Here is a 228641-nt window from a genome sequence, read left to right as displayed (position 1 = left end):
CTCCACGCCGGTGCCGAAGATGTCGGAGGTCGCCTCGTTGAGGCCGCCGGACTCACCGGTGTAGTCCAGGCCCGCGGTGTTGGAGGTGACGCCGTGGCTCATCTCGTGCCCGGCCACGTCGAGCGAGGTGAGCGCGTGGGTGCCGCCCGAACCGTCGCCGTAGGTCATGCAGAAGCAGCTGTCGTCCCAGAAGGCGTTGACGTACGCCGAGCTGTAGTGGACGCGCGAGTAGGCGGCGACCCCGTCGTTCTTGATGCCGCTGCGGCCGAAGGTGTTCTTGTAGAAGTCCCAGGTCTCCTGGGCCCCGTAGGCGGCGTCCGCGCCGGCGGTCTGGGTGTTCGAGCCGGCTCCGGTGCCCCACGTGTCGTCGGAGTCGGTCATCAACGTGCCCGTGCCCGACGTGCCGTTGTTGAGGCTGTACGTCTTGTGGCCGCCGCGCGTGGTGTCGTACAGCTGGTACGTCGAACCGGACAGCGTGGTGTTCAGCGTGACCGTGCCGCTGTACTGGGTGTTGCCCGTGCCGGTCTTGATGCCCTGGTAGCGGTAGAGCTCCTGGCCGCTGGTGGCGTCGGTGATGACGTGCAGCTGGCTCGGGGTGCCGTCGTCCTGGAGGCCGCCGATCACGGTCTCCCAGGCAAGCTTCGGGGTGCCGCTGCCGGCCCAGATCACCTTGCGGGCGCTGTCCGTGGTGGGCTTCTCGGCGGCCAGGGACTTGGCGGCCTTCAGCGCCTTGCTCGCGGCGGCGGACTTGGTGAAGGTCGCGGTGGTGGAGGCGACCTTGATGGTCCGCTTGTTGTTGAAGGTGCTGCTCACCGTGCCGGCGGCGAGAGAGGCCGGCGGGGTGTGGACGATCACGTCGCCGCCCAGCACCGGCAGGCCCGCGTAGGTGCGCTCGTAGCGGGTGTGGAGCGTGCCGTCCTGGTCCTTGACGACGTCCTTGACGACCAGCTTCTCCTTGGCCCCGAGGCCCAGGGTGCCGGCGGTCGCCGTGGTCTTCTGTGCCGCGCTCTTCAGCAGTGCCGAGTGCTGGGCAGGGGTGAGCTTGGCCTCCAGGCCTCCGGTGCGCAGCGGACTGGGGTGGGGGGCGGCAGGCTTGGCGGCCGCGGGGACCGTCTGTATGCCGACGGCCAGGAACGCGGCGGTGGCTGCCAGCGCTCCGGCCGCGACCGCCTGACGGGGGATTCGTCTCACTCGTACTCCTACTGCTGCGGCCGCGCGTCGACGACCGGTGACAGACCCGGGCAGACGGGATGTGCTGACCGGGACGAGCTGAGCAGTGCGGGGCCCCTGCGCGGACCGTGTGAGGCCTGTCCGGCAGGTGAGGAAGAAGAATGGCAGCTTGACCCAGACATGTCATGCAGGTCGGGGGCAAACGAGGGTTAACCCTCGACGACGTTCACGTGGGGCGCACGGACGAGGTCCACCCGGGGCGCACGGAAGACCGCCTTCACTCGGATGGCGGCGCCCGGCGAAGTCGCGGCCGCCTCGGGCACGTCCACCTCAGCGGCCGCGACTTCGCCGGTGGCACGGCGACGGAGTACGCGAACGCGGAATGGGGATAAGCCCGGAGAGCACGGCATCGCGCCGGACCGTGCCCCAGGGTCGGCATCCCTCCTTGGTAGTACGACCGGGTCGCGCGTCTGCTCCCCAGGGAGAGGTGCGGGTGACCCGTGAGCACGACGCGCGTGAGCGCGGCGGCGTGGAAGCTGGTCGTACGAGTCCGAGGAGGCCGCCATGAACCGCCAGATCCGCATTCGCCCCAGCCGTCGCCCCGCCACCGGGCGCGAGGTGACGATCGACCGCAGGACACCGTCGGGTCGCCTGCTGCCCTACTGACGCGACGGCTGCCCTACTGACGCGACGGCTGCCCTCCTGGCCCGACGGCTGCCCTGCTCATCCGGCGGCCTTCTCCAACGATCCGGCCAGTCGGCGTATCCGTTCCACCGCGCGCACGTTGTGGGTGATGACAATGGCCACCAGACACCACGGCGAGCACTGCGCGCGGATCCGGAAGGGTTGAAAGTATGATCACCCAATGTCTGACATGACCGAGACCACGCCGGGCTGGCTGACGCCCGACGAACTCGAAAGCGCACGCGCACGCATGCCGATCCTGTACGTCGAGGCCGTGCCGGTCCGCGTCGACGACAACGGCGAAGTCACCAGCATCGGACTGCTGCTGCGCATAGGGCCGGACGGGACGGTCAGCCGCACCGTCGTCTCGGGCCGGGTGCTGCACCACGAGCGGGTCAGGGACGCCCTCCTGCGCCACCTGGAGAAGGATCTCGGCCCGGTGGCGCTCCCCCGCATCCCGACCTCGCTCCAGCCCTTCACCGTCGCCGAGTACTTCCCCACGGTGGGCGTCACGCCGTTCCACGACCCCCGCCAGCACGCGGTCTCGCTCGCCTACATCGTCCCGGTGACCGGCGACTGCCGCCCCCGGCAGGACGCCCTCGACCTGGTCTGGTTCAGCCCCGAGGAGGCCTCGTCACCCGCGGTCCTGGGCGAGATGCCGGGCGGCCACGGAGCCCTCCTCAAGCAGGCCCTGGCCCACGTGGGCCGGCTGTCCTGACGTAGGCCTCCGCTACAGTCGGCGCGGTCCCCGGTCAGACCTGCTGCCGCGGGGGTGGTCCTGCGCTGGGGGATGACGGGCACGATGCGGTTCGAACGAATGCAACTGGCCGGGTACGAGATCCAGGAGGTCCTGGGCCAGGGCGGGTTCGCCACGGTGTACCGGGCGCGACAGCTGGCCGTGGGCCGCGAGGTGGCGCTCAAGGTGGACAGCAGGGTGCTCGACTCGCCCCGCGACCGGCAGCGGTTCATGCGGGAGGTCACCGCCGCCGGGCAGCTCTCCGGGCATCCGCACGTGGTCCCGGTGTACGACGCCGGGGTATTGGGCGACAACCGCCCGTACATGGTGCTCGAACTGTGCCCCGGCGGCTCCCTGGGTGATCGTCTGCACCACCAGGGTCCTCTGTCCGTGAAGGAGGCCCGCGACATCGGCGTGGGCATAGCCGACGCGGTGGCCGCGGCGCACACCGCCGGGGTGCTGCACCGGGACATCAAACCCGGCAACATCCTGGTCAACCGGTACGGCGGTGTCGCGCTCGCCGACTTCGGCCTCGCGGCCATGCCCCGGCCGGACCGGGAACTGTCGGTCACCCGGGAGGCGTTGACCCCCGCGTACGCTCCGCCCGAGGCGTTCCACCTGGCCGAACCGACCCCGGCCGGCGATGTGTACTCGCTCGCCGCCACGGTCTACGCCCTGCTGAGGGGCCGCCCGCCGCACTTCCCCGAGGACGGCACCCAGCTCAGTCTCGCGGAACTCATCGTGCGGCACACCTGGCCCTACCCCGACCTGCCGGGAGTGCCGGCGGCCCTCAACGAGGTGCTCGGGCGGGCCCTGGTGGCGGACCCGGCGCGTCGGCTGTCCGACGCCGGGGCACTGCGTGACGCGCTCGCCGCCGTCGACGTGGACAGCGCCGGCCGGGTCGGCTTCGGTCCCGTACCGGGTGGCCGGACCACCACCGTCCCCGTGCTACGGGACACCACGCCGCCGCCCGACCCCGGTCCGCCGGGCACGACCACCGCCCCGGCGCAGCGGGACCGGCAGAAGAAGAGGCGGCGCCCCCGACTGATCGCCGCGGTGGCGGCGGTGGCGGTCTCGGTGAGCGTCTCGGTCGCCGTGATCACCCACCGGGGTGAGGGGTCCGACAGCCCCAAGTCCCCCTCGACCGCGTCCCGGCCGTCCGGCACCACGTCCGCCGCGAACACGGGGTTCGGTGGGGTGTCGACCACCGCCCGGGAGTGTCCCGCCGCCGCGGTCGACGGCGCGGGCGGCCGGTGCGTCACGGCCCCCGAGTGCTGGAGCGGCATCACCGACATCTCGGGGACGATCACCGTCAGCCTCGCGGACTGCCGGGTGAAGCACGTGTGGGAGACCTTCGCCATCGCCCCGCTGCCCAAGGACGGGATGACGAACAACGCCCGGGACCTGATCAAGCACCCCACCGTCAAGGCGCTGTGCTCACAGGAGGTCATGCTGAAGTCCCGGACGGCCACCGGACGGGCCGTCACCGGCCGGTGGAGTACGGACATCCTGCCGCCGACCGCCCAGCAGTGGTCCGACGGACTGCGCGCCTTCCGCTGCGTCGCCCACGCGGCCACGGAGGACGGGGAGATCACCGACAGCCACTTCGGGTAGGAGCGGCCGATCGCCGACGAGCCGCTGCCCGGTCACGTCGTTCACGACGCGACCGGGCAGCGGCCTCAGGACGGCGTTTCCCCCGCCCGCTACACGGTCACCGGCTGGAGCTTGGCGCGGAAGTGCCGCAGGATCGGGGACTGTTCCACGATCCGGTAGCCGTGCACGGACTCCGCGTTCTTGGCGATGCTCTCCAGGGTTCTGCCGACGTGGTCGTAGTGGCTGCGCGTGTAGACGCGCCGCGGCAGCGCCAGCCTCACCAGTTCGTACGGCGGGCTCTTCACGGGGTTCCCGTCCTCGTCCTCCTCGCCGAGGTACAGCGACCCCAGTTCGGCCGACCGGATGCCACCCTCCAGGTAGAGCCGGCAGGCGAGAGCGTGGCCGGGGTACTGGTGGGGCGGTATGTGGGGCAGAAGTCGGCCCGCGTTGAGGTAGATGGCGTGCAGACCGGGCGGCTCCAGGATGTCCACGCCGGCGGCGCGGACCCGCTGGGCCAGGTGGTCGGCGCTCTCCGCCCGCTCCGCGAGGTAGGAAGGTTCGGTCACCTCCTGGAGGCCCTGGGCGATCATGTCGAGGTCGCGTCCGGCCAGCCCCCCGTAGGTGGGGAACCCCTCGGTGGCGATGAGGAGGAGTTCGCACTTCTGGGCGAGTTCCGAATCGTTCAGTCCGATGAAGCCGCCGATGTGGACGATGCCGTCCTTCTTGGCGCTCATCACACAGCCGTCGGCCAGACGGAACGCTTCTTCGGCGACCTGGCGCGGGGTGCGGTCCTTGTAGGCCGCCTCGTGCCGGGTGACCAGCCACGCGTTCTCGGCGAACCGGGCGGCGTCCAGGATCAGGGGGACACCGTGCCGGCGGCAGAGTTCGGAGGTCCGCTTCAGGTTCTCCATGGAGACGGGCTGACCGCCACCGCCGTTGTTGGTGATGGTCATGACGACCGCGGCGACACGCGAGCCGGTCGTCTCGGTCAGCCCCCGCTCCAGGGCCTCGAGGTCGATGTTCCCCTTGAAGGGCTCCGAGCTGTCCAGGTTCCGCGCCTCGGCGCAGGGCAGGTCGCGGGCCACACAGCCCGCCAGCTCCACATTGGCGCGGGTGGTGTCGAAGTGCGTGTTGGACAGGACGGTGTCGCCGGGCTTGAGGAGGTTGGAGAACAGGAGTCGCTCCGCCGCACGCCCTTGGTGGGCCGGCAGGATGTGGCTGAAGCCGGTCAGTTCCGCCACCGTGTCCCGGAAGCGGTAGAAGGACCGCGAGCCCGCGTAGGACTCGTCACCGGCCATGCCCACGGCGAGCTGCGCCGAGGACAGCGCACCGGTCCCCGAGTCGCTCAGCAGATCGATGGTCACCTCTTCCGCGCGCAGATCGAACAGGTTGTAGTGCACTCGTTCGAGTGCCGCCTTGCGCTGCTGGGGGGTCGTGAGCGGGATAGGTTCGACGACCTTGATCCGGTACGGCTCCATCCTGATTTCTGCTCCTGCCTTTCCGTTTCCTACTGAGTGGAGGGTCTCGCGCGGCTCGGTACCGGCCGTGCGATGGGGGGAGAACGTCTGAGGGGGCGGCTGCGCCGGCAACGGCGGCCGTACCGCGTACGCCTCCGAGGAGATGTACGCGGTCACACGGGGCGGTCGGCCCCGCTCGTACACCAGCGCCAGATAGGCGATGAGCCCCACGCCGTCGTGCAGCAGCCGCGAGGTGACGGTGGCCAGCGACCGGTCCAGCGCCGCGGTGTCCATGCCGTGTCGGCGCAGCACGGCCACCGCTCGCGCATAGGCCTCCCCGTCGTGCCGGACGTAGGCCCTGACCGGCACGTGGAGGGTGAAGCCGCTCGGCAGGCCGGTCCCGGACTCCGTGAAGGAGTGGCAGGAGAGCACGGGGCGCCCCTCCAGCCGTACGCCTTTCCCGGCGCCGGAGTGCTGCGGCGAGCTGTCGAGACCCGCCGCGACCCGCAGGAACTCCCGTACGGTCTCGGGCCGTGGCCCGGGGTCCGTGCGGGGCAGTTCACCCGCGTCGGCGGCGGCCAGGTTGCGATGGGTGACGTAGACCTTCACCCGGGGTGTCTCCCAGTCCCCGAGGTCGAGGGCGAAGAACGGATAGCCGTCGGCCTGGGGCAGCGCGGCGAACGCCTGCCGGTGGCCGAGCCTGTCGAGTGCCTCACGCACCGTCTCGGCGGCCCGGTCCACCCCGGACGCCGCCGGGTTCAGATAGACCTTGACCTTGGGGACTCCGCCGGGCCGCAACTCCAGGGCCAGCCACAGCGCCAGCGGGCCCTCGGGGGCCGGTGGGAAGAACAGGTCCTCCAGCCGGTCGAGTTGGTCGGTGGCGAAGCCCCAGCGGTCCGCCATGGCCCGGACCACCCGCAGTCCGACGCGCCCGTTCTCCGCCAGGCCTTCGGCGCCGTACCCCGGTTCCAGCAACACACGCAGGGTCGGGGGCGCGTCCGGCACGAAGGCGAGGGAGTACTCCACCGGCGTGTGGTCGTCGGACAGGAAACTCGGGTAGGTCGGCGGTTCGTCCAACGGACGCTCCGCGACGGGACCGAGACAGTCGGTCAGGACACGCGCGTAGATCTCGCCGTCGGACGGTTCGAGACCTATGGCTTGGCACAGTCGGAGTAACTGGTCGGCCACGTAACCGCCGAGCGGCTGCGTGTCCGTGACCGGTCCACCCCCTGTACGGAAGGTGATCACCGGCCCTCCCGGCGGGTGGGCCCGGGAAGGAGGGCAAAAAGATACCCGCCTGTGCGGGCGGGTATCTCGCCATCCGGCTTGTGTGGTGCGACGGGTATGGCGCGGGGGTCGAAGCTCCCTTGGGAGGTCTGTCGTCGGGGGCGGAGCATGGCTGCGGAGTGCTGTGCTGAAGTGGCGTCTGTGGTCGAGGGCTCCACGACACCTCCTTAACTTGTGATCAACACGATTGCCGCGCTCTTCCCTACCCCTCCGGTTGAATGTTGATGCAGTGCGAGGATGTTGGCAGCTGTTGCGTATCTCACGCCTTCCACCAGGACAGGAACGAACTCCACAGCCCACCACGCTCCTGCCGGCCCTGCGCACCTCCTTGGTCGCCGCGCGCCGTGGTCTCCGGGCGGTGCTGCGGGTCGGGCTGCCGGGCGGCCCGTACGGGGGTGAAACGGGCCGGAAGCGCGGCCAGCGCCCGGTTGAAGGGACCCGGACGCCAGGTCAGACTGTCCTCGGGTATGGCCAGTTCGACGTCGGGCAGCCGGTTGAAGAGGTTCTCGATGGCCGTCACGGTGATGAGCCGGGCGGGGTCCTTGGCCGGGCAGGCGTGCGGTCCCGCGCTCCACGCCAGGTGGGAGCGGTTGCTCGACGCGTGCCGGGACGCCGCGAGCGCCGGGTCGGAGTTGGCGGCCGCGAAGCTGACCAGCACGAGGTCGCCCGCCGCCAGCTTCTGTCCCCCGAACTCCATGTCGGCCGCCGGGTAGTGCGGCGCGTAGTTCGCCATGGGCGGGTTCTTCCACAGCGTGGTGTCGATGGCCTCTTCGATCAACCCGCCTGCCGCGTAACGGTCGTTGGTCAGCAGCAGATGCAGGGTGTTGGAGATGAGGTTGCGCAGCGGCTCCGCACCGGCGCCCAGGAGCAGGACGAGTTGATGGGCCATCTCCTCGTTGGTCAGGCGCGCCTGATGCTGCATCAGCCAGGAGGTGACGTCGTCGCCGGGCCGGGACCGCTTGAGGGCCACCAGCTCGCCCACGGCCTGACCCAGTACCTCGTTCGCCTTCTCGGCATTCACACCGTCGAAAATGCCGGATATACCGAAGAGGACCCGGTCGCCGATCTCCGCGGGGCAGCCGAAGAGTTCGTTGAACACGAAAAGCGGCAGCAGCTTGGCGTAGTCGTTGAGCAGATCGGCCGAGCCACGGGTGTGGAACTGGGCGATGAGGTAATTGGAGACCCGCTCGGCGCTCTGGCTCAGCCAATGCGAATCGACACGCGCGAAGCTGTCCGTGATGGCCTGCCGCAGCCGCATGTGGTCGGCCCCGTCACTGAACATGGCGTTGGGCCGGTACACGAGAAGCGGAAGCACCGGACTGTCCGGACTGATCTCGCCCTCGTTGAAATCCCGCCAGCGGCGCGAGTCCTTCCGGAAGGCACCCGCGTTCTGGAGCAGCTGGAGCGCCGCCGAGTAATCCGTGACAAGGGTCGCCTCGACACCGGGGGCGAGTTCGACCGGAGCGGTCGGCCCGTAGTGACGCATGTACTCGTAATAGGCTTGCGGATCGGCCGCGAACTCCGCCCCGTGCAACGGCACCGGCTCACCCGTGGCATGAGCCGGGCAGCCGGGTGGTGGCACGGGGACGGTGGATTCAGTGTTCATGCTTGCTCCTAGCGGGCACGGTCCTGCAAATAGTGAACGAGGGTGATCAGGGCGCTTGCTGATGAATTCTCGTCGCGAGCGTCGCAGGTGACGACCGGGGTGTCGGGGAGCAGGTCCAGCGCCTCACGCAGCGCCTCTTCGCCACGAAGCGGCGTGCCGTCGAAGTGGTTCACGGCAATGGCGTAGGCGAGTCCGTACTGCTCGATCAGGTCGATGACGGCGAAGGAATCCGCCAGCCGCTCGGGGTCGACCAGCACGAGCGCCCCGAGAGCGCCGCGCGCCATGTCCTCCCACATCTGCACGAACCGCTGCTGGCCCGGCGTACCGAACAGGTACAGCACGACGTGATCACTGATCGTGAGGCGTCCGAAGTCCATGGCCACCGTGGTGGTGGTCTTGCCGCGGACGCCCTTGAGGTCGTCGATCTCCTCGCCGGCCTGCGTCATCGTCTCCTCCGTGGACAGCGGAGGAATCTCCGACATCGTCCCGACGAAGGTGGTCTTGCCCACCGCGAAGTGCCCGACGATCAGGATCTTCACGGCGGTCTGCGCCGCTCCACCGCGGACGTACGCCTTCTCATCCAAAACGGGCCCGGAGACCATCCAGCACCTCCTGAAGAATCTGCTCGTCGACCAGGCGGGCGCGCGCCACCGGCGCGCGCGTGATGAGGTAACCGCCTTCGGCGAGGGCATTGAGAAGGATCTTCACCACGCCCATGGGCAGGCGCAGGTGTCCCGCGATCTCGGCGACCGAGAGGTAGCCGCCGGAGCACATCTCCAGCAGGCTCTGTTCCTCCGGGGAGAGCCGGGCCGGCCGCTGCTGATGGTCGGCGGCCGCCGTGACCAGCGTGATCAGGGAGAACTGGTCGCCGTCGGGAAGATCCCGGCCATTGGTGATGACGTACGGCCGCACTAACTCCGCGGCCTCGGGCTCCTGCCGCTCGGAATCGGTCACTGGCGTGCGCCGATGTTCTCGCGCGGCGGAGTCGTCAGCGCCTTGCCCAGCTGGCCGACGAGCTGCTGCATACGGAAGGTGATCTCCCCCATCTCGACGTCGGGAGAGGCCGAGACCGCGAGGTACGCGCCGTCACCGGCGGAGATCAGGAAGACCCAGCCACCGTCGAACTCGACGAGCGTCTGCCGCCACTTCAGATCGGACCCGTCGCAGAAGAACCCGATCGAGCGGCTCAGTGACTGCACACCGCTCATCGCGGCGGCGACGGTGTCCGCGTGGTCCCTTCCGACCCCCTTCGAGGACGCCATCAAGAGCCCGTCGGCGGAGACCAGGACCGCGTGCAGAGCCCCGGGAATCTCCAGGACGCCGTCAAGCATCCATGACAGATCGTTGTTCACGAAACCTCATGCCCTTCGCTGCTTGCGTCATGTGCGTTGCTCGTGCGGCCCGCAGGCTCCGGGAGCGCGGCTCGACCGGACTGCGTGCCGCGCTGGAAGGCACCCATGATCGAGGCGGTCTCCTCTTCGGAGCGGATCGGGGTGCCCGTGGTCATGGGGGCGCCCGTGGTTTCGGAACTCGGCGGCACGATGGCCATGGCCCGCCTGCGGCGGCGCTTGGGAAGACCGTCGGCGGTCGTGGACACGGCCGCGGCGGGTTCCGGGCCGCTCGGGTTCAGCGAGGGAACAGTGCTCACAGTCTGTGCTCGCTCCTTTGGTTGCGGCATGCTCGTGAGCAGCTCGTCCGGCAGCAGGACCACCGCTCGCACACCCCCGTAGGGAGAGGTCGAGTCGACGGACACCGTGAAGCCGTAGCGCTCACAGAGCACACCGATCACCGCGAAGCCGAACTGCGGAGGATTGCCGAGCCCGGAGACACCCGAGGCCCGCTCACTCGAAAGGAGTTTCGCCGCTCGGGCCTTCTCCTCCTCGTTCATGCCGACACCGGCGTCGTCGACGACGATGCAGATGCCCTTGGGTACGGCACGGACATTGATCTCGACACTGGTTTCCGGTGCCGAGTAGCTCGTGGCGTTGTCGAGCAGTTCCGCAAGGGCCAGCGCCACCGGTTCGACGGCTCGGTTGGTGACCGCGAAATCGACCTGCGAAAGGATTTCGACCCGCTGGAAGTGCCGGATCCTGCCCTGCGCGCTGCGGACCACGTCGTATACCGACGCGACGTCACGCTGCCGTCCCAGCCAGCCTTCGCAGAGCACCGCGATGGACTGTGCGCGCCGCCCGAACTGCGAGTTCATGTGGTCGATTTCCAGGAGGTCCTGGAGAATCACCGACTCGCCATACTTGCTCTGCAGTTTGGAAATGGCCAACTGCTGTTCGGCGGCGAGACCCTGAAGCGTCCGCATCGCCGATTTGAGCGCGGTTCTCGTTGCTTCTTCGGCTTGCTCCTGAGCCTTCTTCACCGAGGCCGAATATTGATTCTCAAGCTCAGCGTAGTGATCCCTGAGTTCTTGATTTCCCTGCCTTAAACTCCGCGCAGACCGCTTTCCGCGAATAATGGCGGTAGCTGCAAGCGGAGTACCAGCGATAAGAGCCCAGAGAGCCGGGTCCTGCATGTATTGCGTCATAAGACTCTCTTCAAGCGACTGACAGCCAGCTACTGAAATCCGTCAGCGCGGCGGGCCGACAGCCCACTGCGCAGGGTTTACCGTTCGGGCCGCACAGTTGGCCAGAAGAGTCGTTTGGCCGGAAGAGTCGTTTTGTGCCCATAGCCCGCTCGGCAAGTGCGGCGATCGTATCATCGCCCCAACTCGTGACGGACCGTCAATATGAGGAGTACTTGCGAACATTGATGAGTAGTCAGATCCTCAACGACATCCGAAAAGGGGGCTCTGCGGCTTTCGTCAATCGGTGCCCGGAGTGGACACCGGAGTGGACATCGGGGAGCGGGTGCCGCCGAGCGGGCGCGGGGGGACCCCACGCCCGCCGGGTTCGCGTTCAGTGCAGGTCGGCCGGCTCCTGGCTGTCGTCGAGGAAACCGCCCGACTGGTGCTGCCACAGCTTCGCGTAGGCGCCTTCCGACGCGAGCAGTTCCTGATGCGTGCCCTGCTCGATGATGCGTCCGCGGTCGAGGACGACGAGCCGGTCCATGGTGGCGACCGTGCTCAGTCGGTGCGCCACGACGAGCGCCGTCCGGCCCTCCATGAGCCGCCACAGCGCTTCTTGTACGAGGATCTCGCTCTCGGAGTCCAGCGCGCTGGTCGCCTCGTCGAGCAGCAGGATCGGTGCGTCGCGCAGGATCGCCCTGGCGAGTGCGACCCGCTGGCGCTGTCCGCCGGACAGCTTGACCCCGCGCTCGCCCACCATGGTGTCGAAGCCGTCCGGCAGCGCGTCGGCGAACTCCGTGACATGCGCCGCCTCAGCAGCGCGACGGATCTCGGCCTCGGTGGCGTCCGGCCGGGCGAAGGCGATGTTGTCCCGCAGGGTGCGGTGGAACATCGCCGGGTCCTGCGGCACGTAGGCCATCAGCCCGCGCAGGTCGGCCTGGCGCAGCCTGCTGATGTCCTGCCCTCCGATCAGGATGCGTCCGGAGTCGATGTCCGTCATCCTCAGCAGCAGCCGGGCCAGCGTGGTCTTGCCCCCGCCGGACCGGCCGACGAGACCGATCTTCGCCCCGCTGGGCACGGCCAGGTCGAGTCCCTCGAAGAGCGGCTGCGCGCCCGCGTGGGCGAAGGTCACCTGCTCGAAGCGGACGTCGGCGGCCCGGGACAGCAGCGCTTCCGGCGCCTTCGGGTCGAGTACGGTCGGCGGCTTCAGCAGCAGTTCGGTGAACTGCGCGGCCTCCGTCATCGAGCTCTCCAGGCGGCGGTAGATCTGGTTGAACTCGAACATGATCCGCGTCGCGTTGCTGTAGTACGTGAAGGCGACCACGACCGCCTCGACGCCCTGGCTGCCTCCGCCGAGCGCGACCGCGAGCAGCAGGCCCAGCGCGTTGGTCAGTACGGACATCGGCGCGACCAGTGTGTCGATGCGCAGGTTGCCGTAGTCCCACGACCGCAGCATGAGCCGCCGCGAGGCCGCGACACGGGACCGGTGCTCGGCGGCCTCACGCTCCTCGGCGGCGAACGCCCGGACCGTGTCCATGTTCATCAGGCTGTCGGCGACATGGCCCGACACCCGGGCGATCGCCTCCTCGCGCTGATCGACGAGCGCCTGACGGCGGCGGATGAGGGGTAGCACGCAAACCGCCGTCAGCGCGATCATCGCCAGGAGCCCGACGACGAGCAGCGGTTCGTAGCGCCACAGCACCACCGCCCCGAACACCAGCGGCACGAAGCTGCCCACGACCTGGAACGTCATCGTGTCGACGAACTCCTCGAAGCGGGAGGCGAAGCTCAGCACCCGCTTGGTCAGTGACCCGGCGAAGTTGTCGTGGAAGAACGCGGCGTCCTTGGCGAACAGCTCGTCCATGCCGATGACGTACAACTGCTCGATACCGAGGGCGTCGAGACGGTTCAGGCAGTGCAGGCCGAGGCGCCACAGCATCTCCGCGAGCAGCAGGACGCCGCCGAAGCCGAGGACGTACGGCAGCGTCGAGCCGATGGAGATGCCGGCGTCGCCGGCGATCCGGCCGACGAGCTTCGCGACGATCAGAGGCGCGATGTAGTTGATGCCGATGTTGCCGAGCGCCGGCAGCAGCATGGCGGGGGCGGTCAGCCGTCGGAGCCGGGCCAACTCCCGTCCGTAATAGCGAAGGGCGAGGAGCACCGAGCCTTTGCTCGGTGAACCCTCGCGCGATTCAGGCGATCCCATCCCAACCCTGTGTGGTCGTGCGGCAGCCTGCCGCGTGCTTCTCCGGGGAGATTCCGTTGCCTCAGTGGCCTTGTGGAGCTTCGGTTTCGAGTGAGCGCGTTCGCTCGGGTCGTCCTGCGATGGGCGGGGTACGACGACGGGCCCGCGGCGACACCCACGTGCGAGTACGGCGGGCCAGGAATGGCAGTGTCCCGCGAGGGTTCCCGCGCAGTCCAAGCGTTTTTATCGGCCAACGGCGCACGTCGCACGCCTGCGCGACCCGGCCGAACAGGCGTGTGCCCCTGAGCCCGGGCGGCCCGATCGCACCCTTCCCGATGCGCCCGCGTGCCTCTTCCGCGCAGTCTTTTCTGCAGATCACCGACGACCTCATCGACAAGATGCCGGCGGGACCCGACCCCACCGACCTCAACACGGCCCTGCCTCCTGCCCCTGCCCCTGCCCCTGCCGTCACTGATGATCTGTGAGCTGCTCGGAGTGCCCTACGAGGACCACGAGTTCTTCCAGGAGCACGCCGGCGTCACCAACGCGCGGTTCAAGACACCGCAAGACGCAGCCGAGACGACAAGGGAGCTGCGCCGCTACATCTCCGGGCTCATCGAGGCCACGATGGACGACCCCGCCGAGGACGTCCTGTCCGACCTTGCCGCGCGCCTCAAGGAGGGCGATCTCAGCCTGGCGGAGGCCACTTCCCTGGGGCAGCACATCCTGCTCGTCGCCGGCCGCGACACCAGCGCCAACATGATCACTCTGGGCACCGCGCTGCTGCTCCAGAACCCCGACCAGCTCGCGGCCCTGTCGGCCGCCGACCGGGATCCGCCGGCGTTCCCCGAGCCCGAGAAGCTCGACCTCGCCCGCCGGGCGGCGCAGCATGTCGCGTTCAGCTGGGGCTCGGACCAGTGCATCGGGCAACGGCTGGCCCGTATCGAACTCCACATCGTGTTCAGCACACTGTTCCGTCGGGTGCCGACCCTGCGGCTCGCGGTCGACGTCTCGGAGCTGAAGTTCAAGGAGGACTCACAGGCGTACGGCATCTACGAGCTGCCCGTCACCTGGTGGCTCCTGGAGATCCGTGAAGGAGCGGACACGACAAAGCCGTCTTCTCATCGCCGAGAAGACGGCCTCCGACCTGCTGTGAAGCTGGTCGGGACGACAGGATTTGAACCTGCGACCCCTTGACCCCCAGTCAAGTGCGCTACCAAGCTGCGCCACGTCCCGTTGCCCGTCTGACCTGGGGTTTCCCCTGGCCGAACGCGCACGGAAACAATACCGCACTCGGGGCGATGGTCGCGCATCCGTTTATTCGGGGCCGACCGGGGCGCGGGGCCACGGGGGGAGGAGACTTCGAGGCGACACTTGACCTGAAGTTTGATTGAGGTTGCACGATCGTCGGCATGACGATCATCGAGGCAGAACGCCGACACCCGTACCAGGACCTGCCCCGCCTGATGGGGCTGATGACCGGCGACGAGAAGCACGGACCCGCGGCGACGTCCACGCTGGACGCGCTGTGGGTGCTCTACGACCGGGTGCTGCGGGTCGGGCCCGAGCGGATGGACGATCCGGAGCGGGACCGGTTCCTGCTCTCCAAGGGGCACGGGCCGATGGCGTACTACGCGGTGCTCGCGGCCAAGGGCTTCGTGCCCGTGGAGTGGCTGTCGGACTTCGGCGCGTACGACTCACCGCTCGGACACCACCCGGACCGGGTGCTGGTACCCGGTGCCGAGATCGGCAGCGGGTCGCTGGGGCACGGGCTGCCGATCGCTGTCGGCACCGCGCTGGGCCTGCGCGCGCAGGGGCTGGGCGAGCCCCGTGTGTGGGTGCTGGTCGGCGACGCGGAGCTGGACGAGGGCAGCAACCACGAGGCGATCGCGTACGCCGGGCCGACCGGTCTCGACCGGCTGCACACCGTGGTGATCGACAACTCCTCCGCCAGTCATGCCCGGCCCGGCGGTATCGCCGCCCGGTTCGAGGCCGCGGGCTGGTCCGCCCTGACCGTCGACGGCCGTGACCACGAGGCGCTGTACGCCGCCTTCACCGCGCCCCACCCGGGTCGCCCGCACGTGGTGGTCGCCCGGGTCGAGCCCAAGTCCGCCTGAGGCATCCGAGACGCCCGAGACGCCCGGGACGACTGAGGCACCTGCGGCACCTGAGACATGCAAGGCATCTGCGGCTCCGGACGCACCCCTCTCCTCATCCCGTGCCCCCTCCCCCGAAAGGACCCCCTTCCATGGACACCATGCGTGATCGTTTCGCCCCCGTCATGACGCGGCTGCTCGACGAGGACCCTCGGGTCGCGGTCGTCCTCGCCGAGATCGGCAAGGACGGTTTCACGGAAGCCCGGCGCAGGCATCCCGATCGGGTGATCAACGTCGGGATCCGCGAACAGCTCCTGGTCGGGGCGGGCGCGGGCCTGGCGCTGACCGGTCTGCGGCCCGTCGTGCACACCTTCGCCAGCTTCCTCGTCGAGCGGCCGTTCGAGCAGGTCAAGCTGGACCTCGGACACCAGGACGTGGGCGCGGTGCTGGTGAGCGCTGCCGCGTCCTTCGACTGGCCCGCCGGAGGCTTCACCCACATGGCACCCGGCGACGTGGCCCTGCTCGACACACTGGACGGCTGGACCGTGCACGTTCCCGGCCATCCGGACGAGGCCGAGCAGCTGCTGCGGCAGGCGGTCGCCGCCGGGGACGACAAGGTGTACGTGCGGTTGTCCGTGCAGTCCAACGCGCAGGGCCTGCCGGTCGACGGGGCCCGTTTCCGTACCGTCCGGGAAGGGCGCGCAGGGGTCGTCGTCGCCGTCGGGCCGATGCTCGACGCCGTACTCGCCGCCACGGAGGGACTCGACGTCACCGTCCTGTACGCGGCCACCGTGAGGCCCTTCGACGGGCAGGCCCTGCGCCGCGCCACGGAGGCGGCGGGCACCGACGTCGTCCTCGTCGAGCCGTACCTGGCCGGTACGTCCACGGCCGCCGCGGGCGACGCGCTCGCCGACGTACCCCACCGTGTCCTCGGCCTCGGAGTCCGTCGGCGTGAGCTGCGCAGGTACGGGACCGTGGACGAGCACCTGACCGCGCACGGCCTCGACGCGGGATCCCTGCGCGAGCGGATCGGCGGCTTCCTGAGCGCCTCGGGCCGACCGCGCCCCTGAGTCCGCCCCCACGCGGACCCGCGGGGACCCGAGCGGACATGCGTGTCAGTCGGCCCTCGGAAGTCCCAGCTCCGGGTAGGCATCGAGCAGCCGGGGCGGAGCCGCCTGGCGCCAGGAGTCGGCCAGGATGTCGCGGAGTTCGTCGCCGTCCTCCAGGGCGGCGAGCCGGACCCTGACCCAGGCGAAACCCGCCTCGTGGTCGGCGATCCAGAACTTGCCGGGCTCCGCCAGGACGAGTTCGTCGCGCTCCTCCTTCGGGCAGCGCACCGCGATGGACGTCTCCTCCTCGGGCAGCGTGGCGAACATCTTCCCCGCGACCCGGAAGGTGGGCATGCTCCAGGCGATCTTCTCCGCGGTGTCCGGCAGGGAGAGGGCGGTACGGCGTACGTCGTCGGCATCCGGCATGAGAGGCACGGTAGCCAAAGGCACTGACATCGACAGGGGGCGGCGGGTCCGGTCGCTCCCGGCTCCCGTCCGAGACGATCGATGATTGAACCAGCTGCAATCAGATCGATACTGACCGTAATATTTTTCGAGCACCGGCTGCACGTTCGGGTCGCCCCGGACGCTTCATGGGTGGAGGCGGACGGTGCCTCTGGTGCCGGGGTGGGGACACGGCACCTTCGATCAGCACAGGTACAGGGGAGGACCCCGTGCAGCAGAGCGCTGCCGCGTGGTTGTTCGAGATCGCGCTTGGCATGAGGGTGTTCGGCCCGGACGTCGTCCGTGGCTGCCGTCGGCTCCTGACGGCCGGCGTACGGATCGGCATCACCGGACTGACCGGCACCCGCGCCCCGTCCCGCTCCGCCGAGTCGACCCGGGACGTCCCGTGAACGGCGACGGCGGGCCGGAGGAGACCGGCGGGGCCGTCGGCACACCGCGGGTGGTGCCCATCGACCAATGGCACCCCACCGTGCAGATGGCGTACTGGGGTTTCCACCATCAGCGCCGCCAGGACTACATGCGCTACGCCTATCTCCAGCTCGGCTCCGACGCCGACGCGGAGGAGGCCGTGGACCTGACCTTCGACCAGGTCATGGACCGCTGGCCGCGGATGCTGCGGATGGAGAACCTGGAGGGCTACGCCTGGACGATCCTCAAGCGCCGCATCATCGACATGCACCGCAAGCGACGGCGTCGCCCGGAGCTGATGGAGATCGCCGCCTTCGAGGCGGCGCTCGCCGACCCGGCCGAGGATCCGTACGACACGCTCACCGACGCCATCGCCCTGTACGTCGCGGTCGGCTCCCTGAGCGAGCGGCAGCGGGACGCGATCCTCCTCTACTACGGCATAGGTTTCACGGCCGCCGAAGCCGCCGTACTCATGGGCAACGAGGAGGCCACCGTCCGCTCCCAGCTCCGTACCGGCCGGCGGCGCCTCGCCACCTTGCTCAAACTCCGCTGCCCGGAGCACTCCGACGGGAAGAACCCCCGATGAGCACCCTGCCGTCCGACCGCCGCACCATCGACGACCTGTTGGCCAAAGCGCGTACGCAGGATCGTTACGCCGACTACGACCTCGCGGCCTCCGAAGCCCGTCTGCGCAGCCGTCAGGCGGCCCGGCACCGCCCGCGCAACCCCGATGCCGCGCTCGTCCGAGCCGTGTGGACCACCCCCGAGGACGACCGCACTCCGGACGCGGACCGTGCCTGGTGGGACCTGAACGCCGTGAGCCTGCTGGTGCTGTTCGGGCCGGACGCCGACCGTCATCTGAGCGAGTTCATCGACAGCCAGTACGCGGACAAGACCGGCGCCCTGGTCTTCGCATGTCTGCTGCACGTGGCGGGCGACAGCAGCGGGGCGCGCTTCTGGTGGCGTTTCGCGGCCGGGGTCGGCCACCAGGTCGCCGAGTACTGCCTGTTCCTCGAACACGCCCACAGCGGTGAGTACCACGACGCCGACCACTGGCGCACGCAGCTGGTGCGCGAGCACTTCGAACCCACCTATATGTGCGGCGAACGCGTCACCGCCCCGTTGGTGAATCCGGCGTTCATCGACCACGTCCACCCGCACATCGCCCGCCCGCACCACCCGGAGATCGGCATCGTCCCGCTCCCCCGGCCACCTCTCGTGAAGGAGCTGCGCCACCTGACCTCCCTGCTGTAGCCGCGGTGGGAGCGGCGGCTCTTCACGCGCCGGGGACCGTCGCTCCCACCCGCTTGTAGAAGATCGTCGTCGGGCGCAGCTCACCCGACGGCGTCGCCGCGTAGTCGGGTATCGCCCCGAGCCGGGTCCAGCCCGCGGAGCGGTAGAGGGACTCGGCGGGGCTGTCGGTCTCGGTGTCCAGATGCAGGAGGGTGATTCCGGCGGTGGCGGCCGCGTGCTCGGCGGTGGTCAAAAGGCCCCGGCCGAGGCCCTGTCCGCGGCCGTCGCGGTGCACCATCAGCTTCACCAGCTCGGCACGGTGGCGGCTGTTGGGTTTGTCGGGGAAGACGAGGCTGACGGTGCCCAGGATCCGGTCCGCGGTGTGCGCCACCCACACGGCGAGGCGTCCGGCCGACACCGCGTCCACGCGCTCCTCCCACCAGGCGACGGCCGTCGTCCGCTCCAACGGGGCGAGGAAGCCGATCGAGGCCCCACCCTCCACGGTGTCGATCAGCAGCTCGGCCAACTCTCCCACCGAGGCGCGAAGGCGCCGGGCGTCCAGCCGGGAGACGGTGGTCACGGCAGCACCACCACGAGCGCGTACCGTACGTCCTCGGGGCCGGGACACCGGAAGCGGGTGGGCCCCCACACCCGCAGCCGCAGACAGTCCCCGGCGTCGAGCCGGTGTTCGACGTCCTGCGCGGTCACCTCCAGCGTTCCGTCGAGGACCCAGATGTGCTGCTCCAGGCCGGGCACGGGAGGCCGGTCGTAGGCGATGTCGGCGCCGGCCCTGAGCCGCCCCTCGACCAGTTCGCCGCGCAGCCCGGCGTGCGGCGCGGACACCGATCGTCGTACGAATCCGGAGGCTGCGTCGGCCCAGACCGTCTGGTCGGCCGCCCGCACCACCGCAACGGGTTCCGCCTCGACCTCGCTGAGCAGCTGAGACATGGTGCGTCCGTACACGGCGCACAGCCGGTTCAGGAGCGAGGCCGTGGCGCTGATCTCGGCCCGCTCGGCACGGGACAGTGTGGAGCGGCTGACCCCGCTGCGCTCCGCCAACTCCCCCAGGGACCAGCCACGTTCGGAGCGCAGCTCGGCCAGTCGGGCCCCGAGCCGGACATCGACCCCATCGAGCTCCCCATTGTTTCCCATATTCGGGATGTTATCCCAGATATGAAAACAGTAGGGTGCTCCGCCGACCACTCCCCTCCGACCACTCCCCTCTCCGACCGCTTCCCTCAGTCCACCGTCGCGGCTTCCGCCAGCGCATCCAGCACCGGGCGGATCAGCGGATGCCCCTCCGCGCCCCGGCGTACGGCCGCGAAGACTCGGCGCGTGGGCGCGACGCCGTCGACCGGTCGGACCAGCACGCCCGTGAGGTCCATGCCGCGCAGGGCGGAACGAGGCACCAGGGCGACACCCGCGTCGGCCGAGGCGAGGGCTACGACGGCCCGGAAGTCGTCGGAGGAGTGTTCGAGGCGGGGTTGGAATCCGGCGTTCTCGCAGGCCAGGACGACCACGTCATGGCAGGGGTTGCCGGGGTACGGGCCGATCCACGGGTCCTTGGCCAGCTCGGCGAGCGGGACCTCGGTGGCGTCGGCGAGCCGGTGACCGAGCGGGACGACCGCGTCGAAGGGCTCGGCGTACAGGGCTACGGGGGTCAGGCGCGGGTCGTCCGCGTCCGGGGCGCCCCGGTACTCGACGGCGACCGCGATGTCGACCAGCCGGTCGAGCACCATCGGCAGACTGGCGTCGCCCTCGGCGTCCTGGACGCGGACGTGGATGCCGGGTGCCGTGCGGGCGAGGCGGGCCAGCGCGGGAGCCACCACCAGGCCGATGCCGGTCGCAAAGGAGGCGACGGTGACCGTGCCCGCCGAACCCGCACTGTAGGCGGCCAACTCCGCCTCGGCGCGCTCCAGTTGGGCCAGCACCTCGTTGGTGTGGCTGAGCAGGATCTCGCCGGCCGGAGTCAGCCGTACGCCCTTGGCGCCGCGCTCGACGAGCCGGTGGCCGGTCTCCTGCTCCAGCGCGGTCAGCTGTTGGGAGACGGCCGAGGGGGTGAGATAGAGCGCGGCGGCCGCCGCCGTGACCGTGCGGTGGTCGGCCACCGCACGGAGGATGTGGAGCCGCCGCGCTTCGATCATGTGACCGATTCTCTCAGGTCACAGGCGTCTTTCAGCCCTCGAGCTCCGCGCGGGCGGACACGAACGCGTCGACCGCCCGGTTCACGTCCTGCGTCGAGTGCGCGGCCGAGAGCTGGACCCGGATCCGGGCCTGGCCCTGCGGGACGACCGGGTAGGAGAAGCCGATCACGTAGACGCCGCGCTCCAGGAGGAGCTCGGCCATACGTCCGGCGACGGACGCGTCACCGATCATGACGGGGGCGATCGCGTGGTCACCGGGGAGGATGTCGAAGCCCTCCGCGGTCATCCGGGAACGGAACAGCGCGGTGTTCTCCGCGAGGCGGATACGCAGGTCGTCGGCCGACTCCAGCAGGTCGAGCACCTTCAGGGAGGCCGCCGCGATCACCGGGGCGAGCGTGTTCGAGAAGAGGTACGGGCGCGAGCGCTGGCGCAGCAGCGCGACGATCTCGGCGCGAGCGGCGACATAGCCGCCGGAGGCGCCGCCGAGCGCCTTGCCGAGGGTGCCGGTGATGATGTCGACGCGGTCCATGACACCGTGCAGCTCGGGGGTGCCGCGGCCACCGGGGCCGACGAAGCCGACGGCGTGCGAGTCGTCGACCATGACCATGGCGTCGTAGCGGTCGGCGAGGTCGCAGATCTCCTTCAGGGGCGCGACATAGCCGTCCATCGAGAAGACGCCGTCGGTGACGATCAGCCGGCGGCGCGCGTCGGACGCCTCCTTGAGCTGGGCCTCCAGGTCGGCCATGTCGCGGTTGGCGTACCGGAAGCGGCGAGCCTTGGAGAGGCGGATGCCGTCGATGATCGAGGCGTGGTTGAGGGCGTCGGAGATGACCGCGTCCTCGGCGCCGAGGAGGGTCTCGAAGACGCCGCCGTTGGCGTCGAAGCAGGAGGAGTAGAGGATCGTGTCCTCCTGGCCGAGGAACGCGGACAGGCGCGCTTCCAGCTCCTTGTGCACCTCCTGCGTACCGCAGATGAAGCGGACGGACGCCATGCCGTAGCCCCAGCGGTCCAGGGCCGCGTGGGCGGCGGAGACGACCTCGGGGTGGTCGGCGAGGCCGAGGTAGTTGTTCGCGCAGAAGTTGAGGACCTCGCCGGGGCGGCCGCCCGCGGTGACGCTCACGGTCGCGGACTGCGGGGTGCCGATGACGCGCTCGGGCTTGTGCAGACCGGCGGCGCGGATCTCGTCGAGGGTGGTGCGGAGGTCGTCGCGCACGGAGTCGAACATGGAGGGGCTCCTAGGGGGTTACGCGGTTCGGAGTGGCTCTTGCGGACGCTCACGCGCTCCAGTCGAGGATGACCTTGCCGCCGCGGCCGCTCGCGGCGTCCGCGAAGGCCGCCTCGTAGTCGCGGTAGCCGTAGCGGCCGGTGATGACCGGCGCGAGGTCGAGGCCGCCTTCGAGGAGGACGGACATCGCGTACCAGGTCTCGAACATCTCACGGCCGTAGATGCCCTTGATCGTGATCATGGAGGTGACGATCCGGGACCAGTCGACCGGGAACTCCTCGGCGGGCAGGCCGAGCATCGCGATCCGGCCGCCGTGCGTCATGTTGGCGATCATGTCGCGCATGGCCTCGGGGCGGCCGGACATCTCCAGGCCGATGTCGAAGCCCTCGCGCAGGCCGAGGGCGCGCTGTCCGTCGGCGATGGTCGACTCCGCGACGTTCAGCGCGAGGCTGACGCCGATCTTGCGGGCGAGGTCGAGGCGCTCCTCGCTGACGTCGGTGATGACGACGTTGCGGGCACCCGCGTGCCGGGCCACGGCCGCGGCCATCAGACCGATCGGGCCCGCGCCCGTGATGAGGACGTCCTCGCCGACCAGGGGGAAGGACAGCGCCGTGTGCACGGCGTTGCCGAACGGGTCGAAGATCGCGGCGACGTCGAGGTCGACCGGGACGCGGTGCACCCACACGTTGGCGGCGGGCAGGGCCACGTACTCGGCGAACGCGCCGTCGCGGCCGACGCCCAGGCCGACCGTGGCACGGCACAGGTGGCGGCGCCCGGCCAGGCAGTTGCGGCACTTGCCGCACACGAGGTGGCCCTCGCCGCTCACGCGGTCGCCCGCCTTGATGTCGGCGACGTCGCGGCCCGTCTCGACGACCTCTCCGACGAACTCGTGGCCGAGGACGAGCGGCGTGCGGATGGCCTGCTGCGCCCAGCCGTCCCAGTTGCGGATGTGCAGGTCGGTGCCGCAGATCCCGGTCCTGAGGACCTTGATCAGTACGTCGCCGGGGCCGATCTCCGGTTCCGGGACGTCCGTCAACCAGAGCCCGGGCTCCGCCTTCTCCTTGACCAGCGCCTTCAAGCTGCGGCTCCCGTGGTGAGGTCCCGGAGCAGGGCACGCCGAAGGGGCCCGTACCGGGGAGAGGGGTGATTTCCCGGAGAAATCTGCCGCACAGGGGCGCCGTTGGTCCATCGAGGATTTCTTAAGCGCTGCCGCAGCTTTCCTTCACGCCTCCGGCCGCGGGCGTCAGATCCCCCCGGTGTCCTCCCTGCGCTCGATCTGCTCGACCAGTTCCGCGGCCATCGACTTGATGGTCTCCAGGCCCGCCTTCCCCCACGGGCGCGGTTCGAGGTCGACGACGCAGATCGTCCCGAGGGCGATGCCGGTGTGGTCGATGAGCGGGGCCCCCAGGTAGGAACGGACGCCGATCTCGTCGACGACCGGGTTGCCGGCGAAACGCGGGTAGTCGCAGACGTCCTCCAGGACCAGCGCCCTGCGGCGGACCACCACATGGGGGCAGAACCCGTAGTCGCGGGTCATGTAGCGCCCGACGACCTTCACGGTGCCGTCCGGGGCGGCCGGGAGCGGCCGGGTGACCGAGACGTTTCCGTCCGGGGTGTGCAGGCCCGCGAAGAACTGCCGGTTCTCGTCGATGAAGTTGACCATCGAGTACGGCACCGCGGCGACCTCGGCGAGCCGGTCCGCGAAGGCGTCGAAGGCGGGTTCCGTGTGCTCCCCCAGGCCCAGTCGGCGCAGTCGGCCGACCCGGGCGGGGGCGTCCTTGTCCTCCGGGGTCAGCAGCAGACGACCGGCCGGGCGCGGCGGGTCGTAACTCATCTACGGGCTCCCTGGTGCGGGGCGGGCGTCATGGTGTGTGGGCTCCGTGGCGGGGGACGTGGGTCGGGTGCGGGCTCAGCGGTCGACGGCGTACGCCGGGTGCGGGCTCAGCGGCTGGGTGCGTGCGTCGGTGCGTGGGCGAGGAGGTGGCGGACCAGGGTGAGCAGGGTCTGCACGCCCGAACTGGAGATCCGGGCGTCACAGCGCACGATGGGGATCTCGGGGTCGAGGTCGATGGCCGCGCGCACCTCCTCGGGGTCGTAGCGGTAGGCACCGTCGAACTCGTTGACGGCGACGATGAAGCCGAGACCGCGCTGCTCGAAGAAGTCGACGGCCGCGAAACAGTCCTCCAGGCGACGGGTGTCGGCGAGGATCACCGCACCGAGCGCGCCCTCGGACAGCTCGTCCCACATGAACCAGAACCGCTGCTGCCCGGGTGTGCCGAACAGATACAGGACGTGTTCCGGATCGAGGGTGATGCGGCCGAAGTCCATCGCCACGGTGGTCTCGACCTTGTTCTCGACGCCGTCGAGATTGTCGGTCGCGGCGCTGACCGTGGTGAGCAGCTCCTCCGTGCTGAGCGGCGCGATCTCGCTCACCGCGCCCACGAAGGTCGTCTTGCCGACCCCGAACCCTCCGGCCACCAGGATCTTCAGCGCGGTGGGGAAGGGATCAGAGCTGTCGTCGTAGTCCATCGAGCACTGCCTCCAGAAGAGACCGGTCAGTGGGGTTGTGGTGGAACTCGGGCGGCTTGGTGGTCAGTGCCCCGCAGTCGACGAGGTCGGAGAGCAGCACCTTGGTGACCGCCGCGGGCAGCTTCAGGTGTGCGGCGATCTCCGCGACCGAGACGGGCGCCCGGCACAGTTCGAGTGCCTGGGTGTGCTCGGGGCCGAGGTAGCCCAGAGGTGTTGCCCCGGTGGCCATCACCTGCGACAGCAGGTCGAGGGCGGTGGTCGGCCGGGTCCGGCCGTTGCTGACCGTGTAGGGGCGCACCAGCCGTCCGGCCGCGTCGTCGAGCCAGGGCCCGTCGCCGGCCGCGGCCACGCTCAAGGCCTCATCGCCGGCGGTTCCACGGCGGCCTGCCGGGGCGCGGTCATCAGATACGGACGGACGCTCTTGACCAGCATCGCCATCTCGTAGCCGAGCACCGCCGCGTCGGCCTCGCGGCCGGCGAGCACGGCGAGACAGGTGCCGGAGCCCGCGGTGGAGACGAACAGCAGGGTCGAGTCGAGTTCGACGACGACCTGGCGTACCTCACCGCCGTCGCCGAAGCGCACGCCCGCGCTGCGGCCGAGCGAGTAGAGGCCGGAGGCGAGCGCCGCCATGTGGTCGGCGCTGTCCGGGTCGAGTCCGTGGACCGACTTCACGAGTCCGTCGCAGGAGAGGAGTACCGCGCTGGTGGTGTGCGGTACGCGCTGTACGAGGCCGCTCATCAGCCAGTCGAGATCGGATACATGGGCGTGGGCGGTCGGCGCGTCGCTCGCCATGGTGGATCGACTCCTTGAAGTACGAAGGTCTGCCGGAGCGCAGGGTGTGGGGGTGTGGGAGGGCGTGCGGGTGGGGGTCGTCAGGGGGGTGGTGGTCATCCGGCCGCTGTGCTCCCGTCGTGCCGGGCCGTGTGGTCGTGTCCGGGCGCGGGTGCGTTGTCGGGGGTCCCGTGCGCCTCGCGCGGGGCGGGCGCGTGCGCCGTGTGGGCGTCGGCTATGCGGGGCGCGCCCGTGGACGTCTGGTCGACGCGGATCACATCCAGCGGCGGCAACGGGTCCAGGTGCCGCAGATCCGGGTGCGGCGGGTCCCCGTACAGCAGGTCGGAGTGCGGCAGATCGGGGTGCGGCCGGTCCATGGGCGGTGCCTCGATGTGCGGTGCCTCCGTGCGCCGTTTCTCGGCGTGCTGGGCCTCCGCGAGCCCGATCCCCCGCTGGAACGCCGCCATCAGGCCGGGGTCGTGGCCGACGACCTGCTCCGGATCCTGGCGGGGCACGGGCCCGTCGCGCAGTTGGGGTGCGATGTGCTCCTGGGCGCGTCGTTTGGGCAGTTGGGGCTTGCCCATGGTGCCGCGCACCGCGCCCTTGCGGGGAGTGGGCGGCATGGCCGCGTTCTCCGCGACCGCGGGCCGGTCGTCGGGGCGGATGCCGGGCAGCGCCTCGGCCGGATTGGGCCGCTCCGCTCGGGCGCCGCGCACGGGGAGCGGTGCCGGGCCGCTGCCGCCCGTACCGAGCGCGGCGGGCGGCATCTGGTCCCGCTGCGCCTGCCGTGGCACGGAGGCCACCGTCGCGCCGGCGGACGACACGGGCGCGGTCGGCCCTGCCTGTGGTCCGGCGGGCGGACGCGGGCCGCGGGCCTTGGGCTGCTGTGTCTGCTGGGACTGCGCTTGCGATACGTCGCCGAGGGCGCCCGGCGCCGCGCCCAACAGCGCCTGCGGTACGACGAGTACGGCCTGGACACCGCCGTAGATGTTGGTCTGGAGCCGTACGTGGATGCCGTGCCGCCGGGCGAGCTGGGACACCACGAACAGACCGATCCGGCCGTCCTGGAGGAGGCTGGCGACATTCACCTGATCGGGGTCGGTGAGCAGCGCGTTCATCTTGTTCTGTTCGCCCAGGGGCATGCCCAGGCCCCGGTCCTCGACCTCGACCGCGAGGCCGGAGGTGACGAGGCCCGCGCGCAGCAGGACTTGGGTGTGCGGGGCGGAGAACACCGTGGCGTTCTCGACGAGTTCGGCCAGCAGGTGGATGACGTCGGCGACGGCGTGCCCGCGCAGGGTGCCGTCGATCGGGGGCACCAGCTTGACCCGCGAGTACTGCTCGACCTCGGCGATCGCGGACCGCAGCACCTCGGTCATGGAGACGGGGTTGCTCCACTGGCGGCGTGAGACGGCGCCGCCGAGCACGGCGAGGTTCTCGGCGTGCCGGCGGATGCGGGTGGCGAGGTGGTCGACGTGGAAGAGGCCCTTGAGCAGGTCCGGGTCCTCGATCTCGTTCTCCAGCTCGTCGAGGATCGAGATCTCGCGGTGCACGAGGGACTGAAGCCGCCGCGCGAGATTGACGAAGACCTCGACCTTCTGCTCGCTGCCCGCCTGGCTGGAGAGTTGGGCCGCCTGCACGACGGCGGTGACGGCGCCGTCGTGCGCGCGGGAGAGGTCGGCGGCGAGCAGCTCGAACTCGTCGGCGTCCGGCTTGGGCCGTTGGCGCGGCTTGGGCGTGGGAGGGCTCTCGCCCCGGCGCAGGCCCTCGACGACGGCGCGCAGGTCGGCCTCGGTACGGGCGCTGCCGCGGCGCAGGGTGCCGATGCGTTCCCGCACGGACGTGGCGGCCCGGTCGGCGCCGACGGCGGCGATCAGGATGCCCGCGAGGGCCACGCACCCGGCGCCGGCGAGCACCGCCCACAGGACGACGCCGGGGCGTGCGCCGGTGGAGCGGACGGTGAACAGCACGGCCGCAACGCCGCTGAGCGCCACCGCGATCGGCGGCAGGACCGCCAGCCGCAGCAACTGGGGCCGTAGGCGGGCCTCGGGCTGCGGGTGGACCGTGCGGGCGACCGGCCGCCCGTGCCGCCCGCCCTCACGGCGGTCTGCGCGTGCGGCCGGTGCGCGGAGGTGAGACATCTGCGTCCTCGTACTGGTGCGTCGGGGGCCACGGGGGCTCCCGCGGGTCTGCGCGACTCGGGCGTGCGCCATCGCGATGCCGGTCGAGAGAGCCGAAAAAATCGGCCCCGCGTCGCCCGGCGGCAACTGACAGTAGTCGCCAACCCATCATGTGCGGTGGGCAGTTGACAAACTCCCCCGGAAGGCGTCCCGCTCTGGTATGAGGCCTCGCACGGCAGACCGATATCCCCTTCGGACGCACGTTCCCTTGCGTCATCGATCCGATCAGAGCTGGTCAGAACCGGTCGCGAACAAACGGCGAGGGTCGGGGAGCAGCTCGCTCCCCGACCCTCGCCGTTTGTTCGGACATTCAGGAAATTCAGCTCGCGGGCACCGTCTCCGGCTCTCCGGTGCCTTCGGAAGCTTCACCCATGACATCACTCGGAGTATTGGAAGCGGAGGCATCCACTCCGGACTTCTCGACGGCGGGCCAGCCACCCCTCGGCGGCACGGCCACACCGCGCCACCAGGGCTCGGCCGGGACGGTCCCGGCGGTGGGCTCGAAGGGCTGGCCGGGGCGGGGCAGTGCGACACGGGCGCCCACCGCGTGCGCGGCTGCCATCGTGCCCTCGCCCGGCTCCACCCACGGGTGGGTCGCCAGGTTGAACGTGGCCCAGTGGATGGGCAGCATCACGCCGGTGGGCTGCCCGCCCTGGAGGTCCAGGTGGGTGCGCATACCCTCCTCGGGCGTCATGTGGATGTCGGGCCAGAACTCGCTGTACGCCCCGATCTGGATCATCGTGATGTCGAAGGGGCCGTGCTCGGCGCCGATGTCCTTGAAGCCCTCGAAGTAGCCGGTGTCCCCGCTGTGGTAGATCCGGTGCTCGTCACCCGTCACCACCCAGGAGGCCCAGAGCGTGTGCTGGGTGTTGCGCAGGCCGCGGCCGCAGAAGTGCCGGGCGGGTGTCGCGGTCAGGGAGATGCCGCCGACCTTGGTGCTCTCGTTCCAGTCCAGCTCGCGCACGCGGTCGGGCGAGACGCCCCAGTGCTCCAGGTGGGCGCCGACGCCGAGCGGCACCGCGAAGACCGTGTCCGTGTCGGCCAGGGCCTTGATGGAGGGCAGGTCGAGATGGTCGTAGTGGTCGTGCGAGATGACGACGACGTCGACGGGGCCGAGCGCGGCCAGCGGCAGGGGCACCGGGTGCAGCCGCTTGGGCCCGACGAAGTTGAAGGGGGAACAGCGCTCGCCCCATACGGGGTCGAACAGCACCCGGTGCCCGTCTATCTCGGCGAGCACACTGGAGTGCCCCATCCAGGTGATCCGCAACCGGCTCGCCGCGGGCTTGGCGAGGTCGGCGAGCGTCGTGGGGTACACCGGCACCGTGCCCGCCGGGGCGCGGTGGGCGCGCTCCTCCTTGCGGAAGAAGATCTTCGCGAACTCGAGCATGGAGCCGTCGGGGCGGGTCCGGGCACTCACCGGGTTCTGGAAGACACCGTCCGCGAAATTCGGCGATCTGCGGATGCGCTCCATGCGCTCACCGCCGGGGTCCGCGCCGAAGGCGGCGGGCTGCAACGCGCGGAGCCCGGAGCTCAACGTACGGAAACCGGTCACGGTACCTCCAAGTGGAGTCGGTCAGGCCTCCCATTATGGTCGGCCCCTCTGACAGCGCCGGGTCGACGGTGTCACAGCGCGATGTCCCCGGTACACACCGCGAGATCCGGGCCCTGGTGCGACACACCTGGGGGTGACACACCTGGGGCCCAAGATCACATCAGGTGGCCCCCATGACCCGCATTTCCCTAACCTCGCGGCGCACGCTCTTCTTCCGCGGGTGCTCCTGGCGCTCCGGCGAGTCGACGGACACCCGGGACCCCGGAGGGCTGCGGGCGGGACGGGGGGTGCGCCTCAGACCCCCTACTGATGATCCGTTCAGTAAATTGACAGACTTCGGGGCCGCTCCCGATACTGAATGGCGATTCAGTAAAGATTGCCGGTGGGTCTTCGGTCGCGCCGCTCGTTCCGCACCTGGAGGCACCATGGAGGCCGACCCGCGCACTGACCTGCGCACCGACTCGCGCACCGGCGTGCTCACCGGTGGCGAGGCGCTCGTCCGGGCGCTCGCCGCGCATGACGTGACACAGGCGTTCGGCATCCCCGGCACGCACAACCTGGAGATCTACCGGCACCTGGCGGCGTACGGCGTCCGGCACGCGACCCCGCGCCACGAACAGGGCGCCGGCTACGCCGCCGACGGGTACGCGCGCGTGACGGGCCGCCCCGGTGTCGTGATCACGACCACCGGTCCCGCGCTCCTCAACGTCACGGCCGCCGTCGGGCAGGCCTACTCGGACAGCGTGCCCCTGCTGGTCGTCTCCCCGGGTATGCCGCTGCGCCACCCCCGGCTGTCGACCGGGCTGCTGCACGAGATGCGCAGCCAGACCGAGGCGCTGCGGGGCGTCGCCGCGTTCAGCCACCGGGTCTCCTCGGTGGCCGAGATCGGCGCCGCCGTGGCGCGCGCGTTCACCCTCTTCCGTACGCGGCGACCCCGGCCGGTGCACCTCGAGGTGCCGCTGGACGTGCTGACGGCGGCCGAGACCGCCGGGCCGGTGCGGCTCGCCCCGGCCACCGCGCCGACCCTGCCGGACGCCGAGGCCGTACGACGGGCCGCGCGCGCCCTGCGGGAGGCGCGGCGGCCCGCACTGGTGCTCGGCGGTGGCGCGCGCGGCGCCGCGACCGCCTGTCTCACTCTCGCGGAGGCGTGCGGCGCGCCCGTCGTGACGACCGCCAACGGCAAGGGCGTCGTACCCGAGCGGCATCCGCTCTCGCTCGGCGTCTCGCTGCACACTGAGTCGGTGCAGAAGTGGCTGGTGGGTCGCGATGTCGTCCTCGCCGTGGGCACGGAGCTGGCCGAGTCCGATTTCTGGTCGCCGCCGCCCGCCCTCGGGGGCACGCTCGTCCGGGCCGACCTCGACCCGGACCAGATGCACTCCGGGCTGCCCACGGACATCGCGCTCGTCGGCGACGCACGGGCCTCCCTGGAGGGACTGTTGTCGGAAATGGGCCTCCACGCGCGCGTGCGGCACGACATCCCCGGCCCACGAGGCGGCGTCGACGAGGTCGCCGCGGTGCGGGACGCGCGGTACGCCGGGAGTGCCGCGCGCGACGCGCGCTGGATCCCGTACCTGCGGGCGATCCGCGCCGTCCTGGCCGACGACGCGGTCATCACCTCGGACAGCGCCCAGTGCTGCTACTACGGCGCGCTCCCGCACCTCCCGCTGGGCCCGGCGGGACGCTATCTCCACCCGACCGGCTTCGGCACGCTCGGCTACGCGCTGCCCGCGGCGCTCGGCGCCAAGGTGGCGTGCCCGGAGCGCCAGGTGGTGGCGCTGAGCGGGGACGGCGGCCTCCAGTTCACGGTGCAGGAGCTGGCGACCGCCGCGCAGCTGCGACTCCCGCTGCCCGTCGTGGTGTTCGACAACGGCGGCTACGGAGAGATCCGCGACGAGATGGCCGCCCGTGGCGACCGCCCGACCGCGGTGGACCTCGCGCCGGTCGATCTGCCCGCCCTGGCCCGCGCCTACGGAGGACAGGGCACACGCGTGTGCCACCCCGACGAGCTGGCCCTCGCTCTCACCGAGGCGCTGCGCACGCCTGGTCCCACCCTGATCGCCGTCCCCGAGGAGACCCGATGACCACGCCCACGACCACGCCCCCGACCGCACCGTCGGCCGCGCCGCCCACCCCGCCTTCGACCGCGCCCCTGATCACGCTCACCTGGACCGACCACGTCACGGGCAGACCGGGCTATCTCGTGGTCGACCGGCTCGTCCGGGGCGTCTCCAGCGGCGGCCTGCGGATGCGCGCGGGCTGCACCCTGGACGAGGTCGCCGGGCTCGCCCGCGGGATGACGATGAAGGAGGCCCTGCACTACAACCCCGAGGGCCGCTACATCCCGCTGGGCGGCGCCAAGGGCGGCATCGACTGCGATCCCCAGGACCCGGCGGCGTACGGCCTGCTGGTGCGTTACCTGCGCGCCATGCGCCCCTACATCGAGAGCTTCTGGACCACGGGTGAGGACCTCGGGCTCACCCAGGACCTGGTCGACCGGGCCGCCGAGGAGGCGGGGCTCGTCTCGTCCATCCAGGCCGTGTACCCGCTGCTCGACGACGAGACGACGGCCCGTCGGCGGCTCGCGGACGCCTTCGCGGTCGACGTGGACGGGATCGGGCTCGACGAACTGGTCGGCGGCTGCGGTGTCGCCGAGTCGGTGCTCGCGGCCCTGGACCGGGCCGGGGTGGCACACGCGGGGACGCGCGTGGCCGTGCAGGGCCTGGGCACCATGGGCGGAGCCACGGCCCGCTTCCTCTCCCGCGCGGGCCTGGCCATCGTCGCCGTCGCGGACGTCAAGGGCACGATCGCGAACCCGGACGGGCTGGACATCGACGCGCTGCTCGCGGCGCGGGACGCCTACGGGACGGTCGACCGCGGCGCGCTGCGCCCGGCCGACCAGGAACTCCCGGGCGACGCCTGGCTGTCCATGGACGCGGAGGTGCTGGTTCCCGCGGCGGTCTCGTACGCCATCGACACCGAGAACCAGCGGCAGATCGGCGCCCGCTGGATCGTCGAGGCGGCCAACATGCCCGTACTGCCCGAGGCGGAGGAACTGCTCGCCGCGCGCGGGGTCGTCGTGCTGCCGGACGTCGTGGTCAACTCCGGTACGAACGCCTGGTGGTGGTGGACGCTCTTCGGCGACATCGGCGCGGACGCGGACGAGGCGTTCGCATACACCCGGCGTTCCATGCGCGACCTGATCGACCGGATGCTGGCCCGCGCGGAGGCCGACGGGACGACACCACGGGCCGCGGCGCACGCCATCGTCGCCGACCGGCTGCCGGTGATCGCGGAGCGGTTCGGGTGGTACCGCTGACGGGCACCCGTCTCGCGGCCCCCGCGTCATTCCTCCTGGGGAATTGAGGCGCGGGGCCGGTGACAGCAGAGTCGGTGCAGCGAGGGCGCGCGAGCGCGAGTGACCGCCCCTCCCCACACGAAGTCCGACTCGTACCGGGAGCATCCATGCCCACCATCGACCCGCAGGACCTGATCGAGCGCTACATCGGCGTCTGGAACGAGCCCGATCCCGAGATCCGCCGCAAGACCGTGGACGAACTCTGGGCTCAGGACGGTCTGCACGTCCTCCGGCCGCCCCAGCAGATGCGGGACACCGCGGTGGGCCTCGGCTTCACCACCGCCGCCCTGGAGGCCCGTGGCCACGACGAGCTGCACACGCGCGTGACCCGCGCCCACGACGAATTCGTCGCTCCGGGGACCTACGTCTTCCGGATCCAGGAACCGGCCCAACAGCTGCGGGACGTCATCACGTTCCGCTGGGAGTCCTTCCACACCGGGGAGGGACGGGCCACGGGCGGTGGCCGGGAGTTCCTGGTCCTCGACGAGGACGGCCGCATCCGGTTTGACTACCAGTTCGTCGACTGACCCTGTCGAGCATTAGGGTTACCGCGTGGCGAGGGTGCGGTTGAGCGTGGCGGAACGGCGCGAGGAGTTGCTGCGCGCCGCCATCGAGCAGATCGAGGCGCGGGGCGTGGCGGCGGTGCGGATCGCCGACGTGGCCTCGGTGCTCGGGGTGAGCAACGCGTTGGTGCTGTACCACTTCTCCACCAAGGAGAAGCTGGTCGCCGCCGCGTTCACCTACGCGGCCGAGGACGACCTCGCCCATCTGCGCAAGCTGCTCGGCCGTCGGACGTCGGCGCTGCGCAGGCTGCGCGCCGCCGTGCGCTGGTACGCGCCGACCGGTCAGGCCAAGGGCTGGCGGCTGTGGATCGAGGGCTGGGCGGCCGCCCTGCGCGAGCCCGCGCTTCAGGAGGTCACGCGTGATCTCGACAAGCAGTGGAAGGCCGCGATCACCGAGGTGATCGCGGAGGGAGTGGCGGCTGGCGAGTTCGAGTGCCCGGATCCCACGGGTGCCGCCCTGCGGCTGACGGCGCTGCTCGACGGGCTCGCCGTGCAGATGACCGCCTACACGGGAGCGGTGTCGCGGGCGCGGGCCCAGGAGTGGGTGGACGAGGCGCTCGCCCGGGAACTGGGGCTCGCGCGGGAGGCGTTGACGGCGGCGGTGCGCTGAGGCGCACGCCGGGGCGCGCGCCCGGACGGTTCGGCTCGGCCGTCGCCGCTCCACCGCCCACCGAGCGGGTCGGTTCGGCTGCTGCCGGCCCACCCCGGGCCGTTCACCTCGTCGGCCGCCGGATCACTGCCACCAGAGTCGGCTCCGCCCACCGCCGAGCCACCGGGGAGGCGTGTACGGGGCACGGCCGACCCGACCCGGCGACAGCCGCCGCGCCATGTCGACGCGCGACGACACCGCCGCGCCACGAGGGCCGCAGGCGCGGGGGCAAGTTCGGCCCGAGCCCGCCTGGCGGGCACGCCACCGATGCGGGTCCGTGACGGACGGCACGTCCCGCCACCCGGCTGCCGGCAATGCGTTGATGCGCCGATGACACGACGGACACCGACTCCCTGCCCACGCACGGTGAAGCCGACACCGACGACGGCCCCGCGCATCACGCCTCCGGCCCCCGCGCCCACTGCCTCCAAGCCACCGGCACGTCGGAGACCCGTCGTTCAGGCCACCGACTCGATCCGCATCTTGATGTCGTCCGGCGAGAGGCTGCCCTTGGCGGCCACGTGGTCGCCGGAGGACTCCCCGCGCAGTCGGCGCCCGATCCACGGGACGAGGTACTCGCGTGCCCAGTGGATGTTGTCGCGCCGGACCTCGAGCGTGCCGCGGGGCGGCAGCGGAGGCCAGGGCTGGTCGGGGTCCGCGGGCACTTCGAGACCGAGGACCTGGCCGGCGCGCAGCGCGACCCGGGTGTGGCCCTCGGGCGAGAGGTGCAAACGGTCGCCGTCCCAGGCGCGTCGGTCCTGGATCGTCTTCAGGGACCACAGGTCGAGGACCGGACAGCCGTACCGGTCCGCGATGGCCCGCACGTGCCCGTTGTACGTGGCGATCTTGCCGCGCAGATGCTTCAGCACGGGGACGGTACGGGTGTCGAAGCCGGTCGTCACCAAGACGGTGCCGACGGCGGAGGTGAGGTCGGCGACCGCGCGCTCGAAGCGCTCGGCGACCTCGTCGGGGTCGGTGCCTGGCCGGATGATGTCGTTGCCGCCCGCGCAGAAGGAGACCAGGTCGGGGGCGAGTTCCTTGGCGCCCCGGAGCTGGTCCTCGACGATCTGGTCGAGCAGCTTTCCGCGTACGGCGAGGTTGGTGTAGGTGAAGTCGCCCTCGGGCCGCCGGTCGGCGAGGAGCACGGCGAACCGGTCGGCCCACCCGACGAAGGCCCCGTCGGGGCCGGGGTCGCCGACGCCTTCGGTGAAGCTGTCCCCCACCGCCACGTACGACCCGATCACTGATCTGTTGTCACTCTTCGAATCGTCTGCCACATCGGCCCATGATTCACCTTTCGATGTGAGCTACGCGACCGTAGGAAGGGGTTGACGGGTGGTGAGATAAGCCACTCGTAAAGTGTGACCGAACCCGGAATAAGGCCCTGTCAGGAGTGGTTGAACAGCCGCCACACCCGGAAGCCCTCGATCCGGAAGTGGCTCCATGTGGTCCGGAACGCGAAGTGCCCGCTCGCGTACGGCTCCGGGTCGCCGTAGTCGAAAACGAGCCGTCCGTTGTTCCACCAGCGGACCGTGGAACCGTCCGAGACGATCCGGACACGGTTCGGCTCGTTGGCCGTGAGCAGCGGCTCCGTGTAGTCGTAGACGAGCGGGCGGACGCCCGGCTCCCCCACGTACCGGCGCAGCCGCGTGGTCGTGTTGGTGTTGGCGCCGTATCCGACGTAGTACGTCTTCAGGTAGTCGTATTCGGCCAGGGCGCCGCCCCGGGGTGTGGCGAAGAGGTCGTCCGGGGAGCGGACGTCGATGGCGTTCCAGAAGTTGTTGAGGTCGGAGACCCGGTCGTTGAGGCCGCCCTCGGAGACCGGTGTGGCGGTGTACTCGATGACGTAGGGCCCTTCGAGCCGCTGCTTGAACCAGACCGTCGCACCGCTCGGTACGTCGATCTCCAGGACGCCGTGCGAGGCGGTGACCGTGCCGCCGTCCTGCAGTTCGGTGACCCACTGGCCGAGACCGCGGCGGAAGCCGTCGTGGGCGATGAGTCGGCCGCGGCGGTGGCGCGGCGAGGCGCTCGCGGTGGTGGCCGGGGCGAGCGTCGACAGCGCGGCACCGGCGGCGAGGGTCGCGAAGGCTCTGCGGGTGGTCATGAGGTTCCTTCCGTGCGAGCGGTGGTGGTGATGGCAGGTTTCGGCACCCGCCGGGTCTCGGTGCCCAGGTAGTAGTCCGTGTACGTCGACTGGAGATAGCCGCGCACGGTCCAGCCGAGGCGGTAGCCGGGGTTCTGGGCGAGCGTGTAGATGCGGGTCTTCGTCGGTTCGGTGGTGGTGTACAGGCGCAGCGCGGTGTGGTCGCCGGTCTCGGCGAGGATCTCCTCGCGCCAGTCGCCGAGGAGGTCGCCGTAGAAGGGGGTCGCGTTGCGGGCGCCGGAGACGACACCGTCCGGGTCGAAGAGGCGCGTGCTGGTCTCGGCCTTCGGGTCCCACTTGTCGACATGCGTGGAGTCGAGGAGTTCGGCGCCCTTGTCGCCGTCCCACCAGATACGGAAGTTGACGCTGGGCGTGGTCGTGGAGACCTTTCCGTCCTGGACGTTGAAGACGCCCGCGCCGGGGCGGGTGACGTCGGCGGTGGAGGTCCAGTACTCGTAGCCGGGGTGGCCGGGGTCGATGTCGGCGGCGCTGCCCCGGCCGACGTCGAGGTCGGATTCGCTCGTCGGGTCGGCCGGGTGCTCGCCGGTCACCAGGCGCTGCCCGGTGTCGGCGTCGTAGTAGTACCAGGGGAACCTCGATACGACGCCCAGTTCGGACTGCTGGATCGCGAAGCCCTCCAGGCCGGGCCGGTCGGGGTCGAGGTCGGCGATGTCGAAACGGTCGCCGTGTCCGGCACCGTCGACGACATAGCGCAGCGTGCCGTCGCTGCCCACGACGTAGTTGCCGTCGGCGATCTCGTCCTTGCCGTCCTGGTCGACGTCGACGGTCCGGATCTGGTGGAAGCTGGTGGCGCCGCTGCCGACCGGGACGACGTACTTCCAACGCCGGTTCAGATCCGTGCCGTTGAAGTCCCAGGTCTGGAAGAGGATCCGGAAGGCTCCGCGTTTGGCGCCGACCCGGGTGACCAACTTCGTGACGAGGCTGGGATGTACGCCGTCGAGGTACGCGATGCCGAAGTGTCCGCCGGAGGGGCCGTCGGCGACGAGGTCGTCGGGCACGGGCTGCCGGGTGCGCTCGCTGCCCGTCTTCCCGTCGATCACCGAAATGAACTGGTCGGCGGGCGAGTCGGCGGTCACCTTCGCGCCGTCCGCGAAGGTGGTCCCGTCGGCCGTGTGCACCAGCACCTCGGCCTTGCCGTCGCGGTCGAGGTCGTACACGGTGACGTTGTCGTCGTTGCGGTAGCCGCCGATCGGCGTCGAGCCGCTGATCGCGGCGGGCGCGGGATCGTTGGCGCCGTTCCCGCCGACCTGGGTGTACGAGCCCGGGCCGAGGTCGACGCGCCACAGCCGCGCGCCGGTGAGCGTGTACGCCTCCAGGAGGTCGGGCTTGTCGCGGGTCTGCGCGAGCCGGCTGACGACGAGTTCGTAGCGTCCGTCGCCGTCGAGGTCGCCGGGCCAGGCGTGTTGCACGGTGTATCCGTCGGCGGCGGCCAGCGGAACCTCGGCGTAACCCCGCACGAAGTCGAGCGCCGCCGAACTCGGTTTCCGCTCACGGCCGTTGACGACGGCACGCACGGTGTAGGTGCCGGTGCCCCGGGTGTCGTCCTGGTACGTGGTCGACCGGGTGACCGGCGCCTGGTTGAGCCGCCGTCCGCCCTTGTACACGTTGAACGCGATCGCGTCCCCGGTGGGGGTACCCCCTGTTCGAGCGGAGCCGAGAACTTGGGGGAGTGCGTACTCCGTGCCGAGTAACCGCCAGCTCAGGAAGGTGCCCTTGCCCGAGGGGACGGCGACCAGGCCGCGGTCCAGGTTCTCCACGATCCGGCGCGGCGGCGGATGCCGTTCGGTGGCGTGCGAGGGCGCGGCGACCAGACCGGCCAGCAGCGCGGCGGCGGTGACGACGCCGAGTCTTCGAGGTCTCACGATGGCGTGCTCCTTGCGGTGGCGACGACGGCCGCGGTGCCGCCGCCGAAGACATAGAAAGCGCTTACGGAGATCACTGTGGAGCCACTCTCGCACCGTGTCGAGACCTCGTTCGCCGGTGCCACAAGACCGCAATGTGCCGATCATGAAAGGACCACGCCGGGACGCGTGGAGAAAAGCCGAGGGCCGGACCCCGCGATCGCGGGGTCCGGCCCTCGAAGATGTGAGAGGCGCGGCGGACGTCAGCCGACGGCGACACCGTGCGAGCGAAGGTACGCGACCGGGTCCATGTCCGAGCCGTAGTTCGGGGTGGTGCGGATCTCGAAGTGCAGGTGCGGACCGGTGACGTTGCCGGTCGCGCCGGAGAGGCCGATCTGCTGGCCATTGGTCATGGTCTGGCCCGCCGAGACGGACAGGGCGGACAGGTGAGCGTACTGCGAGTACCGGCCGTCGGCGTGCTGGATGACGACCTGGTTGCCGTACGCGCCGCCCCAGCCGGCCGATACGACGGTACCGGCGGCAATGGCCTTGATGGTGGTGCCGGTCGGGACCACGAAGTCCACGCCGGTGTGGTAGCCGCTGGACCACATGCTGCCGGCGACCTTGTAGCCGGTGCCGATGGTGGCGCCCCCGACCGGCAGGGTGTAACCGGTGTGGGTGGCGGTGCCGGTGGCCCGGGTGGTGGCGGCCTGGGTCTTGGGCGCGTCCGCCGCGCCGGACGATCCGGCGGCCGACTGCGCCGACGATCGCGTGGACGTCTTGGCGGACGACTGCGTGGACGGCTTGGTCGACGGCTTGGTGTCGTCGGTCGACGCGGCCCTCACGCCGATCGTGAGCTTCAGGCCGGGGTGGATCATCGAGGGGTCGCTGCCGATGACCTGACGGTTGTCGGAGTAGAGCTTCTGCCAGCCGCCGCGGAGGTGCTGCCGCTCGGCGATCTTGGAGAGCCAGTCGCCGGCCTTCACCGAATAGGTCTTCGTCGAGGCCGTGGAGGTCGACGCGGTCTCTTCCGAAACCGTCGCGGTCCTTTCGGAAACCGTCGCGGTCTTTTCGGAAACCGTCGCGCCGGAAATCGTCGCGGTCTTTTCCGCAGTGGACGAAACCGCGGCCGTCGGCGTCACGGCATGGGCACCGGCGGCCCCCATCAGCGGCAGCGCGAGGGCGGCGCCACCGGTTCCGGCCACGGCGATCGAGCGGGAGAAACGCTGGGACTTGGGTCGGCGGTGCTTACCCTTCGCGGGCATGAAGAATTCCTCTCCGGCGCCTGCGAGGTGAGCTGTCGGGTGCGGGCTGGAGATGCCCGGCCACGCGGCTGCGCGGCTATACCCCTAGCCGTTCCGGAGACCGGAACAGGCGTGGTACCTGTGGGTCCCCCGCTCCTGCCGGTTACCGGTGGGTGTGCGGATACCGGGCGGCGGCAGGATTGGGCGTCCGTCCGGATTGAGGGCGAACGTAAGCGACATGGGGGCGCATCGCCAACCATGTCGCTTTTCTGTGCGCGTGCCATTCTTGATCCATGCCGGAATTCCGGTCACCCTCCGTGGACAATGATCTCCCCCGCCCCTCAATCCGCCCGGAAATTCGGGCGGATCGAGAAAGCGGGCCGGCAACGCATCGTCACGAATATGACGCTGCTCACGCACGTCACACCACGGTCTTTTATTCCAGGGCCAGTTGGAATTAAGGCATCAATAGGGACAGAACGCTCACATGCGACGCAGTCGGATAACTGCCGCATCGAAGTCCCCGCGCAGCCCCGTCCGCAACCCGTGATGCAACAGCACCGCACCTCGGTGCACTTCACCCGTTTCGCGGCATTCGTACGCGGCGCTCGGATCGAGCCCACGCAACCGGAGCGGGGCGACCGGCTCGCCGTGATGCTGCGCCTGGAGCAGGGCGAGGACGACGGTCTCGTCGCCGCGGACGTACTGCACGGCGCTCAGCCCGCCCTCCGGAGGCCGCAGCCGGTAGAGGTCGCCGCGCTGCACGACCGGCCGGATCTCCTTGTAGAGGTCCACCCACTCCCGCGCCTCGACGAGCTCCGCCTCGCTCCAGTCGGCCAGGTCACCGCCGACCCCCAGCACCCCGGCCATGGCGCTCACGAACCGGAAGCGCAGCGAGCTGATCCGACCGTTGAGCTGCGCGTTCGGACTGTCCGTGACCCAGGCGGCCATGATCCGGGCCGGGTGGATCTGGCTGAAGCCGTGCTGGATGGCGAGCCGGTCGAGCGGGTCGGTGTTGTCGGAGGTCCACACCTGGTCCGTGCGTGCCATGACGCCGAGGTCGATCCGGCCGCCACCGCCCGAGCAGGACTCGAAGGCTACCCCGGGATGCTCGGCCCGCAGCCGGTCCAGGAGCCCGTACAGGGCCTCCACGTGCTCGACCCACAGCTTCTGCGGGTACGGCTCACCGGGCCAACCGGCGTCCGTGAAGCAGCGGTTGAAGTCCCACTTCACATAGTCGATCGGGGCGCTCGAGAGCAGACCGTCGAGCTGCTCCCACAGGTACTCCTGGACATCCGGGCGGGCGAGATTGAGTACGAGCTGGTTGCGGAACTCCGTCCTGGTCCGCCCCGGCTGGAACTGCACCCAGTCGGGGTGCGCGCGGTACAGCTCACTGTCCGGATTGACCATCTCCGGCTCGACCCAGATCCCGAACTGCATGCCGAGCGCGTGCACGTCGTCGGCGAGCGGCTTCAGTCCCTGCGGGAAGCGCTCCGGGTTGGGGGTCCAGTCGCCGAGCCCGGCGCGGTCGCTCGTCCGCGCCCCGAACCAGCCGTCGTCGACGACGAACAGCTCGACGCCCATCTCCGCGGCCCGCCGGGCCAGCTCCCGCTGCCGCTCCTCGGAGATGTCGAAGTGGGTGGCCTCCCAGGAGTTGAAGAGCACCGGCCGGTCCTGGTCCGCGTCCGGGATCACGTACGCCCGCTGGTAGGTGTGCCACGTCCGGCTCGCCGCGCCGAAGCCGCCGTCGCTCCACAGCCCCGCGAAGACGGGGGTGGTGAACGACTCCCCCGGCTCCAGACGCAACAGTCCGGAGTCGTCGTATCCCGCGCCGCCGGAGATCTGCACGCGCGCGTCGGGGAGTTGGGCCACGCAGATCCGCCACGAGCCCGACCAGCCCAGCGCGCACCCGTAGACCTCGCCGCTCTCCTCGCTCGCCCCGCTGTCCAGCGCGACCCACGGCAGGTGCTGGTGCCCGGTGTGCCCGCGACGGCTGCCGATGACCTTCTCACCGTAGGTGAGGGGGGAGCGGGCGAGCCGGGACTCGGCCGCCCACCGCCCGTGCAGCTGGGAGAGGCGCCAACCGTCGCGCTCGGGCAGCGTCCAGGTCGCGGAGTCCGCGCGCAGCAGCTCCAGGGAAGGTCCTTCGTTGGCCAGGGTCACCCAGCGCTCGACGACGTCGCCGCGCATCCGGTAGTGCAGGGTGACGCCGAGCCCGCCGTCCGCGAAGCGCAGCCGCAGTTCGTCACTGTCGGCCTCGTACGACTCGAAACGCCATTCGGTGCCGCGCCGCTCCTGCGTCCGTACGGACAGCGCCGGACGTACGAAGCGGGGGCCGCCCTCGACGGGATACTCCTCGCGCCCGTCGAGCCGGGACTCGAAGGGCCGGTACGGCGGGCCGGGCAGGGCGGCCAGCGACTCGGCGTCGGCGAGGGTGATCCGTGGCCCCCAGTGGAGATGGAGCAGTTCGTCGAGGTCGGTCAGCCGCAGTGCGTAGCTGCTCGTGGGGCCCGAAAGAAGCCACGTACGACCATCTTCGCCGATTTCGATCATCAAACCCTCACAGATTCGAACATCCGCACTCAATCACCAACATCATCAACGGCGTCTCACCCGGGAGGCAACGGCTGTGGACAACTTCATTGCCTGAGGAACCCATGTCGTATCGTCGAAGGCGCGATTCCCGTCGGCGAGCGTCGCCGAGCAGCGCCGGCGGTCCAATGGGAGGAGCCCCCGTGACGCAGCAGGTCCCGTCGACCGAGCCGGAGCTGGCCGGAGTGCGCAACTTCCGAGACGTGGGCGGCCTGCCCACCGTGGACGGCCGCCGGGTGCGCTACGGACGGCTGTTCCGCAGCGGTCATCTCGCGCACGCCACGGAGGAGGACGCCGCGTTCCTCTCCTCCCTCGGGCTGCACACGATCTTCGACTTCCGCAATGCCGCGGACCAGAAGCTGGAGGGTCCGGACGTCGAGCTGCCGGGTGTACGGAACGTGAACCTTCCGCTCACCGACCCTGCCGACGGCAGCGAGTTCTGGAAGATGGTCCGCGACGGCGACATCGAAGAGCTGCGCGGGCACCTCGGCGACGGCAAGGGGGCGAACCGGATGATCGGTTCCTACCGCACGATCGTCAAGGAGCGCACGGCCGAGCACGCGCACGTGCTGCACGCCCTGGCCGAGGACAGCGTGCCCGCGCTGATGCACTGCGCGGCGGGCAAGGACCGCGCGGGCCTCTCCATAGCCGTGACGCTCCTCGCCCTCGACGTCGAGCGCGACGCGATCGTGGCCGACTACCTGGAGTCGAACGCGACGCACCGCCGCTACAAGGTGCGCCGCAACGGCTCCTCGGAAACGGCCCGCTCCCCCGAGGTCATGGAGCTGCTCAGTCCCCTGTTCGACGCCCGCGCCGAGTATCTGACCGCGGCCTTCGAGACGATCGAGGAGACCTGGGGCGGCATCGACGCCTACCTGGAGCGGGGGCTGGGGGTCACGCCCGAGCAGCGGGAGCGGCTGCGCGAGCGCCTGCTGGACTGAAACGCGGCGGTCCGAAGCCTGGGGCCCGAACCCTGGGCTACTGGTTCTGCCCGCCCAGCTCGAACAGCAGATAGATGAAGGCCGCGAAGAGATGGCCGACGGCGATGTAGATGAAGAGCCGCACCCACAGGGCGCGGGGGAACTTCTCGACCATGCGCCGCCGCGTGGCGGGGTCGGCTGATTCGGTGGGCTCCGAGGGTTGTGTGGATTCCGTCATGACAGCTCTCCCATGGTCGGGTGCCCTGCCGCCGGGCCGAGGCACAGCGCGGCGGTGGGGCTCTGCAGCAGGGTGTGTACGAAGAGGAGTTCGGCCCCCGACTGATCGGCGGCCGCGATGCGGTGCGGGGTCAGCGAGTCGAAGTGCGCGCTGTCCCCGGGCGCGAGCACCTGGGCGGTGTCCCCGAGGCGCAGCCGCAGCCGCCCCTGGAGGACGTAGAGCCACTCCTCGCCGGGGTGGACGCGCACGACGTCGCCCTGCGAGCCGTAGGGGACGTGCACCCGCAGGGCCTGCATTCCGCGGCCCGGGGCACCGGCCTGCCAGTAGGTCCAGCCGCCCGCCTTCGTCGGCTCCATGTCGGCGGCCCGGACGATCGCGTCCCGTTCGGCGACCGTCTCGCCCAGCAGCTCCGAGACCGTCGTACCGTAGATACGAGCGAGTGCGAGGAGCATCGGCAGCGAGGGCTGGCGCTGTCCCGTCTCCAGTCGGGAGAGGTGGGCAGCCGAAAGGCCGGCGGCGCGGGCCGCGGCCTCCAGGGTCAGCGAGGCCCGGCGGCGCAGCGCACGCAGTTGCGGTGCGACGGCGGGCAGCGCCTCGGCTGCTGCGGACTCGGGCGGTGTGGCGGCCGCCCCCGACTCGACAGGGCTCATGACTCCATTGAGCCGCACCCTTGCCTCTCGGGCAAATTTGTTGCCCCAGAGGCAAAACCGCCGGCCCTCGTCGAGGCGGGCCCGTACTTCGAGCCCGCCCCGATCCGGACGGGCCCCTGCTTCGAGCCCGCCCCGCCTCTTCGTGCCGCAGGGCTAGCGGTTGGCGACCGCCTGCTTGACCAGGGTTTTTCCGAAGTCCCACATCAGGCCGCCGCCGCTGTGCGCGTCGTCCATCACGTCGGTGAAGGCCTCCACGAACCGGTCCACGTCCCGTTCGCCGATGATCAGCGGCGGGATCAGCTTGATCACCTCCAGGTGGTCGCCGGAGACCTGGGTGAGGATGCGGTGCCGCTGGAGCAGCGGGACGACGACCATCTGCGCGAACAGGCCCTTGCGCGCGGCCTGCAGCATGGTCCACCGGCTGCGCAGCTTGAGCGACTTGGGCCGACCGAACTCGATGCCGATCATCAGGCCCCGGCCGCGTACGTCGCTCAGCAGCTCGTACTTGTCGATGAGCGCCGCGAGCCGGGACCTGAGTTGCTCTCCCGTGGCCCGGGCGTTGGCGACGATCTGTTCGTTCTCCATCACGGAGAGCACGGCGAGGCCCGCCGCCATGGCCTGCGCGTTCGAGCCGAAGCTCGCCGAGTGCACGAGGACCCGGTCCATGGACGAGTAGACCTTCTTGAAGATCCAGTCCTTGCCGAGCGTCGCGCCGACCGGCACATAGCCGCCGGACAGCGCCTTCGCCACGCACACCAGGTCCGGTTCGACGCCCTCCTCGTGCTGGTAGGCGTAGAAGTCCCCGGTCCGCCCGAGGCCCGTCTGCACCTCGTCCGCGATGAGCAGCGCCTTGTGCCGGTGCAGCAGCTCCTGCGCGGCACGCAGATATCCGGGTGGGGCCTCGTGCACGCCCTTGCCCTGGATGGGCTCGACGATCAGCCCGGCGACATCCCCCTTCTTGAGCTCCCGGGCCAGAGCGTCCAGGTCACCGAGCGGAACGGCGGTGTCGGGCAGCAGCGGGGCGAAGCCGTCGCGGAAGCCGTCCTCGCCGTTGACGGACAGCGAGCCGGTGGTCAGCCCGTGGAAGGCGTGGGAGCAGTAGAGGATCCTCGGCCTCCCGGTGGCGTACCGAGCGAACTTGAGCGCGGTCTCCACCGCCTCCGTACCGCTGTTGCCGAAGAACACCCGGTCCAGGTGGGGACTGTGGGCGAGCAGCCTCTCGGCGAGGAGCCCGGGCAGCGGCTGGCAGTCGAAGCGGGTGAGGTCGGCGAGCGAGGCGTCCAGGACGTCGTGCAGCGCCTTGCGGACGACGGGGTGGTGGCGGCCAAGACCCATCACTCCGAACCCGGCGAGCATGTCCAGGTAGTCATTGCCGTCCGCGTCCCAGAAGTGCGCCCCCTCGGCCCTCTCGTACACCTTGTCGAAGCCGATGGTGTGCAGCATGCGCGGGAGCTGGTGGTTGAGGTACTTGGTGTGCAGCTCGTAGCGCTCGGCTCCGCGCTCGGCGAGGAGCGCGCCGAGGTCGAACTCCCCCTTCTCCGCAGGGTCGGTCATTCCTGTTTCTCCTTGGACAACTCATCCTCGAACGGCATGTCCTTCGACAGCGCGTCCTTGACGGCCAGACCGGCGCTGATCCGCCCGGCGATCTCGACGGGCGTGAGACCTATGTCGGCCAGCACCTCCCCGCGCTTGGCGTGCGCGAGGAACTGATCCGGGATGCCGAAGCGCCGTACGGGCACGTCGACCTCGGCGTCCCCGAGCGCCAGCGCGACCGCCGCTCCGACGCCGGCCGCCCGGCTGTTGTCCTCGACGACCGCGACGAGCCGGTGCTCGGCGGCGAGGCCGGGCAGCGCGGGGTCGACGGGTTTGACCCAGCGCGGGTCGACGACCGTGCAGCCGACACCACGGGCCTCCAGCAGCTCGGCCGCCTGGAGGCAGACCGGCGCCATCACGCCGACGGCGACCAGGAGGACCTGCGGGGTGTCGTCGGAGCGGTGCAGGACGTCGAGTCCGCCCAGATGGTCGACCGCCGGGATCGCGGGGCCCACCGACTCCTTCGGGAAGCGGATCATCGTCGGCGCGTCGTCGACGGCGACCGCCTCCCGCAGCTGGGCCCGCAGCTGGTCGGCGTCGCGCGGCGCGGCGATCCTCAGGCCCGGCACGACCTGGAGGATCGACATGTCCCACATGCCGTTGTGCGAGGCCCCGTCGACGCCGGTGACCCCCGCCCGGTCCAGCACGAAGGTCACTCCGCAGCGGTGCAGCGCGACGTCCATGAGGAGCTGGTCGAAGGCCCGGTTGAGGAAGGTCGCGTAGACGGCGACGACCGGGTGGAGACCGCCGGTGGCGAGCCCGGCCGCCGACACCGTGGCGTGCTGTTCGGCGATCCCGACGTCCCACACCCGGTCGGGGAACCGCTCGGCGAACTTCCCGAGCCCCACCGGGTGCAGCATGGCCGCCGTGATCGCCACGACGTCGTCCCGCTCCTCGCCGATCCGGAGGATCTCGTCCCCGAACACCGAGGTCCAGGACGGCCCGCCCGAGGGCGCGAGCGGCTCGCACGTCAGCGGATCCATCACACCGACCGTGTGGAAGTGGTCCTCCTCGTGCGCGAGCGCGGGCTCGTAACCGCGCCCCTTCTCGGTCAGGCAGTGCACCAGCACCGGCCCGTGGAAACGTTTCGCGCGGCGCAGCGCGGACTCCACGGCCCCGACGTCGTGCCCGTCGATCGGCCCGACGTACTTGAGCCCCAGGTCCTCGAACATGCCCTGCGGCGCGAAGGCGTCCTTGAACCCCTTCTTCGCGCCGTGCAGCGACTCGTAGAGGGTGTGTCCGACGACGGGGGTGCGCAGCAGTACGTCCTTGCCCCAGGCGAGGACCTTCTCGTAACTGTCGGTCGTCCGCAGGGTCGCGAGGTGGTTGGCGAGGCCACCTATGGTCGGCGCGTACGAGCGTTCGTTGTCGTTGACGACGATGATCAGCGGGCGGTCCTTGGCGGCGGCGATGTTGTTCAGCGCCTCCCACGCCATGCCGCCGGTCAGCGCGCCGTCGCCGATGACCGCGACGACATGGCCCTTCTCGCCCTGCACCTGACGGGCCTTGGCGAGCCCGTCAGCCCAGCCGAGCGCCGTGGAGGCGTGGCTGTTCTCGATGATGTCGTGCTCGGACTCCTCACGCGAGGGATAGCCGGACAGGCCACCCTTTCCGCGCAGCTTGGAGAAGTCCTGGCGTCCCGTCAGCAGCTTGTGTACGTAGCTCTGGTGGCCGGTGTCCCACAGGATGCGGTCGACGGGTGACTCGAAGACCCGGTGGAGCGCGATGGAGAGTTCCACCACCCCCAGATTGGGTCCGAGGTGACCGCCGGTCCTGGCGACCGCGTGCACCAGGAACTCCCTGATCTCTTCCGCCAGTTCACCGACGTCCGCCTCGGACAGCGCCTTCAGGTCGCGTGGTCCCCGGATGCTCTCCAGAATCGTCACGCTCGGGCCCCCTCTCGGTCCGTGCTGATCAGCTCACGGTGACGGCGGGTTCGCCGGAGGCGACGCCGTCCTTCTCCATCTGCTCGGCGATCTTCATCGCTTCCTCGATGAGGGTCTCGACGATCTTCGACTCGGGCACGGTCTTGATGACCTCGCCCTTGACGAAGATCTGCCCCTTGCCGTTGCCGGAGGCGACCCCCAGGTCCGCCTCCCGCGCCTCGCCGGGGCCGTTGACGACGCAGCCCATGACCGCGACGCGCAACGGGACCTCCATCCCCTCCAGACCGGCCGTTACCTCGTCGGCCAGCTTGTAGACGTCGACCTGGGCGCGTCCGCAGGACGGACACGAGACGATCTCCAGGCGGCGCTGCTTCAGGTTCAGCGACTCCAGGATCTGGAGGCCGACCTTGACCTCCTCGGCGGGCGGGGCACTCAGGGAGACCCGGATGGTGTCCCCGATGCCCTCGCTGAGCAGCGCCCCGAAGGCGACAGCGGACTTGATCGTGCCCTGGAACGCCGGACCGGCCTCCGTCACACCGAGGTGCAGCGGATAGTCGCACTGGGCGGCGAGCTGCCGGTACGCGTTGACCATCACCACCGGGTCGTTGTGCTTCACCGAGATCTTGATGTCCCGGAACCCGTGCTCCTCGAAGAGAGACGCCTCCCACAGCGCCGACTCGACCAGCGCCTCGGGGGTCGCCTTGCCGTACTTCTGCAGCAGCCGCCGGTCGAGCGACCCGGCGTTGACGCCGATCCGGATCGGCGTCCCGGCGTCCGCGGCGGCCCGTGCGATCTCGCGGACCTTGTCGTCGAACTGCTTGATGTTGCCCGGGTTCACCCGCACCGCCGCACAGCCCGCGTCGATGGCCGCGAACACGTACTTGGGCTGGAAGTGGATGTCCGCGATCACCGGGATCTGGGACTTGCGGGCGATGGTCGCGAGCGCGTCCGCGTCGTCCTGCGTGGGGCAGGCGACGCGCACGATCTGGCAGCCGGACGCGGTGAGCTCCGCGATCTGCTGCAGGGTGGCACCGATGTCCGACGTACGCGTCGTCGTCATCGACTGCACCGAAACGGGTGCTCCGCCCCCGACCGCCACCGCTCCGACCTGGATCCGCCGCGACACACGGCGTTCGGCGATCGGTCGGACCGGCACCTCGGGGAGGCCCAAGGAAACGGCGGTCATGTCGTCACCCGCGGCTTTCCGTGAAGGTCTCGCGGGCGGCCCGGATCGACTCCTTGAGGGAGCCCATCGTGGCGAGGACGGCGGTCGGCTCGTAGCCGCAGTGCGCCATGCAGTTCGCGCACCGTTCGTCCTTGCCTCGCCCGTAGGAGTCCCAGTCGGTTTCCTCCAGGAGCTGCTTGTACGTCTGCACGTACCCGTCGCTCATCAGGTAGCAGGGCCGCTGCCAGCCGAAGAGCGAGTAGCTGGGGATCGCCCACGCGGTGCACGGGAAGTCGACCTTGCCTTCCAGGAAGTCCAGGAAGAGCGGGCTCTGGTTGAGCCGCCAGCGGCGCCGGTTGCCGCCCGAGAAGGCCTTCTTGAACAGCTCCCGGGTCTGCTGGACGCCGAGGAAGTGCTCCTGGTCGGGCGCCTTCTCGTAGGCGTAGGCGGGCGAGAGCATCATCTCGTCCACCTTCAGGTCGTCATTGAGGAAGTTGAGGACCTCGATGACGGTCTGCGGGGTGTCGGTGTTGAAGAAGGTCGAGTTGGTGGTGACCCGGAAGCCACGCCGCTTGGCCTCCTTTATGGCCGCGACCGCCTCGTCGAAGGTGCCCTCCTTGGCCACCGACTCGTCGTGCCGCTCGCGCAGCCCGTCGATGTGCACGGCCCAGGCGAAATACGGCGAGGGCTTGAACTTGTCCATCTTCTTGCGCATCAACAGCGCGTTCGTGCACAGGAAGACGAACTTCTTCTTGGCCACCAACTGCCGCACGATCTCGTCGATCTGCGGGTGCATCAGCGGTTCGCCGCCGGCGATGGACACCATCGGCGCGCCGGATTCGAGGACCGCTCCCACCGCTTGGGCAACGGGCATGCGCTGCTTGAGCACCCCCGCCGGGTGCTGGATCTTGCCGCAGCCCTCACATTTGAGGTTGCAGGCGAAGAGGGGTTCCAATTCCACCAGCAGCGCGAACTTGTCCCGCTTCCTGAGCTTCTGTTCAAACAGGTACGCAGCGACCTTCATGGACTGCCGAAGCGGCATGGCCATCTGGCTCACCTCCGGGGGAGCAACAAAGAACGGTGCCATTCAAAGAAAGCGGGAAGGACGGCACGAAGAACACGGAAAGCTGATATTCCACCGCGTACTGTGCCGATTCGGACGAGTTCATGTTCTGGAGCGTCCACGACCACCCGTACGGCCGCAACCGGGCGCACGCCCGCTCGCACGGCGCTGTGGAGCGTGGCCGCGGATTCCATGTCGACCGCGATCGCGCCGGTCGCGAGCAGATCGGACCGCTCGTGACCTCGGACGACGTGATCGGAGCCGGTGAGTGGCCCGGTGTGGACGGTGCGCCCGGGCACGGTACGCAGTAGTTCCTTGACGAGCAGTTCGGTGCCCACGCACGGAGTGCTGCCGCGTGGGTCCCGGGTCTCCTCGGCGACCACCAGGTCACCGGGGTGCATGCCCGGGGCGAGCCCCGCGCAGAAGCCCGTGGCCAGGACGGCTGCCTCCCTCAGCGCCGGGTCGGCCAGGATCCGGGTGAGCGAACGTTCGGCGGCCTTGGGCCCCATGCCGGTGCGCAGCACGGTGACGGGCCCGTCGGCCCCGGTGCGGTCGCCGCTGCGCAGGGCGAGGTGCTCGATGCCGAGCGCGCAGGCGATCAGCAGCGGGGCCGGATCGGGCTTTGTGCTCATCAACCCCCCTTGACCTCGGCGAACGACTCGCCGTGGACGAAGCTCGGTTCACCGTGGACATAGCGGCCGAGCGCGGTGAGCGGGAAGACCTGCCGGTAGAGGTGGTAGTTGATCGAGAAGTCCCACGGGAACCCGGTGCCAGTGAAGTACGGCTCGTCCCAGGAGCCGTCCGCCAGCTGGGTCTCCGCGAGCCAGGCGATCCCGCGTTCCACCGCCTTGGAGTCCCGCTCCCCCGCGGCCAGCAGGGCGAGCAGCGCCCAGCCGGTCTGGGAGGCCGTCGAGGCGCCGTGGCCGCTCCACTCGGCGGCCTCGTGGTAGGAGCGCAGGTCCTCGCCCCAGCCGCCGTCGTCGTTCTGGACGGTTTCCAGCCAGGCGACGGCCCGGCGGATCGCCGGATGCGAGGCGGGCAGTCCGGCGGCCACCAGCGCCGGGAGCACCGACCCCGTTCCGTAGACGTAGTTGACGCCCCAGCGCCCGAACCACGAGCCGTCCGGCTCCTGGTGGGCGAGCAGCCACTCGATGCCCCGGCGGGTGCGCGGGTCGTGCGAGAGCCCCTCGACCGCGAGCATCTCCACCACATGGGCGGTGACGTCGGCGGACGGTGGGTCGATGACCTCCCCGAAGTCGCAGAACGGGAGCCGGTTGGGGAAGGCGCTGGTGTTGTCGACGTCGAAGGCGCCCCAGCCGCCGTCCTTGGACTGCATACCGAGGTTCCAGCGCACCCCGCGCCCGATGGCGTGCTCGACGCGCTCCGGGTCGTGGTGGCGGACGCGGCGCAGCGCGAGGGCGACCTCGGCGGTGTCGTCGATGTCGGGGTAGTTGTCGTTGTGGAACTCGAAGGCCCAACCCCCGGGCGGAAGGTGGGGCCGCTTCACCGCCCAGTCCCCGGGCCGCACGATCTCCTCGCCGAGCATCCAGTCCGCGGCCTTGACCAGCTGCGGATGGTCGGCGGGCAGGCCCGCGTCGGCGAGCGCGATGGTGGCGAGGCAGGTGTCCCAGACCGGCGACTGACAGGCCTCGATCATCCGGGCGCCGTCCTCGCGCCAGACGGCGAACCGGTCCAGCGACGCCAACCCCTCACGCATCACGGGGTGTTGGAGGTCGTAGCCGAGCAGGTGCAGCGCGATGACCGAGTACACCGCGGGTGGCTGGATGCCACCCCAGCAGCCGTCGTTCTCCTGCCGTTCGATGATCCAGCGCGCCGCCGTGTTCATCGCGGCCCGGCGCAGCCTGCGCGGGACGACCTTGCGGTACTGATGCAGGGCCTTGTCGAGACGCTGGAAGGCCCCGTCCCAACTCGCCACGGGAGCGAGGGGTTTGACCGGGTTGGGGTTGTCGGCGTCGGTGTGCAGCTCGTCGAGCGGGAACGGCGCGGGCCGCACCGGGCGCTTCGCGGAGACGACGGTGAGCGGCACGATCGTCTGCCGCGCCCAGCAGCCGAAGTCGTAGATGTTGAGCGGCATCCACTTCGGGAAGTAGATGAGTTCCGGCGGGAGTTCGGGCAGGTCGTCCCACTTCCACCAGCCGAACAGGGCGAGCCAGATCCGGGTGAAGACGCGGGCCGAGGCGATGCCGCCCCGCTCGCGGATCCAGGCGGCCGCCCTCGCCATGTGCGGCTCGTCCGGGCCGTCCCCGGCCAGCCGCAGGGCGACGTACGCCTCGATGGTGGTGGAGAGTTCGCCGGGGCCGCCGTAGAAGGTGGCCCAGGTGCCGTCCTCGCGCTGCTCGCCGCGGATGAACAGTCCGGCGGCGCGTGTGGTCGTCTCGTCGCGGATTCCCAGGAACTGGCGGAGGAGCAGGTCCTCGGCGTCCATCGTGACGTTCGTCTCGAGGTCGCCCTTCCACCAGCCCTCCGCGTCCTGCCGTGAGAGCAGGAAATCGGTGGCGCGCTGTATGGCGTGCGTGGCGACGTCTCGGGTCTCGACTGTCCCGGCCGCCACGGGAGTCGTCTCTGGGTGGATTTCGCTGGCCGCGGCAGCGCGGGGCGGCAGTGCCCCGGTGCTTCCGTCGGTCGTCGCTGTCATGGCTTCCCCTTCGTGCAGTGGTACGACTCTGCTGGGTCCGCCGTCGGCCGGTGCGTGTGTCCTCCGCGGCACCGGCCGGCGACTACGCGAGGTTTATTCGACCGATAGTGATCATCTCTTCCGTACGACGACGAAGTCGGCGAGCGCCACGAGCTGGGCCCGCACCTGGTCGGGCATCTCCACGGCGTCCAGGGCTTCGATGGCGATGGTGTGCTGGCGGCGTGCCTCCTGGGCGGTCCACTCGCGGCCGCCCGCCTCCTCGATGAGCGCGGCGCGCACGGCGAACTCCTCCTCGGAGAAGTTCTCGAAGTCGCTGGCCTTGGCGTCCTCGGCGAGCAGTTCGCCGAGCCGCTCGGAGGCGGGCCCGCCCGCGGCGAGCGCCGCCACGACCGGCAGGGACTTCTTGCGCTGGCGCAGATCGCTCCAGGTCTGCTTGCCGGTGGCCTCCGGGTCGCCCCAGATGCCGAGGAGGTCGTCGACGGCCTGGAAGGCCAGGCCGAGGTGGTAGCCGTACTTCTCCAGCGTGTCCGCGGTGCGGTCGTCCGCGCCGCCGAGGACCGCGCCGATGGAGCAGGCGCAGGCGAGCAGGGCGCCCGTCTTGTTGCCCTCCATCTCCAGGCACTCCTCGACGCTGACGCGGTCGCGGTGCTCGTAGGAGATGTCCTGGGCCTGGCCGTCGATGAGGGCGCGGGTGGCGCTGGTCAGCCGGCGGGTGGCGCGGCCGGCCTCGACGGTGCCGAGTTCGAGGAGGATCTCGTTGGCCAGCGCGAACAGGGCGTCACCGACGAGGATCGCCTGGGCGGGGCCGTGCACCTTCCAGACGGTGTCGCGGTGGCGGCGCTGTTCGTCGCCGTCCATCAGGTCGTCGTGCAGCAGGGAGAAGTTGTGCACCAGCTCGACCGCGACCGCGCCGGGCACGCCGACCTCGGGGGCGGCACCGGCGGCCTGCGCGGAGAGCACGGCCAGCGCGGGGCGTACGGCCTTGCCGCCGTCGCCGTCCGCGGGGTTGCCCTGGGCGTCGATCCAGCCGAAGTGGTAGGCGGCGACGGTGTCCATGGGCGACGCCAGGCGGTCGACGGCCGCCTTCAGCACCGGTGTGGCCAGGGTCCGGCCGCGCTCCAGGAGCGCGGTCACGTCCACCGCGTCGGCAGCCTTGTCGGCCGGGGGCACAGTGGGCACAGTCTCTCCTCTTGTTGCGGTACCGGGGGTGCGGGGGTCTGCCGCGCGCTCGTCGAGCATCAGGCCGCCTCCTCGAACGCGAGGAGGTGGTCGCGGGGCCGGCCCAGGGCCCCCAGTGCGGTTCGCGCCGCACCGGCGCCGCTGCGGACCGCACTCTCCATGGTCGCGGGCCACCCGGTGGCGGTCCACGCGCCGGCCAGATACAGGCCGGGGGCTCTGGTGCGAGCGCCGGGCCGCAGCCGCCCGACGCCTGGGGTGGGGGCGAACGTCGCGGTGCGCTCCCTGGTCACGAAGAAGTCCTTCACCTCCGCGCCGCGCGCGGCGGGCAGCAGCCGCTCCAGCTCCGGCAGATAGCGCTCGCGCAGCACGGCGACGGGTTCGTCGATCTCGTCCTGGGCGGCCGACTGCGACAGGGCGAGGTACTGCCCTTCCCTCAGTCCGGACGCGTCGGTGCGGTCGAAGACCCACTGCACCGGGGAGCCGAGGGCGGCGAAGAAGGGTCGCGCGAGCACCTTCCGGTCGTAGACGACATGGACGTTGAGGATCGGCGCGGTGCCGATCTCCAGCAGCCGTTCGGGGGCGTCGAGCGCTCCCTCGGGCAGCAGATCGTGGGCCTCGCGCTGGGGTACGGCGAGGACGACGGTGTCGGCGTCGAGCGTCTCTCCGGGAACCTGAACGCTCCAACGCCCGTTCTCGTTAGGGGAGATGGAGGTGACGCGTGTACGGACTTCGGTACGCACGCCCGCGGAGTCGAGCGCCTTGCGGGCCAGGGTGTCGTGCAGTTCGCCCAGCGGGACGCGCGCCCAGCCGATGTCGGCCGCGCCCGGGTCGGACAGCAGACCGGTCTTGAACACCATCGCGGCGAGCCCGAGCGAGGAGTCGCCGGCCACCGCGTTGAGGGTGGCGACCCCCACCAGGTCCCACAGTGCCTCGACGGCACGCTCCGACTGACCGTGTGCGGCGAGCCATTGGCCGAAGTTCTGGTCGTCGAGGGCCGGATCGTCGAGATCGAGCGCTTTGAGCGCCAGTGCGGCACGGCCGACCTTGGCGCGCTCGGCGAGCGACAGATGCTGATAGGTCGCCAGGCTGCGCGCGAGATGCAGAGGTACGGGCAGCGCGCTGCGGCCGATTCTGCCGAGCCGCCGCCCGGGTTTCGCCTCGGCGTCGAGAACGGGCACGTCGAGACGATCCTGCAGGGGCGCGAGCGAGGCCCCGTCGATGCGGTCGAGGAACCAGCGGTAGGCGGTGCAGCAGCGCAGATACACATGCTGTCCGTTGTCCACGGTGAGTTCGCCGCGCTGGAAGGAGAAGGCGAGCCCGCCGAGCCGCGGCCGACCTTCGAGCAGGGTGACACGCACCCCGGCGTCGGCCAGTGCGAGCGCGGCGGTGATTCCGGCCAGCCCGCCGCCGACCACTACGGCGCCGGCCCCTTCCGGGCGGCCCGAAGCCCCCGTGGGCTGCGTGTCCTCGCTCATCGTGCACCCTCCCCAGCGGCCGTGCCGCGGTGATTGAACGGTGCACGGCAGGCCATCGCAGTCAGGGACGCCACCCGGCGCCGGAGGGTTGCGTGCCGCTTTTCGCCGATGGAATCACCTTGGCCCATATTGTCCATCAGGTACGCCTCCTGACGGTACGCCGGGAGACATGCCGGGCGTCCAGACCGGAGAGGCCGCGCACGGCGACGTACGCCTTCTCGCGCCCCGGCAGCGAGACGCGGCCGCGCAGCACGGCCTCCGGCTCCCGCTCGATGCGGTCGAGAAGCCGGCGGTAGATGCCGGCCATGGCCGCGACGCAGGCGCCGCTGCGCCGGTCGAGCATGGGCAGCAGCCGGTAGCCCTCGGCGAAAAGGGTGCGGGCCCGTCGCACTTCGAAGTGGACGAGGCCCGCGAAGTCGGAGCCCTCGGGCGGGGTCGGGCCGTTGAACCCGGCCGAGCAGCCGAACTTCGCGAGGTCGTCGGCGGGCAGATAGGTGCGCCCGCCGGCGGCGTCCTCCCGTACGTCCCGCAGGATGTTGGTGAGCTGGAGCGCGAGCCCGAGCGTGTCCGCATACTCCGGCGCGCGCTCGGCGCCGCGCGCCCCCGGTTCCGTACCGAACACGCCGAGCGAGAGCCGCCCGATCGCCCCGGCCACGCACCGGCAGTACACCTTCAGGTCGTCCCAGGTCTCGTACGTCTCACCGCGTACGTCCATCAGGACGCCGTCGATGAGTTCGTCGAGGCCACCCAGCGGCACCGGGAAGTACGCGGCGCTGTGGCTGAGCGCGACCGCGACCGGGTCGGTGTCGTCCTCGTCGACCCGGCCCTCGCGGACCCGGGCGAGCAGAGCCCGGGTGTCCTCGAGCCGCGCCGCCTTCACATCCGTTGCCAGCGCGCCGTCGCCGATGTCGTCGACACGCCGTGAGAACGCGTAGAGCGCCGACATCGCACGACGCTTGGGCGTCGGCAGAAGTCTGATGCCATAGGCGAAATTACGAGCCTGCTGACCGGTCACTGCCTCGCAGTAGCTGTAAGCGGCGAGTACCGGTGCGGACACGTGTTGTTCCGACTCCACGGTCCGGATCACCCCTCTCCTCGCAGAGTCACTCCCACCTCGCGCAGCAACTGGAGCTTGCCGGGCTTGGGCGGGCCGGGAAGTACGTCGTATTCGGCGGCGGCGATCGCGCGGATCGCCGCCCTTCCCCCTGCCACGAACCCCGCGAGCAGCAGCTTCAACCTGCCGTGGACGCTACCCACGAGGGGGGTGCCTTCATTCAGGAGGTGGCGCGCGCGTTCTGTTTCGTAGGCAACCAGCGCGCGCACCGATGCGCCCGCTGTGGCCGTGGCGAGATCCGCCTCCTGGACATGGAAGCGCTTCATGTCCTCGGCCGGCAGGTAGATGCGGTCGCGGCCGAGGTCCTCGGCGACGTCTTGGAGGTGCTCGACGATCTGCAGCGCCGTGCACACCGCGTCCGAGCGGCGGATCCGCTCGGGCGTGGAGGTGCCGGTGACGGACAGCACCAGGCGGCCGACGGGGTTGGCGGACAGCTCGCAGTAGGCCACGAGGTCGCCATAGGTCTCGTAGCGCTTGATCAGCTGGTCCTGACGGTTGGCCGCGATCAGCCCGAGGAAGGGTTCGGGGGTGAGGTCCGCGCGGCGGACCGTGGGCTGCAGGCGGCGCAGCAGCGGGTGGTGCGGCGTCGAATCGAACACGCGGTGCAGGTCAGCCTCGAAGGCGTCCAGGAGGACGAGACGGTCCTCGGCCTCTTCGGGCGACACGCCGAGCAACCTGGCGTCCGCGCCGCCCGGGGCGAGGTCGCCGTCACCGATGTCGTCGACGAGGCGCGCGAAGCCGTAGACGGCCATCAGATCGTCGCGCCAGGCCTGGGGCAGGAAGAAGGGTGCCACGGGGAAGTTCTCGCCCGCGGCCTTGTCGAGCGTTCCGCGCTCCGTCTCACCCGTGCGCGCCGTACCGGCTTGGGTCACCGCTCGCCGCCCGGCGCGGGGACGGCACACGCGTCGCGGAGCTGGAGAGTTTCCGTAGCCATTGCCGTCACATCTCCCGTTCTACACTGCCGACCCAATGGTGCCCTTTTCGGACACGCCGCCCGGGACTCCGCGCGGCGCGCCGGTGCCGGGTGTCGCGCAGTATCGCCCCACTTGCCGCGATTCAGCACCGGTACAGCTTACGTTGTACAACGCAGCAAGGTTCGTCGGGGTGTCCTGCACATCACAACAACACACCGATTGGTGTCAAGATTCCTAAGGCCAGCAGGAGTTGGCGTTTCCTTTGCAGACGCAGGGCCCCGCCGAATCGTTGCGGCGGGGCCCTGGCTACTACGAGCTACTTGCCCGTGAACTTCTCGTACTCCTTGAGGACCTCTTCGGTCGGACCGTCCATCCGCAGCTCACCGCGCTCCAGCCAGAGCACGCGGTCGCAGGTGTCGCGGATCGACTTGTTGTTGTGGCTGACCAGAAACACCGTGCCCGCGCTCTTGCGCAGCTCGCGGATCCGCTCCTCGGAGCGCTTCTGGAAGGAGCGGTCTCCGGTGGCGAGGGCCTCGTCGATCATGAGGACGTCGTGGTCCTTGGCGGCCGCGATGGAGAAGCGCAGCCGCGCCGCCATGCCGGAGGAGTAGGTGCGCATCGGCAGGGTGATGAAGTCGCCCTTCTCGTTGATGCCCGAGAAGTCGACGATCTCCTGGTAGCGCTCCCTGATCTGCTCGCGGGACATGCCCATCGCGAGCCCGCCCAATATGACGTTGCGTTCGCCCGTGAGGTCGTTCATCAGGGCCGCGTTCACGCCGAGCAGCGAGGGCTGGCCGTCGGTGTAGACCTTGCCCTTCTCGGCGGGCAACAGACCGGCGATGGCACGCAGGAGCGTGGACTTGCCGGAGCCGTTGGAGCCGATCAGGCCGATGGCCTCGCCGCGATAGGCCGTGAAGGAGACGCCCCTGACGGCGTGCACCTTGCGTACGCCCCGCTCCTCGCCGCGCTTGATGATGCGGCTGAGGGCGGCGGTGGCGCTGCCCTTGCCGGTCTTGGCGCCGTTCACGCGGTAGACGATGTGCAGCTCGTCCGCGATCACGGTCGGGATGGAGGATGCCTGCTCAGCCACGGCCGTACCTCTCTTCCGCCTTCCAGAAGTACACGAACCCGCCGGCGGCGACGACCACGGCCCAGAAGGTGGCGATGGCCCACACATGGGGCGGCAGGTTCGAGGCGCCGTAGCCGTCGATGAGGGCGAAGCGCATCAGGTCCATGTAGATCGCGGCCGGGTTCACCTGGAGCGCGCGGATGAACCACTCGGGCCGTCCGACGAGCACGTTGCTGATGGAGAACATGACGCCCGATGTGTACATCCAGGTCCGCAGGATGAACGGCATCAGCTGGGCGAGGTCCGGCGTCTTGGCGCCCATGCGCGCCACGATCAGCGCGAGGCCGGTGTTGAAGAGGAACTGCAGCACCAGCACCGGGACGATCAGCAGCCAGGACAGACCCGGCGCGCTGCCGAAACCGAGCACCACGACGAACAGCACGATCATCGAGAACAGCAGCTGCTGGAGCTGCTGGAGCGCGAAGGAGATGGGCAGCGAGGCGCGCGGGAAGTGCAGCGCGCGCACCAGCCCCAGGTTGCCCGAGATCGCACGGACGCCCGCCATGATCGAGCTCTGCGTGAACGTGAAGACGAACACACCGGTCACCAGGAACGGGATGTAGGTGTCGTGCGACATGCCCCGGCTGGCCTTGAGGATCACGCCGAAGATGAAGTAGTACACGGCCGCGTTCAGCAGTGGCGTCGCCACCTGCCACAGCTGGCCGAGCTTGGCCTGGCTGTACTGCGCGGTGAGTTTTGCCTGCGAGAAGGCGAGGATGAAGTGCCGCCGCCCCCACAGCTGACGCACGTACTCGACGAGTCCGGGCCGGGCGCCGCTCACCGCGAGCCCGTACTTGGCGGCCAGGTCGGCCGCGGAGAGCCCGTCATCGGGGGACGGACGGTCGCTCACCGCGACAGCTCCGTCATGCGTTGTCTCACTCACAAATGGAAACCTTCGTCTTCATGATGCGCACGGCCTGGTCGGGCAGGGGCTGAGGGCACGGGACACCGGAGTACGGCGAACGTGCTCCCGGAAACGAGCTTGTCAGATGGCGTAGCCGCTTGTCAGATGACAGGAGGACGACCGAGGCGGGTCAGCCGCCACACCGTACGCCACTTCATGGGACGCCGGGGCCCGCAGGAACTGGTCCAGCCCTCCTTGAAACCGCCGAACCACGCCTTCAGGGCAGGTCCGGAGGGACGGCGGGCCAGGGTCAGGAGCATCCAGACGCCGAGGTAGACGGGGACGAGCGGTGCGGGAAGGTTTCGGCGCGCGAGCCAGACGCGGTTGCGGGCCACCATGCGGTGGTAGACCGCGTGCCGCGAAGGGGCGGTCGTGGGGTGGTACAGCACCATGTCGGACCGGTAGTCGATCATCCAGCCCGAGTCGAGGGCCCGCCATGCCAGGTCGGTTTCCTCGTGGGCGTAGAAGAACTCGTCCGGAAGTCCGCCGACCTCGGCGAAGACCTTCGTACGGACCGCGTTGGCGCCACCGAGGAAGGTGGTCACGCGCGAGGAGCGCATCGGGTCGGAGGCGCGCAGCCGCGGTACGTGGCGGCGCTGGGTCTCCTTGGTCTCGGGGTCCGCGATCCGGAAGCTGATGATGCCGAGCTCGGGGTCGGCGGCGAAGGCCAGGCGGCACAGCTCGGCGGTGTCGTGGGTGGCGAGGAGGCCGTCGTCGTCGAGGAAGAGCAGGATGTCGACGTCCGTGCCACCGGGGCCGAAGGCCTCGATGCCCACGTTGCGGCCGCCGGGTATGCCGAGGTTCTCGGGCAGCTCGACCGTGCGTACGCCGTCGGGGACGTCCGGCACGGGCGAGCCGTTGCCGACCACGACCACCTCGACCCGGTCGCCGTCCTGCTTGGCGACGGAGTCCAGCAGGGCTCGGAGTTCGTCGGGGCGGTTGCCCATGGTGATGATGACCGCGCCGACCTTCATCGCCGTACTCACTTCAGCCTGCTGGAGGCAAGGATGGACACGAGGTGCAGCACGGTCTGGAGGATGGCGATGCCGGCCAGGACCGCGACGCCGAGGCGGCTGAAGAACAGGTCTCCGCGCACCGAGTCCACGATGGCCAGCACCAGGATCAGCAGGGACGCCTCGATGCCGAGCACCAGCCGGTGGAACTTCAGCGCGGCGGCGGCCCTGCGGGCCAGCGCCATGCCGGACGAGCGCGGCTCGGACGCCGACTCCTTGACCGGCGGCAGGCCGCCCTGGTGGCGGGCGACACCGACGAGGTCGGTCTCGGCCTTGATCAGGATCGCGCCGAGGGCCGCCAGGGTGCCGAGGAAGGCCCAGAGCCAGTCGATCCGCCCGGAACCCCAGGGATCGGCGGCGCGCAGGCCGAAGCCCACGAGCACCGCGGCGTCGGTCAGATAGGCACCGACCCGGTCCAGGTAGACCCCGCCGAGCGAGAACTGCTTCTTCCAGCGCGCTATCTCACCGTCGACACAGTCGAGCAGCAGGTAGAGCTGGACCATGAGCACGCCGAGCACGGCGCCCGGGATCCCCGGCACCAGCAGGGCCGGGGCGGCGAGCACGCCGAAGACAGTCATCAGGTACGTGAGCTGGTTGGGCGTGATCCTGGTGTTCACCAGGTAGCGGTCGCAGCGCAGCGAGATCTCTCGCATGTACAGGCGTCCCGCCCAATGCTCACCGCTGCGCCGGTCCTTCACCCCTGCGGGATGAACGACGGGGCGGAGTTCAGCTACTGATGGCCTTGGCATAGTCGGAGTAGATGTCCTTGATCTGGTTGGTTTTCAGGTCGAGGTGTTCGAGGATCGTGTACCGGCCCGGCCGGGTCTGCGGAGCGAACTCCACGACCTGTACGAACTCGTCCACGGTGAACCCGATCTCCTCGGACAGCACCGGCAGCCCGTGCCGGTGCAGCACCTCGGCCATGTACGCCGACTCCTCGTGCGCCCCCCGCAGGTACATCGCGAAGGCCGCGCCCAGACCGCACTGCTCGCCGTGGCTGGCCGCGCGCTTGGGGAAGAGGAGGTCGAAGGCGTGGTTGATCTCGTGGCAGGCGCCCGACGAGGGCCGTGAGTCGCCCGACACCGACATGGCGATCCCGCTGAGGACCAGTGCCTCGGCGAGCACCTGGAGGAAGTCGTTGTCGCCGATGCCGCCGGGGTGGCGCAGTACGGCCTCTCCGGCCTGGCGTGCCATCGCGGCCGCGAGACCGTCGATCTTCTCGCCGTTGACGCGGTTGGCCAGCTCCCAGTCCGCGATCGCGGAGATGTTGGAGACGGCGTCGCCGATGCCGGAGCGCACGAACCGTGCGGGGGCGTCCCGGATCACATCGAGGTCGATGACGACCGCGATCGGGTTCGGCACACCGTAGGAGCCGCGGCCCGCGTCGTTGTCGAGGGTCGCGACGGGCGAGCACAGGCCGTCGTGCGCGAGGTTGGTGGGCACGGCGACCAGCGGGAGGCCGACGCGCGCCGCGGCGAACTTCGCGCAGTCGATGATCTTGCCGCCGCCCAGGCCCACGACCGCGTCGTAGTGGCCGGCCTTGATGGCACCGGCCAGCCGGATCGCGTCGTCGAGGGTGCCGCCGCCGACCTCGTACCAGGTGGCGCTGGGCAGGGCCGGGGCGATCCGCTCGCGCAGCTTCGCGCCGGAGCCGTTGCTCACGGCGACGGCCAGCTTCCCGGAGTGCGAGATCCGCTGGTCGGAGAGCACGCTCGCCAGGTCGTCCAGGGCACCCGCGCGGATGTCGACGACGACCGGCGAGGGGATGAGCCTTGTCAGTACTGGCACGCGATCTCCCGTCCCTTGGCGAGGTCGTCGTGGTTGTCGATCTCGACCCACTTGACGTCGCCGATCGGTGCCACGTCGATCTTGAAGCCGCGGTTGACGAGCTCCTGGTAACCGTGCTCGTAGAACTGCTGCGGGTCTGTCTCCCACACCGTCTCCAGGGCGTCGGCCAGGTCGGCGGCGGCGTCGCCCTCGATGAGGGTGACACCGATGTACTCGCCGGTGGCCTCGGTGGGCTCCATCAGCTTGGTGATCTTCCGGACGCCCTTGTCGGGGTCGACGACGACCTTCATCTCCTCGTCGGCGAGCTTCTTCACCGTGTCGAGGGCGAGGATGATCCGCTTGCCGTCGCCGCGGGCGGCCAGCAGCGTCTTCTCGACGGAGACCGGGTGCACGGTGTCGCCGTTGGCGAGGATCACACCGTCCTTGAGGGCGTCACGGCCGCACCACAGGGAGTAGGCGTTGTTCCACTCCTCGGCCTTGTCGTTGTCGATGAGGGTGATCTTGAGGCCGTACTTGGCCTCCAGGGCGTCCTTGCGGTCGTACACGGCTTCCTTGCGGTAGCCGACGATGATCCCGACCTCGGTCAGACCGATCTCGGCGAAGTTGCCGAGGGTCAGGTCCAGGACCGTGATGCTGTCCTCCATGCCCTCGGGTCCCACCGGCACCAGAGCCTTTGGGAGGCTGTCGGTGTAGGGACGCAGACGCCGTCCGGCGCCGGCCGCCAGCACGAGGCCGATCATGCGGGTTCTCCTTCATCGTGTACGGCGGGGGCCCCGGAGGACACCCAGAAGCGGATGCTCTCGACGAGCACCAGCAGCGCCACGGCCACGGCGAGCACCGTGAGCGCGACCTTGAACTGTGCGGCGGTGAGCAGCACGGCCAGGACGGTGACCAGCAGCGTCCTGCCTTCGTGCCCGCCGATCGCCCGCACCAGCCAGTACGGGGGGGCTCCGGCGTTGCCGCGGATGCGGTACACCGTGTCGTAGTGATGGTAGGCGACGGCGGCCACCAGGCCGAAAGCCGCAGGAAGTGCTCCGTTCACATCGGCTTTAGCCGCCAGTACCAGAACGGTGAGGTATTCGGCGGCGCGGAAGAAGGGGGGCACCAGCCAGTCGAGGGGGCCCTTGAGAGGGCGCGCGACCGCGCGGCCCGCGCAGGCCGCGTAGACGAGGGCGCCGACGATCATCTGCCAGTTTCCGAACTGCCGGAACGACACGTCGACCAGCAGGATCACGGTGCCCAGTGCGGCCCAAAGCGGCGCGGAATAAGCGCGGGCCTTCGCCCTGCGGACCGGTCCCGAGGCCACAGCCTCGGCGATGGGGCCCGAGTCGGCGAGGTCCGCCAGCGCCTGCGCCGCGCGGTCGGTCCGCCGCGCCTTGCGGGTCAGCGAGCGCAGTACCCGGCCCGCCGTGGTGTACGTCGCGGCGAACGCGCAGCCGACGAGCAGCGCGTAGAAGGTGATGCGGGGGGTCGTCAGCGCCGTGAGGACGGCGATCATCGCCCATCGTTCGCCGATGGGCAGCACTATCATCTGGCGCACCCAGACCGTCCAGCCGACGCTGTCGAGCTTGTCCGAGAGGGCGGCGGTGGGGCTGGTGCTGGCGGTGGCGTCGTGGTTCGCCTCGTTGAAGGAGAAGTCCACGACGTGCCGGCAGGTCTGGAGGATCATCGCGCCGAGCGCCAGGGCCCATACGTCGTCGCCGCCGCGGGCGGCTCCGAGGGCGAGGCCCGCGTAGTAGGCGTACTCCTTGGCGCGGTCGAAGGTCGCGTCCAGCCAGGCGCCGAGCGTCGAGTACTGGAGCGAGTAGCGGGCGAGCTGCCCGTCCGTGCAGTCCAGGACGAAGGAGAACAGGAGCAGCAGCCCGGCCGCGACGAATCCGGCGCGGGTGCCGGTGGCGGCGCAGCCCGCGGCGATCAGCGCGGTGAGCAGGGAAGCGGTGGTGACCTGGTTCGGTGTCAGGCCGCGACGGGCGCACCAGCGGGCGATGTAGCGCGAGTACGGGCTGATGCAGTACGTGGTGAAGAAGCCGTCGCGGGCCTTGACCGCGCTGCGCAGGCGCACGGCCTCGTCGTCCACGGCGGAGACGGCCTGCCGGGCCTCGTTGCGCTCCTGCGGGTCGGTGGGGACCACGGCGACGAGCGTGCCGAGCTCGGGGCGGAACACGGCGACGCCGTCCGCGTCGAGGGCCGCGGTGAGGCGCTCGGCGAGGTTGTCGGTGGCGACGGCGAGGCCGCCGGAGGCGGAGCTCTCACGGGCCACGGCACGGGTCAGCGCCCGGCGGGCCTCGGGCTGTACCGATACGGCGCCGGGCAGTGCGGAGGCCGCGAACCGTGGGTCCGTGAGGCCGAGGCGCAGTGCGTGCAGGTGCCCCACGAAGCGGGCGTCGACGACGGCGACCCGCTGGTCCGCCGGTACGGCGGCCAGCAGTGTCTCGGCGTCACCGGCTTCGCCGGCGAGCCGCACGTCGAAGCCGAGCGACCGCAGATCGCTCTCGAGCGACGATCCGGGGACCGGCTGGCCGGTGAGGATGGCGGTCGACAGCGAACTCACTCCCTGGGTGCCGACGCGGCCTCGCGCCGGGCGTGTACGTGGTGGGAAGGCCCCGGCCCCAGGCCCGAGGGGGCTCAGGCCGCTGGGCGGCATGTCGGCAGAGGCTATCGGATGATGAGAAGCAGGCGTTCACCGCCCGTTCACTGCGCGATCAACCACATCTGCGTAGCGCCTCCGCCGCGATCATCATCCGTGATCCGGGGGTCCCGCCACAAACCCGCACTCGCAGAACGCACTATTCGCGTCATTGATCGCGACTCCCTTCCAGACCGTCCCGTAGCGGGGCAGGGCGGTCGGATCGATGGCCGGCAGCGGCGCCACCGGCCGCGGACCGACATAGGGTGGTCGTCCATGACATGGCTGATCACAGGCGGGGCCGGATACATCGGGGCACACGTGGCGCGGGCGATGGCGGAGGCCGGGGAGCGCGTCGTCGCCCTCGACGACCTCTCGGCCGGGGTTCCGAACCGGCTTCCGGAGAGCATCCCGCTGGTACAGGGCTCGTCGCTGGACGGGGACCTGCTCAAGCGGGTCCTCGCGGAGCACGCGGTGACGGGTGTGGTGCATCTCGCCGCGCGCAAGCAGGTCGGCGAGTCCGTGGCCCAGCCGACGCGCTACTACCAGGAGAACGTGGGCGGGCTCGCGACGCTCCTGGAGGCGGTCGCCGGGGCCGGCGTCAAGCGCTTCGTCTTCTCCTCGTCCGCCGCCGTCTACGGCAACCCGGATGTGGACCTCATCACGGAGGACACCCCCTGTGCGCCCATGAGCCCGTACGGCGAGACGAAGCTCGCCGGGGAGTGGCTGGTCCGCGCGGCGGGCCGGGCCCACGGCATCGCGACCGTGTGCCTGCGCTACTTCAACGTGGCGGGTGCGGCCACGCCCGAGCTGGCCGACACCGGTGTGTTCAACGTGATCCCGATGGTCTTCGACCGCCTCACCCGCGACGAGGCCCCGCGGATCTTCGGCGACGACTACCCGACGCCGGACGGCACCTGCGTCCGTGACTACATCCATGTCGCCGACCTCGCCGAGGCACACCTCGCGGCGGCCCGGCGGCTGGCCGGCGGCGCGAGCGGCGACCTCACGGCGAACATCGGCCGCGGCGAAGGGGTCTCGGTACGTGCACTGCTCACGCTGATCGGCGAGGTCAGCGGGGACACCCGGCGACCGGTCGTCGAGCCGCGCCGGCCCGGGGACGCGCCGCGCGCGGTCGCCTCGGCCGACCTGGCCGCGCGGGAACTCGACTGGAGCGCGCGGCGCGGGGTCCGGGAGATGGTGGAGTCGGCGTGGCAGGGATGGGTGCTGCATCACCCCCGGGCGCTGGATCAACGATCTTGACCATGCTCTGACCTGCGGATCGTTTCCGCAGGTCAGAGCATATGACAACGGTGTTCAGTGCCGCGTTGCCCGATACCCCCCACCCGTAGTTCACTGTGATCCCGGGCAGAGCACAGGAGGCGGCTTCCATGGGGGCTGGACACGATCACGGGCACGCCCATGGCGCGCCCGCCACCGGCACGGCGGCGGCCGCGTACCGCGGGAGGCTGCGGGTCGCGCTGTCGATCACGCTCACCGTGATGGTGGTCGAGATCGTCGGCGGCCTCATGGCCGATTCCCTCGCGCTCGTGGCCGACGCGGCGCACATGGCGACGGACGCGGTGGGGCTGGGCATGGCGCTCCTCGCGATCCACTTCGCCAACCGGCCGCCCAGCGGCAACCGCACGTTCGGCTACGCACGGGCCGAGATCCTCGCCGCGCTCGCCAACTGTCTGCTGCTGCTCGGGGTCGGCGGCTACGTCCTGTACGAGGCGATCCACCGCTTCGTGACACCCGCGGACACCGAGGGCGGTCTGACCATCGTCTTCGGTCTGATCGGTCTGGTCGCGAACACGATCTCGCTCATGCTGCTGCTGCGCGGTCAGAAGGACAGCCTGAACGTGCGCGGCGCCTTCCTGGAGGTGGTCGCGGACGCGCTGGGTTCGGTGGCGGTGATCATCTCCGCCGCGGTCATCATGACCACCGGCTGGCAGGCGGCCGACCCGATCGCCTCGATCCTCATCAGCATCATGATCGTCCCGCGCACCTGGAGGCTGCTCCACGAGACGCTCGACGTGCTCCTGGAGGCGGCGCCCAAGAACGTCGACATGGCGGAGGTGCGCGCCCACATCCTGGCCCTGTCCGGCGTCGAGGACGTGCACGACCTGCACGCCTGGACCATCACCTCGGGCATGCCCGTCCTCTCCGCCCATGTGGTCGTCAGCTCCGAGGTCCTGAACGCCATCGGCCACGAGAAGATGCTCCACGAACTCCAGGGCTGTCTGGGCCACCACTTCGACGTGGAGCACTGCACCTTCCAGCTGGAACCGAGCGGGCACGCGGAGCACGAGGCGAAGCTCTGCCACTGACAGGTTCCTGATCCAGCAGGCGATTAATTCGCGGGTGCGACCGGCGGCTCCGGTGCTAGCGTGGCCGCCGATCCGAGGAAGAGGTGGGTTGATGACTGTCGAGTTCGGTGCCGCTGCGCGCGGCCACAGGTGCGTCCCCATCCTCCGGGTCCACGGCTGACCCACGCCGAGCGGCGTGCGCGGCGGCCCGGGCCCCGCATCCAAAGGTTTCCCACGTTGTCCGAGCATCACGACTCTTCCGACCGCGACGCCCGCCACAAGGCCTTCTTCACCCTGCGCCACCGACTGCCCCGGCAGAGCCCCGGCTCCGACGCCACCACCCGTCACCTGCTCTCCCTCGCGGGCCCGCTGCCCGCCCGTCCCCGCGTGCTCGACCTGGGCTGTGGCCCCGGCCGCTCGGCGCTGTTCCTGGCCGCCGAGGCCGCGGCCGAGGTGACGGCCGTCGACCTGCACGAACCGTTCCTCGACGAACTGCGGACGGCCGCCGCGGCCCGAGGTCTCAGCGCCTCGATCGACACCGTCCACGGGGACATGGGAGATCTCACCCACCCCGACGGTTCGTTCGATCTGGTCTGGGCCGAGGGCTCGGCCTATCTGATCGGTTTCGACACCGCCCTGCGCTACTGGCGGCGACTGCTAGCCCCCGGCGGCACGCTGGTCCTCACCCACTGTGTGTGGACCACCGACACGCCGTCCGACCAGGCCCGCGCGTTCTGGGAGGACGACTCGTTGCGCACGACCGACCAGGACACCGGGGTCGCACGCGACGCCGGGTACTCCGTACTGGGGGTGTACCTCCAGCCGGAGTCCGACTGGGACGAGTACTACGACGCGCTCGGCGTCCACGCCGACGTGGCCGATGTCACCCGGCCCGGCATGGCCTGGGCGGTGGCGGGCGCCCGAGCGGAGATCGCCATGCGCCGCGAGCACGGGAGGGAGTACGGCTACGTGGGCTATGTCCTGCGTCCGGTCACCGTCGGCGCCTGACGCGTCCCGTCCGCCCGGTGCCCGCGTCGGTGCCTGCGTCCGTCGCCGTACGGCGGGTGCGCCGCGCACCGCGGTGAACCGGCCGCGGACTACGGCATCCGGCCCGGGTTCGGCGGGCCGGACGAGCACCGGATCCGGGGGCCGGGCGAACATCTGATGGCCCCTGTCCTGGACGGTTCCCCGTCCGTGGCACCGGGCACGATCAAGTGTCCGGCCGCTTTCGGTGACCGACGGACGTCGGCCGCGTGTCCCGCTCCGGGCTCCCGGAGCGGGACATGCGGGGAGCCGCGAAGTGCCGGGAGTGCCGGTTTCGTACGGCAGACTTGGGGCTCGAAGACCGATGCGAAGGATGGGTATGCCGATCACACCTGCCACCGCGACGCACAGTTCGTCGAACGGCACCGTTGAAGCGATCTTGCTCGAGTTGGTCGACGAGGACGGCAACACGATCGGCACGGCGGAGAAGCTCGCCGCCCATCAGCCACCGGGACAGCTGCACCGGGCCTTCTCCGTGTTCCTCTTCGACGAGCACGGCAGGCTGCTGCTCCAGCAGCGTGCCCTGGGCAAGTACCACTCCCCCGGGGTCTGGTCCAACACCTGCTGCGGCCACCCCTACCCCGCCGAGGCGCCCTTCGCGGCGGCGGCCCGACGGACGTACGAGGAGCTCGGCGTCTCGCCCTCGCTGCTCGCGGAGGCGGGCACGGTCCGCTACAACCACCCGGACCCGGAGTCGGGCCTGGTGGAGCAGGAGTACAACCACCTCTTCGTCGGCATGGTGCAGTCGTCGCTGCACCCCGATCCGGAGGAGGTCGGGGACACCGCGTTCGTGACCGCCGCCGAGCTCATGGAGCGGCACGCGAAGGACCCCTTCTCGGCGTGGTTCATGACGGTCCTGGACGCGGCCCGTCCGGCGATCAGGGAGCTGACGGGCCCGTCCGCCGGCTGGTGACGGACCCGTCCTCGCGAAGACTCCCCGAGAGCGCCAAGCCCTAGACGATGCTCACAGTGAGCGGCAGGGCGGCCCAGATCACCTTGCCGCCACTCGCCGTGTGCTCGACGTCGCACACCCCGCCCGACTCCCTGGCGACCTCCCGCACCAGCAGCAGCCCCCGGCCGCCGGTCTGGCCGTGGTCGGCCTCCAGGGCGGTGGGACGGTAGGGGTGGTTGTCCTCCACCGAGACCCGCACCCACTCGGCTCCCACGGCCACCTCCACGGCGAGCATCGGGGACAGCAGTGCCGCGTGCCGCACCGCGTTCGTGACCAGTTCGGAGACGATCAACAAAAGCCCGTGGACGAGGTCGTCCGAGACGGGCACTTGTTGACGGAAGAGCAGGTCACGAACGGCGTGTCGTGCCTGCGGAACCGAGGCGTCGATGGCGGGAGCGGTGAACCGCCACACCCCCTCGTACGGCAGCGGACCCGGCGGTCTCCGATCGGGAGCCACATCCCCGGCGCCTTCAGGGCGGGAGTCGAACCCCCGCCCGTGGTTCTCCATCGTCCGGTCGCCACCCTTGCGCTCGATTGTCACCACACGTCGAGTGTTGGTAACGCGCTGGTCCGGACCGCATCCCTGACCAGAAGTCAGCGACTATCGACGGCTTCTGACCGTTGACGCATGGCATGGTCGGCCGCGCGACCACTCCTGTCCGCGTGGTGTCTACTTCGAGAACTATTCGGGTTGTACGGGTTGGGCGCCGGGCTCGCCCGTCTCGTCCGTCACCGGTCGCGCCCCGAGACCATATGCACGATGCGCCGTCCGCCGAAGCCGGTGGCGATCAGACCCAGCCCGTCGAAGAGCAGCGCGAGCGAGAAGAAGCAGCCGATGACGTACTTGCTGCTGCTCGGCCAGTTGTTCAGCACCAGGATGCCGAGGAGCAGGTCGAAGGCGCCCTGCAGGAGGGTCCAGCCGAACTGCGCACCGCGCACCACGAGGCTGCCGACCACCCGGAACACCCCGCCGGTCAGGAACAGCAGGGCCGCGAACATGGTGAGTGCCTCGGCCGCCGCGTCCGGGCGGCGGATCACCACCACTCCGGCCGCGATGTTCAGGGCCGCGACCACCACCCCGAGCCAGAAGAAGTTGGTGCCGCGGGCCTGAACGGCGTGCAGCAGTCCGACCGCGCCGCCGATCAGCAGCAGCCAGCCGAACAGGATCATCGAGGTCAGGGTCGCCACGCCGGTGTAGACGAGCCCGACAAGCCCCGCGAGCACCAGGATCACGCCGAACGCGGCGGTCCAGCTGAAGCCGCGGGTCAGTTTCGCGGTCGCGTCGCTCGGTGCCCTGTCCTTGGTTCCGGCCATCAGCGCCCTCCTCGCGCCCGACCCCTTCTTGATCGTACGTTCGAGGGTTGCGGATAGCATCCGGCGTATGGAGCCGCAGCTGCTGCACAGCGTGGGCGACGGGGTCGCCACCGTCGTCATTCACCACCCGGCCAAGCGGAACGCCATGACGGCCGACATGTGGAGGGCGCTGCCGCCCCTGCTCGACGGGCTCGCCGCCGACCCGGACGTCCGCGTCCTCGTGCTCACCGGCGAGGGCGGCACCTTCTGCGCGGGGGCCGACATCTCGACGCTGCGGGGCTCCTCGGACGAGGCGCAGGGGCTCGCCGTGAACGCCGAGGAGGCGCTCGCAGCGTTCCCCAAACCGACGCTCGCGGCGATCCGCGGGTACTGCGTCGGCGGCGGGTCCCAGCTCGCGGCGGCCTGCGATCTGCGGTTCGCGGAGGAGGGTGCTCAGTTCGGGGTGACGCCGGCGAAGCTGGGAATCGTCTACGCGGCCTCGGCCACCCGGCGGCTGGTGTCGCTGGTGGGTCCGGCGACCGCCAAGTACCTGCTGTTCTCGGGCGAGCTGATCGACACCGAACGGGCGCTGCGCACGGGTCTGGTGGACGAGGTGCTGCCCGAGGGCGAACTCGACAAGCGGGTCGGGGAGTTCACCCGCGTCCTGGCCGCGCGGTCGTTGCTGACCCAGGCGTCCGCCAAGGAATTCGCCCATGGGCGGACCGACCGGGACGCGTACTGGGCCGAGCAGGCGCGCGGGAGCGACGACACCGCGGAGGGCGTCGCCGCGTTCCTGGAGCGCCGGCCGCCGCGCTTCACCTGGACCACGCCGCCGTCCACCGCGACCACCAAGTCGTCCACCGCGACCGCTCCGCCGTCCACCGCGACTACTCCATGATGAAGCGGCTCTTCGCCCGGAACTCCGCCACGAGATGTGCGGGAGCCTTCTGGGGGGACCCGGCGTCGTAGGGCGGCTGCGGGTCGTACTCCGTCAGCAGCTGTACGGCCTGTGCGTGTTCGTCGCCCGCGATCCGTCCGAGCAGGGCGAGCCCCATGTCGATGCCGGACGACACGCCGGCCGCGGTCACGTACTTCCCGTCGAACACCACCCGCTCTCCGGTCGGTTCGGCACCGAACCGCTCGAGGTGGTCGAGGGCCAGCCAGTGCGAGGTGGCCCGGCGGCCCTCGAGCAGCCCTGCGGCGGCCAGCAGCAGGGAGCCGGTGCACACGGAGGTCGTCCAGGTGCTCGTGGCGTCGGCGGCCCGCAGCCAGTCCAGCAGGACCCGGTTGTCCATCTGCGGGGTCTGGCCCGGTCCGCCGGGGACCACGACGATGTCCGGGTGCGGCACCTCGGCCAGGGTCCTGTCGGCTGTCAGGGCCAGGTTGCCGCTGTCGTTGCGGACGGGACCGGTCTCCTCGGCGACGAAGACGGTCTCCGCGTCGGGCAGGCGGCCGAGGGTCTCGTAGGGTCCCACGGCGTCCAGGGCGGTGAAGCGGTCGAAGAGGACGATGGCGATCTGCATCGGGTTCCTTTCCACGGCTGGGTGGGGCAGGCACGTCAGGTACGGGCTGGTCGACGGGTGGGGGCTGGTCACCGGGTGGGGGCGGGGCGGAAGCGGCGCCGGTACTCCGCCGGTGCCGTGCCGAGCGTCTTCACGAAGGCACGGCGCATCGCCTCGGGGGTGCCGTAGCCGCAGGCGCGGGAGATCTCCTCGACTCCGTCGGCGGTGTCCTCCAGGAGGCGCCGGGCGTGTTCGAGGCGGACGCGGTCGACGTACCGGCCCGGGGTCATGCCCGTCTCGGTCTGGAAGGCGCGGGCGAAGTGCCGCGGCGAGAGCCGGGCGCGGACGGCGAGCGACTCGACGGACAGGTCGTCGCCGGGGTGCTCGGTGATCCACTGCTGGACCTCGCGGAGCGGTTCGCGCCGCGCAGTCTGCGCGGCCAGCTGGGCGCTGAACTGGGCCTGGTTGCCCGGGCGCCGCAGGAAGACGACGAGGTGGCGGGCGACCGTCAGGGCGACCTCCCGGCCGAGGTCCTCCTCCACGAGCGCGAGGGCGAGGTCGATGCCGGAGGTGACGCCCGCCGAGGTGGACACCTGTCCGTCCCGCACGTAGATGGGATCGGGGTCGACCTCGATGGCCGGGTGGTCACGGGCGAGCTTGTCGCAGTACGCCCAGTGGGTCGTCGCGCGGCGGCCGTCCAGGAGGCCCGCCTCGGCGAGCGGGATGGCGCCGGTGCAGACGGAGACCAGGCGCTCGGCGCGCGGCCCGTGCGCGCGCAGCCAGTCGGTCAGCCGGGGGTCGGGGCGCCGGGTGCCCCGGCCGCCCGGGACCAGCAGGGTGTGCGGGGCGGGCGCGTCGGCGAGGGTGTGGTCCGGGACGAGGGTGAGGCCGCTGGTGGTACGCACGGGTGCGCCGTCCAGGGAGGCGGTGTGGATGCGGTAGGAGCCGCCGCGGAAGGCCTCGGCGCCCGCGAAGACCTCCACGGGGCCCGTGACGTCGAGGCTCTGCACATCGTCGAAGAGGACGACCAGGACGGTTCGCATGGTCTCGATTCTTGGCGTGCGGGGTGATGGCCGCAACGACGAGTACCCCACCTTTCCTGCCATCGCTCCTCTCACCTTCCCTACGTACCGACCAGTCGGTAACCTTCGGGCATGACCACACCTCTGCCGGAGCGCGCCGGGCGGCGCTGCCACAACGTCCTCAACCCGCTGCACTCGACGCACTACTTCTCGCCGGATCTGGGCCGGGAGCTGGCCGACGTCGGGATCGAGGACAGCAACGGCGCGTACTTCGCCGTGCGGGCCGCCGCCATGGGGCCGGTGGGCCCCGGCACGGTGACGGCGACGTTCTACAACTTCCGCCACGAGCTGGTGGCCCGGCATGTGCCCGAGGTGTGGAAGAAGGCCTCCCCGGAGACCGTCCTCGCGGCACGCGCGCGTGCCGTCGACGCGACCTGGCGCCGGCTCCTCGGCGAGGACGTCCTCGCCTCCAAGGAGGTCGCCGAGGCGGCGGAACTCGCCCTGCGGGCCGCGGAAGCCTGCACCAGGACCGCGCGCCCGCTGTACGCGGCGCACGCCGACCTGCCCGTGCCCGACGCGCCGCACCTCGCCCTCTGGCACGGCGCCACGCTGCTGCGCGAGCACCGGGGCGACGGGCACCTCGCGGCGCTGCTCGACGCGGAGCTCGACCCGGTCGAGGCACTGGTGAGCCACACCGCGACCGGCAAGGGCATGGCCCCGAAGTGGGCACTGGGCACGCGCGGCTGGTCGCGCACGCACTGGGAGGCGGCGGTCGAGCGGCTGCGCGAGCGCGGACTGCTCGACGCGGAGGGCGAGTTGACCGAGGCGGGGGTGGCCCTGCGCCAGGAGATCGAGGACCGCACGGACCGGCTGGACCGTGCCCCGTACGAGCATCTGGGCGCCGCGGGCGTGGAGCGCCTCACCGAGCTGGCGCGGGGCATCCTGATGCGGGCGCTGGCCGCCGGCGCGTTCCCCGAGGGCATGACCGGCAAGGGCTGACAGCGCCGATCGGCGCCCTGATCCCCCGTTGTCGGTGTCACCTGCCACAATTGCCGCGCAACCTCAGTGGAGAAGGCGGTACGGGATCGTGACGACACCCCTCGTAGGGTCCATCGAAGGCAGGATCGCCGAGGAGCTCGGCGTACGGGAGCGGCAGGTCAAGGCCGCCGTCGACTTGCTCGACGGCGGGTCGACGGTGCCCTTCATCGCCCGCTACCGCAAGGAAGCGACCGAGATGCTCGACGATGCGCAGCTGCGCACCCTCGAGGAGCGGCTGCGCTATCTGCGGGAGCTGGAGGAGCGGCGCACGGCGATCCTCGAATCGGTGCGCGAGCAGGGCAAGCTCACCGAGGAGGTCGAGGCGCAGATCCGGGGCGCCGAGACGAAGGCGCGGCTCGAGGACATCTATCTGCCGTTCAAGCCGAAGCGGCGCACGAAGGCGCAGATCGCGCGCGAGGCGGGCCTGGAGCCGCTGGCCGAGGGCCTGCTCGGCGACCCGTCGGTCGACCCGCTCGCCGCCGCGGCGGCGTTCGTCGACGCGGACAAGGGTGTCGCCGACCCGCAGGCCGCGCTGGACGGCGCCCGGTCGATCCTCACCGAGCGGTTCTCGGAGGACGCCGACCTGATCGGCGAGCTGCGCGAGCGCATGTGGGTGCGCGGGCGCCTGGCCGCCAAGGTGCGGGACGGCAAGGAGGAGGCGGGCGCCAAGTTCGCCGACTACTTCGACTTCGCCGAGCCCTTCAAGGAGCTGCCCTCGCACCGCGTCCTCGCCATGCTGCGCGGCGAGAAGGAGGAGGTCCTCGACCTCGTCCTGGAACCCGAGGAGCCCTCCGAGCAGCCCGGTCCCTCCTCGTACGAGGGAATCGTCGCCCACCACTTCCAGATCGCCGACCGCGGCCGCCCCGGCGACAAATGGCTCACGGACACCGTCCGCTGGGCCTGGCGCACCCGCATCCTCGTGCACCTCGGCATCGACCTGCGCCTTCGGCTGCGCACGGCCGCCGAGGACGAGGCGGTGAACGTCTTCGCGGCGAACCTGCGGGACCTGCTGCTCGCCGCCCCGGCGGGCACCCGCGCGACGCTGGGCCTCGACCCCGGTTTCCGTACGGGTGTCAAGGTCGCCGTGGTCGACGCGACCGGCAAGGTCGTGGCGACGGACGTCATCTACCCGCACGTCCCGGCCAACAAGTGGGACGAGGCCATCGCCAAGCTCGCCCGCCTCGCCAAGGAGCACGCGGTCGAGCTGATCGCGATCGGCAACGGCACGGCGTCCCGCGAGACCGACAAGCTCGCCGGTGAACTCATCACCAAGCACCCGGAGTTGAACCTCACCAAGGTGATGGTGTCCGAGGCGGGGGCTTCGGTGTACTCGGCGTCCGCGTTCGCCTCGCAGGAGCTGCCCGACATGGACGTGTCGCTGCGCGGCGCCGTCTCCATCGCGCGCCGCCTCCAGGACCCGCTGGCCGAGCTGGTGAAGATCGACCCGAAGTCCATCGGTGTCGGGCAGTACCAGCACGACCTGTCCGAGGTGAAGCTCTCCCGGTCCCTGGACGCGGTGGTCGAGGACTGTGTGAACGGCGTGGGCGTGGACGTGAACACGGCCTCCGCCCCGCTGCTAGCGCGCGTCTCCGGCATCACCTCCGGGCTCGCGGAGAACATCGTGGCGCACCGCGACGCCAACGGCCCCTTCACGTCCCGCACCACCCTCAAGAACGTGGCCCGGCTCGGCCCGAAGGCGTACGAGCAGTGTGCGGGCTTCCTGCGCATCCGGGGCGGGGACGACCCGCTGGACGCCTCCAGCGTGCACCCGGAGGCGTACCCCGTGGTGCGGCGGATGGTGAAGACGGCGGGCAGCGAGGTCGCCTCCCTGATCGGCAACACCGGTGTGCTGCGCTCGCTCAGGCCGACCGACTTCGTGGACGAGACGTTCGGTCTGCCGACCGTCACGGACATCCTGAAGGAGCTGGAGAAGCCCGGGCGCGACCCGAGGCCCGCTTTCAAGACGGCCACCTTCAAGGAAGGCGTCGAGAAGATCTCCGACCTGGCCTCCGGGATGGTGCTCGAAGGGGTCGTCACGAATGTGGCCGCGTTCGGGGCCTTCGTGGACATCGGCGTCCACCAGGACGGTCTGGTGCATGTCTCGGCGATGTCGAAGACGTTCGTGAAGGACCCGCGCGATGTGGCGAAGCCGGGTGACATCGTGAAGGTGAAGGTGCTCGAGATCGACATCCCGCGCAAGCGGATCTCGCTCACGCTGCGGCTCGACGACGAGGCGACTCCGTCGGATCAGCAGGCTGGGGGTGGGCGTCCGCAGCGGGGCGGGCGGCCTCCGCAGCAGCGCCAGCAGCAGCGTCAGCCGCGGGGCGGGGCGGGTGGAGGCGGTGGTGGCGGCGGCGGTTCGCGGCAGGCCGCTCCGCCGCCGGCCAACAGTGCGATGGCCGACGCGCTGCGGCGCGCGGGGCTTGTCGATCCCAAGAAGGGCAGGCGCTGAGCGGCTGAAGGTACGTGGGGAACTGCGGGTCGTTCGTGGCTGAGCGCGCAGTTCCCCGCGCCCCTTTCGGGGCGCTGCACGAGCCCCGCTCCTTAGAGTGTCCGTATGGCCAGCTCGCGCGTCCTCACCTGGGAAGTCACGGCGAGCAAGGGGCTCGAGACCTCTTGGATCATGTCCGGCGCCCGCTCCCTGCGGGCGCGGGGGCCGCCGCGGCGTAGGTCAGCGCTCCGTCACCTTGCCCGCCGCCACTTCCAGCCGGCGCGTGGTGTGGACCGCGTCGAGCATGCGGCGGTCGTGGGTCACGAGCAGCAGGGTGCCCTCGTACGAGTCGAGCGCCGCCTCCAGCTGTTCGATCGCCGGGAGGTCGAGGTGGTTGGTCGGCTCGTCGAGGACGAGGAGGTTGACGCCACGGCCCTGGAGGAGGGCGAGGGCCGAGCGGGTGCGCTCGCCGGGAGAAAGGGTGGCCGCCGGGCGCAGGACGTGTTCCGCCTTGAGGCCGAACTTGGCCAGCAGGGTGCGGACCTCGGCCGGTTCGGTGTCGGGGACGGCTGCGCTGAACGCGTCGAGCAGGGACTCGGAGCCGTGGAAGAGCTTACGGGCCTGGTCGACCTCGCCGACGACGACGCCGGAGCCTAGGGTCGCGTGACCGGCGTCCAGCGGGACCCGGCCGAGCAGGGCGCCGAGCAGGGTCGACTTGCCCGCGCCGTTGGCGCCCGTGACGGCGACCCGGTCCGCCCAGTCGATCTGGAGGGTCGCGGGGCCGAAGGTGAAGTCGCCGCGCCGCACCTCGGCGTCACGCAGGGTGGCGACGACGGCGCCGGAGCGCGGTGCGGCCGCGATCTCCATCCGCAGCTCCCACTCCTTGCGCGGCTCGTCGACGACGTCCAGGCGCTCGATCATGCGCTGGGTCTGCCGGGCCTTGGACGCCTGCTTCTCGCTGGCCTCGCTGCGGAACTTGCGGCCGATCTTGTCGTTGTCGTTGTTCGCCTTGCGCCGGGCGTTCTTCACGCCCTTGTCCATCCAGGAGCGCTGCATCTGGGCGCGGCCTTCGAGGGCGGAGCGCTTGTCGGCGTACTCCTCGTAGTCGTCGCGGGCGTGCCGACGGGCGGTGTCGCGCTCCTCCAGGTAGGCCTCGTAGCCGCCGCCGTAGAGGGTGATCTGCTGCTGGGCGAGGTCGAGTTCGAGCACCTTGGTGACCGTGCGGGTCAGGAACTCGCGGTCGTGGCTGACGACGACGGTGCCCGCGCGCAGCCCGGAGACGAAGCGTTCGAGCCGCTCCAGGCCTTCCAGGTCCAGGTCGTTGGTGGGCTCGTCGAGGAGGAAGACGTCGTAGCGGGACAGGAGCAGGGAGGCGAGTCCGGCGCGGGCCGCCTGGCCGCCGGACAGGGACGTCATCGGCTGGTCGAGGTCGACGCCGAGCCCGAGGGTGTCGGCGACCTCCTCGGCGCGCTCGTCGAGGTCGGCGCCGCCGAGGTCGAGCCAGCGCTCCAGGCTCTCCGCGTACGCGTCGTCCGCGCCCGGCGCGCCGTCGACGAGTGCCTGCGTCGCCTCGTCCATCACGCGCTGGGCCTCGGCCACACCAGTGCGCCGGGCCAGGAACTCCCGGACGCTCTCGCCCTCCCGCCGCTCCGGCTCCTGCGGCAGATGGCCGACGCTCGCCGACGGCGGGGACAGCCGCAGCTCCCCCTCCTCGGGCGTGAGCAGTCCGGCGAGCATCCGCAGCAGGGTGGACTTGCCCGCGCCGTTGGCACCGACGAGTCCGATCACATCGCCGGGCGCGACCACGAGGTCGAGCCCGGAGAAGAGCGAGCGGTCGCCGTGTCCGGCGGCGAGGTTCTTGGCGACGAGAGTGGCAGTCATCAGGAGGCCGATCCTAACGGCCCGGCCGCCCCGGCTGCGCCTCCGTTTCCGTGCGGGGCCACGTCCCGGATTCCGTGCGGGGCCGCACCCCCGCGTCCGTGCGGCCCGCTCAATGGGCCATCGCCTCCACCAGCACACTCCCCGAGGTCCGCGCCACGAGGAAGGACTCCCCCTTCACGGCCTTGGCGTCCAGGGCGATCCGGTGTCTGCCCGCCTCCAGGATCCCGTCGAAGACCTCCTGCGTGTGCGTGCGGTACAGCCGGTCGAGGCGGTACGCGGTGATCTGGACCCGGCAGGTGGAGGTGACCTCGATACCCGCCTCGCCGTCGGCGGCGACCAGGCGGGTGAGGCGGCGCAGCTCGTGGGGACTGCGGTCCAGGGCGTGCTCGATCTGCGCGACGAGGAGCGGGACGACGGGGGCCAGGCCGTCGACGTAGGCGACCTCGACCCCGGCACGCTCGAAGGACTGCCGTACGGCCGCGCGCTCCTGTTCGCCGATGGCGCGCCCGAAGGCCACCGCGCCGTACCCGCGGAGTTCCTCGGCCGGGACGTCGGTGGCGTCGCGGGTGATGTCGGCGCCGATACCGATGGTGCGCAGGGCGGCGGCGAGCTTGGCGAGCACGGCGACCCTGGCGCCGATGAGCAGGACCCGGCGGCGCGCCCCGGGGTCGCCGAGGAGCAGCGAGTTCAGGGCGCTGCGGTACTCGGCGCCCTGGAAGCGGAACGGCCCTATCCCGTGATAGCCGTTGAGCTCCAGATCGGCGTGTTCGCCGGTCTGCCAGGCGAAGTCGCGCCACACGTAGTCGTCGCGGGAGTCGTCCTTCTCGATGACGGCGGTCACGGCACCGCATTCGATGCCCTCGCACTCGGGACAGCCGTAGATCACGTAGCGGCCGTCGTCGAGCGGCGCCTCGGCCTCCAGGAGGAGGCTTCGGACCTGGGCGGTGAAGATGGCGGGTGGTACGTCGGAGGCGAGCGGGGACACCGCGTCGAGGTCGGAGAGCTGGTACAGCAGCGGGCGGCCGTCGACGATGAAGTCGACGAAGTCCCGGTGCACTTGGTAGTCACCGTTGGCGAGGACTCCACCGGCACGCATCGCCGGTGCCAGGCCAAAGGTCGCGTACTCGGCAGACATGCTGTGAGTATCCCCAGACTGGGAGTGATGTGAGCACGGCATGACATATTCCGCTAACGTCCCGGCATGGACAACGCGCCCAGCGGTGACGTGATCGTGGTCGGAAGCGGTGTCGTCGGTTTGACGACGGCGATCGTCCTGGCCGAGCGCGGCCGGCGGGTACGGGTGTGGGCGCGGGAGTCCGGCGAGCTGACCACCTCGGCCGTTGCCGGCGCGCTGTGGTGGCCGTACCGCATCCGGCCGAAGGCGCTCGCGGGCGAATGGGCTCTGCAATCACTCTCCGTGTACGAGGAGTTGGCGGCCCGGCCCCGGGAGACGGGCGTACGCCTGGTCGAGGGCGTACAGGGCGAGACGCGGCTGGACGCGCTGGAGCCGTGGGCCGCCCGGGTGCCGGGGCTGCGCGCGGCGACGCCCGAGGAGTACGCGGGTACGGGGCTGTGGGCGCGGCTGCCGCTGATCGACATGCCGGTGCATCTGCGCTGGCTGCGCGAGCGGTTCCTGCGGGCGGGCGGGACGATCGAGACACGGACGGTGACGGATCTCGCGGAGGTCGAGGCGCCGGTCGTCGTCAACTGCACGGGGCTTGGCGCCCGCACGCTCGTACCGGATCCGGCCGTACGGCCCGTGCGCGGGCAGCTCGTGGTCGTGGAGAACCCCGGGGTCCATACCTGGCTCGTGTCGACGGACTCGGACGCCGGGACGACCACCTATGTGTTCCCGCACCCGGACCGGCTCGTGCTGGGTGGTACGACCGACGACGATGACTGGTCGCTCACGCCGGATCCGGCGGCGGCCGAAGCGATCGTCGAACGGTGTGTGGCACTGCGGCCGGAGATCGCCGGGGCGCGCGTGCTGGGCCATCGGGTGGGGCTGCGGCCGGTGCGTGACACGGTCCGGCTGGAGCGTGAAGTACTGCCCGACGGGCGGGTGTTGGTGCATCACTACGGTCATGGCGGCGCGGGCGTCACGGTGGCCTGGGGCTGTGCGCGGGAGGCGGCCGGGCTCGCGCTGGGCGAGGAACCGGCCGCCGTGCGCCCTTGAGGGGGTCAGTGGATCAGCGGGTCTCCCCCGGGACCCGGAGGGCACTGCTCGGATCGCGTACGCCGTCGAGGCCGGCCGTGCTCGCGGCGGCGGCGGAGCCCGTGGTCGCCCTGGTGAAGGCCTTGGCGCCGCCGACAAACGGCACGCGGGCGGACGTACGGGACAGGTCCAGTGTGAGGGTCGGAGTGGTCGACGGCGGGTCGATGAGGTCCTTGTCGGTGCCCGCGACGATCAGGGCGAGCCGGTGGCCCGCCGGGACGACGTGGTCGGTGGCGGCCAGGTCGAGCGTGATCGTGTACGCCTTGCCCGGGGTGAGCGGGACGCCCTTGAGGTCGGAGGCGTAGTTGCCGAGGTCGGCCCAGCCGCGGCTGAGGACCGTGGCGGCGACGTCGGTCTTCTTCGCCTGGGTGACCTTGTAGCAGGAGCTGTCGCCGGTCGTGCTCGGGCCCCAGCAGGTGCGGTCGGTGAGGGTGGTGATGCCCTCGCCGCCGTCGGCGTAGTCGCGGATGGTGTCCGGGCCCAGGTCGACCAGGACCGCGGAGAGGTGGGCGGTCGAGGTGGTCGGCGTGGCGGTGACGGTCACCTTGGAGGAGCCGGACAGACGCAGGTCCTGGGTCAGCGGCTTGGTGACGAACCCGGCCTTCTCGGGGGTGGACCGGTCGATGTGGGCGGCCCAGTCGGTCTCGCTCAGCTGCGGGTCGTCGGTGAAGGTCTCGGTTCCGGAGCCCGTACGCAGGCCGAGGGTGCCGACGCCCGCCTGGGTGCCGGTGCCGGGGCGCAGTGTCGTCGTCTGCGTCCCGCGGGGCGGCCAGACGCCGGCGGTGGCCCACTGGTCGGGGTGGCGCTCGATGTCGGCCATGGGCTCGTCGTCGATGCCGTTGTCGTAGCCGAGGAGTTCGTGGTCGAACCAGCGGTGCAGGGTGTCGACCCAGGCGGTACGGCGGAAGTCGAAGGGGTCGACATGGCCGGTCTGGGAGAGCCAGATCTTGCGCTCGACGCCGTTCTTGGCGAGGGCACTCCACCACTGGCCGAAGTTCTTGGTGCGGACGTTGAGGTCCTGCATGCCGTGCACCAGGAAGACACTCGCCCTGACCTTGCTCGCGTCCTTCACGTAGTCGCGCTCGGTCCAGAACTTGGTCCAGTCACCGGTGCGCGGCGCCCCGTCGACGAGCTTCTGCTGCACGGCGGCGCACTTGGCGGTGGCCTCGGGGCTGTCGACGTAGCCGGAGAGCCAGTCCGGGCCCGAGTCGTACAGCGGGGCGCCCTTGGCGAAGTAGTAGTCGTACCAGGAGGAGATGGCGCTGATCGGCACGATGGTCTTCAGGCCCTCGACGCCGGTCGCGGCGACACCGTTGGCGATGGTGCCGTCCCAGCTCTTGCCGATCATGCCGGTTCTGCCGTTGGTCCAGGTCGCCTTGGCCCGGTCGGCGCCGGTACGCGTCGTGTAGCCCTTGGCCCGGCCGTTGAGCCAGTCGACCACGGCTTTCGCGGACTGGATGTCGGAGCGGCCGCCGACGTCCACACAGCCGTCCGAGCGATTGGTTCCGGCCAGGTCGACGCCGACGAAGGCGTAGCCGCGCGGCACGAAGTAGTTGTCGTAGAACAGCGGCATCTGGACGACGTCGCCGTTCGCGTCGTACGTCTTGAGCTGGCTCTCGTTGCCGCGCCCGCAGCAGGAGTAGTACGGGCTGGCGTCCATGATCACGGGAACCTTGCGGCCCTGCTGGGCGAGTTCGCGGGGCCGGACGATGTCGACGGCGACGCGGTCGGTCTTCCCGTCGCCGTCGCCGTCGAGCCCGGTGTCCACCCAGACGGACTCACGGATCGCGTTCTCGTACGAGTAGACCGGGGTGCTCTCCCGGGGCGCGCCGTGTGCGGCGGCGGGGGCGAGGAAGACGGCCATCAGGGCGGCGGTGGCCGCCGTCGCGAGCGATCTCCAGGTCGTGAAGCGCATACGGCGCGCTGGTTTCGGCATGCGCGGAAGGTACCCCGGTCAACTCCGGTACAAAAGAGGGTCCGTGGAGGCAGCCGGGCCCGAATCGGTCATGTCGGCCGAATGGCGATCGTGTGACAGGAGGGGCGATGGACAGGGTGACGGCACAGGGAGTCAATAGGCTCCGAACCGTCCTCGTTACCCCACGACTTGGAGCTCTCCGTGCACCGCAGACTCATCGCCCCGGGCGCGCTCGCCGCCTCCCTGCTGCTGGCGATCCCGGCATCGGCGGCGGACTACACCCCCGGGGCGCCCGGTATCGGCGACCCCTACTACCCGGCCTACGGCAACGGCGGATACGACGTCTCGCACTACGACCTGCGGCTCCAGTACCAGCCGGCCACCGACGAGTTGCAGGGAACGGCGACCCTCCTGGCCACCACCACGCAGGACCTCTCACGCTTCGACCTCGACTTCCTGCTCGATGTGAGCGAGGTGCGGGTCAACGGGGCGAAGGCCTCGTTCACCACCTCGGGCCAGCACGAGCTGGAGATCACCCCGGCGACTGAGCTGCCGAAGGGCACGCCCGTCACGGTCGTCGTCCGTTACAGCGGGGTGCCGTCGACGAAGAGCGCGTACGGCTTCTCGACCTGGCACCGCACTGCGGACGGGGCCGTCGCGGCGGACGAGCCCGAGTCGGCCTGGTGGTGGTTCCCCAGCAACGACCATCCGAGCGACAAGGCCACGTACGACGTCTCGGTGGCCGTGCCGGACGGTACGCAGGCGATCTCCAACGGCACGCTCCAGTCGACGAGTTCACGGCTCGGCTGGACCCGCTACAACTGGCGGTCCAACAAGCCGCAGGCGACCTATCTCGCCACACTCGCCATCGGAAAGTTCGACATCACGACGGGCACGACGTCCGGCGGCGTCCCGGTCGTCAACGCGTACAGCAAGGACCTCGGCGACAACGACGGGGCCGCGCGGGCGAGCGTCGAGCGGACCGGGGAGATCGTCGACTGGCTGACCGGCTACTTCGGCCCGTACCCCTTCAGCTCGGTGGGCGGATACGTGCCGAACACCACCACCGGGTACGCGCTGGAGACCCAGACCCGCGTCTACTACAGCCCCCGGCAGTTCGCGAACGGCTCCAACACCTCCGTGGTCGTCCATGAGCTGGCGCACCAGTGGTACGGCGACGACGTGTCCTTGAAGGGCTGGAAGGACATCTGGATCAACGAGGGCTTCGCGCGGTACGCGCAGTGGCTGTGGTCCGAGCACGAGGGTGAGGGGACGGCGCAGGAGCTCGCGGACTACGTGTACGCCTCGCATCCGGCGGACGACGCCTTCTGGAAGGTCGCGCCGGGTGACCCCGGTCCGGACAACCAGTTCGACACCGCGGTCTACGACCGCGGGGCGGTGGCGGTGCAGGCGCTGCGCAACGAGGTCGGGGACGACACGTTCTTCGCCATCCTGAAGGGGTGGCCGCGGGAGCACGCGTACGGGAACGCGTCGGTCGCGGACTTCCAGAAATACGCGGAGAAGGTGTCCGGCAAGTCGCTCGCCACGCTCTTCGACACCTGGCTGTTCGAGCCGTCGAAGCCGGCGGCGCCCGCGGCGCGGGGTGCGTCGATCGCGGTGGCCCCGGCGCAACCGAGGTCGTGGAAGAAGATCGCGGCGACCGATTCCGTCCACTCCGGCTGAACCGGCACCGCGGGCCCCTCAGCGAGGCCGTCGCCCACTCGCCCGCCCCTCTCCCTTTCCGGGGCGGGTGAGTGGGGGCCGTTCACGTACGGGCGTCAGTTGCCCTGCTCCACCGGGGCCGCGATCCGCTCGCCCACGATGCGGCTCGCCAGCTCCGAGGCCAACTCCGATACGGACATACGCAGTTCGACGTCGGCCGCCGCGCACTCGGACTCGATGCGGGCGCGACCGTCGGCCACCACGGCGTCACGTTCGCGTTGCCCGTCCGCGCGGGCCTCGGCGATCAGGGCGGAGCCCTGCTCGAGGGCCTGCTGACGGATGCGGGCGGCTTCGTGGCGGGCCTCGGCCAACAGGGCCTCGGTCCCGAGACGCTCACTCTCGGCGCGGGCGCGCACGGCTTCGGCGCGCTCCTTGGCGCCGTTGATCGCGTCGTCCCGCAGTTCGAGCGCCCGGTTCATCCGCGGGAGCACGCGGGAGACGAGCACGTAGATGAAGGCGAACAGCGCCAAGGCGTAGCCCAGGTCCTGAACCTTCGGGTTGAGTGGACCTATCGGGTAGGGGATGAGTTCCATGGCCGTGACTTACCCGCTCATGCGTGCGGACCAACGCGCATCTGCGCCAGAGTTGACCGAAAACAGCCCCTCCGACCGACCCCGGTGGCCCGCCGTCGGCGCGAGAAAACGCGCGCCCACCCTTCGGGCCCCGCTCACTCCCCGTGGTCGTACACCGTCACCGCCACCCCCCGCTCCGCCAGCCGTCGCATGATGAGCGGCTCCACCCGGGACCAGTTGCCGCCGGCCAGACCGCAGCCGATGCGGGGCATGTGGACGGACGCGTCGAGTTCGGCGGCCTTGGTCGCCACGTGGGCGAGGCCCGCATCGATCGCCTCGTAGCGGACGGGGACCCCCTTGCTGCCCGTCCGAGTGCCCCGCTGGCCTATCAGGTTCGCCACCCACACATACTTCTCGACCTGGACGAACTGGGTCGCGCCCAGCCCGAAGTCGTTGTGCGCCCGGTCCCGGTGCCACGCCCGGTACGCCGCCTCCGGCTCGGGCCAGCGGCGGGAGAGGGCAAGGACGAAGCCCTTCCCCCAGCCCCCGATGTCATTGCAGACATGGACGATCAGCTTGACGCCCTTGACCGACGGAACGGTGGCGTCACCCCGGACATACGTGATCCCCGACATGACGCCACCGTAGGCGCCGCCACTGACAACGGCGTCCGACCTGCTACTTCGTCAGCTCGCTCAGTTCCTGGTCGGTGGCCCTCGAGACCCGGTGGCGGATCGCGAACCAGCCGCCGACCAACAGGGCCGCGATCACCGGGATGAGGAGCAGGGTCTTGCGGCCGACCTCGGGGTCGTTCCCCATCAGGCCGAGCACGGCCAGCAGGAAGGCGATGGTGACGATCTCGGTCACGGGGCTGCCGGGAAGCCGGAAGGACGGGCGGCTGAGCAGGCCCTCCTTGGCGCGGCGGACGAACACCAGGTGACAGACCATGATGATCACCCAGGTGCTGATGATGCCCAGGGACGCCACGTTCAGGACGATCTCGAAGGCCTGGCTGGGCATGAGGTAGTTCAGGCCGACGCCGAGCACACACACCGCGCAGGTGAGCAGGATGCCGCCGTACGGGACCTGGTTGCGGTTCATCTTCGCGGTGAACCGGGGCGCGGAGCCCGCCATCGCCATGGAGCGCAGAATGCGGCCGGTGGAGTACAGGCCGGAGTTCAGGGACGACATGGCCGCGGTGAGGACGACCAGGTTCATGACGTCACCGGCACCCTGGACGCCGATCTTCGACAGGACGGTGACGAAGGGGCTCTCGTCGGCCGAGTAGACCGAACCGGGCAGCAGCAGCGCGAGCAGCACGACCGAGCCGACGTAGAACAGGCCCACGCGCCACATGATCGAGTTCACCGCGCGCGGGACGACCTTCTCCGGCGCGGCGGTCTCGCCCGCGGCGACGCCGACCAGCTCCAGGGCCGCGTACGCGAAGATCACGCCCTGCATCACCAGGACGACCGGCATGATCCCGTGCGGGAGCAGACCGCCGTGATCCGTGATGACGCTCAGGCCGGGCTTCTGGCCGCCCACGTCGTGGTGCGTGGCCAGCAGGAAGATGCCGACCAGCATGAAGGAGACGAGGGTGGCGACCTTGACGATCGCGAACCAGAACTCCATCTCGCCGAAGATCTTCACCGAGATCAGGTTGACGGCCAGGACCACCGCGAGGGCGATCAGCGCCAGCACCCACTGCGGGATGTCGGTGAAGAAGCTCCAGTAGTGCGTGTAGAGCGCGATCGCGGTGATGTCGGCGATGCCGGTCGTCGACCAGTTGAGGAAGTACATCCACCCGGCGACGTACGCGCCCTTCTCGCCGAGGAACTCGCGCGCGTACGACACGAAGGACCCGGAGGACGGCCGGTAGAGGACCAGCTCGCCGAGCGCGCGCACGACGAAGAAGGCGAAGACTCCGCAGACGAGGTAGGCGATCGCCAGCGCGGGTCCCGCGTTGTGGAGGCGGCCGCCGGCGCCGAGGAAGAGTCCCGTGCCGATCGCGCCGCCGATGGCGATCATGTTGACGTGGCGGGCCTTGAGGTCCTTGCTGTAACCGGCGTCGCCCGCGTCCGCGGGCGTGCGGGCCGCATCGGTCCGGGATGCGGCCTTGGCCGTGTCTACGGCGTCCTTGCTCACGCGTGGATCTACTCTCTGGTGCGCCCACGCACGGAGTACGCGGGTTTCCGGATGTGCCTCGGCCCGCACCACCCCTGACGCGGCGCAGACCAAGGAGCCACCTTCCCCGAGGGATCCCCCGGATGCGATGGCACAGCTCACACCGCGGAACATCTCACATGGTGATCAAAGGGTGCAGAACACGTCGACAGCGCTTTCACAGGACCGGTGAGACAGCAATACTGTTGCACCTGATCGCTGCACCATCGAAGGGGCGAGGACCTGCCATGACGACGGACACCGAGGAGCCGACGCTCACGGTCGACGAGCTGGCGGCACGCGCGGGCCTCACGGTCCGTACGGTCCGCTTCTACAGTTCCAAGGGGCTGCTCCCGCCGCCCGTGATCGGACCCCGCCGGGTGGGGCACTACAGCCAGGAGCATCTGGCCCGGCTCGCGCTCATCGAGGAGCTGCAGCGCCAGGGCATGACGCTGGCCGCGATCGAGCGCCATCTCCAGCAGCTGCCGGCCGACCTGAGCGCCCAGGATCTCGCCCTTCACCGTGCCGTGGTCGCCTCCTGGGCGCCGGACGCGGCGGAGGACGTGACACGCGAGGAACTGGAACGGCGGGCCGGCCGCCGCCTGGGCGCAGAGGACCTGGAGCGGCTGGTCGCGATGAACATCATCGAGCGGGCCGAGGGCACACCCGACAGCTTGGACGGCTCGGACTCCCCGGCCTCCCCGGACTCTCTGGCCTCCCCGGACTCCTTCCGCGTGGACCCGGCGCTGCTGGCGCTCGGCGTCCAGCTCCTCGACGTACCGCTCGCGCACGAGTCGATCCTCGCCGCGCGCGGCGTCCTGCTGGAGCACTCCCGCGCGGCGGCACGCGAGCTGTCCGCCTTGCTCCGCGAGGCGGTGGGCGAGCACGAGTCGGTGGCGGCGGTGAAGTCCCTGTCGGCCCACATGCAGCCGCTGGTGGTGCAGGCGCTGCTGACCACGTTCCAGCGCTCCCTGAAGGCGGAGCTGCGGGAGTGGCTCAAGGAGTCCTGAGCCGCTGAGGACTCCTGAGCCACACCCGCGCGCCGCCTGCTCTGCGATACGTCAGCTGTCGCTGAACCTCTCGCCCTTCTCCGCCTTCTCGACGAGCAGCGCGGGCGGCGTGAACCGCTCCCCGTAGCGCTCGGCGAGTTCACGCGCGCGCGCCACGAATCCGGACAGACCTCCGTCGTAGCCGTTGATGTACTGGAGCACGCCGCCGGTCCAGCCCGGGAAGCCGATCCCGAAGATGGACCCGATGTTGGCGTCGGCGACGGACGTCAGCACGCCCTCCTCCAGCAGCCGGACGGTGTCCAGCGCCTCGGAGAAGAGCATGCGCTCCTGCATGTCCTTGAACGGGATCTCGTGGCCGGGCTTGGTGTAGTGCTCGCGCAGGCCGGGCCAGAGCTTGCCGCGCTTGCCGTCCGCGCCGTACTCGTAGAAGCCCGCGCCGCCGCTGCGTCCGGTGCGGCCGAACTCGTCGACCATGCGGTCGATGACTGCCTCCGCCGGGTGCGTCTGCCAGGTGCCGCCCGCCTCCTCGACGGCCTGCTTGGACTCCTTGCGGATCTTGCGCGGCAGGGTGAGCGTCAGCTCGTCCATCAGGGAGAGGACCTTGGCCGGGTAGCCCGCCTGGGCAGCCGCCTGCTCGACGGACGCGGGCTCGATGCCCTCGCCGACCATCGCGACGCCCTCGTTGATGAAGTGGCCGATGACGCGGGAGGTGAAGAAGCCGCGCGAGTCGTTGACGACGATCGGGGTCTTCTTGATCTGCCGTACGAGGTCGAAGGCGCGCGCCAGTGCCTCGTCGCCGCTCCGATCGCCCTTGATGATCTCGACGAGCGGCATCTTGTCGACGGGCGAGAAGAAGTGCAGTCCGATGAAGTCGTCCTGCCGCTCCACACCCTCGGCCAGCACGGTGATCGGCAGGGTCGAGGTGTTGGAGCACAGCAGCGCGTCGGGCTCGACGACGTTCTGGATCTCCTGGAACACCTTGTGCTTGAGGGCCGTGTCCTCGAAGACGGCCTCGATCACGGCGTCGCAGCCGGCCAGGTCGTTCGGGTCGGCGGTGGGCGTGATGCGGGCGAGCAGCTCGTCGGCCTTCTCCTGCGTCGTACGGCCCCGGGAGACGGCCTTCGCGCAGAGCTTCTCGGAGTAGGCCTTGCCCTTGGCCGCCGCCTCCGCCGACACGTCCTTCAGGACGACGTCGATGCCGGCGCGGGCGCAGGAGTAGGCGATGCCCGCGCCCATCATCCCCGCCCCGAGGACGGCGACCTTGCGCACCTTGCGCGGTTCGATGCCCTGGGGACGGTTGGCGCCGGAGTTGACCGCCTGGAGGTCGAAGAAGAACGCCTGGATCATGTTCTTCGAGGTCTGCCCGGTGACCAGCTCGGTGAAGTAGCGGGCCTCGATGACCTGCGCGGTCTCGAAGTCGACCTGGGAGCCCTCCACGGCGGCCGCCATGATGTTGCGCGGGGCCGGGTAAGGGGCGCCGTTGAGTTGCTTCCTCAGGTTGGCCGGGAAGGCGGGCAGGTTGGCGGCGAACTTCGGGTTCGACGGCGTGCCGCCCGGGATCTTGTAGCCGGGCTTGTCCCAGGGCTGCCGCGACTCGGGGTTGGCGTTGATGAAGGCGCGCGCCTTGGCGAGCATCTCCTCGGAGGTGGCCGCCACTTCGTGGACGAGCCCGTTCTCCAGGGCCCGCTGCGGGGAGTACTGGGTGCCCTGGAGGAGCACCTTCAGCAGCGCGTCGGTGATGCCCATGAGGCGGACGGTGCGGGTGACGCCGCCGCCCGCGGGCAGCAGGCCGAGGGTGACCTCGGGCAGGCCGATCTTGGAGCCGGGGGCGTCGAGGGCGACGCGGTGGTGGGAGGCGAGGGCGATCTCGTAGCCGCCGCCGAGGGCCGCGCCGTTGATGGCCGCCACGACCGGCTTGCCCAGGGTCTCGATGCGGCGCAGGGAGGACTTGATGGCCATGCCGGTGTCGAAGGCGTCCTGGGCGTTCTCCGGACCTGCCTTGATCATGTCCTTGAGGTCGCCGCCCGCGAAGAAGGTCTTCTTGGCGGAGGTGTAGATGATGCCCCGGATGGAGTCCTTCTCGGTCTCGGCGCGTTCGGCGATCGCCGCGATCGAGTCCTTGAAGGCCTGGTTCATGGTGTTGGCGGACTGGTTGGGGTCGTCGAGGACGAGGGTGACGACACCGGTCTCGTCCTGTTCCCAGCGGATGGTGGTGCTCTCGGTCATGAGGAGGGTCTCCGTAGAAGCCGTTTAAGCCGTGGAAGTCTGGGGGTCCCGCCGGGGGTTACAGGCGCTCGACGATGGTCGCGATGCCCATGCCGCCGCCCACGCACAGCGTGGCGAGGCCGTAGCGCTTGTCCTGGCGCTCCAGTTCGTCGACGAGGCTGCCGAGGATCATCGCGCCCGTGGCGCCGAGCGGGTGGCCGAGCGCGATCGCGCCGCCGTTGACGTTGACCTTGTCGAGGGAGAGGCCCATGTCCTTCACGAAGCGCAGGACGACCGCGGCGAAGGCCTCGTTGATCTCCACGAGGTCGATGTCGTCGATGGTCAGCCCGGCCTTGGCGAGCGCCTTGCGGGTCGCGGGCGCGGGGCCGGTGAGCATGATGGTGGGCTCGGAGCCGGAGACGGCCGCGGCGACGATCCGCGCGCGGGGCGTGAGGCCGTAGCGCTCGCCGACCTCCTTGGAGCCGATGGCGACCAGGGAGGCGCCGTCGACGATGCCGGAGGAGTTGCCCGCGTGGTGGACGTGGTCGATCTCCTCGACCCAGTGGTACTTCTGCAGCGCCACGGCGTCGAAGCCGCCCAGCTCGCCGATGTCCGCGAACGAGGCCTTCAGCTTGCCGAGGGAGTCGGCGGTGGTGCCGGGGCGCATGTGCTCGTCGTGGTCGAGGACGACGAGCCCGCTTCGGTCCTTCACGGGGACGACGGACTTCTCGAAGCGGCCGTCCTTCCAGGCGGCGGCCGCGCGCTCCTGGGAGAGGGCCGCGTATTCGTCGACGTCCCGCCGGGAGAAGCCCTCGATGGTGGCGATGAGGTCGGCGCCGATGCCCTGCGGCACGAAGTTGGTGGCGATGTTGGTCATCGGGTCGGCGAACCAGGCGCCGCCGTCCGAGGCCATGGGCACACGGGACATCGACTCGACGCCGCCCGCGAGCACCAGGTCCTCCCAGCCGGAGCGGACCTTCATCGCGGCCAGGTTGACCGCTTCCAGGCCCGAGGCGCAGAAGCGGTTCTCCTGGACGCCGGCGACCGTGTCGGGCAGTCCGGCGGCGATCGCGGCGATCCGCGCGATGTCGGAGCCCTGGTCGCCGACCGGGCCCACGACACCGAGCACGATGTCGTCGATCGCGGCCGGGTCCAGGCCCGGCAAGCGGCGCTGGATCTCGTGGATGAGGCCGACGACCAGGTCGATGGGCTTGGTGCCGTGCAGGGCGCCGTTCGCCTTGCCGCGCCCGCGCGGGGTGCGGATCGCGTCGTACACGTACGCTTCGGTGCTCACTGATAAGCCTTTCGGGGAGGGTGCGGAGGATCAGCCGAGCAGGGAGCGGCCGATGATCTCCTTCATGATCTCTGTGGTCCCGCCGTAGATGGTCTGGATGCGGCCGTCGATGAAGGCCCTGGCGACGCGGTACTCCGTCATGTAGCCGTAGCCGCCGTGCAGCTGGAGGCAGCGGTCCGCGACGCGTTTTTGCAGTTCGGTGGCCCACCACTTGGCCATCGAGGCGTGCACGGCGTCGAGTTCGCCGTTCGTGTGGTCGACGACGCAGCGGTCGAGGAACGTACGGGTGACGGCGCACTCGGTCGCCATCTCGGCTATCTCGAAGCGGATGTGCTGGAGCTTGGACAGCGGGCGTCCGAAGGCCTCGCGCTCCTTGACGTACTGGGTGGTGATCTCCAGCAGGTACTCGGCCGCCGCGATCCCGGCGACGGCGATGCCCATGCGTTCCTGCGCGAGGTTCGTCATGAGGTGCACGAAGGCGCCGTTGAGCTCCCCGAGCAGGTTCTCCTTGGGGACGCGTACGTCGTGGAAGAACAGCTCGGCCGTGTCCTGCGCCTTCTGCCCGATCTTGTCGAGATTGCGGCCACGCTCGAAGCCTGCCATGCCGCGCTCGACGACGAGCAGAGACAGACCGTGGGCGCCGCCCTCCGGGGTCGTCTTCGCGACGACGATCACCAGGTCGGCGAGGATCCCGTTCGAGATGAAGGTCTTGGAGCCGTTGAGCAGCCAGTGGTCGCCCCGGTCCTCGGCGTGCGTCCTGATGCCCTGGAGGTCGGATCCGGCGCCCGGCTCGGTCATCGCGATCGCCGTGATGAGCGAACCGTCGCAGAACCCGGGCAGCCAGCGCCGCTTCTGCTCCTCGGTGGCCAGGTCCGTCAGATACGGCCCGATGATGTCGTTGTGCAGCCCGAGGGCAAGACCGGCGGCCCCCGCGCGCGTGAACTCCTCGGCGAGTACGGCGCTGTAACGGAAGTCGGCGTTGCCGCCGCCTCCGTACGCCTCCGGTACGGCGAGGCCGAGCAGCCCCTGTTTCCCGGCGGCGCGCCAGGCCTCGCGCGAGACGATGCCGTCCTTCTCCCACTGTTCGTAGTACGGCGTCACCTCCTTGGCGAGGAAGGTGCGCACGGTCTCCCGGAACGCGTCGTGCTCGGCGCCGAAAATCTGCCGCTTCATGCGCGAATGCCCTCCTAGAGCCAGCTCTTGACGGTCTCGACCAGCCGGGCCGGCTCCGGCCCCACGGGAGTGATGTTGAGCATGTCGACCCCGGCCTCCCGGAAGGCCTCGACACGCTCGCGCACATAGCTCTCCGGCCCGCACAGCGAGATCAGCTCGCAGAACTCGGCCGGTACGGCGGCCTCGGCCTCCTTCTTCCGACCGGAGAGGTACAGCTCCTGGATGAGCCGGGCCTCCTTCTCGTAGCCGTAGGCCACCGCGAGGTCGTTGTAGAAGTTCTTGCCGGGGGCGCCCATGCCGCCTACGTAGAGGGCGATTTTGGGGCGCGCGAGCTCCCGTACGGCCGCCGCGTCCTCGCCGATGGCGAGCAGGCCGCCCGCGACGGTCCGCAGCGGGCCGAGCGCCGGGTCCCGCAGTGCGGCGCCCTCCGCGAGGGGGCCGCCCCACACCTGGTGGGCCTTCTCCGGGATGAAGAGCGTGGGCAGCCAGCCGTCGGCGAGTTCGGCGGTCATCCGGACGTTGGCGGGGCCCAGGGAGGCCACGTACAGCGGGATGTCGGGGCGCACCGGCTTGGTGAGGAGCTTCAGGGGCTTGCCCAGGCCGCCGGGGCGGGGCATGTCGGTGATGCCGTGGTGGTCGATGACCTCGCGGCGCAGGATGCGGCGGGTCAGCTCGATGGCCTCGCGGGTGCGGCCCAGCGGCTTGTCGTACGCCTTCCCGTGCCAGCCCTCGACGACCTGCGGGCCCGAGGCACCGAGCCCCAGCATGGCGCGGCCGCCCGAGATCGCGTCGAGTCCGGCGGCGGTCTGCGCGAGGAGCGCCGGAGTGCGCGAGTAGACGTTGAGGATCCCGGAGCCGATCTTCATGCGCTCGGTGCGGGCGGCCAGATAGCCCATGATCGTGGGCGCGTCGAAGCCGTAGGCCTCCGCGACCCAGACGGCGTCCAGACCCGCGGACTCCAGGGCGGCCACCTCGTCGGCGGCCTGCCGGGGGTCGCCCGCGTAGTCGAGCGGGAGGGAGAGCTCCATCAGTCGCCGTCCTTCATCGAGTCGTCCTTCACGAGGTCGTGCCGCGTCAGCCGTGGTACGTCCCAGTCGCGGGCCACGTCCGCGGTGTCGGCGCCCGGCAGCGCGGGGCCGGTGCGGACGGATGTGCGGGTCAGGGAGAAGCGGGGCGCGGGGGCGGGCTGGGTGATGCCGCCGTGGTCGGTGAAGGTGCCGCGGGCGGCGAGGTGGGGGTGGGCCGGGGCCTCCCGCAGCGACAGGACGGGGGCCACGCAGGCGTCGGAGCCCTCGAAGACCGCGGTCCACTCGTCCCTGGTGCGGGTCTTGAAGCGGGCGGCGACCGCCTCGCGCAGCTCGCCCCAGCGGGCCAGGTCCTTGCGGGCGTCCGCGTACTCCTCGATGCCGAGCAGTTCCACGAACTCGGCGTAGAACTGCCGCTCCAGGGCGCCCACCGCCATGTACTTCCCGTCGGCCGTCTCGTACGTGCCGTAGTACGGGCAGCCGCCGTCCAGGAGGTTGGCGCCGCGCCGGTCCTGCCAGCCGCCCGCGGCGAGCATGCCGTGGATCATCGAGGCGAGGTGCGCGGCGCCGTCGACGATCGCCGTGTCCACGACCTGCCCGGCGCCGGTGGCGCGTGCGTGGTGGAGCGCGGCGAGGACGCCGACGACGAGATAGAGCGAGCCGCCCGCGTAGTCGCCGACGAGGTTCGCGGGGACCGTGGGCGGCTCGTCCGGCCTGCCGATCATGCCGAGGGTGCCGGTGAGCGCGATGTACGCGATGTCGTGCCCGGCACGCGAGGCGAGCGGGCCCTGCTGGCCCCAGCCGGTCATCCGGCCGTAGACGAGCCGGGGGTTGCGGGCGTGACAGGTCTCGGGGCCGACCCCGAGGCGCTCGGCGACGCCGGGGCGGTAGCCCTCGACGAGGATGTCCGCGCGTTCGACCAGATCGAGGACGCGGGCGGGACCGTCCTCGGCCTTCAGGTCGATCACGACCGACCGCTTGTTGCGGTTGGTGATGTCGTACTCCGGGTCGACGGCGAGCCCCGTGCCGCCGGGCCGGTCCACGCGGACGACGTCCGCGCCGAGGTCGGCGAGGAGCATGGCGGCGAACGGGCCGGGGCCGATGCCCGCCAGCTCCACCACGCGCACTCCGGCCAGCGGGCCGTACGCCGGCGTCCCTGCTACTGCCATCGAGCCCCCAGCACTGTGACACCACTGATGTGACATCAGAGATGTTAAGAACGTGTTCCACGCCGGGCAAGCCCCCAGCGAGCAAGCGCTTAGTTAAATCCCGGGTGTCGGATCATGCCGAAAGGGCATGAAACAGGGCACGTCAGCGACGTATGCCGGCGCAGGGCCGGCGTGCGTTCCCCTGCACGGCCACGGCCACCTCCGACCTCTATGTCGACCTCGTCGTTCGGCCGCTCGTACCTCACGCTAGCCTCAGCCACCGACAACGGCGCTTCGCGCACGACAGATGGGGTGTCATGAGCAGGCTGAACGGGACGGCTCGCACGTACGACATCGTGCTCTTCGGAGCCACCGGGTTCGTCGGGGCCCTCACCGCGGAGTACCTCGCCGCCCACGCGCCCGAGGGGCTGCGCTGGGCGATCGCGGGCCGCGACGAGGAAAAGCTGGCGCGGCTGCGGGAGCGGCTGTCCGGCGCCCCCGACGTGCTCCTGGCGGATGTCGCCGATCCGGCGTCGCTGCGCGACCTGGCCCGCGGCGCGCGCGTGGTGGCGACGACCGTCGGGCCGTACATACTGCACGGCGAGGAGCTGGTCGCCGCCTGCGCCGACGCGGGCACCGACTATCTGGACCTCACCGGCGAACCCGAGTTCGTGGACCTGATGTACGTCCGGCACGACGCACGGGCGCGGGAGACCGGGGCCCGCCTGGTGCACGCCTGCGGCTTCGACTCGATTCCGCACGACCTGGGCGCCTACTTCACGGTGCGGCAGCTGCCCGAGGACGTGCCGCTGCGGGTCGACGGTTTCGTCCGCGCCCAGGCGATGTTCTCGGGCGGCACGTTCGCCTCCGCGCTCACCCAGTTCGCGCGCGGGCGGCACATCCTGGCCGCGGCGCGGGATCGCGGGCGGCACGAACCACGGCTGGTCGGACGGCGGGCATACGCCCCGCTGAGCACGCCGCGGTTCGCCAAGGAGGTCGGGGCATGGGCGCTGCCGCTGCCCACCATCGACGCCCAGATCGTGCAGCGTTCGGCGCGCGTGCTGGAGCGCTACGGGCCCGACTTCCGCTACCGCCACTACGCGGCCGTCGAACGGCTGCCGGTCGCGCTGGGCGGGGTCACGGCCGTCGGCGCGGTGTTCGCCGCGGCCCAGGTGCCGCCCGCGCGACGCTGGCTGTCCGACCGGATCAAGCCGGGCGAGGGGCCCAGTGCCGCGCGGCGGGCGAAGAGCTGGTTCTCGGTGCGATTCGTGGGCGAGGGCGGCGGGCGCCGCGTGTTCACGGAGGTCGCGGGCGGCGACCCCGGCTACGGCGAGACCGCCAAGATGTTCGCGGAGTCCGCGCTGTCGCTCGCCTTCGACGACCTGCCGGAAACGGCCGGACAGGTCACGACGGCGGTGGCGATGGGCGACGCGCTCATCGAGCGGCTGCGCGGGGCGGGGATCACGTTCCGGGTGGCCGCGTCCCGGTAGGGCCGTCCTGAAGTCCTCTAGGCCCTGTCCGGCGGACAGGCCCTAGAGGGGCCAGCCCAGCACCGTGTAGATCATCCCGCCGATCCAGCCGACCCCGGCGAGGACGGAGAGGACCAGCGCGGCCATCACGGTGCGCTCGACGGGCTGGGTGGCGCCGGTGGCGGGCTTCGGGGAACGGTGCGTCGTCATGCGCAACAGCCTGCCGATCATGACGGCGCCCCCGCATCCGTACGGGTACTCAGAACACGTACTCAGGGCACGTACTCAGTCAACGGGTGAGGCTCCTGAGGGAGTTGTCTCCTTCAGGGCCCGTCGGCACAGGGAGTCCGCGCTTCGGGTGGTCTGCGGGAGGCGGTACTTCGGGGTGAGCGCGAGGGTGTGCGCGCAGGCGTTGTCGAGGCTCACCCGGTGGCCGACCGAGACGAAGACCGGCTTGACGCCGTCCTGGGTGCGCAGTGCCCGACCGACCTCCTCCGGGCCCGTCGGTTCGCCCGCGAGCAGCGGGGAGGCGCTGCCGCGCCGGGCGCCGGGCTCCTCGTAGGAGAAGGTGAACGGGTTCTTGGCCACCCCGATCGTGGGGAGCCCGGTGAGTACGCCGAGGTGGCTGGCGAGGCCGAAACGGCGGGGGTGGGCGAGACCGTAGCCGTCGCAGACCACGAGACCCGGCGGGCACGGCAGCGCGTCGAGCACGGCCAGCACGGTCGGGATCTCGCGGAAGGCGAGCAGTCCGGGGACGTAGGGGAAGGAGACCTGTCCGACCGCGGTGGCCTCGGCGACGACGGCGAGGGTCGCCGCGTCGAGCACGACGGCCGCGGCCACGACGACGTCCCGCTCGTCGTCGTACGCCACATCCACGCCCGTCACTCTGCCGGTGCCGGGCGGCGGCCCGGGTTCGTCGAGCACCACGCGCCCCCGCAGTTCGTCCTGCACGGCGCGGGCCTGCTCCTCGGTCGCGGGCCAACCCGCGGGAATCGGTACGGTGTTCGACGAGATGTTCATGGTGCCGACGAGCCTAGGGCCTGTCCGGCGGATCAGGTCGGAGGAAAGTAACGGCGCCTTATAAGTGCAGGTGAGCGGGGTCTGGTGCGTGCAGCTGCAAGGCGGAGGAGGGAGTCATGGCGGAGCCATGGCGACCGACGACAACGCCGCTGGGGGCACCCCCTGCTCGAAGAGCCTGGGCGAGGGCGTGCCAAGCCCCGCGTCTGCGGCATGATCCGCCGGACAGGCCCTGAGCCCACAACACCGGAAGAGGCCTTGGGGCGGTCACTTGTCGCCCAGAGCGCGCCTCAGCTCCTCCTTGTTCATGTCCGACCGGCCGTGGATGTCGCGGCGCTTGGCCTCCTCGTACAGCTGGTCGTACGTGGGGCCCTGGGCGCCCTGGTGGGAGCGCAGGCCGCCGCGCCTGCCGGAGGAGATGTCCTCGGTGGACGTGCGGCTCGCGGTCTTCGACTCGCCGGCCCGGGCGCGCTCCTTGTTGACGGTGCGCGCGGCGATCTCCTCGGCGCGCTCCCTGCTCTCTCCCCGGTCGAGAGCGCTCTCCTTGATGTGCTCGTACTGGCGTTCCCGCTTGGGACTGGAGCCACGGGGCATGGCGGCTCACTTCCTTCCGTGTCGCCGATCGCTTGCTTGCGCGTCGGCGACACGGGTACCCCGCTCGCCGCGGGGCACGCGGCGAGTCAGCGCTCCAGACGTGCCACCCGGCCCTTCTCCCCGGACGCCCAGCAGCCCAGGTCGGGGGTGCAGTCCACGGTGTCGTACGAGCCGGTGTCGAGGGTGCGCCAGGTGCGGCCGCCGTCGGTCGTGAGGTCGGTACCGGTCGGGCCGACCGCGAGCGCGGAGCTGCGGCTGTGCGGGAGCCAGGCGACACCGGACCGGTAGGCGGGCGGCGGCTGGGCGGCGGGGGTCCAGGTGCGGCCGCCGTCGGGGCTGAGTGCGGCCGCCTGGGGCGATGCCTGGTCGGCGCGGTAGTCGCCGCCGACCGCGAGGCCGTGGGCGCGGTCCCGGAAGGCGAGGGCGAAGACGCCACGCGCCGGGTCGCCCGCCGGGATCGGCGTCTCGGCCGCTTTCCAGGTCAGTCCCCGGTCGGTGGAATGCAGCACACGCGCGTGTGCGCCCCCGCCGGTGGCCAGCCAGGCATCGTGCGATCCCGCGCTCACGAGGCACTGTCCACTGGCGGCGAAGCCCGCCTCGCCGTCCTGCGCGGCGGGCATGCCGTCGCTGGGCAGCACCTTCCAGGACCGTCCGCCGTCGCTGGTGGACAGGATGCGGAACCTGCCGTCCACGGGGTCGCTCATCGCGAGGCCGTGGCGCCGGTCGAAGAAGGTCAGACAGTCGTAGAAGGCCTTCGCGTCGGTGTTGCGGAAGGACTCGGTCCAGGTCGCGCCGCCGTCGTCGGTCCTGAAGACCCGGGAGGCCTCGCCCTCACCGATGGCGAGGACCACCGCGCGCCGCGCGTCGAACGCCTCGATGTCGCGGAACTCCAGGTCGGCGGCGCCGGGCGGCGAGACGTTCCGCCAGCTCGCGCCGCCGTCGGCGGTGCGCAGGACGGTGCCCTTGGCGCCGGCCACCCAGGCGGTGTCCCGGCTGACGGCCGACAGTCCACGGAAACGAACGTCGCTGCCGCTGTCCTTGAGCGCCCAGTGGGCCGCCTTCCCCGCCTCGTGTGCCTGCGCGGGCGCCGCCGTCAGCGCGGCGGCGAACGCCGCCGCGCACAGTCCCACGGTGACCGCCCGACTCGTACGTCTCGACTTCCCCAAGCCCCTCATGGCGGGCGAAGCTAGTCCACTCCCCTGGCGCCGTCCAGATGGCCTCGGCGGGAACCCGGGGGCCCCGGTTGGTGTCCTCTCCGGTATCGCGGGCATGTCGGAACGAGAAATGGATCACTACGTGTCACCGAGGTGAATGAACTCGGTGACAGAGGTCACTTGGGTTTCAGGTGCACTGAATGGCTCATTCCGTCGTCTCATACATTGCCTGGCCTCATCCGCCCGGAGTTCGTCCAGCCGTCACAAGGGAGCAAGGCGTTGTCCACCGTCATCGAGCAGCCCGTAGAGGCCCGCCTCGTCGCCGCCGCCCCGCGGATGCCGAGCATTCCCGCAACGCTCCACTACGACCGGAGCGACCCCTTCGCCGTCCGTATGACCTTCCCCGCCCCGGCCACGCTGGAGGGCGTGGAGGTCTGCTGGACGTTCGCGCGCGAGCTGCTCGCGTCCGGCATGGAGGACTCCGTGGGGTACGGCGACGTACGGGTGCGGCCGTACGGCTACGACCGCACCGTTCTGGAGTTCCACGCCCCCGAGGGCACCGCCGTGGTGCATGTGCGCTCGGGCGAGGTGCGGAAGTTCCTCCAGCTCACGACCGAACTGGTGCCCGTCGGACTCGAGCATCTCCAGGTCGACCTGGACCACGACCTGGAGGAGCTGATGCGGGGCACCTGCTGAGCGACGCCCCCGCCCTCAGCGAGCGCCGCCCAGCAGGGTGTTGAGCTCGGCGTAGTCGAGTCCACCGGTCAGCGAGTCGTAGGTCCCCGCGCTCAGCAGCTCCCGCGCGGCACGGCGGACCACGGCGTGCGCGGCCTGCGCGATGCTCGAGCCCGTGCTGATCCGGGCGACCCCGAGCGCGGCCAGCTCGGCGACGGACGGCGCGCCGGGACCGACCAGCACATTGAGCGGGCCCTCGACACCCGCCACGAGCGACTTCACCGCCCCCGGGTCGACGGCCCCGGGAACGAAGATCCCGTCGGCTCCGGCGGCGAGGAAGGCGGCGGCCCGCTCCAGGGTCTCCTCGACCCCTCCCGCGCCCCTCAGAACGGTGTCGATGCGCGCGTTGATGAACAGCGGGACACCCGCCGCGTCGGCTGCGGCACGGGCCGCGGCGATACGCTCCGCCTGCTCGGCGACCAGACGCAGCGGGCCGCCGTCGCCGGCACCCTCGCCGTCGTACAGCGCGTCCTCGATGTTCACGCCCACGGCGCCGGCCGCGAGCACCGCGCGGATCGTGTCCCCGACGCCCGCGGCGTCCTTCGCGTAGCCGCTCTCGATGTCCGCGCTCACCGGGACCCGGACCGCGGCGGCGACGCGAGCGAGCGCGCCGAGGGCCCGGTCCCTGTCCAGCCGGTCCCCGTCGGCCGTTCCCAGGTCCCAGGCGAGCCCCGCGCTGGTCGTCGCCACGGCGGCCGCCCCCGCCTCCTCGACCAGGCGCGCACTCGCCGTGTCCCAGGCGTTCGGGAGGACGAGTGGGCGGCCGGGGATGTGCAGGGCGTGGAAGGCGAGGGCCGTTTCGTGGGTGGGCTTCTGGTTCGTCATGGGGACGATCCCATCACCGGGGGCGGGGCGGGGGCTGGCAGAAATGCGACCTGTGCGTGGGAGGCCGGGAAGCATGGCCAGGTGCGGGGCGCCGGGGGGTTGCTCACGCTGTTCTCCGCACCTCTTCCCGGGCGCCTCAGCCCCCCGTTGCCGCGCCCGAGGCCGATGCCGCCGTGGCCGCCACGACGATCGCGGTGCGCACCTCCTGGATGACCTTCTTCAGCGCCGGGGCCGCCGCTCCGCTGCGGTCGGTCAGCTCCTCGATGCGCCGCTTGTACAGCTTGCGGTCCTTGCCGGACGCCAGCGTGCGCAGTTCGGCCGCGGCGGCGAGGGCGACGAGGGCCGCGTCGCGGTCGGAGACCTCCTCGACGGGCACGGGCCCCTGCAGCACGGCCCGTGCCTCCTCCCGCAGCGCCTCCACCGCGGACACCCGCTCCAGCTCGTACTCCACGGACGGGAAGAGCCCGAGCACCCGCTTCTTCTCGGCCCGCAAGTAGCCCTCGGCGGCGAGTTGCGCGCGGACCGCGTCCAGGGTGACGCGCGCCCGCAGGGTCACCCACGCCTTCCACTTCCGGGGCCTGGATTCCTCCACCAGCTCCAGGAGCCCGTCGAGGACCAGGTCCCCCGTATGGGTGTCGACGTCGACCGGTGTGGCAATGCCGTCCACGTCGGCGAGCAGTCCGCGCTGGGCGAGCTCCGTGAGAGCGCCGGCGCGCACCAGATGGTGGAGGTGGGTCGCCCCCGTGACCTTGAGCCTCGTGGTGTCCCAGGCCAGCAGATAGAGCCGGGCGGGCAGCGACAGCGAGCCGTTGGGCACGGCGTCTCCTTCGGGTCGAGGTCGGGGCCACGTTAATGCGTTGACAGCGTTCAGGGCCGTTCCTACGGTGTACAGCGGTCCTGTTGTCGTCGATTGGAGAAGGACGTTGCTCGTCTGAGGTCTGAGACACCGCGTCACACCGTGGGCTTTCGTCGCCCCCGTGTGCGCAGCGTGCGACCTCGGCGTATGAGCCGTCCTCCGGTGTACGGGGCCTTCTTTCCGCCCTCCTGACTGGATCGTCGTCACCTCGCGGTGTCCCGAACGCGTGCCCCTGACCGCACCCAGTAATCGCGAGGCCCTCATGTCTTCTTTCCCCACCTCCCTCAGCTGCACCTCCCTCTCCTTCGCCTGGCCGGACGGAACCACCGTCTTCGACGACCTTCAGATCGCCTTCGGCCCCGGCAGGACCGGGCTCGTCGGCGTCAACGGATCAGGGAAATCAACCCTGTTGAAGCTGATCGCGGGCGAACTGGCCCCGGCCGACGGCACGATCCGCGTCACCGGCGAGGTCGGCTATCTACCGCAGAACGTCACGCTCGACACCGCCCTGCGGGTCGACGAGGCGCTCGGCATCGCCGCCACGCGCGCCGCCCTGCACGCCATCGAGGCGGGCGACGCGGCCGAGGAGCACTTCGACGTCGTCGGCGACGACTGGGACGTCGAGGAGCGGGCGCTCGCCATGCTCGGCGAACTCGGACTCGGGCACGTCGAGCTGGACCGCACCATCGGCGAGGTCTCGGGCGGCGAGTCGGTACTGCTGCGCCTGGCCGCGCTGCTGCTGCGCCGACCGGACATCCTGCTGCTGGACGAGCCCACCAACAACCTCGACCTGTACGCGCGCCGACGGCTGTACGCGGCCGTCGAGGCCTGGTCCGGGGTCATGGTCGTGGTCAGCCACGACCGCGAACTGCTGGACCTGGTGGACCAGATCGCCGATCTGCGCTCGGGCGAGGTCACCTGGTACGGGGGCAACTTCTCCGCGTACGAGGAGGTCCTCGCCGGCGAGCAGGAGGCGGCGGAACGCATGGTGCGCGTCGCCGAGGCCGATCTGAAGAAGCAGAAGCGCGAACTGGTCGACGCGCAGGTCAAGCTCGCCCGTCGCAAGCGCTACGGGCAGAAGATGTTCGAGCAGAAGCGCGAGCCGAAGATCGTCATGGGTGCGCGCAAACGGGCCGCCCAGGAATCGGCGGGCAAGCACCGCGTCATGCACGAGGAGAAGCTCGCCGAGGCGAAGGACCGGCTCGACGACGCGGTGGAGGCCGTACGGGACGACGACGAGATCCGTGTCGACCTGCCGTACACGGCCGTACCGCCAGGCCGCACCGTGCTCACGCTCGAGAACCTGAAGCTGAAATACGGCGCGCGCGTCGACGGTGTGTTCGATCTGCGCGGGCCCGAGCGGATCGCGCTGATCGGGCGCAACGGCGCGGGCAAGACGACGCTGCTGCGGACGATCGCCGGGGAGCTGGAGGCCGTCTCCGGCCACGCGCTGGCCCATGTGCCGCTGCGGTTCCTGCCCCAGCGGCTCGATGTGCTCGACGGGGAGCTGACCGTGGCCGAGAACGTGGCCCGTTTCGCGCCCGCCGCCACCAACAACCGGGTCCGGGCGCGGCTCGCCCGCTTCCTGTTCAAGGGGGCGAAGGCCGACCAGCGGGCGGCGACGCTCTCCGGCGGCGAACGCTTCCGGGCGGCGCTCGCGGCGCTGATGCTCGCCGAGCCCGCGCCGCAGCTCCTGATGCTCGACGAGCCGACCAACAACCTCGACCTGGCGAGCGTCCGCCAGCTCACCACGGCGCTCGAGTCCTACGAGGGCGCGCTGATCGTCGCCAGCCACGACCTGCCGTTCCTGGAGTCGATCGGAATCACACGCCGGCTGTTGCTGGAAGGAGGAGAACTGAAAGAAACCACGGCGGAAGCTGTCGGGTATCCGACATAGCGCCGGGCCCGGAGGCTGACTAACGTCGCTTTCGGGCACCGCCCCGTGTCACGTTCGGACGCGGGTCCGCTCGCCGTCCGGTCGGGGGGTGCCGAGTCGGGGGCTGTTGTGCGCGCGAACGGCGCTGCATGATGTGCGCCGATGCACCCTGCCGATTCGGAGACCGCACGTGCCCAGCCAGAAAGCCCTCATCCGCAGGCCCAGTCCTCGTCTCGCCGAGGGACTGGTGACGCACATCGAGCGCGAGAAGGTGGACGTCGACCTGGCCGTCGAACAGTGGGAGGCGTACGCCGAGGCGCTGCGCACGCACGGCTGGGAGACCGTCGAGGTCGATCCGGCCGACGACTGCCCCGACTCGGTGTTCGTCGAGGACGCCGTGGTCGTCTTCCGCAATGTCGCGCTGATCTCCCGCCCCGGCGCCGAGTCCCGCCGCGCCGAGACCGCCGGGGTCGAGGAGGCCGTGGCCCGGCTGGGCTGCTCGGTGAACTGGATCTGGGAGCCGGGCACCCTGGACGGCGGCGACGTCCTGAAGGTCGGCGACACGGTGTACGTGGGCCGCGGCGGGCGGACCAACGCGGCCGGGGTCCAGCAGCTGCGCGCGGCCCTCGAACCGCTCGGGGCGCGGGTCGTGGCCGTACCCGTGAGCAAGGTGCTGCATCTGAAGTCGGCGGTCACCGCGCTGCCCGACGGGACGGTGATCGGCCATGAGCCTCTGGTGGACACGCCCTCGCTGTTCCCGCGCTTCCTGCCGGTGCCGGAGGAGTCAGGGGCGCATGTCGTGCTGCTCGGCGGCGGGAAGCTGCTGATGGCGGCGAGCGCCCCGAAGACGGCGGAGCTGTTCACGGGCCTCGGTCACGAACCGGTTCTCGTGGACATCAGCGAGTTCGAGAAGCTCGAGGGGTGTGTGACATGCCTCTCGGTACGGCTTCGGGAGCTGTACGTCTGAGCACACCCGCATCCCTGCTGGGACCCCCACTGATCAGGCACTCTTTACAGTGAACTTAACCTACGGTTTCGTAACCTACGGAAACGTAGCCTACGATGCCGTAGGTTTCGTCTCCCGCTCGGTGACCCGCCGAGCAGCACGCTCGGCAACACCCTCAGTAACTCGCTCAGTATTTTCACGTCCCCCTGGAGCACCCGTGACGATCACTTCTCCCCACCTTGGCAGCCCGGCCACCGCCTGGACCGACGCTCGGCTGCTCTACGCGTTGGAAGAAGTGGTCGAGACCGAGCTCAACCGCCACCTCAAGGTGGCCAAGGACTGGATGCCGCACGAGTACGTGCCGTTCAGCGACGCCCGGAACTTCCCCGGCTTCTTCGAGGACGGCGAGGCCTGGAACAAGGAGCAGTCCAAGGTCACGGAGATCGGCCGGATCGCGCTGGTCGTCAACCTGCTGACCGAGGACAACCTGCCGAGCTACCACCACGAGATCGCCGCGCTCTTCGGCCGTGACGGCGCCTGGGGCACCTGGGTGCACCGCTGGACCGCCGAGGAGGGCCGCCACGGCATCGTGATGCGCGACTACCTGCTCGCCTCGCGCGCCGTCGACCCCGACAAGCTCGAGGCGTTCCGTATGGCGCACATGAACGAGGGCTTCGAGTCGGACAACCGCCACTCGATGCTGCACACGGTCGCGTACGTCGCCTTCCAGGAGCTCGCGACCCGCGTCTCGCACCGCAACACCGGTCACCAGTCGGGCGACCCGGTCTGCGACCGCATGCTGGCGCGCATCGCGACCGACGAGAACCTGCACATGGTCTTCTACCGGAACCTGCTCAAGGCCGCGTTCGAGCTGGCCCCCGACCTGACCATGCAGTCCGTGCGCGACGTCATCGTCAACTTCCGGATGCCCGGACACGGCATGCCCGGCTTCGAGCGCGCCGCCGCGCAGATGGCCATCGGCGAGGTCTACAACATGCGCATCCACCACGACGACGTGCTGCAGCCGGTGCTGCGCCACCTGAAGGTCCTGGAGATGGACGGCTTCGGCCCCGAGGGCCTGCAGGCCCAGGAGGAGCTCGGCTTCTTCATGGGCGGCCTGGACGCGGAGGCCTCGAAGTTCGACGAGAAGCTCGCGGCCCGCAAGGCGCGGATGGCCGCGCGCGCCGCCGGCTGACCCTCTCCGGTCGAAACCGCCTCACTCGTACGCCGTCACCTGGTCGAGCGCCGCGTCCCGCACGTCGGCCACCGGGTGGCGGCGCAGTGCTCTCAGCTGCTCCCGCCAGGGCGCGGCCCAGCCCGTGCGGGCGCCGATCGCCCCGGTGACGGCCGCCGCGAGCAGCCCCTCGCCGTGCCCGCCGTGCGCGCCCAGCCGCCGCACCACCTCCAGCAGGACGTCGGGATCCCCCTCGTGTGCCCGCCGTCGCAGTCGCTCCCCGAGTTCCTGGGCCGTCCGTGCGGCCAGCGCCGGGCGTCCCTCGGTGAGAGCGGCCAGGCGCTCCAGATCCCCCGGTTCCCCGTCCAGGTCGAGGTGGAACGCCGTGATCGCGGCCGCCTGCGGTACGAAGGCGTCGTACCCGGCGAGCAGCTCGCCGGCGGCGAGGGCCGCCGGCCGGATGGGCCGCGGGGCCGTTCTGGCCCGCTGGGCGAGGTACACGACGAGGTGGTCGACGCGCCGCCTGGCCGGTCGGTCGCGACGCTCGCCGGCATCGGCGCGGCCGATCTCCTCCGTCGCGGCGGCCGTCTCCGCCTCCGCCAACGTCCGCAGCGCCTGCTGAAGGCCTCGGCCGCCGCGTGGTGAGCCCGCCGCCGCGGTCACCAGACCATTGGCCGCCGCGTGCCAGCTGATGCGTCCCGTCAGATCGGTGACGGCGTCGGCGAGGACCGTCGGCGACTCGGGGGACCAGGGCGCCCAGCGGGCCAGGGCGTCGAAGGCGAGGGTGGCGGTCTCGGGGTCTTCGGTGGACGACACCTCGCGAACCAGCCCGGCGTACCGCTCGCGTTGGGGCTCGGGCAGGTCCAGCGGGGTGACGTGCAAGATCGCGGTGCGCAGTTCCGGCTCGGCGCCCGCGGCGTCGCGCAGCAGTCCCCAGACCGGTTCCTCGGCGAGCAGACCGCCCGCGAAGGCCACGATGGCGGCGCGGACGTCGACATGGGTGCCCGGCGCCGCATACGCCTCGGTCAGCAGCGCGGCCGCCCGTGGCATCGGGAGCCGTACGGCGGCGAGCCGGGCGGCCTCCTTGCGGCTGGTCACCTTGGCGCGCGGCGCGAAGAGCACCGCGCGCAACTGCGCGGCCAGGAGCGAGGGTGCCGCGTACCGGGAGGCCTGCGTGGCCGCGTAGACCGCGACCCGCGCCCGCTCGCCATCCGCGTGCGCCAGCAGCTCGGGCAGCGCGTCGGCGGGCCGGTCCGTACGGGCGAGTGCGGCGAGCGCCGCCTCGGCGAGCAGCACGTCCGGGGACCCGGTCCAGTGGCGTACGAGATCGGTACCGCTGCCCGGGACGAGGGCGGCCTGCGCGACGGCGGCGGCCCGCTCGAAGAGCGGCAGCGCGGCGTCCTCGGCCTGGTCCGCCAACTGTCGTGCCACCGCGCGCTGTTGGCGTGGCACCCAGCGCCGTACGTCGCGGTCCACCGGTACGGTCCAGGGGGCGCCCTTGGTCAGAAAGCGGCCGTACGGAGGAGTCTCGGCGAGCAGCGGGTCCAGCAGGTCGGTGCGGCGTCGGGTGACGATCCCCAGGACCGGCCACAGCGCGCCCGCGGACGGTTCGAACGCGAGGACACGGGCCACCCGTTCGTCGCGGGTCGCGGCGGGCTCGAGCCACAGTTCGATCGCACGGCGCATGGTCGCGTCATTGCCGTACCGGATGGCCTGCCAAAGGAGTTCCTGCAGTTCGGGCATGCCGGCGGCGCGGCGCCCGACCGCGCGGGCGAGCGTGAAGGCGAGGCTGTAGTCGGCCCTTTCGGCGCCCGCCTCGATCCAGGGGCGCAGGGCCTCGTACACCTGGTGCTCCTGGCCGCGCCGCAGGACCGTGTCGAGACGGCCGAGGTCGGCGCCACCAGTGTTGCCGGATATCCGGACCAGGGTGCGCAGGGCCCAGTTCACCAGCTCACGCCGTCCGCCCGCCGCGTGCTCGCGCAGTACGGACAGGGCGAGGTCGCTGAGGTTCTGCCGGGTGGCGGGCGAGGAGTCGCGGGCCTCGACGGCATCCGCGGTGATGCGGTCGAGGTGCGGCTCGGCGTCCTCGGTGAACAGCGCGGGCCGCACCCCGGCCAGTGCGCCGAGCGCGGCCGAGCGCACCGGGTCGTGTTCGTTGCGCAGCCGGGCCATCTCCTCCAGGACGGAGGTGACGGCCGCGTGGTCACCGGAGCGGGCGGCGTTGCGGATAAGCAACGGCCAGGCCTCGGCGCGGTCTTCGGCGGCCGGGCGGCGGGTGGCCTCGACGAGCCGTTCGCGTGCTTCCGCGACGGGCAGGAAGGACTCGGCGAGCAGCAGGGAGTTCCAGCGGGCGCCGTGCTCGCGTGCGACGGCCGCCATGCGTCGGGCCTCTTCGGCGACACAGCTGCGTGGCAGCACCGCGAGGATGAACACGTCGATGGTGGCGTGTCCGGCTCCTCGGCCTTCCAGCGCGGCCCGGTAGAAGGCGTGGCGTCGCGCCAGCGGCAGCGCCTTGACGAGCGGCGCGAGATCACCCCAGTCTGCCAGGACCCTGCTGAATGCCAGGAGTTCGGGTGCGTCGGAACGGGCCAGCCTGCGCAGCACGGTGGGCCTCAGGGCCCGGTAGCGGCGCGCGGCGAATCCGGTGGGGGTGAGCAGCAGGCGCAGCAGCCGGCTCGGGTCGGCCGCCGCGAACCGCGGGAAGTGGTCGTGCAGCGGGAGGGGCAGGGTGGCGGGCCCGAAGCGTTCGAGAAGGTCGAGCACGCGCAGGGGCTGCGTCGCGACCGTGGCGGCCACGCCCTGGGCGTACCGGCCCCACCAGGTGTCCCGCAGGGCCTCGGGGAGCGCCGCCAGCTCGCCTTCGGCGACATCGAGAAGGGTGCCGGGATGCCGCTTGGCGAGGGACTTCCAGCCGGTGACGGCGTGGAAGAGTTCGGGCAGCAACCGGGCGACCGTCTGAGGCGCGCAGCCCGGCAGCAGACGGGCCGCCTCGGCGTCGCCCCAGTCCCGCCGCAGCCCCGGCAGCAGCCGGTCGGCCAGTGCCGTGCGCCGTCCCGCGACGATCGCGCGCAACAGCTGCCTGCGGACCGCCTCCGGGGCGTCGGCGAGCGCCGACTCGTAGGCGGAGTCGGGCACTTGGAGGCTGTCCGCGACCTGGAGGGCGTGTCCGCGCACGAAGGCGTCCGGGTCGGCGATGCGGTCCGCGATCCACTCGGTGTCGCGGCCGACGGCGGCCGCGACGACGGCGATCCCCCGTTCGTACGGTCCGCGGGATTCGAGTTCTTCCAGCACGGGCCGCAGCGGGGCCTGCTCCTTCACCCGCAGGGCGAGTTCGCGCATGCGCTGGGGGAAGGGCAGCGGGTCGAGGGCGTTGAGCAGACTTTCGGCGTGCCGCTGCGGGGTGCGATCCATGCGGGGATTGTGCCTGCTGAAGCGCGCGCGGCGTACTGGTTTCCCGGTGCGCCCCGGCGAGCCGGGGCCGGCGTCGGAAACCCTGAGGGGAAAGGGGGCGGGGCGGCTGGATTCGAACCAGCGTGTTCCGGTTTTGGAGACCAGGTGCGCCTGCCTCTGCGCTACGGCCCCGCCCTTGAGTCCGAGCGTAGCGGCACCGTGCGGTGGACGCTGCGTACGGCGGCGACGTCGGCCGGGACCGACGGCATCGGGAGGTGCGCGCTGAGCGCGTTCAGGCGCCGCTTCACACTGGTCGCGATGGAATGCCCCAGTACGAACCGGGTGGTGGTCGCTGCGCGCGGGGCGGTGTCGAGGAGGCGGTGGGCCTCGCGGCTGCGCATGCCGGTGTGGGCGAGGACGAGGTGGGTGAGGCGGTGTTCGGCGCTCGCGAGGGTGTGCGCGATGTCGGTGGCCGCTACGAGGTCGACGCGGTTGTCGGCGGCGCCGAGCACCGCGGCCGCCCGCACCCGCCCGAGGTCGAGCAGGGTGACCCCCGCCGCGGTCGCCGCCGCCACCAGCCGGGCGGCGGCGCTCGGCCCGATGCCGTTGCTGGCGACGGAGAGCCGGGTGAGCCGTCCGTGCGGTGCCCGCGCCAGCGCGTCGGCGAGACGCTGCGCGCCCGCGTCGCCCAACCCTGCCGCGGATACGTAGAGTTCGTCGACCGCGCCCTCGGCGATGAGCACGGACAGCGGCACCGCGCCCGCCGCGCCGAGCGGATTGCCGCCCACGAACAGCCGCTCGACGCGGCGGCCGTTCTCCGTCGCGGCGAGGAGGGCGTCGGCCAGGACGACGGCGCCCGTCGCGTCGAGCCCGGTCTGCACGAGGTCCAGTGTGCGCAACGACCGGGCGGCCTCGACGAGTTCGGCCGCGGCCCGCCCTCCCCCGCTGCCCAGCGGGTTGCGTTTGAGCCAGACGCCCGTGACGACCCGCGGCGAGGCGCGCAGGTTGTCGGCGATGCGGCAGGCGCCGCCGGCGGTGATCCCGTTGCAGCCGAGGTACAGCGTCTCGACCTCGGCACGCGCGGCGACCGCGGCGGCACCCTCGTCGCCGAGCCCGTCGGTGCCGAGCAGCAAATGCCGTACGGGAGAGGGCCTGTCCGAGACGCCCGCCATCTCGGAGAGGGCCTCGGCGACCAGCGCCGCGCCCCGCGCTCCGAGCCCCTGCTTGCACAGGTCGAGGCGCCCGTCGGGCAGCGCCGTACCGGCCGTGAAGTCCAGCCGCTCGCCGGCCGGACGGCCGTCGCGCAACCAGTCGAGCAGCGGGGCGAGTTCGGCCAAAGGGCGGGGTGCGACCGGCGGTACGCCCGCGAACCGCGGGTCCGGCTTCCGCTCCGGCTCGGTCACCATTCCGCCTCCCGGTAGTCCTTGAGGAACACCCCGGACACGGGTGCGCCCGCCTCGCCCCGCACGATCGGGTCGTACACCCGGGCCGCTCCGTCCACGATGTCGAGGGGGGTGCGGAACCCCGCGCCCGCCATCCGCTCCTTCTTGGGAGCGGGATTCTCGTCGGTGATCCAGCCGGTGTCGACGGCGCACATGTGCACGCCCTCTTCGGCGAGTTCGGCGGCGCTGGTGCGCGTGAGCATGTTGAGGGCGGCCTTGGCCATGTTGGTGTGCGGGTGGCCGGCCGTCTTGTTGCGTACGGCGAAGCGGCCCTCGACGGCGGTCACGTTGACCACATAGCGCCGCGGGTGGGGTGAGGCGAGCAGCAGGGGCAGCAGCCGGTCGCAGAGCAGTGCCGGGGCGAGCGCGTTGACCAACTGGGTCTCCAGGACCTCGGCCGGGTCGAGTGCGCCCAGCCGGGCCGACCAGGAGTTCTCCGGGGAGGGGTCCGGCAGCAGCCCCGCCTCGTCGGCCTCCCGCAGCGCCGCGGGGAGCGCCGAGGGACCACCACCGGCCAGCGCCCGCATCGGTGTGAATCCCGGTGCCTCCCGGGCCCCTTCGGGTAGTCCGGCGCGCTCCCCGGCGGCCAGCAGCGCGTACGAGTCGGCGGGCCGCCGTACCGTCTGCGCGGCGTTGTTGACCAGGATGTCGAGGGGCTCGCCCTCCTGCCTCAATTGCTCGCAGATTCCCAGCACCTGGCGCGGATCACGGAGATCCACCGCCAGCACCGTCAGCCGGTCCAGCCACTTCGCGCTGCCCGGTTCGGCGCGGAAGCGACGCCTGGTGTCGTGCGGAAAGCGGCTGGTGACCAGGAGTTCGGCGCCGTCGCGCAGCATCATCAGGGCCAGCTGGAAGCCGATCTTGACCCGGCCTCCGGTGAGCAGCACGCGACGGCCGCTCAGGTCGGTGGTGAGCGCACGCCGGGCGGTGTTGTCGGCGGCGCAGTCCGGGCACAGCCGGTGGTAGAAGGCGTCGACCTGTCGATAGGGCGTCTTGCAGACATAGCAGGAGCGGGGCTTCACGAAGACGCCCCCGCCCCCGGGACGGTCGAGCGGTGCGTCCTCCCGCCGGTCGAGCGCTCCCGTCGCGGTCGCGGCCATCACGGCCGCGTCGGCGGCGGAGAGTTCGGCGCCGCGCACCTTGCGCCTGCGCACGCGACCGTCTCTCGCGAAGGACGCGGCGACCTGTTCGGCGCGCAGCCTCACCGGGTCGTCGACGGGCAGCGCCCGCAGCTTGCCGACCGTACGGTGGAACGCCGCCAGTTCGTCCTGTGTGATCGCACCGCCGTCACCCATGTGTCCCCGCCCCGCGTGTGCGCCGCCGTGGTCCTGACCGGATTCGAACCGGCGTATCCGCCTTGAGAGGGCGGCGAGTCTGCCTCTGCTCTACAGGACCCTGCTGTCGCAATCCATTCCGGCCGGACGCAGCCCGGACGACCGGATTCGAACCGGCGTATCCGCCTTGCCAAGGCGGCGAGTCTGCCTCTGCTCTACGCCCGGGTGCGCCACGGCGAGCCTAGCCACCACCACCGGATCGCCCCACCGAATTACGGCAGGGCCCCGGACCGGGGCAAGGCGCCGCCCGGACGCGGCTGTTCACGGCGTCCGGCGCGGGGCCCGGCGTCGTAGGGGCCGGTCTCGGCGTTGTCGGGGCCGGTCTCGGCGTCGTAAGGGTCAGTTCTGGTCCGAGCGCCGGAGGCTGAGTCGTTCCTTCTCGGACAGGCCGCCCCAGACGCCGAAGCGTTCGTCGTTGTTCAGCGCGTACTCCAGGCAGGCGGAGCGCATCTCGCACATCCCGCAGATGCGCTTTGCCTCACGCACCGAGCTGCCCGGCTCGGGAAAGAAGAAATCGGCCCCGGTCTGCGCGCACAACGCCTGCTCCTGCCAGGCGGAGTCGGCCGGGGTCATGGTGTCGGTGTGCATGTGGAGGATCGTGCCGCGCGGCGAAAAACGTTCGATCAACGTGGGATCAACGCCACGTTCCGAGGTACCAGGCGGCTCGCCGCAAAGTATGAAAACAAAACAAACATAATCGATCACCCAGGGTAATCGCAATGGTCTCTCCTGCCCGCGGTGGGAGTCCTGGCGGCGATTGTCAGTGGGCGGTGCCAGACTCGGCACTACAGGCAACGGGACCCCTCAAAGGAGGGCACAACATGCTCACCACCCGTTTTGTCACCGGCGCTCCGAACTGGCTCGATGTCGGCACCCCCGACATCGAAGGCGCCTCATCCTTCTATGGCGGCCTCTTCGGCTGGCAGTTCCAGTCGGCAGGGCCCGACGCCGGCGGCTACGGCTTCTTCCAGCTCGCCGGAAAGACCGCCGCGGGCGGTATGCAGACCACCGAGGAGCAGGGCCCGCCCTCCTGGACGGTGTACTTCCAGAGCCCCGACGCGCAGGCCACGGCCAAGGCGGCCGAGCAGGCCGGCGGCAGTGTGATCGTCCAGCCCATGGATGTCATGAGCCAGGGTCACATGGCGATTCTCGGGGACGAGGCAGGTGTGCCCTTCGGCATCTGGCAGCCGGGCCTGACCAAGGGCATCGACGTGGCGGGTGACCCGGGTTCGCTGTGCTGGGTCGAGCTCTACACCCCGGACGAGCCGGCGGCCGCCGCGTTCTACAACTCCGTGTTCGGCTGGGAGACCTCGGCCACTCCGTTCCCCGGCGGCACGTACACCTGTATCAACCCCGCCGGGGCGGAGGAGTCGGACATGTTCGGCGGCGTCGTCCCGCTGGCCGACGACCCGACCGAGGCCCAGTCGGGCGCGTACTGGCTGCCGTACTTCGAGGTCACCGACACGGACGCCACCGTCAGCAAGGCCCAGGAGTTGGGCGGCACGGTCCGGATGCCCGCCACGGACCTGGAGGGCGTCGGCCGCATGGCGAAGCTCGCCGACCCGTACGGGGCACGCTTCGCGGTCATCAAGAGCGCGGCTCGGGAGAGCTGAGCCTACGAGCGAGGCCGGTGGGGCTCCCGCACGTGGGCCCCACCGGCCCCCTCTCCAGTCCTGCCCCGCCCTGCCGTGCTCTGCTGCGCCCTGTCCGGAAAACGGGGATTACTCCCCAGTTCTCGATTCGACGATACCATCAGTTCCGGGGAGTACTCCCCGGAACTTCCGAGAGGCGACATGATGAAGGTCGACGTGAACGGGCCCGATCCGGTGCGGCGGCGCGACGCGCGGCGCAACCGCGAGCTGCTGGTCGAGGCGGCTCGCGAGGTGTTCGCCGCGCAGGGCCTGGACGCGCCGCTCGATGTGATCGCACGCCGGGCCGGTGTCGGAAACGCCACGCTCTACCGGCACTTCCCCAACCGCGCCGCGCTGGTCGACGCGGTCTTCAGCGACTCGCTCACGCAGACCATGGACGCCGGAGACCGGGCCCGGACCGCCGAGGACGCCTGGGCGGGTCTGCTGGGATACGTCGAAGAGGTCTTCGAGGGCCTCGCCACCGACCGCGGTGCCAACGATCTGATGACCACCCATCTGGAGGGCGTCCACTCCCTCGACTCCGTGCACGCCCACAACCGGGAGACGGTGGAGGTGCTCCTGCGCCGCGGCCGCGAACAGGGCACGGTTCGCAACGATCTCACCACCGAGGACCTCCTCGTCGCGCTGGCCGTACTCGGCCGCGCCGTCCCGGCCCTCACGGGCACCGCCCCGGACGCCTGGCGCCGCCCCCTCGCCCTCCTCCTCGACGGACTGCGCGCCTCCCCCACGGCCGCCCCGCTGCCCGAGCCGTCACTCACCCCGCCCCAACTCGGCACGTTCCTGGGCAACTTGGGACCGCACCGGGACTGACGACACGGAACGGAGGCGAACCCGAGCGGGTGGGCGCACCACAGGGACGGTCCTACGCGGAAACCCGTCGCACCAACGTCGTCGGCAGCACCACGCCGGCCGGGCCACCGTCCGCCCCCTGCTTGCCCGCCCGGCGATCGAGGTCCCGCAGCAGCAGTCGGGCCATCAACCGGCCCATTTCCTCTATGTCCTGACGGACCGTCGTGAGGGGTGGGTCCGTCTGTTCGGCGACCGGCAGCATGTCGTCGAACCCGATCACGGCGACGTCGTCCGGCACCCGCCGCCCCCGCTCGCGCAGCACCCGCAGGACTCCCGAGGCCGTCAGGTCGTTCGCCGCGAACACCGCGTCGACGTCCGGGCAGCGCTCCAGCAGCTCCCGCATCGCACGCTCGCCGCCCGCGGGCGTGAAGTCGCCCTCGACGACGAGCCGCGGATCGGCGTCGCCCATGACGTCCCGGAAGCCGTCGAGCCGGTCGACGGCGGAGGTCTGGTCGAGGGCGCCGGTGATGTGCGCGACGCGGGTGCGGCCGAGTCCGACGAGATGGCGTACGGCCTCGCGGGCGCCGCCCCGGTTGTCGCTGTCGACGTAGACGGCCCGCCGCGCGCCGTCGCCCCAGTCGGGTCGCCCGCCGAACACGGTCGGCACGCCCGCGCCGTGGATCAGCTCCGGCAGGGGGTCGTCGAGGTGCAGCGAGAAGACGAGCGCGCCGTCGACATGGCCGCCGGCGAGATACCGGCCGACGCGCGCGTGGTCGTCGCGGCCCTCGGTGAGCAGCAGCACGAGCTGCGAGTCGTGCGCGGTCAACTCCTTGCTGATGCCGCGGAGCTGGAGGGCGAAGAAGGGGTCGGCGAAGACCCTGGTCTCCGGTTCGGCGATGACGACGGCGACGGCGTCGTGGCGCCGGGTGACCAGGCTTCGGGCGGCCTGGTTGGGGACGTAGCCGAGCTCCTCGACGGCCCGTCTGACCCGCTCGACGAGTGGTTCGCGCACTCCGTCGCCGCCGTTGACGACGCGCGAGGCGGTGGCCCGTGAGACCCCGGCTCGCGCGGCCACGGCCTCCAGCGTGGGGCGCGACGCTGTCTCGGTCACCTCAGGGCTCCTCCTCGGCGGTTGCCAAGAAGGATAGCCCCGGGCCGCACGCATGGAGAGCGCTCCCCGGCCGACGTCCACCGGGCCGCTGCGGGACTGCCGACCGGAGGCGCCGGACAGGGCCTAGCCGTCCTCGCGCTTGGCTCGGCTCGGTTGTACCCGTTTGGGCTCGCCCGGCATCTTCGGGTACTCGGGGGGATACGGCAGGTCCCCGAGACCGTGGTCGTGTTCGTCGCGGCTGGCCAGCTCCAGGAGCGCTTCGAGGGAGAAGGCGTGGTCGTCCATGTCGGCGTGCACATCGCCGAGTTCGGCGAAGCGCTTGGGCATGGTCGCCAGGTCGAAGTCCCGGGGACGCGCTTCGGCCACCTCGTCCCAGCGCAGGGGTGCGGAGACGGGGGCGTGCGGGCGGGGCCGTACCGAATAGGCGGAGGCGATCGTGCGGTCCCGCGCGGTCTGGTTGTAGTCGACGAAGATCTTCTCGCCGCGTTCCTCCTTCCACCAGGCGGTGGTCACCTGGTCGGGCATCCGGCGTTCGAGTTCGCGCCCGGCTGCGATCGCGGCCCGGCGGACCTGGGTGAAGGTCCAGCGCGGCGCGATCGGGACGAAGACGTGCAGCCCTCGCCCGCCGGACGTCTTGGGCCAGCCGCGCAGATCGCCGTACTCGTGCAGGACCTCGCGCAGCTCGTGGGCGGCGCGCACGGCGTCCTCGTAGTCCGTGCCCGGCTGTGGGTCGAGGTCGATGCGGAGTTCGTCGGGGTGGTCGACGTCGTCGCGGCGCACCGGCCACGGGTGGAAGGTGAGGGTGCCGTACTGCGCGGCCCACACCACGGCCGCGACCTCGGTGGGGCACATCTCGTCGGCGGTGCGCCCGCTGGGAAAGGTGATGTGCGCGGTCGGGATCCAGACGGGCATGTTCTTGGGCGCCCGCTTCTGGAAGAAGCTCTCGCCCGTGACGCCCTCCGGGTACCGCTCCAGGGTGGTGGGGCGGTTGCGCAGGGCGCGCAGGATGCCCTCGCCGACGGACAGGTAGTACTGGGCGAGGTCCAGCTTCGTGAAGCCGCGCTCCGGAAAGAAGATCCTGCCCGGGCTGGACAGACGTACGGTCCTCCCGGCTGCGTCGAGTTCCACCGCATCGGCCATGCGAGCCACGGTAGGCCCAGCCCGCACAGCTCGCACACCGGGCGAAAGGCATCGTGTCGCCGCAGAATCGAAGCATGGAATTGCCGGTGATGCCGCCCGTGAAGCCGATGCTCGCCAAGTCCGTGGCGAAGATCCCGCCGGACATGCAGTACGAGGCGAAGTGGGACGGGTTCCGCGCGATCGTGTTCCGCGACGGCGACGAGGTCGAGCTCGGCAGTCGTACCGGCAAGACGCTGACCAGGTACTTCCCCGAGCTGGTGGCGGCGTTGCGGGAGCGGCTGCCGGAGCGGTGTGTGATGGACGGCGAGATCGTGATCGCCAGGGAGGGCCGGCTCGACTTCGACGCGCTCACCGAGCGCATCCATCCCGCGGACTCCCGGGTGCGGATGCTGGCGGAGAAGACTCCCGCCTCCTTCGTGGCCTTCGATCTGCTGGCATTGGCCGACGAGTCGCTGCTCGACGTGGCCCTCGGCGACCGGCGGGCCCTGCTGACGACGGCGCTGTCCGGGGTGACGGCCCCGGTTCACGTGGCTCCGGCGACCACGGACCGCGAGGTGGCGCAGCGGTGGTTCGAGCAGTACGAGGGCGCGGGCCTCGACGGGGTCATCGCCAAGCCGCTCAACCTGCGCTACCGGCAGGACGAGCGGGCCATGTTCAAGATCAAGCACGAGCGCACCGCGGACGTCGTCGTCGCGGGGTACCGCCTCCACAAGAGCGGGCCCGTCGTCGGTTCCCTGCTGCTCGGTCTGTACGACGACGGGGGCACCCTCCAGCACGTGGGGGTGAGCGCCGCCTTCCCGATGAAACAGCGGGCACAGCTGGTGGAGGAGCTGGAGCCGCTGCGTATGGAGGACGTCGAGCGGCATCCCTGGGCGGCCTGGTCGCAGGAGTCGGCGCACGAGTCCGCGCGACTGCCGGGCGCGCCCAGCCGGTGGTCGACGAAGAAGGACTTCTCCTGGGTGCCGCTGCGGCCCGAGCGCGTGGCGGAGGTGGCGTACGACCACATGGAGAACGGCGTGCGGTTCCGGCACACGGCCCGCTTCCGCCGCTGGCGCCCGGACCGGACCGCGGAGAGCTGCACGTACAGCCAGTTGGACGAGCCCGTCGGGTACGACCTCGCGGAGATCCTCGGCCCGCAGAACTGACGCCGTCACCCGCACAACCGACCCGCGGCCCGATCGGTCCAACAAGTGGGCTGATCGGCCCAACTCGACACACGCGAACAGAAGTGAGCGGGTATGGCCACCGACGAACCTGTGAGCGCACAATCGATGGCACGGGACAGGGTGGCACGTTGAGCATGCGACAGATGGCGCGGACGCGGTGCGGCGCGATGACGGCGGCGCTGCTGACCGTCGCCGCGGCGGGCTCACTGATGACGGGCTGCTCCTCGGGCAGTAGCGCCACCGACGACGGACGCGCCCCGGCGCCGAGCTTCAGCCAAGGGCAGGAGACGGGGCCGGCTCAGAGCCCCTCCAGTACCGCCGGCGCCGGTCCCGTACTCGCCGTGAAGATCGACAATGTGAGCGCGGCGCGCCCTCAGACGGGTCTCGACGCGGCGGACGTCGTCTACGCGGAGCAGGTCGAGGGCGGTCTGAGCCGGCTGATGGCCATCTACGCGAGCAAGCTGCCCACGGCCGTCGGGCCGGTGCGCAGTGCGCGCGAGTCGGACCTGGAGCTGCTGCGCCAGTTCGACAAGCCGACGCTCGCCTTCTCGGGTGCCCAGCACAAACTGCTGCCGGTCATCGCCAAGGCACCCCTGCGTGCGGTGTCGGCCGATCAGGGCTCCAGCGCGTATTACCGCAGTGCCTCCAAGGTCGCCCCCCACAACCTCTTCCTGCACCCGAAGCAGCTCATGCGTTCCGCGCCGGGGGCCGCCGCCCTCACCACCGGGTTCCACTTCGGTGCCGCCCCGGCGGGCGGCAGCCCGGAGACCTCGCGCACGGTGCGCTTCCCCGCGGCCCGCTTCACCTTCGCCTGGTCGGCGAGCAAGCACCGCTGGCTGGTGTCGATGGACGGGACACCAACGGTGACGACGGACGGGCAGCGGGTGGCGCCCGCGACCGTGGTCGTGCAGTACGTGAAGGTGCACAACTCCAAGTACCACGACGTCCTCGGCAACAACACGCCGTACACGGAGACGGTGGGCTCGGGGACGGCGAAGGTACTGCGCGACGGCAAGGTCTTCGACGTCGACTGGAAGCGCCCGACCGCCGGCGACGGCACGGAGTTCACGACCACCGACGGTGCGCCGATGAACTTCGCCAAGGGGCAGGTGTGGGTGGTCTTCGCCAAGGCATGACGACGAAGCCATGACGACGAAACCGTGACCGCGGCGGGCGACGGGGCTTGTCGGGCTCATCAGGCTGTCGGGCTCATCGGGCGGCGGGGGCTACCCGATGGCCACCACCCGTGCCCACGCGGGCGGTGCGTCCGGTGTGTAGTCGGGATCGTCCTCGTCCCCCGACCCTGCCGCCGGTTCCCGGGGGAACAGACCCACCACCGTCCGGCACGGCGGCCGGTCCGGCCACGGTGTCTGCCCGTCCGTCAGGACCACGACGACGTCCGGTCGGGGCTGCGCCCGGAGCGCCTTGGCGAAGCCCGTGCGCAGGTCCGTACCCCCGCCGCCCATCAGCGGTATCCCCTCGGCACGGCACAGCGCGTGCGCGATCGGGGCCGCGGCGTCGCAGGGCACCACGGTGACCAGGTCGCTGCGGCCGCCCACCGCGCGGGAGATGGCGGTGACCTCGAGGAGAGCGCTGCCCAGTTCGGCGTCACTGACCGACCCGGAGGTGTCGATGACCACGCAGACCCGCGGCGGCCTGCGCCGCAGGCTCGGCAGCACGACGCCGGGCACCCCGGCCGAGCGCCGCGACGGCCGGCCGTACGTGTAGTCCTCCCCCACGCCGGAGGCCGAGGCCGCCGAGCGGACCGCCGCGCCCAGCAACTCGCGCCAGGGCTGCGGCGGGTGGAACGCTTCGTCCGCCCACCGCCGCCACCCGTTCGGGGTGTCTCCCGGACGGGCGGTGATGCCCTGCGCCACCCGGAACCGGACGGCGTCCCGTTCCTGCGGGCTGAGGCCGTGGGCGCCGTCCGGGCCGAGGTCCCACTCCCGTTCGAGTCCGTCGGCGCCGCTTCCGCAGTCCAGCCAGGCCAGGCTGTGGGTGAGCGTCCCGAGGCGGAACTGGCGCAGGTAGTCCTCCATGAGCTGTCCCTCGGGCAGCTTCAAGAACCGTGGCGTGACGGCGCCTTCGGGCCGGAGCAGTCCGTCGCCGAACGCGTCGTCGTTGATCTCGCAGTCCGCGGCGATGTTCATGCGCAGCCGTTCCCCCAGGCCGGTCAGTCCACGCTCGCGCGCGACCCTGTCCCCGCGTCCGTGGTGGTCGCGCAGGAGGTGCGACACCTCGTGCACCCACACCCCGGCCAGTTCCTCCACCGGGGTCCGGTCCACGAACGCCGGCGAGGCGTAGCAGCGCCAGTGCCGGTCGACGGCCATCGTCGGCACGCGCCGCGACTCCACGGTGTGCAGGGCGAACAGCGCCGTGGCCAGGTAGGGCCGGACCCGGGCGGCGTGCAGCCGGGCGGCGAAGAGCTTGTCGAGGTCCAGTGTCCCCGGTGCGGGCGCGGTCATCGTCGGGCCTTCGTGGCGGCGGCGGTGCGGACCGCCGCCCGGTCCGCCCGCCGGGACAGGGACACCGCGCCGGCCAGCCGCTCGATCGCCGCCGGAACGTCCCAGTCCTCCTGGCGCAGCGAGGCGAGTGTGGTCGCCGGGACGACCACCAGGTCCGGGGCTCCGGTCTCCAGCGCCCGCACCAGGAGCGCCCATGCAGCGTCCCAACGGGACTTCTCCGGACGCCCACGGACCGCGGCCACCACACCGTCGAGCACGGCTTGGCGGAGGTCCCCCCGCTCGGGCAGATCGGCACCCGCCGGGTCGGCGAGCAGCGTCTCGGGGTCCGGGAGGTCCATCCGGTCCAGGCTTGCCAGCAGTTCCAGCCCAGGACCGTCCCCCACCGTGCCCCTGACCAGCAGGGAAAGCACTTCCCGGGAGGAGCCGGCCGCGGTGGCGAAGGCGACGAGGCCCAGGGTCATCTCCCAGCTTCGGGGCGACGGCCAGGGACCGCCCCGGCGCGTCTCGCTGCTGGGCAGCCGGTGCACGAGCCCAGGGCGGGCGGAGAGGAGCCCGCACACCGCGCGGCGGGCGAAGTCCACGGCCTGCGGCAACCGCTCCGGGTCGAGCCGGGGCAGTGTCGCCCGCGGCCACGTCCCCCCGAGGCCGCGCACCACGACCTCGTGGTCGTGGGTCCACTGAAGATGCACGAACCGGTTGGCCAGCGGCGGGCTCAGCTCCCAACCGTCGGCGGCCGAGGACCGCGGATTGGCGGCAGCCACGATCCGGACCTCGGGCGGCAGTTGAAGGGCGCCGATCCGCCGCTCCAGGACGAGGCGGAGCAGGGCGGCCTGGACGGCCGGTGGCGCGGTGGACAGCTCGTCCAGGAACAGCAGCCCGCGACCCGCCCGTACCAGTCGCACCGCCCAGTCCGGCGGGGCCATCGGGACACCCTGCTGCGCGGGGTCGTCGCCGACGATGGGAAGTCCCGAGAAGTCGGACGGCTCGTGCACGCTGGCGATCACGGTGGTCAGCGGAAGGTCCAGGGCCGCGGCGAGCTGGGTCAGGGCCGCGGTCTTGCCGATCCCCGGCTCACCCCACAGGAGCACGGGCAGGTCGGCGGCCACGGCCAGCGTCAGTGCCTCCAGCTGGATGTCGGGACGCGGTTCGGTAGCGGAGTCACGCAGCAGCGCCAGCAACGCGCCGGCTACGTCGATCTGGGAGGCGGGGGCCGGGTCGGCAGGAGTGTCGGTCGCAGCAAACGGTGTACATGTGGGCATATTTCATCACCTTTGGGTCGTGGTGGAACGAGTGAGTGGGTGCTTGGTGGGTGCTCTATGGGCGCTTGGTGAGGTGCTCGGCGGGCGCTCGGTGGGTGTGCACGGTGGCCAGGGGGGCGGAGATCCCCGGGTCAGCGAGCGTCCGTGTGGCGCGGGTGCGCTCGGTGCCAACGGGGGCGGTCGAGGCCGGGGAGCAGACGGCCGGATCCGGGGGCGGGGCCTGTCATGCCCGCCCTGAACAGGCCGTACGTGATCCGCCGTAGCGCGGCCGCCTCGAGCTCGTCCCGTAGCGGGCCGCTGCGCAGCACCGCGTCCGGACCCAGCAGGCCCTCGACGACATCCAGCGCACCGGCGGTGTCGCCATGGATCAGGCGTTCGCGGACCCCGGTGAGGCAGTCCGGACGACGGTGCGCCTCGTCGATGGCCCGCAGGCAGGGAAGCGGTGTACCGGTCAGCGCGACCAGCAGTTCCTCCCTGCGGATCTCGGCCGGGTCGTGGTCCAGCGGCGCCAGCACCCCGTCGACCAGGGCGATACGGTGCTGGGCTCCCCGGCAGTCCACGAGGCGTGGCTGCCCGGCCCGGCCCGATGTCCGGGCACGACCGGCCGGGCCATGCTCCAGCGCCCGAGTGGAAGCGGACGGCGGGTGATCCGGTACCAGAGCCGAGGCGACCAGCGGATGCAGCCGATCGACCTCGATCGAACCGGTGCGGATCAGTTCCAGGTCGGGCGGCAGCCAGGTGGCCGCGTCGGGCAGCACGGGCAGCGCGGAGACGCTGCCGTCCGTGGGCGCCGTCGCGATCCGCACACCGGGCGGCCCGACGCCGTCCCTGTCCGCGACCACGTCCAGGACCAGCCGGTCCCGGGCCCCGAGCCGCACGGCGACGGTACCGGTCGTCCGCCCCTGGGCCTGGAGCAGAATCCCCGCCTCGGCCGCCCAGCGATCCACGGCGCACCCGCGCCCCCGCAGCGCGATTCCCGGCGGATCCGGGATCTCGGGGCGGCCGTCGGCGGGCACCAGGTCGGCCCCGGACCGCACGCGCAGCTCATCGGTCCTGCGCGCGTCCCACAGATGGCGGTGCAGGTCGAGGCGGAAGCGGCGGCTGGGACGGGGGTGCGGATGCCGTCGGACACCGGCCTCGAAGTGGGAGCGGTCGTGCGGTCCGTCGTGAGATCCCACGCGGGGTCCGGCGTGCGGTGCGGCCCACACGGCGAGGCTGATCCGCTGACCGCCGTCCGCCCAGGCCGGTGGAGTCCGCACGACGAGGTGCACCGGGCCTACGCCGTCACGCCCTTGGGTGTCGTACCGGGCCAGGGCGATGGTCAGGCCCGGGCGCAGCAGCCCGTGCGGAGCGATCCTCGGCATGTGCCAGCGCAGCAGGTCGGGAGCCAGATGGCGGAGATCGGCCCGGATCCGAGCGGCGAGGTCGTGGCCGTAAGTACGCGCCACGGAACGCAGGTTGAGATCGACATCGATGCCTGCGGCGGCGCATGCCCCCGCCCAGTCCCCGGCACGGCGGCGGGCGGTCGCAGTCTCGATCATGGTGGGCGGCACGGCGAACTGTCGCACGGGCAGCCAGAAGGAAAGGCGGGAATCCCCAGTCGCGGTCTGAGTGAGCATCAGCACTCACCTTGCGCGGACGGGACCCCCATTCTGCCGACAGAGTGAGTCATCATCGCGGGGATCCTAGCGCTCCTGACCGTGATCTGTCAGATGTTTTCGCCTGGCGTCGCCTGGTGAAGGACCGCCCGGCGTTGCGTGGTGAGGGGTTCCGTCGGGTTGCGCAGCCCCTCCGCGGCGTCCGAGACACGCTGGATGAGGTCGAAGAAGACGGTCTGCTCCTCGGCGGAGAGCGGGGCCAGGAAGACCTGGTTCATACGCGCCGTGCGCACGGTCAGCTTGCGGTGCGTACGCGTCCCCTCGTCGGTGAGGCGCAGTAGGAAGCGGCGGCCGTCCTGCGGATCGCGCACCTTGTCGAGCAGGCCCCGGCGGCTGAGCCGGCTGATGACCTCGGCGATGGTCGACCGGTCCAGGCCCACCCGCTCGCCCACCGTGCGCTGATCCAGTCCCGGCTCCGCGACCAGCGTGTTCAGGACCGCGAACTGCGGTGAGGTGATCTCCTCGGAGACCATCGTGTTCCACAGCAGATAGTGGGCCTGCTGGAGTCGCCGGGCGAGGTGCCCGGGGTGGGTGGTGAGGTCCACCGCGGCCATGTGCGCTCCCCCTGGGTGAGTCCGTCATTTCGTCGGTGCACTGAACGATACCGCGCATCACCAGGATACGTACCAGGGCGCTCAGGGCCGTACACCCGCCGATTTCATGGAAGTCTTGACGACATGGGCCGCTGGTGGCAGCGTGAGGGAAACCTCGCAGAAATAATCAGTGCCCTGAGCAATTGAGGGTCTGGACGCTTGGAAGAGATGGGGCTTCACGGATGGACAAGGTGGTCGCCACAGCCCTGGAGGCGGTGGCCGATGTGCCGGACGGCGCGACCCTGGCGGTCGGCGGTTTCGGGCTGAGCGGTGTGCCGAACGTGCTGATCGAGGCGCTGTACGAGCGCGGGGTCGGCGGTCTGGGCGTGGTGTCCAACAACTGCGGGGCGATGGAGTCCGGGCTCGCGGTGCTGCTGTCCGCCGGGCGGATCGCGCGGGTGACCGGCTCCTACATCGGGGCGAACAAGGAGTTCGCGCGGCAGTATCTGGCGGGTGAGCTGGAGGTGGAGATGATCCCGCAGGGCACGCTCGCGGAGCGGTTGCGTGCGGGTGGTGCGGGGATCCCCGCCTTCTACACCCCGGCCGGGGTCGGCACCCAGGTCGCGGACGGGGGCCTGCCCTGGCGCTACGACGGCTCCGGCGGGGTGGCGCTGGCGTCGCCGCCGAAGGAGGTGCGCGAGTTCGACGGCACCGAGTACGTGCTGGAGCACGGCATCCGCACCGACTTCGCGCTGGTCAGGGCCGCGAAGGGCGACCGGCACGGCAACCTCGTCTTCAACAGGTCCACCCGGAACTTCAACCCCCTCGCGGCGATGGCGGGAAGGGTGACGATCGCCGAGGTGGAGGAGCTGGTCGAGCCCGGCGCGATCGACCCGGACGCGGTGCATCTGCCGGGGATCTTCGTGCAGCGGGTGGTGGCCCTCACCCCCGAACAGGCCGCCGCGAAGATGATCGAGAAGCGGACGGTGAGCGGCTGATGGCGTGGACACGCGAGGAGATGGCGGCCCGTGCGGCACGCGAACTCCAGGACGGGCAGTACGTCAATCTCGGCATCGGGCTGCCGACGCTGATCCCCAACTACCTCCCGGCCGACGTCGAGGTGATCCTGGAGTCGGAGAACGGGATCCTCGGTACCGGCCCCTACCCCACCCAGGACCAGGTCGACCCGGACCTCATCAACGCCGGCAAGGAGACCGTGACGGTCCTGCCGGGCGCCTCCTTCTTCGACTCGGCGCTGTCGTTCTCGATGATCCGGGGCGGGCACATCGACGTGGCCGTGCTCGGCGCGATGCAGGTGTCCGCGGGCGGTGACCTGGCGAACTGGGCCATCCCGGGAAAGATGATCACCGGGATCGGCGGCGCGATGGACCTGGTCCACGGCGCCCGCACCGTCATCGTCGTCATGACCCACACCGCCAAGGACGGCACCGCGAAGATCCTTCGGGAGTGCGCGCTGCCACTCACCGGCAAGGCGTGCGTCAACCGGATCATCACCGACCTCGGCGTCCTCGACGTCACCGACGAGGGGCTGGTGCTCATCGAGACCGCGCCCGGCGTCACGGTCGCAGAGATCGTGGCCAAGACCGCCGCGCAGGTCCGTGTCGCAGCCGAACTCACCGAGGAGACCCAACCGTGAAGGACGTCTACATCGTCGATGCGGTCCGCACCCCCATCGGCAAGTACAACGGAGGCCTCGCGTCCGTCCGCCCGGACGACCTCGCCGCCCACGCCATCCGGGAACTCCTGGCCCGCACCCCGGACCTGGACCCCGCCCGGATCGAGGACGTCTACCTCGGCAACGCCAACGGCGCCGGTGAGGAGAACCGCAACGTCGCCCGCATGGCCGCCCTGCTCGCCGGCCTGCCCACCTCGGTGCCCGGGGTGAGCGTCAACCGGTTGTGCGCCTCCGGACTCGAAGCCGTCATCCAGGCCGCCCGCGCGATCGCCGTCGGCGACGCCCACATCGCCGTGGCAGGCGGCGTGGAGTCCATGACCCGCGCCCCCTACGTCCTGCCCAAGAACGACCGGCCCTTCCCCGCCGGACACACCGAGCTGTACTCCACCACCCTCGGCTGGCGCATGGTCAACCCGAAGATGGACCCCCAGTGGACCATCCCGCTCGGCGAGTCCGCCGAACTCATCGCCGACAAACACAAGATCAGCCGCGAGCAGCAGGACGCCTACGCCCTCGCCTCCCACCGCAAGGCGGCCACCGCGCAGGCGAACGGCCTGTTCGACGGCGAGATCACCCCGGTCCCCGTCCCGCAGCGCAAGGGCGACCCGGTCGTCCTCGCGGCCGACGAATCCGTCCGCCCCGACGCCTCCCCCACCGCCATGGCCAGGCTCAAGCCGTCCTTCCGCACCACCGACGGCACGGTCACCGCGGGCAACGCCTCGCCCCTCAACGACGGCGCCGCCGCGCTCCTCCTGACCGACGAGGAAGGCCTCAAGGCCACCGGTCGTGAACCTCTCGCCCGCGTCCGAGCCACCGGCGTCTCCGCGACCGACCCCCAGTACTTCGGCCTCGCCCCCGTCGAGGCCGTCACCCGCGCCCTGGCCAAAGCCGGCAAGACCTTCGCGGACCTGTCCGTCCTCGAACTGAACGAGGCCTTCGCCGCCCAGGTCCTCGGGTGCCTCGCCGAATGGCCCGAATTCGACCCCGCGATCCTCAACCCCCAGGGCGGCGCGATCGCCCTCGGCCACCCCCTCGGCGCCTCCGGCGCCCGCCTCGCCGGCACCGTCGCCCACCAACTAGCCCGTCAGGGCGCCGGCACCGGCATCGCCACCCTCTGCATCGGCGTCGGCCAGGGCCTCGCCCTCGTCCTCGAACGATAGGAAGTCGACCATGGCCCTCACCCAGTCGGACATCGACGTCGAGATCAAGGATCTCCAGGACGTCTACGACAAGGCGGTCGCCGGCGGAGCGCCGGTGCGCAACCACCCGTCGCGCGACTACCCCCCGTACCGCAGCTCCCTGCTGCGCCACCCCAAGCAGCCGCTGGTCGCCGTCGACGGCGGTGACCCGGAGACGGTCGAGCTGTCGGGTCCGGTGTTCGGTGTCACCGACATCACCGAGCACGACAGCGACCTGACCATCCAGCACCGGGGCGAGCCGATCGGCGAACGCATGACCGTCTCGGGCCGGCTGCTCGACCGCGACGGGCGTCCCGTGCGCGGTCAGCTCATCGAGATCTGGCAGGCCAACGCCGCCGGCCGGTACGCCCATCTGCGCGAGCAGCACCCGGCGCCGCTGGACCCCAACTTCACCGGTGTCGGGCGCACCCTGACGGATGATCAGGGCCGGTACCGGTTCACCACGATCAAGCCGGGCCCCTACCCGTGGGGCAACCACACGAACGCGTGGCGGCCCGCGCACATCCACTTCTCGGTCTTCGGCACGGCGTTCACCCAGCGGCTGATCACCCAGATGTACTTCCCGAGCGACCCGCTGTTCCGCTACGACCCGATCCTGCAGTCCGTGACGGACCAGGCGGCCCGCGACCGTCTGATCGCCACCTACCAGCACGATCTCTCCCAGCCCGAGTTCTCCATGGGCTACGCATGGGACATCGTCCTCGACGGTCCCTCCGCCACCTGGATCGAGGAAGGCCGTTGACCATGACCGAGCGGTTGCTCCCCACCCCGTCCCACACCATCGGCCCCTTCTACGGCCACGCGCTGCCCTTTCCCGACGGCGGCCAGGTCGCACCGCAGGGCCACCCCGAGGCGATCACCCTGCACGGATACGTGCTCGACGGCGCGGGCGAGGTGATCCCGGACGCCCTCCTGGACTTCTGGCAGGCAGCTCCCGACGGCTCCCTCAAGGGCGCCCCCGGTTCGATGCGCCGCGACCCGTCGACGGGCGGCTTCCTCGGCCGGAGCGGCGTCGACTTCACGGGCTTCGGCCGGGTCGCCACGGACGCCGACGGTCGGTACGCGCTGCACACCCTGCCGCCGGGCAACGCCGGGCTTCCGTACATCAGCGTGTGTGTGTTCGCGCGCGGTCTGGTGCACCACCTCTTCACCCGCGCGTACCTCGCCGACGGCGCCGACCCGCTGCTCGACTCGCTCCCTGCCGACCGGCGCGCCACGCTGATCGCGGCCGCGGGCGCGAACCGGACGTACCGTTTCGACATCCGCCTTCAGGGCGAAGGCGAAACGGTCTTCCTGGAGTTCCAGTGACAGCTGCCGGCCCGGTCCGCTCCGAGTCCGACGCCGATGCCGATGCCGATGCCGGACTGCTCGCCCCCGGGTGGGCGGGCTCCCCGGCGGCGTCCGCGACCTCGGACAGCGCGTTTCTGGGGGCGCTCCTCGACGCGGAGGCGGCGCTGACCCGCGCTCAGGCGGGACTCGGGCTCGCGCCGGACGCGGCGGCGTCGGCGGTGTCCGCCTTGGCCGCGGCGGACCTCGACGTCAGGTCGATCGCGCTGCGCGCCCGAGGCGGCGGCAATCCGGTGATTCCGCTGGTCGCGGATCTGACAGCGGCGGTCGGCAAGGAGTACGGGCCCTACGTCCACCGGGGTGCGACCAGCCAGGACATCCTGGACACGGCGCTGATGCTGGTCGCCCGTCGCACGCTGGACCTGATCCTGGCGGATCTGGAGCGGACGGCGCGGGCCCTGGGCCGACTCGCCGCCGCGCACCGGGACACGGCGATGCCGGGGCGGACCCTCACGCAGCACGCCGTACCGACGACCTTCGGGCTGAAGGCGGCGGGGTGGCGGTCGCTCGTGCTGGACGCGCGGGACCGGCTCGCGGCTCTCCGGCTCCCGGCCCAACTGGGTGGCGCCGCCGGGACGTTGGCCGCCTTCGCGGCCTTCGGCGCCGAGGATCCGGGCGCGCTCGTGGCGGCGTACGCCGGTGAACTCGGCCTCGTGGAACCGGCGTTGCCCTGGCACACCCTGCGGACACCGATCGCCGACCTGGCCGGCGGCCTGGCCTTCACGGCCGGGGCCCTCGGCAAGATGGCGGCCGATGTGCTCACCCTCTCCCGCACGGAGATCGCCGAGGTCGCCGAGGGGAGCGGTGGCGGGTCGTCCGCGATGCCGCACAAGGCCAACCCGGTGGCGGCCACCGTGATCGCCGCCTCCGCGCGGCGCGCGCCGGGGCTCGCCGCCACGCTCTACGGGTCGATGGTCGCCGAGGACGAGCGGCCGGCCGGTGCCTGGCACGCCGAGTGGGAGCCGTTGCGCGAACTGCTGAGGCTGGTCGCGGGCGCCGCGCACGACGCCGCCGAACTGGTCGAGGGGCTCCGGGTGAACACGGACGCCATGCGCGATCACCTCGCTCTCACCCATGGATTGATCGTCTCCGAGCGCCTGGCCGTCGCACTCGCCCCGGTGCTCGGGCGGGCCCGCGCCAAGGAGCTGCTGACCCGGGCCGCCGAGCGGGCCGTGGCGAAGAACCGGCCCCTCGTGGACGTACTCGGCGAGGAGCCGGAGCTCAAGGAGCTCGACCTCGTGGAACTCACCGACCCCACCCGCTACACGGGCTCCGCGGGAGCCCTCACCGACCGTGCTCTGGAGCGAACGTGACCCGCACCCTGCTCAACCACCGCGCCGAGGGCCCCGAGACCGCTCCCCCCTTGCTCCTCGGGCCCTCGCTCGGCACCTCCCACGCCCTGTGGGACAAGGTCGCGCCCGAGCTGTCCACCACCCACCGGGTGGTTCGCTGGGATCTGCCGGGGCACGGAGGGGCGGCGCCGGACCTGATCGGGCCGGGAGCCACCGTCGGTGACCTCGCCGACCTGGTCCTCGGCCTCGCCGACTCGCTCGGCATCGAACGCTTCGCCTACGCGGGCGTCTCGCTCGGCGGCGCGGTCGGTCTGTACCTCGCCGTCCACCACCCGGAGCGTGTGTCGTCCCTCGCCGTCATCTGCTCCTCGGCGCACTTCAACGGCTCCAAGCCGTGGGAGGAGCGTGCGGAACTGGTACGCAGGGAGGGGCTGGCCTCGCTCGCCGAGAACGCGAACTCCCGTTGGTTCACGCCCGGTTTCACCGTACCGCGGTTGATCGAGGACCACCGGAACGCGGACCCGGAGGCGTACGCCGCCTGCTGTGACGCGCTGGCCGCCTTCGACCTGCGCGACCGGCTCCCCGAGATCTCCGTGCCCACCCTGCTGATCGCGGGCCGCCAGGACCCGGCGACGCCGCCCGCCCATCTGCGGGAGATCGCCGACGCGGTGGCGAGCGCCACGCTCGTCGAGCTCCCGGGAGCCTCGCACCTGGCGCCCGCGCAGTGTCCCGCGGCGGTCCTGACGGCGCTGCGGGCCCACTTCGACGGGGGCGCCGCGCGGGGCATGGAGGTGCGGCGCGAGGTGCTGGGCGACGCCCATGTGGACCGGGCACAGGCCCGGCAGACCCCCTTCACCGCCCGCTTCCAGGACTTCATCTCGCGCTACGCCTGGGGCGAGATCTGGACCGACCCGACGCTCTCGCGCCGCGAGCGCAGCATGATCACCCTGACGGCGCTGGTCGCACACGGTCACTACGACGAGCTGGCCATGCACGTCCGGGCGGCGCGCCGCAACGGGCTGACCCCGGAGGAGATCGGCGCCGTGCTGCTGCAGACGGCCGTGTACTGCGGTGTCCCGGCGGCGAACTCGGCGTTCGCGACGGCTCAGCGGGTGCTCGCCGAGGAGGAGGGCGACGACGGCGCCACAGGGTGACCCTGCCCGTCCGCTGCGGACATCTCGCCCTCGCGGACGGCCTGGCGGCTACCTCAGGCCTCTCCCTGTCGCCAGGACCTCCTCCGCCCTCGCCACCAGCCCGTCCGCCCCGCACGAGCGCGCCAGCGTCAGGCCCTTGCCGAGCTCCGAGACCGAGCGCGCCACGATGCCGTACTCGACGCGGGCCGCCGCGTGTTCGTACTGGCAGGGCGAGGCCTCCAGGTAGGTGACGGCCTGGGCGGCCAGGCGTACCGCACGCTGGCCCGATTCGAGGGCCGCCGCGCAGCGCAGTGCCTCACCGATCGCGGTGTCCGTGCCGAATCGCTCGGCCTGGCGGCGGGCGTCGGAGGCCAGTGCGGCGGCGCGGGCCGGGTCGTCCGAGGCGAGCGCGCGGGCGAGGTCGAGCGCCCAGGGCGCCATCACCGTGTTGTGGTGGCCGCGCGCCGCGGCGGCCTTCTCGGCGGCCTCGAGTTCGTTGATGCCGTCCTTGACGCGCCCGACGGCGAGCAGCAGCCGTCCGCGTACGGAACGGGTGTCGGGCAGCACGATGGTGGACGGGTACGGCGGTGCGAAGCCGTACTGCTCGGCGATCGCCCAGGCCTCCTGGACATCGCCGCGGGCGAGCAGTGTGTCGACGAGGCCGCAGGTGGCGGACCAGTACAGGGGCAGCCCGCGCCCGACCCGCTCGGCGATGCGCAGCGACTCGCGCAGGGTGGTCTCGGCGTCCCTGAGGCGGCCCCGCCTGCGGTGGGCGAGACCGAGGAAGGCGTGCGCCAGGGCGAGGTGGCCGCCGCTCCATCCGGCGCTCGTGTAGGAGCGCAGCGCCTCGGAGAAGAGGCTCTCGGCCCGGTCGAGCCGGTCCGCGTAGGCGTACGAACTGCCCAGCATCATGAGGAGTTCGATGCCCCACTCGGTGTCGGTCCAGCCGAGTCCGGGCGCGAGGCGGCCGTTGACGAGGGCACGGTCGCAGAGTTCCACGACCTCCTCCGCGCTCTCGCCGCGGGTCATCGCGTCGAAGCCGCGCAGTATCAGCAGGGCACGCTCGGAGTTGTCGCGTCCGGTGCAGGTCGTGACGAGTTCGGCGAGACTTCGTGAGCGTCCCGGAACGTGGTCCTCACCCGCGTGGATGCCCTCCCACATGTAGTGGACGGCCTGAAGCCGCATCCGGGCGGGGCTCGCGTCGAGCCGGGCGGCCTCCGCGTCGACCGTGCGGACGGCCTCGTCCAGCTGGTCGTTGTGGACCAGGGCCTGGGAGAGGCGGAAGACGGCGTCCACCCGCAGATCGCCGTCGAGGCCGGACTGGTCGAGCGCGGTGCGCAGATGGCTGATCGTGGTGGCGGGAGCGGTCAGGAGGGTGGCGCAGCCCAGTTCGTAGAGCACGCGCGCCTGGACTTCCGGAAGCGGGGGTTCCGCCAGGGCGCGCTCCAGGCAGCGCCTGGCCGCGTCGGGCGCGCCGACGGCGAGGTGTTCGCGGGCGGCCTCGCGCATCTGCTCGACGAGTTCGGGGTCGTCGTCCGGGTGCACTTCGAGGAGGTGGCGGGAGGCGGCAGCGGCTCCGCGGCCCGATTCGGTGACCGCCCAGGCGGCCTGGCCGTGCATCGCGGTGCGCAGCGCGTCGGGGATCGAGCGGTAGACGGCGCTGGCGATGAGGGGGTGTACGAACTCCAGGTCACCGTCGGCCAGTTCGCGGCTCGCGGATTCGGTCGGGGTGAGGATGCGGGCCGCGCCGAGCAGTTCGGCGCAGCGCGCGGCCTCGTCGCGCTGCATCCCGGCGAGCTGGGCGGCGAGGTCGAGCGAGATCCCGGTGCCGAGGATCGCGGCCGCCCAGGCGAAGCGGGTGGCGTCGATACCGAGTCCTTCGAGGCGGGCGACGAGTCCGCGCCCGCGTGCCGAGCGGTTCAGGGCGCGCAGTTCGGCGGCCGAGGCCTCGACCGGTTCCAACTCGCTGTCCTGCACCTTGGCGAGCAGTTCGACGGTCTCGTACGGGTTGCCGCCGGTGACCGCCCACACCTCGCGGCAGAACGGGGCGTCCGCGTGCTCCCCGAGCGTGGCGCGGGTCAGTCCGGCGGTGGCGTCGGGTGTCAGCGCGCTGAGCGTGCGGATCGGTCGGGCCGCGGCGGCGACGGCCTCCAGCTGACGGGCCCGCTCACCGCTGACGTCACCCGGCCTGCGGGCGACCACGACGAGGACGGGCAGGTCGTCGAGGCGCTCGGCGAACGCGACCAGCCACTGCAGGGTCTCCTGGTCGGCCCAGTGCGCGTCGTCGAGGATCAGGACGAGGGGCCACTCGCGCTTGGCCAGCCGCCGCGCCGCCGCGACCAGTCCGTCGCACACGCCCTGCGGGTCGGCCTGACGGTCGCCCGGTTCGGCGATGCCGAGCGCGGGTCCGGCGATGTCGTACCAGTCGCCCAGGTATTCGCGGGCCTCTTCGGGCATCAGCGAGACGATGGCGGGCTGGAGGAGCTGCCGTATGACGTTGAAGGGAACGGAGGTGACGGTCTCGCCGCCGCGGGCCGACCACACCGTGCAGCCGTGGGCCTCCGCGATCCGGCGCGCCTCGGCGAGCAGCGCGGTCTTGCCGATGCCCGCCTCGCCACTGAACACCAGCAGGCTGCCGGAGGACGAGGCGTCCGCGCGCAGGGCCTTGACGGCGTCCACCACGTCGGCGATCTCCGCCTCGCGCTCCCACAGGGAGGACGAGGCGGCCGGTCCCGGCCGTGCCTCCGTCATGCCGCTACCTCCCCAGGTCGCCCGTACGACGTACAGACATCGAGCCTAGCCGTCCGGAAGCCGATGTGGATGCGGGTCGGGGCACCTATTGCCGAGACGGGTGACGGAAGGTGTCCGCAGGCGACGCGAGGGGGCGCCGACCAGCCGTGGCGAAAGTTATCGACAGTCAAAAGACCTGAAAATGGCGCTAATTTTCCAAGGAACAGCGAGAAGGAACAGCGAGGAGGAGGGACCCATGAGCGATGCCCGCGTGCACGACTTCGTCCCGCACACCGCCGGACGCCCGCGCCCGCGGCGCAGGGCCCTGCTGGCGGGCTCGGTCGGCAACTTCGTCGAGTGGTACGAGTTCGGGGTCTACGGCTACTTCGCGACCGTCATCGCGGCCCGGTTCTTCACCCCGGAGGGCGGCAGCGAGACCGAGGGGCTGGTGAGGACGTACGCGTCCTTCGCGCTGGCGTTCTTCTTCCGGCCGGTGGGCGCGGCGCTGTTCGGACGGCTCGGCGACCGGATCGGGCGCCGCCCGGTACTGATCCTGGTGATCGCGCTGATGACGGGCGCCACGACGCTCATCGGCGTGCTGCCGACCTACGCCGCGATCGGTGCCCTCGCGCCGTGGCTGCTGACCTTCCTGCGGGTGGTCCAAGGGCTGTCCGCGGGCGGGGAGTTCGGGGGCGCGGTCTCGGTCATGACGGAGTTCGCGCCGCCGGGCAGACGAGGGCTGTACGGGTCGTGGCAGTCGTTCACGGTGGCTCTGGGGCTGCTCGGTGGTGCGGGTGTGGCGGCGCTGCTGGCGACGGTGCTGACCGAGGGGCAGTTGAGCGACTGGGGCTGGCGGCTGCCGTTCCTGCTGACGCTGCCGCTGGGGCTGGTCGCACTGTGGCTGCGGCTGCGGCTGGAGGAGACGCCCGCCTTCCGGCACGAGGGGAGACAGGAGCGCCCGCCCGGGCGCGAGGTCGCGCGGGCCGTCGTCCTCGGAGCGGGACGCGTGATGGGCTGGTCGGCGGCCGGATACACCTTCCTGGTCGTGCTCCCCTCGTACCTCCAGAACACCCTCCACACCGGCTTCCGGCAGGCGCTGCTCGCCACGGTCCTCGCCAACCTGGGCTTCGCGGCCACGATCGTCCCGGCGGGTCTGCTCAGCGACCGGATCGGGCGGCGTCCCGTGCTGCTCACCGGTGCCGGCCTGGTCGTGGTCCTGTCCGTCCCGCTGCTCAACCTCCTTCAGGACACCGGGACTTCGGACGCCGTGAAGGGTCTCGCCGTGTGCGGGGCGGGTGCCGTCGTCGGGTTGATGGCCGGCCCGGGGCCCGCCATGCTCTCCGAGATGTTCCCCACGAGCGTCCGCCACACCGGCCTGGGACTCGCCTACGCCCTGTCCAATGCCGTGTTCTCGGGCTGTGCGGGCCTCATCATCACCGAGACGATGAAGCGGACCGGAAGCGTGGACATCCCCGCGTACTACGCGGCGGCGACGTGCGCCGTCAGTGCGCTCGCCCTGGCCACGCTCCCCGACAACCGAGGGAGTTGAGCACGTGCGGGTGATCGGCCTGATGTCCGGGACGTCGTACGACGCGATCGACGCGGCGGCGGCCGAACTGACCCTCGAAGGTGAGGACCTCACTCTGCGGCCGCTCGGGATGGTCGGTGAGGCGTACGACGGCGCGCTGCGCGAGGCGCTCGCGGCGGCGCTGCCCCCGGCGGCCACCACGCTGGCCGAGGTGTGCCGTCTGGACACCCTGATCGGGCAGGCGTTCGCCGCGGCGGCGGTCCGGGCCGACCGTGAACTGTGCGGAGGGAGAGCCGAGTTGGTCGCCTCGCACGGGCAGACCGTCTACCACTGGGTCGAGGACGGGCGGGCGCACGGGACGCTCCAGCTCGGTCAGCCGGCCTGGATCGCCGAGGCGACCGGGCTGCCGGTGGTCGCCGACTTCCGCCCCAGGGACATCGCCGCCGGCGGTCAGGGCGCGCCCCTGGTGAGCCTGGTCGACCTGCTGTGGCTGCGCGGCAGGGCGGGGAGTCCGGTGGCGCTGAACCTCGGCGGCATCGCCAACCTCACCGCGCCGGACGGCACCGCCTTCGACTCCGGGCCCGGGTGCGCCCTCGTCGACGCGGCCGTGCGGGGATTGACCGGGGGACGTCTGCACTACGACGTGGACGGCGCCCTCGCCGCCCGCGGCACCGTGCACGAACCGTTGCTTGACCGGCTGCTCGCGGAGCCGTACTACGCGCTGCCCGCGCCCAAGACCACCGGCAAGGAGCTCTTCCACCTCGGCCATCTGCGCGACGCGCTGACCGGGTTCGGCACGCTCACCGCCGAGGACGTCATCGCGACCCTCACCCGGCTCACCGCCCGTACGGTCGCCGACGCGGTGCGCTCGGTGGGTGCCACGGAGGTGATCGCGTCCGGCGGCGGCACCCGCAATCCGGCGTTGATGGCGATGCTGGGCGCGGAGTTGTCGGGAGTGCCCGTACGCACGTCCGACGCTCTGGGTCTGCCCGCGGCAGCCAAGGAGGCGTACGCCTTCGCCGTGCTGGGTTTCCTGACGCTGCACGGCCTCACGGGCACCGATCCGGTGAGCACCGGGGCCCGGCATCCGAGTGTGCTCGGCTCGATCACGCCGGGGCGCGGCGGGCTGCAGCTGCCGCCGAGGGCGGGGGCGGCGCCGGTGCGACTGGTCCTGGCATGACACCCGCCGGTCTTGACGTGACGCCCGCAGCTCGCGGCCTGACACCCGATGGTCGTGACAAGGCACCCGGCGGCGCCTTCGAGGCGTTCTTGAAACGAATCTTCCGGATCCCTCTCATCCGCCTTTCACCCACGGCTCATACGGTGGGTCCATGACGCAGGTGACTCCTCCCGGTTGGTATCCCGACCCGGGGCAGACAAATGACAGTCCCGCCACCGAACGCTGGTGGGACGGCAAGACATGGACGGACCAGACCCGCCCCGTCGGGTCCGCCGCCGCATGGGGTCCCCCGACGCACCCGCCGGCCGCCGGACCGTATCCGGCGCTCGCTCCGGGCACCCCGCGGCGCGGACTGCGTACCGGCATAGCCGTCGCCGCCGCGATCGCGGTCCTCGCGGGCATCGGGGGCGGGGTGTACGCCCTGACCAAGAGCGACGGCAACGGCGGGAACAGCGCCACTTCCCAGGCCCCCGGCGGACAGAACGGCGGCCAGGGCGGATTCGGCGGCCAGGGCGGCGGCAACGGGGGCCTCGAGGGCGGACCGGGCGGCGGGTCCGGGGGCTCGGGCGGTTCCGGGGGCCAGACCCCGGCACCGGGCCAGTCCGGGCAGCCGCAACTCGAGGACGGCTACGCCACCGACCTGATCAGCGGCATCAGCGTGCCGGTGCCCGACAACTGGACCGGCGGGAGCACCACGACGGGTGCCGTGCTGTCGACCAAGGACACCTACAAGTGCCCCGGCGACACCTCGCAGGACTGCCAGCGGGGCGGGGCGTACTCGGCAACCGCCGCGGAACAGAAACTGAAGTCCACCACGGCGGAGGCGGCGGCCAAGGAGGACATCTCCAAGAACGCCACCGAGTCGTACGGCAAGGGCTACGGCACGATCACCTCGCACACGGAGCTCGCCTCCAAGGCGGTCACCGTGGCCGGCGAGAAGGGCTACCTCGTCCGCTGGAAGGTCGTCACCAGCAAGGGTGACGACGGTTACGTCGAGTCGCTCGTCTTCCCGTCCCCCGTCGACTCCAAGTCACTGATCGTCGTCCGCTTCGGCATCGACGTCAGTTCCAAGGCGCCCAAGGAGTCCGTGATCGACGACATCACCAAGGGCATCAAGGTGGCGTCGGGAGTGAGCGGCAACGGGCAGAACGTCTAGCCCGTAAATCCGCCCCCCGGACATGGATCGGCCGGGTGGGGTGCCCCTCCGCTCAAGAGGAACCCCACCCGGCCGGGGGTGCGCGCCGCCCCCGTCCCCACGGTGCGGCGCGTGCAGGCCGACGTCCGGTCATCCCGCGGACGGCGACCTGAGTCTCAGGTCAGGCCGAGAGCCGGAATCACGACGGCCTCGACGAATTGTGTGAGATACGCCGCATCGGCGTTCCGCCCTTCCAGCACGGGACGAACCCGCACCACACCGAAGAGCTGCGCCGGGATGAACTCCAGCGCCGGGTGGTCCGCGGCGACCTCGCCGCGGGCGACCCCACGGGCGAGGATCTCCTTGACCGCGCTGATCTCGGGCTCGACGAGCGCGTCGCGCAGCGCCTCCTGCAGTTCCTTGTCCTGGAACACGGCGTGGCCCAGCGCCTGGTGCAGCTGACTGTCGCGGCCCGACCAGTTCCCCGCGGCCCGCGCCATCGCGCGCAGGTCCCCGGCGAGCGTGCCGGTGTCGATGCCCGAGAAGCGCGGACAGCTGTTGGCGCGCAGGGCGGCGGCCACGAACTGCGGCTTCGTCTTCCACTGGCGATAGAGCGTGGACTTGCTGCACCGGGTGCTCGCGGCCACGCCCTCCATGGTGAGCGAGTCATAGCCACACTCGCGGATCTGCTCGAGCACGGCGTCGTAGAACTCCTGCTCACGCTCGGGCGTGATCTTGGAGCGGCGCGAGGCGACGACCGTCTCCGGTCCGTCCGCGGCCTGCGACGTCATGGCTCATCTCCTCGCTCGGGTGGGTGGCTCGCCCGGTGTTCCGCTTCTCACAGTGTATATCGATACGCCACTGTACCGGTACGGGTCCGTATCGGTACAGTGGCGTATCGGTACACCTTCGTATCGGTACACTTCCGTATCGATGAGCCTTGGACAGGACCCACTCCGCTGTCGAGTGAGTCTCGAGTGATCGAGTGGATTCTGTCCTGGGCTCACCGCGCACCACCCCAAGCAACACCGTCAGCAAAGGGGCCGGGGGATGGATTCCCGAACCGAGCCTGCGGAAGCAGAACCAGAGCCGGCCGCGGCGATACGGCGGCCGTCGCGGCAGAGCACCGCGCCACGCCCGCCGCTCGTGCGCGAGCTCCTGCTCGTCGTAGGGCTCTTCGTCGTCTACAAGGTCGGCAGGCAGCTGGCCGACGGCCACACCGCCGAGGCCTTCCGCAACGCGAATCGCGTGTGGGACTGGGAGCGGACGCTCCACCTGCCGGGCGAAGGCTCCGTACAGGGCGCGCTGCTGCACAGCGACACCCTGGTGCACCTCGCGAACACCTACTACGCGACCGTGCACTTCCCGGCCACCGTGGCCTTCCTGGTCTGGATGTACCTGCGGCGCCTGGTCCACTACGTCTGGGCCCGCCGTGTCCTGGCCGCGGTCACCGCCGCCGCCCTGGCGCTGCACCTCACCTTCCCGCTCGCCCCGCCCCGGCTGCTGGCCGCCGCGGGCCTGGTGGACACCGGACAGGTGTACGGGCCCACCGTCTACGGGGCGCACCCGGCGACCGACGAGATGGCGAACCAGTTCGCGGCGATGCCCTCGCTGCACTTCGGCTGGGCGCTGATGGTGGCGATCGGCCTGATCGCCGCGACCCGCTCGCGCCTGCGCTGGCTGTGGCTGCTGCATCCGCTGCTCACCCTGCTGGTGATCGTCGGTACGGCGAACCACTACTGGCTCGACGCGATCGTGGCGACCGCGCTGCTCGGCATCGCGCTGGCCGTGATCCGTCTGCCGCGCGGGGCCGGGGCGGCCGAGGCGCGCGGCCTTGCAGCCGTCGACGAGGCGTATGACGAAGCCGACGGAGCAGCCGGGAATGCCGGCGGAGCCGGCGGCGCTGGCGAAAAGGAATCAGTACCGGAGCTCGTGGGGGCAAGACGATGAACGCCACACTCGCCGCCGTGGTCCTCTCGCTCTTCTCGGCCGTGGCCTACGCCGCCGCGGCCGTGGCCCAGGAGCGGCTGGCCTCCCGGACGACCGACGCGGGCATGCTGCGGCTGCTGGGCAGCGGGGCCTGGTGGTGGACCGTCGTACTGAACGCCTCCGCCGCGCTGTTGCACGTCGCCGCGCTGAAGTACGGCACGCTCACGCTCGTACAGCCGCTCGGCGCGCTCACGCTGGTGGCCGCGGTGCCGCTCGGCGCACGGGTCGCCGGACGGCGGGTCAGCGCGGTCGAGTGGCGCGGTACCGCGCTCACCCTGATCGGACTGTCCGCGCTGCTGGTCACGGCGTCCGGGCCGGCGCCCGACGACGTTCTGAGCGTGCCGCAGGCGCTGGGCGTGGCCGCCGCGACGGCCACCCTGATCGGCATGCTGTCGCGGCCCGGCACCCGGCCGGGGCTGCGGCACGCGACCGCCTCCGGATTCGCCTCGGGTGTCGCCTCCGCTCTCACGCAGACGGTGACCGTGGCCGTGACGGACCGCTCCGGCCCGCTGCTCAGCGCCCAGGTGATCGTGGTGGCCCTGCTCGTCGCCGCCTTCGCGGCGGGCGGACTGCTCCTGTCGCAGACCGCCTACCGGGGTGGTCTCGGCGCCCCGCTCGCCGTCGTGACGCTCGCCAACCCGGTCGCCGCCGCGGCGATAGGCCTCTTCCTGCTCGGGGAGCAGTTGCAGGGCGGCCCGGCCGGCCTGCTGCTGGCGGCCATGGGCGCGGGCGTGGCGGCGTGGGGTGTGGTGACGCTGTCCCGCTCGGTGCCGGAGCCTGCGCTGCCCGAACCTCTGGTGGACGCCGGGGACGAGCACCCCGTCGCCGCGGTGCTGGCGCTGGAGCCCGGATCGGCGGCGTACGAACCCTCGTTGCTGCCGAAGCAGCCCGGCTCGGGTCAACTGACGTCCCTGTAGGGCTCCCGCAGGGTTCTTGGAAGGCTCCAGGAGCGCGCACAGCACAACAAAGAAGGGTGGCCGCGGAACTCTCCGCGGCCACCCTTCTTGCTGTGCGCCGGTTCAGCCCAGCCCGCGGGCGTCCTGCTTGAGCGCCGTGTCGACGGTGAGCGCCGTCGCGACGACGAGGCTCAGCAGGGGCTCGGGAAGCTGGTAGTGGATCTGGAGGACGTAGTTGTCCGCCGTGGTGAACATCGTCTTGGCGAGGCCTTCCCAGGTCTTGGTGATCCGGGCGACCTCCTTGTCCGTGTGGTCGACAATGGCGAAGTTCCAGGCGCGCCAGTTCTCCGCCTTGATCGCGCCGACCTGCTGGCCGTTGACGTTGATCGCGAAGTTGATCTTCCCGATCATGTTCTGCTGCACGATCTCGCCGACGGGCTGTCCGTCCGGACGCTCCACGACCACCCGCGACTTGATGAACTTCGCGGGACGCGTGAGCCGCAGCACCGGCTGCCCGTGGGCGTCACGGATCTCCAGCTTGTGCGTCATGTACTGGTCGAGGCTGGAGACGAAGCGGAGCACCTTCTTCAGGCCACTCTGACCGACCTCGGCGACCGCGCCGAGCTGGTTGCCCTGCTGGTCCATGACCTTGTACTCGTTGGTCAGCTCGATCAGCTTGGCCTTCTGGTTCACCACCAGGACCGGCTCGGTGAACAGGGTGCCACCGCCGGCACCGCCACCCGCGACACCCGCCTGCTGCTGCACCTGCTGCTGCACGCGAGGGTCGGGACCGGCCGCCGGCTGTCCGTACGGCTGCTGGGCCTGCTGCGGAACCGTCTGCCCCGCCGGGGCCGCCTGGTCCGCATTGGTGTGCTCGGTCCACTGCGAGCCGTCCCAGTAACGCAACGTCTGGGGCGCCCCGTGCGGATCCGGGTACCAACCTGCAGGAGTGTTCGAATGCGTGGTCACCGGGGCACACTACCGTGAGTTGGCCGGAAATTGACCAGAGCCGAGATATCCATCAGAAGGTGACGATCGCCGGGTCGCTCACGCCCGCGTGACCGTTCTCGACATGTCCGGCGAACCGCCTCAGGAACCCCGCGTCCGCCGTGGACACGACGGTCAGGTCGTACCAGCGCCGGCTCGCCCGCAGGTCCACCGTGTGCCGCACGGTCGCGCCCGCCCGCACCTTGAACGAACTCGGCCGCCCTCCGTAGCCGCTTGTGAGCTTGAGCTCGACGGTGCCGGAGCCCTTGTTGGTGAAGGTCAGCTCCACGTTCTCGCCGACGTGGCGCGCGGTGACCTCGGGTCCCGCGGTCTTGCCGGGGCCCTTGAAGACGCGCAGGAAACCGTTGGGACCGTGCACCGTCAGGTCGTGCGAGCCGCCGGAGTACGCCGAGTTCCAGGTGTCGGAGACGGTCTTGCCGGCCTCGGTGGTGTACGTCCAGGGGCCGTCGGTGCGGTTGCCGGAGGTGACGAAGAAGGCGGCGCCGGCCTTGGCGCCCGAACCGAAGGCGAGCGTGAACTTCCCGGCCGCCGCGTCCGCCGAACCGTCCACGAAGGGCGCGTACCTGAGTGGGCGGGCCGGGCGCGAGCCGCGCTCCTGCCGGGGCAGCACGGGGTTCGCGGGCGGGGTCGGCACGTAGTCGGGGTGCCGGTCGTGGTCCGGCGGCTGATAGCCGTCGGTGTCCGGCAGCGCGACCGGCTTGGTGTCCTTGCACGAGAAGTCGAAGGCGGCGGTGAGGTCACCGCTGATCGCGCGCCGCCAGGGCGAGATGTTGGGCTCGTGCACGCCGAAGCGGCGCTCCATGAACCGGATGATCGAGGTGTGGTCGAGGGTCTCGGAGCAGACGAAACCGCCCTTGCTCCAGGGCGAGACGACGAGCATCGGCACCCGCTGGCCGAGTCCGTACGGTCCGGCGGCACGGCCGGCGTCGCCCTTGTAGAGGTCCGGGCCGACGTCGACCGTGGACTTGCCCTGCGCGTCCGACTGCGGCGGGAACGGCGGCACGAGGTGGTCGAAGAAGCCGTCGTTCTCGTCGTAGGTGATGAACAGGGCCGTCTTCGCCCACACCTCGGGGTTGGAGGTCAACGCGTCCAGGACCTGGGCGATGTACCAAGCACCGTAGTTCGCGGGCCAGTTGGGGTGCTCGGTGAACGCCTCGGGCGCGACGATCCACGAGACCTTGGGCAGCTTCTTGCCCTTGACGTCGGCCTTCAGCTGGTCGAAGAAGCCCTCGCCCTTGCGGGCGTCGGTGCCGGTGCGGGCCTTGTCGTAGAGCGGGTCGCCGGGCTTGGCGCCCCGGTACTGGTTGAAGTACAGCAGCGAGTTGTCACCGTAGTTGCCGCGGTAGGCGTCCGGGATCCAGCCCCAGGAGCCGTTCGCGTCGAGGCCGTCACCGACGTCCTGGTAGATCTTCCAGGAGACCCCGGCCGCCTCCAGCCGCTCCGGGTACGTCGTCCAGTCGTAGCCCACCTCGTCGTTGCCGAGGACCGGGCCGCCGCCCTTGCCGTCGTTGCCCGTGTAACCCGTCCACATGTAGTAGCGGTTCGGGTCGGTGGAGCCGATGAACGAGCAGTGGTACGCGTCGCAGATGGTGAACGCGTCGGCGAGCGCGTAGTGGAACGGTATGTCCTCGCGCGTCAGGTACGCCATCGTCGTCGACGACTTGGCGGGCACCCACTTGTCGTACTTGCCCGCGTTGAACGCGGTGTGCCCGTCGCTCCAGCCGTGCGGGAGGTCCTGGATGAACTGCAGGCCCAGGTTGTCGGCCGCGGGCCGGAAGGGCAGCACCTCCTTGGTGCCGTCCGACTGGTGCCAGACCGACTTGCCGCTGGGCAGCGTGGACGGGCGGGGGTCACCGAAACCGCGGACGCCTCTGAGCGAGCCGAAGTAGTGGTCGAAGGACCGGTTCTCCTGCATCAGCACGACGATGTGCTCGACGTCGTCGATCGTGCCGGACCCGTGGTGCGCGGGCAGGGCGGCGGCGCGCTCGATGCTGTTCGACAGCGCGGTGAACGCCGCGGTGCCACCGGCGAGTTGGAGGAAGCGGCGTCGGTTCACTTGAGGCATGACTGGGTGACCTCTTGTCCTGACGTGGTGCTCTGGATGGGACCTGCGCGGGGGGAGTGTTCCAAGAGGAACGAATGTCGGGGAAGACCCCGTGGCGCTGGTGTGACGCACAGGAGTCTGCGATGCGAACACCAGCGCGCGTGCTGTCCGCACCGATGCGCGGTCTCAGGCGCCCTTGCGGAGCAGGGCGGTGATCTCCAGGCCGGTCTCCCGGTCCAGCCTGCCCGGGCAGTCCACGCCGAGCGCGAGGGCCAGGTCGCGGCCGTGGAGGTCCACCGCGGACTCGACCAGCTCGGCGAAGGCGTCCATCGCCGACCGGCCCCGGCGCGATCCGAGCATCGCCAGGCCCAGCGCGATCAGGGCGGACGGCCACCACCAGACGGCGACCAGCAGGTACGGCAGACTCCAGGCGGTGAGGCGGACGGCGTCGTCGTAGACCTCCCGCGCGGTGCGCAGTTCGGTGCGGGTGTCGGCGGACAGGACGAGCCAGAGCCGGGACCAGGCCGAGTCGAGGTCGAGCCGGTAGGCCTGGTGGACGCGCAGGTCGAGGGCGCGGACGCGATCGCCGGTCCAGCAGGGGTGAGCGGGCTCCACCAGGGAGATCCGATTGCGTACCGCGGCGAGTCGCGCGAGCTCCCGAACCGTGCCGGGGTCGAGGGGCGACCCCTGCTCGACGGCTCGCGCGTCCACCCGCGCGTAGGCGTCCTCGGCCGCCCGCCACCTCCCTCGCCGACGCTCGGCCAGCCGCCCGCCGAGCGGCCGTACCGGTGGGGGCCAGTCCCCCGTCCAGAGCCGCTCCACCGCCCCGCCGAGCGCCTGGGCGAGGAGGCCGAGCCCGGCCGAGGCGAGCACCGTCGCGGAGGCCACCAGCACCACACCGCCGGTCGACCGGCTCGCCGGATGCCCGGCAAGCTCGTCGAGCGCGCGCGTGACCCGGCCGATGTCGTACCAGTGCGCCTGGCCCAGCAGCCGCCCCGCCCCGGCGACCGCGAGGAACAGCAGCCCCGAGGGGACGAGGTGGGTGAGCCAGCGCGCGGCCAGGTTCTTGCCCAACTCGGCGAGCACGGCGTTCATGACAGCCTGCGGCGGCGCATCGGCTCGCCGTACAGACGGCAGGTCTCCGGCACCGGTCGGTTCCGGGCCGAGGCCCGGCGGTCGCAGCGGTCCCCCGGGCAGACGTACGCCTCCACCACCGGGTGCCCTTCCACAGCCGCCGGGAGCCCACCGATCTCCGCGCCCCGGGTGAACGCGCGCAATCCGGTCGCCACCCCGCAGCGGCGCAGAAGTCGGTGGAGCGCGGCCTGTGGAACCGCCGGGTCGCCGCTCCCCCGCAGCGCCCCGAGGATCTCCTCCAACTCCGGCCGGCGCTCGGCCGGTACAACGCCCCTGATCTCGTCCAGCCGGGCGCAGATGTCCGACCGCACCGCCCTCGACCCGCCGTCCCCGTCGCTGTCGCTGTCGCCGGTGCGGATTTCCGCCATCCTTGCAACCTCCTTACATAGCAACCGAGTTGAGAGGATACTGGGCGATCACCGACGGTCACGGGGGGTGATGCCGATGTTCTGGCGTCGACGCACGCGGGCACGAAGAGCGGAGCAGAACGGATCGGACGGACCGCGGTTCACGTTCCGGGCGATGCCGTCGGAGGCCGAGCTGCGCCGGGCGGCCGAGACGGGCTCCCCGCAGGCGCTGAACCAGTACGGCGTCAAGCTGCGGCTCGACGGGCGCCTCGAGGAGGCCGTCGAAGTACTCACCGAGGCGGCGGAACAGGGCAGCCAGGACGCCACCGCCAATCTCGCCCTGACCCTGCTCTCGTTGGGCCGCGACGACGAGGCCGCCGCATGGTTCGACCGGAACGGGCCGATGGGCGCGCTGATGGCCCGACGCATCCGCGAGAAGCACGACGAGCGTGACGCTCCGGGATCTCCTGGGCAGCACGGTTCCTGATGCCCGCCCCGTACGACCTGTTCGGCACACCCGGGTACGAGCAGTTGCTCGCGGTGCTCGGCGCCGCCGAGGAGTCGCACACCCGGTACGAGCGCACCGGCCGGCTCCCGGACCTGGAACGGGCCCTGGTCCTCTTCGACGCCGTGCTCGACAGGACGCAGAACATCGACCTCCGCGGCGCCGCCATGAACGGGGTCGGCACGGTCCTGTGGTCCCGCTACGAACGGTTCGGCGAACCGGCCGACCTGGACGGGGCCATCACCCTGTTCCGCGAGGCCCTGGCCCCGTACGGGACGGAGGTCACCGTCACCACGCCCTCCTATTGGACGAACCTCTCCGGCGCGCTGCGGCTGCGGTGGCTGCGTACGCACGACGCCCGGGACCTGACCGCCTCCGTCGACGCGATCCGGACGGCCCTCGACTCGACGCCGCCCGGGGGCGCGCGACGCTCCAACCGTCTGGACAGCCTGGGCGACGCGCTGCTGAGCCTCTATCACCTGCACCGCGACTCCGCCGCGCTCGCGGAGGCCGTCGCAACCTTCCGGGCGGCGGTGGCCTGCGCCGAGCCGGGCACGCAGGAGCAGACCTGGGCCCGCTCCAACCTCGCCGAGGCGCTGCGTCTGCATCACCACCAGTCCCCCGCCGGCGCCCCGGAGGCGCTCGACGAAGCGGCTCTGCTGGCGCGGGCGGTCCTCGCCGCGGTCCCGCGGCGCCATCGGCTGTATCCGCGGTTCCTGTCGAACCTCGCCTCGATCCTGGCCGAGCGCCATCAGGCCCGGGCGGACCCCGCCGACCTGCGCGAGGCCGCCCGGGCCGCCCGCCGGGCGGTCGCCGCGACCCCGGCGGGGCATCCCAACCTGGTGCAGCGCAACGCGGTGCTGGCGACCGTACGGCGTCTGCAACTGATCGGCGCGGCAGATGTCGCCGCGCCCGCACCCGGGGTTCTCGACGGTGGCGGCGGACGCCGTTCGACGCGACGCGAACGGCGGGCCGTGCGCGCATGGGTCCGGGCCACCGCCGAGGCGTACGCCACCACTCCCGAAGGGCACGCGCTGCGCGGGATCGCCCTGCTGAACCACGGTGCCGCCCTGGGCACGCAGGCAGTGACCGAGGGCGATCCGCACGCCCTTGCGGCGGCGATCGACCTGTACCGGAAGGCCGCGTCCGACCTGACCCTGGACGTCAGCGTCCGGGTGGGCTGCGCGCACCTGTGGGCGCTGGGCGTCATCGGCGGCGGCGAGAGCCGCTCGCCCGACGACCACGCCGCGGCCATGGAGCCGTTCCGGCTCGCGGTCGAACTGCTGCCGCGCACGGCGTCGTACCGCATCGGACGCATGGACCGCGCACGCCAGTTGGGCAGGTTCGCGGGTCTCGCGCAGGACGCGGCGGCCTGCGCGCTGGAGCTGGCCGACCCCGAACTCGCGCTGCGGCTCCTGGAGCAGGGCCGTGGCGTGCTGCTCGCCCAAGCCCTCGACGCCCGCACGGACACCACTGACCTGCTGAGCCGTCTGCCGGACGAACTCGCCGCCGAGTACGCCCGGTTGATCCCCCAGCTGGACCGCCCCGAAGCCGCCGCCTTCACCTCGTCCGGGCCGGCCGGGACCGGCGCCGGCCACCCGGCCCCTGGCACCCCGCTGGCGGGCGAGGACCGGCACGCCCTGGCCGAACGGTGGGACCGGCTCGTGGCGGCGATCCGACGCGAGCCGGGCTTCGGGGACTTCCTGCGGCTCCCCCGCACCGCCGAGATGCTCGCCGGACTCGGTGACGAGGGCCCGGTGGTGATGGTCAACATCAGCCCGCTGCGCTGCGACGCGCTCGTCCTGCGCGAGGGACGGGTGCGGTGCGTACCGCTGACGGGGCTCAGCCATGCGGAGGTGGTCCGCCGGGCCGACGCCTTCCTCGTCGCCGTCCGTACGGCGGGCGACGCCGGCCGATCGTTGTCCCACCAGCGCGACGCCCAGTCCGAGATCCGGGAGACGCTCGCCTGGCTGTGGACGGCGGTGGCCGAACCGGTCCTGGACGCGCTCGGGCTCCGCGCCGACGACGGGCCCGGCGGGGAGTCCCCGGGACGGATGTGGTGGATCCCCACCGGCCCCCTGACCGCCCTGCCCCTGCACGCGGCCGGGCGCCACGAGAACGACCGGGACAACCTGCTCGACCGTGCCGTCAGTTCGTACGCCCCGACCGTCAACAGCCTCGTCCACGCCCGGCGCCGCCAGACCGCGCGAGCGGACCGGCGGCCGACCGCCCCCACGGCCCCGCTGGTGGTCGCCGTGCCGGCGCCGCCGGGCGCGGGGCTCGCGCCGCTGGAGGGCGCGCGGGCGGAGGCCGCCCTGCTGGCCGCGCGACCGGGCGCCCGTCTGCTCCTGGACGAGCAGGCGGTACGCCGGACCGTGCTCGACGCGCTCCCCCACCACCCCTGGGTGCACTTCGCCTGCCACGCCGTCGCCGCCGACGACGGGGCCGCGACCGGTCAGGTCCTGCTGCACGACCACGACACGGCCCCGCTCACCCTCACCGACATCGCCCGGCTGCAACTCCCGGCCGCGGAGCTGGCGTACCTCTCGGCGTGCGAGACCACCCGCGGCCGCGGCGAGTACGCCGACGAGGCGCTGCACATCACCGGCGCCTTCCACATGGCCGGCTTCATCCATGTCGTCGGCACCCTCTGGGCCGTCGACGACGAGACCTCCAAAGAACTGGCCGACCACTTCTACTCGGCCTTCGCCCCCCGACGCCCCTTCCCCGACCAGACGGCATACGCCCTGCACACCGCGGTCCGCGCCCTCCGCGACGCCGACGAGGGCTACCGTCTGAACCCGAGCCTGTGGGCGCCGTACATCCATGTGGGGCCGTAGGCGTGTCGGCCTGAAGCGCGCGTATGTCACTCACCGCCGCCCGGCTGCCGTCCATGCGGCGTACTCCTGGCGGACGTAGGGGCGGTGGCTGGGGTCGAGCGTGATCGCATCGGGGTGGTGCGGGCCGGCCACCAGGCCGGGATGGCGGCGGTCGTACAGCACGAGTTGTTCGGCGGTTTGTGCGGCGGCGGCGACCGGGCCGGGGCCGGGGCCGTCCAGGGCCATCCGGTCCATGAGAGCAGCCCTACGCAGCAGCCAGGCGCGTTCGGCGGCCGTCGCGTCGACCGGCGGGCCGGTGACGGTCCGGACTCGGCGTCCGTCGCGTTCGGCTCCGAGGGCGAGCACCTGATGCATCTCGCGGCGCAGGTCGGGGGCGTTCGCGTACGCCTCGTGAGGAGGCGGCGCGTCGATGGCCTCGGCCGTCTTCGGGGTGACCCTCATGCTCACGCCTCCACCGGTACACCGAGGCCGCAGCGTTTGCAGAGCACCGTCATGGTCGGGTGATCCGGGGCCGGTCATGGCGAGCACCTCAGGCAGGCGCGGACTTCGCGGCCGCTGCCCGTCTGGTGGACCTCGGTGGACTGGGCGAGGTATTGGACGATGCCGGTGCCGCGGCCGTGTTCGTCCGGGGCGATGTCGGGGCGAAGGTGCTCCACGGCCGTTCCGGAGTCACTGACCACGATGTGCAGAGTGCCGTGATCGAGGACGAGCAGCAGGGTCATGCGCTCGCGTCCGTACTGGGCGGCGTTGGCGGCGAGTTCGTCGACGATGAGGACGGCGGAGTCCCGTTCGCTCGCGGGTACGCTCCAGGTCTCCAGCAGATCGGCCGCGAAGTGACGAACGGCGGAGACGTGTGCCTCCTGCGCGGGCAGGGTGAGCAGCGCCTGGTGACTGCAGTGCCGGGTGGGCAGCGAGCTCGGGCGGGGGGAATCGGTGACAAACATGGTCATCTGGCTCTTCCGTGGATATGCGGAGACCGGAAAATGGAGGACCGCCAACGGCTTCGAGGGGCGGTCGGTGGACCGGATCCTGCAGGGGAGCGCTCATTCAGTTCCACGGGCAGCGCATGCCGAACGGTTCGGGTAATTCGCGCCTTTTGCTCAACTTCTTGCGCGTCAGGTCAATGCCGGTGGCCGGGCCGAGCTCACTCGCCTCCGCAGGAGCTCGATGCCGAATCCGGCGAGCAGGGCACCGAGTAGGACCGGGGCGCCGCCTTTGAGCTCCTCCCGGCGGAGGTTGAGGTGAACGCCGCAGGCCCCCGCGCAGCCGAGCCCACCCACGCGCGAAGCCGACGCGCCTTCCCTCCGGGCACACCGTGAGGAGTCGGCCGGATACGCCGGGAGCCCGCCCGACACATCGTCGGGCGGGCTCCCGGCCCCTCACGCCTGCATCGTGACCAGCTTCTGACCGTTGCCTGCGACGATCTCAAAGTGCTCGATGGCTCCCGGAGACATGGCAACCGCCCCGGGGATCGTGGTGCCGGGAGGGTACTCACCTGCCCGCCAGGTAGCGCCGTCCGCCCTGGCCCCGCCCGGCCCGACCGCCTGCAACCGGCAGGTGATTCCGGCGGGCGCCCCCTTGGCGGAGACCTGCAGGACACTGCCCCAGGCAGAGGGCGAGACCTTGACCGAGGCGGTGACGCCGGTGACGGGATCGCTTCCGGAGAAGGTGCGCCAGGCAGTCGGCGCGGTCGGCCCGGGCTGCGTCGCCTGACTGCCCACCGTTCCGGTAGCCGCCAGCCATGTGCCGCCGACCGCTGCCGCGATGAACGTCAGTGAGGCGGCGGCGCCGGCCAGTTGCAGACGCCAGGTCCTGCGGCGCCGGGCCGCGGCCTGCTGGAGCAGCCTCTCCAGCACACCCGCCTGCGGCGCCGCGGGCGCGGTGGGCCGTACGGGCGAGGAGCCCTGAGCGCTCTCCGCCGCCCGCGCCACCAGCCGGTCGGCCAGGTCTTCGCCGGCCACCGGCGCCGTCCGGCCCGCGGCTTCGGCTTCGGTCACCGTCGCCATCAGCGCGGGCAGTCCCGCCAGCTGGGCGTGTTCCGCCTGGCACTCGGCGCATCCCGCGAGGTGGGCGCGCGCTTGTTCCATTTCCGCCGGAGGCAGCGTGCCCAGGACGTATCCGCCCAGCGCCAGCCGGAGGGCGTCGTGCTCCGCACTCATGCTCATGGTCGCCACCTTCTGCATGTCACGGTCATGGCTCGATGCCCCGTTCCAGCAGCGCCAGCCGCAGGGCGTGCAGGGCGTAGTACGTCCGCGACTTCACGGTGCCCAGTGGGATGCCCAGCACCTGGGCGGCCTCCGCCATGGTCCGGCCCCGGTAGTAGGTCTCCAGCAGGATCGCGCGATGGTCCGGGGACAACGTCCGGATGGCATCGGCCACCGCCCAGCTCTGCAGTACCTGCTCGATCTCGTCCTCGCCCGGTGTCTGCTCGGCGGCTCGCTCCAGCGCCTCGCCGCCGACCTCGGCCGGTCTGGCCTGCCGGGCCCGGTGGGCGTCGATGACCAGGTGCCGGGCCACCGTGCACAGCCATGCCCGGGCCGGGCCGCGTGCCGGGTCGAACGCGGCGGGATGCTGCCACGCTCGCAGCAGCGTCTCCTGCACGACGTCCTCCGCCCATTGCCAGTCTCCTGAGGTCAGTCGCAGCACGTAGTGGAACAGGGGCCCTGCGTGCTCCGCGTACAGAGTGCGCAGCAGTTCCTCGTCCGCGGTCGAAAGAGTCCCTTTACCAGAGACACGGTGCGCGGAGTCATCCGGATCGGTCTTTTGATCACGTTTTCGGGAACTCCAGGGCATAAGCCGATCATCGCGCATATGTATTGCTTTGTCCTGTAACGCACGGCGCGGCACAGGTGACACTCCGCGAGCGAAGCACCCGGGGCCGACCGATCTGCGGCGATCACCAAGAAGTGTCATAAAAGTGCATATCTACCGAACCGAGCGCGCCCGCCGTCCGTGGAGCCATACAAGAGCCGATTTACGCGGCACACCCGCCCAGGGCGCCGGCCACACTCGCCCCGCGCACACCACGACAACGGTCCTGGGGAGCGCTCGACGCGCACGACGCGCCACTTGCGGCCCCGGATGAGGATCTGCCGCATGTCACCGGCGACTTCGCGGCACGCAAGGGCGGATGTGCAGCTGCCTTGATCAGTGAGGAACAAGCACCATGTACCTGAACTTTCGTACACCGGGCCGGCGATCACGCTTCGCGGCCGGTTCTGCCGTCACCACCGCCGTCGCGTTGGGGCTCCTCAGCGCATGCGGCCAGTCGTCGCAGCCCCCGTCCACCGGAACCAGCGCCATCACACCCGGAGCAGGTCAGCACCAGACGGCTGGGATGCCCGGCGCCGCCGGACCGGGGAAGACTGCGGGCTCCGCTCCCGGCACCTCGCCCACGCCCATGCCCAGCATGAGCATGGCCATGAGCCCCCCGAGCACGGGCGCGGCGGCCGCGCCAGTGAGCGGGGACGCCGTGGCGATCAAGAACTTCGCATTCGCCCCGGCCACGCTCAAGGTCAAAGTGGGCACGACGGTGACCTGGACCAATCAGGACACCGATGCCCACACCGTCACCAGCACGGGATCGGGCGGCCCGTTGCGTTCGGCAGCCCTGAACACCCATGCAACCTACAGCTACACATTCACCAAGCCCGGCACCTACTCCTATCTCTGCACCATCCATCCGTTCATGACCGCCACCGTGGAGGTGACCCGATGACCGGCTACAACGACAGTCACGACAGTGCACCGGCCGGCGATACCGAGCAGCCCGCCACGGAGCACGGCATGTCCCGGCGCCAACTCATGCGCCACGCGGGGTGGTTCGGCGGCGCCGTAGTACTGACCGTGGCCAGTGGAGAGGTGATCAGCCGCATCGCCGACTCCCGGGAGACCAACTCCATGGCCGCCGCAGGCGCCACCGCACCGGCGAACAGCTCGCTGCGGTTCGTGCAGGTCTCCGACAGCCATATCGGGTTCCAGGGCCCGGCGAACACGGACGTGGTCGGCTCGTTCACCGAAGCGATCAACCAGGTCAACTCGCTCGGATTCAGGCCCGACTTCGTCATGCACAGCGGCGACCTGACCCACCTGTCCACGGCCGGCCAGTTCGACCAGGTCAAGCAGATGCTGACCGGTATGCAGACAGACCGTGTCTTCACCGTACCGGGCGAGCACGACTCCATCGGCGATGCGGGCCGCGCCTACCGGAAGACCTTCGGCATGGGCACGCTCGGCGATGGCTGGTACAGCTTCGACACCCACGGCGTGCACTTCATCGCCCTGGTCAACACCCTGAGCCTGGAGAAGCTCGGCCATCTCGGCAACGACCAGATCGACTTCGTCCGCAAGGACATCGCCGGACTGTCGTCGGACACCCCCATCGTGGTCTTCAGCCACATCCCGCTGTTCGCCATGTACCCGAAGTGGGGCTGGAGCACCGACGACGCCCTCAAGGTCATCGCCCTCCTGCGCCGCTTCTCCTCCGTCACCTGTCTCAACGGGCACGTCCACCAGCTCTTCACCAAGACGGACGGCAACATCACCTTCCACTCCGCCACCACCACCGCCTACCCCCTGCCCAAACCGGGCCATGGCCCCGCCCCCACTCCGCAGGTCGTCCCCGCCCGGCAGCTCAAGGACGCACTCGGCATCCGCACCGTCGGCTACCGCCAGGGCGACCGCGAGCTGGCCGTCAAGGACCAGAGGCTGGCATGAACATCCAAAGACTCCTCGTCCCCACCCTGCGATCGGCGAGCGCCGCCACCCTCGCCGCCGGCGGATACATACACGCCCATCTCTACGTCGACGAGTACCGCTTCATCCACGTCATCGGCCCCCTGTTCCTGCTCCAGGCCAGTGCCTCCTTCGCCCTCGCCGCCCTGCTGCTGGTGGGAACACCACCCCTGCTTCTGAGGGCCGCCGCAGCCGGCGTCACGCTCGGCGCCCTCGCCGGCTTCATCGCCTCACGCACCGTGGGCGTCTTCGGATTCACCGAACACGGCCTGCAGCCTGCCCCACAAGCCCTCCTCAGCCTCCTCACCGAAACCGGCACGCTGCTGCTCCTCTCGATCTGGCAGATGACCGTGACAAGACAACAGCGCGCCGCCCGGACACCCGTCAGGACACCTCTCCGGGAGCGGGCCACCCACTGAACCACCACGCCCAGGCCGCTCAGGACGGCCCAGAACCAAGGAGTACCCCCATGCACCTGGAACCGCGCCCAGGAACCGCCGGGCCGAGCCCGCACCTCCGCGAACTGAAGGATGCCGTGCGCGCGCTGCTCGGCCTGGACAACGACACCGCCGTCATAGTCCGCCAACTCGCCTGCAGCGAACCCGGCTGCCCACCGCTGGAAACCGTCGTCGCCGTGGTGCCGATGGAAGGCGAGGCCCACCGCTGGACACTCCTCCGCCCCGCCGACCAGATCACCGAGAACGACCTGAGGGCCACCCTGCTCCCCCACCGACCGAACCGACCGGAACAACCGAACGGCTTCCTCGGACCAACGCTCTGAACACCGGGACCGCCTTCGCCAGGAACCAGTGGCCGTGATCCCGTGATCCCGTGATCAGAACCAGGAAGGCCCGGCGTTGGTGTACGGCGCCTGCAGCGCTGCCACTTCCTCGTCCGAGAGCTGAAGGTCGAGCGCGTCCACGGCCTGCTGGTGCTCTGCTCGCCGACGGGGCGGGCGAGGCGGCCCTTGCCGTTCGGGGAGTAGGGCACCAGTCCCACACCCATGTCGCCGCACATGGCCATGAGCTCCGGCTCGTCCTGGCGGCGGTGATCAGTGCGAGGTACGGGTGCCGGTGCGCGGGCCGCCGTACTCGGCGTCGGTGACATGCTCCAGCCAGTTGACCTCGTCGCCCTCCCACAGCGCGATGTGCTCCATGAACTGGTCCGGGGGCGCGCCGTGCCAGTGCTCCTCACCCGGAGGGCAACCGATGGTGTCGCCCGGGTGGGCCTCGATGATCACGCCGTCGCGGGTGCCGATCAGGGCGACTCCGGACACGACGTGCAGGGTCTGGCCCAGGCCGTGGCTGTGCCAGGCGGTGCGGGCACCGGGAGCGAAGCGGACCATGTTGGCCCGCGCCCGGGAGGGCTCCTCGCCCCGGTGGATCACGTCCGCCCAGGCGTCGCCGGTGAACCACTGGGCGGGCAGCTTCATGGTCGCGGGCTTCTTGAGGATCTCCATGGTGGTACGTACTCCTTGCGTCGGCCGTCGCAGGGCGGCCGTGAGTGGGTGATGAGAACGAGGTCCCGCAGGTGGGACGGGGTCAGGCCGCGCGGAACACTGCCCGGGCCACGGTCAGGGCGGACATCGCCTTGGGCCAGCCGGCGTAGAACGCCATGTGGGTGATCGTCTCGATGAGTTCCGCCTCCGTCACGCCGTTCTGCTGGGCCAAGGGGAGGTGGAAGGTGAGCTGCTCGCTGCTGCCGCTGGTGATGAGGCTGGCCACGGTCACCAGACTGCGATCCCTCGGCGACAGCTCCGGGCTCTTCCACGCCTGCCCGAACAGCACGTCCTCGCTGTAGGCGGCCAGCGCGGGAGCGACGTCCCCGAACAGCTCCCGCGGACCCGGCTGGGTGGTCTTCTCCGTCATCGTTCGCGTCCTTTCCACGTGTCCACATGTCCACGCGTCTCGGTGGCGTTCATCGGCCCGCGGCAAGCGGGGCTGCGCCGGCGCAGCCTGCGCCACAACCGATGGAACCGCAGGTCACACGCGCGTGGAAGAACTCGTTGATACATGTACTGGCAGTACACCCCACCGCCGGAGACACCGCCGGAGACACCACCGAGGAAGCCGACGTAGCCTCGAAGCCATGGACAACCGAAGCGAGGTACGCGAGTTCCTGACCAGCCGCCGCGCCAAGATCACGCCACAGCAGGCGGGGCTGCCCGCCTACACCGGCAACCGGCGCGTCAAGGGGCTGCGCAGGGAAGAAGTCGCGCTGCTCGCCGGCGTCAGCGCCGAGTACTACGCCCGCCTGGAGCGCGGCAACCTCTCCGGCGTCTCGGAAACCGTCCTCGACTCGCTCGCCCGCGCCCTCCAACTCGACGAGGCCGAGCGCGCCCACCTCGACGACCTGGCCCGCACCGCCAACAGCACCCGCCGCGCACCCCGCCGCCGGCCCTCGCAGCCCATCCGCCGCAGTCTTCAGCACCTGCTCGACGCGATGACCGAGGCACCGGCCTTCATCCGCAACGGCCGCCTCGACATCCTCGCCACCAACCGGCTCGGCCGCGCCCTTTACGACCCGGTGTTCGCCGACCCGGCCCGGCCCGTGAACCTCGCCCGGTACGAGTTCCTCAACCCCGGTGCGGCCGACTTCCTGCCCCATCTGGAGTTCCAGGCGGCCGGAGCGGTGGCACTGCTGCGCACCGAAGCGGGACGCGACCCGTACAACCGGGACTTGACCGACCTCGTCGGTGAACTCTCCACCCGCAGCGAGAAGTTCCGCACGCTGTGGGCCGCCCACGACGTGCGACTGCACCAGACCGGCGTCAAGCACTTCCACCACCCCGCGGTCGGCGAACTCTCCCTCCCCTTCGAGGCCATGCCCATCCCCACCGACCCCGGCCTCACCCTCACCGCCCTCAGCGCCGAGCCCGGCACCCCGTCCCACGACAGCCTCAAACTCCTCGCCAGCTGGGCCGCCACCCTCGACCAGGACGGCCAACCGGACACCGCGGCCGCCGGCGGCGAACAGCGCGCGTAGCGGGAGCTCGCCCTGAACCGCCTCTTCACGGAAGCCCTTCCGCCTGACAGAAGCCGCCTTGCCGAGCCACCGCGCGCATCACGACTCTGTTCCCACCACGGCACGCGGGGCGACGGCGCCCCGCCGACACGGACGGGAACGCCATGCCTCACATGACCGCCTTCGCCAGGAACCAGTGGTACGTAGCCGCCTACTCGCACGAGGTCGGGCGGGAGTTGCTCGGGCGGACGATTCTCGGTGAACCGCTCGTCTTCTACCGGACGGAGGACGACGGGACGGCCGTCGCGCTGGCGGACCGGTGTGTGCACCGCCGCTTCCCGCTCTCGGAGAGCCGGCTCGACGGCGACCGGATCGTGTGCGGTTACCACGGGTTCACGTACGACACGACCGGCAGCTGTGTGTACGTGCCGGGGCAGAAACGCATACCGCGCACGGCCCGGGTCGCCTCGTACCCCGTCGTCGAGCAGGACTCGTTCGTCTGGGTCTGGGTCGGCGACCCGGCGCTCGCCGACCCGGACAACGTCCCCCGCGCCCGGCACATGGACTCGCCGGACTGGACCACCGTGTGCGGTATGGAGCCGATCGACGCCGACTACGGGCTTCTGGTCGACAATCTGCTCGACCTCTCGCACGAGACGTATCTGCACGGCGGTTACATCGGCACCCCCGAGGTCGCCGAGACGCCGATCACCACCGAGGTCGACGAGGGCGCGGGCATCGTGCGGGTCAGCCGGCACATGGACGACGCCGAGTGTCCGCCGTTCTACGCCCGTTCGACCGGCATCGAGGGCCGGATCACCCGCTGGCAGGACATCGAGTACCACGCGCCGTGCCTGTATCTGCTGCACAGCCGGATCGCCCCGGTCGGGGTGCTGCCCGAGGCGGACGGCAGCGACCCGAACGGCTTCCACACCGAGATCACCTACGCGATCACCCCGTCGAGCGACGGCCATGTGTACGACTTCTGGGCGGTCTCCCGGGACTTCGCGAAGGACGACGAGGAAGTCACCACGTTCCTGCGGGACTTCAACCACACCGTGGTGATGCAGGACGTCGACGCGCTCAACCTGCTGCAGAAGACCCTCGGCACCGAGCGGACGGGCTACCAGGAGCTGAGCATCAACATCGACACCGGCGGTCTCGCGGCCCGCCGCATCCTCGCCCGCCTGGTCGAGGAGGGCGACAAGCCGATGGAGAAGGTGCTGTGACCACGCCTCCCCGCTTCGCGACCCGCGAGATCTACCGCATCGACTGGATCCCGGGCACCGATGTGCTGCACGGCACCTGCCACTGCGGCGCCGAGCAGAGCGCCCAGGACCCGATCGAGATGTGGGAGTGGATGCTCGGCCACCCCGAGGGACATGGGCCGCAGGAGTCACGGGGGCTGGGTTCATGAGCTCCTACGAGACCGAACTCGCCGTGGCGGAGCGGGAGTTCGTCGCCGATGGCGTGCTCTCCCTCACCCTGCGCCACCCGCTCGGCGAGGAACTCCCCGTCTGGGAGCCGGGCGCCCACGTCGACGTCGTGCTCGGGGCCGGCCTCGAGCGGCAGTACTCGCTGTGCGGGGATCCCGCCGACCGTCGGGCGTGGCGGATCGCGGTGCTGCGGGAACCGGACGGGCGCGGCGGATCCTCGTACGTGCACGAGCAGTTGGGCGCGGGCGACAAGGTCCGGGTCCGCGGCCCGCGCAACCACTTCGCGCTCGCGCCCGCCGCCCGCTACCGCTTCGTCGCGGGCGGCATCGGCATCACCCCGATCCTGCCGATGCTCGCCGCGGCGCAGGCGGCGGGCGCCGAGTGGACGCTGCTGTACGGCGGACGGACACGCGACTCCATGGCGTTCACCGGGGAGTTGGAGCGGTACGGGGACCGGGTGACGATCGCTCCGCAGGACGAGTGCGGACTGCTGGACCTCGACTCCGTCCTGACCGGGGTCCCCGAGGGTACGCTCGTCTACTGCTGCGGTCCCGGCCCGCTGCTGGACGCGGTGGAGGCGCGTTGCCCCGCCGGGCTGCTGCGCGTCGAGCGATTCCGGCCGAAGGTTCAGGAGACGGGCGGGGACGGCGAGTTCGAGGTGGAGCTCGCGCGCAGCGGGCGCACGCTGACCGTCCCCGCGGATGCCTCCGTGCTCGACACCGTGCGCGGAGCGGGCGTCGAGGTGCTCTTCTCCTGCACCGAGGGCACCTGCGGGACCTGCGAGACGGATGTCCTCGAAGGGACCCCGGACCACCGGGACTCGGTGCTCACGGACGAGGAGCGGGAGGCGGGCGAGACCATGCTGATCTGCGTCTCCCGGTGCCTCGGGAAGCGGCTCGTGCTGGACCTGTGAGCCGCGGGGCTCTGCAGGCCGCCTCGGCGCGGGCCCGTCTCGGCGCGGGCTCGCCCCACCAACTGTCAACAATATTGTTGGCCAAAGCCATTGACCCCGCCGTACGAGGGCTCTACCTTCCCGCTGAGCACCCATTGCGGTGCGCGCACAGCCTGTCGGAACAATGTCGTCTGCACAGGAGGAGCCATGCGTCGTCTGCTCGCCGGTCTCGCGGTCGGATCCTTTCTGGTCGCCGCGTCGGCCTGCGGTTCGTCCGGCGGCGGTGGCGCCTCGGACAAGAACGCGTCGTCCGGCGGTACCACCACGGTCAAGGTCGGGGTCATCCCCATCGTCGATGTCGCGCCTCTCTACCTGGGTCAGCAGAAGGGCTTCTTCAGCAAGCGCGGTCTGAAGCTGTCCATGACGACCGCGCAGGGCGGCGCGGCGATCGTGCCGGGAGTGGTCAGCGGCCAGTTCCAGTTCGGGTTCAGCAACATGACCTCGCTGATGATCGCCCAGAGCCAGAACGTGCCCGTGAAGGCCGTCGTCAACGGGGTCGCCTCGACGGGCGTGGCGGGCAAGGACTTCGGCGCCATCACCGTGAAGAAGGGCAGCCCGATCAAGTCCGCGAAGGAACTGGAGGGGAAGAAGGTCGCGGTCAACACGCTGAAGAACATCAACGAGACGGCGGTGCGCGAGTCGGTGCGCAAGGCGGGCGGTGACCCGTCCAAGGTGAAGTTCGTCGAGCTGGCCTTCGACCAGATGCCCGCCGCCCTCGACGGCGGTCGGATCGACGCCGCGATGGTGGTCGAGCCGGCGCTCGCCACCGTCAAGAGCCAGGGCGCCACGGAGATCGCCTCGTCCCTGGTCGACGTCGCCAAGGACCTCACCGTGGCGATGTACTTCACCTCGACGCAGTACGAGCAGAAGAACCCCGACGTGGTGAAGAAGTTCCAGGAGGCGACCGCGGAGTCCCTCGCCTACGCCGACGCCCACCCGGACGAGGTACGCCAGGCCGTCACCACGTACACGAAGATCCCGGCGGCGACACTGGCCCAGGTCACCCTTCCGAAGTGGCCGGCCGAGCCCAACCGTGCGTCGATCGAGGCGCTGGAGAAACTGGGCGAGCAGGACGGGCTGTTCAAGTCGACGCCCGACCTCGACAAGCTGCTGCCGTGAGGGGTGCGAACGCCGCCCTGGGCGCCGCCGGGCTCGCGGCCTTCCTCGCGCTGGGCGAGGCGGTGCCGCGGCTCGGTCTCGTCAAGGAGGCGTACTTCCCGCCGACCAGCCGCATCGCCGACGCGCTCGGCCAGGAGGTCACCGAGCACGCCTTCTGGACGGCGCTCGGCGACACCCTGACCGGCTGGGCGCTGGGCCTGGCGATCGCGATCGGCGCGGGTGTCGTCGTGGGGCTGCTCGTCTCGGTCGTGCCGTATCTGCGCGAGGTCACCGCCTCGACGATCGAGTTCCTGCGCCCGATCCCCTCCGTCGCCCTGATCCCCCTCGCCGTCCTGCTCTACGGCACCGAACTGCGCTCCGTCCTCCTCCTCGTCGTTTACGCCTCGTTCTGGCAGGTCCTCGTCCAGGTCCTGTACGGCGTCCAGGACGTCGACCCGGTGGCCGAGGAGACGGCCCGCTCGTACGGCCTCGGCCCGTGGGCACGCGTCCGGCACGTCCTGTGGCCCACGGCCCTCCCGTACGTCATGACGGGCGTCCGGCTCGCCGCCGCGGTGGCCCTCATCCTCGCCGTGACCGCCGAACTCGTCATCGGTGCGCCGGGGTTGGGCGCGCGTATCGCGGTCGCCGAGTCCTCGCAGGCGGTCCCCGACATGTACGCGCTGGTGGTGGTCACCGGTCTGCTCGGGCTGCTCATCAACGTGGGCGCCCGTACCGTGGAGCGCAGGGCGCTGGCCTGGCACCAGTCGGTGCGCGGGGAGGTGGCGGTGTGAGGCCCTTCCTGCTGCGGCTGTTCTTCGTCGTCGCGTTGCCCGCGCTGCTCGTCGCGCTCTGGTGGCTGGCGTCCGACGGCAGTACGAACGTGTACTGGCCGCCACTGCGCACGATCCTCAGGACGTTCCCGGACGTCTGGACGAGCGAGCGGCTGCGCTCCGACCTCGTGCCCAGCGTGCTGCGGCTGCTCGCCGGGTACGCGGCGGCGGCCGTCGTGGGCGTGGCGCTGGGCACGGTCATCGGCTCGTACCGGCGGGTGCGGGCCGTGTGCGAGCCGGTCCTGGAGTTTCTGCGCGCGCTGCCGCCTCCCGTCCTGGTCCCCGTCATCATGCTGTTCGCCGGCATCGGCGACACGATGAAGATCGCCGTGATCGCGAGCGGCTGTGTCTGGCCGATCCTGCTCAACACGGTCGAGGGCGTGCGGGCGGTCGACTCCGTGATGGCGGAGACGGCGCGTTCGTACGGCATCACGGGCATGGCCCGGCTGCGCAGCGTGGTCCTGCGCGCGGCGAGCCCGCAGATCTTCGCGGGCCTGCGCCAGGCCCTGTCCATCGGGATCATCCTGATGGTCATCAGCGAGATGTTCGCGGCCAGCAACGGCCTCGGCTTCACCATCGTCCAGTTCCAGCGGAGCTTCGCGATCCCCGACATGTGGACCGGAATCCTCGTTCTGGGCCTGCTCGGTTTCCTTCTCTCGGTCGTCTTCCGACTGGTCGAGCGCCGGGTGCTCGGCTGGTACCACGGTCTGCGCGCGGTGTCCCGGCGGTCTCCGTGAAGCTCGCGAAAGGGCGGTCCATGCACGCGTCTCTTGTCGTATCCGGCCTGAACAAGGTCTACGAGGGTTCCGGCCGCCGGGTGGAGGCGGTACGGGACCTCACCTTCACCGTCGAGGCGGGCGAACTCGTCTGTCTGGTCGGCCCGTCGGGATGCGGCAAGACCACGCTCCTGAAGTGCATGGGCGGGCTGTTGACGCCGACGGCGGGCGAGGTACGGCTGAACGACCGCCCGGTGAGCGGGCCGCCGCCGGGGATGGCGTTCGTGTTCCAGGAGTACGGACGCAGCCTGTTCCCCTGGATGCGGGTGCGGGAGAACGTCGAACTGCCCTTGAAGCAGAAGCCGTTGAGCAAGCAGCGGCGCCGGGAGCTGGTGGCCGACGCGCTGGAGTCGGTCGGGCTCACGGATGCCGCCGGGGCCTACCCGTGGCAGCTGTCCGGCGGGATGCAGCAGCGTGTCGCGATCGCCCGCGCGCTCGCGTACGAGCCCGATGTCCTGCTGATGGACGAGCCGTTCGCGGCGGTCGACGCGCAGACCCGGGCCGATCTGGAGGACCTGGTGCGGGGCCTGTGGCGGGAACGCGGCATCACGATCCTGTTCGTCACCCACGACATCGACGAGGCCGTGTACCTCGGCGAGCGGGTCCTGATCCTCTCCGCCTCCCCCACCGTCGTACAGGAGCAGCTGAAGGTCGATCTCCCGGACGAGCGGGACCAGTTGCACACCCGGGTCGCCCCGCGCTTCGCCGAGCTGCGGACCCATGTGTACAAGCAGATCCAGGCGGCGAAGCGCGGGGGGACCGATATCGGTCCCCCCGAAAAGACGCTCACCTGAGTGACGCTCAGCCGCGCAGCCAGACCGCCGTGTCCTTCGGCAGTCGCCCCTGTGGGTCCAGGGGGCCGCTGCCGAGGAGGAGTCGGGAGTGGGCGGGAAGGTCGGCGGGGGCGTCGGCGAGGTTCACGACGCACAGCAGCCGCACCTCCTGCCCGGGCCGGGCGAAGGCGAGCACCCCCTCGGGCGCGGGCAGCCAGGTGAGCGGGCCGTCGCCGAACTCCGGTCTGATCGTCAGGGCCGCGCGGTAGAGGGAGAGCATCGAGCCGGGGTCGGCGGCCTGGAGGTCGGCGGCGTACGCGGACCAGCCGCTCGGCTGCGGCAGCCAGGGCTCGCCGCCGAAGCCCGCGTACGGCGCGTCGGCCGTCCACGGGAGCGGGACCCGGCAGCCGTCCCGGCCCGGGTCGGTGCCGCCGGAGCGGAAGTGCATCGGGTCGTGGATGCGGTCGCGGGGTATCTCGGCCTCGGGCAAGCCCAGTTCCTCGCCCTGGTAGAGGTAGACGGCGCCGGGCAGCGCGAGCGAGAGCAGGGCCCCGGCGCGGGCGCGGCGGGTGCCGAGGGCGAGGTCGGTCGGGGTGCCGAAGGCCTTGGTGGCGAAGTCGAAGCCGGTGTCGACGCGGCCGTAGCGGGTGACCGTGCGGGTCACGTCGTGGTTGCACAGCACCCAGGTGGCGGGCGCGCCGATGGGGGCGTGTTCGGCGAGGGTCTCGTCGATGGACGTCCGCAGGCGTCCCGCGTCCCAGGGGCAGGACAGGAAGGAGAAGTTGAAGGCGGTGTGCAGCTCGTCGGGGCGCAGATAGCGGGCGAAGCGCTCGGTGTCGGGGAGCCAGACCTCGCCGACGAAGATGCCGTCGTAGGCGTCGGCGACCGTGCGCCAGGAGCGGTAGATGTCGTGGAGTTCGTCGCGGTCGACGTACGGATGCGGGTCGCGGCCCTCGACGAAGTCGGGGAGGTCCGGGTCCTTGGCGAGCAGGGCGGCCGAGTCGATGCGGACGCCCGCCACGCCGCGCTCGAACCAGAACCGCAGGATCTCCTCGTGTTCCTGGCGGACGGCGGGGTGCGCCCAGTTGAGGTCGGGCTGCTCGGGGGTGAACAGGTGGAGGTACCAGGTGCCGTCGGGCAGCCGGGTCCAGACGGGCTCGGCGGAGCCCGCGAACTGGGACGGCCAGTCGTTGGGCGGGAGTTCACCGTGTTCGCCGCGTCCGGGACGGAAGTGGAAGAGCTCGCGTTCGGGTCCCCCGGCCAAGGCGGCCCGGAACCAGGGGTGTTGGTCGGAGACGTGGTTGGGCACGATGTCGACGAGCGTGCGGATGCCCAGTTCCTTCGCCTCGGCGATGAGTTTCTCCGCCTCGGCGAGCGTCCCGAAGGCCGGGTCGATGACACGGTAGTCGGCGACGTCGTAGCCGCCGTCCTTCATCGGGGACAGGTACCAGGGGTTGAACCACAGGGCGTCCACGCCGAGTTCGGCGAGATACGGGAGTTTGGCGCGGACGCCCGCGAGGTCGCCGGTGCCGTCGCCGTCGCCGTCCGCGAAGCTGCGGACGTACACCTGGTAGATGACGGCGGAGCGCCACCAGTTCTGGGCATGGGTGGGCTGTCCCACGGTGCCTGCCTTTCGGTTGCGGGGTCGGTGTCAGCCCTTCGTGCTGCCCGCGCTGATCCCGGCGATGATGTGCCGCTGGAACACCAGGAACATCAGGACCATGGGGATGCTGGCGATCACCATCGCGGCGATGAGCACGGTCAGCTGGATGTTCTGCGACAGCTGGACGAGGGCCACGCTGATCGGCTGCTTGTCGGTGTCGGAGAAGACCATCAACGGCCAGAGGAAGTCCTGCCAGACGGCGACCAGGGCGAAGATCGACACGACGCCCAGGACGGGGCGGGACATGGGCAGCACGATGGACCAGAGGGTGCGCAGCCGTCCGGCGCCGTCGATCTCGGCGGCCTCCAGGACATCGCGCGGGATCTGGTCGAAGAAGCGCTTGAGGAGATAGAGGTTGAAGGCGTTGGCCACGGCGGGCAGCCAGATGCCGAGCGGGTCGTTGAGCAGGCTGGTGTGGATCAGCGGGAGGTCCGCGACGGTCAGGTACTTCGGTACGACCAGCGCCTGCGCCGGGACCATCAGGGTGGCGAGGATGCCGCCGAGGATCACCTTGCCGAACGCCGGCTTCAGCTTGGAGAGGGCGTACGCGGCGGCCGTGCAGAACACGAGCTGGAGCAGCCAGGCGCCGGCGGCCTGCACCACCGTGTTCCACAGGTGGGTGGGCAGGTCCATCAGGTCCCAGGCGTCGGTGTAGCCGCTGAGATGCCATGCCTTGGGCACGAGGGTCGGCGGGGTCCGCGTCACCTCGTCCGGGGACTTCATCGCGCCGGTCACCATCCAGTAGACCGGGAAGAGGAAGGCGAGCGCGAAGAGCAGGACGACGGCCGTGAAGACGGTCCAGTAGAGGGCCTTGCCGCGGGGGCGGGCGAGAGTGAGTGGGGAGACCAGGGTGCGGGTGCCGCTGCTCATGCGTACTCCTCCCCCGACGAGCGGGTCAGCCGCAGATAGACCGCGGAGAAGAGGCCGAGCAGCACGAGGAGCATGACGCTCAGCGCGCACGCGCCGCCGAAGTCGTTGTAGAGGAACGCGTACTTGTAGATGAGGTAGAGGACGGTGACCGTGGCGTTCTCGGGACCGCCGCCGGTGATGACGAACGGCTCGGTGAAGACCTGCATCGTGGCGATGATCTGAAGCAGCATCAGCATGAGGACGATGAAGCGGGTCTGCGGAATCGTCACGTGCCGGATGCGCTGGAGGATGTTCGCGCCGTCCAGCTCCGCCGCCTCGTACAGCTCCCCCGGGATGCCCTGGAGCGCGGCCAGGTAGATCAGGACCGTGCCGCCCATGTTGGCCCAGGTCGCCACGATGACCAGGGAGATGAGCGCGGTGTCGGCGCCGTTGGACCAGTTCGAGGTGGGCAGGTGCAGAAAGCGCAGCGCCTCGTTGGCGAGGCCCGCTCCGGGATCGTAGAACCACTTCCACAGCAGGGCGCTGACCACCGGCGGGATCATCACCGGCAGGTACACCACGACCCTGAAGAAGGCCTTCGCGTGCCGGAGTTCGTTGAGGACCAGGGCCATCACGAACGGGACGGCGAAGCCGATGAGCAGGGCGAGGAGCGTGAAGGTGAACGTGTTGCGCCAGGCCGCCGTGAACTCCGGGTCGTGGAAGACACGGGTGAAGTTGGCGGTGCCGACCCACTGGGGCGAGGAGCCCGGCGTGTACTTCTGGAAGGCGATCACGACCGCGCGGATCGCGGGGTACCAGGAGAACAGCGCGAAGCAGAGCAGGCCGCCGACGAGGAAGGCGTACGCGCGGGACTGGTCGGCCAGGCGCCGGCGCCACGGGCCCCTCGCCCGGCGCCCGGCCGACCGCGGTACCTCCGGCGCGCCGACGGCGGCCGGAGGAAGCACCACGGGCTTCGATGCGGTCTTCATACGCCTGGTCAGCCCCGGGCCAGGATGGAGTCGATCTTCCCGGAGGCGTCCTTCAGGAGCTGGTCGACGTTCGCGTCCTTCTTGGTGAGGACCGCGGAGACGGCTCCGTCGAGGACCGAGTAGATCTGCTGGGCCTGGGGCGGCTCGATCTTCATCTGCAGGCTCTGGTTGCCGTCCAGGAAGGCCTGGTAGTTCTCCACCGGCACATTGGCGTTGGCCTTCTTGACCTGCTGGTCCTTCGCGTCGGCGGCGCCGGTGAAGAGCCTGGGCTCGGGGAGGCCGACGGGGGCGTTGTTCTGCTTGGCGCGGGCGTAGTCGCCGAGGAAGCCCGTTCCGGGGGTGAGGAACATGTGGTCGAGCCACTTCAGGCCGGCCTTGATCTGCTCGGGGCTGTCCTTCTTGTTGAACATGTAGCCGTCGCCGCCGATGAGCGTGCCCTTGCCGCCGGGCATGGGCGCGAGGGCGAGGTCGTCGTAGTTGCCGCCCTTCTCCTTGACGAGGATCGGGATGTTGTCGGGCGCGGAGAGGTACATGCCGAGCTTGCCGGAGCCCATCAGCTGCTGGACGTCGTTGATGACGAGGAGCTGCTTGCTGCCCATGGAGTTGTCGGTCCAGCGCATGTCGTGCAGGTTCTGCAGGACGGCCTTGCCCTCCGGGGTGTCGACGCTGGCCTTCTTGCCGTCCGGCGTGACGACGTCGCCGCCCTGCGAGTACATCTCGGCGGTGAAGTGCCAGCCGCCCTGGTTCTGGGCGCTGTAGTCGGCGTAGCCGACGGTGCCGCCGCCGAGCGCGGCTATCTTCTTGGCGTCCGCGCGCACTTCTTCCCAGGTCGCCGGGGGCTTGTCGGGGTCGAGACCGGCCTTCTGGAAGAGCTTGCGGTTGTAGATGAGTCCCATCGAGTAGCCGGTGCGCGGCACTCCGTAGACCTTGCCGTCGACGGTGTAGATGTCGCGCAGTTGCTGCTGGATGGTGCCGTAGCTCTTGAGGTCCTTGACGTACGACGTGATGTCGGCGGCCTGGTTGATGTCGACTACGTGCTTGGAGTCGGTGAAGTACGTGTAGAAGACGTCCTCCATCTGGCCGCCGGCGAGCTTGGCGTCGAACGTCTTGGGGTCCTGGCAGGGGAACGCGTCGTGCGCGACGACGTCGATGTCCGGGTTCTGCTTCTCGAACGCCTTGATGTCGGCCTCGAAGAACGAGCGGTCGACCTTGGCGCTCTTCGGGGGCATGCAGTTGACCGTGATGCGGGTCTTGCCACCCGCGGAGCCGTCGTCGCTGCCGCCGCAGGCGGTGGCGGTGAGCGCGAGGGCGGACGCCGTGAGTACGACGAAGGTACGGCGGAACCCGGTACTTCTCATCGGTGGACCCCTTTGGGCAGGAGCGAGGAAGGCCCACGGGGGCGCACCACCTTGATCTGGCGCACCGCCGTGTGCTGGCGCCGCACACTCAAGCACCGCCGACAAGGGTCCGCAAGATGTCGCGCAGAATCTGGAATTATTTGACAGCAGAATGGATCTCAGAGGCGGGGCGCTTGCGCGGTGGACCCCCGGACCACCAACTCCGGTTCGAACAAGAGCTCTTCGGCGGTGACGCTGCTCCCGCCGATCTGGGCGTTGAGCAGCTCGACGGCCGCCCGGCCCATCGACTCGATGGGCTGGCGGACGGTGGTCAGGGGCGGCTCGGTGCAGTTCATCAGCGCGGAGTCGTCGTAGCCGACGACGGACACCTGCGAGGGCACGCCGAGTCCCTTGCGACGGGCGGCGCGTACGACACCGAGGGCGAGCGGGTCGCTGGCGCAGATGAAACCGGTGACCCCGCGGTCGATGAGCCGGGCGGCCGCCGCGTGGCCGCCCTCGATCGAGAACATGGCTCGCGCGATGTGCGCGTCGGGCAGCTCGGGGGCGAGCGCACGGGCCGCCGCCAGCTTCCGCGCCGAGGGCATGTGGTCGGCGGGCCCGAGCACCAGACCGATGCGCTCGTGACCGAGCGAGACGAGGTGGCGCCAGGCCTGCTCGACCGCCACCGCGTCGTCGCAGGAGACGCACGGGAAGCCGAGGTGCTCGATGGCCGCGTTGACCAGCACCACCGGGATGTTGCGGTCCGCCAGCTCCCGGTAGTGCTCGTGCGGGGCGTCGGCCTGCGCGTACAGTCCGCCCGCGAACACCACGCCGGAGACCTGCTGTTGGAGCAGCAGCTCCACGTAGTCCGCCTCGGAGACGCCGCCCTTGGTCTGGGTGCAGAGCACCGGCGTCAGCCCGAGCTGTGCGAGCGCCCCGCCGATCACTTCGGCGAACGCCGGGAAGATCGGGTTCTGCAGCTCGGGCAGGACGAGGCCCACGAGCCGCGCGCGTTCACCGCGCAGTTGGGTGGGCCGCTCGTAGCCGAGCACGTCCAGCGCCGAGAGCACCGCCTGCCGGGTGGAGTCGGAGACGCCGGGCTTCCCGTTGAGCACCCGGCTGACCGTGGCCTCGCTGACCCCGACCTTCTTCGCCACCTGAGCAAGTCGTCGCGTCATGCGCGCAAGAATAGCGCAAGAAATGCAAGTCGCTTGCATAACACCCACGGGGTCCGGTTGGACCTAGTGGGCCGCCCACAGTCCACGGACATGGCCCAGGTGCCGGGTCATGACCCTCCGTACGGCCTCGGGGTCGCGGTCCACGAGGGCGTCGAGGAGTTCGAGGTGCTCCTCGGCGGAGTCCTGGAGGCGGCCCGCCTCGACCAGGGCGTTGAGGCCGTACAGGCGCGAACGCTTGCGGAGGTCGCCGACGACCTCGACCAGGTGGGCGTTGCCCGCGAGGGCGAGCAGACCGAGGTGGAAGCGGATGTCCGCCTCGACGTAGGCGATGAGGTCACCGGCCGCCGCCGCGGTCACGATCTCCCGGGCGGCCGGGCGCAGCGCCTCCAGGGAGACCCGGTCCGCGGTGGTGGCCAGCTGCACGGTGGTGGGGATCTCGATCAGCGAGCGGATGTGGGTGTACTCGTCGAGCTGCTTCTCGGAGACCGCGGTGACCCGGAAGCCCTTGTTGGGCACCGTGTCGACGAGGCCCTCCTTGGCGAGGTCGAGCATGGCCTCGCGCACCGGCGTCGCCGAGACGCCGAAGCGGGCGGCGAGCGTCGGCGCGGAGTACACCTCGCCGGCCCGCAGTTCGCCCGCGATCAGCGCGGCCCGCAGGGCGTCGGCGACGCGCTCGCGGTAGCTGCTCTTCTTGCCGCCGAGGACGGGCAGGGCGGCGGGAGCGGCGGAGGGTACGCTGCTGCGCGTGGCGGGCATGGGTCGACTCCTCGTACGGCATGGGCACCGGTGCAATGTCATGCGGTACCAGTATCGCTAAAGCACGAAACCCGCCGGGAAGGGGTCGGTCGGGTCCAGGAGGTACTGGGCGGTGCCGGTGATCCAGGCGCGGCCGGTGAAGCTGGGCAGCACCGCCGGGATTCCGGCGACCTCGGTCGTGCCGAGCAGTCGTCCCGTGAACCGCGTCCCGATGAAGGACTCGTTCACGAACTCCGTGTGCAGGGGGAGTTCACCGCGGGCGTGCAGTTGCGCCATGCGCGCGCTGGTGCCCGTACCGCAGGGCGAGCGGTCGAACCAGCCGGGGTGGATCGCCATGGCGTGGCGCGAGTGACGGGCGGTGGCGCCGGGCGCGTACAGGTGGACGTGGTGGCAGCCGCGGATGGACGGGTCCTCGGGGTGGACCGGCTCGTCCTCGGCGTTGACGGCCGCCATCAGCGACAGTCCGGCGGCGAGGATCTCCTCCTTTCGCGACCGGTCGAAGGGCAGGCCGAACTGCTCCAGCGGCAGAATGGCGTAGAAGTTGCCGCCGTACGCGAGGTCGTACGTCACCGTCCGGCCGTCGGGCAGGGTGGCCTTGCGGTCGAGGCCCGCCGAGAAGGACGGCACGTTCTTGAGCGTGACCGCGCGGGCGGCGCCGTCCTCGACCGCGACCTCGGCGACGACGAGGCCCGCCGGGGTGTCGAGCCGGATCGTGGTGACCGGCTCGACGACCTCCACCATGCCCGTCTCCACCAGGACGGTCGCCACGCCGATGGTGCCGTGCCCGCACATCGGGAGGTAGCCCGACACCTCGATGTAGAGGACGCCGTAGTCGCAGTCCGGGCGGGTGGGCGGCTGGAGGATGGCGCCGCTCATCGCGGAGTGGCCGCGCGGCTCGTTCATCAGAAGCTGCTTGATGTCGTCGCGGTGCTCGCGGAAGTACAGCCGCCGTTCGTTCATGGTCGCGCCGGGGATGGTCCCGATGCCGCCGGTGATCACCCGGGTGGGCATGCCCTCGGTGTGCGAGTCGACGGCGTGCAGGACGAGTTTGCTGCGCATGGGATCTCCGTAACTCCTGCTGTTCGCGGGGAACTTGGGCCCGATCAAGGAGCGGCGCTCAGGCGAGACCGGCGGCGAGGGCCTTCTCGGTGGCGGCGCGGACCGTGGCCTCCTGCTCGGGCAGCAGCGGGACGCGCGGTGGACGCACCCGTCCGCCGTGCCGGCCCACGATGTCCATGGACAGCTTGATGGCCTGGACGAACTCGACCTGGGAGTCCCAGCGCAGCAGCGGGTGCAACTGGCGGTAGAGCTTCCGTGCCGTATCGAGGTCGCCCTCGACGGCGGCGTGGTACAGCTCGACGCTCGCGGCGGGCAGCGCGTTCGGGTAGCCGGCCACCCAGCCCTTGGCGCCCGCGACGGCCAGCTCCAGCAGGACGTCGTCGGCGCCGATCAACAGGTCGAGTTCAGGGGCGAGTTCGGAGATCCGGTAGGCGCGGCGGACATCGCCGGAGAACTCCTTGACGCCGTGGATGTACCCCTCCGCGTGCAGCTTCGCGAGCAGTTCGGGCACCAGGTCGACCTTGGTGTCGATGGGGTTGTTGTACGCGACGATCGGGACGCCCGCCTCGGCGACCTCCTCGTAGTGGGCGAGGACGGAACGTTCGTCGGCGCGGTAGGCGTTCGGCGGCAGCAGCATCACGGACCGGCAGCCGGCGTCGCGGGCCTGCTCGGCCCAGCGGCGGGCCTCGGCTGAGCCGTAGGCGGCGACGCCGGGCATTACACGGGCGCCGCCGATCGCCGACACCGCCGTCTCGACGACCTTCTCGCGCTCCTCGGGCGTGAGCACCTGGTACTCGCCGAGCGAGCCGTTCGGTACGACCCCGTCGCAGCCGTTCTCGACGAGCCAGGCGCAGTGCTGCGCGTAGCGGTCGTAGTCGACGGAGAGGTCCTCGTTCAGCGGGAGCGCGGTGGCGACGAGGACGCCGCGCCAGGGACGGTTCTCGGTGGCGGTCATGAGCGGTTCCCTCTCCATGGTGTGTGACATTTTACTGAGGTCGGTGACGGTGGGGGACGAAGGTGGTCAGTCGTTCTCGGGATCCCCGGCCCTCGCCAGCACCCCGAGCGGTACCGGGCGTGCCAACAACCGCCGCGCGGGCGTCTGTTCACATCCGGTGAGTCCGGCGACGGCGGGCTCGCACATCCGGCCCTGGCACCAGCCCATCCCCGCGCGGGTGAGCAGCTTCACGGTCCTGACGTCGCCCGCGCCGAGCTCGTCGACGGCGTTCCTGACCGCACCGGCGGTGACCTCCTCGCAGCGGCACACGACGGTGTCGTCGGTGACCTGCTCCGTCCAGTGCGCGGGCGGCGCGTAGACGGTGTCGAGCGCGGCGAAGAACTCCCTCGCTCTCCTGCGGGACCTGGCGGCGCGCGCCCACGTGTGCGGGTCGGGCCGCGTCCCCGTCAGCCGGGCCGCGGCCGAGCGTCCCGCGATGTGCCCCTCGGCGAGCGACAGTGCCGCGCCACCGATGCCGGTGGTCTCGCCCGCGGCCCATACGCCGGGCACGTCGGTGCGCTGTTCCTCGTCCACGGCGACGTTCAGGCCGTCGATACGGCAGCCGAGCGACTCGGCGAGGTCGATGTGCGCCAGCATGCCGTGACCGACGGCGAGCGTGTCGCACGCGATGCGCCGTTCGGTGCCGGGCCCGACCCGTCCGTGGGTGTCGAGCGCGGCGACGGTCACGGCGTCGAGCCGCTGCTCGCCGTGTGCCGCGACGACGGTGTGCCGTGGGAGCAACTTGACGTGGTGTCGCAGGAGTTGGGCGCCGTAGCGCACTCCCTCGGCGACCTTCCCTGGCTGTGCGGCCAGTGCCAGGGGCCGCCGCAGGAACGCCTTCGGGTCGGCGGACTCGACGAGGGCGGCGACCTCGACCCCCGCCGCGGCGAGCCCGGTCGCCACGGGCAGCAGCAGGGGCCCGGTCCCCGCCACGACCGCCCGCTGCCCGGGGACGACGAGCCCGCCCTTCAGCATGGCCTGCGCACCACCGGCGGTGACGACCCCGGGGAGGGTCCAGCCCGGGAACGGCAACACCTTCTCGTACCCACCGGTGGCGAGAAGCACGGCGTCGGCGCGGACGGTGACGGGCTCCTCCTGGAGGGGGCCGAGCAGCGCGTGCACGACAAGTTCCACGGGTTCGACACGTTCCACGGGTTCGACGCACCACACGTGATGGTCCGCCAGATGTCTGATCGTGCCCGCCTCGACCCGCGCGGCCAGTGCGTCCCCGAGGCGCCGCCAGGTCCGCCACCCGTGGTGCAGCGCCTCCGGGTGCCGGGCCCCGAGTCCCGCCGGGGGCCTGCGGTAGAACTGGCCGCCCGCTCCGGCCGCCGAGTCGATCAGCGTGACCCGGACCCCGTGGGCCGCGGCGGCCAGGGACGCGGCAAGCCCGGCCGGTCCCGCGCCGATCACCGCGAGGTGCGGTCGCTCAGTTGCCATGGCCCGTCCCCTCCTGCGTACGGATCGTGTCGCCCGCTCGGACCGGCACCAGGCAGGCCCGCTGGTTGGGGCGGTCGTTGACGGTCACCAGGCAGTCGAAGCAGACGCCGATGCCGCAGAAGACGCCGCGCGGGCGGCCCGTGCCGCGGGTGGCGCGCCAGGAGGTGACGCCCGCGGCCCACAGTGCGGCGGCGACGGTCTGCCCGGGCAGGGCCGTGATCTCGCGGCCGTCCAGGGTGACGGTGAACGCGGGGCCCGGCTCGGCCCCGACCAGCTCCAGGGGATTCACCCGGCCTCCTTCGGGAAGCGGTCGGGCCGGAACGGCGTGAGGTCCAGGTCGGGCGTCCCGCCCGCGACGACCTGCGCGATCAGCCGCCCGGTGCCGGTGGCGAGGCCGATGCCCGCGCCCTCGTGCCCGCAGGCGTGGAAGAGTCCAGGCACCCGTGGATCGGGGCCGATCGCGGGCAGGTGGTCGGGCATGTACGGCCGGAAGCCCAGATACGTCCGCAGGGCCCGTACGTCGGCGAGGAACGGGAACAGCCGGGTCGCCCCGGTCGCCAGCGCCCGTACGGCCGGCAGCGAGAACGACCGGTCGAAGCCGACCCGTTCACGACTCGCGCCGATCAGGATCGGCCCCGCCGCGGTGCCCTCCACGACGGGTGAGGTCCCCAGCGCGGCCGAGTCGCTGGCCACGTCGGCGACGTAGTCCGCGGCGTACACCTTGTGCCGCACTCGGCGCGGCAGTGGTTCGGTCACCAGCACGAAGCCGCGTCGGGGCAGAACGGGCAGGAAGACGCCCGCGAGGGCGGCCACTTCGGCGCCCCAGGTGCCGGCCGCGTTGACGACCACCGGGGCGTGGAGGTCACCACGGTCGGTCCGCACGCCGCGTACCGCCCCGTCCGCCGTGCGCAGCACCTCGGTCACGGTCCGCCCCGTCAGCAGCCGTGCCCCCGAGGCGCGCACCAGGTGCGCCGCGGCGAGTGCCGGCATCACCTGGGTGTCCTGGGGGTAGTGCACGGCGCCCGGGAGGCCGGGTGCCAAGTGGGGTTCCAGGGTGTGGAGTTGGTCGGCGGCGACCGGTACCGCCTCGACCCCGGCGGCTCGTTGTCCCGCCGCGAAGGTCTCCAGCGCGGTGAGCCCCTCGGGCGTGGCGGCCACGACGACGCCCCCTTTGGCCTCGTACTCGAAGGCCTCGCCCAACTCCTCCCCGAGGTCGGCCCACAGACGCCCCGACAGCAGGGCGAGGTCGAGTTCGGGCCCGGGTTCCTTGTCGGAGACGAGCAGATTGCCCTCACCCGCGCCGGTGGTCCCGCCGGCCACCGGGCCGCGGTCCACCAGAGCGACGTCGAGGCCCGCCCGGGCCGCGTACAGCGCGCAGGCCGCGCCGACCATTCCGGCTCCGACGACCACGAGATCACAGGTCAGCCGCTCACTCACGCCAGTACTATGTCACATGCCTCTCTCATCGGTAACAGGCGCCGCACGGTCGTTTCTCACTCCGGCTCCCGGAAGACCTACACGAACGACGCCGGACCGCCCGGCGACGATCCGGCTTCTCCTGCCCCGCTCGCCGCCGATCCCGCGCATCTGGCCGGATCGCTCACCAAGGGCCCGGACTTCGGGGCCGTACTGGCGCAGGCGCGGACCGCGCGCCACGACGGGATGCGGCTGATCCCGTGCGACGGAGTACCCCTCGTGCTCGTCGTGCTGGACCCCTGAGCGGGCCCACGCCCTGGACCGCCGGGCGCCCTCACACCACGCGCAGCTCCGCCGCGCCGTTGCGTGTCCTGCGCGGTCCGGCCGCCATGGGCCGCGCCTCGCGCAGGATCAGGGTCATCCGCGTATATCCCATGTCCTGAAGGGTCTTGGGGGTCTCGCCGACGATCCGGCAGTCCGTACGACCCCAGCGGGGATCGGGGTGCACCAGCGGCCGTACGGCGCCGTCGTGCTCGACGGCGTCCGGGCCGACGGCGCGGATCCAGTGCGGCAGACCCTGCCGGTAGGCGGCCTCCATGATCGGGTCCTGGGCGATGTCCCGGCGGATCGACTGGAGTCCGCGGTCCTGACCGTGGCGCTCCACCGCCGCGGCGAAGTGGGCCAGCATCGGCAGGCACCAGCTCGACTCGTGCTCGCCGAGGACCGTGGCCGCGTCCGGGTGAAACAGGACGAACCGGAGGAAGTTGTCACCCGGCATGGCGGTCGGATGGGGGCCGACGCCGCCGAAAAGTGTCTCGAACGCGGCGTTGGACAACACGACGTCCCAGCAGTGGTCGAAGACGACGGACGGGAACGCGACGGCCTCCAGGAGAGCGGCGTAGTCCTGGAGATACGCCTGAGCCTCGAGACTCTCGGGAACAGGTCGCGGCTGGGACCGCTGCCATCCTGCCTGGTACGCCATCGGGAGGTCACCCCTCTTGCCTCTGCGGCCTTCACGCGGCGCCCCGATCCTGCTGCCCGGAGCTCAGCCATGTCAACTATCGTGGCATTTGGCGCTTGTTGACGGCTGATTCGCGCCACAGTTGTGGCGACAGCTGGATGTGAGTTCGAGCGAACGGCTAGTCTCCCGTTGGTCCCTGACCCATGTGAGCGAGACCTGAGAGACCTGCAGCGAGACTGAGAGAGACGTAGGAGATCAGTCGGTGACGGATGGCTTCGAAGTTCCGGGCGCCATGGCGACGGTTCTGCTGCCGGCCGTCGTGGCCCGGGTCACCGCACTCGCCGACCGGCTCGATGTGCAGCACTCCGAGGTTTTCGACGTCCAGCGCCTGTCGGCCGAGTCCGGCGTCCCTCAACCCGTGGTGCGGGCCCTGCTGGGCGGTCGCCCCGCCGGGGAACCCGATCTCCAGGCCCGCTTCCTCCAGCGCCTGGACCTGTTGCGCCGCACCCGGCTCAAGCCCAATGGGCGCAAGTACACCCAACAGGAGATCGCCGACGGCGCCGGAATGTCGCGTCAACAGGCGGGCGCCCTCATCAACGGCGACCGGCGCCCCACCATGGAGCACTGCGACGCCATCCAGCGCTTCTTCCGGGTACACGCGGGGTTCCTGACGGCCGAGGACTCCGAGGCACTCGTGGGCGCCCTGCAGCGCTCGGAGCAGGAGCTGCTGCAACAGCTCGCCGACCGCGAGCGCGAGGCGGCCGCGGCCGCCGACGACCCGCTGGAGCGGCTGCTCCAGGACCACGGGGTCCGCGGAATCGCCTGGCGGGCCGCGCAGTTGCCCACCGACCAGCACCGCGACAAGGTCGCCGAATGGCTGGACATGCTCTTGGAGAGCGTCAAGCGGCCCGAGTCGTGATCCGGGGGAGAACTGTGGGCATCGGAAGGGACATGCGCCGCCTGTGCGGCGAGTTGGTCGCGGAGCTCTCGCTCCCGGCACCGGCGGAACCCGGCGACCTGTACGCCGCCCTGTGCGACGCCATGAGCAGACGCCGCGGCCGTCCCGTCCAGTTCCGTACGGCCGCGTTCCCGCCCGGCACCGCCAGCGGGCTGTGGCTCGACATGGCCGACCAGGACCTCGTCGTCATCGAGGAACGCACCGCCCCCGACCACCAGTTGGTGATCCTCGGCCACGAACTGTGGCACATGAAGGCCGGGCACTGCAGTCACCACGTCGAGGGCGCCGCCGTCGCGGCCCGCTTACTCAGCGACACCGCCGATCTGCAGGCGACCGTCCTGAGGGTCGCCGCGCGCACCCGCTTCGACCTCGCGGACGAGAAGGAGGCCGAGAGCTTCGGTCTGCTGCTCGCCAGCAAGTGCCGTACCTGGCTCGCCGGTTCGCCACTGCGCGGGCCGGTGAGCCGGGACGGTCTGGCCGGTCGCATCGAGGCGTCCCTGGGATACCGCGGACCGCAGGGCTGAGGCGCCTTCCCGGACATGGACGGATCCAGCTACTACGTGCCGGCCGTCGCCATGGGCGCCGCCCTCGCCGTCAAGGCGCCCACCCTGATCCGCGGCTGGCGCGACCCGCTGCTGCGGTCGGTGGGCGTCCTGCTGGCGCTGGCCTGTCTGGTGTTCCTCTTCGCGGCCCCGCCGACCATCGCCGAGGTCAACGACCTCACCGGCATCCCCAACGTCTCGGCGCCCCTGGTCTACTGCCTGCTGAGCGTCTTCAGCGCGTCCTGTCTGGTGCTGATCATCCACTGGCGCGGCGGCCCGCCCGAGGTCACCCGCCGGCTCTCCCGCCGCTGGATCACCGGGTACGGCGTCGTCAGCGTGGCGCTGGTCGTGCTCTACCTGCTCGGAGACTGCCCCGAGGAGCGCCTGCGGGACCTCGACACCTACTACGCGAACACCCCGTTCATCCGCGAGATGATCGTCCTCTACCTCGTGGCGCTGACCGTCGCGGGCGTCGCGATGAACGTCATGTGCTGGCGCTGGGCCCTTCAGGTGGACGGCTGGCTGCGTGCCGGGCTGCTGACGATCGCGGTCGGCTTCCTCTTCAACGTCCCCTACTCGGCGACCAAGTTCATCGCCGTTGTGGCCCGCTGGAACGGCGCGAACCTGGACGGTCTGAGCACCGACGTGGCCCCCGTACTGGCCTCCGTCGGAGCCCAGGTCAGCGCGGTCGGCTTCCTGCTCCCGCTGGCCTGTCAGCGCATCGGGGACAGCTGGACCACGTGGTCGACGTACCGCCGGCTCGGGCCGCTGTGGCGCGAGCTGAGGACGGTCTCGGCGCACGCGGACCACGCGGTGCGGATCTCCTGGTGGTCCTCCGCCGAACTCCAGGTCACCCAGCGGGAGTCCGACATCCACGACGGCATGCTCAGCCTGTACCCCTACTTCGACTCCGCGGTACGCTCCCTCGCCTACGACGCGGCCGTGACGGCGGGCTCCGAGCCCGCCCAGGCTCAGGCCGAGGCCGACGCGGCGATGGTGACGGCGGCGGTGCGGGCCAGGGCGGCCGACCCGGAGGGCAGGGTCATCAGCGCGGCGGAGGCCGCCACCACCCCCGCCGCTTCCGCCGAGGGTCCACGCGACCTCGTACGGATGTCGATGGCCCTGCGTCAGTCACCCGTCGTCGCGGCCGTCCGAGGACGGGCCGCGACCAGGTCAGAGAGCGACTTCCATGAGCAATCCCGCTAGCGCGGCAGCAGGCGACAGAGGTACGGCCCCCCGTCGGGCCGTCGTCATCGGCGCGGGGACGGCCGGTCTGCTGGCCGCCGCCGCCCTGGACCCGTACGCCGAGGTCACCGTCGTCGAGCGCGACGTCCTGCCGGACGGGCCCGCGCCGCGCAAGGGCCTCCCGCAGGCCCGGCACGCCCATCTGCTGTTGTCCGGCGGCGCCCGCGCGATGGAGGAGCTGCTGCCGGGGGTGACCGCCGCCTGGCTCGCCGCGGGCGCCCGCCGGATCCCGATGCCCACCGGATTCGTCTCGCTGACGGCGCAGGGCTGGCTGCGGCGCTGGCCCGAGATGGAGTTCATGATCTCGTGCAGCCGTGATCTGCTCGACTCGGTACTGCGCGACCAGGTCGCCGCGAAGGACCGGGTGACCGTCGTGGACGGTACGGAGCTGCTCGGTCTGGAGGGCGACGCCTCCCGGGTGACGGGCGTGCGCGTACAGATGCGCGACGGCGGCCAACGGGTGCTGCCGGCCGACCTGGTGGTGGACGCCTCGGGGCGCGGCTCGCGCTCCACCCTCTGGCTCGACGCGCTGGGTGTCGCACCGGCGCCGCTGGACGAGGTCGACTCCGGACTCACCTACGCCAGCCGGATCTTCCGGGCACCGGCGGGCACCGAGGACTACCCCGTGGTCGGTGTACAGCCCGACCCGGCGCAGCCCGTGCCGGGCCGCTCCGCGACGATCGTGCCCGTCGAGGGCGGACGCTGGCTGGTGACGCTGTCGGGCACCCGGGAGGGGCAGCCGACGGACTCCGTCGAGGAGTTCGAGCCGTTCGCGCGCGGCCTGCGCCACCCGGTGGTGGGCGAGCTGATCGCGCACGCGCAGCCGCTGACGGAGGTCGCCGTCAGCCGCAGCACGATCAACCGGCGGCGCTTCTTCGAGAAGGTCAAGGGCTGGCCGGAGGGGTTCGTCGCGCTCGGCGACGCCGTCGCCACGTACAACCCGGTCTACGGGCACGGCATGACGGTGGCCGCGCAGGGCGCGCTGGCGCTGCGCGGCCGGCTCGCCGAGCACGGGATCGCGGCGCCGGGGCTCGCGCGGCGGGTGCAACGGGCAGTGGCCCTTCCGGTGACGATCGCCTGGGAGCTGGCCACGGGCACGGACATCCGCTACCCGGGCGCGATCGGCGAGCAGCCCGGGCTCGCGCGGAAGTTGCTGGGGCGCTATGTCGACCGGCTCCTGCGCACGGCGGCGGGACGCCCCCTGGCGGCCCGGGCGTTCCTGGCCGCGATCACCCTCTCCGCTCCCCTGTCCACGCTGGTCGCACCGAAGGTCGCCGTCGCCGTACTGCGGGGCCCGCGGCGCGCTCCCCTGACCGCCCCGCCCTTCACGGCCGAGGAGCGGGAAGCGGTGCTGAGCGTCCCGGAGCCGTCGGGAACGCCGGCAGGGGGCTGAGCGGAGGGCGGGCGACCAGCGGCGCCGGACACCATCGGCGGTGGAGCACCGTCGGCGGTGGGTGTCAGGTCGCGCTGCGTTCGCTCGCCTCGCGCAGATCGCGCTCCACCGCCCGGTTGTGGGCGGTGTCGGGCCGGCCGGCCGTGGTGCCGGGGCGGCCCGCGCGCAGCAGCTCGCGCCAGTGCTCGCGGCTCCAGTCGGCCGGGCTGGTGGTGCTGGTGAACTCCTCGACAAGGTCGAGGAAACGGGCCGGGTCGCTGTGGAAGGGGAAGTGGCCCGCGCCCTCGAAGATCTCCAGCCGGCTGCCCGGCATGGCCTGGTGCGCGCCGTACGCGTGTCGCACCGGCACCACGCTGTCCCGGTCGCCCCAGAGCAGCATCGTGGGCATGCCCTCGGTCAGATAGCAGCGGTCGAGCATGGTCACCGCCTGCCCGCGCCAGTCGACGACCGCCCGCAGGGTGCGGATGAACGCGCTGCGGGAGGTCGCGTCGGGCAGCGCGTCGACGAGGTTGAGCAACTCCGGCGCGTCCTGGCCCAGATCGGTGTCCAGGAGCCTCATCAGACTCAGGAACAGGCCGACTTGGAGCCGCATGCCGGGCAGCCGCAGCGCGGAGAGCATGAGGTGGGCGCCCGGCAGCGAGACGGCCCGCAGTACGGGGTTGACCTCGCCGCCTACGCCGCCCGCGCTGACCAGGATCAGCCGTTCGGTGCGCTCCGGGAACTGGTAGGCGAACTGCATGGCGACACCGCCGCCGAGCGAGTGCCCGACCAGGGTGGCGGACTCGACGTCGAGCGTGGTGAGCAGATCGCGGACCCCGTTGGCGTACGCGGCCACCGAGTAGTCGGCGCGCGGCTTGTCGGAGGAGCCGTGGCCGAGCAGGTCGGGCGCGATCACCGTGTGGGAGCGTGCGAGGTCGGGGATCAGGTCCGCCCAGGTCGCCGAGGAGTCGCCGATGCCGTGGATCAGGACGAGCGCGGGGCCCTCACCGGCCACGCGGTAGGCACGACGGTAGCCGTGCACGACGCGGTGCTGCAGACGCAGCTCCGCGTCGCCCACGGAGCGCAGCCGCGGGTTGCGCCGCGGACGCCGAGGCGGTACGTCGACCACGGGCTCACCTCCTGTTCCGGGCCGCCGTGAAGGCGGCTTCCCCGCTGCCGAGAAGGCGCTTCCCGGCTCTTCTCACCAGCCTAGGGCCCCTGTCCCACAAGGGATTTCCGTGATGTTTCACCTCCGCTAAGCGGGCGAACCCGAACGCATCGAAACCGCATTGTCAGTGGCGGTTGGCAAGCTGGAGGCACGTACCGCCATGTACCGCTTCGACCAGCCGACCCGGGGAGAGCCGTCCGATGCCGACCGCCGTACTGACCGACCACGAACGCGCCGCCGTGCAGGCCTATCTGCGTCTCCTCCAGACCGTACGAGCGGCGTTCGACGGTCCGCCGGACGGGCGTCGACCACCCGTGGTGCCGCCCGCCGCGCTCGCCGAGGCGGAGCAGGCGCTGGCGGCGGCCGGGCTCGCGGGCAACGAGGAGGAGTTCTTCCGGCTGCTGCACAGCTGGTGCCCGGAGCCCGGAGGCCGCCTTGCCTAGGCGTCGGCCCCGGTGCGCGGGACGGTGACGGCCGTGGCCAGCAGGCCCCGGCGCACGGTCCAGCGTCCTTCGAAGGACTGTATGCGTCGCCCGTTCACCAGCGGTCCCGGCACGAGGAGTTCGGCGCGCAGGCCGCCGGAGCGCGCGGGGCCCTCGTCCGCGAAGAGTTCGATGTCCGCCTCGAAGAAGTCCAGCCACTTTCCGGTGAGGGGGTACCACGCCTTGTAGACGGACTCCTTGGCGCTGAACAGCAGCCGGTCCCAGTGCACGGAGGCGTCCTGCCGCGCCAGTTCGCGCAGCCGGTCGTTCTCCGTGGGCAGGGCCACGGAGACGATGACGTCGTCGGGGAGTTCCTCGTGGGGCTCGGCGTCGATGCCCAGCGAGGCCAGATCGGTGGCGCGGACGAGGGACGCGGCACAGTAGCCCTCGCAGTGCGTCATGCTGCCGATCAGTCCGGCGGGCCAGACGGGCGCCCCGTGCTCGCCGCGCAGGACCGCCTGCGCGGGCACACCGAGCTTCTCCATGGCCCGGCGGGCACAGGAACGCACGGCGGCGAACTCACGGCGCCGCTTCTCCACGGACCGCTCCACGAGCTCCTGCTCCCCGGGGTACAGCGGCGCGCCCCAGTCCTGGTCGTCACCGCGTGTCTCCACGGTCACGACCGATTCCGGAAGCAGCTCCTCGATCACCGGTTCCGACCTCCATCGGCAGTACGTGGCGCAGGGTGTCCGGCGGTCCGGGGCGGGGCCGCCACTCCCGGGGGTATCCCACCGAGACCTCTTCGAAGCGGACGCCCTCGTGGTGGGTGGTCCGCGGGATGTGCAGATGACCGTAGACCATGACCTGGGCGCGGAAGCGGCGGTGCCAGTCGGCGGTCAGCCGGGTGCCGCACCACATGGCGAACTCGGGGTAGCGCAGGATGTCGGTCGGGTGACGGTCCAGCGGGTAGTGGTTGACCAGGACGGTGGGCAGGTCCTCGGGCAGCTCGGCGAGCCTGCGCTCGGTCTCGGCGACCCGGGCCCGGCACCAGGCCTCGCGGCTCGGGTAGGGGTCGGGGTGCAGGACGTGCTCGTCGGTGCAGATCACCCCGGTCCCCTCGGCGTACGCCATGCCCTCGTCCTTGGTCGCGCAGCCCGGCGGCAGGAACGAGTAGTCGTAGAGGAGGAAGAGCGGTGCGACGACGGCGGGGCCGCCCGGCCCGTCCCAGACGGGGTAGGGGTCTTCGGGGGTCGTGACGCCCAACTCCCGGCACACGGCGACGAGATGCTCGTACCGGGCGACACCGCGCAGCTGCACGGCGTCCTTGGGGTGGGTCCACAGCTCGTGGTTGCCGGGCGCCCAGACGACCTTGCGGAAGCGTCCGCTGAGGGTTTCGAGGGCCCAGCGGATGTCGGCCACGGTCTCCGAGACGTCACCGGCCACGAGGAGCCAGTCGTCGTCGGTGTGCGGGCGCATCTTCTCGACCAGGGCGCGGTTCTCCGCGTACCCGATGTGCAGGTCGCTGATGGCCAGCAGGTTTCCGTGTCCGCCGGCCGTCGACCGCACCCTTGCCACCTCCGAGAAAAGGACTGGAAACACAAGAACACATTCGTCCCCGCGGGACAAGGACGGCCCGCGCGCCGGGCCTCGCGCCCCGGCGCGTCGAGCCTGATTCCGGGGTCTCGGTAAATCCGTAACACGCCCGTAGCGTCACACCGGGCTCGCGCCCCTTATGATCGCCCCAACACAACCGCCACGAACCCTTCTCGGCGTATGGCGGTTTGCTGTTCCTCCCTCTCCCTTGGCCGGGCACGGCCTGCTCCGCCGTGCCCGGAACCCTGAAAGGCGGCCTGCATGGGTTCTCGCGTACGCGTCTGGCTCAACCGCACGTACGCGGAGAACGTGTTCTTCATGGACCAGCTGCGAAGTAATCCGCAGCTCCGCCCGGTCGAGATCCATGCCACCCACGGTGATCCCGACTCCCCCGTGCTTGCCGCCGCCGACACCGCCGCCATGGAGCCGGAGGGTCTCTCCCCCGCCGCCTACGTCGAGTACGCCCTCGACCAGTGCGCGCGCCACTCCATCGACGTGTTCGTGCCGGTGCTGCACCAGGCGGCGATCGTGGCGCACCGCGCCGAGTTCGCGGCGCTCGGTACGGCCCTGCTGGCGCCGCCTTCCGAGGCCGTGGCCGTCTTCCTGGACAAGGCCACCGCGTATCAGGCGGTGCAGGCGGTGGGCGTGCCGGTGCCGCCGTGGTGGCGAGTGCGCACCGAGGAGGAGCTCGTCACCGCGGTCGAGACCCTGGAGGCCGCGGGTCACAAGGCCTGCTTCAAGCCGGCGGCGGGGGCCGGCGGAGTGGGCTTCCGCGTCATCACGCGCGCCCCCTTCTCGCTCGCGCACCTCAATGGATTTCCGAGCCCGTACGTGCCGCTCGACCTGGTCGTGGAGGCGGTGCGGGCGGCGGACGAGCCCGTCGACTGGCTGGTCATGCCGCTCCTGGGGCAGCCGGAGGTGTCCGTCGACTGCCTCACGGCGCCGGACGGCCGGGTCCGTATGGCGGTGGGCCGCACGAAGAACGGACGGCGTCGCGGCTTCACGCTGCACCCTTCGTTCATCGAGCCCGCGCGGCTGCTCGCGGAGGCGTTCGGACTGCACTACCTGACGAACATTCAGTTCCGGATGCTCGGCGACGACCCGGTTCTCATGGACGTCAACACCCGCCCGGCGGGCGGTCTGCACCAGCTCTCGCAGTGCGGCATCAACGCCCCTTGGGCGGCGGTGCGGTTGGCGCTCGGCGAGGAGCCGGGCGAGATGGTGCCGCCGCTGCTCGGGCAGGACTACACCGTGCTCGCGGGTCCCCGTCCGGTGCGTCCGGTCTCGCTGCCGCAGCAGCGCACCGACGCGCCCGTGTCCACCCTGCCCGCCGTGCCCGCCCCGGCCCCCGCCACGGAGGCCGCTCCGGCATCGGAGCCCGCGCCCGCCCATGCGTCCCAGGCCTCCAACGCGACCACGGCCGCCATCGCCCCCGCCTGAGCCTTACGCCCCCGCCCCTCGCCCTTGTCGCTCACCCCTGACGTCCCACCCTCACCACCCGCTCACCGGTCTGGACCAATTCCGCGCAACGCCTTGACAGCGGGATTGGTCCATACCAACTTGGTTGCGCACCTCTCAGCACTCCCGAAGCACTCCCGAACACCCCCATGCCTCAAGGGAGATCGCGTGCGCATCAACCTCAGAACAGACCTCAGGCGTTCCAGACATCGCGTCCTCGCACTGCTCGGCACCGCCGCCCTGGCGCTGGCCGGGGCGGTCGCGCTGCCCACCACGGCCCAGGCGGCCAACATCCTGTCCAACCCCGGCCTCGAGTCGGGCAGCCTCTCCCCCTGGTCGTGCACCGGGAACCTCGGCTCGGTCGTCTCCAGCCCCGTGCACAGCGGCTCCAAGGCCCTGGCCGGGGCGGTGAGTTCGAGTGACAACGCCCAGTGCAGCCAGACCGTCTCGGTCCAGCCGAACACCACGTACAGCCTCTCGGGCTGGGTGCGCGGCAGTTACGTGTACCTGGGCGTGGACGGCGGTGCTTCGACCTGGACGACGTCCCCGTCGGCGTACAGCCAGCTCAGCGTCTCCTTCACGACCGGCGCCTCGCAGACCAGCGCCAAGATCTACGTCCACGGCTGGTACGCGCAGGGCACCTACTACGCCGACGACATCAGCCTGGACGGTCCGGGCGGCGGAGGCGGCTCCGACACCCAGGCGCCGACCGCGCCGACGAACCTGACCTCCACCGGCAAGACCTCCTCCAGCGTGTCCCTGTCGTGGGGCGCCTCGAGCGACAACGTGGGCGTCACCGCGTACGACATCTACAGCGGCTCGAACCAGGTGCTGAGCGTCTCGGGGACGAGCGCGACGGTCAGCGGTCTCTCGTCGAGCACCGCCTACACGTTCACGGTGAAGGCGCGGGACGCGGCCGGGAACACCTCCGGGGCCTCCAACTCCGTGTCCGTGACCACGAACGCGGGCGGTGGCGGCGGCACCGGCTTCAAGCAGGCGGCGCCGTACCTCTACCTCGGCTGGGGCGACCCGCCGAGCGCGACCTCGGTGATGAGCTCGACCGGCGTCAAGTGGTTCACGATGGCGTTCATGCTGGACTCGGGCGGCTGCAACCCCGCCTGGGACGGCAGCAGGGCGCTCACCGGTGGCAACGACCAGACCGTCATCAACCAGATCCGCTCCGCCGGCGGTGACATCGTCCCATCGTTCGGCGGCTGGCAGGGCAGCAAGCTCGGGGCCAACTGCTCCTCGGCGAGCGCGCTCGCCGGTGCGCTCCAGAAGGTCATCGACGCCTACGGGCTCAAGGCGATCGACATGGACATCGAGAACACGGACGAGTTCGAGAACGAGGCCGTCCAGGCCAAGATCCTTACCGCGCTGAAGACCGTCAAGGCCAACAACCCGGGCCTGAAGACGATCGTCACCTTCGGCACCTCGACGACCGGACCGACCTACTACGGCAACCGGCTCATCGAGCAGGCGCAGTCGCTGAACGCGGGCATCGACGTCTTCACGATCATGCCGTTCGACTTCGGCGGCGGCTCGGACATGTACGGCAACACCGTCAACGCCGCCGAGGGGCTGAAGGCCAAGCTGAAGTCCACCTTCGGCTGGGACGACGCCACGGCCTACTCCCACATCGGCATCTCCGGCATGAACGGTCTGTCCGACCAGCAGGAGAACACCACCCCGGCGATCTGGACTTCGATCCGCGACTGGGCGAACTCCCACCACATCGCCCGTCTCGCCTACTGGGCGGTCAACCGTGACCGGCCCTGCCCCGGCGGCGGCGTGGTGAGCAACTGCTCCGGCATCAGCCAGAACAACTGGCAGTTCACCTCCATCACGGCCGGGTTCACCGGCTGACGCTCCCGGCGTGGGGGTATCCGGCCGTCAGACGGTCGGGTACCCCCACGTGTCGCTCCAGTCGCCGGGAGGCGCAGCAGCACGATTTGACGCCCTCTCCTGCCCGGGGGCAGGGGATTCCGGTCCGTACCGCTACGCGGTACCACCTTGGGTTCCTGTTTCACGGGCCCTGCCGACTGGTGAGGGTCGGTCTTACAAGGCCTCCGCAGGCCTGACTTCCCGCCCGTCCGGCGGTAGGTCCGACACCTCGGTGTCGGACACGACGACAATAGCCTGGAGCCGCGGACTCCCGGGCCGCTACAGGCCGGATGCCCCACACCGCCACCCTGAAGGTCGCATCAATGGGCAAGAGTTCGATAGCGGGCGCTGGGCCAACATCGGTGCAGGCGGGGCCAGACGAGGGTGTTCGGCGAGGTCTTGTCGACGATGATCCGCTTGCCGCTGCGGGTGAGTTCGAGGTGCAGCAGCCGGTCCCACAGGGCGTGCTCCAGCTCGTCCTTGTCGAGTTCGAGGGCCCGCATGGCCTCCGCGGTGAAGTCCCGCGACAAGTGGACGTGGACGGTGCGCAGATGCATCTCGTGCGGGGCGCGGATCTGGCTGTGGCTGTTGAGCAGGACCCGCAGCAGGGTCGAGCCGGAGCGCACGGACGAGAGCACGAAGACGGGCGAGTCCACCAGCCGCGGGGCGGGCGGGGCGACGTACGGCAGGCCGTCGGTGCCCTCGGGGCTCCGGGGCGACGGCACCCCGTCGAGGATTCGCCGCGGCGGGCGCACCGCCTCCGCCATCAGCCTCCCCCGGCGCTTCAGTCCCTTGCCGATCGCGGACATGCGCGGGTCTCGCACCGTGACACCTCTTTCTCGCGGGTCCCCGCATCACAAGGGGTAAGGGCGAACTCCAGGTGTCGCGCAGAAGAAGCGCCGTGGTCACGGCGGGCGAGAAACCCGCCGTGACCAGGCTCTTTACCGTTTCCTTAATACTTCATGGAAACTGGGGTCACGCCTTCGCCACGGCCAGCCGCAGCGTCCGCACCTCGAAGGGGCGCAGCACGACCGCAACCGTGTTCCCGTCCGTGTCGGCCGTGGTCAGCGGGCGCTCCAGGAGGTCGGTCACCTGGGCCCCCGCGAGCGGGAAGCCGGTGCGCAGGGTGCCGGTGCCGCGACCGCCGCGGGACTCGTAGAGGCGTACGACGACATCGCCCGAGGCGTCGTCGGCGAGCTTGACCGCCTCGATGGTCACGCCCTCCCCGTCGACGGAGACGACGGGCTCGGCCGGACCGGCCGAATCCGCCACCCGCAGCGGCAGGTTGAGCGCGTAGCCCTCCGCGATCGCGTCCTCGATGCTCGCACCCGGCAGCAGCGCGTAGGTGAAGCGGTGCTTGCCCTGGTCGGCCTCGGGGTCCGGCACCCGCGGGGCGCGCACGAGGGACAGGCGTACGGTCGTGGTCGTACCGCCGTCCTCGCGGACCGTGCGGGAGACGTCGTGGCCGTACGTCGAGTCGTTGATGACCGCGACGCCGTAGCCGGGCTCGGCGATGTGCACCCAGCGGTGGCCGTAGACCTCGAAGCGGGCCGACTCCCAGCTGGTGTTGGTGTGCGTGGGCCGCTGGACATGGCCGAACTGGATCTCCGCGGAGGAGTGCGGGGCCCGGATGTCGACCGGGAAGGCCGCCTTGAGGATCTTCTCCGCCTCGTGCCAGTCGATCTCGGTCTCGACGTCGATCCGGCGGCTGCCGGCCCGCACGGTGATCGTCTGGACGATCCGGGAGCCCTTGCCGAAGGCGCGCTCCACCTTCAGCGCGCCGAGCAGCGGGCCGTCCTCGACGACCGTGACGGACTCGGCGTCGAGCAGGTCCGTGTAGCGGTTCTTGTAGTGCTTGTCGATGTCCCAGGCGTCCCAGTAGTTCGGGAGGTCGCTGTGCAGACGGAGCAGGTTGCCCTTGTCGGCGAGGACCTCACGGTCGGCCGTCAGGTCGCGTACGGAGGTCAGTGTGCCGTCCTCGGCCAGCTCGACGCGGACCAGGCCGTTGTCGAGGACGCGGCCTTCGACGGTCACCGGCCGCGGGGGCTCAGCCGCGTCGAGCAACGCGCTGCCGCCCGCGGGGACTTCGGCGTACATCGGGATGCCGACGGAGGTGCGGACCACCTCGGCGCGGTCGACCGGGCTGGTGTTGAACACCCGGGTCTCGCCCGTGCCCAGCGCGGCCACGGCCTCGGCCGTGATCGCCTCGACCTCCTTGGCCACCCGCGCGTACTCCGCCTCGGCCTCCCGGTGCACCCAGGCGATGGACGAACCGGGCAGGATGTCGTGGAACTGGTGGAGCAGGACCGTCTTCCAGAGCCGGTCGAGCTTCTCGTACGGGTAGGAGTAGCCCGGCGCGTTCACGGCGGCGGTGGTCGCCCACAACTCGGCCTCGCGCATGCGGTGTTCGCTGCGCCGGTTGCCCTGCTTGGTGCGGGCCTGCGAGGTGTAGGTGGCGCGGTGCAGCTCCAAGTACAGCTCACCGGACCAGACCTGGTCCTGGGGGATCTCCTCGCGGGCGGTGGCGAAGAAGGCGTCCGGGTGCTCGACCCTGACCTTCGCCGAACCCTCCAGGCTCGCCAGCCGGCGGGCGCGTTCCATCATCTCGCGGGTGGGGCCGCCACCGCCGTCACCGTGGCCGAAGGGGGCCAGCGAGGTCGTACCGCGGCCCTTGTCCTGGTAGTTGCGGACGGCGTGCGCCATCTCCTTGCCGGAGAACTCGACGTTGTAGGTGTCGACGGGCGGGAAGTGCGTGAAGATGCGGGTGCCGTCGAGGCCCTCCCACCAGAAGCTGTGGTGGGGCAGCTTGTTGGTCTGGTTCCAGGAGAGCTTCTGGGTCAGGAACCAGTCGTTGCCGGCGAGCTTGGCGAGCTGCGGGTAGGCCGCGTTGTAGCCGAAGGAGTCCGGCAGCCAGACGCCCTTGGTCTCGATGCCGAAGTGCTCGATGAAGAACCGCTTGCCGTGGATGAGCTGGCGGGCCAGCGCCTCGCCGCCGGGCAGGTTGCCGTCGGCCTCCACCCACATCCCGCCGACCGGGGCCCAGTTCCCGTCGGCGACGGCCTTCTTGATGCGCTCCCACACGTGCGGGTAGTTGTCGCGCACCCACTCGTACTGCTGGGCCTGCGAGCAGGCGAAGACCAGCTCCTCGTACTCCTCGGCGAGCGCGGTGACGTTCGAGAAGGTGCGGGAGGTCTTGCGCTTGGTCTCGCGGATCGGCCACAGCCAGGCGGAGTCGATGTGCGCGTGCCCGGCCGCGGAGAGGGTGTGGGCGCTGGCGTGCGCGGGCTTGGCCAGGGTGGGGGCCAGCACCGCGCGGGCGGCGGCGGCCGTCCCGGAGATGTCGTCCAGGTCGAGGGCGTCCATCGCCTGGTCCAGCGCGATCATGATCTCGTGGCGGCGCGGGTCGAGCTCGCCCAGCTCCAGCATCAGCTCGCGCAGCACCTGGACGTCGAGGTCGAGGTGCCAGACGTTCTCGTCGAGGACGGCGATGTCGGCGCGCTTGAAGGTGTAGAGCGGCTTGTCACCGGCGGTGAGGCGGTCGCCGAGCGGGGTCGGGCCCGCGAAGTCGTTGGCAAGGATGTCGGGGTTGGAGGCCGCCTCGACCAGGTAGTGGATCTCCTCGCCGCCCGCGGCCGGGTGGGCGATCGGCACGTACTGGTTCTGCGGGTTGACCGCCTTCAGCGGGACCCCGTCCGGGAGGTGGACGAGCGCCTCGGCCTGGTTGCCGGGCCAGTCGCCCACGAAGCCGAGGTCGAAGACGGCCTCGACGCGCTTGCCCGTCCAGTCCGCGGGAACCGAGCCGCGCATCCGGAACCAGGTGGTGCCCCACGGCGGACCCCAGGGGGTGTCCATCGCGAAGGGCTTGTACGGCGCCGCGGCGGCCTCCTCGAAGGGGACCGGCTCGCCGGGCGCCTGCCAGGCCTCGACCTCGAAGGGCACCGAGGCGGCGTAGATCGCGGGCTTGATGCGCTGGTCGTGGACGCGTGCGACGCGCTCCTCGATCCGGCGGCGTTCGTCGTGCATGTGAGGTCTCCAGGAGCCAAGAAGCCAAGAAAGGGGGAAAGCGCTTACTTAAGGTACGCCAGGCCGGGGTGGACCGACGTGTACCCCTCGACCAGACGGCGGGCCACGTTCACGGAGTCGACGAGCGGGTGCAGGGCGAAGGCCTTGACGGCGGTCGTGCGCGAGCCGGACTCGGCGGCGGACAGGACCTCGCGCTCCACCGCCTTGACCGCGCAGACCAGTCCGCTGGCGTGGTCGGGCAGCGGGTCGACGGCGACCGGGTGGGCGCCGTTGGCGTCGACGAGGCAGGGCACCTCGATGACGGCCTCCGTGTCGAGCACGCCCAGCGTGCCGCGGTTGCGGACGTTGAGGATGAGCGTGGTGCGCTCGTCGCGGGCGATGGCCCGCATCAGGGCGAGCGCCACCTTCTCGTAGCCGCCGGAGAGGTCGTCGGCGTCGCGTTCGCCCGCGCCCGCCGCGTCCCGGTTCTCCGCCATGTAGGTGGCCTCGCGCTCGGCCCGCGTACGGTCCCAGGCGCTCAGCGCGGCGGTGTCCGGGCGCTTCATCTCGGCGTAGAACTGTTCCTGCTGGTCGCGCAGGAACGCGCCGCGGGTCTTCTCCGCCTGCTGGTAGGCCCGGACGGCCTCCCGGTTGAAGTAGTAGTAGTGCAGGTACTCGTTCGGGACGGCGCCCAGGGACTGCAGCCACTCCACGCCGAAGAGCTTGCCCTCCTCGAAGGAGCCGAGCAGCTCGGGGTCGGCGAGCAGCCGCGGCAGCTCGTCGCGGCCCGCGACGCGCAGCCCGCGCACCCAGCCGAGGTGGTTGAGGCCGACGTAGTCGATCCAGGCCTCGCGGGGGTTGGCGCCCAGGACGGTGGCGATGCGGCGGCCGAGGCCGACCGGCGAGTCGCAGATGCCGATGACGCGGTCGCCGAGGTGCCGGGACATGGCCTCGGTGACCAGTCCGGCCGGGTTGGTGAAGTTGATGACCCAGGCGTCGGGGGCGAGCCGGGCCACCCGCTGGGCGATGTCCACGGCCACGGGGACCGTGCGCAGGCCGTACGCGATGCCGCCGGCGCCGACCGTCTCCTGGCCGAGGACGCCCTCCGCGAGGGCCACCCGCTCGTCGTCGGCACGTCCCGCGAGGCCGCCGACGCGGATCGCGGAGAAGATGAAGTCGGCGCCGCGCAGGGCGTCGTCGAGGTCGGTGGTGAAGGACACCTCGGGGGCGTCCGGCAGGTCCTTCGCCTGCTCGGCCAGCACCCGGGCGACGGCCGTGAGCCGTCCGGCGTCCACGTCATGCAGCACGACATGGGTGACGCGGCCCTCGGCGCGGTCCCCGAGGAGCGCCCCGTACACGAGCGGCACCCGGAATCCGCCGCCACCCAGAATCGTCAGCTTCACGCCGTTTCCGCCTTTCCTGTCACGACCACTTGCACGCCCGCCTCTTCCAACGACGACCGCGTCGCCGGGTCCAGCGGGCCGTTCGTCACCACCACGTCCAGCTCCTCGGGGCCGCAGACCCGCGCCATCCCCGTACCCGGGAACTTCGCGCGGTCGGCGAGCAGGACGACCTTGTCGCCCGCCTCGATCATGGCCCGCTTGACCGGCACCTCGACGACGGTGGTGTCCATCACCTGCCCGCCGGGCCGTACCCCGCTGGTACCGAGGAACAGCCAGTCGGCATGCAGTTGGCGCAGGTTGTCCTCGGTGAGGAAGCCGACCAGGGAGCGGTACTCACGGCGGACCATTCCGCCGAGCAGCACCAGCTCTATGTCCTCGTCGTCCACCAGCTCCTCGTAGACCACCAGATTGCTGGTGATCACGGTGATCCGGCGGCCGTGCAGCTGCCGGGCCAGCCGGTAGGCGGTGGTGCCGATGTCCAGCAGGACGGACTGGCCGTCCTGGACCATCGAGGCGGCGCGCTCCGCGATGGCGTCCTTCTCGGCCACACGGACCTCGGCGACCTCGGCGAAGGGCTGGTCGCCCTCCTCCACGACCGCCCCGCCGTGCACCCGCGTGAGCAGGCCTTCCTCCTCCAGTTTCAGCAGGTCACGGCGGACCGTGGCGGGGCTCACGCCCAGCTGTTCGGAGAGATCGGTCACGGCTGCGGGCCCGCCGGAGCGCAGGGCCCGCAGGATGAGTTGATGTCGTCGCTCTGCCAGCACCCTGTGAACAGTACTCGTCATTCCCAATCATTTCTATGCTCAGTTCTGCTCGACTCTTGCCAAATTGGCCAGAGGCGCGCACGATCCTGTGCACCGCTTGCAGACTTTTGACGAGAGGATGTGCTCGTGGGTGACGAACGGCCCGATGTGATGCTGACCGGGCTGCTCTTCTACGACCTCGTTCTCACCGGACTGGGGAAGCCGCCGACGGCCGGCGAGGAGATCTGGACCGAGGGAATGGGAGTGAGCCCCGGCGGCATCGCCAACCTGGCGGTCGCGGCCTCCCGGTTCGGCCTGCGCACCTCCCTGGCCACGGTCTTCGGCGACGACTACTACGGCGCGTACTGCCGTGAGGTCCTCGCCGACCAGGAGGGCATCGACCTCTCCCTGTCCCGCACCGCGGACGGCTGGCACACTCCCGTCACCGTCTCGCTGGCGCACGGCAACGACCGGGCCCTGGTCACCCACGGCCAGGAACCGCCGTACTCGCAGGACGAGCTGATGGGCGACCCGCCCGAGGCGCGCACCGCCCTCGTGCACATCGAGGCCGAACCGCGCGCCTGGCTCGCCAAGGCCGCCGCGGCCGGCACGCAGATCTACGCGGACGTCGGCTGGGACCCCACACAACAGTGGTCCCGGGACCTCCTCGACCAGCTTTCCCTGTGCCACGCCTTCCTCCCGAACGAGACGGAGGCGATGGCGTACACGCGCACCGAGAGCGCGGTCGCGGCCCTGAGCACGCTGACCGAGCTGGTGCCGGTCGCCGTGGTCACCCGGGGCGGCGACGGCGCGGTCGCGGTGGACCAGACGACGGGCGAGTACGCGGAGGTGCCCGCCCTCCCCGTCGACGTCCTGGACGCGACAGGCGCCGGAGACGTCTTCGGCGCGAGCTTCGTCGCCGCCTCGCTCGGCGGCTGGCCGCTGGAGGAGCGGCTGCGCTTCGCGGTGCTGGCCGCGGGCCTGTCCGTACAGCGGCACGGCGGTGCGCTTGCGGCGCCCGGCTGGTACGGCGTCCACCACTGGTGGCAGTCGCTCGAAGACCGTGAACTGCGGCGCGCGTACGGCTTCCTGGCCGACCGCGTCCCGGCGGACCCGGGCCCGCCCGTCCGTCCCGCCCCCGTGACCCCGCCCGACGCCACGCGTCGGGCGGGCGCACCCCGATGACCCCACGCGCAACACCCCGTAAGACCCCCCCGCATGACACGCACGGCACGTATGACGCGCATGACCCCACGCATCGCAACGCGAAACACCCCACGCACGACCCCTTGCAAGACCCCACGTAAGACCCCTCGTACGCGAAGACCGAAAAGATCCGAAAGGCGGTGGGAGCTGTGCGGCTCTCACGAAGGGGCCTGCTGCGCGCCGGCCTGGGCGGTACGGCCGCCACGGCGCTGAGCGGCCTGGCGACCGGCTGCGGCGTTCCGACCGGCTCGACCGGACGCAACATGGTCCTGTGGTACTGGAGCGGCGGGCTGAGCCCGAAAGTCGTCCAGGACGCCAAGGCCCGCTACGACAGCGCGGTGAATCTGCAGGCCATCCAGATCGGCGGCTACTACCGCTCGAAGCTGATGACCACGATGACCGGACGCGCCCACATCCCGGACATCGCCGGGCTCAAGGGCGAGGACATGGCCTCGTATCTGCCCAACTCCGACCAGTTCGTGGACCTGCGCACGCTCGGTGCCGAGAAGCTCAAGGACCAGTACCTGCCCTGGAAGTGGGATCAGGGCATAGCCCCGGACGGTTCGATGGTGGGCTTCCCGATCGACTGCGGTCCGGTCGCGCACTACTACCAGCCCGCCGTCTTCCAGAAGGCCGGACTGGCGTACGAGCCCGAGGACGTCTCGAAGGAGCTGGCCACCTGGGACCAGTTCTTCGCGGCCGGCGAGCAGCTGAAGAAGCGCCTCCCCGGCACGTTCATCCTGACCGACGCGCTCAGCGTCTTCGGCATCTCGGTCAACCAGACGACCAAGCGGTTCGTCGACAAGGACCGGCACTTCATCGGCGACCAGGAGCATGTACGCACCGCCTGGGACCGTTCCGTCGAGGCCACCCGTCGCGGACTGGTCTCGAAGATCATCAACGGTACGGCCGACAACACCTCGGCCACCGAGCGGGGTCTGCTGCCCAGCCAGCTGAACGCCTCCTGGGCGGCCGGCGACATCAAGCTCAACGTGCCGAGGACCAAGGGCAAGTGGCGGGTGGCCGCGTGTCCGGGCGGTCCCTCGAACATCGGCGGCTCGTTCCTCGCGATCACCAAGGCGTGCCGGGAGCCCGAGAAGGCCTTCGAGATGATCACCTGGATGCTCGACGCGGGCAACCAGGCGCAGGGCTTCGTCGACTCGGTGCTCTTCCCCTCGACCCCGGCGTCCTACGCGATGAAGAAGCTGCGTGAACCCGACGCCTTCTTCGGCGACCAGGTCACCATGGACGTCTTCGGTCCGGCGGCGCAGAACATCCCGGTCGCCTTCAACAGCCCGTACGACATCGCGCTGAGTACCCCGATCAACGACGAGCTGCGGAACTTCTCCGTCCTCGGCAAGGACCCGGACAAGGCCTGGAGGGACGCCATGAGCAAGTGCCGGCGCATCGCGGACCACCTGGGGGTGAGTTACTGATGGCTACCGCACCCGTGGTCGACACGCCTCCCGCGGCCCTCTCCAAGGCCCCTGTCACCCACCCCAAGAAGGGCATCCTCAGCTACTGGCGGCTGTACGCCGCGATCTCCCCCTTCTATCTGCTGTTCCTCGCCTTCGGTCTGATCCCGGTCGGCTTCTCGCTCTATCTGTCGTTCCACCGCTGGGACGGCCTCGGCTCGATGGAGTTCGCGGGGCTCTCGCAGTACCGCTATCTGCTGTCGGACACCCAGTTCTGGACCTCGATCGGGAACACGATCATCATCTGGGCGCTGGCCACCTTCCCGATGATCTTCCTATCGATGGTCACGGCCGTGATGCTCAACTCGGCCGTCCGCTTCAAGAACCTCTACCGGTTCGCCTACTTCCTGCCGAACGTCACCTCGATCGTCGCGGTCGCGATCATCTTCGGCTCGGTCTTCTCCACCAACTTCGGTCTGGCGAACGCCTTGCTCCAGGCGGTCGGCCTCGACCAGGTGGCCTGGCTGAACACTCCGTGGGGCATCAAGGTCGCCATCGCCACGCTGATGACCTGGCAGTGGACCGGCTACAACGCGATCATCTTCCTCGCGGGGCTCCAGACGATCCCGGGCGAGCTGTACGAGGCGGCGCGGGTGGACGGCGCCGGACCCATCCAGACCTTCTTCCGGATCACGCTGCCGCTGATGCGTCCGGTGCTGCTGTTCGTGCTCATCATCTCGACGGTCACGGGCCTGCAGACCTTCTCCGAACCGCAGGTGCTGCTGCAGACCACGGACAACAACTCGTCGTTCGCGGGCGGCCCCGGCCACTCGGGCCAGACGATGGTCCTCTACTTCTTCCAGCAGACCTTCGACAACAACGACTTCGGTTACGGCGCCGCCGTGGCCTGGGGCATCTTCCTCGTCGTCATCATCTTCTCGATCATCAACTGGCGCCTGGTGCAGCGCCGGGGCGAAGACTAGGGAGGCCCCACCATGGCAATCCTCAAGGGTTCATCGGCCTCCATGAAGGGGGCGGGGCGCACGTCGACCATCAAGGGGTCACGGCGCCGGGGCATCGCCCTCCACCTCTCCCTGATCATCGGTCTGCTGCTCTCGGTCTTCCCGTTCTACTGGGCCGTGATCATGTCGACGCACTCGTCGACGGAGATCTTCTCCTACCCGCCGAAGCTGCTGCCCGGCTCGCACTTCCTCGAGAACGTCCGCCACCTCTTCGACAACGTCGACTTCTTCGGGTCGATGTTCAACTCGCTGCTGGTCGCGTGCTCGGTGACCGTCCTGGTCCTGTTCTTCGACTCGCTGGCCGCGTTCGTGTTCGCCAAGTTCCAGTTCCCGGGCCGCCGGGTGCTGTTCGCGCTGATGATGGTCATCTTCATGGTCCCGGCGCAGCTCCAGGCGATCCCCCAGTTCGTGATCATGGCGAAGCTGGGCTGGATCGGATCGATGACCGCGCTGATCGTCCCGGCGGCGGCCAACGCGTTCGGCATCTTCTGGATGCGCCAGTACATGAAGAGCGCGATCCACGACGAGCTGATCGACGCCTCCAAGCTGGACGGGGCGGGCTTCCTGCGCCAGTACTGGCACGTGGCGCTCCCGGTGGTCCGGCCGGGCCTCGCCTTCCTCGGCATCTTCACCTTCATGGGCCAGTGGAACGACTACGCCTGGCCGCTGATCGCCCTCACCAACCCGAACAACGTGACCCTCCAGGTCGCGCTCTCCCAGCTGAACGGTGTCCACGGCACCACCGACTACGGAATGGTCATGACCGGCGCACTTCTCGCCCTCATCCCACTGCTGATCGTCTTCGCGATCGGCGCCAAGCAGATCATCGCGGACCTCGGCAAGGGAGCCATCCGCTGATGCGGGACCCGCTGCTCGCGCTCCGCCCCTGGGAAGCACCTGAGGTGACCTCCTGGGGGCGGTTGCCCATGAACGCCGTCGACCGCCGATCCGGTGCCCTGTCACTGGACGGCTCCTGGCGCTTCCAACTGCTGCCCACGCCCACCTCGGCCCCCGGTCTCGCCTGGTCCTCGCTCCAGGTGCCCGGTTCCTGGACCACCCAGGACACCGACGACCTGCCGCAGTACACCAACTTCAAGATGCCGTGGGGCGAGTTCCCGCCCACCTCGCCGGACGCGAATCCGACGGGCGTGTACGAGCGTGAGGTGGACGTCCCCGCGGAGTGGGCCGGCCGCCGGATCGTGCTCCAGGTCGGCGCCGCCGAGAGCGTGCTGCTGGTCCATGTGGACGGGCGGCCCGTCGGCGTGTCCAAGGACTCGCACCTCGCGGCCGAGTTCGACCTCTCCGACGTCGTACGCCCCGGAGAGCGCGCCTTGCTGCGGCTCACCGTCGTCAAGTGGTCGGACGCCTCGCACCTCGAGGACCAGGACCAGTGGTGGCACGCCGGGATCACCCGCTCGGTGCTGCTGTACGCGACGGATCCGCTGCGACTGGCCGACGTGACCGTACGGACGCGGTGCGACGGCGGCCTGCGGGTCGACTGCCAGGTGCGGGACGCCGGGGGCACGCTGCCGCAGGGCTGGTACGTCACCGGGGAGCTGGACGGCCAGCTGCTCACCCAGGACGCCGAGTACGAGCGGTTCAAGGAGGAGGACGGCCGGGTCTCCGACTTCCTCGGCGAGGCCCGTCTCACCACGGTCGTCGCGGGCGTCCGCGCCTGGACCGCCGAGACGCCCGAGCTGTACGACCTGACCGTACGGCTGCACCGCGCCGACGGCTCGGTCGCCGACACCTCGCACCACCGCGTGGGCTTCCGCGAGGTCGAGATCCGCGGCCGGGACCTGCTTCTCAACGGCGAGCGGGTCTACATCCGGGGCGTCAACCGGCACGACTTCCACCCGCTGACGGGCCGGACCGTGTCGTACGACGACATGCGCACCGATCTGGTGACGCTGAAGCGCTTCGGCTTCAACGCGATCCGCACCGCCCACTACCCGAACGACCCGACCCTGCTCGACCTCGCGGACGAGCTGGGCTTCTACGTCGTGGACGAGGCGAACATCGAGGCGCACGACCACGCGCACGAGATCGCCGACGACCCCCGCTACCTCGGCGCCTTCGTGGACCGCGTCTCCCGTATGGTCCTGCGCGACAAGAACCACCCCTCGGTGATCATCTGGTCGCTGGGCAACGAGTCCGACTACGGCGCCAACCACGACGCCGCCGCCGGGTGGCTGCGCAGCCACGACCCGTCCCGGCCCCTCCAGTACGAGGGCGCGGCGAAGCTCGGCTGGGCCGACCCGAAGGTCGCCTCCGACATCGCCTGCCCCATGTACGCGCCGCTCGAGGACTGTGTCGCGCACGCCCTCTCCGGGGAGCAGACCAAGCCGCTCATCCAGTGCGAGTACTCGCACGCCATGGGCAACAGCAACGGCACGCTGGCCGACCACTGGGCCGCCATCGAGTCAACCCCAGGGCTTCAGGGCGGTTTCATCTGGGAGTTCTGGGACCACGGCATTCTTCAACGCGTGAACGACGGAAGACCGGCCGGGCGCGGTGGCGCCGGGCTGTATGACAACGGTGTCGCCGCGCCCGGCCACCGCTGGGCCTACGGCGGCGACTTCGGCGAGACGATCCACGACGGCGCCTTCGTCGCCGACGGGGTCGTCTTCCCCGACCGCACGCCCAAGCCGGTGATGTACGAGCACCGGGAGATCGCGGCGCCGGTGCGCCTCGCGTACGTCGGGGGCGAGCTGCGGCTCACCAACCACCAGCACTTCCGGGGCCTCGAGTGGCTGACCGCCGAGTGGGAGCTGTCCCTCGCGGAGGGCGGCACGCTGACGGTCGCGGCCGAGCTGCCCGACGTACGGGCGGGCGAATCGGTGGCCGTACCGATGCCGTTCACGCTGCCGGAGGACGGCGGCGAGGCCTGGCTGACGCTGCGGGTGACCACGGCGGACGAGGAGGCCTGGGCACCGCGCGGCACGGAGGTGTGTGTGCCGCAGGTGCGGCTCAGGGCGGCCACCCCCGTGGGCTCTGTCGCGACCGAGGACTCCTCTGTCGAGGTCGACGAGGACGGGCTGCTCGTCCATCCGCTGCTCACCGCGGCCCCCGTGCTGTCGCTGTGGCGGACACCGACCGACAACGACGAGCTCGGCGGCATGGCGGTGCGCTGGCGGGCCTGGGGGCTCGACGCGCTGGAGCGCAAGCTCGTGGACGTACGCCGCGAGAGCGCAGGCGTCACCGTGGTCGCCGAGTACGCGACCCCGGCGGGCGCCGTACGTCACGAGCAGGTGTTCACCCGTGTCGAGGGCGGGGTGCGGATCGAGGAGACCGCGCAGTTGCCGGCCGCGCTCGACGACGTACCGCGGGTGGGCTCGGTCTTCGAGACGGTCGCCGGGCTCGATGTCCTGGAGTGGTACGGGCAGGGTCCCTGGGAGTCCTACCCGGACCGGAGCACCGGCGCGCCGGTGGGCCACCACTCCCTCCCCGTGGACGAGTTGTTCACCCCCTATCTGCGTCCGCAGGAGAGCGGCGGGCGGCACGGTGTACGCCGCTTCACGCTCTCGGCGCCGGACGCCACGGGCCTCGCGGTCGCGCTCGACGAACCGCGTCAGGTGACCGTGACCCGCTACCGGGCCGCGGATCTGGCGGCCGCCACCCATCACGACGAGCTGGTGCCGCGGCCCGGCTGCGTGGTGCACCTCGACGCCGCGCACCGGGGGGTCGGCACGGCCTCGTGCGGGCCCGACACCTCGGCCGACCATCTCGTCCCGGCCGGCACCCACCGCTGGTCCTGGACGCTGCGCGTGCTCTGACCCCGCACGCGGCGCGCCGCCCGTCCCACCGGCTCGACCCGTTCGACGTGACTCGACGCTCGACCTGACTCGAACTCCTCACCGACCCTTTCGCACCTTCATGGAGCAGACGTGTGTACTTCGCATGACCAGGCGACGGAGGCCGAGCAGGCCGGCGCCGGCAGACGCAACTTCCTGCGGGCCACGGCCCTGATCGGCGCGGCGGCCACCACCTCGGCCGCCCTGCCCGCGGTGACGGCACAGGCGGCGACGCGTGAGGCGAACTGGCGGCCCGACGCCGACAGCCGCCGCTTCACGCTCGCCGTCATGCCCGACACGCAGTACCTCTTCGACGGGCCGAGCATCAACCCCGCGCCGATCGAGGCCTCGCTGCGCTATCTCCTGGAGCACGGGAAGGACGAGAACATCGTCTTCCTCTCGCACCTGGGCGACATCACGGAGAACGGCGGCCAGGCCGAATTCGCGGCCGCGGGCAAGGCGTTCGAGCTGCTCGACCGGCGCGGCGTCGGCTACAGCGTGCTCGCGGGCAACCACGACATCAGGTCGTCCACGAACGACCAGCGGGGCGCGACCCCCTACCTGGACGTCTTCGGCCCGCAGCGCTTCCGGAGCAAGCGCACCTTCGGCGGCGCCTCGCCGGACGGCTACAACACCTTCCACCTGTTCAGGGCGGCGGGCAGGGAGTGGCTCGTCCTCGCCCTGGACTGGCGGCTGTCGGCGCAGGGCTACGCGTGGGCGAAGGACGTCATCTCCCAGCATCCCAAGACGCCGGTCATCCTCACCACGCACGAGCTGGTCGTGGACGACGACACCCTGTCCTCGTACGGGCAGCAGCTCTGGGACCAGCTGATCCACGACCACGACCAGATCTTCCTGACCCTGAACGGGCACTACTGGCCCGCCGCCCGCGCCACCCGTACCAACGCGGCCGGGCACGACGTCCACCTCCACCTGACGAACTACCAGAACCGCTACTACGGCGGCGCGGCGATGATCCGCCTCTACCGCTTCGACCTCGACCGCAACACCATCGACGTCGAGACCATCTCGCCGTGGATCCTGGGCCGGGCGGCCAAGGGTCTCAACGAGCTGGAGCGGCAGGAGATCGAACTCAGCGGTGACGCCGACCGGTTCTCGGTCGCCGTCGACTTCGAGGACCGCTTCGCGGGCTTCGCGCCGGTGCCCGCCCGCCCAACGCGCCCGGTGTCCGAGATGCTGGTCCGGGGCACACTCGCGTACTGGCGCTTCGACGGACACACGGACGGTACGGCGGTCGGGGGCACGGTGCGCGACCAGTCCGGGCACGGCAACGACCTGACCGTGGTCAAGGTCGGCGACAGCCCCCTCACCTGGTCCTCGGCCCACCACCCCGACCAGCCGGGTCACGGCAGCCTCTTCTTCCAGGGCGGCAAGCCCCCGCTGAAGGGCGCGTATCTGCGCACGGTCGACGGGGCGCCCCTCAACTCGGCGACCTTCAAGCGCGGTTACACCATCGAGGCCTTCTACCAGCTCCCCGCCGACTGGGACGCCTCGCACAACGCCTGGGCCTCGCTGATCAGCCGTACCGGCACGGGCGGTGGCGCGGGCAAGACCGCCGACGACCCGGACGAGCCGCTCGCCACGCTCTCCCTCTCCGACGGGCCCGGCCCGCAGTGGGCCGCCCGGCCGCTCAACCAGCAGGGCATCGTCACCAACTGGGGCGACGAGACGGCCCGCGAGCAGTGGTGGCACGTCGCCGTCGTCAACGACGGCTCGCACACCACGATGTACGTCCAGGGCTGCCCGGTCGCCCGCAACCCGCACACCGTCGCCGTCGGTCTCACCTCGCTCGGGCTGCCCTGGCTGCTCGGCGGCTACGAGTACGCGGGCAAGATCGACCAGATCCTGCACGGACGGCTCGGCGACGTACGGATCGTCGAACGGGCGCTGTCCGTCTCGCAGTTCATGAACCACTGAGCCGTCTCGGCCACCGGTGACCCGAAGACCTTCCGACTCCCCGAGGGAGAAGTTCCGCATGTCCGAGCAGCAACTGCCCGCCTGGGCCGATCCATCCGTGTCCCCCGCCGCGCTGGACCCGCAGGGCGTGTCACGGCGCGGGCTGCTGCGCAGCGCCGGCCTGTTCGGGGCGGCCTTCGCGGTGGGCTCGCTCGCCACCCCCGCGACGGCCGGCTCCCGGCGCCTCGGCGGCGACGACCCGCGCCTCGCCTATCTCGTCGGCGACCACCACGTCCACTCCGTGTACAGCCACGACGCGAAGTACACGTTCTCCCAGCTCGCCCAGGCGAGCGCCAAGTACGGCCTGGACTGGATGGTCTTCAACGAGCACTCCAACTTCGGGCACGCCAACTACGGCGCCCAGTTGGAGCACCAGGAGATCCTGAAGGCGCGCGCCGCGAACCCGCGTCAGCTGATCTTCCAGGGTCTGGAGTGGTACATACCGGGCGCCGAACACGCCACGGTCTTCGCGGCGCCCGGCCGGCACGAGGTGGATCTGCTCACGAAGTTCGAACTCGCCTACGACGGCAAGCTGCTGGGCTACACGGCGGGCTCGCCGACCAGCCCCGACACGGCCCGCAACGAGGCCCACGCGGTCAAGGCCATCAAGTGGCTCGCGGAGCAGCGCCGCACCGGTTACGTCGACGATGTGCTCGTCATCGCCAACCACCCCACGCGCCTGGGCATCGACTCCCCGCACGAGATGCGGAGCTGGCGGGACGCGGCGCCCGAGATCATGATCGGCATGGAGGGCGCGCCCGGCGCCCAGGGCGGCGGCATCCCCGGCTGGGTCGGCTCGGGCCAGCAGCGCGGCGAGTACACCAACAAGCCGTCCGAGAACTCCTTCGCCGGGTACCCGGAGAACGCGTACGTCCTGTACGGCGGCTTCGACTGGATGACGGCGACCGTCGGCGGCATGTGGGACGCGATGCTCGCCGAGGGCAGGCTGTTCACCATCACCACCAACTCCGACGTGCACCGCGTCGTCTTCGACACCTGGAAGAACGGCGACTGGGCGCCCGGGCAGAACTTCGACAACACCGGGCACGTTCCCGACCCGGTGAACACCGACTCCCAGCAGCCGGGCGGCGACTTCTGGCCCGGCCAGTTCAGCCGCACCCACGTGGGCGTGACCCGCTACGGCTACCGCGCCGTGATGGCGGGCCTGCGCGCGGGCCGCGTCTGGCTCGACCACGGGCACCTGCTCGACGGGCTCGACGTCCGGGTGAAGCGGGACTGCGACCACGGTCCGGGTGTCACCATGGGTGGCCGGATCCGCGTCCGCAAGGGCGAGAAGCTCACGCTGTCGGTCACCGTGACGACCGCCTCGCGCGCCAACCCCCACGGGATCCTGCCGGAGTTGGCGCACGTCGACGTCATCCGTGGCGCGGTGCGCGGACCTGCCGCCGACCGCGACGACTGGCGCGCGCCCGACACCAAGGTCGTCCGCACGGTGGACGTGAGCGGCCGCAAGGGCACGTACACCCTGCGCATCCCGCTGGTCGCCGGCGACGAGTCCTTCTACGTCCGGCTGCGCGGCAGCGACGGCAACCGCAACGGTACGGGCTACCTGGGCGCCTCGATCGACCCGCACGGCCCGATTCCGCACGTGCCCGGAAACGGTGACCCGTGGGTCGACACGTGGTTCTACGCGAACCCCGTGTTCGTCGACGTGGTGGACGGCCGGTAGGGAGAAATGCCGTCCGGCGTGGACCGTCAGGCGTAGAAGCGCGACAGGCTCTGGAGGACGGCGGCGGGCTTCCCGCCGCCGTCGATCTCTATCGTCCCGTCGACGGCGATCTGCACCCCGCCCGGCACGTCCTCGACCGAGGCGAGCCTCGCGACCAGCCGGATGCGCGAGCCGACCTTCACCGGGGCGGGGAAACGCACCTTGTTCAGACCGTAGTTGACCTTCGTCGACACGCCCTCGACCTCCAGCAGCCCGGTGAAGAGCGGGATGAAGAGGGAGAGGGTCAGATAGCCGTGCGCGATGGGCGCGCCGAAGGGGCCCTCGGCCGCCTTCCGCGGGTCGACGTGGATCCACTGGTGGTCGCCGGTGGCGTCGGCGAAGGTGTTGATCCGCTCCTGGGTGACCTCGATCCACTCGCTGGTGCCGAGGTCGCCGCCGGCGAGCTTCTTGAGTTCGTCGAGACCGTTCACGGTGATGCTCATGTGTACTTCCTTGCTTACGAGTCGGTGGTGCCGTACCGCGTACGGACCCGGGCCTTGAGGAGCTTTCCGGAGGCGGTGCGCGGGAGTTCGTCCACGACGACCACCGACTTCGGGATCTTGTACTTGGCGAGGCGTCCGGCGAGCGAGGCGAGGACCTCGTCCGGGTCGAGCTCGACGCCCTCGCGGGGGACGACGACCGCGCGCGGCACCTCGCCCCACTTGTCGTCGGCGACTCCGATGACGGCGCACTCGACGATGCCGGGGTGGCCGAGGAGCAGGTCCTCGATCTCGGCGGGGTAGATGTTCTCGCCGCCCGAGATGATCATGTCCTTGATGCGGTCGACGATGAAGACATAGCCGTCCTCGTCGACCCGGGCGGCGTCCCCGCTGCGGAACCAGCCGTCGGCGAACACCGCGGCCGTCTCGTCGGGCAGCCCCCAGTAGCCGGGCATGACGTGCGGCCCGCGGACGACCACCTCGCCCGTCTCCCCGATGTCGACCGGCGTGAGGTCGGGCCGCACGACCCGGACATCGCTGAAGAAGTGCGGCACGCCCGCCGAGCCCGCCTTGCCGACCGCGTGTTCCGCGTCCAGGAAGAGGGTGCCGGGCGAGGCCTCGGTCATGCCGTAGCCCTGCAGGAAGGTGAGCCCGCGCTCCTGGTAGGCGGTGATGAGCGGGGTCGGTACGGGCGAGCCGCCGCAGGTCAGGATGCGCAACGAGGACAGGTCGGCGTCGGACCACCGGGGATGCCGGGCCACCTGGTCGAACATGGTCGGCACCCCGAACATGAAGGTGATCCGGTGCCGTGCGATCAGGTCGAGGGTGGCCGCCGGGTCGAAGGACTCGACCAGGACACAGGTGCCGCCCTTGAGCAGCACCGGCAGGGTCAGCATGTTCAGCCCCGCCGTGTGGAACAACGGGGCCGAGACCAGGGCGCGTTCGTCGGCGATCAGGTCGTGGTCGACGAGGACGTTGACCGCGTTCCAGGTCAGATTGCCGTGGGTGAGCATGGCGCCCTTGGGGCGGCCCGTCGTGCCCGAGGTGTACATGATGATGCACATGTCCTCGGCGGTGACGGGCTGGTCGATCGGCTCCTCGGCGGCTTGGTCGATCAACTCTTCGTACCAGGAGCCGACTTCGACGAACGTCCGGACGTGCGCGTTGCCCGGCAGCCCCGCGACGAGTCCGGCCAGCGAGGGCCCGTACACGAGGACCTTGGCGCCCGAGTCGCCGAGCTGGTAGGCGATCTCGGGTCCGGCGAGGCGGGGGTTGAGCGGCACGAAGACCGCGCCGAGCGTGCCCGCCGCGAAGAGGGTTTCGAGGTAGGAGGGGTGGTTGGGGCCGAGATAGGCGATGCGGTCGCCGCGGCGCAGGCCGAGCGCGCGCAGCGCGTGGGCGAGGCGGGTGGTGCGGGCGTACAGCTCGGCGTAACTGACGGTGGTGTCGCCGTGGATCAGGGCGGTGCGGTGCGGGGTCTTGCGGGCCCGGCGTGCGGGCCACGACCCCAGTCCCTCATTGCGCATCTGTGGCCCCTTACGGTGTCAGCCCGAGCAGCCGGGCGGCGTTCTCCTTGAGGATCTTCGGCTTGACCTCGTCCTTGATCGTCAGCTTGTCGAAGTCGGCGAGCCAGCGGTCGGGGGTGAGGACGGGGTAGTCGGAGCCGAAGAGCACCTTGTCCTTGAGCAACGTGTTGGCGTACTGCACGAGTTGCGGCGGGAAGTACTTGGGCGACCAGCCGGACAGGTCGATGTGCACACCCGGCTTGTGGGTGGCGACGGCCAGCGCCTCGTCCTGCCAGGGGAAGGAGGGGTGCGCCAGGATGATCTTGAGGTGCGGGAAGTCGGCGGCCACGTCGTCCACGTGCAGGGGGTTGGAGTACTTCAGCCGGATGCCGCCACCTCCCGGAACCCCGGCCCCGATCCCCGTCTGCCCGGTGTGGAAGAGGGCGATGGTGCCGGTCTCCTCGATCACCTCGTACAGCTCGTACGCCACCGACCTGTCGTTGGGGAAGAAGCCCTGGATGCTGGGGTGGAACTTGAAGCCCTTGACCCCGTACTCCTCGACGAGCCGGCGGGCCTGCTTGACGCCCGCCCTGCCGCGGAAGGGGTCGATGGAGGCGAAGGGGATCAGCACGTCCGGATGCGCGGCGGCGGCCTCGGCGACCTCCTCGTTCGGGACGGGCGCGGTGCCGGTGGCGGACTCGGCGTCCACCGTGAAGATCACGGCGGCCATCTTCCGCTCGCGGTAGTAGGCGGCCGTCTCCTCCAGGGTGGGCTTCCGCTTGCCCTCGACCTTGAAGTAGGCGCTGGAGGCTTCGTGCAGATCGTCGTCGAGCGAGGCATGGCCCTTCGAGGACACCTCCGCGTGGGTGTGGACGTCGATCGCGACGAGTTCGTTCAGGTCCATCACGCCTCCGGAAGCTTCGGCGCGGGGATCCCGACGGTCTGCGGCTCGGCGCCGACCGACGTGGCCCAGGCGTCGGCCAGGGTGTCGGGGGTCCAGCCGCCGTCCGCGTACGCCGCCCTGACCTCCTGCGGGTGCGACCAGAGTGCCACCTTGTCGCCGCCGATGCCGATGGCCTGGCCGGTGACACCGCGGGCGGCGTCGGAGGCGAGGAACGGGACGAGGGCGGCGCAGTCCTCGGGGGTGCCGAAGCCCTCGCCCTTGCGGAGGAAGTCGGGCAGCGGCTCGCCGTTCCTCATGGCCTCGACGTACGGGGCGAACGCGGGGATGGTCTCGGTCATCGCGGTGGCGGCGACCGGCACGATCGCGTTGACGGTGATGCCCGCGCGGCCCAGCTCCATCGACCAGGTACGGGCCATGGCGGCGATGCCCGCCTTCGCGGCGGCGTAGTTCGTCTGGCCGAAGTTCCCGCGCTGCCCGGCCGGCGAGCCGACCAGGATCAGCGAGCCGCCGTCGCCCTGCTCGCGCATGCGCACGGCGGCGGCGCGGGCGCAGGTGAAGGTGCCCTTCAGATGCGTGGTGATCACCGCGTCGAAGTCCTCGTCGGTCATCTTCCACAGCACCTTGTCGCGCAGGATGCCCGCGTTGGTGACCAGGATGTCGAGCCGTCCGAACTCCCGCACCGCACGGGCGACGAGCCGGTCGGCCGCCTCGGTGGTGCCGACCGGGACCACCTCGGCCACGGCCTTGCCGCCCGCGGCGGTGATGGACTTCACGGCCTGCTCGGCCACGGCCTCGTCGATGTCGTTGACGACCACGCAGGCACCGACGGCCGCAAGAGCGTGTGCGTAGGCCAGGCCCAGGCCACGGCCGCTGCCGGTGACGACGGCCACCTTGCCGGTGAGATCGATGCTGGGCACGAGGGGGTCCCTTCGACGCTGAGGGTCCGGAGCGCGGCGTGCGATGCCGAGCTGCGGCTAGGAGATCGAAGCTAAGGACAATAATTGTTGACGTCAATAGTTGTTGCCGACTCATCCGTGCGGCATGCTGTGCGGAGTACGGCGTGATGCTGTACGCAGTACGGCATGCCGTACCCGGCACGAAGGAACCGCCCCGCCCGGGGCCCGGCCCAGGGAGCCCGCCATCGCAGGCCAGCAGCACTCCACCAGCCCGGCCACCGGCCCCGTCCCCATCGACGCCCAGGAGCCGTGGATGCGCGGACTGCACGCCGACACCGGCTATCTGCTGTACCGACTGGGCCTTCGCTCGGGGCAGCTGTTCAACACCTTCCTCCAGGAGTCGGGACTGCGGCTGCGCCACTACGCGCTGCTGCGCTTCCTGGCCACCTCCGAGGGCGCGCTCCAGCGGGAGCTGAGCTCGCGGCTCGGCTACGACCCGAGTGCGATCGTCGGACTCGTCGACGACCTGGAGAAGCTCGGTTTCGCCGAGCGCCGCCCGTCGCCGGACGACCGCCGCAGCCGGATCGTCGTCCTCACGGACGACGGCCGGGCGTTCCTGCGCGACACGGACGAGGCGGGCCTGCGCGTCACCAACGACCTGCTCCAGCCGCTCGCCCCCGCCGAGCGGGACACCCTGCACACGCTCCTGCAACGGGTCGCGGAAGCCGAACTGGACTCATGACCACGCTGTCCGCGCCCGACCGTCTGCTCGCCGTGCTCGCCGCCTTCGACCACCAGCACCCGGCGCTCTCCCTGACGGGAATCAGCCGCCGGGCCGGACTGACCCTCACCACGGCGCACCGGCTGGTCGGCGCCCTCACCGACTGGGGCGCGCTGGAGCGGGACGCGGACGGCGTCTACCACGTGGGCCTGCGCCTCTGGGAGATCGCGGCCCTCGCACCCCGTGGCCTCGCCCTGCGCCAGGTCGCGCTGCCGTACCTGGAGGACCTGTACGAGGCCACGCACGAGAACGTGCAGATGGCGGTCCGCGACGGCGCCGAGGTCGTCTACATCGAGTGGATCTCCGGACGCTCCGCGGTCGGTGTACGCATCCAGGTGGGCGCCCGCTGGCCACTGCACGCGACGGGCGTGGGCCTCGCGCTGCTGGCCCACAGTGACTCGGCGTTCCAAGAGGCCTACTGCTCAGTGCCGTTGGCCGCGTTCACCCCGCACACCCTCACCGACGGGGCGCGCCTGCGCCGCGCGCTCGCCGAGGTCCGCCGCACCGGCGTGGCGGTGAGCAGCCGTCAGGTCACCGACGACGCCCTGTCGGTCGCCGCCCCGGTGCGCGGCGCGGCCGGCGCGGTGGTCGCGGCGGTCTCCGTCGTGGTCCCCGAACACGACGCCCAGGTACCGGCGTTGATTCCGGCGGTACGGCTGGCGGCGCGGGGGATCTCCCGCGCCCTGGGGTGGCAGCCGCAGACCCGGCCCGAGCCGGGCACCTGAGGCTCCCCGGAGCACATTTCCGTACGCCGTTCCTTCAGGCCGATTCTCAGGTCCTCTTCACGTAAATCTCAGGCGGCAGCCCCGGGTTTCAAAGAATCACCCCAGGAAAGCGGCGCAGGATGCACCAGCAGTCGTGGTGGTCATCCAGGAAAGGCGCGCCGTGGGCTTCGCGAAGAATTCGAACCGGTCCGAGCGGTGGACGGCGAACCGGTCCGAGCGGCAGGCCTGGTCGCGGCGCGGGGTGCTGGCCGCGCTCGGGGCCGTACCGGCCGTGGGCATCCTTTCGGGCTGCAGCGGCTCGGCGGACGCCTCGGAGGGAACGGACGCGAAGGCGGGCGCGACGGCCGGCGCGAGCACGAAAGCCAAGGCCAAAGCCCCGACCGTGACCGTCACCCCGGCCGACGGCACGAAGAAGGCCGGTTTCACGAGCCCGGTCGAGGTCACCGTCAGCGACGGCACGCTCGCGAGCGTCGAGGTCAGCGGAAACGACGGCTCCACCCTGGCCGGATCCTTCAATGACGCCCGTACGAAATGGACGTCCACGAAAAACCCTTACTCGGGTACCAAATACACGGTCACGGCCACGCCGAAGGGCGCCGCCGCGCAGAGCGCGAGCTTCGTCACGAAGCAGCCCTCGGAAACGTTCGTGGGCTATTTCACGCCCGAGGCGAATTCGACCTCCGGTGTCGGCATGCCCGTGTCGATCAATTTCACCGAGGCCGTGAAGGACCGGGCCGCCGTGGAAAAGGCGATCACGGTGACGGCGGAGCCCGCGGTCGAGGTGGTCGGCCACTGGTTCAGCGACACGCGCCTCGACTTCCGGCCCGAGGAGTACTGGGCCGCGGGCACGAAGATCACGCTGAGCCTGCGTCTGAAGGACGTCGAGGGCACGGCCGGCGTCTACGGCACCCAGTCCAAGGACGTCACCTTCCACATCGGCCGCCGTCAGATCAGCACGGTCGACCTGGCGAAGAAGACCATGACCGTCCAGCGCGACGGCTCCACCCTCGCCACCTATCCGGTGAGCGGCGGCGACGCCGACCACACCACCTGGTCCGGGATCATGGTCATCAGCGAGCGGTTCAAGCAGACCCGGATGGAGTCCTCGACCGTCGGGCTCGGCGACGAGTACGACATCTCGGACGTCCCGCACGCCCAGCGCCTGACCACCTCCGGCACCTTCATCCACGGCAACTACTGGGGCTCGACCTCGGTCTTCGGCTCCACCAACACCAGCCACGGATGTATCGGCCTGCACGACGCCAAGGGCGCGAACGACAGCTCCGTGCCGGGCTACAAGTTCTACGCCAGTTCGATGCTCGGCGATGTCGTCGTCGTCAAGAACTCGGGCGAGAAGACCGTCGAGGCGTCCAACGGCCTCAACGGCTGGAACCTGTCCTGGTCCGACTGGAAGGCGGGCAGCGCCCTCTAGGCAAGGCCCCGCACATCCCACTCTTCATTGCCTGAACTCCCGCACAGGGAAAGGAGTTTCTCGGCTTTACCTCTTGACGCTCGGAGTGACAGAGAGCACATTGGCCGCGCACCTTGCTTGAGAGCGCTCTCAACAGCACCCGCGCACCCCCACTCCGTACCGAAGAGGCATCCATGAGTGAACCCTCCGGCACACCTGTCAGACGCGGCCCTCTGCGGCGCGTCATTCTGGCCGCGGTCGGCACACTGACCCTGGCCGTGGCCGCGGTCCTCCCCGCGAACGCGTCCGCGCCCACTCCCCCGGCCGGCTGGTCCCAGGTCTTCGTCGACGACTTCAACGGGGCGGCCGGCTCCGGCGTCAACACCTCCAACTGGCAGTACGACACCGGCACCAGTTACCCGGGCGGCGCCGCCAACTGGGGCACCGGCGAGGTCGAGACGATGACCTCCAGCACCAACAACGTGGCGCTCGACGGCAACGGCAACCTGCTGATCACCCCGCGCCGGGACGCCTCCGGCAACTGGACCTCGGGCCGTATCGAGACCACCCGCACCGACTTCCAGCCACCCGCGGGCGGCAAACTCCGCGTCGAGGCGCGCCTCCAGATGCCGAACGTGACCGGCGCCGCCGCCAAGGGCTACTGGCCGGCCTTCTGGACGCTGGGCGCCCCTTACCGCGGCAACTACCAGAACTGGCCGAGCGTCGGCGAGCTGGACATCATGGAGAACGTCCAGGGCCTCAACACCGAGTGGGCCACCATGCACTGCGGCACCAACCCGGGCGGCCCGTGCAACGAGACCAGCGGCATCGGCGGCAACACCCCGTGCGCCGGCACCACATGTCAGGCCGGCTTCCACACGTACGCCATGGAGTGGGACCGCTCGACGAGCCCCGAGGAGATCCGGTTCTACCTCGACGGCGTCAACTTCCACACGGTCAAGGCGAACCAGGTCGACGCGACCACCTGGGCGAACGCCACCAACCACGGCTACTTCGTCATCCTGAACGTGGCGATGGGCGGCGGCTTCCCCGACGCGTTCGGCGGCGGTCCCGACAGCGGCACCGAGCCCGGCCACCCGCTGGTCGTGGACTACGTCCAGGTGCTGCAGGCCAGTGGGAGCGGTACCACACCGCCTCCGACCGGCAACCGTGACGCCTACAGCGCCATCCAGGCCGAGTCGTACGACAGCCAGTCGGGCACCAGCACCGAGACCACCACGGACACCGGCGGCGGCCAGGACATCGGCTCGCTGGCCGGCGGCGACTGGGCGCTCTACAAGGGCGTCAACTTCGGCTCCACGGCGGCCACGCAGTTCTACGGGCGGGTCGCGAGCGGTGCGGCGAGCGGGGTCAGCGGTCTGGTCGAGGTGCGCCTCGACAGCCGTACGAGCACCCCCATCGGCAGTTTCGCGGTGGGCAACACCGGCGGCTGGCAGAGCTGGCGGACGGTCCCGGCCAACATCACCGGCGTCACCGGCACCCATGACGTCTATCTGACCTTCACCAGCGGTCAGCCGGCCGACTTCGTGAACGTCAACTGGTTCGACTTCGGCCACTGACGAGGAGGTTCCTCGACGAGCGGCACGAGGAGTGACGGGGCGGGCCCGCGGGCCCGCCCCTTTCCTTGGGCGCGGTCTCGGCTCTTCTTCGGGACGATCTCAACTCTTCTTCGGGACGGACTCAGCTTTTCCTCGGCACCGACTCAGCGCAGCTCCGCCCGGAACACCACGGGACTCGTGCCCGTGTGCTGGTGGAAGAACTTGGAGAAGTTCGCCGAGTCGGGGAAGCCCACGGCGACGCCGATGCGGCCGATGGGCATCTCCGTGTGGGCCAGCAGCCGCTTGGCCTCCAGGATCACCCGCTTGTCGATGAATCCCTTCGGGGTCTCACCGGTGGCCGCGCGCACCGCGCGGACCAGGGTGCGGCGGGAGTAGCCGAGGGCGTCGGCGTACGCGCTGACGCTGTGGTTGGTGGCGAAGTCCTTCTCGACCGCGTCCCGGAAGCGCGTGAAGGTGGTGTCGCTCTGCTCGCGGGCCGCTTCGGCGGAGCTGGCCGCGAGATGGGCGAGGCGCAGCAGGAACGCGGTGAGGGAGTGCCGCAGCACCGAGGTGTGCAGGCTGAGCGGCAGCGTGGTGGTGTCGACGTACTCGCGTTCCAGCTGGGTGAGCGAGTGCTCCAGGGCGGTCAGCTGGGCGGCGCCGGGGCGCAGCAGCGGCGGCTGGTCGTAGCGGTAGAGGCCGGTCGCCTCGACGGTCGCGCGCGGCAGGAAGCCGGGCTGCATGATCAGGACGGTGCCGCGGTAGCGGTCGGTGCGGGAGAAGCGGTGCACCTGACCGGGGCGGATCCACAGGATGTCGCCCGGGGACGCCTCGTACTCGGCGAAGTCGATCATGTGTCTGACCGGGCCCTCGTGGAAGAGCATCACGACGTGGAAGTCGATGCGGTGCACGCGTTCCAGCGGGGCGTCCGCGTGCCAGACGCGCCCGCTCCCCATCGCGCCGACCTGCATCCCGACGCCGGACAGGCTCAGATCGACCGGGAAGGGGAAGGTCCTGATCCCGTCCCGGGGCCCGCCTTCACCCCCTGCACCGCCTTGGGTGGTTCTGTCCGTCATGTCCCTCTCGCGTCGGCTCGCTGCAGCACTCCGTGTCCCACTTTCACCGAAGGCTGACACACGGGCACCTTCCCCGGCAAAAGTCAGACTTTTAGTTTTGAAGGCGTTCCACCAGCGATTCCCGATCCAGTGAGGACTTCTTGAAGATGAGTACGCAGAGCCCCGACGGCTTCGAATGGACCGAGCTGGACCGCCGGGCCGTCGACACTGCCCGCATCCTGGCCGCTGACGCCGTTCAGAAGGTCGGAAACGGCCACCCGGGCACAGCGATGAGCCTGGCCCCGGCCGCGTACACGATCTTTCAGAAGGTGATGCGACACGACCCCGCCGACCCGGAGTGGACCGGCCGCGACCGGTTCGTCCTGTCCCCCGGTCACACCTCGCTGACCCTTTACACGCAGCTCTTCCTCTCCGGCTACGAACTCGGGCTGGACGATCTGAAGGCGTTCCGCACGCACGGTTCGAAGACGCCGGGTCACCCCGAGTACGGGCACACCGCGGGCGTGGAGACCACCACCGGTCCGCTGGGGCAGGGTGTCGCGAACGCGGTGGGCATGGCGATGGCCGCCCGCTACGAGCGCGGCCTGTTCGACCCCGAGACGCCGGAGGGCGAGTCGCCCTTCGACCACACCATCTGGGGCATCGTCTCGGACGGCGACCTGGAGGAGGGCATCTCCGCCGAGGCCTCCTCCCTCGCGGGCCACCAGAAGCTGGGCAACCTGGTCTTCGTCTACGACGACAACCACATCTCCATCGAGGGCGACACCGCCACCGCCTTCTCCGAGGACGTGCTGAAGCGCTACGAGGCCTACGGCTGGCATGTGCAGCGCATCGAGCCCTCGGCCGACGGCGACATCGACGTCCGCGCGCTGTACACGGCGCTGAAGGCGGCGCAGGCCGAGACCGGACGGCCCTCGATCATCGCGATGCGCACCATCATCGCCTGGCCCGCGCCGAACGCCCGGAACACCGAGGCTTCGCACGGCTCCGCGCTGGGCGCGGACGAGGTCGCCGCCACCAAGCGGCTGCTGGGCTTCGACGCGGAGAAGTCCTTCGAGGTCGCGGGCGAGGTCCTCGCCCACGCCCGCCAGGCCCTGGACCGGGGTGCCGAGGCACACGCCGCCTGGGACAAGCGGATCGCCGAGTGGCGCACCGCACAGCCCGAGCGGGCCAGGCTGTTCGACAGGGTCGTCGCCGGCCAGCTTCCCGAGGGCTGGCAGGACAAGCTCCCGGCGTTCGAGGCCGGCACGTCCGTCGCCACCCGCGCCGCCTCCGGCAAGGTCCTGCAGGCGCTCGGCTCGGTGATCCCCGAACTGTGGGGCGGCTCCGCCGACCTGGCCGGCTCCAACAACACCACCATCGACAAGACGTCCTCCTTCCTGCCGAAGGGCAACCCGCTGCCGGAGGCCGACCCGTACGGCCGTACCGTCCACTTCGGCATCCGCGAGCACTCCATGGCCGCGGAGATGAACGGCATCGCGCTGCACGGCAACACCCGCATCTACGGAGGCACCTTCCTGGTCTTCTCCGACTACATGCGCAACGCCGTGCGCCTGTCCGCGCTGATGCAGCTCCCCGTCACCTACGTGTGGACGCACGACTCCATCGGGCTCGGCGAGGACGGCCCGACCCACCAGCCGGTCGAACACCTGGCCTCGCTGCGCGCCATCCCGGGCCTGAACATCGTCCGCCCGGCCGACGCCAACGAGACGGCGATCGCCTGGGCCGAGATCCTCAAGCGGCACGCCACCCACCCCGCCCCGCACGGCCTGGCCCTGACCCGCCAGGGCGTACCCACCTACGAGGCCAACTCCGAGGCCGCCAAGGGTGGTTACGTGCTGCGTGACTCCTCCACCGAGACGCCCGACCTGGTCCTGATCGCCACCGGCTCCGAGGTGCACCTCGCCGTCGAGGCGCGTGAGCTGCTGGAGGCCGAGGGGATCGGCACCCGGGTCGTGTCGATGCCGTCCGTGGAGTGGTTCGAGGAGCAGTCCCCGGAGTACCGGGCGAGCGTCCTGCCGCCGTCCGTGAAGGCCCGCGTGGCGGTCGAGGCGGGCATCGGCCTGACCTGGTACCGCTACGTCGGTGACCACGGACGCATTGTCTCCCTCGAGCACTTCGGTGCCTCCGCCGACGCCAAGACCCTGTTCGCCGAGTTCGGTTTCACCGCCGAGAACGTCGCCGCCGCCGCCCGGGAATCCCTGACCGCCGCCCGCGGTTGATCCGATCGCACGAAGGAAGATGATCACTGTGACCGAAGCAACCGCGACCGCGGTAACCCTGAAGCGCCTCTCCGACGAAGGCGTCTCCATCTGGCTGGACGACCTCTCCCGCAAGCGCATCGCCTCCGGCAACCTCGCCGAACTCGTAGCGACCAGGCACGTGGTGGGCGTCACCACCAACCCCTCCATCTTCCAGGCCGCCATCGGCTCCGGTGAGGGGTACGAGGAGCAGCTCGGCGACCTGGCCGAGCGCGGCGTGACGGTCGACGAGGCCGTGCGGATGATGACGACGGCCGACGTCCGTGCCGCCGCCGACATCCTGCGCCCGGTCCACGACGCGACCGCCGGCCGTGACGGCCGGGTCTCCATCGAGGTCGACCCGCGCCTCGCCCACAACACCGGGGCGACCGTCGCCGAGGCCAAGCAGCTCTCCTGGCTCGTCGACCGCCCGAACGTGATGATCAAGATCCCGGCGACGAAGGCCGGTCTCCCGGCGATCACCGAGGTCATCGGCCTCGGCATCAGCGTCAACGTGACGCTGATCTTCTCCCTGGAGCGCTACCGCGAGGTGATGGACGCCTATCTGGCGGGCCTGGAGAAGGCCCAGGCGGCGGGCATCGACCTCGCCACCATCCACTCCGTCGCCTCCTTCTTCGTCTCCCGCGTCGACAGCGAGATCGACAAGCGGCTGACGAAGGTCGGGACCGACGAGGCCCTCGCCCTCAAGGGCAGGGCGGCGCTCGCCAACGCGCGGCTCGCCTACGAGGCGTACGAAGAGGTGTTCGCCTCCGCCCGCTGGACCGCGCTCGCCCCGGCCGGCGCCAACAAGCAGCGCCCGCTGTGGGCCTCGACGGGCGTCAAGGACCCCTCGTACAAGGACACGTTGTACGTCGACGAGCTGGTCGCGCCGGGCACGGTCAACACCATGCCGGAGGCGACGCTCAACGCCACGGCCGACCACGGTGACATCCACGGCGACGCGGTGACCGGCGGCTACGCCCAGGCGCGCGCCGACCTGGCCGCCGTGGAAGGGCTCGGGATCTCCTACGACGAGGTGGTCAACCAGCTGGAGGACGAGGGCGTCTCGAAGTTCGAGGCGGCCTGGGATGACCTGCTCGACGCGGTTGCGACCTCGCTGAGCAGCAAGGGAGTTGAAGGGGAATGACCAAGCTTGAAGCGCTTCCCGGCGGTACCCCGCAGGATGCGGCCACCGCGCCGGAGGGATCTGGTGACACGACCGTGGAACCGGACGGTGTGAAGCCGGTCGATGCGAAGGCTGTCGAGGCGAAGGCCGAGGCCAAGAGCAACGGCCCTGTTCCGGTGGCGGAATGGGAGAACCCGCTCCGTGACCCCCGTGACCGCCGCCTCCCCCGTATCGCGGGCCCCTCGGGCCTCGTCATCTTCGGTGTCACCGGCGACCTGTCCCGCAAGAAGCTGATGCCGGCCGTCTACGACCTCGCCAACCGCGGTCTGCTGCCGCCGGGCTTCTCGCTCGTCGGGTTCGCCCGCCGCGACTGGGAGGACGAGGACTTCGCGCAGATCGTGCACGACTCGGTGAAGGAACACGCGCGCACCCCGTTCCGGGAGGAGGTCTGGCAGCAGCTCGCCGAGGGCATGCGGTTCATCCCGGGCACCTTCGACGACGACACGGCGTTCAAGCAGCTGCGCTCCGCCATCGAGGAGCTGGACGCGGCCCGGGGCACCAGCGGCAACTACGCGTTCTACCTCTCCGTGCCCCCGAAGTTCTTCCCGAAGGTCGTCCAGCAGCTCAAGAAGCACGGGCTCGCGAGCCCGCCGGAGGGTTCCTGGCGGCGCGCGGTCATCGAGAAGCCGTTCGGCCACGACCTCGAGAGCGCGCGCGAGCTGAACGCGCTCGTGCACGACGTGTTCGACCCGGAGCAGGTCTTCCGCATCGACCACTACCTCGGCAAGGAGACCGTCCAGAACATCCTGGCGCTCCGCTTCGCCAACCAGATGTACGAGCCGATCTGGAACCGGTCGTACGTCGACCACGTGCAGATCACCATGGCGGAGGACATCGGCATCGGCGGCCGGGCCGGCTACTACGACGGCATCGGTTCGGCCCGTGACGTGATCCAGAACCACCTGCTCCAGCTGATGGCGCTGACCGCCATGGAGGAGCCGATCGCCTTCGACGCCGAGTCGCTGCTGACCGAGAAGCTCAAGGTCCTCAAGTCGGTGAAGCTGCCGGAGAACCTGGGCGAGCACACGGTGCGCGGCCAGTACGCGGCGGCCTGGCAGGGCGGCGAGAAGGTGCGCGGCTATCTGCAGGAGGAGGGCATCGACCCCAAGTCGACGACCGACACCTACGCGGCCGTCAAGCTGGAGGTCGACAACCGCCGCTGGGCGGGCGTCCCCTTCTATCTGCGCACCGGCAAGCGCCTGGGCCGGCGGGTGACGGAGATCGCGGTGGTCTTCCAGCGCGCCCCGCACTCACCGTTCGACTCGACCGCCACCGAGGAGCTCGGCCAGAACGCGATCGTGATCCGCGTCCAGCCCGACGAGGGCATGACGGTGCGCTTCGGATCGAAGGTCCCGGGTACGTCGATGGAGATCCGGGACGTCACGATGGACTTCGCCTACGGCGAGTCGTTCACCGAGTCCAGCCCGGAGGCGTACGAACGGCTGATTCTGGATGTCCTGCTCGGCGACGCCAATCTCTTCCCCCGTCATCAGGAGGTGGAAGAGTCCTGGAAGGTCCTCGACCCGATCGAGGAGTACTGGGAGACCCATGGCAAGCCCGCGCAGTACCCCTCGGGCAGCTGGGGTCCGAAGGAAGCCGACGAGATGCTCGCACGAGACGGACGGAGCTGGCGCAGGCCATGAAGATCGACCTGACCGACACCACGGCAAGCAAGATCAACAAGGCGCTCGTGCAGGGGCGCCGCGCCATCGGCACCCCCGCCGTGGGCATGGTCCTGACGATGGTCATCGTCACCGACGAAGAGAACGCGTACGACTCGATCAAGGCCGCCGAGGAGGCCTCGCGCGAGCACCCCTCACGCACCCTGGTCGTCATCAAGCGACACGCCCGCACCCCGCGCGACCGCACCAACTCGCGCCTCGACGCCGAGGTCCGGGTGGGCGCCGACTCCGGTGCCGGTGAGACCGTCGTGCTGCGGACCTACGGCGAGGTGTCCGACCACGCCGACTCCGTGGTCCTGCCGCTGCTGCTGCCGGACGCGCCCGTCGTCGTCTGGTGGCCGGTGGACGCCCCCAAGGTGCCCGCCAAGGACCCGCTGGGAGCCCTCGCGCAGCGCAGGATCACCGACATGTACGCCGTCGAGGCGCCCCTCACGGCCCTGGAGGCCCGCGTCAACTCCTACGCGCCGGGCGACACCGACCTGGCGTGGACCCGGCTGACGCCCTGGCGCTCGATGCTGGCCGCCGCGCTCGACCAGGCCCGTACGAAGGTGATCTCGGCCGCCGTCGAGAGCGAGGCCGACAACCCGAGCGCCGAGCTGCTCGCCCGCTGGCTGGGCGCCCGGCTCGAAGTGTCGGTCGAGCGGGTCGTCACCGCCGGTCCGGTGGTGACCGCGGTGCGGCTCGGCACGGCGAACGGCGAGATCGTGATCGACCGGCCCGAGGGACCGCTGGCCACCCTGTCGCTGCCCGGGCAGCCCTCCCGCACCCTCGCGCTGAAGGTGCGCAGCACTTCCGAGCTGATCGCCGAGGAGCTGCGCCGCCTCGACGCGGACGAGATGTACGCCGTCGCCCTGCGGGGCGAGAGCGGCACCAAGGAGACCCCCCGTCATGCCTGACTCCCCCAAGCTCACGCGGCGTCCGGAGTGGGTGGCCCTGGAGGACCACCGCGCGGACGGTCTGCTCCACCCGCGGCTGCGTGAGCTGTTCGCCGCCGATCCCGCCCGCGCCGAGCGCTATGTCGTGCGGGTCGGCGATCTGCGGATCGACTACTCCAAGCATCTGATCACGGACGAGACCCTCGCCCTCCTCCAGGAACTGGCCACCGCCACCGACGTGTTCGGGCTGCGGGACGCGATGTTCCGCGGCGAGAGGATCAACGTCACCGAGGACAGGGCGGTGCTGCACACCGCCCTGCGGGCCCCGCGGAACGCGGTGATCGAGGTCGACGGGGAGAACGTCGTCCCTGGCGTGCACGCCGTGCTCGACAAGATGGCCGACTTCGCCGAGCGGGTCCGTTCGGGTGAGTGGACCGGTCACACCGGCAAGCGCATCAAGAACGTCGTGAACATCGGTATCGGCGGCTCCGACCTCGGTCCGGCGATGGCGTACGAGGCGCTGCGGGCCTTCACCGACCGCTCGCTGACCGTGCGGTTCGTGTCGAACGTGGACGGCGCCGATCTGCACGAGGCCGTCCGCGACCTCGACCCGGCCGAGACGCTGTTCATCATCGCCTCGAAGACGTTCACCACGATCGAGACGATCACCAACGCCACCTCGGCGCGGACCTGGCTGCTGGACAGGTTCGACGGCGACGAGAAGGCCGTCGCCAAGCACTTCGTGGCGCTGTCGACGAACGCCGGGAAGGTGTCGGACTTCGGCATCGACACGGCCAACATGTTCGGGTTCTGGGACTGGGTCGGCGGACGCTACTCCTTCGACTCGGCGATCGGCCTGTCGTTGATGATCGCGATCGGCCCGGACCGGTTCCGGGAGCTGCTCGACGGGTTCAGGCTCGTCGACGAGCACTTCCGTACGGCTCCCGCCGAGGCCAACGCGCCTTTGCTGCTGGGCCTGTTGGGCGTCTGGTACGGCAACTTCTTCGACGCCCAGTCGCACGCCGTACTGCCGTACTCGCACTACCTGTCCAAGTTCACCGCCTACCTGCAGCAGTTGGACATGGAGTCCAACGGCAAGTCGGTGGACCGCGAAGGCGACCCGGTGGAATGGCAGACCGGTCCGGTGGTGTGGGGCACACCCGGCACCAACGGGCAGCACGCCTACTACCAGCTCATCCACCAGGGCACGAAGCTGATCCCGGCCGACTTCATTGGCTTCGCCAACCCGGTCGACGAGCTGGAGCCCGAACTCGCCGCCCAGCACGACCTGTTGATGGCGAACTTCTTCGCGCAGACCCAGGCCCTCGCCTTCGGCAAGACGCCCGACGAGGTGCGCGCCGAGGGCGTGCCCGAGGAACTGGTCCCGCACAAGACGTTCAAGGGCAACCACCCGACGACGACGATCCTCGCGAGCGAGCTGACGCCGTCGGTCCTCGGCCAGCTCATCGCCCTCTACGAGCACAAGGTGTTCGTCCAGGGCGCGATCTGGAACATCGACTCCTTCGACCAGTGGGGCGTCGAACTCGGCAAGGTCCTCGCCAAGCGCGTCGAACCCGCGCTCACCGAAGGCGCCGACGTGCCCGGCCTCGACCCCTCCACCGCCGCCCTCGTGGCCGCGTACCGCACCCTCCGAAAGAAGTGACTGTCATGCAGCTCGGACTCATCGGCCTCGGCAAGATGGGCGGCAACATGCGCGAGCGGATCCGCCGCGCGGGCCACACGGTCGTCGGCTACGACCGCAACCCCGAGGTCTCGGACGTGGGCAGCCTCACCGAACTCGTGAGCGCGCTCGAAGGCCCGCGCGTGGTGTGGGTGATGGTCCCCGCCGGCGCCGCCACGCAGTCCACCATCGACCAGCTCGGCGAGCTCCTGGAGCCCGGTGACACCGTCGTCGACGGCGGCAACTCCCGCTGGACCGACGACGAGAAGCACGCGGAGGAACTGGCCGCCAAGGGCATCGGGTTCGTCGACGCGGGCGTCTCCGGCGGCGTCTGGGGCCTCAAGAACGGCTACGCGCTGATGGTCGGCGGCGACGCCGAGAACATCGCCAAGGTGCAGCCGATCTTCGACGCCCTCAAGCCCGAGGGTGACGCCGGCTTCGTGCACGCCGGCAAGGTCGGCGCGGGCCACTTCTCCAAGATGGTCCACAACGGCATCGAGTACGCCATGATGCAGGCCTACGCCGAGGGCTGGGAGCTCCTGGAGAAGGTCCACTCCGTCACCGACGTGCGCGAGGTCTTCCGCTCCTGGCAGGAAGGCACCGTCATCCGCTCCTGGCTGCTCGACCTCGCCGTCAACGCGCTGGACGACGACGAGCACCTGGAGAAGCTGCGCGGCTACGCGGACGACTCCGGCGAGGGCCGCTGGACCGTCGAGGCGGCCATCGACAACGCCGTCCCGCTGCCCGCCATCACCGCCTCCCTCTTCGCCCGGTTCGCCTCCCGCCAGGACGACTCCCCGCAGATGAAGATGATCGCGGCACTGCGCAACCAGTTCGGCGGCCACGCCGTCGAGGCGGCGAAGTAGCGACCATGGGCGACCTCCTGCTGGTCCGCCACGGCGAGACCGAGTGGAGCGTGTCGGGCCAGCACACCAGCTGGACCGACCTCCCCCTCACCCAGCACGGCGAGGAACAGGCCAAGTCCCTCGCCCCGCTGCTCGCAGGCCGGACCTTCGCCCTGGCCCTGACCAGCCCGCTCGGCCGCGCGATACGCACGGCGGAACTCGCGGGCGTGTACGGGGCCGAGGCCCATGCCGATCTGCACGAGTGGGACTACGGCGCGTACGAAGGCATCACGACCGTCGAGATACACCGCACCCGGCCCGACTGGTTCCTGTGGAACGACGGCGTGCCGCCCGGCCCCGACGGCCATCCCGGCGAGTCACCGGCGGAGGTGGGAGAGCGCGCGGACCGCGTGCTGTCCCGCGTCGGGCCGGCGCTCGCCGACGGCGACGTGATCCTCGTGGCACACGCCCACTTCCTGCGCGTGCTGACGGCCCGTCGGCTGGGGCTGTCCCCCGCGGACGGGCGGCTGTTCCAGCTCGCGACGGGTACCGTCAGCCGGCTGTCCACCGAGCACGGGCATCCTGTGATCGCCGAGTGGAACGCCACCGGAACTTCTGCGGCGGTTCGCTAGTTTCTACATTGCTGTAGAAATCGACGAGGCACGGTCCGCCCTCCGGGGCGGGCCGGGCCTCTCCCAACGTATGGAGCTCTCATGGCCCTGTGGGACCGCATCAAGGAGTCCGCGTCGACGATGCAGACCCAGCTCGTGGCGAAGAAGAACGATCTGAAGAGCGGTGCCTTCCGCGACGCGAGCATGGCGATGTGCGCGCTCGTCGCCGCGGCGGACGGGACGGTCGATCCCTCCGAGCGCCAGCGCGTCGCGCAGCTCATCGCCACGAACGAGGTGTTGCAGAACTTCGACGCCGACGACCTGCGCCGCCGCTTCGACGACAACCTGAACAAGCTGACCGCCGACTTCGCCTTCGGCAAGGTCAGCGTCCTCCAGGAGATCGCCAAGGCGAAGAAGAAGCCGGCCGAGGCGCGCGCCGTCATCCAGATCGGCATCGTCATCGGCGGCGCCGACGGCGACTTCGACAAGACCGAGCAGGCCGTCGTGCGCGAGGCGTGCTTCACCCTCGACCTGCCGCCGCACGAGTTCGACCTGTAGTTCCCCACCGGCCCGGCCGTGCCACCTCTGCGGCCGGGACACGTGAGGTGGCTCAGGCGCCGCGCGTGGCGCGCCTGCGCCACTTCACGTACTCCGCCTCCGGATCGCCGGTGCGGGACCAGGGCATCCGGCTGGCGCGCACCCCCAGGGTCTTGAAGAGCGGGGCCGCGAGGTCCGGCAGGCCCGCGTAGCTGGCGGCGTGCGCCAGGTAGTTGAGGTCGCGCACCTCCTCCGGCGCGGGCTGGCCGTCCGGGCGCGCGGCGATCCAGCGCTGCCAGGTACGCCGTACGTCGTCGACGGCTCCCTCGTGGTTCCAGTGCCCGTCGAGGTCGACGGGCGCGTCCGGCCGCCCGTTCGCCTCCTCCTGCAGAAAGCGGTACTCCTCCACGCGGGCGAACTGCACCAGGACCGGCAGCGCGCAGCCCGGTGGGGCGACGGCCGCCGCGTCGCGGGCGAAGTCGTACATCAGACCGTGGGTGCCGTGCCAGCGCGCCGAGTAGTAGCGCAGCACATGGAGGTGCCCCTCGATCGTGTAGGGGTCGCGGGCGTGCAACTCGTCCCACCAGCGGCCGAGTTCCTGGCGGCGCACCCCGGCGGCGTAGAGCCGGGCGACGGAGATGAGGCAGATCCACGGTGTGGGGTCATCGGGGTAGGCCTCGGCGCCCTGCAGACAGGCCATCACCGCCCGGTCGACGCGCCGCTGCTCGACGGGTGCGCTCCCGCCCGCGGCGGTGGCGAGGGTGAAGGCCCTGGCCACCTCGGTCGCGGCCCGCAGTACCAGGGCGTCGGGGCTGCGCGGCTCCGCGGCGAGCCAGGACTCGACCGCGGAGTTGCCCGCGCACGCGGGCGCGAGCAGCCGGATCCGGTGGGCGCGCACGGACCATGCGGGGCCGGTCACCCGCAGCAGATCCCGCAGACCCTGCCAGCGCCCGTTGGCGATGTCCTTGCGTGCGGTGCTGAGGGGCGCGTCCCCGTAGTCGGGGTCGAAGTCGGGGGTGAAGCGGTCTCCCGGCATGGGCTCCCTCTCAAAACGTGAAGCACTGAAACCGGCCTCGGAGCCGGAGGCCGATTGCTCCACGTCCTGGGCAGCAGACTGGGGGCGATACCGTGCTGCCGCTGTCATCGGCCGACGGTCGCTCCGCAGAGGTGTTCCGCGGGTGGTGTGATGATAGCGGTGGTCATTGGTGTTTCAATGTCAACTGACGGGTAATATGCGCCGCCTGGGGCTCGGACGAACGGCATCGTGACGCGAGTGGCGCCGTGACACGGCCGAGGGGTCAGCGCCCCGCTCGGCGCGGCAGGTGCTGCGCGGCCAGCCGCACCGGGGCGTTCTGCGCTCCGTAGCCCCGGTAACCGCCGTCACGCTGGACGAGCTCGAAGAAGACGCGGCCCACCGTCTCCGTGTAGCAGTGGCGGAACTCGCCCTCCGCGTCACGGTCGTAGAGGATGCCGAGTTCGCGGTACGTCTCCGGCTCGCCGTCGGCAAACTCATACCGTGCGGCGAGGTCGTCGTAGTAGTTCGCGGGCATCGCCAGCAGTCGCCCGCCGGCCTCGCGGAAGCGGCGGGCCGCGGTGACCACGTCGTCGGTGGCGAGGGCGATGTGCTGGGCGCGGGCGCCCTCGTCGGTGGGGGCGGGCCCGACGCCGAGGGCGATACGGACGCTGCCGTCGGCGTTGGTGACCGCGCGGCTGCGGTGCAGTCCGTACGGGTCGGCGACATCGACGCTGTCCTGTGCGCTCAGCCCGAGCACACTGCGGTGGAAGAGGGCCGCCTCGTCGAACTGGTGCCAGGGCTGGGTGAGGGCCAGGTGGTCGATGCGGGCCACGTGCTGCGGGAGTCGTTCGTGCGGGACCGGCACGAAGTCGCCCGTCCACCGCGCGAGTTCGGGGTGCCCGGAGCGGTCCGTGACACAGAAGAAGAGTTCGGTGCCGTCGGGGGCGGCCACCGCGTCCAGCGGTGCGTCCTCGGGGGCGCGGCGGCGGGGCAGGACCGGGGCGAGGAGGGATTCGGCGCGCCGGGCCGCGGCGGCCGGGTCCGGGGACTCCAGGCCGACGGCGGCGAGGGAGGTGCCGTCGCGCCGGGCGGCCGGTCCGGTGTTCACGAGGACACGGGCCTCGCCCTGCTGCCAGAGATCGACGGGCTTGCTGCGGTGCCTGGCCCTGCGGGTGAAGCCGAGGGCGCCGAGGAGGGCGGTGACGGGTTCGACGTCGGGGGTGACGAGCTCGGCGAAGGCGACACCGGTCGGCACCACGGGCGCGGGCGGGGCCGCGAGTCCCGTCGCCTCCTGGAGGACGAGGAGGGAGCGACGCGCGTCCACGGCGGTCGGTCCGGCCTCGGCCTGCCGGAAGACGTCGTTGAAGACCTCGAGGGAGAGCGGTCCGCGGTATCCGGCCCGCAGGACGTGTCCGAGGAACCCCGCGATGTCGAAGCCGCCCTGGCCCGGGAAGCAACGGTAGTGGCGGCTCCACTGCAGGACGTCCATCGCCATCAGGGGGGCGTCGGCCAGTTGCAGGAAGAAGATCTTCTCGCCGGGGATGTCCTCGATGCCCTTGGGGTCGCCGCCGCGGGCGAGGATGTGGAAGCTGTCCAGGCAGGTGCCGAGGGCGGGGTGGTCCGCGGCTTCGACGATGCTCCAGGCGTGGTCGTACGTACTCACATGGCGGCCCCACGCGAGCGCCTCGTAGGCGACGCGCATACCGAAGTCCTGTGCGAGGTCCGCGAGCCGGCGCAGCTGGTCGGCCGCGAGCGCGTCGTCGTCCACGGCGAGCGGGGAGACGCTGGAGCAGACCAGGACCGTGTCGGTGCCGAGGCGGCGCATGAGTTCGAACTTGTGCCGGGCGCGGCGCAGATTGCGGGCGAACTCTTCTTCGGGCACCGCTTCGATGTCCCGCATCGGCTGGTACAGGTCGATGCTCAGACCGAGGTCCGCGGTGCGGGCCCGGATCTCCTCGGGGGTGAGGGGGCTCGCGAGCAGATCGTTCTCGAAGATCTCCACCCCGTCGAACCCGGCCCGTCCCGCAGCCGTGAGCTTCTCGGTCAGGGACCCACTGAGCGAGACAGTGGCAATGGACGTACGCACGTCGATACTCCTTAGCTGTCGCTCCACAGAGAGGCACGGCGAGAGCCGCCGGCTCAGGCGCGCCCCGTACGGGGCGCGGGGCTGTGAAAAGTGCGGCTCCGCCGCGTGGGCGCGCCCCGCACCCGCGCACCCGCCCCGCAGGGGGCGCGGGGGCTGCGCGATCAACCCCCACCGCCCCGTAAGGGGCGCGGGGCACTGCGCGACCAGCCCCCACGCCCCGCACCCCGCCACACAACCCGAGCCACCCCACCCATCAGGCGACCTCAGCCACCAACACCCGCACCCGATACACCCGCCAGCTCGGCAATGTCCGCCAGCATCCGAACGGCATCCGGCTCCCGCCCCGTGAACAGCCGAAACGCGTCCGCCGCCTGGAACACGGCCATGCCCCCGCCGTCCAGCGTCGCGCACCCCACCGCCCGGGCCGTGCGCAGCAACTCGGTCTCCAGCGGCCGGTACACCACCTCGGCGACCCACAGACCGGGATGCAGCAGCTCGGCCGGGAAGGGCAGCCCGGGATGGGCCGCCATCCCGGTGGGCGTCGCGTGCACCACCCCGTCGCCGCGGCCGAGCAGCCCCCCGAGCGCGTCCGGCGCCGCGGCCGCCGCCCGCCCCGCACCGAAGTGCCGGTTCAGCCCGGCGGCGAGATCCGCCGCCCGGTCCGGCATCGCGTCCACGACGGTGACGTGCCCCGCGCCCAGCGTCAGCACGGCGTGGGCGACGGCCGCCCCCGCCCCGCCCGCACCCAGCTGCACGACCCGCTCCAGCGGGACATCGGGCAGCCCGCGCGCGAAGGACGCCGCGAACCCGGTGACATCGGTGTTGTGCCCGACCGCGCGGCCCCCCTCGAAGACGACGGTGTTGACCGCGCCGAGGGCCGCCGCCTGCGGAGCGAGCTCGTCGAGGTGGTCGATGACCAGTTGCTTGCAGGGGTGCGTGATGTTCAGCCCGTCGAAGCCGAGGTCCCGCGCGGCCCGTACGAGATCGCCCACCGCCTCCGGCCCGACGCCGAGCACGTCGATGTCGATCAGCCGGTACAGATAGCGCAGTCCCTGCCGGTCGGCCTCCCGCTCGTGCAGCGCGGGGCTGAGCGAGGGGCCGATGCCGGAACCGATGAGGCCGACGAGATACGTGTCCATGGTCACGGCGGACCTCCTGAGCGCTCACTAATGTACGAACTAGTACGTTAGCTATATCAGCATCCCGAGCTCGCGGGAAGGCCCGCCCCGGAACTCGGGACCACGGCGGCAGACCCTGCTTCTACAATCGCGGGCACTGACCCCCTCGCCCGAAGGAAGCCGATGACCAGCGTCGAAGAACCTGCACGGCCCGTCGGGCGCATCCGCGACGCCGCCCGGACCAAGGCCGAGATTCTCGACGTGGCGACCCAGGAGTTCTCCCGCGCCGGCTTCGCCGGTGCCCGCGTCGACGAGATCGCCGCCCGCACCCGCACCACCAAGCGGATGATCTATTACTACTTCGGCGGCAAGGAGCAGCTGTTCACGGCCGTTCTGGAGCGCGCGTACTCCGCGATCCGGAGGGCCGAACAGGATCTGGACGTCGAGCACTTGGACCCGGTCGCGGCCATCCGCAGGCTCGCCGAGCTGACCTTCGACCACCATGAGGCGCATCCGGACTTCATCCGGCTGGTCAGCATCGAGAACATCCACGAGGCGGAGCACATAGCGGCGTCCGAGGAACTCGGGAAGATCGGTTCGCCCGCGCTGGAGGTGATCCGCCGCATCCTGGAGACCGGCCGGAAGTCGGGGCTGTTCACGGCCGACGTCGACGCCGTGGACCTGCACGCGATGATCAGCTCGTTCTGCTTCTTCCGGGTCTCCAACCGGCATACCTTCGGCGCCCTCTTCGGCCGTGACCTGGTCGCCCCCGACCAGCGGGAGCACTACCGGACCATGCTCGGCGACATGGTCATCGCCTATCTGACGGCGGACCGCACGGAGGACTGAGAACGGCAGGACCGTCACCCCCTCTCCGTGCCTCGCTCCGGGGCCGGGCCGGGGCACGGCCGGGAAAGATCCTTCAGTACGACCTCTTGACACCCGGGAAACGTGGGCGCAACATCCGTAGCCATCCGCTACTAACTATCCAGTGGGTTAATTAGCCGGACGCGCTACGTTGAGCAGACCTCCCACCGTCGAGCAGACTCGTCGCATCCGGCACGGCCGACCCGTACACCCCCAGGGTCCCGGCACCTCTCCCCTCCGTCACTCCGTCACTCCCGTCCCCGGAGTTCCCTCGAAGGAGCACGCCGTGTCTGTCCCCGCCGTCCCGCTCGACGCGCCACCCGGCCAGCCCCGGAAGGCCGCCATGGCCGCCTGGATCGGCAGCGCCCTGGAGTACTACGACTTCTTCATCTACGGCAGCGCCGCGGCCCTGATCTTCCCGAAGGTCTTCTTCGACGAGTCGGACCCGGCCACCGCGACCCTCCTCTCGCTGGCCACGTTCGGCGTCGCGTATGCGGCCCGCCCGGTCGGCGCGCTCTTCCTCGGCCACTTCGGCGACCGAGTCGGCCGTAAGAAGATCATGGTCTTCACGCTGATCCTGATGGGCCTGTCGACGTTCCTCATCGGCTGTCTGCCCACCCGCGCCCAGGTCGGCGGCCTCGCCCCGGTCCTGCTGGTGCTCTGCCGCGTCCTCCAGGGCATCTCCGCGGCCGGTGAGCAGGCGAGCGCCAACTCCATGACGCTGGAGCACGCGCCGCCCCACCGCCGGGGCTTCTTCACCAGCTTCACCCTCAGCGGCACCCAGGGCGGCCAGCTCCTGGCGACCCTGGTGTTCCTGCCGGTCGCCGCGCTGCCCGAGGACCAACTGCTCTCCTGGGGCTGGCGCGTGCCGTTCTGGGCGAGCGTCGCGGTCGCCGTGGTCGGCTATGTCATCCGCCGCACGCTCCAGGAGACGCCGGCCTTCACCCAGCAGGCCGCGAGCGAGGGCGTTCCCAAGCTGCCGCTCCTCGTGCTCCTCCGCGAGCACTGGGCGGACGTCCTGCGGGTCGTGGCGGGCGCCCTGATCGCCTCGGTCAGCACGATCTTCACGGTCTGGGCGCTGGCGTACGGCACGAGCGACTCGGTCGGGCTGTCGCGCACGCAGATGCTGTGGGTGGGCGCGCTCGCCAACATCGTGGCCCTCGGCGCGATCCCCGCCTGGGCCACGCTCTCCGACCGGATCGGCCGCCGTCCGGTCTTTCTGATCGGCGCCGCGGGCAGCGCCGTGCTGATGTTCGCCTACCTGTGGGCCATCTCGACCGGCTCGTACCCCCTCGTCCTGCTCTTCGGCATCCTCGCCTTCGGTGTCGTGTACAGCGCGGCCAACGGTGTCTGGCCGTCCTTCTACGGCGAGATGTTCTCCACCCGCGTCCGGCTCTCCGGTATGGCGATCGGCACGCAGATCGGCTTCGCCGTCGCCGGGTTCGCGGTCACCTTCGCCGCGCAGATCGCGGGGCCGGGCGGCGACGACTGGTCGTCCGTGGCACTGTTCACCGCGGCGCTGTGCGTCCCGCCGGTGCTCGCCGCGCTCACCGCCCGCGAGACGCACACGGTGCCGACGGAGCAACTGGGCGAGCGGGCGCCCCAGGACGCCGCGAAGCACGAGGCCGTGACCGCCTGACCGCCCGACAGGGGGGCACGGTTGACAGCGGACGCTTTCGGCAAGAACATCGCCCGGAACAAGCGGAAAGAAACAGCGCGGTTACACAGAGCCACTCCGCGCACCCCGGCCGGGTTCAGGGGCGGCCGGTGTGCGCGGAGATCCCTTCGACCCTCGGCTCAGCGTCCGCGGGGGACGCCGTACGCGCGCTCCACGTGGAGCCGTAGGACGAGCCGGCCGTCGCTGACCATGGCGGCCCGGTAGTCGTCCCAGTCGGGGTGCTCGCCCCGGACCGCCCGGTAGAGCCGCACCAGTTCCTCGACGGTCTCGTCGTGGGGGTCCCGGGCGACGGGAGTGAGCTCGGCGGTGCCCTCGGCGACCGTGTACGCCCAACGGTCCTCGGCCGTCACATGGTAGGAGGCCCGCGGATCCCGGCGCAGATTGCGGGTCTTGGCGCGGTCGTCCGTGACCGAGACCCGGACGATCCGCTCATCGGGATCGTAGGCGTGGTTCACGTTGGACAGCTGGGGCCGGCCGTCCTTCTTGAGGGTGACCAGCACTCCGCCGTCGTACTCGGAGAGCAGCTTGAGCAGTGTGTCCTGCGTCGCGTCCTGAGTCATGTATCGCTCAACCCCGGGGAACGCATGGCCATTCCCGTCACGTAGACACCGTCTACCAAAATCGTAGACACCGTCTACGAGTACTGGTAGACAGTGTCCATGAGTGAAGCGGACACGGGGCTGCGGGCCCGGTTGATCGAGGTGGGCGTGGACCTGGTGACCACGCAGGGCGCGCAGGTTCTGACCCTGCGGGAGATCGCCCGTCGCGCGGGCGTCTCCCACGGTGCCCCGCGCCGCTACTTCCCGACCCATCTGGAACTGCTCTCCGCCATCGCGCGCCGGGGCTTCGCCGACCTGGGGGCCCGGGCGACGGAGGCGCTGGCCGACGGAGGTGCGAGTCCCCGCGCCCAGCTCACGACGCTGGGGAGGGTCTATCTCGATTTCGCCTTCACTCAGCCCGGGATGTACGAGCTGATGTTCCGTCATGATCTCTTGGAGAGTGGGACATTGGGGCTCCGGGAGACCAGCCTGCCGCTGTTCGGCGTCCTGGTGGACCTGGTCGGCCGGGCACGCCCCGAGGCCGACGCCGCGCTCGTCGCGGGCGCCCTCTGGGCGAACCTGCACGGGATCGCCCAGCTGTGGGGCTGGGGCAGCCTCCAACTCGCCACGGGAACAACCGACTTCGTAGCCCTGTTGGATGCCGCGCTGGACGCGCACCTCGGGCCGGAGGAGCGGTGAACCCCTCGGCGCGGCGCCGTCTCACGCTGGCCAACAGCGTCGTCGGGGCCGTGATCGTCGCGCTGGACGGAACCGTCCTCACCGTCGCGCAGCCCACGCTGCGGCGCGACCTGCACGCGTCGTTCGCGCAGGTGCAGTGGACCAGTACCGGCTATCTCATCGCGGTGGCCAGTCTGTTGGTGTTCGCGGGGCGACTCGGGGACCGGTACGGCCACCAACAGGTCTTCGCCGTGGGGATGGTGGGGTTCGGGGCGGCGTCGGCGGGGATCGGGCTTGCGCCCGACATCGGCTGGGTGATCGGACTGCGGGTCGCCCAGGGGGTCTTCGGCGCGCTGTCGCAGCCCGCCACGCTCGGGATGCTGCGCGCGGCCTACCCGCCCGACCGGCTCGGCATGCCCATCGCGCTGCGCACCAGCGCCATCGGTCTCGCGGCCGCCGCGGGTCCCCTCCTCGGCGGGGCGCTGGTCACCCAGCTGGGCTGGCGGGCCCTCTTCTTCCTGAACGTCGTACCCGCGCTCGTCATGGCCGCCCTGGCCCTGACCGTCCGGGACGCGCCCCGGGTCACAGGCTCGGCGGCCGGACTCGACCTGACCGGCGCGGCGCTGCTCGCGGTGGCCCTGGTCGCCCTGGTGCGCACGCTCGTCGTGCAGCCGGAGACCGGCCGGCTCACGGAGACCGTGCTCGGTCCGGTCGTCGCGACGGTCGCGGCAGCCGCGTTCGTACGGCACGAACGGCGCGCGGCGAGCCCGCTGGTGCCGCCCGGCCTGCTCGGCTCCCCCACGGTCGGCGCGGCGCTCGGCACCCTCGTGTGCGCCTCCGCGGCGCTGTTCGGCACGCTCTTCGTCAGCACCTACTACCTTCAGGACGTGCTCGGCCTCGACCCGCTCCAGAGCAGTCTGCGTGCGCTCCCGCTGGCCGTGATGATGGTCCTTGGCGCGCCGGTTTCCGCCGTACTGCTGCGCCGCTACGGCCCGCGCCGCACGACCGGGACCGCGATGCTGCTGCTCCTCCTCGGCGTCCTGCTGCTGTCCCGGCTCGACCGCGCCTCGACGGACCTGGCGATCGGCGCCGGATTCCTGCTCCTGGGCGCGGGGTTCGTCGCGGTGATGGTGAGCGCGACGGCCGTCGTCGTGCGCTGCGCGTCCGCCGGGTCGGCCGGGGTGGCGGGCGGGCTCCAGCAGACCGCGATGAACGTCGGACCGACGGTGGGGGTGGCCGTCGCGACCACGCTCGTCGGCCTGGCCGGCGTCGACATGGGCCCCGCGCTGACCGTCCTCGCGGCCCTCACGGCGGTCGGCGCGCTGTCGGCGCTGCGGCTTCCGGGCCGCGGCGACGCACCGGTCGCCGAGCGGCGACCCGCCGGTCACCCACCCGGCGACGCCGCCCGCGAAGTCCGTACGAGACGATGAGGGCGAGCGAGACGATGAGGACGAGCGAGTCCGAGAGCCGCAGTCCGGAGGAGAACCATGGGACATCTGCGACAAGAGGTCGAGCCGCGCGAG

General features: G+C 70.9%; 205 protein-coding genes, 4 tRNA genes, 1 pseudogene and 1 riboswitch (2 of these 211 running past the window's edge). Of the genes and pseudogenes, 90 read left to right on the top strand and 120 right to left on the bottom strand.

The features are described 5' to 3' along the window. Window positions 1–1191, bottom strand: partial view of a M4 family metallopeptidase gene (locus OG798_RS44605; RefSeq protein ID WP_267063628.1) — the beginning only. Its footprint begins 1206 nt before the window's first position; 1191 of the gene's 2397 nt are visible here — the first part of the coding sequence; it begins with the start codon at window positions 1189–1191; its stop codon lies off the left edge, out of view. A gap of 853 nt (window positions 1192–2044) precedes the next feature. Here OG798_RS44605 and OG798_RS44600 point away from each other — a divergent pair. Both OG798_RS44600 and OG798_RS44595 read left to right on the top strand, forming a co-directional pair. Beyond that, entirely contained in the window at window positions 2045–2572 is a 528-nt protein-coding gene (locus OG798_RS44600; protein WP_060899080.1) for an NUDIX hydrolase family protein, read from the top strand. An 84-nt stretch (window positions 2573–2656) separates the two neighbouring features. Beyond that, window positions 2657–4204 carry a serine/threonine-protein kinase gene (locus OG798_RS44595; protein WP_267063627.1) on the top strand — a complete coding sequence of 516 codons (1548 nt, stop codon included), beginning with the start codon at window positions 2657–2659 and terminating at the stop codon, window positions 4202–4204. An 89-nt stretch (window positions 4205–4293) separates the two neighbouring features. Here OG798_RS44595 and OG798_RS44590 read toward each other — a convergent pair whose 3' ends face one another. The 7 genes from OG798_RS44590 to OG798_RS44560 form a co-directional block, all read right to left on the bottom strand. Beyond that, the gene (locus OG798_RS44590) at window positions 4294–6885 is read right to left on the bottom strand and encodes a tryptophanase (protein ID WP_413253674.1); all 2592 of its coding nucleotides are present in this window, start codon (window positions 6883–6885) and stop codon (window positions 4294–4296) included. Between the two features lie 301 nt (window positions 6886–7186). Beyond that, complete coding sequence (locus OG798_RS44585) at window positions 7187–8533, bottom strand: cytochrome P450 (RefSeq protein WP_267063625.1); 1347 nt, start codon at window positions 8531–8533, stop codon at window positions 7187–7189. Between the two features lie 8 nt (window positions 8534–8541). Then, complete coding sequence (locus OG798_RS44580; RefSeq protein ID WP_095851307.1) at window positions 8542–9135, bottom strand: GTP-binding protein; 594 nt, start codon at window positions 9133–9135, stop codon at window positions 8542–8544. Then, on the bottom strand, window positions 9110–9487 hold the full coding sequence (locus tag OG798_RS44575; RefSeq protein ID WP_054232691.1) for a DUF742 domain-containing protein: 378 nt from the start codon (window positions 9485–9487) through the stop codon (window positions 9110–9112). Before OG798_RS44575 ends, OG798_RS44580 begins: the two co-directional genes overlap by 26 nt. Continuing rightward, a complete protein-coding gene (locus OG798_RS44570; RefSeq protein ID WP_054232692.1) occupies window positions 9484–9885 on the bottom strand; it encodes a roadblock/LC7 domain-containing protein in 402 nt (133 codons plus the stop codon). The genes OG798_RS44575 and OG798_RS44570 overlap by 4 nt, the downstream gene beginning before the upstream one ends. Beyond that, a complete protein-coding gene (locus tag OG798_RS44565; RefSeq protein ID WP_075030323.1) occupies window positions 9882–11069 on the bottom strand; it encodes a sensor histidine kinase in 1188 nt (395 codons plus the stop codon). Before OG798_RS44565 ends, OG798_RS44570 begins: the two co-directional genes overlap by 4 nt. 370 nt (window positions 11070–11439) lie before the next feature. After that, window positions 11440–13254, bottom strand: coding sequence for an ABC transporter ATP-binding protein (locus OG798_RS44560; protein WP_097223898.1), 1815 nt, complete (start codon window positions 13252–13254; stop codon window positions 11440–11442). A gap of 453 nt (window positions 13255–13707) precedes the next feature. On the opposite strand from OG798_RS44560, the gene OG798_RS44555 reads away from it, so the two are divergent. Then, window positions 13708–14430: a cytochrome P450 gene (locus tag OG798_RS44555; RefSeq protein ID WP_267063624.1), complete on the top strand. Its 723-nt coding sequence runs from the start codon at window positions 13708–13710 to the stop codon at window positions 14428–14430. On the opposite strand, the gene OG798_RS44550 is transcribed toward OG798_RS44555, so the two are convergent. Further along, window positions 14393–14469, bottom strand: a tRNA-Pro gene (locus OG798_RS44550). The genes OG798_RS44555 and OG798_RS44550 overlap by 38 nt on opposite strands. Window positions 14470–14645: 176 nt before the next feature. Between OG798_RS44550 and OG798_RS44545 the strand changes: the two genes are divergently transcribed. Continuing rightward, window positions 14646–15350: a transketolase gene (locus OG798_RS44545; RefSeq protein WP_121414196.1), complete on the top strand. Its 705-nt coding sequence runs from the start codon at window positions 14646–14648 to the stop codon at window positions 15348–15350. Window positions 15351–15481: 131 nt separating this feature from the next. Beyond that, window positions 15482–16399: a transketolase family protein gene (locus OG798_RS44540; RefSeq protein ID WP_121414197.1), complete on the top strand. Its 918-nt coding sequence runs from the start codon at window positions 15482–15484 to the stop codon at window positions 16397–16399. Between the two features lie 45 nt (window positions 16400–16444). On the opposite strand, the gene OG798_RS44535 is transcribed toward OG798_RS44540, so the two are convergent. Beyond that, on the bottom strand, window positions 16445–16804 hold the full coding sequence (locus tag OG798_RS44535; protein WP_121414198.1) for an MmcQ/YjbR family DNA-binding protein: 360 nt from the start codon (window positions 16802–16804) through the stop codon (window positions 16445–16447). 248 nt (window positions 16805–17052) lie between these two features. On the opposite strand from OG798_RS44535, the gene OG798_RS44530 reads away from it, so the two are divergent. The 3 genes from OG798_RS44530 to OG798_RS44520 are packed head-to-tail and all read left to right on the top strand — an operon-like array spanning window position 17053 to window position 18505. Beyond that, a complete protein-coding gene (locus OG798_RS44530) occupies window positions 17053–17232 on the top strand; it encodes a hypothetical protein (protein ID WP_054232698.1) in 180 nt (59 codons plus the stop codon). Continuing rightward, window positions 17229–17837, top strand: a complete 609-nt coding sequence (locus OG798_RS44525; RefSeq protein ID WP_121414199.1) for an RNA polymerase sigma factor — start codon at window positions 17229–17231, stop codon at window positions 17835–17837. Before OG798_RS44530 ends, OG798_RS44525 begins: the two co-directional genes overlap by 4 nt. Next, window positions 17834–18505 carry a hypothetical protein gene (locus OG798_RS44520; RefSeq protein ID WP_097223903.1) on the top strand — a complete coding sequence of 224 codons (672 nt, stop codon included), beginning with the start codon at window positions 17834–17836 and terminating at the stop codon, window positions 18503–18505. The genes OG798_RS44525 and OG798_RS44520 overlap by 4 nt, the downstream gene beginning before the upstream one ends. 22 nt (window positions 18506–18527) lie before the next feature. Here OG798_RS44520 and OG798_RS44515 read toward each other — a convergent pair whose 3' ends face one another. The 11 genes from OG798_RS44515 to OG798_RS44465 form a co-directional block, all read right to left on the bottom strand. After that, window positions 18528–19064 carry a GNAT family N-acetyltransferase gene (locus OG798_RS44515; RefSeq protein ID WP_267063623.1) on the bottom strand — a complete coding sequence of 179 codons (537 nt, stop codon included), beginning with the start codon at window positions 19062–19064 and terminating at the stop codon, window positions 18528–18530. Continuing rightward, on the bottom strand, window positions 19061–19636 hold the full coding sequence (locus tag OG798_RS44510) for a helix-turn-helix domain-containing protein (RefSeq protein WP_097223905.1): 576 nt from the start codon (window positions 19634–19636) through the stop codon (window positions 19061–19063). Before OG798_RS44510 ends, OG798_RS44515 begins: the two co-directional genes overlap by 4 nt. Before the next feature lie 86 nt (window positions 19637–19722). Then, the gene (locus tag OG798_RS44505; RefSeq protein WP_067361203.1) at window positions 19723–20628 is read right to left on the bottom strand and encodes a LysR family transcriptional regulator; all 906 of its coding nucleotides are present in this window, start codon (window positions 20626–20628) and stop codon (window positions 19723–19725) included. 31 nt (window positions 20629–20659) lie between these two features. Further along, a complete protein-coding gene (locus OG798_RS44500) occupies window positions 20660–21853 on the bottom strand; it encodes a glycine C-acetyltransferase (RefSeq protein WP_097223906.1) in 1194 nt (397 codons plus the stop codon). Between the two features lie 49 nt (window positions 21854–21902). Beyond that, on the bottom strand, window positions 21903–22931 hold the full coding sequence (gene tdh, locus OG798_RS44495; protein ID WP_095851319.1) for an L-threonine 3-dehydrogenase: 1029 nt from the start codon (window positions 22929–22931) through the stop codon (window positions 21903–21905). Window positions 22932–23096: 165 nt separating this feature from the next. Then, window positions 23097–23687: a GAF domain-containing protein gene (locus tag OG798_RS44490; RefSeq protein WP_121414202.1), complete on the bottom strand. Its 591-nt coding sequence runs from the start codon at window positions 23685–23687 to the stop codon at window positions 23097–23099. A 107-nt stretch (window positions 23688–23794) separates the two neighbouring features. Further along, the gene (locus OG798_RS44485; protein WP_095851321.1) at window positions 23795–24382 is read right to left on the bottom strand and encodes a GTP-binding protein; all 588 of its coding nucleotides are present in this window, start codon (window positions 24380–24382) and stop codon (window positions 23795–23797) included. Further along, window positions 24360–24731, bottom strand: a complete 372-nt coding sequence (locus tag OG798_RS44480; protein WP_054232708.1) for a DUF742 domain-containing protein — start codon at window positions 24729–24731, stop codon at window positions 24360–24362. Before OG798_RS44480 ends, OG798_RS44485 begins: the two co-directional genes overlap by 23 nt. A gap of 2 nt (window positions 24732–24733) precedes the next feature. Then, window positions 24734–25174 carry a roadblock/LC7 domain-containing protein gene (locus OG798_RS44475; RefSeq protein WP_095851322.1) on the bottom strand — a complete coding sequence of 147 codons (441 nt, stop codon included), beginning with the start codon at window positions 25172–25174 and terminating at the stop codon, window positions 24734–24736. Between the two features lie 95 nt (window positions 25175–25269). Then, window positions 25270–27291 carry a sensor histidine kinase gene (locus OG798_RS44470; RefSeq protein WP_267063620.1) on the bottom strand — a complete coding sequence of 674 codons (2022 nt, stop codon included), beginning with the start codon at window positions 27289–27291 and terminating at the stop codon, window positions 25270–25272. 358 nt (window positions 27292–27649) lie between these two features. Further along, complete coding sequence (locus tag OG798_RS44465) at window positions 27650–28882, bottom strand: MBL fold metallo-hydrolase (protein WP_121414203.1); 1233 nt, start codon at window positions 28880–28882, stop codon at window positions 27650–27652. Between the two features lie 425 nt (window positions 28883–29307). On the opposite strand from OG798_RS44465, the gene OG798_RS44460 reads away from it, so the two are divergent. The 4 genes from OG798_RS44460 (at window position 29308) to OG798_RS44445 (ending at window position 33410) form a co-directional block, all read left to right on the top strand. Then, the gene (locus OG798_RS44460; RefSeq protein ID WP_121414204.1) at window positions 29308–30963 is read left to right on the top strand and encodes a 5-guanidino-2-oxopentanoate decarboxylase; all 1656 of its coding nucleotides are present in this window, start codon (window positions 29308–29310) and stop codon (window positions 30961–30963) included. Continuing rightward, a complete protein-coding gene (locus OG798_RS44455) occupies window positions 30960–32198 on the top strand; it encodes a Glu/Leu/Phe/Val dehydrogenase dimerization domain-containing protein (protein ID WP_097223907.1) in 1239 nt (412 codons plus the stop codon). Before OG798_RS44460 ends, OG798_RS44455 begins: the two co-directional genes overlap by 4 nt. Window positions 32199–32344: 146 nt before the next feature. Then, the gene (locus OG798_RS44450; RefSeq protein ID WP_097223908.1) at window positions 32345–32764 is read left to right on the top strand and encodes a hypothetical protein; all 420 of its coding nucleotides are present in this window, start codon (window positions 32345–32347) and stop codon (window positions 32762–32764) included. A 25-nt stretch (window positions 32765–32789) separates the two neighbouring features. Beyond that, window positions 32790–33410 carry a TetR/AcrR family transcriptional regulator gene (locus OG798_RS44445; protein WP_256258563.1) on the top strand — a complete coding sequence of 207 codons (621 nt, stop codon included), beginning with the start codon at window positions 32790–32792 and terminating at the stop codon, window positions 33408–33410. A 497-nt stretch (window positions 33411–33907) separates the two neighbouring features. Here the strand turns inward: OG798_RS44445 and OG798_RS44440 are convergent, their stop codons facing one another. From OG798_RS44440 to OG798_RS44420, 5 genes are all read right to left on the bottom strand, one after another. Further along, window positions 33908–34693, bottom strand: a complete 786-nt coding sequence (locus OG798_RS44440; protein ID WP_095851328.1) for an SGNH/GDSL hydrolase family protein — start codon at window positions 34691–34693, stop codon at window positions 33908–33910. Window positions 34694–34836: 143 nt separating this feature from the next. Further along, complete coding sequence (locus tag OG798_RS44435; protein ID WP_328758912.1) at window positions 34837–35553, bottom strand: DUF6250 domain-containing protein; 717 nt, start codon at window positions 35551–35553, stop codon at window positions 34837–34839. Continuing rightward, entirely contained in the window at window positions 35550–37475 is a 1926-nt protein-coding gene (locus OG798_RS44430; protein ID WP_328758911.1) for a rhamnogalacturonan lyase family protein, read from the bottom strand. The genes OG798_RS44435 and OG798_RS44430 overlap by 4 nt, the downstream gene beginning before the upstream one ends. Window positions 37476–37717: 242 nt before the next feature. Further along, window positions 37718–38719 (bottom strand): M23 family metallopeptidase, encoded by a 1002-nt coding sequence (locus OG798_RS44425; protein ID WP_267063615.1) that lies wholly within the window; start codon window positions 38717–38719, stop codon window positions 37718–37720. 2 nt (window positions 38720–38721) lie between these two features. Next, window positions 38722–38880, bottom strand: a riboswitch (cyclic di-AMP (ydaO/yuaA leader). 301 nt (window positions 38881–39181) lie between these two features. Next, window positions 39182–41251, bottom strand: coding sequence for an alpha-galactosidase (locus OG798_RS44420; RefSeq protein ID WP_267063614.1), 2070 nt, complete (start codon window positions 41249–41251; stop codon window positions 39182–39184). Between the two features lie 182 nt (window positions 41252–41433). Between OG798_RS44420 and OG798_RS44415 the strand changes: the two genes are divergently transcribed. Further along, a complete protein-coding gene (locus tag OG798_RS44415) occupies window positions 41434–42231 on the top strand; it encodes a tyrosine-protein phosphatase (RefSeq protein ID WP_121414209.1) in 798 nt (265 codons plus the stop codon). Window positions 42232–42268: 37 nt separating this feature from the next. On the opposite strand, the gene OG798_RS44410 is transcribed toward OG798_RS44415, so the two are convergent. The 20 genes from OG798_RS44410 to OG798_RS44320 form a co-directional block, all read right to left on the bottom strand. Further along, entirely contained in the window at window positions 42269–42385 is a 117-nt protein-coding gene (locus OG798_RS44410; protein ID WP_054232722.1) for a DUF6126 family protein, read from the bottom strand. A 59-nt stretch (window positions 42386–42444) separates the two neighbouring features. Then, window positions 42445–43098, bottom strand: a complete 654-nt coding sequence (locus tag OG798_RS44405; RefSeq protein WP_121414210.1) for a helix-turn-helix domain-containing protein — start codon at window positions 43096–43098, stop codon at window positions 42445–42447. Between the two features lie 153 nt (window positions 43099–43251). Then, the gene (locus OG798_RS44400; RefSeq protein WP_121414211.1) at window positions 43252–44652 is read right to left on the bottom strand and encodes an aspartate aminotransferase family protein; all 1401 of its coding nucleotides are present in this window, start codon (window positions 44650–44652) and stop codon (window positions 43252–43254) included. Then, window positions 44649–46577 (bottom strand): 1-deoxy-D-xylulose-5-phosphate synthase, encoded by a 1929-nt coding sequence (gene dxs, locus OG798_RS44395; protein ID WP_121414212.1) that lies wholly within the window; start codon window positions 46575–46577, stop codon window positions 44649–44651. Before dxs ends, OG798_RS44400 begins: the two co-directional genes overlap by 4 nt. Before the next feature lie 28 nt (window positions 46578–46605). Beyond that, on the bottom strand, window positions 46606–47763 hold the full coding sequence (gene ispG / locus OG798_RS44390) for a flavodoxin-dependent (E)-4-hydroxy-3-methylbut-2-enyl-diphosphate synthase (RefSeq protein WP_095851337.1): 1158 nt from the start codon (window positions 47761–47763) through the stop codon (window positions 46606–46608). 4 nt (window positions 47764–47767) lie between these two features. After that, window positions 47768–48790: an adenosyl-hopene transferase HpnH gene (gene hpnH, locus OG798_RS44385; protein ID WP_095851338.1), complete on the bottom strand. Its 1023-nt coding sequence runs from the start codon at window positions 48788–48790 to the stop codon at window positions 47768–47770. A 5-nt stretch (window positions 48791–48795) separates the two neighbouring features. Then, the gene (locus OG798_RS44380; protein ID WP_095851339.1) at window positions 48796–49437 is read right to left on the bottom strand and encodes a phosphorylase family protein; all 642 of its coding nucleotides are present in this window, start codon (window positions 49435–49437) and stop codon (window positions 48796–48798) included. Next, the gene (gene shc, locus OG798_RS44375) at window positions 49437–51461 is read right to left on the bottom strand and encodes a squalene--hopene cyclase (RefSeq protein ID WP_328758910.1); all 2025 of its coding nucleotides are present in this window, start codon (window positions 51459–51461) and stop codon (window positions 49437–49439) included. The genes OG798_RS44380 and shc overlap by 1 nt, the downstream gene beginning before the upstream one ends. Window positions 51462–51572: 111 nt before the next feature. Continuing rightward, a complete protein-coding gene (locus OG798_RS44370) occupies window positions 51573–52700 on the bottom strand; it encodes a polyprenyl synthetase family protein (RefSeq protein ID WP_079064752.1) in 1128 nt (375 codons plus the stop codon). Then, entirely contained in the window at window positions 52700–54115 is a 1416-nt protein-coding gene (gene hpnE / locus OG798_RS44365) for a hydroxysqualene dehydroxylase HpnE (RefSeq protein WP_267063612.1), read from the bottom strand. The genes OG798_RS44370 and hpnE overlap by 1 nt, the downstream gene beginning before the upstream one ends. After that, on the bottom strand, window positions 54112–54243 hold the full coding sequence (locus OG798_RS56755) for a DUF6380 family protein (protein WP_351526992.1): 132 nt from the start codon (window positions 54241–54243) through the stop codon (window positions 54112–54114). Before OG798_RS56755 ends, hpnE begins: the two co-directional genes overlap by 4 nt. Before the next feature lie 8 nt (window positions 54244–54251). After that, on the bottom strand, window positions 54252–55202 hold the full coding sequence (hpnD, locus tag OG798_RS44360) for a presqualene diphosphate synthase HpnD (RefSeq protein ID WP_183127031.1): 951 nt from the start codon (window positions 55200–55202) through the stop codon (window positions 54252–54254). Further along, a complete protein-coding gene (hpnC, locus tag OG798_RS44355) occupies window positions 55199–56101 on the bottom strand; it encodes a squalene synthase HpnC (RefSeq protein WP_267063611.1) in 903 nt (300 codons plus the stop codon). Before hpnC ends, hpnD begins: the two co-directional genes overlap by 4 nt. Window positions 56102–56459: 358 nt before the next feature. Beyond that, entirely contained in the window at window positions 56460–57233 is a 774-nt protein-coding gene (locus OG798_RS44350; RefSeq protein WP_267063610.1) for an ABC transporter ATP-binding protein, read from the bottom strand. Next, the gene (locus OG798_RS44345; protein ID WP_267063609.1) at window positions 57226–58155 is read right to left on the bottom strand and encodes an ABC transporter permease; all 930 of its coding nucleotides are present in this window, start codon (window positions 58153–58155) and stop codon (window positions 57226–57228) included. Before OG798_RS44345 ends, OG798_RS44350 begins: the two co-directional genes overlap by 8 nt. 122 nt (window positions 58156–58277) lie before the next feature. Continuing rightward, a complete protein-coding gene (locus OG798_RS44340) occupies window positions 58278–59150 on the bottom strand; it encodes a glycosyltransferase family 2 protein (protein WP_373559056.1) in 873 nt (290 codons plus the stop codon). 8 nt (window positions 59151–59158) lie between these two features. Then, complete coding sequence (locus OG798_RS44335; protein WP_095851346.1) at window positions 59159–59938, bottom strand: CDP-alcohol phosphatidyltransferase family protein; 780 nt, start codon at window positions 59936–59938, stop codon at window positions 59159–59161. Then, window positions 59916–60977: an iron-containing alcohol dehydrogenase family protein gene (locus OG798_RS44330; RefSeq protein ID WP_267063607.1), complete on the bottom strand. Its 1062-nt coding sequence runs from the start codon at window positions 60975–60977 to the stop codon at window positions 59916–59918. The genes OG798_RS44335 and OG798_RS44330 overlap by 23 nt, the downstream gene beginning before the upstream one ends. Beyond that, window positions 60965–61717 carry a phosphocholine cytidylyltransferase family protein gene (locus OG798_RS44325; protein WP_328758909.1) on the bottom strand — a complete coding sequence of 251 codons (753 nt, stop codon included), beginning with the start codon at window positions 61715–61717 and terminating at the stop codon, window positions 60965–60967. The genes OG798_RS44330 and OG798_RS44325 overlap by 13 nt, the downstream gene beginning before the upstream one ends. Next, window positions 61714–63519, bottom strand: coding sequence for a DUF5941 domain-containing protein (locus OG798_RS44320; protein ID WP_328760158.1), 1806 nt, complete (start codon window positions 63517–63519; stop codon window positions 61714–61716). The genes OG798_RS44325 and OG798_RS44320 overlap by 4 nt, the downstream gene beginning before the upstream one ends. Window positions 63520–63879: 360 nt before the next feature. On the opposite strand from OG798_RS44320, the gene galE reads away from it, so the two are divergent. The 4 genes and pseudogenes from galE to idi all read left to right on the top strand — a co-directional run bounded on the left by galE (window position 63880) and on the right by idi (window position 67869). Beyond that, window positions 63880–64866 (top strand): UDP-glucose 4-epimerase GalE, encoded by a 987-nt coding sequence (galE, locus tag OG798_RS44315; protein ID WP_267063606.1) that lies wholly within the window; start codon window positions 63880–63882, stop codon window positions 64864–64866. A gap of 128 nt (window positions 64867–64994) precedes the next feature. Continuing rightward, window positions 64995–65933 carry a cation diffusion facilitator family transporter gene (locus OG798_RS44310; RefSeq protein ID WP_328758908.1) on the top strand — a complete coding sequence of 313 codons (939 nt, stop codon included), beginning with the start codon at window positions 64995–64997 and terminating at the stop codon, window positions 65931–65933. Between the two features lie 216 nt (window positions 65934–66149). Then, a pseudogene (locus OG798_RS44305) lies at window positions 66150–66902 on the top strand (class I SAM-dependent methyltransferase); the annotation flags it as partial. A 373-nt stretch (window positions 66903–67275) separates the two neighbouring features. Beyond that, window positions 67276–67869, top strand: a complete 594-nt coding sequence (gene idi, locus OG798_RS44300; protein WP_054232743.1) for an isopentenyl-diphosphate Delta-isomerase — start codon at window positions 67276–67278, stop codon at window positions 67867–67869. 40 nt (window positions 67870–67909) lie between these two features. Here the strand turns inward: idi and OG798_RS44295 are convergent, their stop codons facing one another. Beyond that, a complete protein-coding gene (locus OG798_RS44295) occupies window positions 67910–68416 on the bottom strand; it encodes an ATP-binding protein (protein ID WP_095857597.1) in 507 nt (168 codons plus the stop codon). 221 nt (window positions 68417–68637) lie between these two features. Further along, on the bottom strand, window positions 68638–69222 hold the full coding sequence (locus OG798_RS44290) for an HdeD family acid-resistance protein (RefSeq protein ID WP_097223918.1): 585 nt from the start codon (window positions 69220–69222) through the stop codon (window positions 68638–68640). Between the two features lie 67 nt (window positions 69223–69289). Between OG798_RS44290 and OG798_RS44285 the strand changes: the two genes are divergently transcribed. Then, a complete protein-coding gene (locus OG798_RS44285; RefSeq protein WP_121414220.1) occupies window positions 69290–70099 on the top strand; it encodes an enoyl-CoA hydratase/isomerase family protein in 810 nt (269 codons plus the stop codon). Here the strand turns inward: OG798_RS44285 and OG798_RS44280 are convergent. Continuing rightward, window positions 70089–70724 carry a DJ-1/PfpI family protein gene (locus tag OG798_RS44280; RefSeq protein ID WP_095851354.1) on the bottom strand — a complete coding sequence of 212 codons (636 nt, stop codon included), beginning with the start codon at window positions 70722–70724 and terminating at the stop codon, window positions 70089–70091. The genes OG798_RS44285 and OG798_RS44280 overlap by 11 nt on opposite strands. A 68-nt stretch (window positions 70725–70792) precedes the next feature. Further along, entirely contained in the window at window positions 70793–71746 is a 954-nt protein-coding gene (locus tag OG798_RS44275) for a GlxA family transcriptional regulator (protein WP_183127033.1), read from the bottom strand. Between the two features lie 111 nt (window positions 71747–71857). Here OG798_RS44275 and OG798_RS44270 point away from each other — a divergent pair, with 111 nt between their 5' ends. Together OG798_RS44270 and OG798_RS44265 are read left to right on the top strand one after the other, a co-directional pair. Next, window positions 71858–72724: an SCO6745 family protein gene (locus tag OG798_RS44270; protein WP_121414222.1), complete on the top strand. Its 867-nt coding sequence runs from the start codon at window positions 71858–71860 to the stop codon at window positions 72722–72724. 88 nt (window positions 72725–72812) lie between these two features. Next, window positions 72813–75215: a Tex family protein gene (locus OG798_RS44265; RefSeq protein ID WP_328758906.1), complete on the top strand. Its 2403-nt coding sequence runs from the start codon at window positions 72813–72815 to the stop codon at window positions 75213–75215. 219 nt (window positions 75216–75434) lie between these two features. Here OG798_RS44265 and OG798_RS44260 read toward each other — a convergent pair whose 3' ends face one another. Continuing rightward, complete coding sequence (locus OG798_RS44260; protein ID WP_067361337.1) at window positions 75435–77075, bottom strand: ABC-F family ATP-binding cassette domain-containing protein; 1641 nt, start codon at window positions 77073–77075, stop codon at window positions 75435–75437. A gap of 109 nt (window positions 77076–77184) precedes the next feature. Continuing rightward, window positions 77185–78210, bottom strand: a complete 1026-nt coding sequence (locus tag OG798_RS44255) for an oxidoreductase (RefSeq protein WP_095851359.1) — start codon at window positions 78208–78210, stop codon at window positions 77185–77187. A 66-nt stretch (window positions 78211–78276) separates the two neighbouring features. Here OG798_RS44255 and OG798_RS44250 point away from each other — a divergent pair, with 66 nt between their 5' ends. After that, window positions 78277–79251, top strand: a complete 975-nt coding sequence (locus tag OG798_RS44250; protein WP_267063601.1) for an FAD-dependent oxidoreductase — start codon at window positions 78277–78279, stop codon at window positions 79249–79251. Window positions 79252–79264: 13 nt separating this feature from the next. On the opposite strand, the gene OG798_RS44245 is transcribed toward OG798_RS44250, so the two are convergent. Then, window positions 79265–81226 (bottom strand): Xaa-Pro dipeptidyl-peptidase, encoded by a 1962-nt coding sequence (locus OG798_RS44245; RefSeq protein WP_328758904.1) that lies wholly within the window; start codon window positions 81224–81226, stop codon window positions 79265–79267. A 180-nt stretch (window positions 81227–81406) separates the two neighbouring features. Here OG798_RS44245 and OG798_RS44240 point away from each other — a divergent pair, with 180 nt between their 5' ends. Then, the gene (locus OG798_RS44240) at window positions 81407–82888 is read left to right on the top strand and encodes a M1 family metallopeptidase (RefSeq protein WP_328758901.1); all 1482 of its coding nucleotides are present in this window, start codon (window positions 81407–81409) and stop codon (window positions 82886–82888) included. Between the two features lie 95 nt (window positions 82889–82983). On the opposite strand, the gene OG798_RS44235 is transcribed toward OG798_RS44240, so the two are convergent. The 3 genes from OG798_RS44235 to OG798_RS44225 form a co-directional block, all read right to left on the bottom strand. Next, complete coding sequence (locus OG798_RS44235) at window positions 82984–83460, bottom strand: F0F1 ATP synthase subunit B family protein (RefSeq protein WP_095851362.1); 477 nt, start codon at window positions 83458–83460, stop codon at window positions 82984–82986. 134 nt (window positions 83461–83594) lie between these two features. Then, complete coding sequence (locus OG798_RS44230; RefSeq protein ID WP_121414226.1) at window positions 83595–84074, bottom strand: macro domain-containing protein; 480 nt, start codon at window positions 84072–84074, stop codon at window positions 83595–83597. Window positions 84075–84117: 43 nt separating this feature from the next. After that, entirely contained in the window at window positions 84118–85584 is a 1467-nt protein-coding gene (locus OG798_RS44225; protein WP_097223928.1) for an amino acid permease, read from the bottom strand. Window positions 85585–85850: 266 nt separating this feature from the next. Between OG798_RS44225 and OG798_RS44220 the strand changes: the two genes are divergently transcribed. Further along, a complete protein-coding gene (locus OG798_RS44220) occupies window positions 85851–86612 on the top strand; it encodes a MerR family transcriptional regulator (RefSeq protein WP_328758899.1) in 762 nt (253 codons plus the stop codon). A gap of 51 nt (window positions 86613–86663) precedes the next feature. Here the strand turns inward: OG798_RS44220 and OG798_RS44215 are convergent, their stop codons facing one another. The 5 genes from OG798_RS44215 to OG798_RS44195 are packed head-to-tail and all read right to left on the bottom strand — an operon-like array spanning window position 86664 to window position 93478. Then, complete coding sequence (locus OG798_RS44215; protein ID WP_097223930.1) at window positions 86664–88838, bottom strand: 3-hydroxyacyl-CoA dehydrogenase NAD-binding domain-containing protein; 2175 nt, start codon at window positions 88836–88838, stop codon at window positions 86664–86666. Window positions 88839–88896: 58 nt separating this feature from the next. After that, window positions 88897–90111, bottom strand: a complete 1215-nt coding sequence (locus OG798_RS44210; protein ID WP_097223931.1) for an acetyl-CoA C-acetyltransferase — start codon at window positions 90109–90111, stop codon at window positions 88897–88899. A 30-nt stretch (window positions 90112–90141) separates the two neighbouring features. After that, complete coding sequence (locus OG798_RS44205; RefSeq protein WP_095851368.1) at window positions 90142–91284, bottom strand: acyl-CoA dehydrogenase family protein; 1143 nt, start codon at window positions 91282–91284, stop codon at window positions 90142–90144. Between the two features lie 14 nt (window positions 91285–91298). Then, window positions 91299–92312 (bottom strand): LLM class F420-dependent oxidoreductase, encoded by a 1014-nt coding sequence (locus OG798_RS44200; protein WP_095851369.1) that lies wholly within the window; start codon window positions 92310–92312, stop codon window positions 91299–91301. Then, window positions 92312–93478 (bottom strand): CaiB/BaiF CoA transferase family protein, encoded by a 1167-nt coding sequence (locus OG798_RS44195; RefSeq protein WP_257016446.1) that lies wholly within the window; start codon window positions 93476–93478, stop codon window positions 92312–92314. Before OG798_RS44195 ends, OG798_RS44200 begins: the two co-directional genes overlap by 1 nt. A 296-nt stretch (window positions 93479–93774) precedes the next feature. Here OG798_RS44195 and OG798_RS44190 point away from each other — a divergent pair, with 296 nt between their 5' ends. Beyond that, on the top strand, window positions 93775–94947 hold the full coding sequence (locus tag OG798_RS44190) for a saccharopine dehydrogenase family protein (protein WP_328758898.1): 1173 nt from the start codon (window positions 93775–93777) through the stop codon (window positions 94945–94947). A gap of 42 nt (window positions 94948–94989) precedes the next feature. On the opposite strand, the gene mmpA is transcribed toward OG798_RS44190, so the two are convergent. The 4 genes from mmpA to OG798_RS44170 all read right to left on the bottom strand — a co-directional run bounded on the left by mmpA (window position 94990) and on the right by OG798_RS44170 (window position 97712). Beyond that, window positions 94990–95136: a morphogenic membrane protein MmpA gene (gene mmpA / locus OG798_RS44185; protein ID WP_162489330.1), complete on the bottom strand. Its 147-nt coding sequence runs from the start codon at window positions 95134–95136 to the stop codon at window positions 94990–94992. Between the two features lie 75 nt (window positions 95137–95211). Continuing rightward, on the bottom strand, window positions 95212–95946 hold the full coding sequence (locus OG798_RS44180) for an endonuclease V (protein ID WP_183121355.1): 735 nt from the start codon (window positions 95944–95946) through the stop codon (window positions 95212–95214). Between the two features lie 264 nt (window positions 95947–96210). Then, the gene (locus OG798_RS44175; RefSeq protein WP_067361390.1) at window positions 96211–96537 is read right to left on the bottom strand and encodes a plasmid stabilization protein; all 327 of its coding nucleotides are present in this window, start codon (window positions 96535–96537) and stop codon (window positions 96211–96213) included. Window positions 96538–96623: 86 nt separating this feature from the next. Beyond that, window positions 96624–97712: a WD40/YVTN/BNR-like repeat-containing protein gene (locus OG798_RS44170; protein WP_328758897.1), complete on the bottom strand. Its 1089-nt coding sequence runs from the start codon at window positions 97710–97712 to the stop codon at window positions 96624–96626. Window positions 97713–97970: 258 nt separating this feature from the next. Between OG798_RS44170 and OG798_RS44165 the strand changes: the two genes are divergently transcribed. Beyond that, window positions 97971–98387, top strand: a complete 417-nt coding sequence (locus tag OG798_RS44165; RefSeq protein ID WP_067361393.1) for an SsgA family sporulation/cell division regulator — start codon at window positions 97971–97973, stop codon at window positions 98385–98387. A 15-nt stretch (window positions 98388–98402) separates the two neighbouring features. On the opposite strand, the gene OG798_RS44160 is transcribed toward OG798_RS44165, so the two are convergent. Together OG798_RS44160 and OG798_RS44155 are read right to left on the bottom strand one after the other, a co-directional pair. Then, entirely contained in the window at window positions 98403–99251 is an 849-nt protein-coding gene (locus OG798_RS44160) for an isocitrate lyase/PEP mutase family protein (RefSeq protein ID WP_121414232.1), read from the bottom strand. A gap of 136 nt (window positions 99252–99387) precedes the next feature. Then, a complete protein-coding gene (locus tag OG798_RS44155) occupies window positions 99388–100068 on the bottom strand; it encodes a GOLPH3/VPS74 family protein (RefSeq protein WP_328758896.1) in 681 nt (226 codons plus the stop codon). Between the two features lie 301 nt (window positions 100069–100369). Here OG798_RS44155 and OG798_RS44150 point away from each other — a divergent pair, with 301 nt between their 5' ends. The 3 genes from OG798_RS44150 (at window position 100370) to OG798_RS44140 (ending at window position 104124) form a co-directional block, all read left to right on the top strand. After that, entirely contained in the window at window positions 100370–102004 is a 1635-nt protein-coding gene (locus OG798_RS44150; protein ID WP_328758894.1) for an ABC-F family ATP-binding cassette domain-containing protein, read from the top strand. Between the two features lie 169 nt (window positions 102005–102173). Further along, the gene (gene ddaH / locus OG798_RS44145) at window positions 102174–102950 is read left to right on the top strand and encodes a dimethylargininase (protein WP_328758892.1); all 777 of its coding nucleotides are present in this window, start codon (window positions 102174–102176) and stop codon (window positions 102948–102950) included. A gap of 196 nt (window positions 102951–103146) precedes the next feature. Further along, complete coding sequence (locus OG798_RS44140; protein WP_099944524.1) at window positions 103147–104124, top strand: acyl-ACP desaturase; 978 nt, start codon at window positions 103147–103149, stop codon at window positions 104122–104124. Window positions 104125–104145: 21 nt separating this feature from the next. Here the strand turns inward: OG798_RS44140 and OG798_RS44135 are convergent, their stop codons facing one another. The 7 genes from OG798_RS44135 to OG798_RS44105 form a co-directional block, all read right to left on the bottom strand. Next, entirely contained in the window at window positions 104146–107514 is a 3369-nt protein-coding gene (locus tag OG798_RS44135) for a hypothetical protein (protein WP_328758891.1), read from the bottom strand. A gap of 96 nt (window positions 107515–107610) precedes the next feature. Next, a tRNA-Trp gene (locus tag OG798_RS44130) sits at window positions 107611–107687 on the bottom strand. Continuing rightward, on the bottom strand, window positions 107676–108899 hold the full coding sequence (locus tag OG798_RS44125; protein WP_328758890.1) for a ribonuclease inhibitor: 1224 nt from the start codon (window positions 108897–108899) through the stop codon (window positions 107676–107678). The genes OG798_RS44130 and OG798_RS44125 overlap by 12 nt, the downstream gene beginning before the upstream one ends. Continuing rightward, window positions 108893–110230, bottom strand: a complete 1338-nt coding sequence (locus OG798_RS44120; protein WP_328758889.1) for an SDR family oxidoreductase — start codon at window positions 110228–110230, stop codon at window positions 108893–108895. Before OG798_RS44120 ends, OG798_RS44125 begins: the two co-directional genes overlap by 7 nt. 28 nt (window positions 110231–110258) lie before the next feature. Next, window positions 110259–110330, bottom strand: a tRNA-Glu gene (locus tag OG798_RS44115). A gap of 32 nt (window positions 110331–110362) precedes the next feature. Further along, window positions 110363–110434: transfer RNA gene (locus OG798_RS44110), tRNA-Ala, on the bottom strand. Between the two features lie 174 nt (window positions 110435–110608). Beyond that, window positions 110609–110857 carry a WhiB family transcriptional regulator gene (locus OG798_RS44105; protein ID WP_179436804.1) on the bottom strand — a complete coding sequence of 83 codons (249 nt, stop codon included), beginning with the start codon at window positions 110855–110857 and terminating at the stop codon, window positions 110609–110611. A 233-nt stretch (window positions 110858–111090) separates the two neighbouring features. On the opposite strand from OG798_RS44105, the gene OG798_RS44100 reads away from it, so the two are divergent. Both OG798_RS44100 and OG798_RS44095 read left to right on the top strand, forming a co-directional pair. Next, on the top strand, window positions 111091–111882 hold the full coding sequence (locus tag OG798_RS44100; protein ID WP_097223940.1) for a VOC family protein: 792 nt from the start codon (window positions 111091–111093) through the stop codon (window positions 111880–111882). 183 nt (window positions 111883–112065) lie between these two features. Then, entirely contained in the window at window positions 112066–112731 is a 666-nt protein-coding gene (locus tag OG798_RS44095) for a TetR/AcrR family transcriptional regulator (protein WP_328760157.1), read from the top strand. A 52-nt stretch (window positions 112732–112783) separates the two neighbouring features. On the opposite strand, the gene OG798_RS44090 is transcribed toward OG798_RS44095, so the two are convergent. Together OG798_RS44090 and ligD are read right to left on the bottom strand one after the other, a co-directional pair. Beyond that, window positions 112784–113821: a LacI family DNA-binding transcriptional regulator gene (locus tag OG798_RS44090; protein ID WP_095851382.1), complete on the bottom strand. Its 1038-nt coding sequence runs from the start codon at window positions 113819–113821 to the stop codon at window positions 112784–112786. Window positions 113822–113944: 123 nt separating this feature from the next. After that, entirely contained in the window at window positions 113945–114961 is a 1017-nt protein-coding gene (gene ligD, locus OG798_RS44085; protein ID WP_121414237.1) for a non-homologous end-joining DNA ligase, read from the bottom strand. Window positions 114962–115035: 74 nt separating this feature from the next. On the opposite strand from ligD, the gene OG798_RS44080 reads away from it, so the two are divergent. Together OG798_RS44080 and OG798_RS44075 are read left to right on the top strand one after the other, a co-directional pair. Next, window positions 115036–116106 (top strand): ATP-dependent DNA ligase, encoded by a 1071-nt coding sequence (locus OG798_RS44080; protein WP_095851383.1) that lies wholly within the window; start codon window positions 115036–115038, stop codon window positions 116104–116106. 155 nt (window positions 116107–116261) lie between these two features. After that, the gene (locus OG798_RS44075) at window positions 116262–117263 is read left to right on the top strand and encodes a DUF3048 domain-containing protein (protein ID WP_435864008.1); all 1002 of its coding nucleotides are present in this window, start codon (window positions 116262–116264) and stop codon (window positions 117261–117263) included. Window positions 117264–117353: 90 nt separating this feature from the next. On the opposite strand, the gene OG798_RS44070 is transcribed toward OG798_RS44075, so the two are convergent. From OG798_RS44070 to OG798_RS44055, 4 genes are all read right to left on the bottom strand, one after another. Next, window positions 117354–118592 (bottom strand): vWA domain-containing protein, encoded by a 1239-nt coding sequence (locus OG798_RS44070; protein ID WP_328758888.1) that lies wholly within the window; start codon window positions 118590–118592, stop codon window positions 117354–117356. Further along, window positions 118589–119851, bottom strand: coding sequence for an AAA family ATPase (locus OG798_RS44065; protein ID WP_121414239.1), 1263 nt, complete (start codon window positions 119849–119851; stop codon window positions 118589–118591). Before OG798_RS44065 ends, OG798_RS44070 begins: the two co-directional genes overlap by 4 nt. Window positions 119852–119982: 131 nt before the next feature. Continuing rightward, window positions 119983–121470, bottom strand: a complete 1488-nt coding sequence (locus OG798_RS44060) for a hypothetical protein (protein ID WP_328758887.1) — start codon at window positions 121468–121470, stop codon at window positions 119983–119985. An 89-nt stretch (window positions 121471–121559) separates the two neighbouring features. Further along, on the bottom strand, window positions 121560–122063 hold the full coding sequence (locus tag OG798_RS44055; protein WP_097223943.1) for a MarR family winged helix-turn-helix transcriptional regulator: 504 nt from the start codon (window positions 122061–122063) through the stop codon (window positions 121560–121562). 221 nt (window positions 122064–122284) lie between these two features. Between OG798_RS44055 and OG798_RS44050 the strand changes: the two genes are divergently transcribed. The 7 genes from OG798_RS44050 to pcaDC are packed head-to-tail and all read left to right on the top strand — an operon-like array spanning window position 122285 to window position 128730. Further along, a complete protein-coding gene (locus OG798_RS44050) occupies window positions 122285–123040 on the top strand; it encodes a CoA transferase subunit A (RefSeq protein WP_328758886.1) in 756 nt (251 codons plus the stop codon). Continuing rightward, entirely contained in the window at window positions 123040–123699 is a 660-nt protein-coding gene (locus OG798_RS44045; protein WP_328758885.1) for a CoA transferase subunit B, read from the top strand. The genes OG798_RS44050 and OG798_RS44045 overlap by 1 nt, the downstream gene beginning before the upstream one ends. Then, window positions 123696–124898, top strand: coding sequence for a thiolase family protein (locus OG798_RS44040; RefSeq protein WP_328758884.1), 1203 nt, complete (start codon window positions 123696–123698; stop codon window positions 124896–124898). Before OG798_RS44045 ends, OG798_RS44040 begins: the two co-directional genes overlap by 4 nt. A 10-nt stretch (window positions 124899–124908) precedes the next feature. Beyond that, complete coding sequence (gene pcaH / locus OG798_RS44035; RefSeq protein WP_267063581.1) at window positions 124909–125679, top strand: protocatechuate 3,4-dioxygenase subunit beta; 771 nt, start codon at window positions 124909–124911, stop codon at window positions 125677–125679. A 2-nt stretch (window positions 125680–125681) separates the two neighbouring features. Beyond that, complete coding sequence (gene pcaG, locus OG798_RS44030) at window positions 125682–126245, top strand: protocatechuate 3,4-dioxygenase subunit alpha (protein WP_095851393.1); 564 nt, start codon at window positions 125682–125684, stop codon at window positions 126243–126245. Then, window positions 126242–127597, top strand: coding sequence for a 3-carboxy-cis,cis-muconate cycloisomerase (pcaB, locus tag OG798_RS44025; RefSeq protein WP_328758883.1), 1356 nt, complete (start codon window positions 126242–126244; stop codon window positions 127595–127597). The genes pcaG and pcaB overlap by 4 nt, the downstream gene beginning before the upstream one ends. Then, window positions 127594–128730, top strand: coding sequence for a bifunctional 3-oxoadipate enol-lactonase/4-carboxymuconolactone decarboxylase PcaDC (gene pcaDC, locus OG798_RS44020; protein ID WP_328758882.1), 1137 nt, complete (start codon window positions 127594–127596; stop codon window positions 128728–128730). The genes pcaB and pcaDC overlap by 4 nt, the downstream gene beginning before the upstream one ends. A gap of 48 nt (window positions 128731–128778) precedes the next feature. Here the strand turns inward: pcaDC and OG798_RS44015 are convergent, their stop codons facing one another. Further along, entirely contained in the window at window positions 128779–131460 is a 2682-nt protein-coding gene (locus tag OG798_RS44015) for an ATP-binding protein (protein WP_095851396.1), read from the bottom strand. A gap of 235 nt (window positions 131461–131695) precedes the next feature. Here OG798_RS44015 and OG798_RS44010 point away from each other — a divergent pair, with 235 nt between their 5' ends. The 3 genes from OG798_RS44010 to OG798_RS44000 all read left to right on the top strand — a co-directional run bounded on the left by OG798_RS44010 (window position 131696) and on the right by OG798_RS44000 (window position 135303). Further along, complete coding sequence (locus OG798_RS44010; protein ID WP_328758881.1) at window positions 131696–132988, top strand: MFS transporter; 1293 nt, start codon at window positions 131696–131698, stop codon at window positions 132986–132988. Between the two features lie 4 nt (window positions 132989–132992). Then, window positions 132993–134147 (top strand): anhydro-N-acetylmuramic acid kinase, encoded by a 1155-nt coding sequence (locus tag OG798_RS44005; RefSeq protein WP_328758880.1) that lies wholly within the window; start codon window positions 132993–132995, stop codon window positions 134145–134147. A 151-nt stretch (window positions 134148–134298) separates the two neighbouring features. Further along, window positions 134299–135303: a DUF2510 domain-containing protein gene (locus OG798_RS44000; RefSeq protein WP_095851399.1), complete on the top strand. Its 1005-nt coding sequence runs from the start codon at window positions 134299–134301 to the stop codon at window positions 135301–135303. A 155-nt stretch (window positions 135304–135458) separates the two neighbouring features. Here OG798_RS44000 and OG798_RS43995 read toward each other — a convergent pair whose 3' ends face one another. Next, on the bottom strand, window positions 135459–136073 hold the full coding sequence (locus OG798_RS43995) for a TetR/AcrR family transcriptional regulator (protein ID WP_075030422.1): 615 nt from the start codon (window positions 136071–136073) through the stop codon (window positions 135459–135461). Window positions 136074–136332: 259 nt separating this feature from the next. Here OG798_RS43995 and OG798_RS43990 point away from each other — a divergent pair, with 259 nt between their 5' ends. Both OG798_RS43990 and OG798_RS43985 read left to right on the top strand, forming a co-directional pair. Then, window positions 136333–137232: a phosphatase PAP2 family protein gene (locus OG798_RS43990; protein WP_328758879.1), complete on the top strand. Its 900-nt coding sequence runs from the start codon at window positions 136333–136335 to the stop codon at window positions 137230–137232. Continuing rightward, complete coding sequence (locus OG798_RS43985; RefSeq protein ID WP_328758878.1) at window positions 137229–138188, top strand: DMT family transporter; 960 nt, start codon at window positions 137229–137231, stop codon at window positions 138186–138188. Before OG798_RS43990 ends, OG798_RS43985 begins: the two co-directional genes overlap by 4 nt. Window positions 138189–138290: 102 nt before the next feature. On the opposite strand, the gene OG798_RS43980 is transcribed toward OG798_RS43985, so the two are convergent. The 4 genes from OG798_RS43980 to OG798_RS43965 all read right to left on the bottom strand — a co-directional run bounded on the left by OG798_RS43980 (window position 138291) and on the right by OG798_RS43965 (window position 142721). Continuing rightward, entirely contained in the window at window positions 138291–139136 is an 846-nt protein-coding gene (locus tag OG798_RS43980) for a phospholipid scramblase-related protein (protein WP_328758876.1), read from the bottom strand. A 52-nt stretch (window positions 139137–139188) separates the two neighbouring features. After that, complete coding sequence (locus OG798_RS43975; RefSeq protein ID WP_095851403.1) at window positions 139189–141240, bottom strand: phosphocholine-specific phospholipase C; 2052 nt, start codon at window positions 141238–141240, stop codon at window positions 139189–139191. Between the two features lie 165 nt (window positions 141241–141405). After that, entirely contained in the window at window positions 141406–142314 is a 909-nt protein-coding gene (locus OG798_RS43970; RefSeq protein ID WP_328758875.1) for a hypothetical protein, read from the bottom strand. Continuing rightward, on the bottom strand, window positions 142311–142721 hold the full coding sequence (locus tag OG798_RS43965; protein ID WP_097223952.1) for a hypothetical protein: 411 nt from the start codon (window positions 142719–142721) through the stop codon (window positions 142311–142313). Before OG798_RS43965 ends, OG798_RS43970 begins: the two co-directional genes overlap by 4 nt. A 154-nt stretch (window positions 142722–142875) precedes the next feature. Here OG798_RS43965 and OG798_RS43960 point away from each other — a divergent pair, with 154 nt between their 5' ends. Both OG798_RS43960 and OG798_RS43955 read left to right on the top strand, forming a co-directional pair. Next, window positions 142876–143187 carry a hypothetical protein gene (locus OG798_RS43960; RefSeq protein ID WP_267063572.1) on the top strand — a complete coding sequence of 104 codons (312 nt, stop codon included), beginning with the start codon at window positions 142876–142878 and terminating at the stop codon, window positions 143185–143187. Continuing rightward, the gene (locus OG798_RS43955) at window positions 143187–146045 is read left to right on the top strand and encodes a CHAT domain-containing protein (RefSeq protein WP_328758872.1); all 2859 of its coding nucleotides are present in this window, start codon (window positions 143187–143189) and stop codon (window positions 146043–146045) included. Before OG798_RS43960 ends, OG798_RS43955 begins: the two co-directional genes overlap by 1 nt. 30 nt (window positions 146046–146075) lie before the next feature. Here OG798_RS43955 and OG798_RS43950 read toward each other — a convergent pair whose 3' ends face one another. The 4 genes from OG798_RS43950 to OG798_RS43935 all read right to left on the bottom strand — a co-directional run bounded on the left by OG798_RS43950 (window position 146076) and on the right by OG798_RS43935 (window position 148838). Then, a complete protein-coding gene (locus tag OG798_RS43950; RefSeq protein WP_267063570.1) occupies window positions 146076–146486 on the bottom strand; it encodes a hypothetical protein in 411 nt (136 codons plus the stop codon). A gap of 74 nt (window positions 146487–146560) precedes the next feature. After that, on the bottom strand, window positions 146561–146995 hold the full coding sequence (locus tag OG798_RS43945) for an ATP-binding protein (protein ID WP_267063569.1): 435 nt from the start codon (window positions 146993–146995) through the stop codon (window positions 146561–146563). Between the two features lie 429 nt (window positions 146996–147424). Further along, window positions 147425–148210, bottom strand: a complete 786-nt coding sequence (locus tag OG798_RS43940; RefSeq protein ID WP_328758870.1) for an anti-sigma factor — start codon at window positions 148208–148210, stop codon at window positions 147425–147427. Between the two features lie 25 nt (window positions 148211–148235). Then, window positions 148236–148838: a sigma-70 family RNA polymerase sigma factor gene (locus OG798_RS43935; RefSeq protein WP_097223955.1), complete on the bottom strand. Its 603-nt coding sequence runs from the start codon at window positions 148836–148838 to the stop codon at window positions 148236–148238. A 616-nt stretch (window positions 148839–149454) separates the two neighbouring features. Here OG798_RS43935 and OG798_RS43930 point away from each other — a divergent pair. The 4 genes from OG798_RS43930 to OG798_RS43915 are packed head-to-tail and all read left to right on the top strand — an operon-like array spanning window position 149455 to window position 151560. Next, entirely contained in the window at window positions 149455–149763 is a 309-nt protein-coding gene (locus tag OG798_RS43930; RefSeq protein ID WP_267063567.1) for a cupredoxin domain-containing protein, read from the top strand. Continuing rightward, entirely contained in the window at window positions 149760–150761 is a 1002-nt protein-coding gene (locus OG798_RS43925; protein WP_095851409.1) for a metallophosphoesterase family protein, read from the top strand. The genes OG798_RS43930 and OG798_RS43925 overlap by 4 nt, the downstream gene beginning before the upstream one ends. Then, on the top strand, window positions 150758–151198 hold the full coding sequence (locus OG798_RS43920; RefSeq protein WP_328758868.1) for a hypothetical protein: 441 nt from the start codon (window positions 150758–150760) through the stop codon (window positions 151196–151198). Before OG798_RS43925 ends, OG798_RS43920 begins: the two co-directional genes overlap by 4 nt. A 50-nt stretch (window positions 151199–151248) precedes the next feature. Next, complete coding sequence (locus OG798_RS43915) at window positions 151249–151560, top strand: hypothetical protein (RefSeq protein ID WP_095851411.1); 312 nt, start codon at window positions 151249–151251, stop codon at window positions 151558–151560. Between the two features lie 270 nt (window positions 151561–151830). On the opposite strand, the gene OG798_RS43910 is transcribed toward OG798_RS43915, so the two are convergent. Then, a complete protein-coding gene (locus OG798_RS43910) occupies window positions 151831–152238 on the bottom strand; it encodes a (R)-mandelonitrile lyase (RefSeq protein WP_095851412.1) in 408 nt (135 codons plus the stop codon). Window positions 152239–152320: 82 nt separating this feature from the next. Next, complete coding sequence (locus tag OG798_RS43905; protein ID WP_121414249.1) at window positions 152321–152647, bottom strand: carboxymuconolactone decarboxylase family protein; 327 nt, start codon at window positions 152645–152647, stop codon at window positions 152321–152323. A 220-nt stretch (window positions 152648–152867) separates the two neighbouring features. Here OG798_RS43905 and OG798_RS43900 point away from each other — a divergent pair, with 220 nt between their 5' ends. The 8 genes from OG798_RS43900 (at window position 152868) to OG798_RS43865 (ending at window position 159629) form a co-directional block, all read left to right on the top strand. Continuing rightward, window positions 152868–153764 carry a helix-turn-helix transcriptional regulator gene (locus tag OG798_RS43900; RefSeq protein WP_328758866.1) on the top strand — a complete coding sequence of 299 codons (897 nt, stop codon included), beginning with the start codon at window positions 152868–152870 and terminating at the stop codon, window positions 153762–153764. A 143-nt stretch (window positions 153765–153907) separates the two neighbouring features. After that, window positions 153908–154972 carry an aromatic ring-hydroxylating dioxygenase subunit alpha gene (locus OG798_RS43895; RefSeq protein WP_267063563.1) on the top strand — a complete coding sequence of 355 codons (1065 nt, stop codon included), beginning with the start codon at window positions 153908–153910 and terminating at the stop codon, window positions 154970–154972. Beyond that, entirely contained in the window at window positions 154969–155160 is a 192-nt protein-coding gene (locus OG798_RS43890) for a hypothetical protein (protein WP_121414252.1), read from the top strand. Before OG798_RS43895 ends, OG798_RS43890 begins: the two co-directional genes overlap by 4 nt. Continuing rightward, window positions 155157–156092 carry a PDR/VanB family oxidoreductase gene (locus OG798_RS43885; RefSeq protein ID WP_121414253.1) on the top strand — a complete coding sequence of 312 codons (936 nt, stop codon included), beginning with the start codon at window positions 155157–155159 and terminating at the stop codon, window positions 156090–156092. The genes OG798_RS43890 and OG798_RS43885 overlap by 4 nt, the downstream gene beginning before the upstream one ends. A 186-nt stretch (window positions 156093–156278) precedes the next feature. Then, window positions 156279–157250 carry an ABC transporter substrate-binding protein gene (locus OG798_RS43880; RefSeq protein ID WP_095851418.1) on the top strand — a complete coding sequence of 324 codons (972 nt, stop codon included), beginning with the start codon at window positions 156279–156281 and terminating at the stop codon, window positions 157248–157250. Continuing rightward, the gene (locus OG798_RS43875; RefSeq protein ID WP_095851419.1) at window positions 157247–158020 is read left to right on the top strand and encodes an ABC transporter permease; all 774 of its coding nucleotides are present in this window, start codon (window positions 157247–157249) and stop codon (window positions 158018–158020) included. Before OG798_RS43880 ends, OG798_RS43875 begins: the two co-directional genes overlap by 4 nt. Beyond that, window positions 158017–158796 (top strand): ABC transporter permease, encoded by a 780-nt coding sequence (locus tag OG798_RS43870; protein ID WP_095851420.1) that lies wholly within the window; start codon window positions 158017–158019, stop codon window positions 158794–158796. The genes OG798_RS43875 and OG798_RS43870 overlap by 4 nt, the downstream gene beginning before the upstream one ends. Window positions 158797–158816: 20 nt before the next feature. Then, window positions 158817–159629 carry an ABC transporter ATP-binding protein gene (locus OG798_RS43865; RefSeq protein WP_095851421.1) on the top strand — a complete coding sequence of 271 codons (813 nt, stop codon included), beginning with the start codon at window positions 158817–158819 and terminating at the stop codon, window positions 159627–159629. Between the two features lie 7 nt (window positions 159630–159636). Here the strand turns inward: OG798_RS43865 and OG798_RS43860 are convergent, their stop codons facing one another. From OG798_RS43860 to OG798_RS43810, 11 genes are all read right to left on the bottom strand, one after another. Beyond that, window positions 159637–161229, bottom strand: coding sequence for a glycoside hydrolase family 13 protein (locus OG798_RS43860; protein WP_267063562.1), 1593 nt, complete (start codon window positions 161227–161229; stop codon window positions 159637–159639). Between the two features lie 30 nt (window positions 161230–161259). Beyond that, complete coding sequence (locus tag OG798_RS43855; RefSeq protein WP_067361564.1) at window positions 161260–162141, bottom strand: carbohydrate ABC transporter permease; 882 nt, start codon at window positions 162139–162141, stop codon at window positions 161260–161262. Continuing rightward, window positions 162138–163109, bottom strand: a complete 972-nt coding sequence (locus OG798_RS43850; protein ID WP_257016451.1) for a carbohydrate ABC transporter permease — start codon at window positions 163107–163109, stop codon at window positions 162138–162140. The genes OG798_RS43855 and OG798_RS43850 overlap by 4 nt, the downstream gene beginning before the upstream one ends. An 8-nt stretch (window positions 163110–163117) precedes the next feature. After that, complete coding sequence (locus tag OG798_RS43845) at window positions 163118–164467, bottom strand: ABC transporter substrate-binding protein (protein WP_267063561.1); 1350 nt, start codon at window positions 164465–164467, stop codon at window positions 163118–163120. 158 nt (window positions 164468–164625) lie between these two features. After that, window positions 164626–165624 (bottom strand): LacI family DNA-binding transcriptional regulator, encoded by a 999-nt coding sequence (locus OG798_RS43840; RefSeq protein WP_267063560.1) that lies wholly within the window; start codon window positions 165622–165624, stop codon window positions 164626–164628. A 63-nt stretch (window positions 165625–165687) separates the two neighbouring features. Continuing rightward, window positions 165688–166380: a GntR family transcriptional regulator gene (locus OG798_RS43835; RefSeq protein ID WP_267063559.1), complete on the bottom strand. Its 693-nt coding sequence runs from the start codon at window positions 166378–166380 to the stop codon at window positions 165688–165690. A gap of 57 nt (window positions 166381–166437) precedes the next feature. Then, window positions 166438–167439: a proline racemase family protein gene (locus OG798_RS43830; protein WP_267063558.1), complete on the bottom strand. Its 1002-nt coding sequence runs from the start codon at window positions 167437–167439 to the stop codon at window positions 166438–166440. Window positions 167440–167497: 58 nt separating this feature from the next. Further along, window positions 167498–168394 carry a dihydrodipicolinate synthase family protein gene (locus OG798_RS43825; protein WP_121414259.1) on the bottom strand — a complete coding sequence of 299 codons (897 nt, stop codon included), beginning with the start codon at window positions 168392–168394 and terminating at the stop codon, window positions 167498–167500. Between the two features lie 66 nt (window positions 168395–168460). Continuing rightward, window positions 168461–169873 (bottom strand): FAD/NAD(P)-dependent oxidoreductase, encoded by a 1413-nt coding sequence (locus OG798_RS43820; protein WP_267063557.1) that lies wholly within the window; start codon window positions 169871–169873, stop codon window positions 168461–168463. After that, window positions 169863–170162, bottom strand: a complete 300-nt coding sequence (locus OG798_RS43815) for a (2Fe-2S)-binding protein (protein ID WP_121414261.1) — start codon at window positions 170160–170162, stop codon at window positions 169863–169865. The genes OG798_RS43820 and OG798_RS43815 overlap by 11 nt, the downstream gene beginning before the upstream one ends. Then, window positions 170159–171310, bottom strand: coding sequence for an NAD(P)/FAD-dependent oxidoreductase (locus OG798_RS43810; RefSeq protein ID WP_121414262.1), 1152 nt, complete (start codon window positions 171308–171310; stop codon window positions 170159–170161). The genes OG798_RS43815 and OG798_RS43810 overlap by 4 nt, the downstream gene beginning before the upstream one ends. A 9-nt stretch (window positions 171311–171319) precedes the next feature. Between OG798_RS43810 and OG798_RS43805 the strand changes: the two genes are divergently transcribed. Next, window positions 171320–171592 carry a hypothetical protein gene (locus OG798_RS43805; protein ID WP_121414263.1) on the top strand — a complete coding sequence of 91 codons (273 nt, stop codon included), beginning with the start codon at window positions 171320–171322 and terminating at the stop codon, window positions 171590–171592. Between the two features lie 31 nt (window positions 171593–171623). On the opposite strand, the gene OG798_RS43800 is transcribed toward OG798_RS43805, so the two are convergent. After that, window positions 171624–172271 carry an MmyB family transcriptional regulator gene (locus OG798_RS43800; RefSeq protein ID WP_328758862.1) on the bottom strand — a complete coding sequence of 216 codons (648 nt, stop codon included), beginning with the start codon at window positions 172269–172271 and terminating at the stop codon, window positions 171624–171626. Between the two features lie 241 nt (window positions 172272–172512). Between OG798_RS43800 and OG798_RS43795 the strand changes: the two genes are divergently transcribed. From OG798_RS43795 to OG798_RS43780, 4 genes are read left to right on the top strand one after another with little or no spacing between them, the layout of a single operon-like run. Continuing rightward, entirely contained in the window at window positions 172513–173169 is a 657-nt protein-coding gene (locus tag OG798_RS43795) for a helix-turn-helix domain-containing protein (protein WP_095851437.1), read from the top strand. A gap of 32 nt (window positions 173170–173201) precedes the next feature. Further along, the gene (locus OG798_RS43790) at window positions 173202–173732 is read left to right on the top strand and encodes a hypothetical protein (protein ID WP_054236102.1); all 531 of its coding nucleotides are present in this window, start codon (window positions 173202–173204) and stop codon (window positions 173730–173732) included. Window positions 173733–173747: 15 nt separating this feature from the next. Beyond that, the gene (locus OG798_RS43785; protein WP_075030455.1) at window positions 173748–174956 is read left to right on the top strand and encodes an MAB_1171c family putative transporter; all 1209 of its coding nucleotides are present in this window, start codon (window positions 173748–173750) and stop codon (window positions 174954–174956) included. Beyond that, the gene (locus OG798_RS43780; RefSeq protein WP_095851439.1) at window positions 174940–176388 is read left to right on the top strand and encodes an NAD(P)/FAD-dependent oxidoreductase; all 1449 of its coding nucleotides are present in this window, start codon (window positions 174940–174942) and stop codon (window positions 176386–176388) included. The genes OG798_RS43785 and OG798_RS43780 overlap by 17 nt, the downstream gene beginning before the upstream one ends. Window positions 176389–176452: 64 nt before the next feature. On the opposite strand, the gene OG798_RS43775 is transcribed toward OG798_RS43780, so the two are convergent. Continuing rightward, the gene (locus tag OG798_RS43775; RefSeq protein WP_179436361.1) at window positions 176453–177496 is read right to left on the bottom strand and encodes an alpha/beta fold hydrolase; all 1044 of its coding nucleotides are present in this window, start codon (window positions 177494–177496) and stop codon (window positions 176453–176455) included. A 239-nt stretch (window positions 177497–177735) separates the two neighbouring features. On the opposite strand from OG798_RS43775, the gene OG798_RS43770 reads away from it, so the two are divergent. Next, window positions 177736–177978: a hypothetical protein gene (locus OG798_RS43770; RefSeq protein ID WP_067361603.1), complete on the top strand. Its 243-nt coding sequence runs from the start codon at window positions 177736–177738 to the stop codon at window positions 177976–177978. On the opposite strand, the gene OG798_RS43765 is transcribed toward OG798_RS43770, so the two are convergent. After that, window positions 177975–178667: a 4'-phosphopantetheinyl transferase family protein gene (locus OG798_RS43765; protein ID WP_095851440.1), complete on the bottom strand. Its 693-nt coding sequence runs from the start codon at window positions 178665–178667 to the stop codon at window positions 177975–177977. The two genes, OG798_RS43770 and OG798_RS43765, sit on opposite strands and share 4 nt — an antisense overlap. Beyond that, window positions 178615–179523 carry a metallophosphoesterase family protein gene (locus tag OG798_RS43760; protein ID WP_121414266.1) on the bottom strand — a complete coding sequence of 303 codons (909 nt, stop codon included), beginning with the start codon at window positions 179521–179523 and terminating at the stop codon, window positions 178615–178617. Before OG798_RS43760 ends, OG798_RS43765 begins: the two co-directional genes overlap by 53 nt. A 288-nt stretch (window positions 179524–179811) precedes the next feature. Between OG798_RS43760 and OG798_RS43755 the strand changes: the two genes are divergently transcribed. Next, window positions 179812–180990 (top strand): ATP-grasp domain-containing protein, encoded by a 1179-nt coding sequence (locus tag OG798_RS43755; protein ID WP_121414267.1) that lies wholly within the window; start codon window positions 179812–179814, stop codon window positions 180988–180990. Between the two features lie 186 nt (window positions 180991–181176). After that, the gene (locus OG798_RS43750) at window positions 181177–182874 is read left to right on the top strand and encodes a carbohydrate binding domain-containing protein (protein WP_328758858.1); all 1698 of its coding nucleotides are present in this window, start codon (window positions 181177–181179) and stop codon (window positions 182872–182874) included. A 338-nt stretch (window positions 182875–183212) separates the two neighbouring features. Here the strand turns inward: OG798_RS43750 and OG798_RS43745 are convergent, their stop codons facing one another. The 4 genes from OG798_RS43745 to OG798_RS43730 all read right to left on the bottom strand — a co-directional run bounded on the left by OG798_RS43745 (window position 183213) and on the right by OG798_RS43730 (window position 189061). Continuing rightward, window positions 183213–183716, bottom strand: coding sequence for a sulfotransferase (locus tag OG798_RS43745; protein ID WP_328758857.1), 504 nt, complete (start codon window positions 183714–183716; stop codon window positions 183213–183215). A gap of 151 nt (window positions 183717–183867) precedes the next feature. Next, on the bottom strand, window positions 183868–186915 hold the full coding sequence (locus tag OG798_RS43740) for an alpha-mannosidase (protein WP_328758856.1): 3048 nt from the start codon (window positions 186913–186915) through the stop codon (window positions 183868–183870). Window positions 186916–186959: 44 nt separating this feature from the next. Next, the gene (locus tag OG798_RS43735; RefSeq protein ID WP_121414269.1) at window positions 186960–188297 is read right to left on the bottom strand and encodes a 6-phospho-beta-glucosidase; all 1338 of its coding nucleotides are present in this window, start codon (window positions 188295–188297) and stop codon (window positions 186960–186962) included. Further along, complete coding sequence (locus OG798_RS43730) at window positions 188294–189061, bottom strand: DeoR/GlpR family DNA-binding transcription regulator (RefSeq protein WP_054234544.1); 768 nt, start codon at window positions 189059–189061, stop codon at window positions 188294–188296. Before OG798_RS43730 ends, OG798_RS43735 begins: the two co-directional genes overlap by 4 nt. A 126-nt stretch (window positions 189062–189187) precedes the next feature. Here OG798_RS43730 and OG798_RS43725 point away from each other — a divergent pair, with 126 nt between their 5' ends. From OG798_RS43725 to OG798_RS43695, 7 genes are all read left to right on the top strand, one after another. Next, window positions 189188–190225, top strand: coding sequence for a carbohydrate kinase family protein (locus OG798_RS43725; RefSeq protein ID WP_120987582.1), 1038 nt, complete (start codon window positions 189188–189190; stop codon window positions 190223–190225). A gap of 170 nt (window positions 190226–190395) precedes the next feature. Continuing rightward, window positions 190396–191682, top strand: coding sequence for an ABC transporter substrate-binding protein (locus OG798_RS43720; RefSeq protein WP_328758854.1), 1287 nt, complete (start codon window positions 190396–190398; stop codon window positions 191680–191682). Next, on the top strand, window positions 191682–192644 hold the full coding sequence (locus tag OG798_RS43715; protein WP_095851448.1) for a carbohydrate ABC transporter permease: 963 nt from the start codon (window positions 191682–191684) through the stop codon (window positions 192642–192644). Before OG798_RS43720 ends, OG798_RS43715 begins: the two co-directional genes overlap by 1 nt. Before the next feature lie 12 nt (window positions 192645–192656). Further along, window positions 192657–193541 (top strand): ABC transporter permease subunit, encoded by an 885-nt coding sequence (locus OG798_RS43710; protein WP_328758852.1) that lies wholly within the window; start codon window positions 192657–192659, stop codon window positions 193539–193541. Beyond that, on the top strand, window positions 193541–196459 hold the full coding sequence (locus OG798_RS43705; protein ID WP_328758851.1) for a glycoside hydrolase family 2 TIM barrel-domain containing protein: 2919 nt from the start codon (window positions 193541–193543) through the stop codon (window positions 196457–196459). The genes OG798_RS43710 and OG798_RS43705 overlap by 1 nt, the downstream gene beginning before the upstream one ends. A gap of 111 nt (window positions 196460–196570) precedes the next feature. Next, on the top strand, window positions 196571–198415 hold the full coding sequence (locus tag OG798_RS43700; protein ID WP_328758850.1) for a LamG-like jellyroll fold domain-containing protein: 1845 nt from the start codon (window positions 196571–196573) through the stop codon (window positions 198413–198415). Window positions 198416–198473: 58 nt separating this feature from the next. Then, on the top strand, window positions 198474–200144 hold the full coding sequence (locus tag OG798_RS43695; RefSeq protein WP_328758849.1) for a PHP domain-containing protein: 1671 nt from the start codon (window positions 198474–198476) through the stop codon (window positions 200142–200144). Between the two features lie 26 nt (window positions 200145–200170). Here OG798_RS43695 and OG798_RS43690 read toward each other — a convergent pair whose 3' ends face one another. From OG798_RS43690 to OG798_RS43675, 4 genes are read right to left on the bottom strand one after another with little or no spacing between them, the layout of a single operon-like run. After that, window positions 200171–200626 carry a MaoC family dehydratase gene (locus tag OG798_RS43690; RefSeq protein ID WP_095851452.1) on the bottom strand — a complete coding sequence of 152 codons (456 nt, stop codon included), beginning with the start codon at window positions 200624–200626 and terminating at the stop codon, window positions 200171–200173. 14 nt (window positions 200627–200640) lie between these two features. Beyond that, entirely contained in the window at window positions 200641–202149 is a 1509-nt protein-coding gene (locus OG798_RS43685) for an acyl-CoA synthetase (RefSeq protein WP_097223977.1), read from the bottom strand. Window positions 202150–202159: 10 nt separating this feature from the next. Further along, window positions 202160–203032: an amidohydrolase family protein gene (locus tag OG798_RS43680; protein ID WP_095851454.1), complete on the bottom strand. Its 873-nt coding sequence runs from the start codon at window positions 203030–203032 to the stop codon at window positions 202160–202162. Continuing rightward, window positions 203032–203949 (bottom strand): SDR family NAD(P)-dependent oxidoreductase, encoded by a 918-nt coding sequence (locus tag OG798_RS43675; RefSeq protein WP_121414274.1) that lies wholly within the window; start codon window positions 203947–203949, stop codon window positions 203032–203034. Before OG798_RS43675 ends, OG798_RS43680 begins: the two co-directional genes overlap by 1 nt. Before the next feature lie 292 nt (window positions 203950–204241). On the opposite strand from OG798_RS43675, the gene OG798_RS43670 reads away from it, so the two are divergent. The 4 genes from OG798_RS43670 to OG798_RS43655 all read left to right on the top strand — a co-directional run bounded on the left by OG798_RS43670 (window position 204242) and on the right by OG798_RS43655 (window position 208425). Next, window positions 204242–204670: a MarR family winged helix-turn-helix transcriptional regulator gene (locus tag OG798_RS43670; protein WP_075025696.1), complete on the top strand. Its 429-nt coding sequence runs from the start codon at window positions 204242–204244 to the stop codon at window positions 204668–204670. Continuing rightward, window positions 204667–205434, top strand: coding sequence for an IclR family transcriptional regulator (locus tag OG798_RS43665; RefSeq protein WP_328758847.1), 768 nt, complete (start codon window positions 204667–204669; stop codon window positions 205432–205434). Before OG798_RS43670 ends, OG798_RS43665 begins: the two co-directional genes overlap by 4 nt. A gap of 241 nt (window positions 205435–205675) precedes the next feature. Continuing rightward, window positions 205676–206866, top strand: a complete 1191-nt coding sequence (locus OG798_RS43660; RefSeq protein WP_413253672.1) for a L,D-transpeptidase — start codon at window positions 205676–205678, stop codon at window positions 206864–206866. Window positions 206867–207039: 173 nt separating this feature from the next. After that, a complete protein-coding gene (locus tag OG798_RS43655) occupies window positions 207040–208425 on the top strand; it encodes a glycoside hydrolase family 16 protein (RefSeq protein ID WP_054234531.1) in 1386 nt (461 codons plus the stop codon). Window positions 208426–208568: 143 nt separating this feature from the next. Here OG798_RS43655 and OG798_RS43650 read toward each other — a convergent pair whose 3' ends face one another. After that, window positions 208569–209480, bottom strand: a complete 912-nt coding sequence (locus OG798_RS43650) for a helix-turn-helix transcriptional regulator (protein ID WP_095851458.1) — start codon at window positions 209478–209480, stop codon at window positions 208569–208571. Between the two features lie 146 nt (window positions 209481–209626). Here OG798_RS43650 and tkt point away from each other — a divergent pair, with 146 nt between their 5' ends. The 8 genes from tkt to OG798_RS43610 all read left to right on the top strand — a co-directional run bounded on the left by tkt (window position 209627) and on the right by OG798_RS43610 (window position 219158). Beyond that, window positions 209627–211702 (top strand): transketolase, encoded by a 2076-nt coding sequence (tkt, locus tag OG798_RS43645; protein WP_121414277.1) that lies wholly within the window; start codon window positions 209627–209629, stop codon window positions 211700–211702. Between the two features lie 19 nt (window positions 211703–211721). Continuing rightward, window positions 211722–212867 (top strand): transaldolase, encoded by a 1146-nt coding sequence (tal, locus tag OG798_RS43640; RefSeq protein ID WP_121414278.1) that lies wholly within the window; start codon window positions 211722–211724, stop codon window positions 212865–212867. Further along, window positions 212864–214549 carry a glucose-6-phosphate dehydrogenase gene (gene zwf / locus OG798_RS43635; protein WP_328758846.1) on the top strand — a complete coding sequence of 562 codons (1686 nt, stop codon included), beginning with the start codon at window positions 212864–212866 and terminating at the stop codon, window positions 214547–214549. Before tal ends, zwf begins: the two co-directional genes overlap by 4 nt. Continuing rightward, window positions 214546–215484 carry a glucose-6-phosphate dehydrogenase assembly protein OpcA gene (gene opcA / locus OG798_RS43630; RefSeq protein WP_121414279.1) on the top strand — a complete coding sequence of 313 codons (939 nt, stop codon included), beginning with the start codon at window positions 214546–214548 and terminating at the stop codon, window positions 215482–215484. Before zwf ends, opcA begins: the two co-directional genes overlap by 4 nt. After that, window positions 215477–217126, top strand: coding sequence for a glucose-6-phosphate isomerase (pgi, locus tag OG798_RS43625; protein WP_328758843.1), 1650 nt, complete (start codon window positions 215477–215479; stop codon window positions 217124–217126). Before opcA ends, pgi begins: the two co-directional genes overlap by 8 nt. Window positions 217127–217131: 5 nt before the next feature. Continuing rightward, window positions 217132–218010 carry a phosphogluconate dehydrogenase (NAD(+)-dependent, decarboxylating) gene (gene gnd / locus OG798_RS43620; RefSeq protein ID WP_328758842.1) on the top strand — a complete coding sequence of 293 codons (879 nt, stop codon included), beginning with the start codon at window positions 217132–217134 and terminating at the stop codon, window positions 218008–218010. A gap of 5 nt (window positions 218011–218015) precedes the next feature. Next, window positions 218016–218621: a histidine phosphatase family protein gene (locus OG798_RS43615; protein WP_328758841.1), complete on the top strand. Its 606-nt coding sequence runs from the start codon at window positions 218016–218018 to the stop codon at window positions 218619–218621. Between the two features lie 81 nt (window positions 218622–218702). Next, the gene (locus OG798_RS43610) at window positions 218703–219158 is read left to right on the top strand and encodes a tellurite resistance TerB family protein (RefSeq protein WP_054234523.1); all 456 of its coding nucleotides are present in this window, start codon (window positions 218703–218705) and stop codon (window positions 219156–219158) included. Between the two features lie 52 nt (window positions 219159–219210). Here OG798_RS43610 and OG798_RS43605 read toward each other — a convergent pair whose 3' ends face one another. The 3 genes from OG798_RS43605 to OG798_RS43595 form a co-directional block, all read right to left on the bottom strand. Then, entirely contained in the window at window positions 219211–220173 is a 963-nt protein-coding gene (locus OG798_RS43605) for a hypothetical protein (RefSeq protein WP_267063541.1), read from the bottom strand. Between the two features lie 262 nt (window positions 220174–220435). Further along, window positions 220436–222238: a bifunctional sugar phosphate isomerase/epimerase/4-hydroxyphenylpyruvate dioxygenase family protein gene (locus tag OG798_RS43600; RefSeq protein ID WP_328758840.1), complete on the bottom strand. Its 1803-nt coding sequence runs from the start codon at window positions 222236–222238 to the stop codon at window positions 220436–220438. 263 nt (window positions 222239–222501) lie between these two features. Beyond that, complete coding sequence (locus tag OG798_RS43595) at window positions 222502–223377, bottom strand: shikimate dehydrogenase (RefSeq protein ID WP_383120087.1); 876 nt, start codon at window positions 223375–223377, stop codon at window positions 222502–222504. A gap of 162 nt (window positions 223378–223539) precedes the next feature. On the opposite strand from OG798_RS43595, the gene OG798_RS43590 reads away from it, so the two are divergent. Both OG798_RS43590 and OG798_RS43585 read left to right on the top strand, forming a co-directional pair. After that, complete coding sequence (locus tag OG798_RS43590) at window positions 223540–224205, top strand: TetR/AcrR family transcriptional regulator (protein ID WP_328758837.1); 666 nt, start codon at window positions 223540–223542, stop codon at window positions 224203–224205. A 304-nt stretch (window positions 224206–224509) separates the two neighbouring features. Further along, complete coding sequence (locus tag OG798_RS43585) at window positions 224510–225862, top strand: MFS transporter (RefSeq protein ID WP_121414284.1); 1353 nt, start codon at window positions 224510–224512, stop codon at window positions 225860–225862. A 158-nt stretch (window positions 225863–226020) separates the two neighbouring features. Here OG798_RS43585 and OG798_RS43580 read toward each other — a convergent pair whose 3' ends face one another. Further along, on the bottom strand, window positions 226021–226461 hold the full coding sequence (locus OG798_RS43580; RefSeq protein WP_095851468.1) for a PPOX class F420-dependent oxidoreductase: 441 nt from the start codon (window positions 226459–226461) through the stop codon (window positions 226021–226023). Window positions 226462–226560: 99 nt separating this feature from the next. Here OG798_RS43580 and OG798_RS43575 point away from each other — a divergent pair, with 99 nt between their 5' ends. The 3 genes in view from OG798_RS43575 to OG798_RS43565 are tightly spaced (at most 57 nt apart) and all read left to right on the top strand, a layout consistent with a single transcriptional unit that may run on beyond the window. Continuing rightward, window positions 226561–227139, top strand: a complete 579-nt coding sequence (locus tag OG798_RS43575) for a TetR/AcrR family transcriptional regulator (RefSeq protein ID WP_328758835.1) — start codon at window positions 226561–226563, stop codon at window positions 227137–227139. Then, the gene (locus OG798_RS43570) at window positions 227136–228548 is read left to right on the top strand and encodes an MFS transporter (protein WP_328758834.1); all 1413 of its coding nucleotides are present in this window, start codon (window positions 227136–227138) and stop codon (window positions 228546–228548) included. The genes OG798_RS43575 and OG798_RS43570 overlap by 4 nt, the downstream gene beginning before the upstream one ends. A 57-nt stretch (window positions 228549–228605) precedes the next feature. Next, window positions 228606–228641 carry the 5' end (the start) of a serine hydrolase domain-containing protein gene (locus tag OG798_RS43565; protein WP_121414286.1) on the top strand. 1191 nt of this gene lie beyond the right edge of the window, so the window shows 36 of its 1227 coding nt (coding positions 1–36); its start codon is at window positions 228606–228608; its stop codon lies off the right edge, out of view.

Source organism: Streptomyces sp. NBC_00271 (genome assembly GCF_036178845.1).
Lineage (GTDB): Bacteria > Actinomycetota > Actinomycetes > Streptomycetales > Streptomycetaceae > Streptomyces.
This window is presented reverse-complemented; position numbering and strand designations above follow the sequence as displayed.

Excerpts from the sequence above, each read along its gene's own strand:
- OG798_RS43950 (WP_267063570.1), bottom strand. The coding sequence starts at position 146,486 with ATGAGGGTCACCCCGAAGACGGCCGAGGCCATCGACGCGCCGCCTCCT.
- OG798_RS44325 (WP_328758909.1), bottom strand. The coding sequence starts at position 61,717 with ATGATCGGCCTCGTGCTGGCGGCCGGCGCCGGACGGCGTCTGCGTCCC.
- OG798_RS43670 (WP_075025696.1), top strand. The coding sequence starts at position 204,242 with ATGCGCGGACTGCACGCCGACACCGGCTATCTGCTGTACCGACTGGGC.
- OG798_RS43790 (WP_054236102.1), top strand. The coding sequence starts at position 173,202 with ATGCGCCGCCTGTGCGGCGAGTTGGTCGCGGAGCTCTCGCTCCCGGCA.
- OG798_RS43580 (WP_095851468.1), bottom strand. The coding sequence starts at position 226,461 with ATGACTCAGGACGCGACGCAGGACACACTGCTCAAGCTGCTCTCCGAG.
- OG798_RS44545 (WP_121414196.1), top strand. The coding sequence starts at position 14,646 with ATGACGATCATCGAGGCAGAACGCCGACACCCGTACCAGGACCTGCCC.
- OG798_RS43895 (WP_267063563.1), top strand. The coding sequence starts at position 153,908 with ATGCCTCACATGACCGCCTTCGCCAGGAACCAGTGGTACGTAGCCGCC.
- OG798_RS44285 (WP_121414220.1), top strand. The coding sequence starts at position 69,290 with ATGGAGCCGCAGCTGCTGCACAGCGTGGGCGACGGGGTCGCCACCGTC.
- OG798_RS44000 (WP_095851399.1), top strand. The coding sequence starts at position 134,299 with ATGACGCAGGTGACTCCTCCCGGTTGGTATCCCGACCCGGGGCAGACA.
- OG798_RS44435 (WP_328758912.1), bottom strand. The coding sequence starts at position 35,553 with ATGACCACCCGCAGAGCCTTCGCGACCCTCGCCGCCGGTGCCGCGCTG.
- OG798_RS44100 (WP_097223940.1), top strand. The coding sequence starts at position 111,091 with ATGCTCACCACCCGTTTTGTCACCGGCGCTCCGAACTGGCTCGATGTC.
- OG798_RS44250 (WP_267063601.1), top strand. The coding sequence starts at position 78,277 with ATGGACAACGCGCCCAGCGGTGACGTGATCGTGGTCGGAAGCGGTGTC.
- OG798_RS44235 (WP_095851362.1), bottom strand. The coding sequence starts at position 83,460 with ATGGAACTCATCCCCTACCCGATAGGTCCACTCAACCCGAAGGTTCAG.
- zwf (WP_328758846.1), top strand. The coding sequence starts at position 212,864 with ATGACCAAGCTTGAAGCGCTTCCCGGCGGTACCCCGCAGGATGCGGCC.
- OG798_RS44180 (WP_183121355.1), bottom strand. The coding sequence starts at position 95,946 with ATGAACATCTCGTCGAACACCGTACCGATTCCCGCGGGTTGGCCCGCG.
- OG798_RS44290 (WP_097223918.1), bottom strand. The coding sequence starts at position 69,222 with ATGGCCGGAACCAAGGACAGGGCACCGAGCGACGCGACCGCGAAACTG.
- OG798_RS43855 (WP_067361564.1), bottom strand. The coding sequence starts at position 162,141 with ATGAGCAGCGGCACCCGCACCCTGGTCTCCCCACTCACTCTCGCCCGC.
- OG798_RS44595 (WP_267063627.1), top strand. The coding sequence starts at position 2,657 with ATGCGGTTCGAACGAATGCAACTGGCCGGGTACGAGATCCAGGAGGTC.
- OG798_RS43965 (WP_097223952.1), bottom strand. The coding sequence starts at position 142,721 with ATGGCGGAAATCCGCACCGGCGACAGCGACAGCGACGGGGACGGCGGG.
- OG798_RS44380 (WP_095851339.1), bottom strand. The coding sequence starts at position 49,437 with ATGAGCACAAAGCCCGATCCGGCCCCGCTGCTGATCGCCTGCGCGCTC.
- OG798_RS43845 (WP_267063561.1), bottom strand. The coding sequence starts at position 164,467 with ATGAGAAGTACCGGGTTCCGCCGTACCTTCGTCGTACTCACGGCGTCC.
- hpnH (WP_095851338.1), bottom strand. The coding sequence starts at position 48,790 with ATGGCCATGCCGCTTCGGCAGTCCATGAAGGTCGCTGCGTACCTGTTT.
- OG798_RS43705 (WP_328758851.1), top strand. The coding sequence starts at position 193,541 with ATGCGGGACCCGCTGCTCGCGCTCCGCCCCTGGGAAGCACCTGAGGTG.
- OG798_RS43820 (WP_267063557.1), bottom strand. The coding sequence starts at position 169,873 with ATGGCAACTGAGCGACCGCACCTCGCGGTGATCGGCGCGGGACCGGCC.
- OG798_RS44050 (WP_328758886.1), top strand. The coding sequence starts at position 122,285 with ATGGACAAGGTGGTCGCCACAGCCCTGGAGGCGGTGGCCGATGTGCCG.
- OG798_RS44125 (WP_328758890.1), bottom strand. The coding sequence starts at position 108,899 with ATGGTGACCGAGCCGGAGCGGAAGCCGGACCCGCGGTTCGCGGGCGTA.
- OG798_RS44200 (WP_095851369.1), bottom strand. The coding sequence starts at position 92,312 with ATGGAGCTCTCCCTCCCGCTCGACTACGCGGGCGACCCCCGGCAGGCC.
- OG798_RS44565 (WP_075030323.1), bottom strand. The coding sequence starts at position 11,069 with ATGACGCAATACATGCAGGACCCGGCTCTCTGGGCTCTTATCGCTGGT.
- OG798_RS43885 (WP_121414253.1), top strand. The coding sequence starts at position 155,157 with ATGAGCTCCTACGAGACCGAACTCGCCGTGGCGGAGCGGGAGTTCGTC.
- OG798_RS43955 (WP_328758872.1), top strand. The coding sequence starts at position 143,187 with ATGCCCGCCCCGTACGACCTGTTCGGCACACCCGGGTACGAGCAGTTG.
- OG798_RS43755 (WP_121414267.1), top strand. The coding sequence starts at position 179,812 with ATGGGTTCTCGCGTACGCGTCTGGCTCAACCGCACGTACGCGGAGAAC.
- OG798_RS44560 (WP_097223898.1), bottom strand. The coding sequence starts at position 13,254 with ATGGGATCGCCTGAATCGCGCGAGGGTTCACCGAGCAAAGGCTCGGTG.
- OG798_RS44295 (WP_095857597.1), bottom strand. The coding sequence starts at position 68,416 with ATGGAGAACCACGGGCGGGGGTTCGACTCCCGCCCTGAAGGCGCCGGG.
- OG798_RS43610 (WP_054234523.1), top strand. The coding sequence starts at position 218,703 with ATGGCCCTGTGGGACCGCATCAAGGAGTCCGCGTCGACGATGCAGACC.
- mmpA (WP_162489330.1), bottom strand. The coding sequence starts at position 95,136 with ATGACGACGCACCGTTCCCCGAAGCCCGCCACCGGCGCCACCCAGCCC.
- OG798_RS44420 (WP_267063614.1), bottom strand. The coding sequence starts at position 41,251 with ATGATCGAAATCGGCGAAGATGGTCGTACGTGGCTTCTTTCGGGCCCC.
- ispG (WP_095851337.1), bottom strand. The coding sequence starts at position 47,763 with ATGACCGCCGTTTCCTTGGGCCTCCCCGAGGTGCCGGTCCGACCGATC.
- OG798_RS43990 (WP_328758879.1), top strand. The coding sequence starts at position 136,333 with ATGGATTCCCGAACCGAGCCTGCGGAAGCAGAACCAGAGCCGGCCGCG.
- OG798_RS44015 (WP_095851396.1), bottom strand. The coding sequence starts at position 131,460 with ATGACGGAGGCACGGCCGGGACCGGCCGCCTCGTCCTCCCTGTGGGAG.
- OG798_RS44245 (WP_328758904.1), bottom strand. The coding sequence starts at position 81,226 with ATGCCGAAACCAGCGCGCCGTATGCGCTTCACGACCTGGAGATCGCTC.
- OG798_RS44500 (WP_097223906.1), bottom strand. The coding sequence starts at position 21,853 with ATGTTCGACTCCGTGCGCGACGACCTCCGCACCACCCTCGACGAGATC.
- OG798_RS43825 (WP_121414259.1), bottom strand. The coding sequence starts at position 168,394 with ATGACCGCCACCGAGAACCGTCCCTGGCGCGGCGTCCTCGTCGCCACC.
- OG798_RS44215 (WP_097223930.1), bottom strand. The coding sequence starts at position 88,838 with ATGACCGAGAGCACCACCATCCGCTGGGAACAGGACGAGACCGGTGTC.
- OG798_RS44195 (WP_257016446.1), bottom strand. The coding sequence starts at position 93,478 with ATGGCAGTAGCAGGGACGCCGGCGTACGGCCCGCTGGCCGGAGTGCGC.
- OG798_RS44150 (WP_328758894.1), top strand. The coding sequence starts at position 100,370 with ATGTCTTCTTTCCCCACCTCCCTCAGCTGCACCTCCCTCTCCTTCGCC.
- OG798_RS43935 (WP_097223955.1), bottom strand. The coding sequence starts at position 148,838 with ATGCCCTGGAGTTCCCGAAAACGTGATCAAAAGACCGATCCGGATGAC.
- OG798_RS43800 (WP_328758862.1), bottom strand. The coding sequence starts at position 172,271 with ATGGCGTACCAGGCAGGATGGCAGCGGTCCCAGCCGCGACCTGTTCCC.
- OG798_RS43940 (WP_328758870.1), bottom strand. The coding sequence starts at position 148,210 with ATGAGCATGAGTGCGGAGCACGACGCCCTCCGGCTGGCGCTGGGCGGA.
- OG798_RS43880 (WP_095851418.1), top strand. The coding sequence starts at position 156,279 with ATGCGTCGTCTGCTCGCCGGTCTCGCGGTCGGATCCTTTCTGGTCGCC.
- OG798_RS43835 (WP_267063559.1), bottom strand. The coding sequence starts at position 166,380 with ATGCCCGCCACGCGCAGCAGCGTACCCTCCGCCGCTCCCGCCGCCCTG.
- OG798_RS44540 (WP_121414197.1), top strand. The coding sequence starts at position 15,482 with ATGGACACCATGCGTGATCGTTTCGCCCCCGTCATGACGCGGCTGCTC.
- OG798_RS44490 (WP_121414202.1), bottom strand. The coding sequence starts at position 23,687 with ATGAGTTACGACCCGCCGCGCCCGGCCGGTCGTCTGCTGCTGACCCCG.
- OG798_RS43695 (WP_328758849.1), top strand. The coding sequence starts at position 198,474 with ATGTCCGAGCAGCAACTGCCCGCCTGGGCCGATCCATCCGTGTCCCCC.
- OG798_RS43575 (WP_328758835.1), top strand. The coding sequence starts at position 226,561 with ATGAGTGAAGCGGACACGGGGCTGCGGGCCCGGTTGATCGAGGTGGGC.
- OG798_RS43960 (WP_267063572.1), top strand. The coding sequence starts at position 142,876 with ATGCCGTCGGAGGCCGAGCTGCGCCGGGCGGCCGAGACGGGCTCCCCG.
- OG798_RS44065 (WP_121414239.1), bottom strand. The coding sequence starts at position 119,851 with ATGCCCACATGTACACCGTTTGCTGCGACCGACACTCCTGCCGACCCG.
- OG798_RS44555 (WP_267063624.1), top strand. The coding sequence starts at position 13,708 with ATGATCTGTGAGCTGCTCGGAGTGCCCTACGAGGACCACGAGTTCTTC.
- pgi (WP_328758843.1), top strand. The coding sequence starts at position 215,477 with ATGCCTGACTCCCCCAAGCTCACGCGGCGTCCGGAGTGGGTGGCCCTG.
- OG798_RS44580 (WP_095851307.1), bottom strand. The coding sequence starts at position 9,135 with ATGGTCTCCGGGCCCGTTTTGGATGAGAAGGCGTACGTCCGCGGTGGA.
- OG798_RS44485 (WP_095851321.1), bottom strand. The coding sequence starts at position 24,382 with ATGGACTACGACGACAGCTCTGATCCCTTCCCCACCGCGCTGAAGATC.
- gnd (WP_328758842.1), top strand. The coding sequence starts at position 217,132 with ATGCAGCTCGGACTCATCGGCCTCGGCAAGATGGGCGGCAACATGCGC.
- OG798_RS44080 (WP_095851383.1), top strand. The coding sequence starts at position 115,036 with ATGGAATTGCCGGTGATGCCGCCCGTGAAGCCGATGCTCGCCAAGTCC.
- OG798_RS43910 (WP_095851412.1), bottom strand. The coding sequence starts at position 152,238 with ATGGAGATCCTCAAGAAGCCCGCGACCATGAAGCTGCCCGCCCAGTGG.
- OG798_RS43680 (WP_095851454.1), bottom strand. The coding sequence starts at position 203,032 with ATGGACCTGAACGAACTCGTCGCGATCGACGTCCACACCCACGCGGAG.
- OG798_RS44135 (WP_328758891.1), bottom strand. The coding sequence starts at position 107,514 with ATGGATCGCACCCCGCAGCGGCACGCCGAAAGTCTGCTCAACGCCCTC.
- OG798_RS44095 (WP_328760157.1), top strand. The coding sequence starts at position 112,066 with ATGAAGGTCGACGTGAACGGGCCCGATCCGGTGCGGCGGCGCGACGCG.
- OG798_RS43975 (WP_095851403.1), bottom strand. The coding sequence starts at position 141,240 with ATGCCTCAAGTGAACCGACGCCGCTTCCTCCAACTCGCCGGTGGCACC.
- OG798_RS43925 (WP_095851409.1), top strand. The coding sequence starts at position 149,760 with ATGACCGGCTACAACGACAGTCACGACAGTGCACCGGCCGGCGATACC.
- OG798_RS44280 (WP_095851354.1), bottom strand. The coding sequence starts at position 70,724 with ATGCAGATCGCCATCGTCCTCTTCGACCGCTTCACCGCCCTGGACGCC.
- OG798_RS44310 (WP_328758908.1), top strand. The coding sequence starts at position 64,995 with ATGGGGGCTGGACACGATCACGGGCACGCCCATGGCGCGCCCGCCACC.
- OG798_RS43715 (WP_095851448.1), top strand. The coding sequence starts at position 191,682 with ATGGCTACCGCACCCGTGGTCGACACGCCTCCCGCGGCCCTCTCCAAG.
- OG798_RS43970 (WP_328758875.1), bottom strand. The coding sequence starts at position 142,314 with ATGAACGCCGTGCTCGCCGAGTTGGGCAAGAACCTGGCCGCGCGCTGG.
- OG798_RS44475 (WP_095851322.1), bottom strand. The coding sequence starts at position 25,174 with ATGGCGAGCGACGCGCCGACCGCCCACGCCCATGTATCCGATCTCGAC.
- OG798_RS43605 (WP_267063541.1), bottom strand. The coding sequence starts at position 220,173 with ATGCCGGGAGACCGCTTCACCCCCGACTTCGACCCCGACTACGGGGAC.
- OG798_RS44335 (WP_095851346.1), bottom strand. The coding sequence starts at position 59,938 with ATGCCAAGGCCATCAGTAGCTGAACTCCGCCCCGTCGTTCATCCCGCA.
- OG798_RS44340 (WP_373559056.1), bottom strand. The coding sequence starts at position 59,150 with ATGAAGGTCGGCGCGGTCATCATCACCATGGGCAACCGCCCCGACGAA.
- galE (WP_267063606.1), top strand. The coding sequence starts at position 63,880 with ATGACATGGCTGATCACAGGCGGGGCCGGATACATCGGGGCACACGTG.
- OG798_RS43830 (WP_267063558.1), bottom strand. The coding sequence starts at position 167,439 with ATGCGCAGCAAACTCGTCCTGCACGCCGTCGACTCGCACACCGAGGGC.
- OG798_RS44230 (WP_121414226.1), bottom strand. The coding sequence starts at position 84,074 with ATGTCGGGGATCACGTATGTCCGGGGTGACGCCACCGTTCCGTCGGTC.
- pcaH (WP_267063581.1), top strand. The coding sequence starts at position 124,909 with ATGGCCCTCACCCAGTCGGACATCGACGTCGAGATCAAGGATCTCCAG.
- OG798_RS44175 (WP_067361390.1), bottom strand. The coding sequence starts at position 96,537 with ATGCCCCGTGGCTCCAGTCCCAAGCGGGAACGCCAGTACGAGCACATC.
- OG798_RS44400 (WP_121414211.1), bottom strand. The coding sequence starts at position 44,652 with ATGACCGACCCTGCGGAGAAGGGGGAGTTCGACCTCGGCGCGCTCCTC.
- OG798_RS43985 (WP_328758878.1), top strand. The coding sequence starts at position 137,229 with ATGAACGCCACACTCGCCGCCGTGGTCCTCTCGCTCTTCTCGGCCGTG.
- OG798_RS43615 (WP_328758841.1), top strand. The coding sequence starts at position 218,016 with ATGGGCGACCTCCTGCTGGTCCGCCACGGCGAGACCGAGTGGAGCGTG.
- OG798_RS44105 (WP_179436804.1), bottom strand. The coding sequence starts at position 110,857 with ATGCACACCGACACCATGACCCCGGCCGACTCCGCCTGGCAGGAGCAG.
- OG798_RS44455 (WP_097223907.1), top strand. The coding sequence starts at position 30,960 with ATGACCACGCCCACGACCACGCCCCCGACCGCACCGTCGGCCGCGCCG.
- OG798_RS43595 (WP_383120087.1), bottom strand. The coding sequence starts at position 223,377 with ATGGACACGTATCTCGTCGGCCTCATCGGTTCCGGCATCGGCCCCTCG.
- OG798_RS44260 (WP_067361337.1), bottom strand. The coding sequence starts at position 77,075 with ATGACTGCCACTCTCGTCGCCAAGAACCTCGCCGCCGGACACGGCGAC.
- pcaG (WP_095851393.1), top strand. The coding sequence starts at position 125,682 with ATGACCGAGCGGTTGCTCCCCACCCCGTCCCACACCATCGGCCCCTTC.
- OG798_RS44255 (WP_095851359.1), bottom strand. The coding sequence starts at position 78,210 with ATGTCTGCCGAGTACGCGACCTTTGGCCTGGCACCGGCGATGCGTGCC.
- OG798_RS43590 (WP_328758837.1), top strand. The coding sequence starts at position 223,540 with ATGACCAGCGTCGAAGAACCTGCACGGCCCGTCGGGCGCATCCGCGAC.
- OG798_RS43665 (WP_328758847.1), top strand. The coding sequence starts at position 204,667 with ATGACCACGCTGTCCGCGCCCGACCGTCTGCTCGCCGTGCTCGCCGCC.
- OG798_RS43685 (WP_097223977.1), bottom strand. The coding sequence starts at position 202,149 with ATGCGCAATGAGGGACTGGGGTCGTGGCCCGCACGCCGGGCCCGCAAG.
- OG798_RS44370 (WP_079064752.1), bottom strand. The coding sequence starts at position 52,700 with ATGCTCGACGAGCGCGCGGCAGACCCCCGCACCCCCGGTACCGCAACA.
- OG798_RS44060 (WP_328758887.1), bottom strand. The coding sequence starts at position 121,470 with ATGCTCACTCAGACCGCGACTGGGGATTCCCGCCTTTCCTTCTGGCTG.
- OG798_RS44160 (WP_121414232.1), bottom strand. The coding sequence starts at position 99,251 with ATGACGAACCAGAAGCCCACCCACGAAACGGCCCTCGCCTTCCACGCC.
- OG798_RS43785 (WP_075030455.1), top strand. The coding sequence starts at position 173,748 with ATGGACGGATCCAGCTACTACGTGCCGGCCGTCGCCATGGGCGCCGCC.
- OG798_RS43780 (WP_095851439.1), top strand. The coding sequence starts at position 174,940 with ATGAGCAATCCCGCTAGCGCGGCAGCAGGCGACAGAGGTACGGCCCCC.
- OG798_RS44410 (WP_054232722.1), bottom strand. The coding sequence starts at position 42,385 with ATGGTCGAGAAGTTCCCCCGCGCCCTGTGGGTGCGGCTCTTCATCTAC.
- OG798_RS43995 (WP_075030422.1), bottom strand. The coding sequence starts at position 136,073 with ATGACGTCGCAGGCCGCGGACGGACCGGAGACGGTCGTCGCCTCGCGC.
- OG798_RS43850 (WP_257016451.1), bottom strand. The coding sequence starts at position 163,109 with ATGAAGACCGCATCGAAGCCCGTGGTGCTTCCTCCGGCCGCCGTCGGC.
- OG798_RS43930 (WP_267063567.1), top strand. The coding sequence starts at position 149,455 with ATGAGCATGGCCATGAGCCCCCCGAGCACGGGCGCGGCGGCCGCGCCA.
- OG798_RS44460 (WP_121414204.1), top strand. The coding sequence starts at position 29,308 with ATGGAGGCCGACCCGCGCACTGACCTGCGCACCGACTCGCGCACCGGC.
- OG798_RS44070 (WP_328758888.1), bottom strand. The coding sequence starts at position 118,592 with ATGACCGCGCCCGCACCGGGGACACTGGACCTCGACAAGCTCTTCGCC.
- tkt (WP_121414277.1), top strand. The coding sequence starts at position 209,627 with ATGAGTACGCAGAGCCCCGACGGCTTCGAATGGACCGAGCTGGACCGC.
- OG798_RS43840 (WP_267063560.1), bottom strand. The coding sequence starts at position 165,624 with ATGACGCGACGACTTGCTCAGGTGGCGAAGAAGGTCGGGGTCAGCGAG.
- OG798_RS44510 (WP_097223905.1), bottom strand. The coding sequence starts at position 19,636 with ATGGGAAACAATGGGGAGCTCGATGGGGTCGATGTCCGGCTCGGGGCC.
- OG798_RS44275 (WP_183127033.1), bottom strand. The coding sequence starts at position 71,746 with ATGCGAACCGTCCTGGTCGTCCTCTTCGACGATGTGCAGAGCCTCGAC.
- OG798_RS44190 (WP_328758898.1), top strand. The coding sequence starts at position 93,775 with ATGAGCAGGCTGAACGGGACGGCTCGCACGTACGACATCGTGCTCTTC.
- OG798_RS43740 (WP_328758856.1), bottom strand. The coding sequence starts at position 186,915 with ATGCACGACGAACGCCGCCGGATCGAGGAGCGCGTCGCACGCGTCCAC.
- OG798_RS43900 (WP_328758866.1), top strand. The coding sequence starts at position 152,868 with ATGGACAACCGAAGCGAGGTACGCGAGTTCCTGACCAGCCGCCGCGCC.
- OG798_RS43710 (WP_328758852.1), top strand. The coding sequence starts at position 192,657 with ATGGCAATCCTCAAGGGTTCATCGGCCTCCATGAAGGGGGCGGGGCGC.
- OG798_RS44470 (WP_267063620.1), bottom strand. The coding sequence starts at position 27,291 with ATGTCTCACCTCCGCGCACCGGCCGCACGCGCAGACCGCCGTGAGGGC.
- OG798_RS43905 (WP_121414249.1), bottom strand. The coding sequence starts at position 152,647 with ATGACGGAGAAGACCACCCAGCCGGGTCCGCGGGAGCTGTTCGGGGAC.
- OG798_RS44270 (WP_121414222.1), top strand. The coding sequence starts at position 71,858 with ATGACCACACCTCTGCCGGAGCGCGCCGGGCGGCGCTGCCACAACGTC.
- opcA (WP_121414279.1), top strand. The coding sequence starts at position 214,546 with ATGAAGATCGACCTGACCGACACCACGGCAAGCAAGATCAACAAGGCG.
- OG798_RS43655 (WP_054234531.1), top strand. The coding sequence starts at position 207,040 with ATGAGTGAACCCTCCGGCACACCTGTCAGACGCGGCCCTCTGCGGCGC.
- OG798_RS44425 (WP_267063615.1), bottom strand. The coding sequence starts at position 38,719 with ATGCCCGCGAAGGGTAAGCACCGCCGACCCAAGTCCCAGCGTTTCTCC.
- OG798_RS44220 (WP_328758899.1), top strand. The coding sequence starts at position 85,851 with ATGACGACGGACACCGAGGAGCCGACGCTCACGGTCGACGAGCTGGCG.
- OG798_RS44170 (WP_328758897.1), bottom strand. The coding sequence starts at position 97,712 with ATGAGGGGCTTGGGGAAGTCGAGACGTACGAGTCGGGCGGTCACCGTG.
- OG798_RS43650 (WP_095851458.1), bottom strand. The coding sequence starts at position 209,480 with ATGACGGACAGAACCACCCAAGGCGGTGCAGGGGGTGAAGGCGGGCCC.
- OG798_RS44450 (WP_097223908.1), top strand. The coding sequence starts at position 32,345 with ATGCCCACCATCGACCCGCAGGACCTGATCGAGCGCTACATCGGCGTC.
- OG798_RS44505 (WP_067361203.1), bottom strand. The coding sequence starts at position 20,628 with ATGATCGAAGCGCGGCGGCTCCACATCCTCCGTGCGGTGGCCGACCAC.
- OG798_RS44585 (WP_267063625.1), bottom strand. The coding sequence starts at position 8,533 with ATGAACACTGAATCCACCGTCCCCGTGCCACCACCCGGCTGCCCGGCT.
- OG798_RS43805 (WP_121414263.1), top strand. The coding sequence starts at position 171,320 with ATGTCACATGCCTCTCTCATCGGTAACAGGCGCCGCACGGTCGTTTCT.
- OG798_RS43690 (WP_095851452.1), bottom strand. The coding sequence starts at position 200,626 with ATGAGCATCACCGTGAACGGTCTCGACGAACTCAAGAAGCTCGCCGGC.
- OG798_RS44520 (WP_097223903.1), top strand. The coding sequence starts at position 17,834 with ATGAGCACCCTGCCGTCCGACCGCCGCACCATCGACGACCTGTTGGCC.
- OG798_RS44535 (WP_121414198.1), bottom strand. The coding sequence starts at position 16,804 with ATGCCGGATGCCGACGACGTACGCCGTACCGCCCTCTCCCTGCCGGAC.
- OG798_RS44075 (WP_435864008.1), top strand. The coding sequence starts at position 116,262 with ATGCGACAGATGGCGCGGACGCGGTGCGGCGCGATGACGGCGGCGCTG.
- OG798_RS43920 (WP_328758868.1), top strand. The coding sequence starts at position 150,758 with ATGAACATCCAAAGACTCCTCGTCCCCACCCTGCGATCGGCGAGCGCC.
- OG798_RS44205 (WP_095851368.1), bottom strand. The coding sequence starts at position 91,284 with ATGAAGCGGCAGATTTTCGGCGCCGAGCACGACGCGTTCCGGGAGACC.
- shc (WP_328758910.1), bottom strand. The coding sequence starts at position 51,461 with ATGACAGCGACGACCGACGGAAGCACCGGGGCACTGCCGCCCCGCGCT.
- OG798_RS43915 (WP_095851411.1), top strand. The coding sequence starts at position 151,249 with ATGCACCTGGAACCGCGCCCAGGAACCGCCGGGCCGAGCCCGCACCTC.
- OG798_RS44405 (WP_121414210.1), bottom strand. The coding sequence starts at position 43,098 with ATGAGCCCTGTCGAGTCGGGGGCGGCCGCCACACCGCCCGAGTCCGCA.
- hpnE (WP_267063612.1), bottom strand. The coding sequence starts at position 54,115 with ATGAGCGAGGACACGCAGCCCACGGGGGCTTCGGGCCGCCCGGAAGGG.
- OG798_RS44600 (WP_060899080.1), top strand. The coding sequence starts at position 2,045 with ATGACCGAGACCACGCCGGGCTGGCTGACGCCCGACGAACTCGAAAGC.
- OG798_RS56755 (WP_351526992.1), bottom strand. The coding sequence starts at position 54,243 with ATGGGCCAAGGTGATTCCATCGGCGAAAAGCGGCACGCAACCCTCCGG.
- OG798_RS44010 (WP_328758881.1), top strand. The coding sequence starts at position 131,696 with ATGAGCGATGCCCGCGTGCACGACTTCGTCCCGCACACCGCCGGACGC.
- OG798_RS44055 (WP_097223943.1), bottom strand. The coding sequence starts at position 122,063 with ATGGCCGCGGTGGACCTCACCACCCACCCCGGGCACCTCGCCCGGCGA.
- OG798_RS44120 (WP_328758889.1), bottom strand. The coding sequence starts at position 110,230 with ATGGGTGACGGCGGTGCGATCACACAGGACGAACTGGCGGCGTTCCAC.
- OG798_RS44045 (WP_328758885.1), top strand. The coding sequence starts at position 123,040 with ATGGCGTGGACACGCGAGGAGATGGCGGCCCGTGCGGCACGCGAACTC.
- OG798_RS43945 (WP_267063569.1), bottom strand. The coding sequence starts at position 146,995 with ATGACCATGTTTGTCACCGATTCCCCCCGCCCGAGCTCGCTGCCCACC.
- OG798_RS43865 (WP_095851421.1), top strand. The coding sequence starts at position 158,817 with ATGCACGCGTCTCTTGTCGTATCCGGCCTGAACAAGGTCTACGAGGGT.
- ligD (WP_121414237.1), bottom strand. The coding sequence starts at position 114,961 with ATGGCCGATGCGGTGGAACTCGACGCAGCCGGGAGGACCGTACGTCTG.
- idi (WP_054232743.1), top strand. The coding sequence starts at position 67,276 with ATGCCGATCACACCTGCCACCGCGACGCACAGTTCGTCGAACGGCACC.
- OG798_RS43770 (WP_067361603.1), top strand. The coding sequence starts at position 177,736 with ATGCCGACCGCCGTACTGACCGACCACGAACGCGCCGCCGTGCAGGCC.
- tal (WP_121414278.1), top strand. The coding sequence starts at position 211,722 with ATGATCACTGTGACCGAAGCAACCGCGACCGCGGTAACCCTGAAGCGC.